Source organism: Paenibacillus sp. JT31N17 (genome assembly GCF_056269255.1).
Map to the genome: position 1 here is coordinate 1 of NZ_JBWDNP010000012.1, position 230,686 is coordinate 230,686.

General features: G+C 49.7%; 182 protein-coding genes, 2 pseudogenes and 1 other annotated feature (1 of these 185 cut by a window edge). Of the genes and pseudogenes, 46 read left to right on the top strand and 138 right to left on the bottom strand.

The window, feature by feature from the left end; translation table 11 throughout:
- Positions 1 to 1,040 precede the first annotated feature (1,040 nt).
- The 4 genes from AC0YOB_RS27705 to AC0YOB_RS27720 form a co-directional block, all read right to left on the bottom strand.
- A complete protein-coding gene (locus AC0YOB_RS27705) occupies positions 1,041 to 1,589 on the bottom strand; it encodes a HupE/UreJ family protein (protein WP_475795528.1) in 549 nt (182 codons plus the stop codon).
- 109 nt (positions 1,590 to 1,698) lie between these two features.
- Positions 1,699 to 2,979 (bottom strand): tetratricopeptide repeat protein, encoded by a 1,281-nt coding sequence (locus AC0YOB_RS27710; RefSeq protein WP_475795529.1) that lies wholly within the window; start codon positions 2,977 to 2,979, stop codon positions 1,699 to 1,701.
- 23 nt (positions 2,980 to 3,002) lie between these two features.
- Positions 3,003 to 4,160: a HupE/UreJ family protein gene (locus AC0YOB_RS27715; RefSeq protein WP_475795530.1), complete on the bottom strand. Its 1,158-nt coding sequence runs from the start codon at positions 4,158 to 4,160 to the stop codon at positions 3,003 to 3,005.
- A gap of 292 nt (positions 4,161 to 4,452) precedes the next feature.
- A complete protein-coding gene (locus AC0YOB_RS27720) occupies positions 4,453 to 7,782 on the bottom strand; it encodes an S-layer homology domain-containing protein (RefSeq protein ID WP_475795531.1) in 3,330 nt (1,109 codons plus the stop codon).
- A 391-nt stretch (positions 7,783 to 8,173) separates the two neighbouring features.
- On the opposite strand from AC0YOB_RS27720, the gene AC0YOB_RS27725 reads away from it, so the two are divergent.
- From AC0YOB_RS27725 to AC0YOB_RS27740, 4 genes are all read left to right on the top strand, one after another.
- The gene (locus tag AC0YOB_RS27725) at positions 8,174 to 8,737 is read left to right on the top strand and encodes a hypothetical protein (RefSeq protein ID WP_475795532.1); all 564 of its coding nucleotides are present in this window, start codon (positions 8,174 to 8,176) and stop codon (positions 8,735 to 8,737) included.
- A 35-nt stretch (positions 8,738 to 8,772) separates the two neighbouring features.
- Positions 8,773 to 9,165 (top strand): hypothetical protein, encoded by a 393-nt coding sequence (locus AC0YOB_RS27730; protein WP_475790688.1) that lies wholly within the window; start codon positions 8,773 to 8,775, stop codon positions 9,163 to 9,165.
- 2 nt (positions 9,166 to 9,167) lie between these two features.
- Positions 9,168 to 10,568, top strand: coding sequence for a hypothetical protein (locus AC0YOB_RS27735; protein WP_475795533.1), 1,401 nt, complete (start codon positions 9,168 to 9,170; stop codon positions 10,566 to 10,568).
- A gap of 74 nt (positions 10,569 to 10,642) precedes the next feature.
- Positions 10,643 to 10,966, top strand: a complete 324-nt coding sequence (locus tag AC0YOB_RS27740; RefSeq protein WP_475795534.1) for a hypothetical protein — start codon at positions 10,643 to 10,645, stop codon at positions 10,964 to 10,966.
- A gap of 259 nt (positions 10,967 to 11,225) precedes the next feature.
- Here AC0YOB_RS27740 and AC0YOB_RS27745 read toward each other — a convergent pair whose 3' ends face one another.
- The 5 genes from AC0YOB_RS27745 to AC0YOB_RS27765 all read right to left on the bottom strand — a co-directional run bounded on the left by AC0YOB_RS27745 (position 11,226) and on the right by AC0YOB_RS27765 (position 15,282).
- Positions 11,226 to 11,459 (bottom strand): phosphotransferase family protein, encoded by a 234-nt coding sequence (locus AC0YOB_RS27745; RefSeq protein ID WP_475795535.1) that lies wholly within the window; start codon positions 11,457 to 11,459, stop codon positions 11,226 to 11,228.
- A 552-nt stretch (positions 11,460 to 12,011) separates the two neighbouring features.
- Positions 12,012 to 12,680 (bottom strand): PspA/IM30 family protein, encoded by a 669-nt coding sequence (locus AC0YOB_RS27750; protein WP_475795536.1) that lies wholly within the window; start codon positions 12,678 to 12,680, stop codon positions 12,012 to 12,014.
- 1 nt (position 12,681) lies between these two features.
- The gene (locus tag AC0YOB_RS27755) at positions 12,682 to 13,164 is read right to left on the bottom strand and encodes a hypothetical protein (protein ID WP_475795537.1); all 483 of its coding nucleotides are present in this window, start codon (positions 13,162 to 13,164) and stop codon (positions 12,682 to 12,684) included.
- Between the two features lie 143 nt (positions 13,165 to 13,307).
- Positions 13,308 to 14,618, bottom strand: a complete 1,311-nt coding sequence (locus AC0YOB_RS27760; protein WP_475795538.1) for a sensor histidine kinase — start codon at positions 14,616 to 14,618, stop codon at positions 13,308 to 13,310.
- Positions 14,602 to 15,282 (bottom strand): response regulator transcription factor, encoded by a 681-nt coding sequence (locus AC0YOB_RS27765; protein ID WP_475795539.1) that lies wholly within the window; start codon positions 15,280 to 15,282, stop codon positions 14,602 to 14,604. The genes AC0YOB_RS27760 and AC0YOB_RS27765 overlap by 17 nt, the downstream gene beginning before the upstream one ends.
- Positions 15,283 to 15,865: 583 nt before the next feature.
- Between AC0YOB_RS27765 and AC0YOB_RS27770 the strand changes: the two genes are divergently transcribed.
- The 3 genes and pseudogenes from AC0YOB_RS27770 (at position 15,866) to AC0YOB_RS27780 (ending at position 20,442) form a co-directional block, all read left to right on the top strand.
- Positions 15,866 to 16,054, top strand: a complete 189-nt coding sequence (locus AC0YOB_RS27770; RefSeq protein WP_475795540.1) for a hypothetical protein — start codon at positions 15,866 to 15,868, stop codon at positions 16,052 to 16,054.
- A pseudogene (locus tag AC0YOB_RS27775) lies at positions 16,018 to 16,463 on the top strand (IS110 family transposase); the annotation flags it as partial. The gene AC0YOB_RS27770 and the pseudogene AC0YOB_RS27775, both read left to right, overlap by 37 nt.
- 469 nt (positions 16,464 to 16,932) lie before the next feature.
- Positions 16,933 to 20,442: a glycoside hydrolase family protein gene (locus AC0YOB_RS27780; RefSeq protein ID WP_475795541.1), complete on the top strand. Its 3,510-nt coding sequence runs from the start codon at positions 16,933 to 16,935 to the stop codon at positions 20,440 to 20,442.
- A gap of 482 nt (positions 20,443 to 20,924) precedes the next feature.
- Here the strand turns inward: AC0YOB_RS27780 and AC0YOB_RS27785 are convergent, their stop codons facing one another.
- Complete coding sequence (locus AC0YOB_RS27785) at positions 20,925 to 21,227, bottom strand: hypothetical protein (protein WP_475795542.1); 303 nt, start codon at positions 21,225 to 21,227, stop codon at positions 20,925 to 20,927.
- A gap of 40 nt (positions 21,228 to 21,267) precedes the next feature.
- Positions 21,268 to 22,377 carry a ketopantoate reductase family protein gene (locus AC0YOB_RS27790; protein WP_475795543.1) on the bottom strand — a complete coding sequence of 370 codons (1,110 nt, stop codon included), beginning with the start codon at positions 22,375 to 22,377 and terminating at the stop codon, positions 21,268 to 21,270.
- Positions 22,378 to 22,441: 64 nt separating this feature from the next.
- On the opposite strand from AC0YOB_RS27790, the gene AC0YOB_RS27795 reads away from it, so the two are divergent.
- The 4 genes from AC0YOB_RS27795 (at position 22,442) to AC0YOB_RS27810 (ending at position 24,340) form a co-directional block, all read left to right on the top strand.
- On the top strand, positions 22,442 to 22,648 hold the full coding sequence (locus AC0YOB_RS27795) for a helix-turn-helix transcriptional regulator (protein ID WP_187102023.1): 207 nt from the start codon (positions 22,442 to 22,444) through the stop codon (positions 22,646 to 22,648).
- A complete protein-coding gene (locus AC0YOB_RS27800; protein WP_475795544.1) occupies positions 22,645 to 23,076 on the top strand; it encodes a hypothetical protein in 432 nt (143 codons plus the stop codon). The genes AC0YOB_RS27795 and AC0YOB_RS27800 overlap by 4 nt, the downstream gene beginning before the upstream one ends.
- 65 nt (positions 23,077 to 23,141) lie before the next feature.
- Positions 23,142 to 23,330: a hypothetical protein gene (locus AC0YOB_RS27805; RefSeq protein ID WP_475795545.1), complete on the top strand. Its 189-nt coding sequence runs from the start codon at positions 23,142 to 23,144 to the stop codon at positions 23,328 to 23,330.
- Positions 23,331 to 23,923: 593 nt separating this feature from the next.
- Positions 23,924 to 24,340, top strand: a complete 417-nt coding sequence (locus AC0YOB_RS27810; protein ID WP_475795546.1) for a VOC family protein — start codon at positions 23,924 to 23,926, stop codon at positions 24,338 to 24,340.
- Between the two features lie 79 nt (positions 24,341 to 24,419).
- Here the strand turns inward: AC0YOB_RS27810 and AC0YOB_RS27815 are convergent, their stop codons facing one another.
- Positions 24,420 to 24,845, bottom strand: coding sequence for an SRPBCC family protein (locus AC0YOB_RS27815; protein WP_475795547.1), 426 nt, complete (start codon positions 24,843 to 24,845; stop codon positions 24,420 to 24,422).
- Positions 24,846 to 24,921: 76 nt separating this feature from the next.
- A complete protein-coding gene (locus tag AC0YOB_RS27820; protein ID WP_475795548.1) occupies positions 24,922 to 25,878 on the bottom strand; it encodes a sigma-70 family RNA polymerase sigma factor in 957 nt (318 codons plus the stop codon).
- A gap of 1,032 nt (positions 25,879 to 26,910) precedes the next feature.
- Here AC0YOB_RS27820 and AC0YOB_RS27825 point away from each other — a divergent pair.
- Positions 26,911 to 27,993 carry a lactonase family protein gene (locus tag AC0YOB_RS27825; protein WP_475795549.1) on the top strand — a complete coding sequence of 361 codons (1,083 nt, stop codon included), beginning with the start codon at positions 26,911 to 26,913 and terminating at the stop codon, positions 27,991 to 27,993.
- Between the two features lie 387 nt (positions 27,994 to 28,380).
- Here AC0YOB_RS27825 and AC0YOB_RS27830 read toward each other — a convergent pair whose 3' ends face one another.
- Positions 28,381 to 28,809 carry a recombinase family protein gene (locus AC0YOB_RS27830; RefSeq protein ID WP_475795550.1) on the bottom strand — a complete coding sequence of 143 codons (429 nt, stop codon included), beginning with the start codon at positions 28,807 to 28,809 and terminating at the stop codon, positions 28,381 to 28,383.
- A gap of 560 nt (positions 28,810 to 29,369) precedes the next feature.
- On the bottom strand, positions 29,370 to 30,296 hold the full coding sequence (locus AC0YOB_RS27835; RefSeq protein WP_475795551.1) for an acetamidase/formamidase family protein: 927 nt from the start codon (positions 30,294 to 30,296) through the stop codon (positions 29,370 to 29,372).
- A 412-nt stretch (positions 30,297 to 30,708) separates the two neighbouring features.
- Between AC0YOB_RS27835 and AC0YOB_RS27840 the strand changes: the two genes are divergently transcribed.
- Entirely contained in the window at positions 30,709 to 32,007 is a 1,299-nt protein-coding gene (locus AC0YOB_RS27840) for a right-handed parallel beta-helix repeat-containing protein (protein WP_475795552.1), read from the top strand.
- A 93-nt stretch (positions 32,008 to 32,100) separates the two neighbouring features.
- Complete coding sequence (locus AC0YOB_RS27845; protein WP_210044200.1) at positions 32,101 to 32,247, top strand: paeninodin family lasso peptide; 147 nt, start codon at positions 32,101 to 32,103, stop codon at positions 32,245 to 32,247.
- Positions 32,248 to 32,588: 341 nt separating this feature from the next.
- On the opposite strand, the gene AC0YOB_RS27850 is transcribed toward AC0YOB_RS27845, so the two are convergent.
- The 3 genes from AC0YOB_RS27850 to AC0YOB_RS27860 form a co-directional block, all read right to left on the bottom strand.
- Positions 32,589 to 33,611: a hypothetical protein gene (locus AC0YOB_RS27850; protein ID WP_475795553.1), complete on the bottom strand. Its 1,023-nt coding sequence runs from the start codon at positions 33,609 to 33,611 to the stop codon at positions 32,589 to 32,591.
- A complete protein-coding gene (locus AC0YOB_RS27855; protein WP_475795554.1) occupies positions 33,598 to 33,951 on the bottom strand; it encodes a PadR family transcriptional regulator in 354 nt (117 codons plus the stop codon). Before AC0YOB_RS27855 ends, AC0YOB_RS27850 begins: the two co-directional genes overlap by 14 nt.
- Before the next feature lie 141 nt (positions 33,952 to 34,092).
- A complete protein-coding gene (locus AC0YOB_RS27860; RefSeq protein WP_475795555.1) occupies positions 34,093 to 34,227 on the bottom strand; it encodes a hypothetical protein in 135 nt (44 codons plus the stop codon).
- Between the two features lie 434 nt (positions 34,228 to 34,661).
- Between AC0YOB_RS27860 and AC0YOB_RS27865 the strand changes: the two genes are divergently transcribed.
- On the top strand, positions 34,662 to 37,127 hold the full coding sequence (locus AC0YOB_RS27865; protein ID WP_475795556.1) for an amidase: 2,466 nt from the start codon (positions 34,662 to 34,664) through the stop codon (positions 37,125 to 37,127).
- Between the two features lie 263 nt (positions 37,128 to 37,390).
- Here the strand turns inward: AC0YOB_RS27865 and AC0YOB_RS27870 are convergent, their stop codons facing one another.
- The 34 genes from AC0YOB_RS27870 to AC0YOB_RS28035 all read right to left on the bottom strand — a co-directional run bounded on the left by AC0YOB_RS27870 (position 37,391) and on the right by AC0YOB_RS28035 (position 83,777).
- Positions 37,391 to 38,299 (bottom strand): carbohydrate ABC transporter permease, encoded by a 909-nt coding sequence (locus AC0YOB_RS27870; protein ID WP_379113415.1) that lies wholly within the window; start codon positions 38,297 to 38,299, stop codon positions 37,391 to 37,393.
- Between the two features lie 22 nt (positions 38,300 to 38,321).
- On the bottom strand, positions 38,322 to 39,191 hold the full coding sequence (locus tag AC0YOB_RS27875) for a carbohydrate ABC transporter permease (RefSeq protein WP_475795557.1): 870 nt from the start codon (positions 39,189 to 39,191) through the stop codon (positions 38,322 to 38,324).
- A gap of 2 nt (positions 39,192 to 39,193) precedes the next feature.
- Positions 39,194 to 41,434 carry a DUF5696 domain-containing protein gene (locus AC0YOB_RS27880; RefSeq protein WP_475795558.1) on the bottom strand — a complete coding sequence of 747 codons (2,241 nt, stop codon included), beginning with the start codon at positions 41,432 to 41,434 and terminating at the stop codon, positions 39,194 to 39,196.
- Positions 41,435 to 41,443: 9 nt separating this feature from the next.
- Positions 41,444 to 42,091: a Yip1 family protein gene (locus AC0YOB_RS27885; RefSeq protein WP_475795559.1), complete on the bottom strand. Its 648-nt coding sequence runs from the start codon at positions 42,089 to 42,091 to the stop codon at positions 41,444 to 41,446.
- A complete protein-coding gene (locus AC0YOB_RS27890) occupies positions 42,088 to 43,509 on the bottom strand; it encodes an SMP-30/gluconolactonase/LRE family protein (RefSeq protein ID WP_475795560.1) in 1,422 nt (473 codons plus the stop codon). Before AC0YOB_RS27890 ends, AC0YOB_RS27885 begins: the two co-directional genes overlap by 4 nt.
- A gap of 13 nt (positions 43,510 to 43,522) precedes the next feature.
- Complete coding sequence (locus AC0YOB_RS27895) at positions 43,523 to 44,380, bottom strand: carbohydrate ABC transporter permease (RefSeq protein ID WP_475795698.1); 858 nt, start codon at positions 44,378 to 44,380, stop codon at positions 43,523 to 43,525.
- 19 nt (positions 44,381 to 44,399) lie between these two features.
- Positions 44,400 to 45,350 (bottom strand): carbohydrate ABC transporter permease, encoded by a 951-nt coding sequence (locus AC0YOB_RS27900; protein ID WP_475795561.1) that lies wholly within the window; start codon positions 45,348 to 45,350, stop codon positions 44,400 to 44,402.
- Positions 45,351 to 45,371: 21 nt separating this feature from the next.
- Positions 45,372 to 48,338, bottom strand: coding sequence for an extracellular solute-binding protein (locus AC0YOB_RS27905; protein WP_475795562.1), 2,967 nt, complete (start codon positions 48,336 to 48,338; stop codon positions 45,372 to 45,374).
- A 115-nt stretch (positions 48,339 to 48,453) separates the two neighbouring features.
- Complete coding sequence (locus AC0YOB_RS27910; RefSeq protein ID WP_475795563.1) at positions 48,454 to 49,875, bottom strand: ABC transporter substrate-binding protein; 1,422 nt, start codon at positions 49,873 to 49,875, stop codon at positions 48,454 to 48,456.
- Between the two features lie 96 nt (positions 49,876 to 49,971).
- Complete coding sequence (locus AC0YOB_RS27915; RefSeq protein WP_475795564.1) at positions 49,972 to 51,390, bottom strand: ABC transporter substrate-binding protein; 1,419 nt, start codon at positions 51,388 to 51,390, stop codon at positions 49,972 to 49,974.
- 70 nt (positions 51,391 to 51,460) lie between these two features.
- Positions 51,461 to 53,266, bottom strand: coding sequence for a cache domain-containing sensor histidine kinase (locus AC0YOB_RS27920; protein ID WP_475795565.1), 1,806 nt, complete (start codon positions 53,264 to 53,266; stop codon positions 51,461 to 51,463).
- A 19-nt stretch (positions 53,267 to 53,285) separates the two neighbouring features.
- Complete coding sequence (locus AC0YOB_RS27925; protein WP_475795566.1) at positions 53,286 to 55,013, bottom strand: response regulator transcription factor; 1,728 nt, start codon at positions 55,011 to 55,013, stop codon at positions 53,286 to 53,288.
- Positions 55,014 to 55,561: 548 nt separating this feature from the next.
- A complete protein-coding gene (locus tag AC0YOB_RS27930) occupies positions 55,562 to 56,353 on the bottom strand; it encodes a sugar phosphate isomerase/epimerase family protein (protein WP_475795567.1) in 792 nt (263 codons plus the stop codon).
- A 48-nt stretch (positions 56,354 to 56,401) separates the two neighbouring features.
- Positions 56,402 to 57,487, bottom strand: a complete 1,086-nt coding sequence (locus AC0YOB_RS27935) for a Gfo/Idh/MocA family protein (RefSeq protein WP_475795568.1) — start codon at positions 57,485 to 57,487, stop codon at positions 56,402 to 56,404.
- A gap of 8 nt (positions 57,488 to 57,495) precedes the next feature.
- Positions 57,496 to 58,329, bottom strand: a complete 834-nt coding sequence (locus tag AC0YOB_RS27940; RefSeq protein WP_210044150.1) for a phytanoyl-CoA dioxygenase family protein — start codon at positions 58,327 to 58,329, stop codon at positions 57,496 to 57,498.
- A gap of 33 nt (positions 58,330 to 58,362) precedes the next feature.
- Positions 58,363 to 59,184: a phytanoyl-CoA dioxygenase family protein gene (locus AC0YOB_RS27945; RefSeq protein WP_475795569.1), complete on the bottom strand. Its 822-nt coding sequence runs from the start codon at positions 59,182 to 59,184 to the stop codon at positions 58,363 to 58,365.
- A 20-nt stretch (positions 59,185 to 59,204) separates the two neighbouring features.
- Entirely contained in the window at positions 59,205 to 60,092 is an 888-nt protein-coding gene (locus AC0YOB_RS27950) for a carbohydrate ABC transporter permease (protein ID WP_210044148.1), read from the bottom strand.
- Between the two features lie 21 nt (positions 60,093 to 60,113).
- Positions 60,114 to 61,004, bottom strand: coding sequence for an ABC transporter permease (locus tag AC0YOB_RS27955; protein ID WP_210044147.1), 891 nt, complete (start codon positions 61,002 to 61,004; stop codon positions 60,114 to 60,116).
- A gap of 84 nt (positions 61,005 to 61,088) precedes the next feature.
- Entirely contained in the window at positions 61,089 to 62,711 is a 1,623-nt protein-coding gene (locus AC0YOB_RS27960; protein ID WP_475795570.1) for an extracellular solute-binding protein, read from the bottom strand.
- 150 nt (positions 62,712 to 62,861) lie between these two features.
- Positions 62,862 to 64,295: a response regulator transcription factor gene (locus AC0YOB_RS27965; protein ID WP_475795571.1), complete on the bottom strand. Its 1,434-nt coding sequence runs from the start codon at positions 64,293 to 64,295 to the stop codon at positions 62,862 to 62,864.
- A gap of 1 nt (position 64,296) precedes the next feature.
- On the bottom strand, positions 64,297 to 66,024 hold the full coding sequence (locus AC0YOB_RS27970; RefSeq protein WP_475795572.1) for a sensor histidine kinase: 1,728 nt from the start codon (positions 66,022 to 66,024) through the stop codon (positions 64,297 to 64,299).
- Positions 66,025 to 66,600: 576 nt separating this feature from the next.
- Entirely contained in the window at positions 66,601 to 67,716 is a 1,116-nt protein-coding gene (locus AC0YOB_RS27975; protein ID WP_475795573.1) for a glycosyltransferase WbsX family protein, read from the bottom strand.
- Between the two features lie 52 nt (positions 67,717 to 67,768).
- Positions 67,769 to 68,659 carry a carbohydrate ABC transporter permease gene (locus tag AC0YOB_RS27980; protein WP_475795574.1) on the bottom strand — a complete coding sequence of 297 codons (891 nt, stop codon included), beginning with the start codon at positions 68,657 to 68,659 and terminating at the stop codon, positions 67,769 to 67,771.
- 16 nt (positions 68,660 to 68,675) lie between these two features.
- A complete protein-coding gene (locus AC0YOB_RS27985) occupies positions 68,676 to 69,626 on the bottom strand; it encodes an ABC transporter permease (RefSeq protein WP_475795575.1) in 951 nt (316 codons plus the stop codon).
- A gap of 72 nt (positions 69,627 to 69,698) precedes the next feature.
- The gene (locus AC0YOB_RS27990; protein ID WP_475795576.1) at positions 69,699 to 71,423 is read right to left on the bottom strand and encodes an extracellular solute-binding protein; all 1,725 of its coding nucleotides are present in this window, start codon (positions 71,421 to 71,423) and stop codon (positions 69,699 to 69,701) included.
- 104 nt (positions 71,424 to 71,527) lie between these two features.
- Positions 71,528 to 72,826 carry a response regulator transcription factor gene (locus AC0YOB_RS27995; RefSeq protein WP_475795577.1) on the bottom strand — a complete coding sequence of 433 codons (1,299 nt, stop codon included), beginning with the start codon at positions 72,824 to 72,826 and terminating at the stop codon, positions 71,528 to 71,530.
- 18 nt (positions 72,827 to 72,844) lie between these two features.
- Positions 72,845 to 74,566 carry a sensor histidine kinase gene (locus AC0YOB_RS28000; RefSeq protein ID WP_475795578.1) on the bottom strand — a complete coding sequence of 574 codons (1,722 nt, stop codon included), beginning with the start codon at positions 74,564 to 74,566 and terminating at the stop codon, positions 72,845 to 72,847.
- 419 nt (positions 74,567 to 74,985) lie between these two features.
- Entirely contained in the window at positions 74,986 to 76,137 is a 1,152-nt protein-coding gene (locus AC0YOB_RS28005) for a serine hydrolase domain-containing protein (RefSeq protein ID WP_475795579.1), read from the bottom strand.
- Between the two features lie 499 nt (positions 76,138 to 76,636).
- Positions 76,637 to 79,054 carry an RNA polymerase recycling motor HelD gene (gene helD, locus AC0YOB_RS28010; protein ID WP_475795580.1) on the bottom strand — a complete coding sequence of 806 codons (2,418 nt, stop codon included), beginning with the start codon at positions 79,052 to 79,054 and terminating at the stop codon, positions 76,637 to 76,639.
- A gap of 511 nt (positions 79,055 to 79,565) precedes the next feature.
- On the bottom strand, positions 79,566 to 79,760 hold the full coding sequence (locus AC0YOB_RS28015) for a hypothetical protein (protein ID WP_475795581.1): 195 nt from the start codon (positions 79,758 to 79,760) through the stop codon (positions 79,566 to 79,568).
- Positions 79,761 to 79,858: 98 nt separating this feature from the next.
- Positions 79,859 to 80,746, bottom strand: a complete 888-nt coding sequence (locus tag AC0YOB_RS28020; RefSeq protein ID WP_475795582.1) for an alpha/beta hydrolase — start codon at positions 80,744 to 80,746, stop codon at positions 79,859 to 79,861.
- Positions 80,747 to 80,757: 11 nt separating this feature from the next.
- Positions 80,758 to 81,390 carry a bifunctional 4-hydroxy-2-oxoglutarate aldolase/2-dehydro-3-deoxy-phosphogluconate aldolase gene (locus tag AC0YOB_RS28025; protein WP_475795583.1) on the bottom strand — a complete coding sequence of 211 codons (633 nt, stop codon included), beginning with the start codon at positions 81,388 to 81,390 and terminating at the stop codon, positions 80,758 to 80,760.
- Positions 81,391 to 81,462: 72 nt separating this feature from the next.
- Positions 81,463 to 82,920: an A/G-specific adenine glycosylase gene (gene mutY / locus AC0YOB_RS28030; protein WP_475795584.1), complete on the bottom strand. Its 1,458-nt coding sequence runs from the start codon at positions 82,918 to 82,920 to the stop codon at positions 81,463 to 81,465.
- A gap of 2 nt (positions 82,921 to 82,922) precedes the next feature.
- Positions 82,923 to 83,777, bottom strand: a complete 855-nt coding sequence (locus AC0YOB_RS28035; protein WP_210044125.1) for a helix-turn-helix domain-containing protein — start codon at positions 83,775 to 83,777, stop codon at positions 82,923 to 82,925.
- A 230-nt stretch (positions 83,778 to 84,007) separates the two neighbouring features.
- Between AC0YOB_RS28035 and AC0YOB_RS28040 the strand changes: the two genes are divergently transcribed.
- Positions 84,008 to 84,355 carry a c-type cytochrome gene (locus tag AC0YOB_RS28040; RefSeq protein WP_475795585.1) on the top strand — a complete coding sequence of 116 codons (348 nt, stop codon included), beginning with the start codon at positions 84,008 to 84,010 and terminating at the stop codon, positions 84,353 to 84,355.
- Between the two features lie 322 nt (positions 84,356 to 84,677).
- Here AC0YOB_RS28040 and AC0YOB_RS28045 read toward each other — a convergent pair whose 3' ends face one another.
- From AC0YOB_RS28045 to AC0YOB_RS28080, 8 genes are all read right to left on the bottom strand, one after another.
- Positions 84,678 to 85,325: a nitroreductase family protein gene (locus AC0YOB_RS28045; RefSeq protein ID WP_475795586.1), complete on the bottom strand. Its 648-nt coding sequence runs from the start codon at positions 85,323 to 85,325 to the stop codon at positions 84,678 to 84,680.
- A gap of 378 nt (positions 85,326 to 85,703) precedes the next feature.
- Positions 85,704 to 86,864: an MFS transporter gene (locus AC0YOB_RS28050; RefSeq protein WP_475795587.1), complete on the bottom strand. Its 1,161-nt coding sequence runs from the start codon at positions 86,862 to 86,864 to the stop codon at positions 85,704 to 85,706.
- Between the two features lie 379 nt (positions 86,865 to 87,243).
- Entirely contained in the window at positions 87,244 to 87,639 is a 396-nt protein-coding gene (gene acpS, locus AC0YOB_RS28055; protein ID WP_475795588.1) for a holo-ACP synthase, read from the bottom strand.
- 123 nt (positions 87,640 to 87,762) lie between these two features.
- Positions 87,763 to 88,572, bottom strand: coding sequence for an ammonia-dependent NAD(+) synthetase (gene nadE / locus AC0YOB_RS28060; RefSeq protein WP_475795589.1), 810 nt, complete (start codon positions 88,570 to 88,572; stop codon positions 87,763 to 87,765).
- A gap of 11 nt (positions 88,573 to 88,583) precedes the next feature.
- The gene (locus AC0YOB_RS28065; RefSeq protein WP_210044119.1) at positions 88,584 to 89,018 is read right to left on the bottom strand and encodes a BrxA/BrxB family bacilliredoxin; all 435 of its coding nucleotides are present in this window, start codon (positions 89,016 to 89,018) and stop codon (positions 88,584 to 88,586) included.
- Between the two features lie 124 nt (positions 89,019 to 89,142).
- On the bottom strand, positions 89,143 to 89,301 hold the full coding sequence (locus AC0YOB_RS28070; RefSeq protein WP_475795590.1) for a hypothetical protein: 159 nt from the start codon (positions 89,299 to 89,301) through the stop codon (positions 89,143 to 89,145).
- Between the two features lie 46 nt (positions 89,302 to 89,347).
- On the bottom strand, positions 89,348 to 90,013 hold the full coding sequence (locus AC0YOB_RS28075) for a hypothetical protein (RefSeq protein WP_475795591.1): 666 nt from the start codon (positions 90,011 to 90,013) through the stop codon (positions 89,348 to 89,350).
- A gap of 1 nt (position 90,014) precedes the next feature.
- The gene (locus AC0YOB_RS28080; protein ID WP_475795592.1) at positions 90,015 to 91,706 is read right to left on the bottom strand and encodes an ATP-binding protein; all 1,692 of its coding nucleotides are present in this window, start codon (positions 91,704 to 91,706) and stop codon (positions 90,015 to 90,017) included.
- Between the two features lie 265 nt (positions 91,707 to 91,971).
- Between AC0YOB_RS28080 and AC0YOB_RS28085 the strand changes: the two genes are divergently transcribed.
- Entirely contained in the window at positions 91,972 to 93,234 is a 1,263-nt protein-coding gene (locus AC0YOB_RS28085; protein ID WP_475795593.1) for a BaiN/RdsA family NAD(P)/FAD-dependent oxidoreductase, read from the top strand.
- Between the two features lie 119 nt (positions 93,235 to 93,353).
- Here the strand turns inward: AC0YOB_RS28085 and AC0YOB_RS28090 are convergent, their stop codons facing one another.
- The 3 genes from AC0YOB_RS28090 to AC0YOB_RS28100 all read right to left on the bottom strand — a co-directional run bounded on the left by AC0YOB_RS28090 (position 93,354) and on the right by AC0YOB_RS28100 (position 96,018).
- Positions 93,354 to 93,749 (bottom strand): hypothetical protein, encoded by a 396-nt coding sequence (locus AC0YOB_RS28090; RefSeq protein WP_475795594.1) that lies wholly within the window; start codon positions 93,747 to 93,749, stop codon positions 93,354 to 93,356.
- A gap of 114 nt (positions 93,750 to 93,863) precedes the next feature.
- A complete protein-coding gene (locus AC0YOB_RS28095) occupies positions 93,864 to 95,159 on the bottom strand; it encodes an ABC transporter permease (protein ID WP_475795595.1) in 1,296 nt (431 codons plus the stop codon).
- A gap of 157 nt (positions 95,160 to 95,316) precedes the next feature.
- Positions 95,317 to 96,018, bottom strand: coding sequence for an ABC transporter ATP-binding protein (locus tag AC0YOB_RS28100; protein WP_210044112.1), 702 nt, complete (start codon positions 96,016 to 96,018; stop codon positions 95,317 to 95,319).
- A gap of 191 nt (positions 96,019 to 96,209) precedes the next feature.
- Here AC0YOB_RS28100 and AC0YOB_RS28105 point away from each other — a divergent pair, with 191 nt between their 5' ends.
- Entirely contained in the window at positions 96,210 to 96,515 is a 306-nt protein-coding gene (locus tag AC0YOB_RS28105; RefSeq protein ID WP_475795596.1) for a hypothetical protein, read from the top strand.
- Between the two features lie 129 nt (positions 96,516 to 96,644).
- Here the strand turns inward: AC0YOB_RS28105 and xylB are convergent, their stop codons facing one another.
- Both xylB and xylA read right to left on the bottom strand, forming a co-directional pair.
- Entirely contained in the window at positions 96,645 to 98,141 is a 1,497-nt protein-coding gene (xylB, locus tag AC0YOB_RS28110; protein WP_210044110.1) for a xylulokinase, read from the bottom strand.
- Positions 98,142 to 98,191: 50 nt separating this feature from the next.
- Positions 98,192 to 99,505, bottom strand: coding sequence for a xylose isomerase (gene xylA, locus AC0YOB_RS28115; protein ID WP_475795597.1), 1,314 nt, complete (start codon positions 99,503 to 99,505; stop codon positions 98,192 to 98,194).
- Positions 99,506 to 99,776: 271 nt separating this feature from the next.
- Here xylA and AC0YOB_RS28120 point away from each other — a divergent pair, with 271 nt between their 5' ends.
- Positions 99,777 to 100,937 carry an ROK family protein gene (locus AC0YOB_RS28120; RefSeq protein ID WP_475795598.1) on the top strand — a complete coding sequence of 387 codons (1,161 nt, stop codon included), beginning with the start codon at positions 99,777 to 99,779 and terminating at the stop codon, positions 100,935 to 100,937.
- Between the two features lie 71 nt (positions 100,938 to 101,008).
- Here AC0YOB_RS28120 and AC0YOB_RS28125 read toward each other — a convergent pair whose 3' ends face one another.
- Complete coding sequence (locus AC0YOB_RS28125) at positions 101,009 to 103,141, bottom strand: serine hydrolase (protein ID WP_475795599.1); 2,133 nt, start codon at positions 103,139 to 103,141, stop codon at positions 101,009 to 101,011.
- Between the two features lie 691 nt (positions 103,142 to 103,832).
- Here AC0YOB_RS28125 and AC0YOB_RS28130 point away from each other — a divergent pair.
- Positions 103,833 to 104,171, top strand: a complete 339-nt coding sequence (locus AC0YOB_RS28130) for an ArsR/SmtB family transcription factor (protein ID WP_475795600.1) — start codon at positions 103,833 to 103,835, stop codon at positions 104,169 to 104,171.
- A 2-nt stretch (positions 104,172 to 104,173) separates the two neighbouring features.
- A complete protein-coding gene (locus AC0YOB_RS28135; RefSeq protein ID WP_475795601.1) occupies positions 104,174 to 104,617 on the top strand; it encodes an SRPBCC family protein in 444 nt (147 codons plus the stop codon).
- A 536-nt stretch (positions 104,618 to 105,153) separates the two neighbouring features.
- On the opposite strand, the gene AC0YOB_RS28140 is transcribed toward AC0YOB_RS28135, so the two are convergent.
- From AC0YOB_RS28140 to AC0YOB_RS28225, 18 genes are all read right to left on the bottom strand, one after another.
- Positions 105,154 to 107,193: a glucuronyl esterase domain-containing protein gene (locus AC0YOB_RS28140; protein WP_475795602.1), complete on the bottom strand. Its 2,040-nt coding sequence runs from the start codon at positions 107,191 to 107,193 to the stop codon at positions 105,154 to 105,156.
- Positions 107,194 to 107,220: 27 nt separating this feature from the next.
- The gene (locus AC0YOB_RS28145; protein ID WP_475795603.1) at positions 107,221 to 108,366 is read right to left on the bottom strand and encodes a cohesin domain-containing protein; all 1,146 of its coding nucleotides are present in this window, start codon (positions 108,364 to 108,366) and stop codon (positions 107,221 to 107,223) included.
- A gap of 378 nt (positions 108,367 to 108,744) precedes the next feature.
- Positions 108,745 to 109,530: an AraC family transcriptional regulator gene (locus AC0YOB_RS28150; RefSeq protein ID WP_475795604.1), complete on the bottom strand. Its 786-nt coding sequence runs from the start codon at positions 109,528 to 109,530 to the stop codon at positions 108,745 to 108,747.
- Positions 109,520 to 111,772 carry a helix-turn-helix domain-containing protein gene (locus AC0YOB_RS28155; protein WP_475795605.1) on the bottom strand — a complete coding sequence of 751 codons (2,253 nt, stop codon included), beginning with the start codon at positions 111,770 to 111,772 and terminating at the stop codon, positions 109,520 to 109,522. Before AC0YOB_RS28155 ends, AC0YOB_RS28150 begins: the two co-directional genes overlap by 11 nt.
- 138 nt (positions 111,773 to 111,910) lie before the next feature.
- Positions 111,911 to 113,551 (bottom strand): extracellular solute-binding protein, encoded by a 1,641-nt coding sequence (locus AC0YOB_RS28160; protein ID WP_475795606.1) that lies wholly within the window; start codon positions 113,549 to 113,551, stop codon positions 111,911 to 111,913.
- A 168-nt stretch (positions 113,552 to 113,719) separates the two neighbouring features.
- On the bottom strand, positions 113,720 to 114,643 hold the full coding sequence (locus AC0YOB_RS28165; RefSeq protein WP_475795607.1) for a dockerin type I domain-containing protein: 924 nt from the start codon (positions 114,641 to 114,643) through the stop codon (positions 113,720 to 113,722).
- Positions 114,644 to 114,685: 42 nt separating this feature from the next.
- Complete coding sequence (locus AC0YOB_RS28170; RefSeq protein WP_475795608.1) at positions 114,686 to 115,720, bottom strand: S-layer homology domain-containing protein; 1,035 nt, start codon at positions 115,718 to 115,720, stop codon at positions 114,686 to 114,688.
- Between the two features lie 85 nt (positions 115,721 to 115,805).
- A complete protein-coding gene (locus AC0YOB_RS28175) occupies positions 115,806 to 119,090 on the bottom strand; it encodes a carbohydrate-binding protein (RefSeq protein ID WP_475795609.1) in 3,285 nt (1,094 codons plus the stop codon).
- A gap of 24 nt (positions 119,091 to 119,114) precedes the next feature.
- Entirely contained in the window at positions 119,115 to 120,704 is a 1,590-nt protein-coding gene (locus AC0YOB_RS28180; RefSeq protein WP_475795610.1) for an extracellular solute-binding protein, read from the bottom strand.
- Positions 120,705 to 120,755: 51 nt separating this feature from the next.
- Positions 120,756 to 121,613: a carbohydrate ABC transporter permease gene (locus AC0YOB_RS28185; protein WP_210044093.1), complete on the bottom strand. Its 858-nt coding sequence runs from the start codon at positions 121,611 to 121,613 to the stop codon at positions 120,756 to 120,758.
- A 16-nt stretch (positions 121,614 to 121,629) separates the two neighbouring features.
- On the bottom strand, positions 121,630 to 122,523 hold the full coding sequence (locus AC0YOB_RS28190; RefSeq protein WP_379113409.1) for an ABC transporter permease: 894 nt from the start codon (positions 122,521 to 122,523) through the stop codon (positions 121,630 to 121,632).
- 385 nt (positions 122,524 to 122,908) lie between these two features.
- On the bottom strand, positions 122,909 to 123,400 hold the full coding sequence (locus tag AC0YOB_RS28195; protein ID WP_475795611.1) for an imm11 family protein: 492 nt from the start codon (positions 123,398 to 123,400) through the stop codon (positions 122,909 to 122,911).
- 323 nt (positions 123,401 to 123,723) lie between these two features.
- Entirely contained in the window at positions 123,724 to 127,005 is a 3,282-nt protein-coding gene (locus tag AC0YOB_RS28200; protein WP_475795612.1) for an endo-1,4-beta-xylanase, read from the bottom strand.
- 727 nt (positions 127,006 to 127,732) lie between these two features.
- Positions 127,733 to 129,112, bottom strand: coding sequence for an MGH1-like glycoside hydrolase domain-containing protein (locus AC0YOB_RS28205; RefSeq protein WP_475795613.1), 1,380 nt, complete (start codon positions 129,110 to 129,112; stop codon positions 127,733 to 127,735).
- Between the two features lie 24 nt (positions 129,113 to 129,136).
- The gene (locus tag AC0YOB_RS28210) at positions 129,137 to 129,988 is read right to left on the bottom strand and encodes a carbohydrate ABC transporter permease (RefSeq protein ID WP_475795614.1); all 852 of its coding nucleotides are present in this window, start codon (positions 129,986 to 129,988) and stop codon (positions 129,137 to 129,139) included.
- Complete coding sequence (locus AC0YOB_RS28215; protein WP_475795615.1) at positions 129,966 to 131,024, bottom strand: carbohydrate ABC transporter permease; 1,059 nt, start codon at positions 131,022 to 131,024, stop codon at positions 129,966 to 129,968. The genes AC0YOB_RS28210 and AC0YOB_RS28215 overlap by 23 nt, the downstream gene beginning before the upstream one ends.
- Before the next feature lie 12 nt (positions 131,025 to 131,036).
- Positions 131,037 to 132,326 carry an ABC transporter substrate-binding protein gene (locus AC0YOB_RS28220; RefSeq protein WP_475795616.1) on the bottom strand — a complete coding sequence of 430 codons (1,290 nt, stop codon included), beginning with the start codon at positions 132,324 to 132,326 and terminating at the stop codon, positions 131,037 to 131,039.
- A gap of 72 nt (positions 132,327 to 132,398) precedes the next feature.
- A complete protein-coding gene (locus AC0YOB_RS28225; RefSeq protein ID WP_475795617.1) occupies positions 132,399 to 133,454 on the bottom strand; it encodes a LacI family DNA-binding transcriptional regulator in 1,056 nt (351 codons plus the stop codon).
- Positions 133,455 to 133,772: 318 nt separating this feature from the next.
- Here AC0YOB_RS28225 and AC0YOB_RS28230 point away from each other — a divergent pair, with 318 nt between their 5' ends.
- Positions 133,773 to 135,584 (top strand): glycoside hydrolase family 36 protein, encoded by a 1,812-nt coding sequence (locus AC0YOB_RS28230; protein WP_475795618.1) that lies wholly within the window; start codon positions 133,773 to 133,775, stop codon positions 135,582 to 135,584.
- Between the two features lie 549 nt (positions 135,585 to 136,133).
- Positions 136,134 to 136,322, top strand: coding sequence for a hypothetical protein (locus AC0YOB_RS28235; protein ID WP_475795619.1), 189 nt, complete (start codon positions 136,134 to 136,136; stop codon positions 136,320 to 136,322).
- On the opposite strand, the gene AC0YOB_RS28240 is transcribed toward AC0YOB_RS28235, so the two are convergent.
- The 8 genes from AC0YOB_RS28240 to AC0YOB_RS28275 all read right to left on the bottom strand — a co-directional run bounded on the left by AC0YOB_RS28240 (position 136,319) and on the right by AC0YOB_RS28275 (position 144,371).
- The gene (locus AC0YOB_RS28240) at positions 136,319 to 138,415 is read right to left on the bottom strand and encodes an alpha-glucuronidase family glycosyl hydrolase (RefSeq protein ID WP_475795620.1); all 2,097 of its coding nucleotides are present in this window, start codon (positions 138,413 to 138,415) and stop codon (positions 136,319 to 136,321) included. The genes AC0YOB_RS28235 and AC0YOB_RS28240 overlap by 4 nt on opposite strands.
- Before the next feature lie 5 nt (positions 138,416 to 138,420).
- Positions 138,421 to 139,107, bottom strand: a complete 687-nt coding sequence (locus tag AC0YOB_RS28245; protein ID WP_475795621.1) for a GntR family transcriptional regulator — start codon at positions 139,105 to 139,107, stop codon at positions 138,421 to 138,423.
- Between the two features lie 148 nt (positions 139,108 to 139,255).
- Positions 139,256 to 140,359, bottom strand: coding sequence for a Gfo/Idh/MocA family protein (locus tag AC0YOB_RS28250; RefSeq protein ID WP_475795622.1), 1,104 nt, complete (start codon positions 140,357 to 140,359; stop codon positions 139,256 to 139,258).
- The gene (locus AC0YOB_RS28255) at positions 140,346 to 140,507 is read right to left on the bottom strand and encodes a hypothetical protein (protein ID WP_475795623.1); all 162 of its coding nucleotides are present in this window, start codon (positions 140,505 to 140,507) and stop codon (positions 140,346 to 140,348) included. Before AC0YOB_RS28255 ends, AC0YOB_RS28250 begins: the two co-directional genes overlap by 14 nt.
- 27 nt (positions 140,508 to 140,534) lie before the next feature.
- A complete protein-coding gene (locus AC0YOB_RS28260) occupies positions 140,535 to 141,698 on the bottom strand; it encodes a Gfo/Idh/MocA family protein (protein WP_475795624.1) in 1,164 nt (387 codons plus the stop codon).
- Between the two features lie 349 nt (positions 141,699 to 142,047).
- Entirely contained in the window at positions 142,048 to 143,529 is a 1,482-nt protein-coding gene (locus AC0YOB_RS28265; RefSeq protein WP_475795625.1) for a stalk domain-containing protein, read from the bottom strand.
- A gap of 160 nt (positions 143,530 to 143,689) precedes the next feature.
- Positions 143,690 to 143,869 carry a hypothetical protein gene (locus AC0YOB_RS28270; RefSeq protein ID WP_475795626.1) on the bottom strand — a complete coding sequence of 60 codons (180 nt, stop codon included), beginning with the start codon at positions 143,867 to 143,869 and terminating at the stop codon, positions 143,690 to 143,692.
- Positions 143,870 to 143,876: 7 nt separating this feature from the next.
- Positions 143,877 to 144,371 carry a DinB family protein gene (locus tag AC0YOB_RS28275; RefSeq protein ID WP_475795627.1) on the bottom strand — a complete coding sequence of 165 codons (495 nt, stop codon included), beginning with the start codon at positions 144,369 to 144,371 and terminating at the stop codon, positions 143,877 to 143,879.
- Positions 144,372 to 144,713: 342 nt separating this feature from the next.
- On the opposite strand from AC0YOB_RS28275, the gene AC0YOB_RS28280 reads away from it, so the two are divergent.
- Entirely contained in the window at positions 144,714 to 146,423 is a 1,710-nt protein-coding gene (locus AC0YOB_RS28280) for a M20/M25/M40 family metallo-hydrolase (protein ID WP_475795628.1), read from the top strand.
- A gap of 135 nt (positions 146,424 to 146,558) precedes the next feature.
- On the opposite strand, the gene asd is transcribed toward AC0YOB_RS28280, so the two are convergent.
- Both asd and AC0YOB_RS28290 read right to left on the bottom strand, forming a co-directional pair.
- A complete protein-coding gene (gene asd, locus AC0YOB_RS28285; protein WP_475795629.1) occupies positions 146,559 to 147,632 on the bottom strand; it encodes an aspartate-semialdehyde dehydrogenase in 1,074 nt (357 codons plus the stop codon).
- 87 nt (positions 147,633 to 147,719) lie between these two features.
- Positions 147,720 to 147,980 (bottom strand) — a binding site (T-box leader).
- A 69-nt stretch (positions 147,981 to 148,049) separates the two neighbouring features.
- Positions 148,050 to 148,496: a GNAT family N-acetyltransferase gene (locus AC0YOB_RS28290; protein ID WP_475795630.1), complete on the bottom strand. Its 447-nt coding sequence runs from the start codon at positions 148,494 to 148,496 to the stop codon at positions 148,050 to 148,052.
- Positions 148,497 to 148,701: 205 nt separating this feature from the next.
- Between AC0YOB_RS28290 and AC0YOB_RS28295 the strand changes: the two genes are divergently transcribed.
- Positions 148,702 to 149,112, top strand: coding sequence for a hypothetical protein (locus AC0YOB_RS28295; RefSeq protein WP_475795631.1), 411 nt, complete (start codon positions 148,702 to 148,704; stop codon positions 149,110 to 149,112).
- Positions 149,113 to 149,143: 31 nt separating this feature from the next.
- Here AC0YOB_RS28295 and AC0YOB_RS28300 read toward each other — a convergent pair whose 3' ends face one another.
- The gene (locus AC0YOB_RS28300) at positions 149,144 to 150,715 is read right to left on the bottom strand and encodes an ABC-F family ATP-binding cassette domain-containing protein (protein WP_475795632.1); all 1,572 of its coding nucleotides are present in this window, start codon (positions 150,713 to 150,715) and stop codon (positions 149,144 to 149,146) included.
- A gap of 163 nt (positions 150,716 to 150,878) precedes the next feature.
- Between AC0YOB_RS28300 and AC0YOB_RS28305 the strand changes: the two genes are divergently transcribed.
- From AC0YOB_RS28305 to AC0YOB_RS28335, 7 genes are all read left to right on the top strand, one after another.
- Complete coding sequence (locus AC0YOB_RS28305; protein ID WP_210044076.1) at positions 150,879 to 151,079, top strand: hypothetical protein; 201 nt, start codon at positions 150,879 to 150,881, stop codon at positions 151,077 to 151,079.
- 8 nt (positions 151,080 to 151,087) lie between these two features.
- The gene (locus AC0YOB_RS28310) at positions 151,088 to 151,771 is read left to right on the top strand and encodes a response regulator transcription factor (RefSeq protein ID WP_475789268.1); all 684 of its coding nucleotides are present in this window, start codon (positions 151,088 to 151,090) and stop codon (positions 151,769 to 151,771) included.
- Positions 151,768 to 152,850: a HAMP domain-containing sensor histidine kinase gene (locus AC0YOB_RS28315; RefSeq protein WP_475795633.1), complete on the top strand. Its 1,083-nt coding sequence runs from the start codon at positions 151,768 to 151,770 to the stop codon at positions 152,848 to 152,850. The genes AC0YOB_RS28310 and AC0YOB_RS28315 overlap by 4 nt, the downstream gene beginning before the upstream one ends.
- Positions 152,825 to 153,037: a sensor histidine kinase gene (locus tag AC0YOB_RS28320; RefSeq protein WP_475795634.1), complete on the top strand. Its 213-nt coding sequence runs from the start codon at positions 152,825 to 152,827 to the stop codon at positions 153,035 to 153,037. Before AC0YOB_RS28315 ends, AC0YOB_RS28320 begins: the two co-directional genes overlap by 26 nt.
- Positions 153,038 to 153,166: 129 nt before the next feature.
- The gene (locus tag AC0YOB_RS28325) at positions 153,167 to 153,928 is read left to right on the top strand and encodes an ABC transporter ATP-binding protein (RefSeq protein ID WP_475795635.1); all 762 of its coding nucleotides are present in this window, start codon (positions 153,167 to 153,169) and stop codon (positions 153,926 to 153,928) included.
- Positions 153,929 to 153,930: 2 nt separating this feature from the next.
- Positions 153,931 to 156,273, top strand: coding sequence for an ABC transporter permease (locus AC0YOB_RS28330; protein ID WP_475795636.1), 2,343 nt, complete (start codon positions 153,931 to 153,933; stop codon positions 156,271 to 156,273).
- 86 nt (positions 156,274 to 156,359) lie between these two features.
- Positions 156,360 to 157,145: a CPBP family intramembrane glutamic endopeptidase gene (locus AC0YOB_RS28335; protein WP_475795637.1), complete on the top strand. Its 786-nt coding sequence runs from the start codon at positions 156,360 to 156,362 to the stop codon at positions 157,143 to 157,145.
- Positions 157,146 to 157,215: 70 nt separating this feature from the next.
- Here the strand turns inward: AC0YOB_RS28335 and AC0YOB_RS28340 are convergent, their stop codons facing one another.
- Positions 157,216 to 157,986: an SDR family oxidoreductase gene (locus AC0YOB_RS28340; protein WP_475795638.1), complete on the bottom strand. Its 771-nt coding sequence runs from the start codon at positions 157,984 to 157,986 to the stop codon at positions 157,216 to 157,218.
- 344 nt (positions 157,987 to 158,330) lie between these two features.
- On the opposite strand from AC0YOB_RS28340, the gene AC0YOB_RS28345 reads away from it, so the two are divergent.
- Positions 158,331 to 160,037 (top strand): carboxypeptidase-like regulatory domain-containing protein, encoded by a 1,707-nt coding sequence (locus tag AC0YOB_RS28345; RefSeq protein WP_475795639.1) that lies wholly within the window; start codon positions 158,331 to 158,333, stop codon positions 160,035 to 160,037.
- A gap of 21 nt (positions 160,038 to 160,058) precedes the next feature.
- Entirely contained in the window at positions 160,059 to 160,202 is a 144-nt protein-coding gene (locus tag AC0YOB_RS28350; protein ID WP_475795640.1) for a hypothetical protein, read from the top strand.
- A 236-nt stretch (positions 160,203 to 160,438) separates the two neighbouring features.
- Here AC0YOB_RS28350 and AC0YOB_RS28355 read toward each other — a convergent pair whose 3' ends face one another.
- The gene (locus AC0YOB_RS28355) at positions 160,439 to 161,293 is read right to left on the bottom strand and encodes an AraC family transcriptional regulator (protein WP_475795641.1); all 855 of its coding nucleotides are present in this window, start codon (positions 161,291 to 161,293) and stop codon (positions 160,439 to 160,441) included.
- 101 nt (positions 161,294 to 161,394) lie between these two features.
- On the opposite strand from AC0YOB_RS28355, the gene AC0YOB_RS28360 reads away from it, so the two are divergent.
- Positions 161,395 to 162,528 (top strand): aldo/keto reductase, encoded by a 1,134-nt coding sequence (locus AC0YOB_RS28360; RefSeq protein WP_475795642.1) that lies wholly within the window; start codon positions 161,395 to 161,397, stop codon positions 162,526 to 162,528.
- A 211-nt stretch (positions 162,529 to 162,739) separates the two neighbouring features.
- Here AC0YOB_RS28360 and AC0YOB_RS28365 read toward each other — a convergent pair whose 3' ends face one another.
- The 3 genes from AC0YOB_RS28365 to AC0YOB_RS28375 all read right to left on the bottom strand — a co-directional run bounded on the left by AC0YOB_RS28365 (position 162,740) and on the right by AC0YOB_RS28375 (position 164,131).
- On the bottom strand, positions 162,740 to 163,318 hold the full coding sequence (locus AC0YOB_RS28365; RefSeq protein ID WP_475795643.1) for a TMEM175 family protein: 579 nt from the start codon (positions 163,316 to 163,318) through the stop codon (positions 162,740 to 162,742).
- A complete protein-coding gene (locus tag AC0YOB_RS28370; protein WP_475795644.1) occupies positions 163,315 to 163,617 on the bottom strand; it encodes an antibiotic biosynthesis monooxygenase family protein in 303 nt (100 codons plus the stop codon). Before AC0YOB_RS28370 ends, AC0YOB_RS28365 begins: the two co-directional genes overlap by 4 nt.
- 163 nt (positions 163,618 to 163,780) lie before the next feature.
- Complete coding sequence (locus tag AC0YOB_RS28375; RefSeq protein ID WP_210044068.1) at positions 163,781 to 164,131, bottom strand: winged helix-turn-helix transcriptional regulator; 351 nt, start codon at positions 164,129 to 164,131, stop codon at positions 163,781 to 163,783.
- Positions 164,132 to 164,386: 255 nt separating this feature from the next.
- Between AC0YOB_RS28375 and AC0YOB_RS28380 the strand changes: the two genes are divergently transcribed.
- Complete coding sequence (locus AC0YOB_RS28380; RefSeq protein ID WP_475795645.1) at positions 164,387 to 165,253, top strand: MBL fold metallo-hydrolase; 867 nt, start codon at positions 164,387 to 164,389, stop codon at positions 165,251 to 165,253.
- A gap of 78 nt (positions 165,254 to 165,331) precedes the next feature.
- Here AC0YOB_RS28380 and AC0YOB_RS28385 read toward each other — a convergent pair whose 3' ends face one another.
- Positions 165,332 to 165,619, bottom strand: coding sequence for a hypothetical protein (locus AC0YOB_RS28385; RefSeq protein ID WP_475795646.1), 288 nt, complete (start codon positions 165,617 to 165,619; stop codon positions 165,332 to 165,334).
- Positions 165,616 to 166,158, bottom strand: coding sequence for a GNAT family N-acetyltransferase (locus AC0YOB_RS28390; RefSeq protein WP_475795647.1), 543 nt, complete (start codon positions 166,156 to 166,158; stop codon positions 165,616 to 165,618). The genes AC0YOB_RS28385 and AC0YOB_RS28390 overlap by 4 nt, the downstream gene beginning before the upstream one ends.
- A 207-nt stretch (positions 166,159 to 166,365) precedes the next feature.
- Between AC0YOB_RS28390 and AC0YOB_RS28395 the strand changes: the two genes are divergently transcribed.
- Positions 166,366 to 167,637: a nickel pincer cofactor-dependent isomerase, group 22 gene (locus AC0YOB_RS28395; RefSeq protein WP_475795648.1), complete on the top strand. Its 1,272-nt coding sequence runs from the start codon at positions 166,366 to 166,368 to the stop codon at positions 167,635 to 167,637.
- 129 nt (positions 167,638 to 167,766) lie between these two features.
- Here AC0YOB_RS28395 and AC0YOB_RS28400 read toward each other — a convergent pair whose 3' ends face one another.
- From AC0YOB_RS28400 to AC0YOB_RS28410, 3 genes are all read right to left on the bottom strand, one after another.
- Positions 167,767 to 170,271 carry a right-handed parallel beta-helix repeat-containing protein gene (locus AC0YOB_RS28400; protein ID WP_475795649.1) on the bottom strand — a complete coding sequence of 835 codons (2,505 nt, stop codon included), beginning with the start codon at positions 170,269 to 170,271 and terminating at the stop codon, positions 167,767 to 167,769.
- 264 nt (positions 170,272 to 170,535) lie between these two features.
- Positions 170,536 to 170,898, bottom strand: coding sequence for a DoxX family protein (locus tag AC0YOB_RS28405; protein ID WP_475795650.1), 363 nt, complete (start codon positions 170,896 to 170,898; stop codon positions 170,536 to 170,538).
- Between the two features lie 85 nt (positions 170,899 to 170,983).
- Entirely contained in the window at positions 170,984 to 172,795 is a 1,812-nt protein-coding gene (locus AC0YOB_RS28410; RefSeq protein WP_475795651.1) for an ABC transporter substrate-binding protein, read from the bottom strand.
- Positions 172,796 to 172,899: 104 nt separating this feature from the next.
- Here AC0YOB_RS28410 and AC0YOB_RS28415 point away from each other — a divergent pair, with 104 nt between their 5' ends.
- Positions 172,900 to 173,058, top strand: coding sequence for a hypothetical protein (locus AC0YOB_RS28415; protein ID WP_475795652.1), 159 nt, complete (start codon positions 172,900 to 172,902; stop codon positions 173,056 to 173,058).
- Positions 173,059 to 173,079: 21 nt separating this feature from the next.
- Here AC0YOB_RS28415 and AC0YOB_RS28420 read toward each other — a convergent pair whose 3' ends face one another.
- Positions 173,080 to 174,705 (bottom strand): right-handed parallel beta-helix repeat-containing protein, encoded by a 1,626-nt coding sequence (locus tag AC0YOB_RS28420; protein ID WP_475795653.1) that lies wholly within the window; start codon positions 174,703 to 174,705, stop codon positions 173,080 to 173,082.
- A gap of 250 nt (positions 174,706 to 174,955) precedes the next feature.
- On the opposite strand from AC0YOB_RS28420, the gene AC0YOB_RS28425 reads away from it, so the two are divergent.
- A complete protein-coding gene (locus tag AC0YOB_RS28425) occupies positions 174,956 to 176,140 on the top strand; it encodes a glycosyltransferase family 4 protein (RefSeq protein WP_475795654.1) in 1,185 nt (394 codons plus the stop codon).
- 61 nt (positions 176,141 to 176,201) lie between these two features.
- Positions 176,202 to 177,170, top strand: coding sequence for a metal-dependent hydrolase (locus AC0YOB_RS28430; protein WP_475795655.1), 969 nt, complete (start codon positions 176,202 to 176,204; stop codon positions 177,168 to 177,170).
- A gap of 224 nt (positions 177,171 to 177,394) precedes the next feature.
- Here AC0YOB_RS28430 and AC0YOB_RS28435 read toward each other — a convergent pair.
- Positions 177,395 to 177,679 (bottom strand): annotated as a pseudogene (locus AC0YOB_RS28435) (class I SAM-dependent methyltransferase); the annotation flags it as partial.
- A gap of 270 nt (positions 177,680 to 177,949) precedes the next feature.
- Here AC0YOB_RS28435 and AC0YOB_RS28440 point away from each other — a divergent pair.
- Positions 177,950 to 179,086: a peptidoglycan-binding domain-containing protein gene (locus AC0YOB_RS28440; RefSeq protein WP_475795656.1), complete on the top strand. Its 1,137-nt coding sequence runs from the start codon at positions 177,950 to 177,952 to the stop codon at positions 179,084 to 179,086.
- 164 nt (positions 179,087 to 179,250) lie between these two features.
- Here AC0YOB_RS28440 and AC0YOB_RS28445 read toward each other — a convergent pair whose 3' ends face one another.
- The 21 genes from AC0YOB_RS28445 to AC0YOB_RS28545 form a co-directional block, all read right to left on the bottom strand.
- On the bottom strand, positions 179,251 to 180,129 hold the full coding sequence (locus AC0YOB_RS28445) for a carbohydrate ABC transporter permease (protein ID WP_210046515.1): 879 nt from the start codon (positions 180,127 to 180,129) through the stop codon (positions 179,251 to 179,253).
- A 13-nt stretch (positions 180,130 to 180,142) separates the two neighbouring features.
- Positions 180,143 to 181,087 carry an ABC transporter permease gene (locus tag AC0YOB_RS28450; RefSeq protein ID WP_475795657.1) on the bottom strand — a complete coding sequence of 315 codons (945 nt, stop codon included), beginning with the start codon at positions 181,085 to 181,087 and terminating at the stop codon, positions 180,143 to 180,145.
- The gene (locus tag AC0YOB_RS28455; protein ID WP_475795658.1) at positions 181,087 to 182,184 is read right to left on the bottom strand and encodes a mandelate racemase/muconate lactonizing enzyme family protein; all 1,098 of its coding nucleotides are present in this window, start codon (positions 182,182 to 182,184) and stop codon (positions 181,087 to 181,089) included. The genes AC0YOB_RS28450 and AC0YOB_RS28455 overlap by 1 nt, the downstream gene beginning before the upstream one ends.
- Before the next feature lie 88 nt (positions 182,185 to 182,272).
- The gene (locus tag AC0YOB_RS28460; protein WP_475795659.1) at positions 182,273 to 184,591 is read right to left on the bottom strand and encodes a helix-turn-helix domain-containing protein; all 2,319 of its coding nucleotides are present in this window, start codon (positions 184,589 to 184,591) and stop codon (positions 182,273 to 182,275) included.
- Positions 184,592 to 184,675: 84 nt separating this feature from the next.
- Positions 184,676 to 186,211 (bottom strand): extracellular solute-binding protein, encoded by a 1,536-nt coding sequence (locus AC0YOB_RS28465; RefSeq protein ID WP_475795660.1) that lies wholly within the window; start codon positions 186,209 to 186,211, stop codon positions 184,676 to 184,678.
- 273 nt (positions 186,212 to 186,484) lie between these two features.
- Positions 186,485 to 186,907, bottom strand: coding sequence for a VOC family protein (locus AC0YOB_RS28470; protein WP_475795699.1), 423 nt, complete (start codon positions 186,905 to 186,907; stop codon positions 186,485 to 186,487).
- A gap of 139 nt (positions 186,908 to 187,046) precedes the next feature.
- Positions 187,047 to 188,747 carry a CehA/McbA family metallohydrolase gene (locus AC0YOB_RS28475; RefSeq protein WP_475795661.1) on the bottom strand — a complete coding sequence of 567 codons (1,701 nt, stop codon included), beginning with the start codon at positions 188,745 to 188,747 and terminating at the stop codon, positions 187,047 to 187,049.
- 148 nt (positions 188,748 to 188,895) lie between these two features.
- Entirely contained in the window at positions 188,896 to 189,552 is a 657-nt protein-coding gene (locus tag AC0YOB_RS28480) for a histidine phosphatase family protein (protein ID WP_475795662.1), read from the bottom strand.
- Between the two features lie 85 nt (positions 189,553 to 189,637).
- Complete coding sequence (locus AC0YOB_RS28485) at positions 189,638 to 191,371, bottom strand: type 2 periplasmic-binding domain-containing protein (protein WP_475795663.1); 1,734 nt, start codon at positions 191,369 to 191,371, stop codon at positions 189,638 to 189,640.
- A 99-nt stretch (positions 191,372 to 191,470) separates the two neighbouring features.
- Complete coding sequence (locus tag AC0YOB_RS28490; protein WP_475795664.1) at positions 191,471 to 192,364, bottom strand: carbohydrate ABC transporter permease; 894 nt, start codon at positions 192,362 to 192,364, stop codon at positions 191,471 to 191,473.
- 74 nt (positions 192,365 to 192,438) lie between these two features.
- Positions 192,439 to 193,359: an ABC transporter permease gene (locus AC0YOB_RS28495; RefSeq protein ID WP_475795665.1), complete on the bottom strand. Its 921-nt coding sequence runs from the start codon at positions 193,357 to 193,359 to the stop codon at positions 192,439 to 192,441.
- 196 nt (positions 193,360 to 193,555) lie between these two features.
- Positions 193,556 to 195,283, bottom strand: coding sequence for a cache domain-containing sensor histidine kinase (locus tag AC0YOB_RS28500; protein ID WP_475795666.1), 1,728 nt, complete (start codon positions 195,281 to 195,283; stop codon positions 193,556 to 193,558).
- Between the two features lie 37 nt (positions 195,284 to 195,320).
- Positions 195,321 to 196,949 carry a response regulator gene (locus AC0YOB_RS28505; protein WP_475795667.1) on the bottom strand — a complete coding sequence of 543 codons (1,629 nt, stop codon included), beginning with the start codon at positions 196,947 to 196,949 and terminating at the stop codon, positions 195,321 to 195,323.
- Positions 196,950 to 197,358: 409 nt separating this feature from the next.
- On the bottom strand, positions 197,359 to 198,120 hold the full coding sequence (locus tag AC0YOB_RS28510; RefSeq protein ID WP_475795668.1) for an AAA family ATPase: 762 nt from the start codon (positions 198,118 to 198,120) through the stop codon (positions 197,359 to 197,361).
- Between the two features lie 3 nt (positions 198,121 to 198,123).
- Positions 198,124 to 198,525, bottom strand: coding sequence for a MerR family transcriptional regulator (locus AC0YOB_RS28515; RefSeq protein WP_475795700.1), 402 nt, complete (start codon positions 198,523 to 198,525; stop codon positions 198,124 to 198,126).
- Positions 198,526 to 198,885: 360 nt separating this feature from the next.
- A complete protein-coding gene (locus tag AC0YOB_RS28520; RefSeq protein ID WP_475795669.1) occupies positions 198,886 to 199,371 on the bottom strand; it encodes an anthrone oxygenase family protein in 486 nt (161 codons plus the stop codon).
- 4 nt (positions 199,372 to 199,375) lie between these two features.
- A complete protein-coding gene (locus AC0YOB_RS28525) occupies positions 199,376 to 200,242 on the bottom strand; it encodes an NmrA family NAD(P)-binding protein (protein ID WP_475795670.1) in 867 nt (288 codons plus the stop codon).
- A gap of 146 nt (positions 200,243 to 200,388) precedes the next feature.
- On the bottom strand, positions 200,389 to 200,817 hold the full coding sequence (locus AC0YOB_RS28530; RefSeq protein WP_475795671.1) for a MarR family winged helix-turn-helix transcriptional regulator: 429 nt from the start codon (positions 200,815 to 200,817) through the stop codon (positions 200,389 to 200,391).
- A gap of 114 nt (positions 200,818 to 200,931) precedes the next feature.
- A complete protein-coding gene (locus AC0YOB_RS28535) occupies positions 200,932 to 201,543 on the bottom strand; it encodes a histidine phosphatase family protein (RefSeq protein WP_475795672.1) in 612 nt (203 codons plus the stop codon).
- Between the two features lie 38 nt (positions 201,544 to 201,581).
- On the bottom strand, positions 201,582 to 201,935 hold the full coding sequence (locus AC0YOB_RS28540) for a hypothetical protein (RefSeq protein WP_475795673.1): 354 nt from the start codon (positions 201,933 to 201,935) through the stop codon (positions 201,582 to 201,584).
- Between the two features lie 16 nt (positions 201,936 to 201,951).
- Positions 201,952 to 202,827, bottom strand: coding sequence for a LysR family transcriptional regulator (locus AC0YOB_RS28545; protein ID WP_475795674.1), 876 nt, complete (start codon positions 202,825 to 202,827; stop codon positions 201,952 to 201,954).
- A 202-nt stretch (positions 202,828 to 203,029) separates the two neighbouring features.
- Here AC0YOB_RS28545 and AC0YOB_RS28550 point away from each other — a divergent pair, with 202 nt between their 5' ends.
- The gene (locus AC0YOB_RS28550; RefSeq protein WP_475795675.1) at positions 203,030 to 203,941 is read left to right on the top strand and encodes an NADP-dependent oxidoreductase; all 912 of its coding nucleotides are present in this window, start codon (positions 203,030 to 203,032) and stop codon (positions 203,939 to 203,941) included.
- A 118-nt stretch (positions 203,942 to 204,059) separates the two neighbouring features.
- Here the strand turns inward: AC0YOB_RS28550 and AC0YOB_RS28555 are convergent, their stop codons facing one another.
- The 7 genes from AC0YOB_RS28555 to AC0YOB_RS28585 all read right to left on the bottom strand — a co-directional run bounded on the left by AC0YOB_RS28555 (position 204,060) and on the right by AC0YOB_RS28585 (position 214,826).
- On the bottom strand, positions 204,060 to 205,328 hold the full coding sequence (locus tag AC0YOB_RS28555; RefSeq protein ID WP_475795676.1) for an alkaline phosphatase: 1,269 nt from the start codon (positions 205,326 to 205,328) through the stop codon (positions 204,060 to 204,062).
- A gap of 367 nt (positions 205,329 to 205,695) precedes the next feature.
- Positions 205,696 to 206,766 carry a CHAP domain-containing protein gene (locus AC0YOB_RS28560; RefSeq protein WP_475795701.1) on the bottom strand — a complete coding sequence of 357 codons (1,071 nt, stop codon included), beginning with the start codon at positions 206,764 to 206,766 and terminating at the stop codon, positions 205,696 to 205,698.
- 306 nt (positions 206,767 to 207,072) lie between these two features.
- Positions 207,073 to 208,188 carry a type I phosphomannose isomerase catalytic subunit gene (locus tag AC0YOB_RS28565; RefSeq protein ID WP_475795677.1) on the bottom strand — a complete coding sequence of 372 codons (1,116 nt, stop codon included), beginning with the start codon at positions 208,186 to 208,188 and terminating at the stop codon, positions 207,073 to 207,075.
- Positions 208,189 to 208,213: 25 nt separating this feature from the next.
- Positions 208,214 to 211,357: an alpha-mannosidase gene (locus tag AC0YOB_RS28570; protein ID WP_475795678.1), complete on the bottom strand. Its 3,144-nt coding sequence runs from the start codon at positions 211,355 to 211,357 to the stop codon at positions 208,214 to 208,216.
- A 46-nt stretch (positions 211,358 to 211,403) separates the two neighbouring features.
- Positions 211,404 to 212,246, bottom strand: a complete 843-nt coding sequence (locus AC0YOB_RS28575) for a carbohydrate ABC transporter permease (protein ID WP_475795679.1) — start codon at positions 212,244 to 212,246, stop codon at positions 211,404 to 211,406.
- Entirely contained in the window at positions 212,243 to 213,232 is a 990-nt protein-coding gene (locus tag AC0YOB_RS28580; protein WP_475795680.1) for a carbohydrate ABC transporter permease, read from the bottom strand. Before AC0YOB_RS28580 ends, AC0YOB_RS28575 begins: the two co-directional genes overlap by 4 nt.
- Before the next feature lie 91 nt (positions 213,233 to 213,323).
- Positions 213,324 to 214,826 (bottom strand): ABC transporter substrate-binding protein, encoded by a 1,503-nt coding sequence (locus AC0YOB_RS28585; RefSeq protein ID WP_475795681.1) that lies wholly within the window; start codon positions 214,824 to 214,826, stop codon positions 213,324 to 213,326.
- A 196-nt stretch (positions 214,827 to 215,022) separates the two neighbouring features.
- Between AC0YOB_RS28585 and AC0YOB_RS28590 the strand changes: the two genes are divergently transcribed.
- A complete protein-coding gene (locus AC0YOB_RS28590; RefSeq protein ID WP_475795682.1) occupies positions 215,023 to 216,786 on the top strand; it encodes a cache domain-containing sensor histidine kinase in 1,764 nt (587 codons plus the stop codon).
- Positions 216,783 to 218,438, top strand: coding sequence for a response regulator transcription factor (locus tag AC0YOB_RS28595; RefSeq protein ID WP_475795683.1), 1,656 nt, complete (start codon positions 216,783 to 216,785; stop codon positions 218,436 to 218,438). Before AC0YOB_RS28590 ends, AC0YOB_RS28595 begins: the two co-directional genes overlap by 4 nt.
- Before the next feature lie 97 nt (positions 218,439 to 218,535).
- On the opposite strand, the gene AC0YOB_RS28600 is transcribed toward AC0YOB_RS28595, so the two are convergent.
- The 3 genes from AC0YOB_RS28600 to AC0YOB_RS28610 form a co-directional block, all read right to left on the bottom strand.
- Positions 218,536 to 218,871, bottom strand: a complete 336-nt coding sequence (locus tag AC0YOB_RS28600; protein WP_475795684.1) for a helix-turn-helix transcriptional regulator — start codon at positions 218,869 to 218,871, stop codon at positions 218,536 to 218,538.
- A gap of 90 nt (positions 218,872 to 218,961) precedes the next feature.
- A complete protein-coding gene (locus tag AC0YOB_RS28605; protein ID WP_475795685.1) occupies positions 218,962 to 225,501 on the bottom strand; it encodes a chitobiase/beta-hexosaminidase C-terminal domain-containing protein in 6,540 nt (2,179 codons plus the stop codon).
- Positions 225,502 to 225,856: 355 nt separating this feature from the next.
- A complete protein-coding gene (locus tag AC0YOB_RS28610; RefSeq protein ID WP_475795686.1) occupies positions 225,857 to 227,665 on the bottom strand; it encodes a hypothetical protein in 1,809 nt (602 codons plus the stop codon).
- Positions 227,666 to 227,961: 296 nt separating this feature from the next.
- Here AC0YOB_RS28610 and AC0YOB_RS28615 point away from each other — a divergent pair, with 296 nt between their 5' ends.
- Both AC0YOB_RS28615 and AC0YOB_RS28620 read left to right on the top strand, forming a co-directional pair.
- The gene (locus AC0YOB_RS28615) at positions 227,962 to 229,818 is read left to right on the top strand and encodes a discoidin domain-containing protein (protein ID WP_475795687.1); all 1,857 of its coding nucleotides are present in this window, start codon (positions 227,962 to 227,964) and stop codon (positions 229,816 to 229,818) included.
- Positions 229,819 to 230,326: 508 nt separating this feature from the next.
- On the top strand, positions 230,327 to 230,686 hold the 5' portion of the coding sequence (locus AC0YOB_RS28620) for a VOC family protein (RefSeq protein WP_475795688.1). Its footprint extends 81 nt past the window's final position; only the first 360 of its 441 coding nucleotides appear in the window; the start codon lies at positions 230,327 to 230,329; the stop codon falls past the right edge of the window.

Consider the following 230,686-nt stretch of genomic DNA (forward strand, 5'->3'; position numbering starts at 1 on the left):
CAGGATCGAACTGATCCCACCTTGCCATTTCGGCAAATTTTCGATGTAGGCTGTAACTTCCTGATTCACTCTGTTTTCCCTCCTGTTTGGATAGTGCATTGCTTATGTATGGAATATACCATTTCAGGAATATTCCTGTCAAGGAATATTATAACTTTTCCTTTATTAAGGAAATCCAACCTGAACTTGAGTATTTGATGTGGTTTCTTCTGTCTTTAGCCTTTTCACTGATTTCCTTTCCATCAAAGTGGATATGCCACATGTTATACCAAACGGATTCTTCAGAATCTTATTGCCAAAAAGCCTGGGAGAAGAGAGGAAAAAGGGTGACAATCAAGTCTGAGGTGAGACGCTCTAAAACACTCTTTGTAATACTCGCTCAACCATTGTAAATGGCAGCCTTTCGTTCAACTGCGTTCCCAGAAGCGCGCATCATCTAACCGGTTAAAGTCCGGTCACGGGAGAGGCCAAGCCTCCGTGTAGCTTGGATACCTGCGTATGGCGAAATCTTTACGTAGAGGTGTATCGACAAAAGTACTGGTCGGAGACGCTAATCTCCCAATTAAAATAACGCGCTCGCATCCGATAAATGTGCCAGTTCATTCTCTAATACTTTCGCGATACATTCCGCATCCCAGGTATCGGAATGTATCAACGGTGACTAGCACTTGAACCGGAGATACGATGATCCGGTTAAGGTCGATAGCATCGGATTTCGTCTGAAAAACGTGGCCTCGGCCAGACCATGACCCCTGCAGCAAGGCAGAACGAAGGGTAAAAATAAGACTGCTTGATGAGTAACCAAAAGGGCAATGCAAAGTGGTACAAGACCACATGCATTGCCCTTTTGGTTACAGCTCCTCCCCGTTATGAGATCCCCACTATTTAGGAAAAGCAAGGTATCCCAAGGAGGTATTTACATAGGAAGAAGAACCTCTTGACGTTCGCCTGGCTTGGTTTTTCAAAGCAGGATTTTTCACCTGCTAAGCTTTACATCCTAAGCTTTGTCGCGCCGGAAGTTCAGTTATTAAATTAAACTATTAAAAGAATATTCTTTCGGTTAACCACAAACCACCTAATACAAAAGCTATTGTGGAACATATATTGACTACTCTCACAGAGTATTTCCATTTCTGAATAAAGAAGAGAAGAGGTAACAATATTGCAAGAATCCCAAGCTGAGCAACTTCTATACCTAAATTGAAACTAAATATATTAAAAGCTAAGTTAATTTTTGGCAAATTCATACCTTTTAATAAGTCGGCAAACCCCATTCCGTGAATCAAACCAAATACAAATGTAATCATCCAGCGCTTCTTTACTTCTTTTTTGAAAATATTTTCAATAGCAACATAGCAAATGCTAAGGGCAATTGCTGGTTCGACGATACTAGATGGTACGTCAATAATGTTGAGAACAGTTAATGATAAAGTTAAGCAGTGAGCTATGGTAAATGCAGTAATAACCGCTGCATATTGTTTAATCGTTTGCCTTGCAATTATCAGAGAAAATAAAAACAATAAGTGGTCATAACCTGTTAAAATATGTTCCATTCCTAGTCTGAAAAACGAGATGAATGCAGAAATCATCGTGTGAATCCTCCCAAATATTTCGTATCTGTGGCTCTATATCACGGGACAGTTGGACGACCAAATGAATATTTATAATAATGTTCCATTCCGTTCAAGACAGCTATAATCATACATCAGCCGTCTGCTCCTTTTTTGAAAAAATAAAACCATAAATGACATTTATCAAAAAGGCTGCAGCGACGGAACTCCAAATTAATATCATGAATAAGGAATCCATGGGATCTATATCAGCCTCTATTACAGTGTTCATTATTATCTTTCTCCCACTGTAAAAAGTCATATAATAAGCCATGAAAGAAGCGGAACCCATATGCAAACAACTCATCAAAATATAAACCAATCTGCCTGTTTTCAATGAAAGCGGGGCAAGTAGCCTTATTATCATAAACGAGAGGATGGATAAGCCCAACAGGCCAAAGAAAAACCGCAGGTCGACTTCCGGCTCTTCAATTATGTTTAGGATCAAGACAGGACCTAGTGAAATTAGGGCAAGAAGTAATAAAGGCGTGGCAAGTCGCCCGACATACTTTTGTAAATTGAAATGCCGCGAGAATTTTATGGGGATTAACAATATTACCACCGATATAAAATATAAAAGACAAAACATGAATCCATACAACATGTTCCTGTGGTTTATAATATTGCTTTTTTTTACTGCTGAATTAAAGCTTTCTCCCGGATTTCCCAGCGCTATTGACTGGTCCAGGGCCCGGATAGCCTTGCCCAAATGATGTTGCTTAACGAGAATGTCGGAATACAACTGCAGAGCCAGGGCTTTGTCTGTACTTGACATGCTGGCCTTGCTGTTTATGTATTTTTCCACATGCCCCCTCGCCTTTTGATATTCGTTTGTTTCAAAATATTTATTGGCCAAATAGATATGCATTTCTGGCGCAATTAATTCGTTCTCATTCTTTGAAAGAATGGTTTCTACTTCATCCAGGCTTTCTTTAAGGGGAACATTGCCTTCTTCTAACTGGATTTTTCTAAAACTTTGCAATGCTTGCCATTCAGAACGTCGTTCATCTAGATAAGCGACCCTGTCCCGGAAGGCACTCGCAAATTTCCCCTCAGGGAATTGGTCAAGATACTTTTTATAAAAGAACAACGCTTTTTCAAAATTAAAAAGGTAATCTTCATAGAAATGGGTCAATTGCCTGTAGACCGTTTCATTATTCAGATCCGAATTCTTTGCCAGAAGTTCTTCCAAAACTAAAGCCGCCTGCTCATAATTTTTGTCGGCAAAGAATTGGTTCGCTTTCATGTTGTATTCCTGTTCAAGGTCTGCAGAACTGCCTTGAGCCATGCTGGTGACAGAACTCGTAACGAAGACAATAAAAGCAATCATGATGGAAACAAAAAAATAGGGTGATTTATTTTTCTTCATGTATTTCTCTCTTCCTGTTTTTCTTAGAACGGTACCAGGTGTAAGTTGAACACCCGATCGACGAACCAGATGAAACCAGCAATAAAAATGGCTACAGATACTACAGCAGTTACTCTTCTCATAGGGAGTTTTTTCCTTATCAGATACAGAAGGGGCAACATAATTAAAAAGATAATCAGCAGCCCCATTTCCACGCCGACATTAAACGAGACCACCGAGTGAACAAGATCCGATTTACCTGCTTTGAACTCCTGAAGATCGCTGGCAAAGCCGAATCCATGAGCCAATCCGAATATAAATGTGAGCAGCCATCGGTAGTTGACCTGTTTTGCCAACAGGTTTTCCAGCGCGATATAACAGATGGAGAAAGCGATCACGCTTTCGACATACCTGGAGTTCAGAGTGACAACCTGCATCGCCGCCAGCAGCAAAGTGATGCTGTACGATACAGTAAAGGAAGCGAAAATCTTCAAGGCTTCCCTGGTGGATAAACCGATCACAATTAATGCAACCAAGAATGCTATATGCTCATATCCGGCATATCCGGTTAGGATATGTTTAATTCCAAGTAAAAAGAAAGTAGATATTTCCGACAATAAAGCTGCGGTTTTATCAGAGAATTTCCATACGGTATTGTGGAAGTCGAATGTATACTGCAAATCTGGTTGGGTATAATTAAAGACCTCCTGCACCGAATCATCATCGGCATCGGTAAAATAGATATAGCCAAGATTCACATGCTGATTGTTAGTCTCTTCAAATAAAAGACGGTAATCAATCTTCACCTTGTTTTCTTGCCAGTTTAAGCTCATACCACTCATCCTAAGCCATATTTTCCAAAAGGTTCCTTCTCTCTCTATTTTCTCTACCTTTATCGGGTAAGAGCGGTCATTGACGGAAACTGACAACTTTTCGTTGATGTAAGGTTGAATGATAGCGGTTGCCATTTCATAGAGCTGTTCATCAGTGAGATTGTCAAGGTCATATCCAAGTCCCTGAATCCCTCTTATTTGCTGAAATAAGGCAGGGTCAAGCTCAATCGTGGACAGAATGCGATCCTTGCCAATGGCCCATTTCGATCCTCCCAGATACATGTCATGAGCGAAGACGTGGGTACCTCCAAAAAATATTAAAACGATCAGGATCAAAGAAGCTAGTTTTCTAAGCCATTGCAAAGGCATGACGATGCCCTCGTTTCTTCTTTAAATTATGGAGCGGCCGCGGGGAACACCCTGCGGCCGCCTGTTTTACCCTGTTTTGAACAAATGCATCCCAGCGTAGTCTGATCTGTTATTTACATGATGCCACCGATCAGACGCTCCTCGGCATCATCAGTACTGATACCGGTTGTCTCTCTTGAGTCCACTATTTTAATGCTATAAGCAGATAAAACTGTATTAATTTTGGCCGAAAGTAATTCACCTAATATGCCAAGAGTAATTGGACCCCGCGCTTTATGCGAAATGCGTTGGCTTAGAGGCTGCCGTTCTTCTGCAGCATCAGGTAGAGATGGTAAATCATTTGCGCGGTTTCCGCCCTTGTCGCCTGACCCTTCGGGTTCAGCGTCGAATCGCTCCCTTGAACAATGCCCGCTTTCACCATTTCAGCCGTGGACTCGATCGCGTAAGGCGCGATCGACACCTTGTCCTTGAAGCCATTCAAATCCGCCGGCGCACCGCTCAGGTCCAGCTTACCGGTTACGTCCATCGCCCGGCTTATGAGCACCATCATGTCCTGACGCGAAATGAAATCGCGCGGATTGAACTTGTTGTCGCCCGTACCGTTCGCGATGCCGAGCGCTTTGACGATGCCAAGCGCTTTATAATAGTAGTCGTTCGTGCTCACGTCGTTGAAGTTGGACGTGACGTCCGCCTTCAGGTCCAGCATGCGGACGAGCATTTCCATAAAGTCAGCTCGCGTGATCCGCTTGCCCGGCTCGAAGGTCGTGGCCGATGTGCCGTTGATGATGCCCTTGTCGGCCAGCACCGCGACCGCGTCCTTCGCCCAATCGTAATGCGAGTCAACGTCCTTGAACGGGTTAGCCGGAATTACCGGTGAGCCGCCGTTACCTGGATTCGTCGGATTCGTCGGCGTCTCGCCGCCGTTACCTGGGTTCGTCGGTGTCTCGCCGCCGTTACCTGGATTTGTCGGCGTCTCGCCGCCGTTACCTGGATTCGTCGGCGTCTCGCTGCCGTTACCTGGATTCGTCGGCGTCTCGCTGCCGTTACCCGGATTCGTCGGCGTCTCGCTGCCGTTACCCGGATTCGTCGGCGTCTCGCTGCCGTTATCTGGATTCGTCGGCGTCTCGCCGCCGTTACCCGGATTCGTCGGCGTCTCGCCGCCGTTACCCGGATTCGTCGGCGTCTCGCCGCCGTTACCCGGATTCGTCGGCGTCTCGCCGCCGTTACCCGGATCCGTCGGAACTGATTCCGAATTTGCGTAGATGACATGGAGTTGTGGAATTTGGTCTGCATTGTCGCCTGCGCCTTCAAAGGACTCGGCAGTTCTAGTACCTTGACCTGTTAGAATGAAGCCCAATGTATTCCCTTCATTCCATCCATCCTTATTTACGATTTCCTGAACCAAGGATGCAACGTTAGGCGTTTGCTGGGCTGGACCGGCTTCATGTTCTACTGTCCACGCTGGCGCATCCTTCCAGTTTACAAAATCATTCGTCTTAATACGTGATGAAACATTAGGCGGATTTTGCAGTTCTGAGTTTGGAACGTCCTCCGCATAAATATTCACGTCAAACGGATCAACGTTCTTATCGGGCTCGTCAACGGAAAACTGAATATATGCGTCGAGAATCTTAGCCCCTTGAGGAATAGCCAGATCTGCAAATCTGATTAAGATCTGTTGGTTGGATTCTTCCGTTACAATTTCCAGGTCGGAACTCTCCAAATCCAACGATCCATCTGCACGTTCTTCCGTATCGTCGTATTGGCCTTTGATTGGCGCTACGAGCACATGGGAATCTTCTTCCGATAAAGGGCCAACAATGATGGATACCTTATTACTATCGACTGTTATTCCTTGGGCGGTAACTGCTGCCTGAATGGTTACGGCCGTAGTGCGAAGCGGCGTATTTTTCACAGTTACAATGCCGTCATCAGAAATGGACAAGATATCACCCAGGCTTGGCTTGTATGTGACGGTAGCCGAAGAAAGATCCATGTCCGCTCCCAAATTGTCTTTCGCCGATAAGCTTAGCTTAGCCGTAGCGTCGCCGGACAACGAAACGCGATCCGATGTTAATGTTGCTTCTGCCAGCCCATCCGGATTTTGGATATTTATTGTCACTTTATTACTGGTAACCAACTTGCTACCGTCATAGATCTCAGCCCAAACCTGAGCAGATTCATTAAATACAGGTTTGTTCTTCAGTGACACTGTTCCGTCCGCCGCAATGGAAAGTTTGTCTGGCTTATCCGTGTAATATTTTACTATGGCACCAGCAAGATCCACATTGGCATTATGGCTGTCAACAGCCGACAGACTGAGCTTAATTTTGCTTTCAGGAGAAGCCGTTTGCAAAGTATCTTTGTCTGCAGTCATGGTCAACTTGGAAATATCCAGTTGAATCTGAGTGTTGTTAACCGTTATGGTCTCAATTACCGTACCGTCTATCCGACGGGAGGTAACGTTCATTTTATCCCCTTCAATATCGAACTCGGTTAAGAAGTACGACTTATCCGCGGTTACGATGTTCGGCCAGGTAGGGTCCACATCATACGACGGAGCGCCACCACCGCCGGAGGTGAGGTACTCGATCCCGTCCACTTCCGCACGGGCATAGTTATGGTTGTGTCCGTTAAGATACAACGGTACCCCAAACTGCTTCAGGAGAGGATGGATGTAATTCTGGACATCGGTATTGTTCTCATGAGTACCGGCACCCCATGCCGGCTGATGGCCCATCACAATCTTCCACGGCTTGGTAGAGGAAGCAAGGTCGTTGACCAGCCAGTTGTATTGAGCCGAGCCGGGTTTAAAGTCGGCATACTCGTCCACTACTGAGACGTGGACCGGACCGTAATCGAAGGACCAGTAAAAGTCAGCCACGTACGGATAGGGATAGTATTTTTCGAAGACCGAGCCTACTCCTTCATGGTTGCCTCTTGCTCCCATCATAGGAACCTCGGTCTGGAGAGTGTGCAGGTCCGGGTAGGTGGACCCGGGAACAAAGTATTGAGCGGTCCAGTTGCTCTCGGAATCGCTTGAAGCAATATCCCCGCTGTTCAGGAGAAGCGTCTGGTAGGCTGGGTCAGCGGCATAAGCCTGACGTGCCAGGGCAGCTACCTGATCCTGATAAGCTGGTTGGGTACGGCTGTCGCCGTAGGAGAGGAACTTCACGGATGTCGCATTATCCGCAGGCGCGGTGATGAAAGAACCTGCCTGACCGTCCACCTCATAGTAGTACTTAGTTCCCGGCTTCAGCCCGGTGATGGTGAACTTGTGCTGGTGGTCGGAACCGTACGTTCCGACGGTCTCTTGCCCCATCGAATTATACGTTGCGGAGGTGACGGTCTCTTGCCCCACCGAATTATACGTTTCGGAGGTGACAGTCTCTTGCCCCATCGAAAAAGAGGGGTCGGTACCCCATTTGATAACATTCGATTGCTCATCGCTCGTCTGCCAAAGGACACTCATTGAGGTGTTGGAGCCTTCATACAGTAGGTACGGCCCTTTAATGATGTTGCTTTCAGCCGACACGTTGAAAATACCAATGGTGAAAAGAATTGTACACACACCAAGAACCAATGTTAAACCTTTCCACTTCGCTTTTAACTTAGCCTTCATCTTTTTCTCCCCTTCTCATTCATTGAGTCTGAATTACGGGAAACCGCACCACGCTGTCTCTTTCATTTAAAGCCGATAAAGCCGAAACGAAAAAGTCTTTTTTTCCCCCTTTCACCGCCCCGGCAAACCACTACCATCTCGACTGATCTGCTATGTACAACGAAATAGTATGCGGTTTAACAGGTATTCCCGGAACCAAACTACCAAAACAAATTATACTGAATAAATCTCTAAAAAAATTTTAAGATATTATTAAGGTCGTTAATTTATACACAATTTCTTAATCTCGCCCTAACATTCTTATAACAATTCTTCTCTATAGTTTATCGTTATGATGTCATATCAATCGAACAAAATTAAGTAGATCCCGAAAGAAAGAGATGGACAGCCAATGAAATCATTGTTCACTGCAAGAGATTTTGCGATTACGCAAGCGAGTGTAGCCGCTCTCCTTTTTTTATCAATCCCTTTGTTCAATGTCATTGGATTCAGCAACCATAAGCTGACGGCCGTCCTGCACGGTTTGGGCGCGACCATAACCGTCATCATGAGCTGCCAAACGATTCATCTGACCTATCCCATGCTGCGAGGCAAGAAAGGGGCCGCGGCCACCCTGGAATGGGTGCTCTGGCTCACAAATTTTATGGTTCTGCTTACGATCGTGTTTGGCAACTGGCTCTACATCGCTTACCGGGGGCCGGACGGTCCCCAGCAGTGGCTGATGTACCATAGCCCCGAGGTGCATTTGGTTGTGATGGAATATAAAGAATTCGTTTCACTGTACCCGCTCCCTCTGGGAATTGCGGCGGCCGTTTTATTGCGCCGGTTTCGCCATGCTCTCGTACCGGGCTCGGTAGCTGGCGGGATCATCGCTTTATTGATCACGCTATTCTGGATCTGCTTGCTGATCGGATTTGTGTGCGGAATTGGCCTGACGAAACTGAGAATGGTGTGATTTTCAACATGGTTGATATGGGGGAGAAAAAAGTCGTGAAAGAAGTCAAGCAACGAAAAACAGGTGAAATCGCTGCCGTTCTGCTTTCGGTATGGCTCGGTATCGCAGCGACAACGGTCAGTCACTTGTGGAGCTATTACGATCCGATTAGAGCTAATCAGATTTTACTGAAGTTGGGCTCCTGGATCCCCCATTGGTGGGGCATCGGTCCCTATACCGGCAAAGAAACGGCAGGACTGCTCGTCTGGTTGGCCACATGGACTATACTACACTGGACCATCGGACGGAAAGAGGTCAATCTGAAACCGTGGACGATCGGATTTGCCGTTGCCTTTATTGCCAATCTGATCATCCTCTGGCCGACAGTTTACCACACCATCCTGTGGTGGCCGAACCTTCCGAACACTTTACCGGGAGGAGAGGGTTAATCATGTCGTCGATCCTATACAAATATAAACTTTCTTTGTTGCTGCTTGTGTTCTTTGGTTTTCTGTTTTGTTCCTTCTATTGGACAAAGGTGCCAATGGAAGGATTCAAGTCATCCGCCCAGTCGTCCATGTCGTTTCGATTCGGTTATTTCAGTGAGCAGGAAGGGGAAATCGGGGAGTGGATCAAGCAATTCCGGGACATATCGTATTTTGCCGCGTCCCATCAGTTGCTGCAGAGCCAACCGAAAGCGCAAACGTTTCAGCTTTATCCCATATATGACGGTTCTACGACGGAACAGCTTTTCAATGAGGCTTATCCTCATTTGCCTGCCGGGACCCTTCAAGGTTTCGGGAAATCTGTCTATGAGGTCAGTCAGGGAAACGCCAGATTATTCTTTCTCAACTCCGATCGGTTATCCGATGAGGGAGACGGCCAGTTGGAATGGCTCCGAAAGACGGTTGACACAAATAAGCAAACGTTCGCCTTTGCCTGGCTGAGCAAAGATCCGAAGCTTCCCGAGGCGTGGAACGCGTTCAGAGACGCGGGAATCAGCGCGGTGTTCATCCGCGATTCCGTCTACGTCCTTGATTTAGCCGTTACACAAAAGCCTTCCGATTATCTGCCCGCTGAATATGAGGGCTGGGGAGTATGGGATTTGTCCAGGCTGAAGGAAACGCCTTTCATTACGGTAATGGAAGCGAATGATAACATGTTGTCCATTAAGGCCGAGAATAAACAGGGACAAGTGCTGGATCAACTGGAACAGGATGCGGAAAATCTGGCTATGTTGAAAGGAAAGCAGGAAATTCCGCTCGTGGGCATTCAATCCTTATGGAGCTACCATCCAGGCGGCGAGGATATCAAATTCGCCCTGCCACCGGAAGGGGTGGATTTGGTGGGTGAGGGTCCGATCATTGAAACCTACCATACGGAAATCGTTCCACTGCCTGCTTACGATTGGCGCAGTCCGGAATACGACGATTCCGACTGGAGGAACGGCAGGGCTCCTTTGGGAAATACGAATAACAAGGAGCGGCAGGCTTATGTGCAAACAAACCTGGAGGCCGTGAAGTCCCCGACTTATTATTTTCGCAAGACGTTTGAATTGGACAGCGATCCGAGGGAGTTGTCCGACTTATTTTTGAATATCGCCTATGAGGATGGTTACGCCGTTTATCTGAACGGCCAGGAAGTATCGCGGGACGCAATTCTAACCGGGATCTTAACCGACTCCTCGCTCGCGTTTCCGAATGAATTTACCTTCTATCGAAGAATTGATCTAAGCACCCATTTGGACAAGCTTGTGAAGGGGACCAATGTTATTGCCGTTGAAGTACACCGGAGCCACCCCTCCTCGCCTAATCTGTTCTTTGACCTTGCCTTGTCTGTTGAATCAAATTGAAAGGAACGAGGATGATGCGGACAAATCTGATGAATTGCATAAGAAAACGAACGAGGAGAAACATTTCATCATGCTTGCTAATCGTTTTTCTTGCTTTTTTAATGACGGGATGTGTCCCCGCTCCAAAAAGCTCGATTCCGATTGCCGACTTTTCCGTTACGAATGGGCATCTGATTGTCCAAAACGAAACCGGGTTTGTATGGTTCGATGCGAAAATCACTATTGACGACAAGTACACCTATGAAGCACATGTGGTGCCTGGCGGCAAATCCAGCATGCCGTTAGCCGATTTCGTTGACGATCAAGGCCAGGGTTATAAGCCCGGACGGTTGAGCATCCGCAATATGACGATCGACATAACCGACACGTTGGGCGGTAAAAGGCACTTTCGTTGGTAAATCACGTCACGCCTTACCAAAAGAAAAACCGTCACATGGTATTATCCCCTTCAAGTAGACGCTCAAAAAAACCTTCATGTTATCATGGAGGTTCGAGTGGAACTTGGAGGGGATATTTTCATGGCTAGGATAAACTTTCAGACGTATACAGAAGAATTAAAATTGAAGGCGGTTGCCTCAATAACACATGCGCCGAATCCTTCTTTTCGCATCTCAAGACAGAGAAGCCATCCCGACGAATACAATAATTTCACGAAGCCTAAGAAAGAGCGACATCTGATCCTTCCAGCCGTCGGGAGCCGTCGGCACTCCTCTGTATAGCCACGTTCAATATGCTCAATGAAAAATCGAAGTCAAAGAGTATGATTTCACCTGATTCATCGACCATAAAATTGCCTACATTAATATCCCCGTGAATCAAACCAAAATTAACTTTAGTAACAGGTAGACTAGCCAAACGCTCTTTAGCGTGTCTGAAGGAATATATTTGCATCCTTCGCGAGTATAGGAATAGATAAAATTTTGAAATTCTCCAATGAAGGACAACTTCTCTTGGCTCAAACCGAAACGCGCGGCACCTTCTGTGGCGTATTCGTCCAGGAACAGTAGTTTAATTTGTGGATCCATAAGTTCTCCTTGGTTGAGCCGTGATTGAACAAATTCAGTTCTTGAAAGAGCTTTTCCCTGATTCCTGTCTGTTACCCCTCTTCTTTGTTTTTCATGATTTCGTTCCTAATAGAAGAATTGTCACACACACCTATTCCCTTATAATTCCACACTGTAACTGAGATATCCTTCCAGTTAAAGTAGTAAAGGGCTGCCACGCGGCAGCCCTTTAGCATTGTGCTATCGTAACAGTTAGCTTAATACGATTTGTGCCTTTTCCCAATCTTCTAGTATTGCCCAGGTTATATCCGGTTTTTTCCCAATTAATTCCATATGGTTCTTTTTCTACCCAAAACAATTTTCCTTCATCACTTTCTATAACTTACAATAAGTACTTGAGATCCAATTCTGAAAAGCCGTCTGCGCTCGTTTCACGCTATTATTCTGCTGCTGGCTGCTGCTTTAATTCTGCCAGTGACGCTTCGATCTCCGCCGTTAGCGTCGGATCGAGATACTGCGGCGCGGACCGTTTAGCCGGCGCGTTGAAAAGATTCATTGCCTCCAGCTCCGCCTCGATCATCAGCACACTCTCCTCTGCGCGGGTGAAACCTCTGACAATGCCGTCCGTCTGAAACGATACAACGCTCTGGTTCAGCTCCTTCAGGGAGCTTGCCACATTAACCCGGGATTCGAGCAGCAGCCGGCGGTGATTGTACTCCTCCGATTGCACCTGCAGCTGGGCGATGCGCTCCTCAAGCACCTTCGTTTGTTCTTGGATCGTTGCGAACTGCTCGCGGTAGACTGCCAGCTTCTTCTCCTGCAGCAGCTTCTCCTGCAGCGCCAGCTTTGCTATCTTATCCTCGCCCTGGGCCACCGCAAGCCTCGCTTGGCGGTCCCGCTTCTCAACTGCCGTCTCGGCATTCGCGATCAGCGCCGCTTGCCGCTTCTCAATAAACAGCTGGTGCGCCAGCACCCGCTGCCCTTTTTCCAGCTCAATACTAAATTCCCGCATATATTGATTCACCATATTGAGCGGCTTCTCGCACTTATCTATCAGCCCGTTCGTTTCGGCTAGAAACACAGCTTTGACACGTTTGAAGATACTCATCTTACTTCGACTCCTTCGTTTGATTTTGCTGAATTTCCCATTGGTCTAGGAAGTCCGATGCCGTCGGAATGCTTGCAAGCACATTCGCCCCATCCGCGACTCTCGACCGTTTGCCTCGCTTGTTCATCCATAACAATAAAAGTCCGGCGATTAGAATCGTTCCTCCCACCGCTACGCCAGGACCAACACCATGCTCATGACCCCGCTCGATGTGTATGCCGCCCTCTCTAAGCACCGGCGCTTGTGGCGGTACTGGAACAGTTGCATCTTCACCGCGTGGCGCCGGCACAGCCGCGTCCTCGCCGCCTCTTATCTCAACCTTCATGTCGCCTGCAGGTCTGCCATGAAACTCCTGACTAACCCTCACAACTTTCGTTACATCACGCCCGTGCTCACCAGCCACCAAACCTAAGCCGGCTCCGACAGCTACGATGATGACGGATACTAGCAGCGCTTTTTTCACCCAAGGTCTAATGCGTTTCACGCTTTCATCATCCTTTCATAACAGTGTTCTTGTCTCTACAGTACCAACTATATTGAGCAATGGTAAAAGTACGGTAAATGGCAAAGAAATTCCCTTCCTCTTCATCTTCCCAAAGAGAAAGGGCCGCTCGCCTTCTTCGTGTGCTATACGGGAAACTCTACCGAAAATGTACTTCCTTTCCCAGGTGTACTTTCGAGAACAACCGAGCCCCGATGGGCGATAACGATCTGCTTCGCAATCGCGAGTCCAAGCCCCGCGCTGCCTTCTTCACGAGAGCGATGCTTCTCGACCCGGTAAAACCGGTCGAAGATGCGCACCTGATCCGCTTCGGCAATGCCTATGCCGCTGTCCCGGACAATGATTCGCCACTGCTTCGGGTTAGGGTCAAGACCAACGTCGATCTTGCCTTCCTCGGGCGTGTATTTGATCGCATTATCCAGCAGGATATAGACCAGCTGCTTCAGCCGTTCCGGATCGCCCTTCACGGTCAGCGTATCCGGCAGCATCGTCCGCAGCGTGATCGCCTTCTTCTGAGCAACACCTTCGAAGGCAAACACCCACTGGCGGAGCTTCGGCACAATGTCGAAAGCGCCCATCTCGAACTCGACTGAGCCTGCATCGGACCGGGCAAGCATCAGCAAATGCTGCACCATGCGGCTCATCCGGCCAATCTCTTCCTTCATATCCGAAACGACTTCCTTCGAATACGGCGTAATGGTATCCCCGTTCTCCAGCTCAATCACATCGAGGGACGTGTTCAAAATGCTGAGCGGCGTCCTCAGCTCATGAGAAGCATCCGCCAGAAATTGCTGCTGCTGCCTGAAAGTTCGCTGAATCGGAATCATCGCTTTTTTGGACATCGAGGAGCTGAGCTTGACGGCTGCAATAATGAAAATAATAAGAATAACGATGAACACGATGAGCAGATTGCGGAGTATATCCCAGTAAAAGGTGACATCCTTCGCTGCATAGATCGTAGCCGGCCCATTCGTCGTCATAATCGGATGCGCGCCTACGAAGAGCAGCCGGTCATCCGTCCTGATCATAAGATCCCTATAGCGTTGAAGCTTTTCGGGGTGCCAGCGCAAACGGAACGTATCCCGGTCTGGCTGCCACTTTTCAATCTCCGCCATATTGCGGTCGCTAAGCTGCGGGATTGCATTGCTCTGAGCAAGCACTTGACCGTGATTATCCAGCACATAGAAGAAGTACAAATCATCGCTGCGGCTGTTCTCCAAATCCGGAACGACAACACGGCCGTCCTCGGTCGCATACATGGTCAAGCGGAGCGAATTGCTCTGCTCCCGGTACGCCATGAAGATGAAGAAGAGCGATACGATAATCGAGAATAACGCCAGAAACAGAATGATGAGCCACGTGTAGGTAACCGTGAGCTTCCTCTGTGTGTATTGGAATAAGTCGCGCTTCTTCCCTTTTTTAAGCGTCCATTTCAAACCGGTAGCCTACCCCCCTAATGCTGTGAATGACCGATTCCACCCCGGAATCGTCCAGCTTGTCCCGGAGCATCTTCACGGTAACATCGACATTTTTGTAGGAGACATCACTGCCGAGCCCCCAGATGCGATTGAGAATCGCCTCTCTCGTTAGCACATTGCCGGTGTTCTGCAGGAAGAAATCGAGCAACTGATACTCCCTCGGGCTAAGCTGAATCTCCGCGCCGTCTCGCGATAGCTGGTGTGAGGTGCGATTGAGCGTGAAATGCCCGAACATCACAATATCCGACTGCCTTGGGGCAAAATTCCGCCGTGCCAGCACACGAAGACGAGCGAGCAGCTCATCCATCTCGAAAGGCTTCGTCAGATAGTCGTCGGCTCCTGCATCGAGGCCGAAGATTTTATCCTGCAGCGAATCCTTAGCCGTCAAGAGGACGATGGCTTGTCCATAATTGTCGCCCCGCAGCCGCTTACAGACGTCGACCCCGTCCATGAGCGGCATCATCCAGTCCAGGATGAGCACATCATAAGCCGATCCACGGGCATAATCGAGCGCATCCTCGCCGTTCTCCACCCAATCGACGTGATAGCCGCCCTTCTTCTCCAGCATGTATTTGACAAGCTTGCCGAGTTTCTTATCATCTTCCGCCAGCAAAATATTCACGTTTACGCTCACCGCCGCTACATTCGAAATAATAGTTTAATATACCAAACAAACGGTAAAAGTACGGTAAAAAATAACCCCATCCGCTAGATTGGCGAATAGGGGGTCGTTAACGGGTAACTCAAGATTCCAAGACCGCTTGCTTCGCGCGGCGGCGGTTCGTGGACAGAGCAGCTTGCAGCAAAATCAAAACGACGAAAAGCGTCATACAGCCTGCGGAGTAACGGTACATGACCGCATAATTCGACGCGGCAGAAATCGCGCCGAGAAGGATAGCGCCGGTCGCGACGCCCTTTAATGTCTAAATCTAATATTTGTCATTAGACAGTGAAATACTCTTTTGTTTAAGACATTCTCATCATAGTTTTACATCTGATAAATGACAAGAACATTATCCGATTCCCCATTACTTTTAAAAATCATCTAGGCTTGCACTCAGATGACCCAGGTCATCTGCTTGCTGTTTGAAGGCAGTCGGGTCACCGTTCACATATTTGCCGTTTATCCTTTCTTAAGGACGTAGGTAGATCTCGAAGAGATATTGAATCCCCTCCTACAGTACATTCGATGTCTTGCCTTCAAATTGATGGTTAAAGTGGATAACGGCGTCAGAAGCAATTCCACGGACGACGGCAAGACCTGGAGCACCACTGCTCCCGACGGCGTAACGGTCACCGACCAAGACGGCAAACTCACCATCTCGAATGGTACTCCGCCTAAGGATGGAGAAGGACAACGGGCCATTATCATAGTCCCGTTGTACAGTTTCTAGAGAATATCAGTATCTATTTATCATTATCAACCCGCTCATTTCACATCATGCGAAAAAGACCCATTTACACAAGGTGAAAACGGATGCTTCTGACGCGTACCAGCTGGGGGAATTATTCTACAAAGAAGAGTTGGAGCCTTACAAAAAACGTGGTCAGTATCTGATGAATCTGTGCTACCTGACATGGCAACATGAGTCACTGACGGAAATGGTTGTCCAGGTAAAGCTGCAATTTCAAGCGGTGCTGGATCAGGTCTTTCCGGAGTATCATGGCGTGTTTGGTGACCTTTATTCTAAGGTGTCGCTTCGTTTCCTGGCCCAATATCCAACGTCTCAATCTGTGCTGGTCCGAGAAGACCGTTACGCGATCATACAACGCCTTGTCGGACATGTCGGCTCGAACCGGTGGTAACGTGCACAGAAACTAATGGCTGCAGCAGAGCGAAACCCCTTGATGATCTGACGAGAGAGTTACGTATAGGCATTTCACAGTATGTGGATTTTATAATACAGACCGCCCTCATTAATCACTGGACAATGTAAATCCTGATGATATTTACTCTCAACATGTATCAGCAGAAGCATTGTAATCGGATGACCGAATCACCTACTTCAAACAAAGGAGGACATAACTTAATTTATTGAAATTCGTATCTTGACAATGGGAGCATTACAAATTACCTTAAATTAAAATTTTGAATATTATCAAAAATACAGTTCCATTAGTCTATAGCATTGTAAATTCTGAAAAAATAAACTAGGCGTTTGTGCTCAATTATTGATGAAAAGGGAAAATTTACTTTTTATTTACTTCCTGTTATCATTCATCAAACAAAACTGAACTATTCTATAAAAATGAAAATTAGGAGGTTAAAAGAATGAAAAATCAAGGTAAACGGCTTGTATCCACTATTATTGCTCTAATAATGTTGTTTAGTTTGACTTGCAGTGCATGGGCAGAGTCTAATAGTTTAACTTTAGGGAAGTCTAAGAGAATAACTCCTTTGGGATTTTCGTCTAACGTAAGAGTGTCAGACACATTTTCGTTTAAGACATCTTCAGCAAAAGATAAATTAAATATTACAAGCGGTAGTGTTCCAGATTATATTTCTATAAATGATGGAACTAAAAATATAAATTTGTCTAATGCTAAAATCAGTATACTAAAAGGCACAGATGGAACAGCATATTCTATAACTAATTTACCTGCAGTTGATAAGGCTAAATCGTACACGTTGAAAATTAGTAAGTCTAAAAGTTCTTTAGATAAAATTGCATTTAAACCAGCAAATTCTTCTAACACGGATCTTAAAGTGCTACATAACGCCATTCACATATCAAGCATCGACAACGCTAATAGCTCTATTTATATGATACCTCAGTACAATGTTGAACAATTGCTTGCTGAAATTGACTCAACAGACAATTCTATTCAAAATTATTCTGTTACAGATAGTTCGGGATCAGAAAAAAGGTTATCTGATGAAATAGTTAATAATGATATATTAACTGTTGTTGCTGAAGATGGAACGTCCAAAAAGTTTATAACACATATATCAACTTTAAAAGCAAACTTGCAACAATATACAGTAGATCAAACTCAAGATATAATATTAGAATATTCTATTAATAGAACCACGCCTGAAAGAAAATATTTATACGGAACGTTAACATTTAATTTGCCAGATGGAATAAAAGCTTCATCTACAGATACTTTCGATTTAATTGGTCGTGGTTACGTACAATTAAATGATGCTGCTATAGCTTCTGCAAAAGACTATAACCATTCAGGAAGAAACTGGGTTAGAGATATAGATTCTAATGAAGATATACGAACAAAAGTGGAAATAACTAATGGTGGAAAAACTGTCTCTATAAAGAATACAGATTTTAGCGCTTACAATGGTGTTGATGTTGTTCTTGTTTTGAAAAACAAAAAAATACCAAGGCAAGGCGGAGCTTTCAGTGCAACTTTTAGTGGCAAGGCTTATTCAGGAACACCTCGCGAAGTGGATTATACTGAAACAGGAACTACAAACTTCAATGTAACTTCTAACGTAACAAATTTAGTTAGAAAAGCTGATGATGTTTCATATAACACACCAACAACTGTTGTTCTAGAAGCGGATTCAATTAATAAAAAAGCTAGTGTTTATGCAAGCTTAGACAAAGGATTAACTTGGGTTAATACAGGAGCAGTTTTAAATTCACAACAAGCAATACTTACTAACCTTTTACCAGATACAAACTATTACTTTAAACTTGTAACATCAGATGGAAGTTCAAACATGGTAAGCTATTATTCAGGTATATATGACGTTACGAATTTTGGAGCTGTTGCTGACGCAACAGTAACAGATAGCGCTGGTGACATTATTAGATATACCGGAACAGATAATTCTGCTGCTATAAATGCAGCAATTGTTGCAGCAAGCAAAAATGGCGGCGGAACGGTTTACTTCAAAGGAAACTCAAATTTTGCCTCTAATAGCATACATTTAAGAAGCAACGTATATTTATATTTTGACAAAAACTCTCAACTTATAGCTTTAGACAATATCGACTCAAGAGAAGATAGTTTAAATTATCCTTTCGCATTGGGGCAAGATGATGGTCATAGCTATTGGGAAGACGCTCTTATGTGGGGCGTTCGTGTAGAAAATATAAAGATTCTTGGAAATTCAGCTAAATTTTATGGAAATATGAATTTATATACTGGCTATAGTAGTCCTTATGTTCCTGGTGAAGGAACTAAAACTATTTCGTTAAAATTATCTAAAGATATAGTTATTGGAGGAACAGATGAGGATAACGTTTTAACCTTTGAACAAGGTGGCTGGTTCTCTATCAACTCAACTGGCTGTGATAACATTAGAGTTCAAAATATGTTATTGCCTAACTCTACTTCTGGTCGTCAAAGAGATACATTCAACTTTATGCAAAATAACGACGCATCTGCCTATAACGTTACAACTTTGAAGTCTAGTAATGACGTAGCAAAATTAGGAAGCGATTTTTCTTTAGGATTTGTTAGACACGTTTCTAATATAAATATTGAAAAAATTGTTGCTGGTGACATAGCCGGCGGAAATGTATTCCAATTAGGCTCAGAAACAGTTGGGGATATTGAAAATATAACAGCAAAAAATTTATCTCTTACAACAAATGCTAACAAAACTGGCGTTGCCATATGGGTTAACGACGGTTCAAACATAAGTAACGTAATCTTTTCAGATTTAAATTTAGAAAACACATCTGGTGGAATTGCTTTTGGCGTGTCTCCGCGTTTTGAAGGCGCTGGGTTTGACGAAGATGGAAGTCTTCAAACATCAAGACTACCTCTTGGAATAAGAAGACCTGGTTCTATTTCAAATGTAACGGTTGATGGGGCTGTTTTATCAAAGAATGCTGGAGGAGATGGAGCGTTCCCAATTGTTATTCAAGGATACAAACGATTTCCAAGCACTGGATCTGCAGGCCAAGTTGACGTTGGTTCAGTTGGAACTATTGTAGATGGAGAAACTTATCCAGTCAGCAATATAACATTTAAAAACCTTGATCTTACTGCTTCCTTTAACCCTGCCAAAACTGCTTCTATGCCAGTTTTATCAAACACTACAAAAGTTATAGCTGAAGCTAAAAATGGAGGTAACTATAGAACATCATCATATGCAAATGCTAGTTTGTTCCCTGCATATGGTATTCTTATGAAATATGTAAATAATGTAACGATTCAAGACAGTTCAATAAAATATGAAGACGCATTAAGAAATGATAGATTTGCTATTGTTATTGATAATGGAACTGACGTTAATTTAAGCAACCTAGATATTTTACAAGGCGGGTTAATTGGCAGTGCTATACAAGTTAGAGGTATCTCAAGTTATAATTTTAGCAACATAGGTGTTAAAACTTTCAATAAAAATTATAAAACACAAACTGCAACTGTGTATCCTAACGCAAATGGCAATTCCAATTTTGATAGTTCCGTAGAGGCAAATTTATCACAGTCATATGTTTTCCCAAGCATTGTCTCTGACACAGCTGTAGATATTGCATATACAAGCACACATATTAACTCTGTTTCAGGCAGTGCAATTGACATTAAAGTTGGAACTACAGTTGGAGATGTTTTAGGCGAGTTAATATCCCTAAATGGTGTTCAAACTATTTCAGTTATAGATGGTAGTGGAAATGCTGTTGCTTCAACTGTAGTTATTACAACAGATAATAGTCTTAAAGTTACTTCAGCTGATGGAACAAAAACTACGTCATTACCATTTACTATCGATGGTGCCGTACGGGCAAATTTATTACAATCATATGATTTACCTATGATTACCTCTGGCACAGATGTAGATCGTGGTTCACTACCTGATGCAGCATAAGCGCAATGGACATCTCTGATGATTCAGCGCAAGCGGAGGACATGGAATTAACAGAAAAGTGGTGGTGCAAGTATAACACCTTGCACCACCACTTTATCCTAGAAATCCTGTCTTTATGAACACATTGGTCATGAATGTCAACGCAAACCCCATGAACGATATATAGGTATTTATGATATTCATTGTCCGATGGCTTTGTTGAAACCATTACAAATAATAATATAAGAAATACCAAAATAACGTTTCTTTTCTTCTTTATAAGAAATCCCCCCTCTAATGTCTAATATAACACTCTCCAAGATTAAACTACTTTTTGCGTTATCCTACCCATTAACTTAACAAAGAAAGGGAGCAGCTGCCGCAGCAAACTGCCCCTTGTTCGTTCAGCTATCGTACCGTTAGCTGAATAGGCCGCCGATCTCGCCGTCGAAACCCAACTTCAGGCGACCAAACCTGTTGACGGTGTTTTTTCATCTCTTATTTTAGCTTAAAATTGATTGACGATTATTCTGTTTGGTTTCCGTATGGCTAGATACATAAATATGAACCTGCCCCGTTCCCTCCCCCACGTTTGAAGAATCAGCTTCTTCTCCGATTTCCGCAATTTCACCTTTTGCAATTCGTAAAAGCCTTTGTTCCGCCTCAGTAATAGGTTTACCCTCCAACCGTTCACGCAGCAACCTATTTTCTTTTCTAAGCTCTACAAGCTCCTGGTGTTGTTTCAAATGAAGCTGCTTAAGATTCTCGACCTCTTCCCATGCCCTTGATAACTCCTCGTCTGCCATAAATACCCTCCTACTTCAATCGACTCCTTCACAAATTGACCTATTCTGTATATATGGCCGATTTGATATCATTTTTACTTAAAAATTTCATTAAATCATTACTCAGCTGCACAATCTCATTGTTAGCATTATTCGCATAATCCGGCAACATCATATCTCTAACCATTTTAGTTCGTAGCCATGTCATAAAGAAAAGATCCAAAAATAAGTTTGGAAATTTAAGCACCATTTTAAGCATTGGTGGATCAATTGAAACGCCAGCTTTTTGTATTGCCCTTAGATACGCTTTTAAAGTGGCTGTTATTTTGCGTGCCGTCTTTCTGGTTCTGGCTGTTTTATTGTCAATTATCTTATTCTCAGAATGCAAAACGCTCAACATGGCAATGTCTGATACGGAATGTGTGATTAGATACGCTTGCATATCCTTTTTAATAACGTAGGGAAGCTTTGCTGTTTTAAATAATTTTGCGAGGCTTTCTATGCGTTCTGTCACTACACCATTAATTTCTCCAAATGCAGTTGCCACTATAATCTTCGGTAGAAATCGAGCATGCAATACTCCATCTTTAATCTGTCCGCCGAAGCCGGGAAAAGCTGGTAAAAGTCTATCCCCTACGATATCCAGCCACGAAGAAAATCCAATTGAATTACTAGTCATCGTAACTATATTTTTGCTTTGATTATCTTTTAGCGCTAACAACGCTGATTCGGACCGATCATAACGAACGGTAACGAAAATAAAATCGTATACATCGTTATTTTCGAGCGTATCAATGACATTCACTTGTATCGATCTAACTGTACCTTTTTCTTTATATTGCAGGCCATTTTCTCTTAATGATTTAAATCTATTAGAATGTGCAAACAGGCTAACGTCAAACCCTGCTTCAATAAGCTTAATTGCGTACATGCTCCCGATAACACCTGCACCAAAGCGCGCATAAGCTTGTTTACACAATATACTCCATAAATACTGACCTAACCTACTCTTAAGGGTCCGCATTCTGTAAATACAGTCTGCAAGTTTTTCTTCAGAGAAATCGCCTCTATTTGTGATACGGTTCACCGCGCTGTCTGTAACGGCAAGTTTTGGGGCCATCCTTTGTGGGATGGCCTGTTTTATTGCCAAAATGGAAAGCAAACTTGACATTGATTGGGTAACACGATATGCTTTCTTTGTGGAAAGCTAGCTTTCCATGAGGAGGGTGAACGCATTGAACAACCGTTTAGAAGAAATCCGCAAGCAACGCGGAATTAAGCAAGAAGAATTAGCAATGGCTCTTGAAGTGTCACGGCAAACAATCGGTTCGCTTGAAAACGGACGTTATAACCCATCGATCCTTTTAGCGTTCAAGATTGCTCGTTTTTTCGGTATGACTATCGAAGAAATCTTTATTTATGAGGAGGATGAGAATGTATGAACCAGACGATTTTGTCTTATTTGATTACCGTTGTAGGCGTATCCTTACTAGCAGTCGGTGTGTACTTCATCAAAACAATTGAAGATCCGCAAGGTCTGCTGCGAGCGTTGCCTTATATCTGCGTTGGACTTGGCTCTGGTATGTTCGGCCTCGGTATGGGAGAAATAATGTTGCGCTACGCGATGAAGCATAGTCCCGCCGCAGCAAAGCTGCTAGAGATCGAGAAGAAAGATGAGCGTAATCTGGCAATCACTAATCGGGCAAAAGCGAAAGCATATGACATGATGATTTTTGTGCTTGGAGCCTTAATTACAGCAATTGCCTTGATGGCTATAGATTTAACAGTGGTATTGCTATTGGTTTTTGCCTACCTGTTTATTCTTGGATACGGCGTTTATTACCGATTGAAGTACTTTAAAGAGATGTAATAAAATCGCTGTTTATTGAAAATCGCATTCGACACATATTCATCATGAAGAAAGGAATGAAGACAATGACGAAATTATCTTATAGTGGTTTAAAATACGGAGAAAATAATGTGGAAGTAAAATTATTGGTGGATATACAAAATGATTGGATTGAGATAACACATACCGATGAAGTGTCTCAAGTAATGAATAAATCAACAGGTGAATATATCGTAGTACATCGAAATACTTTGAAATTCGATGTTGTTTCATAATAAGAGACATTGAACTGGGATCTACGGGACGCTGCCAGATTGGCACTTCCGATACTCTTTCCCGGCCTTGGAGAGCCGCCTCCGGTTCACCATAACCTCTTCTTTCCGCGGGGTGTGTCGGGAATATTCAAAAAACAAATTACATGCACCATTCCAGCGATATTCCAAACCCTACACATATTTATAAAAATCCATGCCCCTTAAGGAATTCCGGAAAAAACTTGCCGTTATTTATGGTATGGTTCACCGAGATTGATCTTAAAATGCGTTCTGCCTTTGATGTCCATAGCCTCGATACCTTCCTCAGTCGTCAACGGCTTGGAATTCGCTTCGCCTTAATGGCGACGGTTTCGAACTTTTTCTTTCGTACTTCGGTTTTATCATTAATTTCCATACCGTTCCCTCATTCCGTCACTCGATACCCACCCTTTAATTGTCATATATTCAGACGAATTCCTTTATCAATACCAAGTTATTTTCCAAAATTTACGCTTCCGAATCCATGAGACCGATGAATTCCCGGATCGGCTGTCGTCTATATAAACGAAGGCATAAATGAACACAAACTAATTTGACGAAGAGGTGTTTTGAAAATGGCATTAACGTCCGCATTCACGAGCTTCAACCTGCCTGTAAAAAACGTAGAACAATCGAAAGCGTTCTTCACCGGACTCGGATTCGAGCTCAACCCGCAATTCCCCGAGAACGAGAATTCGGTAGCCATCATGATCGGCGACAACCTGCAGGTCATGCTGATCAATCAAGCATTCTTTAATACGCTCACGGAGAAGGAATCCGTCGATACGAGCAAGTATGCGCAGATGACGATCGCATTGGCCTTCGAGAGCCGGGAAAAGGTCGATGAAATTGTGAATACCGCGGTCTCCTTGGGCGGGAAATTGCACGCTGAACCTGAATATCATGGGTCCATGTATCATTGGGGCTTCGTGGACTTGGACGGCCATCTGTGGGCCATTAACTACATGAACATGGATGCGGCACAAGGTTAAGGCTAACGGAGAGCACGCTCGTACTAGGGTTCAAAAAGAAAGACGCCGGGCATCTTCCCCGGCGTCTTCTTCGCGATGATTAGTTTTGTTCGGTATAGGCTTTGAAATTGTCCATGATCGCTTGCCAGCCTGCTTGCTGGAATTCGACGGGATTGGAGCTTTCCGCGTCGAACGTTTCAATGACCTTCGTCTCATTCCCTTGATCGACGAAAGCAATATCCACTCTTCTTCCGTCTTCCATGGTGTAGCCGATCGCCTCATGCCGATTCACGACATCGTAGACGCCGCCAAAATCAAAGCCCATGCTGCCATCCTTCGCTTCCAACCGTGTCAGAAACTTGCCGCCGACCCGCAGATCGTTTTCGGCTCTTGGCGCATGCCAGTCCTCGGACGCTTGATTCCACTTCGTGATGTGATCCGGCTCGGTCCAATAGCGCCATACCTTCTCGACAGGGGCTTGAATGACGGCTTGCACGGTTACTTTCGTCGGTTGACTCGTTTCCATTTTAAATAGACACCTCTCTCATGATATTCGTCGTTTGGTTATTCTCAATAATATAGACGTAAGCCAATGACGAAATTCATTGGTCAATCCGCTCAGGCAGCCCAAATCGCGAAAATAATGGCGTATGAATGAAGTTTTGAACGTGCAGGATTTGATTTTCTTTGGTTTCGATGACGTGGATGCCCCAGGGTACCAGGCCAGAGCCCTCTTTGCCCGGCATATACTGGGCCAACGCCGGATAACCGCCATTCACCGTAATGGGCACAAATCGCGAACCTTCGCAATGCCAGCGAGTAAGCGAATAGAAGGCGGACAAATCTTCCTTGCCGCGGATCCACATCTCGAAGGGCGGCATCGACATGCAGCCTTCCTCGTGGAACAACGCGACGAGCGCAGCAATATCGAATTGCTCGAAGGCCTCCACATACCGGGACAGCAGCTGCTGCTCCGGTTGAACGTCCATGCTGCTGAGCTCATCCGAGCGAAGCTGCGCCCGGTCCATCGTCTCTCGGGCTCTTTGCAAGGCGCTGTTCACCGCTGCCGGCGACATCCCCAACGTTTCCGCGATCTGCTTGGAGGACCATTCAAATACATCCTTCAAAATGAGTACCGCGCGCTGCCGCGGAGGTAAGGTCTGCAGGAGAGCGATGAAGCACAGTTGAAGGGTATCTCTGCGGACGAGCCGATCCTCCGGATTGCCCCCAAAGTCGGGAGACGGCCAGATCCAGGCAGAGTCCGGCAGCGTGTCGCGCGGCTCGACGATGGCGACGGCCGGATCGAACAGGTCAACGGGAAGCGCGCGGCGTTTGAATTGTCTCAGCTTGTCCAAGCACAGGTTGGAGGCAATCCGATAGACCCAAGTTTTGAACGAGGAATCCTGTCTGAACGTGCTCCAGCTCTGCCAGACCCGAATACTCGTCTCCTGAACGGCATCATCCGCATCGTCCATGGAGCCTAGCATTCGGTAACAGAACGAGGTTAAGCCCGGCTTCAAGCTTGCAAATAATGGTTCGTCAAATGCGGTCTCGTTCATCGCGGCCTCCCTTAACGATCTCCCCGAAGGGCGGTACCTTCATTATATGCAATGAAGCGGACAGCCTCAATAGAATAAATAGGCAGGATTATGGGTTCATTTATCATGGGCCTTCGAGGACTTGGACGGCCATATGTGGGCGATCAACTTCATGAACAATACTGCGTCGGAAGGCCAGGGATAACGAAGAGCATCATATGCCCCAATTATTTCAAGGGTTACTGCATTTTCTTCTATGAAGGTTCTTTGTTTCGACAAAATGGTCTATTTTTCCTCCTATAAGGTTCTTAAATAAAAATAAAACTTGCCTGGTCATGGCAAGTTTGGTTTGAATATTGGGGTAAGGGTGCAGTGCCATCTATAATAGAAGTCCAGGTATATTAATTAGCCGGCTCCATGCCTATGACGGCGGCTTCCCTAGAGGTCACTGCACAAATTATAGTTCAACATCTATCCTATGATTTCCTGCACTGCATACATAGGAAATTGAACCAGTTTTCCGCAAACTTTATTCAGAAGTCCTTTGAGGCTACACGTTGTAGACAGGGGTAAAACTGGTTCATTTATATTAAACCATAAACAATTAGAAAATTAAATTTCCATTATTCAATCTAAGCTCCTACGATAGTAGCATGTAGTTTTTAGTTTGAGCTATGAAGCACTAAGAAGACTTTATTTGCTGAGTCCAGCACTTTATTTTTCAGTCTAGAACTTTATTTTCTCCTTACAGCAATAGCTGAAATTGCCCACCCATAGCGGGGATTTCGCAATCCCCACCAGTGTCCCGTCATATTGACCTTATTCTTAGGATGAAACACAAAAAACATCGCCTTTCTCCTCCAAGGCGATGTTTTTTATTCTTACGTAATATATGCTTTTTATTGTAATCACTTGGTCTGTGTCTTATCTGTTAGAGCTTGGTTTTAGGTCTCAAAGATAAATCCGAAGAATAATATAAAACATATCATTCTTGAACCAATTTATTATAACTTGACCTGATAATTTGGTCATATGCAGGAGGAGAACACTAAAATGCCGAGTATGGTATACATGATGACCAATACAAACGAAATGAATCAGGTCGTGGCATTTTACAGGAACATGAATGGATTGCTCACCTTTGCGACTTCCTATCCGACCTATGGAAAAGGTACGGGGACAAAGGAAGTCTCAACCGCAACGCCGAACGATGGAATCGATCCTCTTCATTCTGAAGGCTCTTTAACTTTGTCCCGTGATGGTCGTTTCCTTTTTGCGGTTAATGCAGGTAGTCATAGTATCAGCAGCTTTATGATAACTAAAAATGGGCATCTTATCTTCTCGGACATAAAACCGTCAGGAGGTGTCCAACCCAATAGTATCGGTGTTTTCGGAAACCTTCTCTATGTCTCCAATGTAGGAGATGCCGCCAATCATTTTGCGTCGAATATTTCTGGTTTTTACGTAGATGATAACGGGCGTCTTATTCCTATCCCAGGATCTATTCGCTCTCTAAGCACCATTAATGCTCAACCCGCGCAAGTCCTGTTCACTCCTGACGGAAGCAAAATAGTAATACCTGAACTTACCACAAACCGTCTCAGCGTCTTTAACGTTAATCAAAATGGCACTGTAACAGGACCAATGATTAATGAATCCAATGGTAACATGCCGTTTGGCTCTTATTTCCTTTCCTCCGGGCTGCTTTTAGTTACGGAAGTAGGTTCTAATGCGCTTTCTTCCTATTCCTTAAGCGACAACGGCATACTTCAAGTAATAAGTGGCTCTGTACCAACGGGACAAAAGGCCACTTGTTGGGTGACTGCATCGAAAAATGAACGTTTTGCATATGCGACCAACACCTTAAACGGTACAATAACCATCTTTCTAATTAGCAGCAGCGGTGCCTTAACGGTAGCCGGGCATGTTACCAGTACGCCGGCGGGAATACCAACCGGTTTTCCTATGAATATTGAAGTCAGTCAAGATGGACGATATCTCTATACGCTTAACGGAAATCAGGGTACAGTATCGGTATTTCAAATCAATGACGAGGGAAGTCGTTTAGTTAGATTACAGGTTGCTGCGTCGAGTTATGTCTCCTATTTTGGATCGCAAGGTTTGGCGGTACTTTGATCTATATGCCGTAATCTAATCTGTTAGCCTCCTCGTTGTTCGTAAAACCGAGATTTTGCGAAGAAGCAAAAAAGGAGCTGCCGCGGCAGCTCCTTCGTCAAATGTTTTTATTATGCTATCGTCCTCCAATAGTCACCCCTGCCCCTCTCGGGGCACCACAAAATAATGAAAATTTTGGTGCGGCGTTTTATACTATGTTTACGGCTGGTGAGGAAGGTCGTTACGCTATGGTGTCACGAACCCATCCGTTAGTCTGACTACGACAATCACGGTGCACCACGGTATGTCGCTCCTTTTTGGAAGCACGCGGGGTAAAAGGAGTTGCTGCGCGGCAAGCTCCTCACTAACATGCACGATAACTTAAAAGGAGATATGTACCCATCGACATTATAGTTGTGATGATTCATATTCCTTCACACGCCGGTAAAATGTCCGATGTTTCATATCTAAGGTCCTCATAGCGAAACAGCCGTTATCCCCCCGCCCTTCCACTCCTTTTATACCTGAATAAAGTTGGAATCGATCTCCTGCCTGGGCTTGATTATCCAAGCAGATAATATCTGCACTCATTTCCCGTGTAATGTACTTCCATTCGGCTATAATCCCGTCATAATCACGGCCCAGCCGGTCGAATGCGTCGATATAAATTAAGTCGCCTTCTCGAATCATCAATCGCATGGCCTGATAACGCGGCCGATTAAAATCTTTGCCACTTAATTTGTCTACAAATACGTAACGCTCGTCAATCCCAAGTTCCCGGAATTTAAACGGCTGCCGCATATAGCGGTCAAAATTGGTAGGGGTCATCTGACTCATCTGTTCCCAGCATAATATAAAGCTGCAGGATGTTCAGTCCTAATGTCCGCCATAACTTACCTAAGATGACGGTTCAACATGAATCGTCTTTTTTATTTTCATCCTGTAGCATAAATATAAAAGAAGAGCTCTTGCGAGCTCTTCCTGACGGAGGCACACCTATTACACTTCATGCTTTTGGTTAGAAACTTCGGTACGCCGTTTTTATCCGGCGCATGTGTGTTGCAGACGATGTCTTTGGCACATTTCATCATTTGGTTTAAAGGGGAAAAGGTATTGAATTGCAAAAGAAAAAACCACCTAGTATAAGGCGGTTTGAACTATTGTTAATTATTCATTTCTTACCGATCACGAGCTTTCCCCCATAGAGAAAACAGCCAACGCTCAGAATTATAGGTTGACTGCCAACGTACTGATTAACAAACCCCGAATCCGAAGACGGAACGATAATAAGCAAGGAGCCGATTGTTTGAAGGATGAGATCATTTCGCATACCACCGCGGGACAACATTTATGTATGCATGGGTCATCAGTACAGCCGCAATAAATATCACTGCGGGTTAATTTGCTCTCTTTGAAGGAAGCCAACGTTTTTTCATTTTGCATACCATCGTATAGGCAGGATTAAAAACATTGCCTACCTCGTATTCCACGCACTGACCCATTAATTGACTTGCTTCCTGTACGCTTAAGCCATAGCCGTTCTCATCGGTCAGCCAGCGGAGCATCTCCGTCGATGCATGCTGAAGGGCCTGTTCAAGAGGTCTGGCGTTTCCTACCGTAAAAATCGAATCCTCCGACTCTCCGCGCGGCCAGCCGATCGTTTGCCCTTTGAGCACTGAAAGCGAGAATGTCGTATCCATTGAAATTTCGAGCCCTGTGCCCACGATTTCGCCGTCTCCTTGCACGGCATGGCCATCCCCGAGATGAAAGAGCGCACCTTGGACGAATACAGGCAAGTAGATGGTCTCGCAAGCTCCAAAGCCTCTGTAGTCCATATTGCCGCCGTATTGACCGGAGGTTGCGGTACCGATAGCCTGGCCCAACGCCGGAGCGACGCCGAAGCAGCCGAAAAAGGGAGCAAGCGGAAGCTGCAAGCCGGCGATCATGTCGGATTCGAGCTCCGGCTGAGCCGTCCGGCTCTCGGTATTGATCTTCCATCTCTTTGTTTCCGCTTTAGGAAGGTTCGGAACATAGGACGGATCGACGACATTGGGAGCAAGAACATCCATCGACCATGCCCACTCGCGGTTCGGCACAATCGATTCGAAGCGGACGACAAGCGTGTCCCCGGACTCCGCGCCTTTCACATAAAACGGTCCGGTCATCGGGTTACCCGCCATCGCAGCCGAGTTTCCGTACCGATCCCATCCCCTGGCGTCCACCGTCGAGGTCGTTATCCGGTCGCCGTCGTTGATGGTCAGTACCGGCTCATGCGAGCCGATCGTATTCCAATACCTGCTTGGCGCCAACTCATGTACAGCCATTCAATCACCTCAGTTTCAAATTGTTTTTGATCCTTTAAGTATACTCCCATTAAGAGTAAATTCCACTTCATTGAGAATGAAAAAATTTTTAAAATATAAGAAAGTACAGATTTATACTTTGCTTATATTCGGAGGGGAGGAAAACGACTTCGACGCCTCTTTTTCATCGAATCAGCTTGCATTACTAGCAGTTCTGTCCTGCAGGTTGAGGTTTTTATTTGATGTTTGAAAAACTTGAACATGCACCGAGACCTGCTTTATTATTGTTTTCTTAAAAAAAACTCATTTGATAGAAGTGATATCTCAAATTCATTATATGCTACAATTGGTATCATCAATTCCATGTAAAGATACATAATGTATCTGTATTAAACTGTTGTCTTTTCATGAGATCATTCAGAACGTTTATGCAATGGACAAGACATCTAAACATTGGAGGTATTCAAATTTGATCAGAAATCGCTTCGCAACCCGTGTACATCCGCTCTTTTTGTTTCCTATGGCAGTCTCAGACAAACTTCCGTCTTCCAACTTACCGGATAGACAGCTGACAGTAACAATAAGCAAAAGAAATAGATTTTATCTTTATGTACTTGCGGTCCTTTGTCTGCCACTTGCTTTTTCCTTGACCGGCCTTAACCAAACGTTCCCTCCATTCGATGTTAATAATCCCATCTATTCTCCCAACAATAAGCTCGCGGCAGCCGCTGCTCCAGCCATCAGGGATGATACCCCGGCTATTCAAAAAATGATCGATGAAGCGCCAAGCGGAGGCAAAATCGTCATCCCCCCGGGAGTTTATAATATTAATAAAAATCCGGAGCATATTGTTTATACTGATTACGGGAAAAGCTATTCCGCTTTAAAGATCACTAAGCCTATTACCATTGTTATGGACAACGTCACATTTAAAACCTCAACGGCATATGAATACGGGGTTTTCTGGATCTATAATACATCGAACGTGCATCTGAAAGGTGGAAGCTTAATAGGTAACGCAATGCCAACGGATGGTCATTACATGTCCAGAGTTGCCGTCCTCGTCCAGAAAAGCAAAGATTGTTTGATTGAGGATATGGCGATGATGAATTTCTCACAAGGCGTTAATTTATACAAATCGGATAAGTGCATTGTCAGGCACGTCGTTACAGAAGGCAACAGCGGTTCCGGTATTATCAGTATGCAATCCCAGAACTCTATCATCGATTCCAATACCATCCGAAATTCCGGCGACGGACATCTTTCACTGTACGGTGGAGGAGAATACAATACGGTTTCCAATAACACGGTTTCCGAGAATCGCATAAACAAAAGCGATCAGCAGGGGATTTCGGTGGAAGCGGAAAAAAACAGCTCGATAATAGGCAACACGGTGACAGGCTTCTACTATGGCATCGATATTAAAAATGGTTCCAGCTATTGCAATATCACACAGAACACGGCCACAAACAACAGATATAACATCGCTCTGCGGACGGGTGATCCCAACAGCAAGCTAATGACGAGCCACGGTATTATTATTTTCAAGAACAACGCGATGAATCCCCGTAAAGGAGAACCGAACGCCGGAATATACGTTTCCTATGCGGGAGGCGGACATATTATACAAGGAAATACAACCAACGAAGGTAAGCTTATTTATGGCAGTACAGTCGTAGAAGAAGATATGAAAAATATATTTGTTAATTTTACAGCCAATATCCTGAAATAAGAAGGACCGGCCGTGCCCCTTTGGCGGCGTTGTACTGCCACTGCTGAGTACAATGAAAGACTGTAAGAAATCACTTTGAAGGGAGGTGATAACATGGAACAACAAGTGAAGAATGTCTGGGAACAGCCAACCCTGGAAACGCTGCAAGTGAGCAGAACGCTGGAGGGGAAAGGCATGAAGTACATTGACGCTGTTTCTCCGAGCGACCTTGATATTACCGATACGCCTCCGGTCTCGTAATGTGTACTTAACCTGAAGCAAGTCCAAGTCCCCTATACATTTTTGTATTGGGGCATTTTTTTGATGACTATTCAATGGCGTTATTTACGGTGAAGGTTTGGGTAGATTCGCGCATTTAAGGATCAGGATTGTGATCGTTAAGTGGTCATAACTCAAAACCGAAAAAGGAGCTGCCGCGCGGCAAGCTCCTCACTAACGTATGCTGGCTTAATGTTTACGGCTGCCCGATCTAAGCCTATTGAATCTAAGTAGCTGCATAACCTGACCGGCACTTCGTGGTGCTGGTAGCATTCCTCTCCAACAGCCGGGAGGAAGCCAGCCCGATCAAGCATCGATACACATTAAGAGATCTGTTTGATCCGGAATGCTTTAACAGCCATGAAGATAACGTGTACGGCAATAACTAATCCTATCAGATAGATTAAACCTTCATTGATACGATCCCAAATCTCACTCACTCTTTCAAATCCCTCGCTATGGACCGGCGTTATACCGGATTGCGCGAGTTGCTGCATAAAATCGGAATTCCATATCGCCATATCCGAGAACATGAACAGCGCGAGGACGAAATAGAGAATATTGAGCAAGATTTCAAAGCCGACTAGCCTTACTGTCCACTTCCTTGAAATCATCATCAAAATATCTTTCAGGATGCTTAAGGCCAGCAGGACCCATATCATCGGCAGGAACCCGCGAAACACTTCTTCATCGAAGAATGACACAACCGTCGAATAACCGCCGTCCTCAAACCTCCATACACCAAAAAGGTCGATTGAGAAGGTAAACAGCACGAAGAATAAAACGGTAATGATTATGCTTGCTATTGGTTCGGCACGCTTAATTCGAATCCGACGATCTGGCAGGGCTGGTAATTCAGACAGTTTCCAGTCATGGGCGCCCTTTATTCCCAGCTTCCTTTTCTTCGCATTTACAACCTCTATTATGACAAACATGATCGTCACCCAGGCGAAGCCTTGAACGCAACCCACAATAAGGAAGGAAACCAGATTGCTCACCAAATGGTCAAGGACTTGCGATGGATTCATGAACGTTTCAATCGTGAACACGACTGCCATTGCAACTGCAATCGAGACAATTACCATCTTGAGAACGGACAGATAGGTCGAAAAGATTTCCGGACTAATCAGATATCTCTTATCTCCCCTGTACCTTTCAGATAACTCACTCGGATTCCCGAGTTCAAGAAGCACCTCTTCCACATCCGTTCTGGTCGCTTCTCTGCCTTGGACGCGCTCTTCAAGCATATCCTCGATTAAACCCTGCAGCTCTTTTTCTATATCCGTCCTCTGTTTCTCAGGCAGCTTTTGCGTCACCGCAAAAATGTATCTATTAATTAACTCCATCCCCATCGTCTCCTCCGATTAAATTTTCAAGGCTCATGTTCATGCTCCTCCATTCTAGACAAAGCTGCAGGTAAACTTCCTTCCCCATAGAACTGAGCAAATAGTACTTCCGAGGGCGAGTTTCATTGGTGTCCCATTTGCTTTCAAGCAATTGCTGCTTCTCCAATCTACGCAAGAGCGGGTACAAGGTGCTTGGATCGATGTTAATGCCCTTCTCCTCTAGAATGGAAACCAGGGAATAACCATATTGCGGTTCGGATAATTGACTGAGCACGCCGATTATGATCGTTCCACGCCGCAACTCCTGTGTTAATCCGCTGATCGTTTCATTGATATCCATTTAATTCATCAACTCCTGATTTCATAATACTGTATATCACACACTAATGTAAATAGTCCAATAACATTTATTTTAAAATATTTGCTTTTAAGCCATCTGCTGAATACCTATACAGGCCTTCCTGCTCTCAATGCCCTGTCTTCAGAGTTCGACTTTAAACGAGGCTAACGTCTCGTTGCCCGCTGGCGGCAGATTGGCCGCAGCTTGTGCAATCGCTCCGGTTACGATCATCCCGCTGACGATTGTCAAGCAGATACATAATTGAGTAAAGAACATTTTGCTCCTCGGCAATGGCAGTTTGACCCGCGTGTCATTAAGTCATGTAATATGACACAATAATAATTATTTTATAAAAACATTTATGTTTTCTTGAGTTTTAAGGAGTGCAAATATTCAACAACCCCATATCCATATAAATCTCTGATAACACCAAAATTTATGAATTATATGTAAACAAGAGAGAAATAGATTAATAGGCAGATAAACATAAATTTAAGCGCTTTCATCAACCGAGCTCCTGATTGACTACAATTTTCCAATTGCATAGGATACAAGTGTTAGATTAACTTCCACATGAAGTCATGTGGGTCACTTGCTGTAGAGCTTTTATAGTAAACTATGTACCTATTAAAAGGGAGGTTTGTGAGATTTTGACCAACAACTTAAAGAAAATGAGGATTGCAGCACTTTCACCCAGACGAGGTTCTCAAATGAACCTGGTCACGTCGCATGATTCGTCGGGATCCTCGAGCAGACGAAAAAAGAACTTATCTATACTCCTTGCTGGCATGATCGCATTTGGATCTTTGAGTGTCGGGTTATCCCCTAACTCCGTATCCGCAGTTTCAAGCATACCTGCTGACAGTGGTATCACTTGGCAGATCCATGACGCTGCTCCGCCGGGACTTGATACCGGCAGCATCCGGACAGCGAGCGAATCTTCGCTTCAGGGGTTTGGCAATATTTTTGTCCGCGTGTCAACAAAGCCTGAACCACGTTTGAACGGTCAAATGATTCGCGGTTTTGGACTTAAGTTCGACGGAGTTGACACTTTTGCAACCACGCAGGCCGTTGATCTTGGAGGCGTACATATCACCCGCGAAATTAAGGTTGATAGTGACGGCAGCTGGACGAGGTTCTTTGACACCTTCACGAATACCACCGAAGAACCTGTTACGGTTGACGTTTCGTTTGGAGGGGATCTCGGTTACGGTTCAGGCAAGGCTCAAAGTATAATACAAGCTACTTCGAGCGGCGATAAAACGATCACTCCGGAAGATTCGTGGACGCTGGCGGCGACTCCCAACCAGGAGCAGCGTCCGGTCGGAGTGGTGCTGGGAACACCTGATCCATACCCGGGCGCGCTGACAAAAATGGGCAACCAGGAACGGAACCCGTTTGAAGCGCCTCTGGCTGCCACCGGCAATGAAGCAAATTTCTATGGATACGTAAACAGCTTAACCGTCAAACCGGAAGAAACAAAGTCATTGGCCCACTTTGTATTCCTGGGCGCGACCGGTTCATCTGCAGTGAGCGCCGCTGCTAAAGAACTTAAGGAACTTGCAGTGGATCCGGAATTTTCTGATCTGTCCTCACCGGAAGTCTGCTCGTTAGTGAACTGGGATGTATCCAATCTGCCATGGTTTGACGCCAGTGTTTGTCCTGATGTCACCCGGCTCGATATACCAGCATCTCCCGAGGCAGCTGAGCCGTATACAACATCCAAATACGACATTGTAAACAAGTCTATTGGAGAGATGCAAAAAGACATGGAGGCTGGTATTACCACTTCGGAAGAAATCACCCGCGCCTACCTCGACCGGATTGCTGCGTACGACGGCGGACAGTTTGGATTTAATGCATTCCTGTACGTCGCAACCGATGCAATCGATCAGGCAAAAGCCGCTGATCAGGCTCGTAAGAACGGGGAAACCGGTGAACTTCTCGGTATTCCAATTGCGATTAAAGATCTGTACGATACCAAAGATATGCCAACTACTGGCGGGACTCTCGCACTTGAAGGCTGGCAGCCAGATACGGATGCCTACCAGGTAGAGAAGCTGCGTGAGAGTGGCGCCGTACTGATTGGGAAGACCAACATGTCCGAGTTCGCCAATTCAGGCAGCTACAGCGAAAGCGGCTGGAAACAGGTCTGGAACGCTCTCTATCCGTCGAAAACATCGTTCGGATCAAGCGGCGGCTCCGCTGTAGCAGTGGCTGCGAGCATGGCAGCCGGTGCACTGGGCAGCCAGACAGGCGTCTCATTATATGCTCCCAGCACAGGTGCCAGCCTGGCAACGTTCAGAGGCACCGACGGTATGGCAAGCACCCGCGGGGTCATGCCGCTTACTTGGGGGCAGGACTACGGGGGTCCTATCGCCAGGACTGTCACGGATCTGGCATATTTGCTTAACGCGACAACAGGAACAGACCCTCTTGATGTGTTGACTAAGAACGCTGATACGTTCAAGCCGGATAACTGGACAGATTACCTTGACGCCAATGCGCTTAATGGCAAGAAAATCGGTTATATTCCTGCCTCCTTCGTCTCCAGCTACGCAGACGATGGAACAGGAGACGCGTTAATGGACAAATTTGCTGAGATCGAGGCTGCAGGCGGCACGATGGTCGAAATGACGCCGCCGCCAAGCGGAGGAAGCAGCCCCGAGGGCAGCCGAAGCGAAGAAGGCTGGGCACGTTATATCGGTCTGCATGAAGACTTCCCATTCGCTGACGGAGACCAGCTGCTGGCATCTCCTCTCGTCCTGCCGTACAATCAACGGGAGCTTCGTGACACCGCCAGAATGACTCCGGCCCAGGTCGACTCCTATCTGACCTATCGTGCGGTTTATAAACAAATCATTGCGAACTGGATGGATGATTTTAATGTTGATGCCGTACTATATCCCGGATTTATCAGCGACATGTACAACAATGGCAGCGCCGATTCCCAGCTGTCTTCCGACCGGGGCACTGGCGTTCTGACTTCGAACGTCGGTCTGCCGACTGTGATCGTCCCAGTGGGCACAAATCCGCACGGGTATTCGATCTCCATGCAGCTTGTGGGACGTGCGTGGAATGATGGAAAGATCCTTGGAATGGGCTACGCCCTCGAGCAAAAATTCCACGGGCGGCAGCTTTCGGCCTTCGTACCGCCGCTTACGTACAAGCCTTAGCACAGATGTAAGCCGGATAATTCAGGGACTGACAGTTGATTGCAGCCTGCACGCGTTTACCTGCTGACGTTTTCGCTGTCCGGACAAAAAAGAGAGATCAGCCCGTTTTTTCTGGCTGATCTCTTTTTAATTCATTGGGTTGGTAAAAGACAACAGGAGTCGGACCTAACTGCCCGCAGACCCATGATCCCTGCGCTAAATATAATAGTTTGTGCCAGTCTGGATCTTTCCCATAAAAAGACAAGGTAAGACCACACGCAACCCTACTCCACTAATCCGGAACGTTCCACGCCTTGAATGAAATACCGCTGTAGAAAGAGATAGACAAGCAGCATCGGAACCAGGGCAAAGAACGTAGCGGCCATAACGACCGGCAGACTGAATACTTCAAAGCTGCTGCCCGTTAGCGTATCCAGTGACTGGTAGAGCCGCGGCAGCATCATCGGCAAAGTGAACTTTTCCTCGGATGTAAGAAAGATAGAAGGCTCGAAGAAGTCATTCCAATGCCAGACTAGGGAAAGCAGCGTTGTTACGACAATTGCGGGAGGAGTAAGTGGCATGATGATTTTCCAGTACACTTTAAAGCTCCCGCAGCCATCCACCCTGGCGGCATCCTCCAGCTCCCAGGGAAGCCCTCGAAACAACTGACGAAAGATAAAAATGAACAAGGCGCCTCTAAGCCCGTTTGCGAAAAATGCCGGTACGACGAGAGGCAGCATGCTGTCCAGCCATCCCATAGTTTTGTATTGGATAAATAAAGGCACAATGATCGTTTGCGGCGGAATGATCATCGTAAACATACACAAAACAAACAGTGCTTCGCGCCCGGGAAACTTGATTCTGGCAAATCCATAGGCAACAAAGGAACATGACAATACTTGCCCAACCACGCTTAAGACAGAGATAAGGGCGGAATTGTTAAAGTGAGGCCAATATTCAAGACCAGCCATTCCATAATAGAAATTTTCCCAAGCCAGACTTGTAGGAATCCATTTGATCGTAAAATCCATGAGATCGGCCGGCTGCTTGAGCGACGTTGTAATCATATAAATGAAAGGATATAGGAATACAAAGGCCAAGTCGATCAGAATCACATAGACGAAAATACGATATATCAACGCAATCCAGCGGCTTTTGCTGCCTATTCGGCTTAATAGACTATTATTCCTCATCACGCAGCGGTCACCTCCTCATTTATTTTTCTCCTGTGTAAATGACAAAGCGTTTGGTCGACACGAATACAATAATGAGCAGCAGAAATATAAACAAGAAGTAAATCCAGCCCATTCCCGAAGCGTAGCCCATCTCGATCTTGGTAAATGCCGTATCTTTAATGTAAACCATCATCCGGTTGTTAATGTCGGTGAAAGAGTCAACACAGGTGAATACCAGATTCAGTAGAATAATTGGCGTAACGAGCGGAAGGGTTATCTTCCAGAACATCTCCCACTCTGTGGCTCCATCGCATCTTGCGGATTCATACAGGGATAAGGAAATGCCCTGTAATCCGGCAAGGAAGAGCAGGATTTGCACACCCGTTTTCCAAAATATCACAGTTAACCGGCTCAACATATCAAAGACGATTTGGGAGAATGTCGGACCCATATAAAGAAACACTTCATCAGGCACGCCGATTCCGTTCACCAGTGTATCTTTTCCAACCCCCGCGTACAGCAGCTGCTGCATGGCCAGCCCCGAACCAATAAGTACGGGAAGAAAGAATGCGGCACGAAAAAATGCCCTTCCCCTGATGTTATGATTGAGCAGAATGGCGATAAATAAAGAAAACACTAAAATGAGCGGTGTGTTGATAACGGCATCTTGAATGACGGAGATAAATAAAGGAATGAATTCGGTATCGAGTACGAAGGCTTTGTTGAAATTTCTCCAGCCGACAGATTCAAGCTGGAAATTGCCAACGCCTACGACTTCATGAAAGCTAAGCCAAAGGGAGTAAGCGAGCGGATAAAACATAAACAAGACGAAGCCTATGGCCCATGGGGCAATATACACGTAGCCTGCGAGCATTTTTTTTCTTTCCAAGCCGATTCTTCGCTCTTTCACGCTTATCCCCCCTTGGGCACGACGATATAGTTTTTATCCGGAATACGAAGGCCATCAATTTCAACTTCCCGCGGTAAATAATTGACAATGACACGAGTGCCATCTCCATAAACGACTTCATAAACATCCTTTTGCAGTTTTCGATGCACCTGGATCGATTGAGACCATATTGGCTGCAGTTTCTCATTCATCTCTTTATACTGTTGGACCGATTGATCTACCCAGTTGTTGTACGAGGAACTGAATAAATCGCTATAGTAGGTGTCTTTTAGCTCTTCCGAAAAATTCTTCGTCAATTGATAGTAAGGCATATAACCATATTCTACCATTTTAAGGAACTGCAGTTGGGGATCGTAAAACAAATTTTGCGGATATCCCGAGTAGGGAATGAGTCCGTGTACGACCATTTGGTAGAATGGAATGGTTTCATCGGTGAAGAAAAAACCGCTGTCCTCCGTTGGAATATCGAATAAGCGGGACGCTTTCAGAATGCTGTACCCATTCCCGCCTACAGCAGCGGCACCACCAAATTGCTTGCTCGACTTTTCCATCATCTCCATCCATTGCATGGCCGTTCCTTCTCGTGTCAGCGGGTAATCCTTGTTATAGTCGTAGTAGTCCTGATAACCGATGCCATCAAAGTTAATGCCGGTAATCCCCAGTTTACTTAGCGGATCAAGCACATCTCCTTGAAACTTCAAATTTTGCTTACCCGCATTCAGATTAAACATTTCACTGTAGCGATCCGTCACGGCAAAATGGTTGGCTCCGACAACGACGTCGCTGCGTGTCGAGAATCCTCCGCTTCCCTTCCAGGCGTCGACGTAATTATCCTGAAGAAATAACTGGAATTTGTTATTTTTAGTATAATCGCTCAATTTATTCAAGCCGCTCAAACCGCCCAATTGACCGGAGGGAACGCTTCCAGAAGGATATTCCAGATAACCTTTTCTCGTCCATCCAAGTAAATTTGCGGAAATGGATTCCACACCCCGTTTCTTCAAGTCTTCCATCATTTCCTGCGCCTGCGGGAATGTAGTAGAAGCAATGAAATCATCGAACAGGATCTGGTGCTTCTTGATCCCCATCAGCAAATCAAGACCATACGGAATAGGATCCTCCTTCCTGATTTTTGAAGTCAGCCCTTGTTCGTTGACCAGGTATTCCCGGTATGCCGAAGCCATGTGACTGTAGTCGGCTTCCTCCCCGCTGAAGAAAACATAGCGGATCGTATGATCTTCCCGTATCAAGTTTTTCTCCGGTTTCTTGGTCAAATTCCCGTCCTTCTTGACAGCTTCATATTCCCGTCTATAGACGAGCTCGGAGGAAACCCGGTTTAAATTAATCAAATAGCCGCTTGGCGAGTAGAGAATATTCGCGTCATAAGCGCCATCCGTAATCATCCCAAGGAATGCGTTATTACCGACCTTCAGACCGAATATGGGAAGCAGCGCATTCTGCTGCCTTTGATAATTGTTAAACGATATGGTATCCGGACCGTAGACACTCGCCCGATAAGGATTCAAATAGTTGGGATGATTGGTTTTAAACGTAGACAGCGCACCGGGACCGTCAGGATAAATGGAATACCCTTCCTTATGATCCGATGCCGCTCCGAAAAAAGGAAGCGGCGCAATCGCCATGACCCAATTATCGCTGGATTCCTTGATAGACTTTCCCGGTACCGTGACCTCAAGCGAGTTCCCCTTCAATTGAAAGCTCATATCAAAACTGATTTGCAATCTGGGCAAATCGTAGTGTACGGATATCCCGTTTTCCAGAGAAACGGCCTTCATCTTCGGCTGCTCCATGACCGAGTTTGTTTCCTGGGTCTCCAGGGCAGGCAAGCTTGGATCCGTGAACGTCAGATGAAAGGCCGACTGACTGCTCGCCGTCCACAGCTCATTCCCATCTGTCTCCACGTCCTCGAGCGGTACTGCAGATTCCCACTTATATCCGTTCTTCTTATCCTTCACCACAATGGCGGAATCAGAGGAGCGGAACATTAACTCAAGGCGGTCCGTCTCCCCCACCTTCTCAAATTCGCTTTGTTCATCCGCCGGCTGAGCATCCGAGGCAGATGGTTCCACAGAAGCCTCGACGACCCCGTTTTTCGGTTTTATTTCCTGATGTGCCCGGTCAATGGCTCTTTGCAGAGAGGGTAAGGCCAAGAGCACGAGCGCTGCAAAGATCAGGATGACCGCGACATTGTATATCCACTTTTTGGATTTTCCCGTAATCATGGTACCCCCTTAATTATCCAGCAAGTATCGAATTTCTACGGCAATTTCGTTGATAAATTGGATGACATGGTTCGTAAGGGCAAAGACGAGGCCAATCGTCCCCCAGAAGGTAAGGAAAGCAAAAATGGATAACAGGACGACGCCAATCGACTTCTTAAAGGAATAATCATTAAGCACCTTGAGCTGTATGAAGATGAGCAAGGCTACCCAAAGCCAGATCAAGAGACTGATACTGTTATAGAGTCCAATCTCGCCTTTCGATATGACGATGGAGAGCGCTGCCAAGGGAATCGCAAACACGATATACGGAATCAGCGCATAGGACATGGCCGTGAGGATTTGGCTGAAATAAGCTTCACCGTCCATAATTGCGGTAATCAAATAACAAGCGATGACCCCTGATAATAACGGCAGTACGAATCGGACTAATTCCAAATTCAAATCGGCGTCCCTGGGCTGAAGAGAAGTGATATGAAAGCTCGTCATATATATCGTCACGATTCTGACGCACAAGGTTAGAAGGATCAGCACAAAGGCTGAGATCAGGTGCTTGTTCTTCTGCAGCTCTTCAAATCCGTCTACAGGATGAAACAGTATCGCGATCCCGAGCCGAAAGGACCGCATGGAGGACTGTTTCATTGATACTGCTCTGTTCAATAGCCATACCTCCTTATGACGGAATTCGTTACGCGAATCATGACCTTCACAATAAGGTACACCACATAAATGATGAGAACTGCCACCAGCAGGATCCAGCCGAGGTATTGACGCATGAAGTCATGCCGGTACTCGGCAAAAGCAAGCGAATAACCATCCTGATCTTCACCCAGCTTGAATTCCTTCATAGCCTCTTTCCATTTCTCTTCCTTCATCAGAGCCTTGGCTACGCCCCGGTGGGCTAACGGATAATTTTCATCGATGTTCAGTACTTCCTTCCACGGCTGCAGGGCTTCCTGGTAACGCCCGTTAAAATGTAATTGACTCGCTTGATGAATCAATTCCGCAAACCGCGTCGGCTTGAAGATTTGAATATTATTCCGATCACGGTCAAGGACGTAGATCGTACCGCTTTTATCGATTACGATGCTGGTTGGATATTCGAATCGGCTCTTTACATCCCCTTGACCGCCGAATACAGCAAGCAAATTCCCTTCCTGATCGTATTGATAAATCTTACGCGACATGGCATCCAAGGCATTAATAATCCCGTATTGATCTACAGCCAAATCGACGAAATACGGAACCTCCAACGTACCGCTATCTATCGAGGACTCTCCGAAGAAAGCTTTTTTATAGATGTTCTCACCCATCGCATTAAACTTTTTAATCTGATCGGTATCGATCAGAACAGTAGGCGTATAGATAAATCCTTTACTGTCCATCGTCAAATTAGCGTTCTGTTGAGGCACGGCGTTGTTTAACTGCTCCCTCTGCTCAGGCGTTGCCAATAACCGGATGAGGAGATTCTTCCAATCAAATGGAACACGGTTTGCTCCAATATAACCGCGAAACCGATTCATGGCATCGATCATCATAAACCCGCTGTAATCCGTCTTATTCAGCACGTACAAGTAGCCGCGACGGTCTATAATGACTTTATCGGGAGCGAATTCCATTTCCGGACTAATCAACGTGGATTCCGGCTTTACGAATTCCTCCACCAGCTTGCCATCAGGAGCCAGATGGATCACCTTGCCGCTCCCCGTATCCGCGACGAACATATCGCCCAGCCCATCTACGAAGATGCCGCTTGGTTGATCGAGCACAACTCCCTGTTCCTTGCCGTAGATGCCAAGCACCTTCCCATCGGTGTTCATTTTCACAATCCGGTTATTATCTGTGTCGGCTATATACAAAAGACCCTTCTCATCGATAAACAGGTCTCTGGGCTTATTTAATCCCGGACTGCCCACATCCAGGATGACCTTATCGACGGTATACGTGAGCGGGATCGGAATCTTATAGCCATGCATCGGGTCAAGTGTGTAGGACATTTGCGGGAGAGCATAGGCTGGCAAACTGCAAATAAGAAACAGCAGACAGCCGAGCAGGACCGCTGATATTCGTTTGACCATTGTGTCCGCCCCCCTAGGATTTGATGCCGGAATGAACCATCGTATTCATAACCATTTTCTGAAACAAAAGAAAGATTAATATGGGGGGCAGCGTAATCAGGAAGGTACCGGCAGCAAGTGCACCCGATCGCGCTACCACACCCGGACCCCCGGCAAGCGTCTGAATCGCAAGCGGCAGAGTCTTCATGGTTTCACTTGTAGTGAAAACAAGGGTAGAGAAATAATCATTCCAGTTCCCGATGAAAGAGAAAATGATCAGTGTCGACCAAGCGGGCTTGCTTACCGCCATGATGACCCTCCAGAAAATGGTCCACTCCGAAGCACCGTCAATATGTGCCGCCTCAATTAGCGCGTCCGGAATTTGATCAAAGAACTGCTTCATTAAGAAAATATTAAAGGCCACCGCGATTTTCGGCAGAATTAATGCCCAATATGTGTTGACCAAACCCAGACTGGAAACAATCATATAGGTCGGAATTTGCGTGACTTGCGGCGAGAACATCAGAGCCGATAGAATCACCGCAAAGATAAACCCGGCGCCAGGCGGCCTGAATTTGGATAGCACATAAGCACCCAAGCTGCACACAATCAAGCTGGCAACAACGATCGAGCCTGAAACGAACACACTGTTGAAGATGTATCGCGAGAAAGGAACGATAGAGCTGTCCGTAGCGGTAAGCAAGTCATAAAAGCTGCGCAGCGTCGGCTTTTGCACAAAGAATCTCGGCGGGTAAAGGAACAGCTCATCGAGTGGCTTGAATGCCGTCGAAACCATATAAATGATCGGCATTGCCGTGAACCCGACCAAAACAATCATAAAGACATACAATAGTCCCCTGTTGAAGCGGGTAACAAATTTCGCATAGTTCATCGACACGTCCTTTGCCCCCTTATTGTTCTTTGGACGATAATAATTTCATGACTATCCGTCCCAAACCAAGCGTAACAAAAAACAGGAATACGGCGATGGCAGAAGCGTACCCAAGCTCAAACCGAATAAACGCATAATCGAAGAGATGGGAAATAATCGTATGCCCTGCATAGTTGGGGCTTGGCATGCCGGCCATGGCAACGGCAATATCGAACACACCGAAGGCAGCCACGATGGAGTTCACTGCCCCAAACAACAGCTGCGGCTTCATAAGCGGCAGCGTAATAAACCAAAGTTCCTGGAAACGGCTTGATACGCCATCGATTGCCCCCGCTTCATACAACTCAGGCGAAACATTCTGAAGCCCGGCTAGAAAGACCAGGAACCCCGTCCCCATGCTCATCCATAAGGAAACAATAATGATGACGGGCATGATCGTATCCGGGTCGGTCGTCCATAGAATAGGTTCGCTGATCATTCCCCAGTTCAACATCCAATTGTTTAACAGACCGTAACGGTCGCCAGAGAAAATGTAGAGCCAGACGATGGATAATGCGATACCGCTTGTAATGGAAGGCACATAAAAGGCCAATGAAAATAACATTTTGGCCCGAAGCGTATCAATGACCCAGGCAAGCAGAAACGATAAACAATAGCTGAGCGGTCCAGCGATAACAGCAAAGATGAAGGTGTTTTTGAGCGATTTGATGAAAATATCATCTTCAAGAAATAAGACGCTATAATTCGATAGGCCAACCCATTTGGCAGGCTGAAGCATGTTGTAGTAGGTAAAGCTGAGGTAGACGGATTGAACGACAGGGATAACGGTAAACACGATGAAGAGGATCAGAAACGGGCTGAGAAATAAGTAACCAAGCGCAACTCTCTTCCCTGCATGGGATAATTTGAATCGGCTTACCTTCTGTGATGCCAGCTGAAACGGGCTTTTGACTTCGACACTGCTTTGCATCTCGCTCCTCCTTCCGCCGCTCTAATCCGGAGTAAATCCGAACTCTTTTTGTTTGGCTTCAAGCTCTTTATTAATATCCTTGATTCCCTGTTCCAGCGACTCTCTGATGTTCATTCCCCCGAGAACAACGCGGTTCCACGCATTGTCAATGTTCCGCGCAGTGAAGTATCCGCCAAGCACATACGGCTGTTCTTTGTAATACTTCCACTGATCGGTTAAAGCCTTCAAATCATCCTCTGGCCAAGGCAGCTGAGAGAAGGCTTCCATATTTGCTGTATTCCAGCGCGCTTCTACGCCGAGCAGAGCCTCGAGTTCCTGACCGAATTGAACCTGGCTCTCCGTACTGGTCCACCATTTGAGAAATTCCCACGCTTCCTTTTGATGCTTCGATTGTTTGAAGATCGCAACAGATTGAACGGCACCGCCGCTCGTTCGGTCAATCGTACCGTCGGCTTTCTTATGGCCAGGCGATGGTGCAACGCCCCATCGTCCGATTAGTTCCGGTGCTGCAGTGGAGAGTAGAACGTATGTCAGATAGTCGGCAACGCCGATCGGCATTTCCCCCGTCCGGAAACGGTTGAAGAAATTGGCTGTAACCGGAAATTTGTAATTGGTGTATAGTTCCGTCCACTCCGTAAAGGCTTGAAAGGCTTCAGGAGTATCAAGTCCGGATTTCATCCCATTCGCATGATAGAATTCGCCGCCATTCTGGTAAAGGAACGGCATGAATCCAAGTGACGAGATCGGGTAGAACATCTGCATCCCATTTTGCTGCAGGATAGGTAGCATGGCGTACGTGTCTTCCCATGTTTGCGGAATGCTGACACCGAGCTCCTTCAATATATCCTTACGATAAACAAGTACGTTGAAATCCTGTGTCTCCGGGAGTGCGTAGTTGCCCCCGTTGTATTGAAACGGAATTAGCGATCCTGATAAGAATCGTTTACTGACCTCCGCATAATCCGGGAATTGTGATAAATCGACCGAGGCATCCCGAATTGCAAATTCGACAGGTAAATGTGCATCGACACCAGTCGCAACATCAGGCGCTTTGCCTGAACTCGCCGCAAGCAGCAGCGTATTGACCGAGCCTGCGTTTAATTGTCCCGCTGGAAGCGTATTGACATTAATCCGGATACCGGTTTTCGGAGTAAAATCTTCTTCCGCCATATCCTTCATGATTTCCGCCCATTCTTTGCCTCGCGATACCCAGACCTCAATGACCGGACCGGTTTCTTTAGCAGGCTCGCCTGCAGCGTAGACACTGCCAACGCCCGTATAATCCTTCGTGAAAGAGGCTATGAAGTTTTGGAACGTACTGATGGACTTCTGCAGGAAGCTGGACTTCACTTTGGGATATTCGGTATCCGGTGAACTGATTGCAAGGTAGTCGAGTATAAGCGGTACATTCTGCAAACCCATCAGCAGCGTGCTCAAGCTCGTTTGGCTATTGCTTAGCTCCGACAACTGCCTTGGAATCGAATCCGGATTCTTGATCATTTTTTCGAATGTATGATTCATCATACGAAGACTGTTCACCGTGCTTGGCTCTTCCTCCGATAAAGCCTTCAATGCATTCATTTGAACGATCAGGTCGTCCGCGATTACCTTTAAATCCTCAATGAGCTTTGGCACTTTCTTGCCCAGTTCATATTCGAAGTTTGGATCCGGAGTAGGTCCCGTTACCATAATGATGCGCCTATACAGGTCGGACAGCTTCTGCGTATCCGCCGTTAAGTCCTCGATAATCGGCTGGTAAGGCCCGACCTCGGCAACCATGGTGAGCGTATGCTCCCCCTTCGATAAATACATAAGCATAGGATCAGATTTGCTGCCTTGTTTATGCAGTGTTTCGATTCGCCAGCTTCGCGAATAGGTGAACGGGTATAATTCCAATTCTTTGAAAGGTACCTTCCCATCTATGAGAATTTGACGATAGGACGGAAGCCCATCGCCCCACCATTGTCCAAATTTCAGGCCAATCTTATATAATCCGTCCTTTGGGACTGTGAATGCCCATGTGGCTTTCTGACCACCTTTTCTCCAGCGCCAGTCGCCGAATGCATTCAGCCGTATATTTCCGTCCCCTGCCGGCTCCATTAGCGGATCGCCATTGGATTCTCTACGAATGGTCGGATCGGATTTTGCAGGATTGCTTTCCGCTTGTACCTTCACGTTTATATTCGAAACGGATTCATATCCTTCCGCCCCATAGGATTGTTTCATAGCGTCATAGCTTGGCAATTGTTCCGGTGCTGTTATCCGAATTTGATCCAATGCCATGGGTTCTACTAAATAATTCATCCGTATGGCATGTTTGCCTGTACTGAAGTAAAATTGAAAGGGTCCCGGATATAACCCGTTACCGTCCATAACCGGCAAACTCATCCATTCCGGCTCCTCCACTTGCTTGGGGCGAACATCATCTCCCTGATTGTTCTGAACGGGATCGCCTCGATCTATCCAGTTGCGATAGAAATAGATCCGCTGTGCTTCACGAAATGGACTCTGTCCGTCTATTAGCAGCTCACGTTGTATAGGCAGCCGTTTCCCCTGCATTGGATAATAATTTGTCGTTATGTTGTAAAGTCCACTCGAGGGTATATCTACCGTCCACTCCAGCCATGTCGTACCTTTATCCCATACCAGAGCGGTTGAATGACCTTCGACAGCTTCCGAAGCAGGCCTAGAACCGCCGAATGCCGAAAATTCAGTTGCCGGGATGACTATTTCCGCTCCCGCTGCAGGTACATAGCCTTCTTTGTTATAAGCAGCCAATGTCTTCCCGTAGGTCGGCTGTAAAATATCGTCTATTGACAAATGATCTTTATCCGATTGCGGAATGCCTTGATTTTGATTCCGATCCCTTAAACGCTCGCTGGCATAAGATTGAAAATTTCCACCAAAGGTTACAGAACAAACAAGAAAGGCAAGCGATAACAGCATGAATTTCTTCCAGTTCAATGCTTTGTTCCAACTTCGTTTCAAGAACCGTCACCTCATTGTCGTTCAATTCATCCAGGCAGTTGTCTTATTTGTCCTTGCCGGTAAATCGGTAAAGGAAAGAGGCAGCTTCGTATCTCCCCTTTACCGGTCTGATCATTTATTTGGCAGCTTCTAGTTTTTTCAATTCGTTATCCACGTTCTTTTTTGCTTCATCCAGCAGTTTCTTGGGCTCGCCTTTCCCGTTCAGTGCTAAATCCGTCACACGGAATGTTTCATCCCACATTTTTTGACCTGCCGGGGTAACAGGGCGAGTATGCGCGGTTGGCATCAAATCTAGGAATACTTTCAATTTTGGATTATCCGCTATTTTCAACTCCTCATTCACCTTCGGCATCGCTGTAATATCATTTCCGGCATCCGCACGTTTTCCCCAGAGCAGCGTGCCTTCATAACCGCCGATATATTTGAGCAGCTCCCATGCTTCTTTAGGATGCTTGGCTCCTTTTGGCATAACCCAAGACCAGCCTCCTGCCCAGGTGGATTGAGCTTGTCCATCCTCTGCAGGCATCGGAGCGACGCCCCATTCAAATTTCGGTTTCACCTTTGCGTTATTGATCAAATCGTTCAATATCCAGTTTCCGTCAAACACAAATCCGACTTTCCCCGTCCAGAATGGATTGATTCCGGTTTTCCCCATTACGTCGTTGAAATTGTTAATTTTGGCCATGTCATACTTCTTCGCATAACCAGTCATCCATTCAAGCGCTTTCACGATTTGAGGGTCGTTCGGCGTTAGTTCCTCGTCTTTTGCCCATTCCCCGCCAAAGTTCCATCCCTGGGTATATAAGAAGCCCTGATTCATCCATGGAATTAACCCGACCTGTTCATACCCGCTGCTTGTTTTCTTGAATATCTTCTCAGCCGCCGCGTCAAGCTCGCTAATAGTAGTCGGTGGCTTCTCCGGATCAAGACCGGCTTCTTTCATTAATGTTTTGTTGAAATACATCGCCCGGTTATCCGTACCAAACGGCATAGCATATAATTCATTCTTGTAATTCCCTTCTTCCCAAACGCTGGGGTAGAAATCATCAGCGGTAACCGTGCCGTCTGCGAGATAAGGAGTTAAGCTCTCGAGAGAGCCCTTGGCTGCCCACGCTCCCGCCATAAAGCGATCGAGTAAGGCCACATCCGGAGGCGTACCTCCGGCAATGAGAGTCGTCAATTTCTCGGTCCCTTGTTCGGTAATGTATTTTACTTTGATGTTAGGATGCGTTTTCTCGAATTCACTAATGACAATCTTCGTATAATCCTGCTGAAACTTGCCGCCCCATGACCAAAAATCGAGCGTTACTTGCTTGCTGCTGTCTTTGCTATTCCCGTTAGCGGCCCCGCTGTTTGCATCATCTCCATTTGCTGTACGGTCTCCGGTTTTTTTATTGTTTCCATTTGATGTATTCGTTCCGCTTGCTTCATTCGTACCCCCGCAGCCTGTTAATGCAATGGAAACTAATAGTGCGGCCACAACAAACATAATCATTTTGCTTTTAAAATGTAGAGTTTCAACACTCTTTTTCCTCACTTTCCAGCCTCCTCTTTAATCATCTCAATAGATATCTTTGACACCACCTTAGTGTAAACGCTTTAATTCAATTCGGTAACGTGCCTATGTTTGTATTTAGTGTAGTATTTTTGTTTTATGGGTACGCTCAATCTTCGACCCTTCCAATGCCTTCACTTTTGCAAGCTCAGTATCGAGATTCTTCTTCATTTCGCCCAGGAGGGCTTTTGGTTCACCCTGCAGATTGACTGCCAGCTTTTGTACGCGATACATCTCATCCCACATGAATCCGCCCACAGGCGTTACCGGACGAATATATGCATGCTCCAGCAGCTTGATGAATACGTTCATTTTTTCCTTCTTATCCAATCCAAGCTGTGCGTTCACTTCCGGAATACAGGTCAGATCATAATTGTTAGCCGGTCGGCCTGACCAAAGAAGAGCCCCCTCTTTACCAGCAATGAATTTAATAAACCTCCACGCCTGATCTTGGTTCCTGGCTCCTTTGGGCATAACGAAAGACCAGCCTCCCGCCCAAGTAACCGATTTGTTACCCTCTTCTGAAGGCATCGGCGCTACACCCCACTCAAAATTCGCCTTATCGATATCGTTAAGCAGCCAGTTGCCTTCAAAAATAAAACCTACTTTGCCGGACATGAACGGATTTTGTCCGCTTTGCCTCAAACTATTCGAGAAATTCGTCATTTTCTTGTTGTCATATTTCCTGGCATAGCTTTGGATCCACTCCAGCGCCTTGACAATTTGCGGATCGTTTGGCATAAGTTCTCCGTTCTTCTCCCATTGGCCGCCAAAGTTCCAACCATGTGTATATAAGAACCCCTGGCCCATCCAAGGTATAATACCAACCTGATCGTAACTTCCATTGCTGTTTTTTTTGAACATTTTTTCAGCCATTGCATCCAGCTCTGCTATCGTTGTCGGCGGTTTGTCCGGGTCAAAGCCCGCTTCCTGCATCATGGATTTGTTGTAAAACATAGCACGGCTGTCCATATTCCATGGGAGCGCGTACGTTCTGCCCTTATATTGAGTTTCCGACCATACATTAGGGTAATAGAGGCTTCCCATATCATCCTGGACGGCATACCGGGTTAAATCCTCCAAAGAATCCATTTCAGCCCATTGTCCGACCATAAACCGGTCAAACATTGCTACATCCGGTGCCTGGCCTCCTGCAATCGCGGTCTGCAATTTATCCGAAGCCTGGGTATTATCAGAGTTTTCAACAAAAGTCATTTGGACTTTGATATCCGGATTAACCACTTCAAACGGTTTCACGACTGTATCGTAAAATTCTTTCTGAAATCCTCCTCCCCATGGAAACCAGAAGCTTATCGTTACAGGTTCGCTGCTCTTCTTTACATTACTCGAATCACCATTGTCATTGGCCGTCCCCGTATCCGCTTCCGAATATGAAAATTCTTTGCTGCTGCATGCGGCCAATAACATGATTACGGCTATCATGAGGATAAGAATGGAAGATACACGGCTTTTCTCACCAAGTAAGAGCTCTCTCATCTTTACATAAATCCCCCTTACAATTAATGGAATCCGTTGCATGTTGCGGCATCTTCTGCATGGAACGAGTTCAGCTGGCATGCTTAACCTGATCCCTCTTCGTGAGCGGTATCGTCATCGTAACCGTAGTACCTTCCCCGTATCGGCTGTGGATCTCTATCCCGTACTGAGGCCCGTATGCGATTTTAATCTGTGAATTAATGTTTCGCAGCGCAAAATTCCGATTATCCTGCGGTTCCCCGCCTTTCAATATAAGCTGCAGCTCGGACAACTTATCGTCCGATATCCCGGCCCCATCGTCAGCTACAATGAACTTCAAGCAATTGCATTCCCGAATAAATGCTACATCAAGCCTGCCTTTGCCAGTCTTTTTCTCCAGCCCATGATAAATCGCGTTCTCTACGATAGGTTGAAATATAAATTTAAGCGCCTTATAATCCGCAAGCGATGTGTCTGCTTTCAAGAGAAGAGTGAACTTATCCTGATAGCGAACCTTCTGAATCATGATATAACTATCGATCAACTGTACGACCTCACTGACGTACACCTCATCCCTGCCTTCGCTGAGACTCAACCGCAAATACCTGGATAACCCAAAGACCATAGTGCTGATATCGTCCACCTTGTTAATCCGTGCAATCCAGTGTACCGAATCCAGCGTATTGTATAGAAAATGAGCGTTAATCTGAGAGCCGAGCATCTTGAGCTGAAGATCCTGCTCCAACAACTTCTGCACATATAGTTCATTGATTAATTCCTTGATATGAGCGACCATCTCGTTGAAATGAATAAACAAGTAACCGAATTCATCTTCCCGCTTGTCCTCGAGACGTACATCGAAATCGCCGTTTTTCGCTTTATGCATAGCCCGAATCATCTTCTGCAGCGGCCGGTGAACCGTCGAAGCAATAATTAAGGCCAACAGGATACCGATTGCGGAAAACAGGACTCCGAGCGATAACATGTAAAAGCGGATATCGTTCGCTTCCTTCATCAACTCCGAGCCGCGGAGCATACCGACTAGAGTCCAGGGGGCTGTTTCCAACTTGTTGTAAACAACGAGCACCTTTTCTCCATCGATTCGTTTGCTGAATATACCCTGATGCTTTTGTTCCAATTGAACGCCAAGCATACTGGATAAGCGTATGCCGTCCTTGTCGCCGACAATCTGCCCGGTTCCGTCGATAATGACATTCATGCCCGATCCGTCGTAGTCGATCTCCGATAGAATATCCATAATCTCTTTGGGATCTATCTCATATAACGTAACACCGATAATTTCTCCGCGGCTATTAAAGTCCTTCTCCGCCCGCCCGAAGCAGAACACAGGCCCGGATTCCGCCTTCCATGGCGTAATAAACGACTTACCCATACCGAAGTAAACCGCTTGTCCGTCTGCTTCGCGAATTTGTTTGTACCAGAGCTCGAGGGAATGATCGTAAATATAGGGATTATAGGCAGGGGTTGAATCTCTAGGCGAGTAATGATAGGAGAAGCCTTTCTCGCCAAACAAGTAAACGCTATCCACATCGTTTCTTGAATTGACCAGATTAGATAGAAAGGCTGTATTGCTATTGTTGTTCTCGATTCGTTCCATTTCGTCAGACAGCTCTCCATCCAGCTGTTTCTGAATTTCCTTGTTGCCTACGACCAGCAGCGAGCGATCCTCGTACCCTTCGATGATTTTCTCAATCCGTTTACTCATTTGCTGAACATTCTGAAGAGCCATTCCGCCAATCTTGTTCTCCATCATCTCGGTGGATTTGACATAAGAGAGATACCCCATCACCGTAATAATGATAAGCATACTGGCGACATACAACCCAAAGACCCTCATGCCTACATTGGTAAGCTTTATTCTCCTAATAAATGCCACAGTCCTGATTCCTCCTCTTCTACATACCGTGGTTGCGGAACTGAGCTGGTGTCATCCCTTCATATTCTTTGAATATTTTGACAAAATGCCGAAAGTCCTTATAACCTACGCGATCTGCTATCTCATAAATCTTAAGCAGCGTCTGCTCGAGCAGCTCCTTCGCCTTTGCTATCCGAATCCGAATGAGATAACGGCTAAGCGTTTCCCCTACCTCTGCGTGAAACAGCCTGCTGAAATAAGAGGGGTTCAAATATATATGTTCCGCCACACTATTGAGGCTAATGCCAAGGTGATAATTGTCATGAATGTAACGTAATGCTGTTTCAATGATGCGTTTCTGTCCAGACACAGACACAGTGGTATTCTTTGTTAAAAAGACACTCATGATCGTGGATTTCCATTCATGAAGGGGACACCGATAAAGCTGAAGCTTCTGTTGATGAGTAACGCTGAAGGGTTCTGAGGTATACTTAGCGGCGCATAGTTCTCGCCATTTGGAAAGAAGAATACCGATATACAAGTTCATCTCGCATCGAACCGCAATGGCGGAAGTTTGTTTGATCAGCTCTCTTAGATGCTCAGTCTGATCGTCAAGCAGCTCGGAACATTTATGTTCATCCATCAGCTTCAGGGCGTGCAGCAGTCGATTAGAGCGTGCAGCATCCAGCGCTTCCGGTTTAATCGTTGCGACGGGTATGCTCCCTGCAAAAGAAACTGACTGTCGCGCCTCCGGCATTTGGAATGCAGCATACGCTGCCGGCAATGGATATTGTGGAGGCGCATTGACATCCATATAACTGCTTTCCATGATTGCCGGGCCGTAGACATGACCGGATTCTTCAAATAAGTAACCCGCACTGTTTGTAAGCGCTTCCCTAAATGCGGAATAAAGATTCTTTCTATCCGAAATATCGCTGATCCCAATGGTAATTCGGATGCCCAGAAATTTTTGTGCTCCTTCGATGACTCGATAAGCACATCTGAATAATTGCTCATACATTGCCGGCCTGTCATGTTCTTGTGGAGAAACAATCAGCGCCAAATCAAGAAACTCGTTCTCATGTAAAGGACATGCGATGCATCGCATGCCATCGCCTGAAATCATCTCCTCCATCAGATTGCCAAGAGCGTATCGAATAAGCGAGCATTCCTTCTCATTCATGTCTCGTTCACCCCATTCGTGCACTACGGCAGCCAAAATAACGAGGCGATTCGGATCCAGTTCAATCTGGAACGTTTTCCATTTGATCTGTAATTCGTTGTCCGGCATAGGTTGGGTTAGACACATTTCCAAATGCTTCTGTTTTGCGAGTGGTAAACTCTCTCTAATCCGGCTTGACAATTCTTCCAAGCGGAAAGAATCCTCCTTCTTTTTCATGATTTCGCAGACACACCGTTCAATGATCTCAAGCATCACCTTCTCCTCAATCGGCTTGAGAATGTAATCGAACGCACCGAGTTTGACAGCTTTTTGGGCATATGCGAAGTCGCTGAATCCGCTAATAAAAATCACCTTAATATCTGTGCCGCGTAATTTTAGCTCTTCAATTAATTCCAACCCATTCATGGAGGGCATTTTAATATCGGAAATAACGATATCCGGGATATTGTCATCGATCAGCTTGAGTGCCTTCCGTCCATCTTCGGCTTCTCCAATAAGTTGGATACCGTATGCCCCCCAGTCTATGGTTTGTTTCAAACCTTCCCGGATCCAAAGCTCATCATCCACAATTATGAGTTTAAACATTCAAGTGTCCTCCTTAATCTATCGATATCTTTGGTATGTCGCTTCCGTTTACGTCATATCCCCCCTTCCCCCATCCCTCTGTCCGTTGTGACCCATTTTACAGAAGAGAAAGGATTTATATAATGTGCATATTTTTGGATTTGGTGTACTATTTTTACTTCACGGTTTTGGTTGCATGGGCAGTCATCTCCAATCTTCCTATACATTTTTTAAGGAGGCCTATAGTATGTCTACTTTATTCTCATACAACTAATATAGCTTGGCAAGTATTCCCAGTCCCATTGTAGCGGTAGGTTTATGGGCACACATATGGACGCCCTACATCTTCCGCATACACAAAGGGACTGATTCCGGACCGGGCACGGCTCCAGTTCAGCAAAAAGAGCCGGCTGCAACAGCCGGCTCTTGGTCAAATATTTATAAATGCTTTTAACTTGTGCGAAAAGATTTCACTGTGTGGTTATTCCCGCTTCCGGTCCCCTTCCGATATTGATTATAAAAGGGGACATTTGCCGTTTAAGCAAATGCCCCTCTCGCTTGTCTGTCTCCTAGTGGATGAACGGCTTCAAAAATTCAACCGATCTTCTGACATCTTCGGCCATTGTCCGCACAGGCCGGTTCTCTTCGTTATGCAGCAGCTCAAAGGCCAGCCAGCCGTTATATCCGATATCCGACAGTGCCTGAAGCAGCTTCTCCATATCGATGTCCCCTTCAAGGAGATCTTCCGTTGGCGTCCGCCCCCGTTGATTTCTTAAATGGAAGGCATCGATTCTTTCCGGGTAGGTCCGAATCCATTCAATCGGGTCGTATCCCGCAGCATGCGCCCATCCCGTGTCCACGCATAGTCCCACATCTGTACTGGCGTACTCAATAACGCTGCGCAGGTCGCCTTCCGCATTATGCTTCTCATCCGCATGATTATGCAGGCTGACCTTCAGCCCCCATTCTTCTGCGGCAGCGGATATACGCGACAGATGCTCACCTTGCCGTTTAAATTCGTCCTCTGTTTTGGGGAGCGCAGCGCCCCACCCGCCTTTGGGATCCGCATTTACAATCAGATCCGTCCCTCCGGCCACCGCCAGCCTGCGGGCCAAGGGCATGACGCTCTCCTCGAAAGGAATCGCCGGTTCATGAAGATTAAGCCCGATATAGGCACCCGAGACGGATAAACCGTACATCAGGGCCAGACTTACCAGCTCCGGCTCCGGATCGATTTCAACGGCGTTCATCCCGGCTGCCGCACACTCCCGGAATATTTCATCCCAGGAGGCCTCTCTTCGGTCGAACCGGAATCGTTCATGCCAACCGTACATTGCGGTCGAAAATCCTTTTATGATCATCCCTCAATTCTCCTTTTACCTTTCGATGACAGGCGCACTGATAACCTCCTATAACACGGAGTGGGGCACCGTCTGCGGCGTTCCCGATTCTGCGCAATCATAGATGGCCTGCAGGCATTGAAAATTGAAAACCGCTTGCTCATTAATGGTTGCTTGCGAGTCCAGTCCTTTGACTTTCAGATAAAAGTAATAGATCGGATGGTCCATAACGGTAAAGGGGCCGTTATGGGCCAACTGGTTCTCCGTCGTTTCCACTTGTCCTTCTTTATCCCGTTTGTAATCAATCTGATCAGTTTCAAAATACGGCGACCACTTCACCGCACCCAGTGTGCCTTCCAGCTCAACATGATGATACGGTTCGCCGTGCGTGCAGGATGCCCGCTCATATTGAACCCATACGGATTTGCCGCCGGCAAGACAATACTTCAGCATCGCGCCGACATGACCCTCGACATCGTATTTCGTATCCGCCGGATCGGCTTGCGTTACAGGCTTGCTTGTCCAGGCTGCAGCAACTTCAATCGACTCAGGCTGCAGCAGATCATTGAGCACTGTGAAATCATAAGGTCCCCAGTCCATCAGAATCCCGCCCGCGCTCTTGGCGCGATCCAGAAACCATTTGCTCTCCTTCTGGTATTCCACGCCAGCCCGGGCGCGCTGGTTCCGGTATACGAAGGTCACCTTATAAACCTCGCCCAATGTTTGCGAGTGGAGCATCGATTTGATTTCTTCGGTCTTGGAAAGACCCAGGAAGCGGTCGCTGCAGCATCCCAGCATGCGGTTATGCCGTTTTGCGGTATCAAGCAGCACCTTGGCTTCCTGGCCGTTCATCACCAGCGGTTTCTCGCATAATACATGACGGCCGGATTCCAGCGCCATCCGCGATAATTCAAAGTGCGTGAACGGAGGCGTGCCGACTATGACGATATCGTCCTCTCTCGCCGGCTCAGCAAGCATCGTACGCGCATCAGAATAGCTTTTCGCCTCGGGAAACGTTTCTGTGAAGGCGGCAAGCGCCTGCGCGTTCGGATCTGCAGCCTTCAGCTCCACAGGCTCGCCGGCGGGAAGCTTGCGTATGGCCTCCGCGTGATACCGGCCGATTACACCTGCGCCAATTAGATAAATTCTCATCATATCCTCCATTACTCCCAGGGCATCTTGGCCGGGAAACCGATTTTCTCCATGCGGAACGCTTCCTTGGCTTTTTGCGGCAGCTGATCATATGTTTCTTGCGGGATCGGAATATAGGAGCCTCCACCATACCAGCTCTTGTTAAAAATCATGGCCAGATTCGTACGGCGGTCGTTGGAGATGTTCGGGGTTCCGCGATGCCACATCCGGATATCGCGAATCACAATCGAACCGGCGGACATGAGCACCTTCTCGGAAAGCATATGTTCAGCCGCACGCACAATATGCAGATGCGGATTCACGCTTCCGTCCAGCGTGTCGTGGTTTGCCCGGTCCGGATTCAGATGTGTACCGCCAGGCCAAACCTCAAGAGGCCCGTTCTCTTCCGTAACATCGACCAGCGGAATATTTACAACCAGGCTGAAGGTCGGCAGCGGAATCGACAAATCCGGGAAGAGAGGCATGATGTCGCAATGTACATTCTGGTAATCGGAGCCTGGCATCGGCGTGTCCGAAGCCAAATACGTACAGCGGTTGTCAGCGCCGAGAATGCTGTCGAGCACGGCTGTGGCAATCGGATTGCAAATAATCTCCTCGTCGATGTAGGGCTGCATGAAAGGGAGAAACATTTGCGCGCGATTCGTCCCCGTATTGAAGCCTTTGCGTTCAATAAATTCATCGAAAAGCGGATCGAACGATTTGCGGATATGGGCGATTTTCTCATCGCTCAGCACTTTATCGAACAGAATATACCCATTGGTTTTTACCTGCTCAACCGCAATTTCCAATGTCTCCGGATTTAATTGTCTGGTCGAACGTTCTTGTTCCGTCAGTTGAATTTTCATTTGAATTCCTCCATTTATTCGATTTAATATCATTCACAATTTCGGGAAATAGGCATTATCGAATGGCTGCCCTTCTTTGGGCCGCGGTCCAAGCAGGCGGATGTTATCGACATTCTGCCCTTTGTTCCGGTAAACCGTATTCCCCGGCATCAGATGCGCAACGACTGACAGGCGCGGCTGATCGGACAGATTAGGGCCCGAAGCGTGCAGTGTATACGCATGATGAAAGCTTACTTCTCCCGCCTTCAGGATCATCGGCACCTCGCTCCACACCCTCCCCTCCTTGGCGAACCGCTCCTTCAAGGAATCCAGATCCTGATCGAAGAACGAATCGCTGGCCGGGATAAGTCCCCACTTGTGCGAACCCGGAACGACAAGCATGCAGCCGTTCTGTACCTCCGTATCCTGCAGCGCCACCCAAGCCGTCACCAGATTAACGGTATCCGTGCATTGCCAATAGGCATAATCCTGATGCCAGCCCACATTCCCGGATTTCTCCGCGGCCTGCTGCCCGGTTCCCGGTTTATAAATGACCTGGTCGTACCACAGCCTCGCTTCGCCAGTGACCATTAACTGCGCCGCGATCTGCCCAAGCAGCGGACTGGTAACCGCTTCTCTCACTTCATCGTTAATCCACCAGGCATTGTCCATCTTCCGAAGCTGAAGCGGATTGCCGTTCGAATGCCAGTCTGACAGCGGAAAGCCGTCCCCGTCATAATCACCGTCCCAAATACGCTCATGGGCTCTCTGCAATCGTTCCAGCTGTTCGTCATTGAAGATCCGGCCGCTTATCCAATATCCGTTCTCCCGATAGAACGCGAGTTCTTCCCCTGTCAGTTGAATTTGTCCGTTCATACCTGTCCTCCCTGGGCGTTCTATTCCTTGACTGAGCCGAGCATGATGCCGTGAATAAAATATCTTTGCAGGAATGGATAAATAAGAAGAATCGGAAGCATGCCGATCACGATTTTCGCCGCATTCAACGTTTGATTGGACAGCCTTTTGAACATTTCAATCTTTTCTGCCGAGGATACATTTTGCAGATTCGTTTGAACGACAAACTGTTGAATATACGTTTGAAGCGGATATTTATCCATACTCCGCATAAATACGAGACCGTCAAAAAAGGAATTCCAATGGCTGACAATGCTGAACAATGTGACTGTGGCCAACGCCGGCGTGGACAGCGGAATGAATACCTTCATCAGCATGTACCATGGGCCTGCTCCGTCGATATGGCCCGCTTCCGATAATTCCTTGGGAATGCTCCGGAAGAAATTCATCAGCAGAATAACGTTGAATACCGGTACTGCAGTCGGGAGCACCAAAGCCCAAATGGTGTCGAACATTCCCAAGTATTTCATCAAAATATAGAGAGGAATGATCCCCCCGCTGAACAGCATTGTCACAATGATGAACCACATGTACAGATCACGGGAACGAAATTCCGCGACCTGACGGGATAGCGGGTATGCCATTGATACCGTTATCACAAAATTGATGATGCCGCCTACCAGCACCCGCTTCACGGATATGAAAAAAGAGCCGAGAAAATTTTTGTCGTTCAATATCGTGTCATACGCAAAGGTGTTGAAACCGACGGGCCACAAGGTTACTTTACCCGCCGCCGCTGCCGCTTTATCACTAAAGGATACTGCGACCGTATACAAAATCGGAGCCAATGAGAGAACAGCTATAACGGTCATAAGGAGGTATAAAGTGCCTCGTGACAGACGCGCCGTCCCTGTTTTGTTCCGAACCATGAGCTTGCCACCCCTTTCTGGTTAAAAGATGCGATAATTGGCAAATCTGCTGGCCAACCGGTACGAGATGAAAATCAAGATCAATGCGATTACCGATTTCATTAATCCAACCGCAGTCGCCAAACCAAATTGGGCTTGTACAATACCAACGCGATACACGTACGTATCGATAATATCGCCAGAGTCATACACGAGCGGATTGTACAAATTGAAGATCTGATCGAATCCGGCATTCAAGATGTTTCCGATGCTCAACGTTCCGAGAAGCACGATGGTCGGTGCAATGCCCGGCAGCGTAACATGTCTTAATTTTTGCAGCCATGACGCGCCATCGATTTCAGCCGCTTCGTATAAGGTCAGGCTGATTCCGGTCAGAGCCGCCAGGTAGATAATCGCATTAAAACCGAATTCCTTCCAAACATCGCTTGATATGATAATCCACGGAAACAGGGTATTGCTTCCAAGGAACATAATAGGCTCCATGCCAAAAGCTTGCAGCGCATTATTAACCACCCCGTCGAGCGAGAGAAGATCGATTATAATGCCGGATAAAATAACCCAGGACAAGAAGTGCGGCAAATAAACGATCGTCTGCACCCAGCGTTTGAAGGCTACTTTCCTTACTTCGTTCAATAGAATGGCGAAAATCAACGGCAGGACGCTATTGGCGACAATCTTCCAAAAAGCGATATTAATGGTGTTGAAAAAAATCGTTTTGCTGTCGCGCATATCAAATAAATAGTTAAAGTTTTCCAATCCGACCCAGGGCGATTTCGTAAAGCCCAGCCCCATTTTGAAATCCTTAAAGGCGAGCACAATGCCGACCATCGGAATGACACTAAAAATAATAAGCAGAATCATTCCCGGCAATAACATCATGTGGTAGTGCTTCTGAAAAGTATTATGCTTCATTCTAATAACGCCTCATTTCCTGAAGAAACAGCAGAGGGACATAAAGCGCCGGTCCATCCTTGGCGCTTTATGCAATCCATTGGATTATTTCTGTATTTCTTCCTCAATCTCTTTAATAATCGTATCGCCGCCTTCGGCTTTCCAGTCCTCCACGAACTTATCGAACGCATCCAAATCCAGGCTTCCCAGCACGATTTTATAGAACGTTTCGTTTTCCAGCTTCTGCAGGTTGGCCCACCGCCGCTCCATCGTTTTGGTTGAAGCGCTGAATACGGGATCGATCGCATTCATTTCCAGCTCCAGCACGCCCGCTCCTACCAAATAAGCCTGAGGCGCTGCCCAATCGTCGGCATTCGCTTTGGGATTTGCCTTATCCTTGAGCGCCTGCTCGTATACCAATTGCATCTCCCCGTCCAATTCTTCCGGCTTCACCTTGCCTGCCAATGCATCGAGGAGCAGCTCGTGTTTCTTCGTTGCGGCATCAGGGTAATCCGTAATCATCGTAAGCGGCCACAGGGAATGGCCGACGATCAGATTCTTGGCCTTCTCATCCGGCGTATGCGACACCTGGTCATACATGTTGGCATAGACGACAGCCGCTTCCGGATGCTTGAAGCCTTTCTTGACGACGAGGTAAGACTGGGCTGCAGGCAGGGACGAGATATTGTACTTGCCGTCCTTATCCCCAATCATATAAGCCCGCCAATCCGCTTTCGGGTCATTCTTTACTGAAGCGGTCAGCGCCCAGGGCGTCCACCAGGGACCGAAGAACGCGCCTCCTTTGCCGCTGGCTACAAGCTCATCCGGACTTTTCCTCAGCGCAAATTCCTTATCGATAAGACCTTCCTTGTACATATCGCGGATAACGCTCAGCGCTTCCTTGACTCCAGGCATCGTCGAGCCGTATACGATATTGCCTGCTTCATCCTTGACCCAGGTCAAGGGATACGAATTGAATGCATTGAAAATCCCTTTGAAATCATGCAAACCGCCGCCCTGGGCGGAGAGCGTTACGTTGTTGCCGGTTAAGCCGATCGTGTCGGCGGTGCCATTTCCGTCAGGATCCTTCTCCACGAACGCTTTGAGCACGGCCCTCAATTCCTCAATGTTCTTGGGCGGCTGAAGGCCCAGCTTGTCCAGCCAATCCTGACGGACCCAGAGCATGGAAGGGGCATCGGCTTGAATGCCCACGCTCGGCAGCGCTAGCAATTTCCCGCCGTAGGTCGCGGCATCGATTACCTTGTTGTCGGTAGCCTGGTAAAACTTCCGGATTTCCGGCGTCACGTATTTCTCGTACACATCCGTCAAATCTTCAAGCTGATCCGATGCCGCCATGGCGCGGAATGTCTTCTCATCCACCACCATCATGTCGGGCATGTCGTTGCTTGCGACGGCAAGCTGCATTTTTTGATCATAATCGGTCGAAGAAGCGTACCACATGACCTTGGTTTTAATGTTCGTTTTGTCGAACACATATCGGGTATACTCGTTGTCCTCGATCGTCTCGCCTTCCTTCATGGTCAGGTCCGGAAGGACGGACTTGATGATCTGAATCTCTACCGGCTCAGGCAAACGAAACGGATCCACAGGCGTATTGTCGGATGCTTGCTGCCCTCCCGTGTTTGTATCTGAGGCGTTATTGCTGCTGCATCCCGCAAATACAAGAGAGGCGGCCAACACAAGGCCTAGCATTTTCACAACTTTCATATTCTCCCACCCTTTTTTGGATTGAATGTTTTGCTAGCGTTTTCATTATAAAAGAAAAAAACTCCCGTCGGGAGCTCAAGCGTCCATAATCTCGTATACGATCGTACTTACATATACGTCCTCTATCCTTATCTAAAAGATGATTTATGGCTATTTTTTGGATGATAGTGCACCCCGCTGCTTCTGGCGGTATTCGCTTGGCGTCAGACCCGTCTGCTCGCGGAATAACCGGCTGAAATATTTTTCATTCGGGTAACCGGTTCTCTCCGCGATCATCACGATCGGGATTCCCGTCTGTGCGAGCAGCTCCTCCGCTTTGGCAATCCGCCGGTCGCGGACATATTCATTGAAGGGCTTCCCGATAATATCCTTGAAGCATTGGCTGAAATAGCTGCGGCTCATATGAACCGTGCTGGCCATTTCGACAAGACCGGTTTGCAGCGTAATATCCTGTGCAATCAAGTCGGCCGCCTTGAGAATGCTGTCCACGATCGACCCGGAGTACATCGACTTATTCGTTAAGGCGATCATGCTCCGCCGCGTCTCGCGGAGCCATTCCTCCCACTCGTACCAATACAATAAGCTGCCGATCCGGTAGCTTCCGGATATCGTATCGGCGGAGAGCGTCCGTTCCCATTCCCGGACAGCGGAGTAGAAGATACTCTCCAGCCTCTCCTTCGGCAGCCGCATCAGCTTCAGATCAGTCAACCACTCGTTGAATACCAGATCATTGTTTACCCAGCTGAGCGATGACCACCGTTTATGCATTTCACGCACATCGTCTTCGAACACGATCGGCCAGTTCTCCTGCTCCGATACAATAGAGATATCGTACAGCCGCTTACCCGCTTCCAATTCGTACAGCAATCCCCGGCTGCGGAATTCCCTCAGCCATTTGACGGCCTCTCCTCTGTCGAAGCCCTTAATATCGGGCAGTCGCATCAGGACAATATCAGGCTCGACCTGCAGCCGTTCCGGCAAATCCTCACCCTGCAGCGACAAGGCATCGCTATCGCCTTGGACCCACAGCCATAAATCCTGTTCCACTTCCGTCATAAAGTCTCCCGGCCTAACCGGAAGCCGTTTAGTCCATTCGCTGTCCTGCCGGGGAGTCAGGGATAATAAAACAAGACCGTTCCCGCTCTGAAATTGAAGCTTCTCGTTCTCCTCCGGCAGGAACCGGCTCGCTGGCGGACGTTTCCCGGTTTCTTCGGCAATCCTCCCCATAATGCGCGCAAGCACGTCCTCCATTTTCTCTTTTTCCAGCTGCGTCTTCACGATATAGTCGATTGCGCCGAGCCGGAGCGATTCTTGAATATATTCGAAATCCTGATGGAACGTCAGGACGATCAACCAAATATCCGGGAAGCGGATGCGGACGGTGCGCATTAATTCGATGCCCGACATGACCGGCATGGCCAAGTCTGTAACGAGCATATGGACATCATTATTCTGCAGAAATTGAAGGGCTGCCTCGCCATTAGCCGCTTCCCCGACAACCTGCAGCCCGAATTGCCCCCAGGGCATCAGAACCATCAGCCCTTTGCGGACCAATTTATCATCATCCACGATTAATACGTTCATCTCAAACACCAGCCTTTTGTAAAGGAATACGAAGCAGAACGGTGGTACCTCCGCTCTCGTTGCTTTTCATTTGTATTACGGCTTCCGATCCATATCGCGATGAAAGCACACGCTTGACGTAATTGATACCGATGCCAAACCCCATCTTCTTGTTCTCGCCGCGCTCATTATGAAGCAGCTTATGAATGGTCTCCCCGGATAATCCGATTCCGTTATCGGTTACCGAGAGGACGACATGGGACGATCCTTCCAGGCTGACCCGCACCTGTATCACCCCATCGTCTCCCAATCCGTGATATAAGGCGTTCTCCACAAGGGGCTGCAGAATAAACTTGGGAATGTCCAGATTTTCGATGGATGCGTCAGCATCAATTTCCACGCCAAAGCGAAAATCATAGCGTATCTGCTGCAAATTCAAATATTCCTTCAGAGCGCCGATCTCCTGCCGGATCGTCGTTTCTTGTCCCTGCTTGTCCAGATTGTAATGGAGCAGCTTGTTCAGTGACGTAACAAGACCGTCGATCTCGTCCTGGCCGTTCAGGCGCGCAAGCCAGCAAACCGTATCGAGCGTGTTATAGAGAAAATGCGGATTGATCTGGTACATCAGCTTTTCGACCTCAAGGTCTGCTTTTCGTTTCTCCTTTTGCTCCACTTCGGCAAGCAGCTCCCAGATCCGTCTGCGCATGTTCCAAAATTGATGCAGCAGATGATCGAACTCGGGAATTTGCGAAGTCTTGATCTCAGAATGAAAGTTTTTGTTTGTCAGCTGCATGATCTCTTTATTGAATTTCGTAAGAGGCACGTACACCATCCGCCAGAGCAGCCAGCCAAGCAGCAGACTGACGGCAATCGACAAAATGGAGAAGCCGGCAAACTGCTTGATCCATTCCGATATTTCCTTGCTGTACTCCGACTGCGGGATGACGGAAACAACGCTCCAGCCCTGATTGCTGACATTCCGGAATAAATAATATCCCTTATGCTTCAAGGATTTGCCCGGTACATTCTCGTCCGGATACATCGTGCCGACAGGAAAATCAGCCGGATTCTCGCTGTAGCTGACCAAACCCTGATCATTGACGATCAGATGGTCGACCTGCATGCCGTCCTGGCTGCTCTCCAATATTTTCTCGGCAAATTTGAATCCGGTTTCAATATAAACGTACACATCGTCCCGATCCGGGATATTGGCCTGCCGGAAGACGGAGATGACGTTATTGTCGTCAAACCGGTTGCTGGCTTTGTGCGGACCATAATAAGTAATGCTGTCATACTGCTGCAGAATGGGCAAGCTGTCCAAATCAAAATCTTTTTTGATCGGGAAGTTCTCAAATAAAAAGCGATGGTCGTTCTTAAAATAATAGAAGGTCAGCCCGATCGACGGATTGGCAAAGTTGATAATATTGAGCTCGTTGACGAGCTCCTTCTCTAATCGCGATTTTTCATATACATCCGCTGTATCCAGATAGTTTTGTAAATCTTGTCCAATACTTCCGTTAAATGCTAGCTGCTGTGTAACATGATTCAGGTTGGACAACGTATTCTCCAGCGAAAGTTCAACCTGCTGCAAGTTATTTTGCACGCCTGACTCGATTTTGTTGTCCAGCATGGAATACATTTTATAGTACGAAAGAGTTCCAATTAAGGCCAACGGGATAAGCGAGCTGGTCAGAATAATGATGAGAAGCCGCTTCTTCAGGGATAGCCTGGTCAATAAGCTGCGGTTCAATGAATGCGCCTCCAAAACTCTATAAATTGACGATACTAGCTTGAAATAAGAAGAAATGACTCATTCTTGCCTGGGCTTGAACAATTAAATAGATTCCTATAAGGTGGAAAAAGACGTCTCTTCTTAACCGCGAGGCTGATTGTGCAGCCCCGCGAGAGACGTCCTTCAACAAAGTCATGGTCAGTATATCAAAACATCAGCACATTCGACAATCATTTCCCGGTGCCCGGAGGGAGCTCTATGCAGCCCCGGCCCTTGCCGGTCGTAACTTCGTTGCCGTAAAAACTTGCCTGCATGCCATCGTAAGTCCAAGGCCTATCCCATCTCGATAACCAAAACCATTCCCCAGGAATGCTGCCCGTTCGCCGCGCGCCGAAGAGGCAGCCGGTTGATCCCGGCTGCCTCTGTCACGTGATAATAAAAATCTGGATCAGCTGCTTTGTTGAATTAGTCGAGTTCGACGCGTCGCTTGAAAAACATGAAAAGATCAGGTGTGAAACCCCCACAAATTACCATATAAAGAAAGTGGGACACTCTCTCTGCCGCATCACTTCTATCTAATAGAAGTTGGCCCTGTTACTTCTGGAAGGTTTGCTTCACTGCCTCAAGATAACCGTACCCATATAGGTCATCCGGTTGAAGATAACTGGTTTCCGTCCATTCGTTCCAGCTGTTAATGGTGATCAGCGGAGGCTGCCTTGGATGACTGTCGGCATATTGCTTGCCCAGCTGAAGCGCCTTTTGCACATTGTCCGGCGTGTTCTGCTTCACAATGCCGGGACGGAATTCCTGAAATCGCGGATTGTTGTCCCATCCGATTGAAATATGCGGGAAATAAGGAATGTCATAGGTTTGGTCAATCCGCTGCCATTCCTGAACGACATCCTTCATAATGTCATCATAGTCTCTGTCAATATTTGCAAAATGAACAAACTGATAGTGGGACAAGCTGTCAAATCCCAGCAGAGTGACAACCTCGCTTGTCGTTGCCTCTTTGCCGCCATCGACGCCGCTAAGATTAAAACTCATCTCGCTCCATAGGGTCAATTGAAGATGTAGTCCCGGAAGCCCTTCCTCTACCGCCCGGTTTCGGAACCATTCGAACGCGTCTTTGGTTGCGCTTGCTCCTCCCAAGCCCTTCATTAAATTTGCCAGATCGTAAATCATAAATACAGGCTTGCCGTCGATGGTGTAGTAGGACGGGTGTTTGAAGTAGTCGGCGATCAACCTGCTGGCAATTCGTTCGAACTCGGGCCGGTCCACCGACGCCTCCCAAATGACCGTATCCTGCATATGGGAAAGCCGGATATCCCATGTATGGTTGACGTCGTGATTCGCCCACATCAAGTAAAATTTAACCCTGTCATTGTTTCGCGCTTTCAAGTAGCCGTTATTTAAACACTGCTCCAGGAAAGGCCGCTTGTCATACCAATACCAGTCATAGATAAACACATTGACTCCGTGGTCTGCCGCAGCATTAATTTGCATTTCCATCACATAAGGATCGGCTTCATTGACATATCCCCATAACGGTTTCCTCGGCCAATTGTGTTCCGGAAATTTTCTCGCGGCATTTTTGACGGACTGCCACTCCCCGTTTCCTTCCGGCCAGAACATCCTGGTTCTCGGTTCGTCCCCCGTATAAGCCGGCCAGACATAAGCGGCTACATCATAGTTATTCATATTATTCATGCGAAGCCCTCCTGATATTAACGTATAAAAAGCAATAGTTGCCAAACTGGCGTCAGCCCTTCACGCTGCCAAGTACAATACCTTTCATGAAATACTTCTGAAGAAACGGATACACGGCCAGAATCGGGGCTGCCGCGATAAAAATCTGCGCCGATTTCAATGTGCGGTCGGACACCTGGGACAACGTCTTGAGTTCCTCCTGCGAGGCGGTCGTAAACAGGGACATATCGCGGTTGACGATGATCGTCTGCAGATAGGATTGCAGCGGATAATGCTCCGGCGAGCTCATCAGTATCAGCCCGTCGAACCAGGAGTTCCAGTGCCCTACACAGGTAAAGAGCACTAATGTCGCGAGAGCCGGCTTCGAAAGCGGCAAATAAATTCGACTTAGAATGGTCCAGTGACCCGCGCCGTCGATGAAGGCCGATTCCCCGATCTCCTTCGGGAGCTGGCGGAAAAAGTTAAGCAAAATGATGACGTTGAATACAGGGACCGCACCCGGCAGAATCAGCGCCCACACCGAGTCCAGCAGGCCAAGCTGCTTAACTGTCATATACCAGGGAATGAGTCCGCCGCTGAAAATGATCGTGATAAACAGGTACCACGAATAAACATTCCGCCCATACAGATCACCGCGTTCCTTTGACAAAGGATAGGCCGCGAAAATAGTTAACAGCATATTGACAGAAACGCCGAGTGCCACACGCTCCAGCGTCACAAGGAAGGAGGTGAGAAACTGCGGATTATTAAGCGCATATTTATAAGAGCTTAGGTTAATGTCGACAGGCCATAGCGTCACCTCCCCGGCAGCAGCTGCGGTACTGCTGCTGAAGGACACGGCCAACACGTGGATAATCGGAAAAATACATAGCAGCGCACTGGCAGCAAGGAATAGATAATTTACGCCTTCGAATACTTTGCCGCCCAACGTTTGGTGATGCATGCTGCACGCTCCTTTGTCAGAAAATGCGATAGCCTGCGAATTTGGAGGCAAGCTTGTAGCCTGCGACGATGAAAACAAACGAAACGACTGATTTGAACAGCCCGACCGCGGTAGCAACGCCATATTGGCTGTTCAGCAATCCGATCCGGTAAACGAATGTATCCAGGATGTCGCCGGTCTTGTATACGACGGGGCTGTACAGGTTGAATACTTGCTCGAAGCCTGCGTTCAGCACATTGCCGAGACTGAGCGTCGCCATCAGCACAACGATGGGCATGATACCCGGAATGGTGACATGCAGCACTTGGCGAAAACGGCTGGCGCCGTCCATCACGGCAGCCTCGTAGAGCGAGGTGTTAATGGAAGTGATCGCCGCCAGATAAATAATCGTCCCGTAGCCGAACTCCTTCCAAACATCGGTAACGACCAGGATATAAGGGAATATTCGCTCGTTTGCCAGAAAAAAAACAGGTTCGATTCCCATTCCTTTCAGCATGAAGCTGATGATGCCGTCAGTCGGGGACAAAATATCAACCAGGATGCCCGACAGAATGACCCAGGACAAAAAGTGCGGAATATAAATCAGCGTCTGAATGGATCGCTTCACGAAGCTGCGGCGGACCATATCAAGCAGTATCGCAAATATGACAGGCACCAGCAGCCCGAAAATGATCTTAAGCAGAGCAATAAAGATCGTATTCCAGAGCACCTGCATCGTCTCCGGCATTGCATAAACATAGTCAAAGTTCTCGAGGCCGACGAACTCCGAGTTAAAGAACCCTTTCGTCGGATTGTAGTTCTGAAATGCGATCAGTATGCCAACCATCGGATAGTAGCTGAAGACCACGACCAGCAGAATACATGGGAGCAGCATGAGATGCATTGGAATCTGCTGCCTGAATTTCGCTGCGGCACGCGCACGTTTGGTATAACTGCCGGTATGAGACGCGGTTTGTCTAATCGCCATCCCTTTACACTCCCTGTTCTATTTATAGCCGGTTGAAGGAGCGATTTCATCCACCCAACCGGCTTCGATACCTTACTTGGCTGCGTTGACTTCTTTGGTAATGTCGTACCCGCCGAGCTTCTTCCATTTCATCACGTAAGCGTCGAACTCATCGACGGGCGCCGTTCCCATAATGATTTTCGTGAACGTCTCGTCGCGCATCTGCTTAAGCGTCGCTCCCTTTTGAGTAGTCGAGTCCGTATCGGTTTTGATATAGCCGTTTTGCAAAAAAAGATTATTCTTGTCGTAGTAGTCGATCACGTTGAATGCGCTGTTGTCGGGACCCGCCCAAGCGTAGGCGCTCCAGAGCTTATTATCGCCAGCCTTGTACTTCTCGATCTGTTCCACGTTATCCTTGACCCAGTAATTCTCCAAGACCGATTGATCCTTTTCCTTGAAATACTTGTTCACGCTCTGATGGATGAACAGATTCTGCTGCGGGTAGAACGTCGACATAGTAGCCAATTGAAAGCTTTGATCCGGCGCTTTTTCGAGCTCGCCGTTCTTGCCGTGATAAGCGGGATCGAATTCCGGGCTGATCGCCGGGTCTTTGGCATAGAAATAATTGTAAAGCTTGATCGCTGCTTCCGGATTATTCATATTCTTATTGACGACGTAGAACGTGCCTGCAGAGCCGTTAATCATCGGCTTGGCGGGCTCACTGTCTGCAGAGACAACCGGGAACGCCTGCCAATCCGCTTTCGGGTCCTTGTTCTTCGCATCCTGCAGCGGGTAGAACGGGTTGAAATGCTGGCCGAATTGCATTCCGACTTTGCCAGCTGTTACCGACTCGGCGACCTTTGCGGTGTCTTTAACGGAAAACTCCTTGTCGATATATCCGTTCTTGTACAGTTCCGCCACCTTGGCGAGTGCGCTCTTGATTTGCGGCTGTATCCCCCCAAAGACAAGATTGCCCGATCCGTCATCTATCCACCCGTTAATGTAACCGTGATAGCCCTCGAAGAAACCGTCAAGCCCGGCAAAACCGCCCATCAAGTCCTTCACGAGCCCAAGTCCGTAGGTATCATTGACTCCGTTCTGGTCCGGATCGTTTTTAGTGAAAGCCTCCGCGATTTTCATTACATCGTCCATTGTCTTGGGAGGCTCCAGACCGAGATTTTTCAGCCAATCCGCCCGGATCCAAATCATCGATGCTGCATCAATGGCCCCATTCAGCTGCGGGAGACCCATCAGTTTGCCTTCCACAGTTGCCTGATTCAAACCGATTCGCTTGTCGGCTTCCATCATTTTCTGTGTGAAATCGGAGGCGTACTGATCAAACAGTTTCGTGATATCCATGGCCACACCCGTATCAACCAGCATCTTGAATTGTCGTGAGTTGGCAGGGATGATGTCCGGCAAATCATTTGCAGAAATCGCCACGTTCATTTTTTGTTCCATCTGTGCCCCGGGTACCGTCCAGAGGTAGTTAACCTTGATTCCCAATTCCTTCTCATAGCCCCGGGTCCATATGTTGTCGCTTGCAACATCCGGTTTGATGGCGACGGCTTTCTGGACCTGATCGCTTAAGCCCATAACCGATGTAACGGTAATCGGAGGGCTGTATATTCCCTTCGCGTCTTCCGCATTAGAGACGGCCGCTTCCCCCGTGTTGTCGTTCGATGTATTGCTTGCTTGCGGTGAATCATCGCTTTCTTTGTTCGTTGTCGCGTTATCTCCGCAGGCCGTAAGAACCAGAATTGCAGCCGTAAGGACAGCAATAAGGAAAATTTTAGTGTATGAAGATTTCTTTTCCATACTCGTTCCCCTTTTATCATTATTTACAGTGGCCACCGTGTTTTCATTATAGAAAAGATTAAAGCGTTTTCATATCATCATTTCTTTACGCCCTATTCATTTGTTTACCTGCAAAATGCATCTCTGTAATCCTGTGGGGCGAGACCCGTCAGCTTCTTGAAGGAACGTGCAAAGTTCGAAGCGGAACCATACCCGAGCGATGCTGCTATGTCGTGGATGCGGTTCTCGGAATCGGCCAGCAGCTGCTTGGCCCGGTCTAGCCGGACAGTCTGGATGAATTCGGAAAGGTTTAGACCGGTTTGTTGTTTAAAGAAGCGGGATAGATAGGTCGGATTGAAATGAACCAGATCCGCAAGCCTCACAAGAGAAATATCCTCGTGAAGATGCGCGTCAATATAGACTTTGACCTTGGTAACGATATCCTGGGACCGGGTCTCCTGCTTATCGGTACGAAGCATCTCCGTACCTGCACCCAACCGGTAATCAAGAAGGAGCGCGAGCGATTGATACGCTTCCGCAATCCGCTCCCATTCAATAGTCTCCGTGCAAACCGCAAAGGAAACCGTCCGCTCCGTCGTTTCCTTTGCTGCCCTCTGGATGGTTTCGAGCGTTTCGCGGATGAACAGTCCGATTTGCTCATCCCGATGGCTGGAGAATTCAGAACCGTTATTTTTATTTTTCGCCTGCAGGAGCCATGCCATCAGATTCGAACCGGAAGCGGTCATGACGCTCTCCACAAGTGGCGAAAAATACCGCTCGGCAATCAGACGGATCGTTTCGACCGCTGCCTTTCTGGCCATATATCCTGACGGAACCGGCGGGAATGGCGTGTCGAATCGGCAGACGGCCATCCAGACCGGCTTGAAGGGATTGAGAGGCAAGCCAATCCGCATCAGCTCTTCGGCAATGTCTGGACCGGCCTCCATCTCTTTGCACAGCGCGGCTGCCAGCATGTCCTGCAGCAGCATCTCGTTCAATACCTGAAGCCTTTCTTCCGCCTCGGCAATCAGCGCTTCGGCACGAAGCGACCGCTCAATCTCCGCTATGGTCTGCCGGGCGGCCTCTCTTACCTTGCCATACCCTTCCGTTTTCAGAATATATCGGACTGCACCGTTCTCCATGGCGCGATGCGCGTAGTCAAACTCCTTATAACCGGTTAAAAAGATCACACGGCAGGATGGCCAATTGCTTCTAACATGATGAAGCAATCCGATTCCATCCAGGCCAGGCATACGAATATCCGAAATGACAATATCGACTTTCATCCGGCCCAATAGCTCGAGCGCTCCCTTCCCGGAATAGACGCGATGCACATCCATTTCCCATTCACCGCAATCTTTGAAATCTTCATACAAGCCGTCGGCGATAATCGGTTCATCATCGACTATCAAAAGCGTATACATCGGAATCCCCCTTCACTTTCAGATTGTTGCCAGCCGGATCGTTACCACGACACCGAACTTGCCGCTTGCAATGCTGAGACCGCACCTGTTCCCGAGAAGCAGCCTGATCCGCCGGTGTATATTGCTCAAGCCTGTGACTTCCGCGTGTTCATTCGATTCTATATCGGACTCGAATTTGCGCAGCTGTTCGTCTGTCATCGGCGCTCCGTTGTTCGCTGCTTCAATGAGCAATCCGTCTTTCTCCGGAAGGAACCGGACTCTCAGCAGACCGTTCTCTTCCAGATTCTCCAGACCATGCTCGAAAGCGTTCTCAATAATGGGCTGCAGAATTAACCGCGGCACAACTACGTTTGCATAGGCCGGCGGCAGCTCGCCGAACTCCACCCGAATTCTGTTGGAGAATCGCATCGACTGTATATCGCAATAGGTTCGCGCGTGGTTGACTTCCTGCTCGAGAGTTACCTCATCCGAAGCATTTCGGGTTACAAATTGGAAATACTCCCCCAGCTGAAGCTGAAATTTCATTAATTGCTCATATTCTCCCCGCCTGGTCATCGTGTAAAGGATAAAAAAACTGTTATAGAGAAAATGCGGGTTTATCTGGGCTTGCAGCTGCTTCAGCTCCGCCCGCTGCACCATGATGGTCTGCTTATAGTTCTGGTCGATCAGCGATCGCAACCGTCCGAGCATAGAATTGAATCTGTCATAGAGAAAACCAAACTCATCTTCATAACGATGACCGATCGAGAAATCCATATCTCCGTTTTCAAGCCGTTTAAACCCTCTGATCAGTGTATGCAGCGGCATCCTGATAAAGCGGAGAATCGTCAGCGAAAAAAGAATGATGATCAATAGTACCGCAGCAGAAAGCAGCCAGAACGAGAATTCGTATTTTCCCAGCCCGGCAAACAGAGAGCTTTCCGGAATATAGCTGACCAGTGTAAGACCCATATAGGATGAAGTGCGGTAAATATAAAGGTAACGCTCTCCTTTAATCGTAATTGAACCGCTGCCGCTATCGGAAATGCCTACCAGCAAGCGGATACGTTCCTGGGTTGGCGCTGCCCTGTTGTCTGAAATCAGCAAATGCTTGCGGGCATCCACAAGGAATGAACCGCTATTCTCGTTCAGGTTGAATTGCTGCAGAGACTCCTTGAGCCGAGGGAGGGATAGCTTGATCTGCACAGCATATAAAGGCTGAGGGATTTTCTTGATGTAGTTGGGCGGAAAAAAAGCGTTAAGAAGCAGCTGCTCATCGCTATAAATCAACTGCGAAGGAGTCGAGTTGTCGAAGAACGTCATCCATTTCAAATCCGTTTCCTGCAAATCTTCTATACTGCCTTCTGCAGGAATTGTCCGCCCTATGGATGGAATGTAGGCGATTACATTTTCAATGTAATTACTGCCGTTTTTAATCGCACTCAGCCTCTGCTGCAGCTTGTTCAAATAATAACCGCGTTCGTAGTTGTCCATGAACGGAACACTATTGGCCAGCCGGTTAATATCGTCATTGTAAAGCGTATCAGACTGTACCAGCTTGAGTCCCTGAATCTCCTTTTCGAGTTTATCCAGATAGTAGGACATCTGGGCTGCCTTTGTATTGAGTATTTCCCTTTTGATCGCGGTAACGCCCCATTTGTACATACTGATGCCGATTCCGTACAGCGGTACCATAACGATCAGAAAGGTAAGAACAAGCCGTATAAATATCGATCTTCGCCAAAAACCGACTATCTTCAAAGGCCATCTCCTTCCTTATACTTTAATTATTCCCTCCCTTATTAAGCCATAAGTTACCGAAAAACACAGCCCCCTGTTAGAGCTCCTCTGCCTGGAAAGATAGAAATGCATATGTAAAAACATTGGTGCAAACTCCAAAACTATATAAAATGGAAGTAAACGAGAGGTTGTCCTGGATGTAAATAAATTCCATATTAGCTATTATACTGCGCTAAAAAAGAGCGTATATCCGGATACGCCCTCTTTTAGTTTTTTTCCTGTTTGTTAGATTCCTTGATAGATTTGCCTAATGGCTTCAACAGGCAGCTTAGACTCCCGGTCAATGGTACCAACCTGTTTGATTTAATATTGTAATTGACGGGATCCTTTGCTCATCCTGCTGCACTGCTTAACCGCCTTCATAACCAATATTATATTGGTTAATCTCCCCAGACGCTGGCATAGGCGTAATTTCGTATCGTCCCGTGCCAGCGGTACCATGGCGAGCCTCCCTCTTGCTGTGCATAGAACAGTGCCACTTCTGCCTCCGGATCAATGACAACATAGCACCCTCGGGCGCCATCCCAGCCGAATTCGCCATTTTGGCTCAAAGAGTTGTTTTCCTCCCTATCCACCAGCGTCCGTACGCCAAGGCCATAACTGTAGCCGTTCTTGCTCACTCCGCCGAATTTGGCGAAATCCTGCTGCGCGTCTTGGCACAAGCGCTTTTTCCTCATCTCATTGACTGTCTCTTTTTTTAGGATGCGCTCGCCGTTTGACGCCAAGCCATGGTTGCACAACGCCTCGGCAAACAAGATGTAATCGGCTACGGTAGAATAGAGTCCGCCGCCGCCGCTCTCATAAGCCCTGCCAGGTTGGAGGACAAATGTCTCCCCTATGCTCTCGGCAGTATGCGTCTTTCCATTGAAATTATTGTAAAGCTTACAGAAGCGCTTCTCGTCCTTCAGAGCAAAAGAAGTCTCACTCATACCGATCCTGTCAAAAATATTCTCCTTGAGATAGGCCCCGAAGGTCTTGCCCGACAGCACCTCGATAAGCGCACCCAATACATCATGGCAGGCACCGTATTTGAAATGTGTGCCCGGCTCGAAGATCAGCGGTTCTTTGGCAAGCGCCTTGATAACATCCAGCGTTTTGCCTTCGCCTTTTGATTCCTCGATAACTTTTCGGGTCTCCCCGGTATCCCGTTGGTCAAGCCCTGCCGTCATGCTAAACAGATGCTCAATAGTGATGTTGTTCTGCGCGGGACGCACTTCCTCCGACCCATCCTTCAGAATATGCCGGACGGTCATGTTCCTGTACTCGGGAATATACGCATCTAGCGGATCGCTGAGCTTAAACCTTCCAGCCTCGAACAATTGCAGGAGCGCCGTACAGGTTATGACCTTGGTCGCTGAATAGAGCCTGAAAATCGTATCGGGTCCAAATTTGATTTGATTCTCTACATCGGAAAATCCTGCATAGTGCTCAAAGACAGGCTTGTGCTTGTAGTACATTGCAAAACCCACGCCGGGAATGTTTTTCTCGATGTAAAACCGATTCAGATAATCCTCCAGTTTCGAAAAGTTCATTTTTACTCCTCCTTCCACCAACTCCAAATGTTATTTGCCGCTTGCTCCCGGATTTAAGTCTATTAATCCGCTTCTCAATAAATATACCACTAATTAGAAGTGATAAAGAACCTCCAGAACCCAAAACGGCTTGCGGGAACAGCGGAATGCAGGTGATTGCGCCGAACATGCCCATCCCTATCAAGAAGCCCGATCCCCTGGATGGCGCGTAAAGACGATAAGCTGTGTCATGTCCAGCGGCAAGCCTCACAGCGCCGAGCCGGCGGGGAACAGTCCCATGCCCTTGTAAAGATTTACTGTATAGACTCACATAATCAGCAAAAAACAGCCTTGGCCGGCTAACGGCCAAGGCTGTTTGCATACGAGCGAATCGGAGCCGATTTATCGGTCATCCGGCCTGCAAGCGGGATAACGGCGGATAAGGACAGCGTACAGCCGGTGACAGTCTATGGATCGTCTTCATATCGGTGTCGAAGTAGTCTGCGTCGCCACCGATCCGTCAATATGGCGCTAAATCGTACAAATTCGCAGGCAATGCCTGCACGAACGGCGACCAGTCGCCCGTCGTGTAAAGATGAAGCCGGTGCATGGCCCGCGTACACGCCGTATAAAGAAGCTTGCGTTCGTTGTCCCTGCCATAAGCTTCAGGAGAAGCATCATAGACCAAGACTGCATCGAACTCGACACCCTTGGCGAGATATACGGGAATGACCATCACTCCTTTTTCAAAGACCAGCGTCTCCTTCGTAATGAGCTGCAGAGCTTCGCCTCCTTGAATCCGTAACGATTCATGGACATCCCGGCTTTCGGCGGCTGTCTTCGTAATGACCGCGATGGAATCAAAGCCCTCGGCCCTGAGCGCCGCGATGTCTGCCAGAATTTGCGCATCACGCTTCTCACCGCCGTCCAGTTTCGTCAAGAGGGGTTTTTGGCCTCCTCTTTCAAACGGTGTAATTTCTTCCCCGTCCGGAAGCATCGATTTCGTAAATTCAACAATCTCCCTGGTTGAACGATAACTGCGTACAAGACAGACAAGGCTTGTTTCGGCTTCGCCGAAGAGGCGGACAAGCGGCGAGTCGGATGCGGCCAAACTTGTGGCCTGCATGAAGATCGCTTGCCCGAAATCGCCGAGCACCGTCATTCGGGCACGGGGAAACAGCTTTTTTAGATATTCATATTGAAACGCCGAATAATCCTGTCCCTCATCGACGAAGACATACCGGATTTCCGTGTTCGTCCGGACGCCTTCAATCAGTTCTTTTACATACAAATACGGAGTCGCATCCTCGTGTAACAACTCGCTGCGGAGCAGCATTTCCTTGGTTTGCCTGCATATTTCAGGCCACAGCGGGGGGATGGCGGCCCCATTCGTTTTCTCCCGATAAGCGGCTCCGCCCTCAAACAATTGGCCATATATGCCTTTGACATCTACAAACGAAAATTTCTTCACACTTTTCCTTAGCGGTTTAAAGATTTCTTTCACGATCCTTCGGCGGAGCAGATCTTCCTCCTTCCGGGCGAAATCAAAGTCGCCTTCATCTTCCCGGCGCTTGTTGTTCATTTTCTCGCGAACTGTGGCGTAATTTTCCGCAAGGTCGAATAATTCCTTCTCTTTATGCAGCGTTCCGAAGACTTCCATGTACTGCTCGGTGTCGAGATAATTCAACTCTTCCTGTACCCAAGGCGCTTCCCGTTCCATGCGTTCCAGCGAAGCCAGTTCATTCAGCAGCCATTCCTGCAAGAGAACGACACGATTGGTCAACGGCAGGGAACGGTCATAACCGTAAAATTTCGCTCTCATTCGCTCCGCGGTAATCAAATCGCGGTCCCGAATCCGGATACCGTTGAACCGCATGCCTTCCCGTCCCAACCACATTCCATAGTTCTGCAGGGCCTGCAGGAAAGTCTCGGAAGCTTTATACTCGATCCCCTGAAGACGAGCCTCATACCCCGGCGCTCCTTGTGCGGTCAGTACATATTCGATCTGGTCAAAGGCATCCTCCGGCCGTAACGAGGAACCCAGCCAATAGTCGAGATATTCTTGAAAAGTCGTCTGCTGCATATTCTCCTCACCGAGCTCCGGCAGGACGGTGGAGATATAACTGGTAAACATCGGATTCGGTGAGAAAAGAACGATCTGATCGGCCCTGATCGTCTGGCGGTGTTTGTACAGCAGGTATGCCACCCGCTGCAGTGCCGCAGAAGTCTTACCGCTGCCGGCCGCCCCTTGTACGATAAGCATCCGGCTTTTGTCATTGCGGATGATGGCGTTTTGTTCCTTCTGGATGGTTGCCACGATACTCTTCATTTTCGAGTCCGCATCTTTGCCGAGCACTTGCTGCAGCAACTCGTCTCCGATCGTTTCGCTTGCGTCAAACATGTTGCGGATTTGTCCGTTTTGAATCTGAAACTGCCGTTTGAGCTCCATCGTCCCTTCGATTCGTCCGGCCGGCGTGACATAAGAAGCCTGGCCGGGGGAGTAGTCGTAGTACAGGCTCGCGATTGGCGTTCGCCAGTCATAGATCAAAAAGCTCAACCCCTCTTCGTCGACAAAGGAAGATACGCCGATATAGATCTGCTCGCTGAGGTTCAGGCCATCCTCCTGAAAGTCGATGCGTCCAAAATAAGGAGACGGGAGCAGACGATTCATGCTTTTCCATTGCTGCGTCAACAGCTTGTGGCCGCGCTCCCGTTCGGCCAATACTGCGGACTGCTGGGTAATCGTGTAGAAGGTCTCTTCGAAATCTTCGTGCGTGCTTGTGTTGATCGTAACTTCTTCCCAAAACCGCTTGCGGATGTCCGTTGCCTGATCGCGCAGTCCGGCAACCTCCGGTTCCAGTTCGGCGATTCTCGCCTGCAGCTTGTTCCTGACCCATTCCAGTCGCTCCTGTTCCTGCCGCCAGTCATTCGCTTCCATTTCTCCTTGAACACACTCCTTTTTCCGTTTTTTTTGGGATAAAAAAGAGCATTGACAAATCAAAGTTCCAGATGTACAATTAAAGTAGGAATAAAATTGGATACATCACGTATTTTAATTTGTCAATAACGCTATAGATTATATCATAGCGTTATTTGTTGTTCAATTTATTTTTTCACCCTCCAGCAGAGCTAAACGTTGAACCGGATTGTGGACAGTTAAAACAAACCACCGCGGAGTTAAGCTTTCAGGAGATGGCCCTTGAATTCTTCAGGGGTCTTCTTTTTTTATGTCCACTGGCTCTGAATCTAATAGTTTATGTTGTAAGCGGTGACGCGTGCCCGAACTTCTTCAGGGGTACCCTTGGGTTAAAAGAATGAAATCACTTGAACCCGTTGAAACACAGGAGAATCGCTCAGGGGATAGAGGCAAGTCTTACTCGAATTGTCTGTATACTGCCTCTCATTATCTCTACTAAAGAACTTTATTTTCTCTCATCATCGCTTTCTATCTACTCCAGAACCCGGATGTTTTTAATCCGGAACCTGTCGCTTTCTATCTGCTCCAGAACCCGGATGTTTCTAATCCGGAACCTGTCGCTTTCTATCTGCTCCAGAACCCGGATGTTTCTAATCCGGAACCTGTCGCTTTCTATCTGCTCCAGAACCCGGATGTATTTGTAATATAATTGTAATGTTTCCTTCATGTTCTTTTCATCTTATTTGCCTATAATAGAGACATGACCCCCCTTTATTATATATTCTCTCTTGCGCCTGCGGATATTGCCGCAGGCCTCTTTTTTTGTCATAAGAGATTCTCCTTAAGAAATGGAATCACTTTGCTCCAAAACCGAGGGTCCTGCTCGGACTGGCTGTGCCCGCTTCCCTCCACATAAAAGGCATCAACCGGCCACTGCTCCGCAAGTATCCGCAGATCATCCGCCGGGATGAAGCTGTCTCCCTTCGCATGAATCATCAACACCGGCACCCCGGCACCAGCTTCGTTCGCCGCCAGCGCATAAGGAATTTGTGCCGCCCTGTATTCGGCACGAGAGATCCCGGCACGCAGCAGCCAAATCGCCGGAATGAAGTAACCAAGCGGGAAGAACGGCAGCTTCTTCCGCTTCAAATCAGCCTTCAGCATGGTCTCGAAGCGGGTAGGCATCGAATCGGTAACAACCGCCCTTACAGGAAGTCCCGCACCCAGCGCGAGCAGCGTGCCGAAGCCGCCGAGCGAATGGCCCAGAACGGCTATCCGCTGCGGATCAATATCCGGCAGCTTGCGGGCAGCCAATACCGCGGCTTGAATATCGTCCCGAAACATCAGCGCCGAAGGGGCTTTGATGGCTCCGCTGTCCCCATGGCTTCGCGCATCATACAGCAGAACGGCGAGCCCCTCATCGAGCAGCGGCTGCGTATATCTCAACACACGCGAACGATTAGAGCCCCAGCCATGCGCCACGATAACCAGCGGCAGCAGGCCGGAATCCCGAAACTGCATCTCATCGTCCGGAAACAAGAGCCATGCCTGAAGCGCAATTCCTCCGCTGTTGAATGCAAATGACCGGTAGTTACCGACCGGAACAGAAGGATTGGCCATTCTCCTCGGCTGCTGGGCTCTGGCTGCGATAATCCAGATCAACCACAAAAGAAGCGCGACAAGCGCCGCGCTTATAATCAAAGCTATCCTCATAATTACACCGCCTACAGCGATTTGACCGCATCCGCGAATTTACGGGCCCGCTCGGTCAGCAAATCAAAACGTCCTTCTCGCACCCATTCCATATTTACCAGCTTGCTGCCCATTCCCACGGAACACGCGCCTGCTTTGAAGTAGTCCTGAATATTGTCCAGATCGACGCCGCCGGTGGCCATCATCGGTATTTTATCCAGAGGCGCTTTGATTTCCGCCAAATACTTCCAGCCAAGCGTTCCCATCGGGAAGATCTTCACCGCTTCCGCTCCCGCTTTCCATGCCCTTACAATCTCAGTTGGCGTCATAACGCCTGGCCATACGGAAATGCCGTTCTTCGTTCCGTAATCGACAACCACTTCATCCAGATTGGGAGAAATCAGAAACTGGGCGCCTGCGGCGACGGCTTCCTTCGCCATCGGCAGATCAAGCACCGTTCCTGCGCCGATCCCCGCTCTGTTCCCGTATTTATCGCGCCAGCGGCTGATCATTCCCGCAGCGCCCTGCGTATTCATCGTTATTTCCATCAGGGTAATCCCGCCGTCCAGCAGCGCCTCGGCTGCCTGGTCGGCATACTTGTCCTCAATGTTGCGGAAGATCGCCACAATTTTCTCCCGGAACAGCACATCCAACATTTGGCTCATTCAAAATTCCCCATTTCCATTAATAGCTGTTTTGCCGCCTAATTCTATTGTAAAAGATATCCTGTTCAAGATTCAATCGGTGGTTTCCCAATAATCCCGAAGCAGGCGCAGAAAAACATTGGGAAAAGCCAGCTCGCGCATATCTTCCGGCCCGATCCAGCGGTAGTGTGGAGGCAATCCGCCGTTTGGTTCCTTCCGCGGCTTCCCCTTTGTCGTGTAAGATGCGCCCGACTCAGCCGCGAGGAAATTCTGAGCGCCTCCGCTCCCGAATAACGTTCCTCCGGAATGATCCGGTTTTTCAAGCGCCGCTTCATTGGCAAGCCAATACCCGAATTCCGCGCGGTACACCTGCACATCCCAAACGATATGGCTGAATACATGCTCCGCCTCGCCCCACCAGCCGGCCGGTCGGACAAGCAGCCCATCCTGGGCGAACAGCTCACGGCACAGCATATCCGCGTGAATGGCGTGGGTATTGGCCCTGCCTGCTAGGCCGCTGCTGGCAGCGCTGCCGCGAGGTCCGACCCCGGAATCCGGAATAAGCTCCGGCTCCGCAGCGCTCTTCAGGGAAAGCAGGCCGCCATCTGTTCCGGCTGCGGCTGCGCTCTGCATCAGCAGCGCTTCACCGCTGCCGATATCTGCAGTGCCTCCAGCCGCGGCGGCTTTCCGCCCGCGGCCTCTGGGCCTCGCTTCGCCGCCTGGCGGCTGCTGGGGCCCCAATACATGCGGCAGCTCCCACATCCGGGCCAGCAGGCCGCTGCCCTGTCGCTGACGCACCAGTATCTTGCCGGCATGCTCGCCGCTGCCAACAACAAGTGCGGCAAGCCGCATTTCCGGCCGCGGCGGCTTGGCCTTTGTCTTGATCGGCAGCGTATGCTCCTTCCCTGCCATCCTTCCCTCGCAGTGCGCCATCACTGGGCAGGTCAGACAGCCCGGTGACTTGGGAGTACAGACAAGCGCTCCGAGCTCCATGAGCGCCTGATTGAAATCGCCGGCCGCTCCCTCAGGAATGAGCGACTTAGCAAGCTTCTCGATTTTGATCCTCGTCGAAGGCTTGGCAATATCGTCCTCCAGGCAGAAATACCGCGACAGCACACGCATGACGTTGCCGTCCACAGCCGGCTCCGGCCGGTTGAAGGCAATGCTCATAATGGCGCCAGCCGTGTAAGGACCTACTCCGCGCAGTGACGAAACGGCATCCTTGTTATCCGGAACTATGCCTCCGTGCCGGGTGAGCACCTCGCTTGCTCCGGCCTGCAGGTTGCGGGCACGCGAATAATAGCCAAGCCCTTCCCAGCACTTCAGCACTTCCTCCTCGGGGGCCTGCGCAAGAGCAGCCGCCGTAGGGAATTTCTCCATGAAACGTTCATAATAAGGAATGACCGTATCCACCCGGGTCTGCTGCAGCATCACTTCGGATACCCAGATCCTGTAGGGATCACGATTGATCCTCCATGGCAGGACACGTTTATTCTCACGGTACCAGCCGAGCAGCTCGCGGCTGAAATAATCTGCTGCTTCCCTATCCATACTTAGTGGTCACCTTCCTCGAGCAAGAGATGCGATTCACGGTGAACGCGCCTGTACTGCGTCGGAGACAATCCGATATGCTGCTTGAACAGCCGGGACAAATAATGATTTTGCAGCCCCACCTGCCCGGCAACCTCATTCACAGCGCGGTCCGTTTGTTCCAGCAGCCGTCTGGCTTCCTCCAGGCGTCTTCTGTTGACATACTGAATGGGCGAAAAACCGACTGCACTTTTGAAAAAACTGATAAAGTAGTTCGGGTGCAGAAAAGCCAGCTTCGCCAGCTCGTCCACACCAATATTGCCATCCAGGTGCTCATCAATATATTCTAACACACGATCGATCACTTCGAGCGAATCGATTCGCTGCATAATCTCCTCCTGCTGTCCGCAATAATCGAGATAATAAGCAATAACCTCAAGCATGCCCGCCTTCACCCTCAAATCACTGGACAATGATGTTGAGTGAAAAGCATGGATGAGGCTTTCGAAGCAATCGATGATATGATCTCCATGTACGGGTTTAACGCAAAATGGGAGCTGGAGCAGCTCAAACAGCTGCATATCTCCCATTGATGCGCGAAAGTGGCACCAGTAGATGCCGATCGCAGGCAAAGTCTCGCTGCCAAAAACGATCTGGGATCCCGGCGGCAGCAGATACAGCTGCCCTGTTTGTACTTCATAGCGGTGCCCGTTCATATAAAGGACCCCTTGTCCTTCTTTTATGTACCATAAGCGATAAAACTCGGGAAGGCTCTGCACCCTCAAGCCCGGTCTCGTATATGAAAATGATGCCATTGCCACATCAGCATGGAAATGGTGAAAATAGTTTCGGATGATCGTCATGTAGGTAGGCTTCATTTTCTGCTCCAATCATCATAATAATGAAAACTTTCATTCACTCCAACTAACATTATACGTACAAAAAGGTTAAAAGGATACGACCGGGCATGTCAGGTTTGCAAAGGTTTGCCCAAACGTCCTATACTGGAGAAAATACCCTGAAAGATTAGTTCTAAAGTCAGGACACACGGCTGCACCGTCCTTTGGCGGCATAGTACGATTCTATAAGGTGAACAATGGAGGACTTTGTGATCATACCATCCTATCTGCAAGCATCTTTGCGCCCGCTGCTATCCCTGCTTCTGTCCATTCTGGCTATCTTGCTGCTAAGCGCCTGCGGAAGTCCGTCAAACGCGCTGGAAGGTCCGGCCGAGGTTGTGCAAATCGCCCGCTCCGCCTGCATATCCTGTCATGGCTCGGAGCTCCAGGGTAAAATGGGCCCTGAAACAAATCTTCAGCATGTAGGCAAGCGGTTATCCAAGGAACAAATCGCCCGGCAAATTAAAAAAGGCGGCGACAGCATGCCTGCATTCGAGTCGCGGCTGACGGCCGAAGAGATCGAAGGGCTGGCAAGCTGGCTCAGCGGCAAGAAATGACAATTTATCCTCCAATATAAAAAGAACCTCGCTCAACTGGCGCAGGCTCTTCATACTGACCTATCCGAATGGATCAACAGCAGCCCTATCCGCTTTCAACCGGATGATAGGGTTCTTTTTTTGTATTTTGGCGTGAATTATAAACATACGCTTCAGACTTCAGGAAGTCAAGCTGAGGCAGGCGTTTTGGGAAAATGCGGAAGAGCGCCCGAAACAAAAGAAAAACAGGCAGCGCGCGATAACGCCGGTGCCTGTTTTCGGATTTTTATAATTTCAAACATGTCCTTCAATCGACGTAGAGTTTCAAGCTGGTGATGAGATATTATTTGCTGATTCCATTCCAGAACGTCACGTCCTCGACAGGCAGGCGGACAGTCGGGTGAGCGGGCTCAAGCGCTTTGCCGACCGCAATCAGCATAACGTCGGCATAGCGGTCCGGTATATCGAATAATTCTTTGAGCTGCTGGGCGTTATAACCGCCCATTGGTGAGGTATCGTAGCCATGCGCTTTTGCCACAAGCATAATCTGCATAGAGACAAGGCCCGAATCAATGAGAAAAGCGTTTTTAGTCTTGTCGGGGCTGGATTTCGTGTAATGGTTTGTCAGGTTTGTGACGAGCTGGTTTTTCGTCTCGTTCGTCATGTATCCGGCCTCGACCGCTTGCGAATAAATTTTATCCGCTTCTTTATAGGCCTCAAGGTCCGCCAATACGACAATCACCGCGGAAGAGGTCAACGTCTGCTCCTGATTGAACGCAACCGGCAGCAGCTTCTCTTTCAGAGCCGGATCGTCAATGACCAGAAATCTCCATGGCTGCACATTGGCTCCGGAAGGGGCGAGAGTAGCCTGCGACAGCATCTCTTTCAGCTCCTGTACGGGAATCTTCACGTTGGGATCGTATTTGCGCACCGCGTGCCGATCGCGAATAACGGTAAAAAAATCAGTATCTTTGAATATGCTTGTTTCCATTTTTGAACTCCTCCTAAGATGAAACTAATAAATTCGTCAAGCCCTTAACAGACCTTACTTTCCCAATAGAGCCACTGGTATATTTCCTGCAAAAATTGTTGAACATTGTTTTGTACCTATAGGTATATTAATATCTGCGCTCTACAATGTCAACCGTTGAATTACAGAGAGACAGTAAATTGCATTTCGGAAACGTCCGACAGCAAGCGGAGCCATCTGACCGATGTGCCGGTCAATCTGGCCTCCTGGCCGGATCATTATAAATCATCTGCCCTTAATTTCTGTTATTATCGCCTATTCATACATCTTCAATGCGGTACAGCTGCCATCCCTATCCTTCTTATGACACTTCGCCGTTTCTCAACGACTGGAAAGCAGTCACACGCCGCGGCGGGCGATAAGGCCAAAGAGCGACGAAGCGATGGCAATGATTCCGCTGACGATGAACACGGCAGCCAGCCCGGCCGAGTCAACAAGCAGGCCCCCCAGTGCGGAGCCGACCGCAATGGCCAGCTGCATCACGGTGATCAGCATGGCGGACGATGCTTCCGGGGCATCCGGAGTTGCTGTCAGCATCAGGGTCTGAAGCGCCAGAGGCACAAGTCCCCATATGATGCCCCTTGCGACAAAAAGAATGCTGACGATGATCGGAGCATCGCTCAGTGCGGGCAGGACGGCCAGGATGATCCCGAACGCGGCGGCGGCACCCACGAAGGTCCAAATGCGGCTGCGTGCCACAAGTGCGCTGCCGAGCAGCGTGCCGACGATGCCGGCGAGCCCGTAACCAAGGAACAGCACAGTAGCCAGCTCAGATTCCATTTGAGCATTCTGCAGGAGAAACGGCGTCACAAACGTGGATGCGGCGAACTGCCCCACAGTGACCATTCCTCCCACGATAAGCACGGTCCGGCCGATCGGAACGCGGAACACCTTTATGAGGTGAGTGAACCGCATCCTGCCGATCGCCGGAATCTTCGGCAGAACCGCAAGCTGAATGACGACGATCAGGACCGCCAGAGCCGCCGCTCCGGCAAAAGTCAACCGCCATCCAATGAGGTTCCCGAAGAACTGTCCTGCGGGGAGTCCGATTACAGTGCCCGCCGATAAGCCTGCCAAGATAACCGACGTCGCGCGCGTGCCCGCCTCCGGGCCTGCCAGGCGAAAGCCCAGCGAAGGGACCACGGCCCAAAAACCGCCAATCGCGACCCCCAGGAATACTCTCGCCAGAAGCAGGATGCCGAAATTAGGCGCCACGAACGCAATCGCATTCGACAGCACGACGAGAATGCCCAGTACAACAATCAGAAGGCGGCGGTCGAGACGGCCGGCTCCAACGATAACCAGCGGCGCCGCGACAGCCGCGCTCAGGCCGGGGACGAGCACCATCAATCCCGCAGCTCCAAGCGTCACATTCAGATCGCCGGCAACGTTCGGCAGGAAGCCGACAGGGATGAATTCGGTCGTCACGATAACGGCTGCCCCCAGCGCGAGAGAAATCACTCCCAGCCAAGTTCGAAGTGACGGCAAAGACTTGCTCATTTTGTACTCCTCCTGAATTTCTGAGATGGGGATATCTAAGCTTTTACAGTTTTATTTTTTGTCTCTTTAAGCTGTAATAGCAGTTATTCCGAACTCATATTTTTATGGCACAACATATATGTACCGTTAGGTAAATTTAAGGCAATCAACCTTTATTGTCAATAAGAAAATTCAAGAAAAACTCTTCAATACTGCCTATTTAGCAATATATTTTTACCTAACAGTACGAATGAATGGAAGGTAATTTCAAAAATTCGAACGGCAAAAAGGCAGCCCCGGACCGTTTCAGACCAGGACTGCCTTCCTATTATTGCAAAATTATGCTGACCCGCGGACTGTGAATCGGGTCTCCCTTTGACCAGAAATCCGACTTCTTCTCCTATGCCATTCGCTCAACGATCACAAAAGCCGAAGCCAGCGAGTGATCATGCGTTATCGTGACATGGATGGCCGTTGATGCCGGAGACATCCTGAGCCTCTCCCAAGCCTTGTCAGCCAGTCTGCAGAGCGGCTTGCCGCAATCATCGCGGCCAATCTCGATATCGTGAAAGGACAGCGTACGGCCGATTCCGCAGCCGAAGGCTTTGGATACCGCTTCTTTGGCGGCGAAGCGACCTGCTGTGAACTCGATAAGCCGCAGGCCGCTCATCTCAACCGCCCTCTTCAGCTCAAGAGGCGTTAATACCCTTTCCTGGAAACGGGCTCCTGCAGTTCCTTCCAGCAGCCTCTTCATTCGTTCCAGCGATGTCAAATCATGCCCGATCCCGACAATCATTCAGATTTCTCTCCCTTGCTTGCTGTGTAATTCGGAATGCCGAATTGTCCACCGAAGCGTATTGACTGCAAACGTTAATAAGCTCCCCACCTGATAGGGTGAAGAGCTTATCGGACATACCGCTTATATGCCGGGAATCGGCTCGCGTTTATGTGCAGTCTTGATGTACTGGCGTTCCAGTTTCTCGCAGGCTGAATCACTTACCGTTTTGCCTTCGAGATAAGCGCTGTTCTCATCATAGGTGATACCCAGCTCTTCCTCGTCCGTCTGACCTTCCCAAAGTCCCGCGGTAGGAGCTTTGCCCTGTACGCTTGCGGGAACGCCGAGAACGGCTGCCAGCTGGCGGACCTGGCGTTTGTTCAGTGTGGAGAGCGGGGTAATATCAACTGCCCCGTCTCCCCACTTGGTGTAGAAGCCGGTAATGGCTTCCGAGGCATGATCCGTGCCGACGACCAGCAGATTAAGCTCAAAGGCCAATGCGTACTGTGTAACCATCCGGGTACGCGCCTTCACATTGCCTTTGCCGCCGCGGCTGATATGCCGGGACATGCCGATCGACTTCAAGCCATGCTCCACCTCAAGGGCGATCTCATCGACCGCTTCCTCAATGTTGGTTTCTATGCGGTGCTTCAGGTTAAAAGCCTCCGCCACCTCGTAGCTATGGGCAATATCGCTTTGCTCCCCGTAGGGCTGGAAGACTCCAAGCGTCATATAATCCTTGCCTGTTTCCGCAGACAGCTCATCAGTCGCTTGCTTGCACAGGCCGGCGGCAACGGCGCTGTCGATCCCGCCGCTTATTGCGATGAGCAGCCCGGTCGTCCCTGACTTCACAACGTATTCCTTCAGAAAGTCAACCCGCTTGCGTATTTCATCCTTCGGATCGATTTCCGGTTTTACGCCAAGCTTCGCAATAATTTCCTGCTGTAAGCTCATTCCATCACCTCTTAGCTGCAAAAACGTTCGAAAGCGGAAGTCAGATCTGCCGCGATGTCGGCTGCCGAACGGTTCTCGATTTGATGACGTTCGATAAAATAAACCAGTTCGCCGTCTTTCATTATGGCGATTGACGGAGATGAAGGAGGGTATGGAGCAAAATATTCACGCGCTTTGGCTGTCGCTTCTTTATCCTGTCCGGCAAACACGGTGTACAGGTGATCGGGCTTCAATTCGTTCTGGAGCGCCTCGGCTACCCCTGGACGGCATTGACCCGCTGCGCAGCCGCAAACGGAGTTGACGACAACAAGCGCGGTTCCTTTGGCATCCGGAAGCTTGGCTTCCACTTCTTCGGGCGTGCGAAGCTCCTCGATTCCAAGGCGTGTAAGATCATCGCGCATCGGCTGCACCATATCGAGCATATATCGTTCAAAAGACATTGACATGTGTAATCACTCCTAATATGAGATCATTTTCTACTATTATAACGCCGACGGAATTTGAAAGCAAAAGAAAAAGCAACCGGCACTGACCGATTGCTGAACATATTGCCGGCTCCCGCCGCAGACGCTATATCGAAGGCCGGTTCGGGCCGTCCAATTTCTTATCAAAACCTGCCGATTCCGGTGCCTTGCCGCCCGGTTGCTGTCTGCGCTGCTGCTTCTGCTCAGCGCTATCCTGCGCCTCTGCAGGAACCTGCTTCGTTTGTCCGTCTTGACTGTTGTTCACTGCCAGCACCTCCTTCCGGTGCTAGTATGTGCGCAATTCTGCCGGGTTATCCCTTTTTTACCTGCAGCAGCGCTCCTCCAGCCGCGAGCAGGATGAAGCACCACTGGAGAGCGCTCAGGCCCGCTGTCAAATCCGGAAAATCGCCTGGCGGGTACGGAGCGAACAGGCTGACCACCAGCCCTCCTATCCCCGCACCCAGCAGGCCCGCTCTCCCGTATTCTCCGCTTACAGGCTCACTCGCCTGGACCGGCCGCAGAAGATATATGTATACAATAAGAAATAACAGTGAATAGATAATCCGATAGGGAAAATCCGTCAGCCCGTTCCAAATTACACTGCCCGGAAGCACAGCCATAGCCGCGGTATCCAGCAGACGCAGCCAGGAAAGCTTGCGGACGCGGACCGCAATCAGCAGATACACCAGGGCCAGGAACAGGCCGATCAAGGCATCTGTATCGCTTCCTCGTACAAGCAGCAGCGATTGCGGCGAATTCCAGACTGACTCGGGGTCTCTTATGATAAAAGCCAGCTTCCATCCCAGCAATGCAATTACAACCGCGTTGAACAACAGATCCTGAAGGACCCTGTCCGGGCTATCCGGACTTCTTCTCTGCCACAGCCATAATGCGCCAAGCCCGGCTGCGGCCGATAAAATAAAAGTCAGCAGCAAGCCATCCAGGCGGGCTGATCCAATTGAAACCAGTTCCGGCATCCTATTCTCCATATTCCGCCGCTGCTGCGGCCTCATGTATTCGCTGCTGCATGCTGAAGGCTACAATAAACAGCGTACCTTCACCTTCTGTCGATTCAACCTTGATCTGACCCCCGTGACGTTCTACGATACTAAGGCAAAGCGGAAGGCCAAGGCCTGTGCCGCGTAATTTTGTTGTATAAAAGGGTTCGAACAGCCTCTCCTGCTGCTCCGCGGAAATCCCGCAGCCGTTGTCGCCAACCCGAAGCTCCACCTGCTGGGCATGAACGACCGTCCCAAGAGTAAGCACACCCTTTTGATCCATGGCCTCCATCCCGTTGCGGGCCAGATTCAATATAAGCTGTTTCATTTCTTTTACATTGAGCAGAAGACGCGGCATTTGATCAGCCAGCTCCAGTTCAATGGATTGCCCCCGCATATTGGCGTCAGCCCAGAGCAGCGGCAGCATTTCATTGATCAGATCATGCAGCGAACAGCTTTCCTTCTCAATCATCTGGTTCTGGGCAAGAGAAAGAAAGTCGTTGATAATGCTGTTGGCCCGATCAAGCTCGTCCATGACGATACGAAAATATTCCTGTTGATGATCGGGACTGCGCTCCCGCATCAGTTGTACGAAGCCGCGAATTACGGCCATTGGGTTGCGGATTTCATGCGTGATGCTGGCAGCCATCTGCCCGACGAGGCTAAGCCGTTCCATCCGCCCGACTTCATCGCGCAGACGGCTTACCTCCGTCTTGTCGTAAAGCATAAGAGCCGCACCGATAACGGTGTTGTTTTGCTGGTCACGGACGCTGAATCCCTGCTTCAAATAAATCTTGCCCTGCTCCTGCACGCTGTCGCTGGACATATTATTGCCGCTTAACGCCTCTGCAATCAACTGGCCCAATTCGTCCTGCTCCACATTCTCGTAAAGGCTGGAATAGGACTTGCCGAGCAAATCCTCCGGGTCCCCCGATGAGAGTTTATGGCTCAGAATACACATGGCCCGCTTGTTAATGTGGGAGACAATACCGCTCCTGTCCACGAAAATGACGCCAACTTGGCTTTCTTCAAGCATTTGGTGGAGCGTGTGAGCCTCACTTCGCAGCTCGTTTGATACATTTTGAAACTCATCGATATTTTTTTGGCTTTTTATTGTTTTTTCCATCAGGCTGATGCAAAAAACCACTGCAATAATGCTGATCAGTCCATACAATAAATAATACCGGACAACGGCTGGATCATAGAAATGCCTGGAAGATACAAGATGACTGAATAAGGAATCTCCCATAACCAAAGCCATAATGGTGATCATAAAAAAGGCGATAAACTGTTTTTCTTTGAGCGAAGATTGTTGAAATCGTTTTATGGATACAAACAGCATTGGGATAAGAACAATAACAAGTCCGACCAGATCGATTCCGATCCCCCATCCGTTCCTCAGAAACTGTGAGAGCGCAAACATGAATGCCAATGCGACTGCTGTAAAGCTTCCCCCATATAGAGAACCGATCAGTAACGGAATGGCCCGAAAATCAAGATCGAACCCATGGAAGCTTATCGTGGTGACGGATCCAAACAAGATGGATACGCTGCAGGTCAAGGCAATACAAATGGAAAATCCCTTGTTTTGTTTGAGATGCTCAGTCCACGTCTGAAAGACAAACACGGGTATCAAAGCGACAATGAGTTGCAATAGCGTTTGCTTCCACAAATATCCGATCTCCCCCCAATCCATCCCTTATTTTACCAGCTGTTTATTCCCATTCACTCCGATTAAAACATAGGTCTATCAAATTTACAATCATCGATCCATTGACTCACTCAGGAAAAATGCCATAAAATCTGATGTTGTCGAATAGACGCTACGCAGTGGAGCAAATATGGACGCAAAAAGAACAAAGGTAGTATGATAGTGGGGACGAATCTGGCTGCGCAGCAGCATTGTCCAAATAACTGTTTATGAGCGAGGAGAATATATGAATTACGATGTCGTCATTGTTGGAGGAGGGCCTTCCGGACTAATGGCTTCCATTGCTTCAGCAGAAAGAGGAGCCCGGACCCTGCTTATTGATAAAGGCAATAAACTGGGAAGAAAGCTTGGCATTTCCGGAGGCGGCCGGTGCAACGTGACCAATGCCAAGGAGCTCGAGGAGCTGATCCGTCATATCCCCGGCAATGGGCGGTTTCTCTACAGCGCTCTTGCCCAGTTCAGCAACCGCGACATTATGGTTTTCTTCGAGCAGCTTGGCATTCCTTTGAAGGAAGAAGATCGCGGACGAATGTTTCCTGTATCGGATAAAGCCAAGTCGGTCGTGGAAACTCTTATCCGCAAAGCAAGCTCGGAAGGTGTCGAGATGCGGGTCAACGAGCCGGTGGCCGGTCTTCTGATTAAGGACGGAGAGCTGCTTGGCGTGAAACTGCGCTCAGGAGAAGAGATCAGAAGCGCAGCCGTTATCATTGCGACCGGAGGAAAATCCGTGCCGCATACCGGCTCGACCGGAGATGGCTATCCCTGGGCGGAGCAGGCCGGTCATACGATTACGGAGCTGTACCCCACGGAGGTGCCGCTTACCTCGGCCGAGCCCTGGATCCAGAACCGCGAGCTTCAGGGCATATCCCTGCAGAGCATCACGCTCACGGTATGGAATGCGAAGGGAAAGAAGCTTGTTGAGCATGAAGGGGATATGATTTTCACCCATTTCGGCCTGTCGGGTCCTGCCGCACTCCGCTGCAGCCAGTTTGTCGTAAAGGCGCTCAGGAAGGATCCCAAGGGTGATGTAGTGGTCAGTATTGATTTGTTCCCGGAGCAATCGGCCGACGAATTATATACGGCCACGATGTCGCTCATCAAGGCGGAGCCCAAGAAGGCAATCAAAAACGTTCTTCGCACGGTCGTGCAGGAGCGGCTGCTGGAATGGCTGCTGCGCCGCAGCGGAATTTCGGGGGATTTGACCTTTGACAATGTGGCGAAGGGACCGTGGATGGAGCTTGTGCGGCTGATGAAGCGGATTCCGGTCAACGTAAACGGAACCTTGTCAATCGAAGAGGCTTTCGTTACCGGGGGCGGTGTAAACCTGAAGGAAGTCGATCCCGGCACGATGCAATCCAGGCTGACGCCGGGACTGTTCTTCTGCGGCGAAATATTGGATATCCATGGGTACACCGGAGGTTATAACATCACGGCCGCTTTCACAACCGGCTATACGGCAGGAATGAGCGCCGCTGCGCTGCGGCAATAAGTTCCTCCGGCATGAACAAAGCTGACAGCCATTGTGGCGCTGTCAGCTTTGCAGGAAGGAACGACGGACGCTGCATGCCTGCAAAGCCGTCTATTCCAGGTTTTGAGTTGTCGCATTATTCAATTATGCACATCGCCGGAAAAATGATCGTAAGTGCCGCTGTCGCAGCCAGTAAGATTTTCCTGCCGGGCATCCCCGTCGCGGTTATGCAGGGAATCCTCAGCATCGGGCACATTTAGTCCCGTTTGCCCCGGCTCGCTTTGCTCCTCTTTGGCGATCCAGTCCTCATTGACCATATGCGCCGGAATGGGAATTTCCTGCACAGCCAGCTTGCCGCCATGCGCCTGCGCGATCTCGATTGCGGAGGTCAGATCTCCCCCGTCCAGTTGAATATGAACATTAGGTTTTCCATCCAAAAGCACTGGAGCATAACCAAGCTCATCCAGCGTATTGGATGCCAGCGCCGCGTCGTTCTCATCAGCAAATTCAAACAGCAGGTCCATATAATTTCGCATCGTGCACACTTTCCCTTCCTACTTGGAATGTCGACCCTATTGTCAACAGTGTGCCCTTTTTAATGCTGCGCCATGCAGACCGGCCGTTCACCGCCGCCTGAAACCATCAGAAATTCAGCCCTTCTCCTGCTTGAATCTGAGCATCATGAAGGTGGACAGGAATTTATTGATGACCATCCATACGAATACAGCCGGTACGATAAGCAGAAGCCCCCCAAGCCCGTACATTTGCAATCCTCCCACCAGGCCCATAAACCCAACGGCAGGCACCACGATCCAGAAGCGGATACGTTCCCCGGACTGCATGAGAACGTCGTCCGGCCATTGGAATTGAGCAATAAAAGCCTCAGCAATCACATTCCGCCAATGGGACTGGACCCATAGTGACAACAGAATAGGGAAAACGGCGATTATGAGCAGCTTCAATCCCCCTGGCGACAAGCTGACGGCAAGCACCGAAAGCGCGGCAAAGCTCAGCCAGATCCGCAGCAGCGAGAAGCGCCTCAGGAAAGATTTCAGGACGGCCTCCGCCAAGATGGCCTCCGCATCAAATGACTTGAAAATCCGGTTCGACTGGCGGAAAATCAACGGCCGGTTCAACTGGATACGCGGCTTGCGGGTAATGACGCCCCGCAGAAGCAGCCCTGTGACGGCCAGACGGGCCTTATGCTCCTGCTGGACGTCCGAGTCGAATGTATCGCGCGCCCGCAGCTTCAGGCGCATCAGAGCCAGGAGAACGACGGCTCCGAGCGCAATCGGCAGCAGCAGCTGAAGCCAATCCGCTCCGAATATGATAACCGGTATAATATAGGTGGCGCCCAATATAATGGTGGACAATAGCTTCCACAGCCATTTGCGCCAGCCGCGGTAGCGCCCTTCGATCAGGTTGCGCCAGATTGCTCCGATCATTGACCACACAAGGGTAAAAACAGCCAATGACACGACCGAGCTCATCGTGAGGCCATGCAAGGTAATGAGAAAAGGAAGCAGGAACGCATAGATCAGAACAGTCAGAATGGACAGTATGACAGCCGTGTAACCCATGCCGCGCAACGTCAGGCTGCGGCCCCATTCTTTTCTCTGCAGGAGAAAGAGCACATCGGCGTCTTCCGCGAACGTCCGCAAACGTCCAACCAATACGGCAATCAAAGCAACCCGCTCACCAACCCACAAGGGCATGTCGGCAAGCCAGACCGGAGGGTCGCGCCACAGCTCCACATAAAGCCCGCCCCCGATCCAGAGTCCGGGGATCACGATATAAAGCCACACCGACCAATCCAGAGCCGTACGCCAAACGCCCCACTGCTCCCGGATATAACGGACCGCCCTGCGGCGGAACAGCTTTCTTGCCGTCCAGCTCCCGGGCTTGTCCTCTTTCACATCAAGCGGTGCTGCTGGTATTGACTCCACCTTAGAACCTCCCAAGAAGCAACGGCTGCCCGTCTTCCTTTAACGGCACAGCAGGCTTCTTCATCTCAGAAATATATGTTGCCGTTAGACCGGATTTCAGACTTACTTCTAATTAAAAAACATGATGGCAGCGTTCTGCGCCAGCTGTTTTCCCGGATCAGGTAAGCGCATAGAAACAATCCGTAAGCGGCGCATCCGCAGCGCAGCCTGCCTGCTCCCTGACGGCGTCCAGCGTCCCCTGGGCGACAACGGAGCCGCCATTAATAAGCAGGATCCGGTTGCAGATTCTCTCGGCCGTATCCAGCACATGCGTGCACATCAGGACTCCGGCCCCGCGGCGTCGTTCCGCCTCCAGCAGCTCCAGGAAATCGCGGGTCGCGCGAGGGTCCAGGCCTACGAAAGGCTCATCCACCACATATACATCAGGCTGCAGCATAAAGCCGATAATAAGCATCATCTTCTGCTGCATCCCTTTGGAGAAGCCAGTAGGCAGACGGTGACGATCATCGGTCATGCGAAACCTGTCCAGCATCAATCCGGCTCTTTTCATAAAAGTCGTCTCATCCAGTCCATAGGCTGCCGCCGCCAGCTGCAGATGCTCCCAGAGCGTCATATATTCATACAGCACCGGCTGCTCCGGCACATAGGCGTAGCGTTTGCTCTCGCCTGAGAAGACGATCGTCCCGTCCACATGGCGGAGAAGTCCCAGCAGCGACTTGATCGTGGTGCTTTTGCCCGCACCGTTGGGACCAATCAATCCAACCAGCTCGCCTGCCTCTACGGAAAATGAAACGTCGCGGATAATCGGCTTGCTCTCTTCATAGCCGGCATTACGGATGTCTACCGTTAATACGTTCATCGTTTACGTGCTCACTCCTTTATCTTCAAAACCGTTCACCGCGTGGCAAGCCTATTTCACTTCATTATAGTATATCGTACTCCGTCAATCACGTATAACCATCTTTAGGATGAGGAGGCATTCATGCATACAACAGCGGTCCCGGCCGTGATATACTCTTTACTACCACTCAAAGCAAAGGATGAGGAGCATTGGCCTTCGGCATAACGAGAGCAGAACTGAACCTTTGGAAGAAAACCGTCTTAAGCGGAGAAACCGCCTATTTGACCCACTACTGGTACGATCCGCGTTTTCCCGATATCACCTCCGTCACCAAAGTCGGCAATGCCAATCTGAAGCAGCTCCGGATATGGTGTGTGAAGCACGGATTGAATCCCAAATATATTCATGACCGTCCCCCTTTTCCCCATTTCGATCTCATGGGGGAGAAGCAGCAGGAAATATTGATGAAAGAAAATCTCCAGGACCATTTGACCCGGTTCAAGCTGGGCGAATAGTTCCGTATCTCATCCGCTGTCTTGTAATAAAAAGGCACGAATATAAAGGCACGAAAAATAGCCGCTCCCTTCGGGCACCCCGAAGAAAGCGGCTCAATAAGCCAGTGCGCTAAACGGTAATACGGTTAACTAGTTCCGGAAAGACTTCAACGCCTCGTTCAAACCCCGTGTCTGGCCATATACCTCCTGATAAATACGGAACAGGCCCGCGTAAGCGTCTACCGCCGCCTGCTGCGGCTTATAGACAGATGCCCGCTTAACGAAACGTTCCGCGCATGCATCCAGACTTTCGAACCAGCCGCAGCCATAGGCGGCAAGCATAGCTGCCCCAAGGCCCGGTCCCTGCTCATTCTCAAGCGCAACGACGTCGGCATTGAAAATATCGGCCTGCATCTGCAGCCAGACCGGATTCTGCGCGCCCCCGCCGATGGATACGATGGTATCGACCGTCTTGCCGGCCTGACGGAACAGGTCGACGGACTCGTTGAGCGAGAAGGTAATGCCCTCCATAACCGCCCTGGCAAAGTGCTTCCGTTCATGCGAGCCGTCTATGCCGATGAAGCTTCCGCGGATGACCGAATCAGCATGTGGCGTACGTTCTCCTACCAGATAAGGTGTAAACAATAGGCCGTTCGCACCCGGAGCAATCCCGTCAATGCCGAAGAGCAGCTCATCGAAGGACTCGCCCTTGGCGAATGTATTCTTGAACCAGCTCAAGGAGTATCCGGCCGCAAGCGTCACGCCCATGGCATAGAAGGCATCCTCCTTGCCGTGGTTGAAGAAATGCACCTTGCCGGCATAATCATTGCCGCTGCCGCCCTCGTAGGAGAGAATAACCCCGGAGGTCCCGATGCTGCACATCGTAAGTCCCTCCTGCAGGATGCCTGCTCCAATCGCGCCGCATGCATTGTCCGCACCGCCAGCGAATACTTGAGTCGCAGCTGGCAGACCTGAGCGCTCAGCCGCCTCAGGCAGCAGCGTTCCAACCCGTGCATGCGATTCAACCAGAGGCGGACAGAAGGATTCGCCAAGACCGAAGGATGCCAGCACATCGCGGCTCCATTTTTTGCCCGCAACGTCCAGCAGCAGCGTTCCCGCCGCATCGGAGTAATCCATATTCAGCGTCCCTGTCAGCCGGTAACGGACGTAGTCCTTCGGCAGCAGGAACAGCTCCGCCTGCGCGAACAGCTCCGGCTCATGCTTGCGCACCCACAAAATCTTCGGCAGCGTAAAGCCTTCCAGCGCAGGGTTGCGCGTAATGTTGAGCAGACCTGCTCCCAGCGTCTGTTCAATTTCGCGGCACTCTGCCGTTGTGCGCGTATCATTCCACAGAATGGCGTTGCGCACAGGATTGCCTTCCCCATCCAGCAGCACAAGTCCATGCATTTGACCGGAGAAGCTGATGCCTTCAACCGCTTCCGGCGCAACTGCCGACGAGCGGAGCAGCTCGGCTATTGCGCCGAGCGTTCCTTCCACCCAATCATCCGGACGCTGCTCGCTCCAGCCGGAATGCTCATGGAACAACGGATATTCCCGGGTAGCTTCGCCGGCGACCGCACCGCTGTTGTCAAGCAGCAGCGCCTTCACCGCGCTTGTGCCAAGATCGATCCCGATAACATAAGGCATATAAGCTCAGAGCCTCCCTCTTAAATAGATGTTAAAATTTATACTCGAACTTATACGTTGAAAATAGCTTCATTCAGCAGCAGTTTAATCCGCTCCTGGCGGCCCGAGATGTTGACGATCGGGTTGTTCTGCAGGGCATACTGCTCCAGCGTGTGCAGCGTGGCTTTGCCGGCAACGATGTCTGCGCCGATGCCTTCGCGGAAGCTGCTGTAGCGGTTGTCGAGCACATTGTCGAGCACCTTGTTCTCAATCAGCTTGGCGGCCGCTTTCAGTCCCCATGCATAGCTGTCCATACCGGCGATGTGAGCCAGGAACAGATCCTCGTCCTCGAATGATCCGCGGCGCACTTTGGCGTCGAAGTTGATTCCTCCGTCGCCAAGTCCCCCGGCTTTGAGCACTTCGTACAAAGTCAGCGTTGTCGCATACAGATCTGTCGGGAACTCGTCGGTATCCCAGCCGATCAACAAATCGCCCTGGTTGGCGTCAAGCGATCCCAGCATGCCGTTAATGGCGGCTACGCGGATTTCGTGCTCGAACGTATGGCCGGCAAGCGTCGCGTGATTCGCTTCAAGGTTCAGCTTGAATTTATTTTTCAAATCATATTTTTGCAGGAAGGCAATCGTCGTTGCAGCGTCAAAATCATACTGATGCTTTGTCGGCTCTTTCGGCTTCGGCTCGATCAGGAATTGGGCATCAAATCCGATTTCATTCGCATAGGCGATTGCCATATGGAACAGACGCGCCAAATTGTCGAGCTCCAGCGCCATATCCGTGTTAAGCAGCGTGTCGTAGCCTTCGCGGCCGCCCCAGAATACATAGTTGGAAGCGCCCAGACGCTTGCCCACTTCAAGGCTTTTCTTCAGCTGCGCTCCGGCATAGGCATAAACGTCCGCATTGGAGGTTGTGCCTGCGCCATGAACGAAACGCGGATGCGTGAACATGTTAGCTGTATTCCACAGCAGCTTTGTTCCGGTCGACTTCATGTTCGACTCCAGCAGATCTACAATGGTATCGAGGTTTTTGTTGGTTTCCTGCAGCGTTTCGCCTTCAGGCGCGATATCGCGGTCATGGAAGCAGTAATAAGGAATGCCGATTTTCTCCAGGAATTCGAAATTGGCGTCTACGCGGGCTTTCGCCTGATCCATGGCGTTGGCGGAATCCCAGCCGCGAACTGCCGTGCCTACACCAAACGGATCTGCTCCGGATGCGGTAAATGTATGCCAGTACGCTACAGCAAAACGAAGATGCTCTTCCATCGGTTTGCCAAGTACGATTTCATGAGGGTTGTAATGCTTGAATGCAAGGGGATTGTCCGAACCTTTACCTTCAAACGCAATCTTGCCGACTGATTTAAAATAACTCATAAATTTGGGCCTCCTAAAATGGTTTATGACGAGCTGTTTGATTCTTGAAAACGTTCTTATTGTTATATTAGCATTCCCGAACTTGGTTTGTCCATTAAACTAAGTCAAATTTTCAAAAAATAAATTTGTCCTTCTGCTTCTGGCTGCTTCCTCCCGCTCTTATTATCCTGAGCAAACAAACAAAAGATGCAACCTTCGTCCTGATCGTGGTAAAATCGTTCCCATATCCATGATAGTGGACCAGGAAGCTGGAAGAAAGGAAACCTGAGCGATGAAAACGACCGGAGATTTGGCCCTTGTCAAAAAGATCAATACAGCGATTGTGCTGGATGCCGTTTTGAAGAACGCTCCTCTATCCAGGGCCCAAATATCCGAGCAAACCGGACTTAATAAAGCAACCGTATCCAGTCTGGTTCAGGATCTGATTGATGCTCATCTGGTTATTGAGACCGGTCCGGGCGAGTCAAGCGGTGGACGCAAGCCGGTTATGCTGGTATTCAGGGGCAGCGCAGGTTACGCCATTGGCATCGATCTGGGGGTAAATTACATCCGCGGTGTTCTAACGGATCTGGAGGGAGCGGTCATATCCGGGCGCGAGCTGACGCTCAAGGCCCATGAGATTGAAGATGTGCTGCCGAAGCTGAATGACTGCATCGAATCCTTGATCGCAGCCATGCCCGAGAGTCCATACGGTCTTGTGGGTATCGGCATTGGCGTCCCGGGAATCGTCAATGATCAGGGCGACATTCTGTTTGCGCCGAATCTGGCCTGGTCGCATGTGCCGATGGAAGCCATCATGAGAGAGCGCTTCGGCGTGCCGGTTACCATCGATAATGAAGCGAATGCCGGGGCCCAGGGCGAGCAGAAGTACGGTGCCGGGCGCGGAATTGCCGATCAAATCTATGTCAGTGTGGGAATCGGGATCGGAACCGGGATTATTCTCGGGAAAGAATTATACAAGGGCGCTTCGGGCTTCTCCGGCGAGCTCGGACATTTGTCGATCGAGATGAATGGCAAGCCCTGCCGCTGCGGCAATAAAGGCTGCTGGGAGCTGTACGCTTCCGAGAATGCGCTGCTTGAGCAGGCCGAGCCCTTGGGCTATGGCGATCTGGAGGCTCTTTTGGCAGCTGCCGTCAGAGGGGATGAAAAGGTAATCGAGCTTCTGCGGAGGATCGGCGAATGCCTAGGGATTGGCATCGCCAATATTGTCAACGTGTTTAATCCCGAGGTCGTCATTATCGGCAACCGGATGAGCCGGGCCCGCGAGTGGATCGGCGATGCTGTGCGCGATGCCGTAAGCAGACGTACTCTCTCTTATCACCGGGAAAAGCTGCAGATCCTGTTTGCGGAGCTGAGTGAACAGTCTGCGGTAAGAGGAGCCGCGTATTATGCAATCAGCCGGTTTTTCGTGAAAATAAAAGACGGAGGGTAAGCCCGTTTCATTCCTGAAATGGGCTTGCCCTCCTCTGAAATAGCGGGAGTATCAGTGAAACGCGCTGAATCTTATGATGCTTTTGCAGCCGTTTCTGCATCGGGCTTGGCCTGCTGCTCCGCAGCCGCCTTCTTCGCGGCTACGATTTGATCAGTTGGCTGGGTAAGGATGGCGAACAAGACCGCCGCTTCCTCTTGACGTGTCACCGGCTTCATCGAATGGAAGTCGGCAGCGCCTCCGGGCCCAATCTGAACCTCCGGGCCATGCAGGCCCAGTGCAACCATCATTTGCACGGCTTGAACCGCCCATTCCTTCGTTTTCCCCGACAGCTTCACATCTTCAAAAATCTCCGGCGGGTACTGGGCTTTGAGGAGCCTCCACAGCGTGACTGCATACTCCTCGCGAGTAATAGCCCGATCCGGCTCGAACTGGCCGGCACTGTTTCCCGTGACCATACCAATTTCATAGGCCATCTGAATGAAAGGCGCAGCCGGATGACCTTCAATATCCTTGAAGGCAAGCTCGGTTGTTTTACTGCCCTTGATAAGGCTTGCTTCCAATATTCTCTGTACAAACTCCGCTCTTGTTACGTTTTGCTCCGGATGGAATGCTTCTCCGGCATCATTAGGATAATAGCCCAGGGACTGCAGCGCGAATATATATTTGGCATATGGGTGGCTATCCTTCACATCGCTGAACCCGACTGCCTCCTCGCCCTTGCCGCTGTACCCCAGCGGATTAATATAGGGCTCCTTCATATAAGCGACTTGTCCGCTTTCGTCCAGCTTGAACGCTGTAAACTGATTAGTAATATTATCAACAAACAAATTATCGTCTACTTGCCGCAGGCTGCGCGGACCGAGAAACGTATCGGAAATCGACAGCGCCCCCTGCTCATCCACACCAAGCGATGACACAAAAACATTCAGCCGGAGATCGGCATAAAGCCCTTTGAACTTATCCAGCTCTTGCGGGGACTGCGGTGTATATTCGTCCAGCTCAGCCGGCTTGGCATACTGCGGGAAGAACGTTGATATGAACTGGGGATAGAACAGATTCCGCAGCGCTCCCGCTTTGTTGTAAGTAAGAAAAACACCGGTATTCTGTTCGGGAATCAGGAATAGATAAGAGCTGAAGCCGTTTAAATCACCGGCTTTGGTAAAGATTTGCGGGCTGCTGCCGGCTCCGGGAAGCTGGAAGGGCGCCTCAAAACCATAAGTGGTATCGGGCAGCAGAGGATGAATAAAGGAACGGTATTGTTCCATCGACGCTACGGATTCCTCCGACAAAATACGGCCTGAGCCGCTTGTTCCCCCATTCAGGAATGCCGTCATAAATTTGCCGACATCCTCAGCGGTCGACAGCATCCCCCCATGCGGCATAACGGTTGGTGTAACCGTATACAGCTCAAGCGGTTTATCGGCTGCATCATAACCAATCGCCAGATTCTCTTTCAGCTTTCCTTCAAGCAGAAAACCGCTGTTCTCCATACCGAGCGGACCGAATATATGATCGTCCATATAAGTCTGGTAGGGCTCTCCACTGACCTCCTGAACAATAAGACCCAGCAGCAGGTAGGCGAAATTATCATACATGTATGAAGTCCCGGGTTCGCGGACTACCGGCGGCATATGCCCGCGGACATAGTCTTCGATCTCCACGAACCTGTCGAAGTCCTGATGGATATCCTCTGCCTGCGGATCGCGGATTTCAAATCCGGTTGTGTGCGTAAGCAGCTGCTCCACAGTGACAGGCGTATCAAACGGATTGTCGAAATCAAGACCGCTGACATAGCTGCGGAAATCTTCTTTCAAATCGATTTTCCCCTGCTCCACAAGCTGCATAATGGCCGCAGCGGTAAAGGTTTTGGATACGGAAGCGATGCGGAACACGGTCTGGGCCGGGTCTACCGCTTTCTGCTTCGATGCGTCTGCATAGCCATAGCCTTTTTCGGCGATGATCTGGCCGTCTTTGACGATGACGACGGAAGCTCCGACATAATTGGGTTTCGCAGCATCCGACGAAAAGAAATCATCCAGAAATACTTCTGCGCTGCTTGCGGTCAGATCCTTCGGCTGCTGTAAATCGCTGCTGCCAACCTCTGCAGCAAGCGCTGTTGGTGTTATGAGAGATATGGACAAGGCCGCAATAACTAACGATTTAACTCCTGCATAGGACATCGACTTCCAAAATAACCGTTTCAATTATCCGCTCACTCCTCTTAACTGTTTATTTTTTCAATGGATTGTTGTTTCATATAGATGACTGTTTCCGCATTCCCCAATTCTCTCGCTATGGCAAGAAATCACCCCCATCAGGTCATTGGATCATCCAAGCGTGACAACCTTATCGATCGAATATCACTTATCGATACATCCATTATGGATATATCTATTAAGGATATAGTAATCAAAGGAGTAATATTTGTCAATGGGAGATTTAAGCGGGACAATTGTCTGTTTAAGGGTAATAATATTACGGCAACCGAGGCATATTCGTTCCATAAGATTCCATATTTGATAGACTGGAACCTGTCACATCTCCTTTGAATTATCGAGTACTAGATTTAAGAACTAGATTTAGATGTCTAATGACACAAACATATTCTTATAAGCTTCGTACGATTCAAATTCAATTCCGTTGATGAAGCATGTTGTGACACAGACATACCAACAAACAAACGGAAGTCGGCAGCGAACAATCACCATCGGCTCTGGGCGCAGCAGCTGCTTGCAACTCGCTCCGACGTCTGTCACCCGCATCGAGACCATCACACTGCCGGGGTGCGCGCCAGCGATCCTTTGGCCTGTGCGTCACTACCATTTCCAGGCAGCTTGACATGATTACACATTGTGGCCTATATTTAATAATATACTTAATTAAGGAGGTTATTAATTGGCTGCGAAGGACTCACTCAGCCTCATCTTCGCTGCGCTTGCCGATCCGACACGCCGAAACATCCTGACCAGGCTGTCACAGAGGCCCGCAACAGTCGGGGCGATCGCCGAGCCCTTCGAGATTAGCGCACCCGCGATCTCCCAGCACCTCAATGTGCTGGAGCGAGCAGGGCTGATCGAACGCACAGCGAATGCACAGTGGCGGACCCTGTCGATGCGCACCGAACCACTCGATGAGGCATCGGCCTGGGTCGAGAAACACCGCCGTGAATGGAACCAGCGCATCGACGCACTGGAGGAACACCTCAAGACCATGATCAAAAAGGAGGAACAATGAACATGTCTACATCCGCACCGGAGTTCACTATCACCCGTACCCTGAATGTCAGCCGCGAGCTCGTGTGGCGCGCCTGGACCGAGAAGAAGGAACTCGCCGCCTGGTTGCCTTCGACACCTCTGGAGTCCATCTCCTTCGACGTCCGCGAAGGCGGACGCTACCGCTACACAATGGTCAACGCCGAGACCGGCGAGGAGTATCACACCGGAGGTGTGTTCCTCGATGTCGTACCTTTCGAACGGCTCGTCTTCACCTGGGGTTCCCCCGATGATCCCATCGAGAATTCCCCTGTCGTGACCCTAACCCTCACCGCACAGGGCGACCGCACCGAGATGATCTTCCACCTGCGCGGATTGGCCGGTCAGCCCGGCGATAAGTACTTTTACGACGGCTGGTCCAATGCGCTGGAAGATCTGACAACGCACCTGCGCGACCTGAAGCAGTAGACGGCGAGCAAGAACAGAGAAGGAGCCTTCATGGGTCCTCCCATCGTCGAACAGATCCTCTCCGCGAGACGGCTGCCCGCAAGATGCGCCTACGGCGGCATGGGCCAAGTCCCGCCGGCGCCCGCGACGAGGATGCATCGTCCTCCCACACGGCCCCCGGCGGCTTCGGCATCAGGGTCGCCACCCCTGCTGTGCAGCAGGCCGCGACATCCGGCGTGTCCGATCTGGACGCCGGACGTCGCGGAAACGGTCGTTGCCTGCTACCCCCGGCCTATTGTCAAGTCCGCACCGCTAGCCATATTCAAGGAGAAGCCGATGGTTTAGGAAGCTCGATTACCCGTTCGTCCTCCTCTCCTTGATTCACGGTCAAAATAAACGAATTCCCCAATGAAGCCATCCCCCTTAATATAGCCAGAGCTTCCCGTGGGTCATGGTTTGGGCTGCCGACGTACAGCATGCGGCGCATGAAGAAACCCAAAAGCTGCGGATCATTATTGTCCGCAGCTTTTGGGTTTGATTTTAGACAGGCTCGTTCATCAATTATTCAAATCGTCTGGAATATCCATGGTCAACGAGAAGGTATAGCCAGGAAGCACATCCGGGAATTCAATGCCATCAATGTGAATAACTTTGACAGGATCGAATTTGGCTGTGACCATTTTGCCCTGCGCCTCGTCGAAGTAGCGGGCTTGACCGGCTTTGTAATCCCTGCCAAACCGGCGTATCATGACGCCATAGTTTTGGATTTCAAGAGAATATTCCGTGCTTGGTGCGTTTATATTTGCGGAAGCGTTATGAATATCCTTTTTTAATTCCTCATAGCTGCGGCTGTCGAAGGAAACGCGGATGGTGTCTGGGTTGATTTTTTCGGGAAAAGCCCAATGCCATGTATTCTCTTCGGATTCAAGCAGAATTTCCGGACGGAACATGTATTCCAATGTCATACATTCAATCTTGATGTCGCGGCTGCGCTTCTCTGCGCCGGAAGCGGTAATGGTATAATATCCGGCCTTGGTTTGATTGGACGCAAGCTCAAATGATGCTTTTCCGTTTACAACATTCTGAGTGCTTAGTACTTTTCCGTCAGGGTCCTTGATCGTAACCGCAGAAGCATCGGACACAACCGGTATCGTTACAGGAAGCCCCTCTACAAAATCTCGTTTATTAACGGTAGCAACGCCATACTGCCCCGGTACCGACCATGGTATTGCCGTCGGGTCGATTTCAAACGGGTGGAACGTGAAGTCTCTTGGGACAACGGATTGGGTTGCAATGTCATTCCCGCGGTAATCCGTGAATGTTGGTGCAATCCCCCGGAAGTTCATGTCCGCCATGGCAAAAGCCGAGGCTGTTTCAAGATTGGTTTGCGCGTGTCTTGTCTTGGGGGAGATGACAAGCCCAAGGTTCTGGGACGCACCCAGCAATTCAAATACGGGTTTTGCGCCGGCTGTGGAGATAGCCACACTTTCAGGACCGTTCCAGAAATCGTCCATACCTTCTGTTATCATCACAGGGCGCGGCGCCATCAGCGCAATCAAAGCATGGTGATCCAGCGGATAATCATACTTGTTGGCGTTGGTGAACTGCTGCACACGAGACGAAAACCATGCAACATAGCTGCCCTGATTCTGACTCATCTGTTCTTTGCGCAGGCCTGTGCGGGCGCTGTACAAGCTGCTCGGATCCATTTCGTCTGCTGTATAGTTCGTATAGGTGTTGTTGTTGCCTGCGGGATATTTTTTGGAGTCATGGGTAAAACGCAGACTGGACGCGCCCCACTGGCCGGAATGCTGCACATACGCCATACCCATGCGCTCATCAAAGGCGCCCGCCAACAGCGCTCTCTTGCCATTTTGCGAAAATCCGGCAGAAATCATTTGGGTTTCGTCAATTTCAGGGAAAAGACCCTTGCCGGTAACCGGATCACGCCATTCCAGAGCATCTATAACCCGTGATGCGGCCCATGCGCTGGCAATCAGCTTGCCCGTGTTGAACTCGACACTGTCAGGGTCGTAAGGGAACAAGTCGTAATACGTCCCGGTGTAATTGGCGTTATTGCCAACATTGGTGTTGCCTGGCCATGGGATAGAGGCATATCCCTTGGCCTGATAGCCTGTCGGACCGCCGCCGATAAACGCCGGAACCGGGAAGCTTTGGCCAATGGCATCAAGATTCTCCTTGGTTGGAAGCGTGAAAGCAACACTAAAGGTCGTTGTTTTAACAATCGGTGCTGCCTGGTCGTCAGGATTTGGATATTCTTTGGTCATGGTCACATTCAGCGTATTGCCGGTACGTGTTGCCACTAGCGTATCCGGCCTTTGGGTGTAGCCGTATTCATAGTATTGAAGCATATTGGCAATTTCCGCACGGCGCGACGTCCAATCCGCAGCGGTTTCAACCATAGATCCGTCATTAAACTTAAACAGATTAGGCAATTCATAAATAGGCTGAAGGCTTCCGACATTCGGGAAGGTCGGGAAGGCCGTTGGCGTTGTGGCGGCGTTTGCCGTAGAAACCGTCTCTGAAATCATTAATAGACAAAGCAGCAGGAATAATAATTTCTTCGCTCTGGACATTGTGCATCCTCCTTGTTATCTATTGGTCTACCATTCAATGATCATTCGGGCTACCAGCACCAGATCCTCGATATCGATCTTGTTGTCACCGTTCATGTCGCCGCTCTTCACCAGATCCCAGTCCGGATCAGCTGATGTTTTGCCGTACGATTTTGCCATAACTGCCAAATCGCCCACACTCAATTGATCATCGTCGTTGTAATCTCCAGGAATGTATACAATGACTGAATCGCTGAATACTTTTACCGCTTGCCTCAATTGAGTTGCAGCCTGTTCGATATCCGTCAATGTGGAGGACGGATTGTTCAGCACCTGCTGTGCCGCCACGATCGCCGCATTCAGCACCGCTTTCGAGCCTGCCGGATATTGACCGACCTGTTTTCCTTCGACTGCGTTGTCATGCAAGGTCCCCGCTTGTTCAATCAACTCGGCCAATGTCAGCTTCTCGACGCCGATAATCTCGATTGAATGCGAAGCTCCTAGGACTTCATGTTCTGCTCCTGCACCGTCAGCGACCACCGCATTCGTGATTCTGACATCCGCTTGCCCGCTTGCAGCGTCCGCTTTCGCCTTGAAGCTCAGCTTCATCAGGCTGCCGTCCGGACCGGTCTGTAAATCGCCGAGGAAAATGCTAAGGAAGCGGATAACCCCCGGTGCCGATTCTTTATGATCAACGATGATAAAGTCCTCGTCCAGCGATGACGAACCGACAAACTCCAGCTTGCCGGCATCGAAGGAAACGGTGATATCCTGCGCAAGCCCCTCGCCGCTGTAATCCTTCAAACTGTAAGTAATGTCAAATGCTTCTCCGGCTGAAACACTTCCGGGTCCGGTCAGAATGCTCCCGCCGCTGCTGCCCGATTTTATCCATTTTGCAAATAGAAACAGATTAGTTCCGGTAACTGGCGTTTTCAAATCCCATTTGTTAACGAAGGTCTCATTATCCAGGTACCACCCGTCAAACGTATAGCCTTCGCGTATCAAGTCTGCCGGGGCTATATCTTCCACTGTGTCGCCTTCGTGCTTTGTTTCAAACATGCTTACGGTTTTGGCATCGTCATTATTCCAGAACATGACGAAGACGCTGGCTCTGTCTGCGGCCATGGCGTGCGTATTAGCCATTATGAAAACCATAGCAATCGCCAGCATGCAGGATAAAAGTCTTTTCCCCATAATCCTAATCTCTCCTTTGAATTAAGCTGCCTGGACGCTAAGGCACCTTTTTTCGATTATTTTATCCCCGAAGAAGATTGCCCAGATAAGAAGAAACGGCATCGCCGTCCTTTGGTGGCGCAGCAAGTTTCTTCCCTCAGACCTTATAGAAATGGATAAATGTGAAAGTGAAACTTATACATTCTATAAGGTTGAAAATAACGGCTTCATTATGTTCTACCTTTCCTCCCTTCACTGCAGCCTCCTCTTACGTTGTATTATATGAATTCAATAATCTGTAATCCATGGATAAACCAAATATAATTGGTAATTATCAAATATTTATAATAATATATCCCATATAAAAATCGTAAATTTTTTTTGAAATGCTCAAACTAACTATAGTTTTGCAGCCATAGAAGGAGAATAACCTTTGCTCGCTTTGAATACTTTGCTAAAATACGAAATATCGTTAAACCCGCACCGGTCCGCTACCTCGCTCACGGTAAATCCCCCTGTATGCAGCATCATCTCTGCATGATTGACGCGTATTTTGTTGATATATTCCTTGACCGAATAATTCGTATTTTTCTTGAAAAGCTTGCCTAAATAAAAAGGATGCAGTTGAAGCATGGCTGCGATCTCCGAAATATCCACCTCTTCCGCGAAGTGCTCCATAATATACGCCTTGACTTTGTTCACTCTGGGATCATAGGGAGTGTCGAGGGATTGATCGTAATAAATCGACAGCAGACGATGAAGAATCAATTGGAATAACCCCCGTGCCCGCATCACATATCCCGGCTGCTTGTTCATCCAGACATCGTTGAACTCTCTAATATGAATGAATATCTCATTGGTATTGAAATTCTTGTTCACCCTCTCAAACGGCAGAGGATTGTTGTGATAGGCGTCCATCCATACAAAATTGAAAGCGAACGAGTGCATCGGGGATTCCTTGACCGTCTTGGCCTCCCGGACGCAGCCCGCCGGAATATAGATGACGTCACCGGCTTCTACCGCATACTGCCGGCCGTCCACCTTATAAACCGCCTGGCCTTCGACGATGAAAGTAAGATCATGAAAGTGGATCGTTTGCTTCTCTATTTCCCACTCGGGGAAGCAGCGCCGATCCACAAAATAAACGACTCTGGGAATATGGTTTTGAAATCGTTTAATGCCCATATGAACGCTCCCCCGTATTGAGCTCTTTCTTCTTCCTGTAAATCCCAGGCGTCACACCAACGATTTTCTTGAAGGCTCTGTGGAAGGAAACGGCATGAATATAACCGACCTGGACGGCAATGTCGGGAATCGAATGATCAGTGGACAATAGAATCTGCTTGGCATTCTCCATTCTGACGACAGACAGATAATCGATGAAATTGATGCCTAATTGTTCCTTGAACAGGTAGCTTATATATTTCGGATTGATTTTGAATACATCGGCAAGATGAATCAGAGAGAGATCGGGATTTGTATAATGCTCATCAATATAGCGTCGTACCTCCTCAACTGTGGAGGCATGCTGCTTGCTGTCCCGCAAATGCTTCATCTGTGCTTCGAAGGTCAGCAAGGGACCAAGAAACGATTGCTGCACCTCCTCCAGGCTTTCAAACGTGGAGAAGGTCTCGCTGAGCATCGGCAGCGCCAGGCTTTCCCACACTTTCTGATAATCCACCGGAAGCTCTTTGATCTCTCTGTGGAATGTATTGAGAAGCACGTTGATCAGCGCAACGGCGTCATCCCGGTTCATGCTACCGGAGCGGAACGAATCGAACAGCTCATTGAACGCTTCCTGCCAATTGGGCTCTCCCATCCGGTACATGACCGGTATTCGGCGGATTTCCGGCAAAAATTCATGAATCGACAGGTAGTACGTATCCTCAATGGTATTTTCCGTAAAAATGACCTTGTTCGTTCCCGAAAAAATCTTTTGCTTCAACGTATCCGACGCCTGCTCGAACGAAAGCGAAATATTGTCCGGCGAATCAACGATACTGCCTACTCCAATTGTTACCGTATACTTCAAATGCTCCTGGACCCATCTGCGGAAGGGTTCGAGCAGATCCGTGACGCCCGGCTTTTTTTGCGCTTCATTATAAGGATCGCCCAGAAGCAGCATAACCAGTTTGTTGCTCTCCAGCCACTCCAGCCAAATGGTGCATTTCACGGACAGGGCTACTTCCTTCGCAACGTTGACCATCGCGAATTTGATCAGATTCTGATCCCGCTGGTTGTATTCCGCGCAAAATTGCGGATACTTGTCGATCTCGGCCACAATAACGCGGAACTGCTGCGAATCGTAAGGAAGCTGCAAGCCGGCCATCTCGCGCCGCCATTCCTCCGCCCCGACGACACGGTTGCCCATAAGCACATCATGATAGAATACCTTTTTCTTATAGACCAGATCCTCCTCATGCGTTTTCTCGTAATCGATGGATTGGCGGATCAGACGGTCGATGGCGGAATCGATAATGATCAATTCATGATTGCCTTCAAAATCGATGATGTTGTCCTTCCGCTGTGTAAATGACTGCAGCCGGTCCATAATCGTACCGATCGGCTTGTAGTTGATTCTGGCGATAAATATAAACCATAAAATGCCGATAATCGTGAAAAATAATGCCGCAGCGGCAGGAATGATAATGGAGGCTTCGGGAAACTGCTTCACGGCAAAACGGCTGAGACCGCTGCGGAGCGTCCATCCTGTATATTCGGAGCGCAGCTCCGCCAGAATTTTCCCGTCCTCCTCCGTGCCGGAGCCGCTGAAGGAATGGCCGGAGCGGTTAAACAGCTCAATATAGCCGTCGTTTATTTGCGAATCCGGATTCAGCAGTGCCTTAATGGAGGAGGTTTTGACATTAACCACCAGTGCTCCGAGCTCTCCGTTCGCGAACGGAATATCCTTCACAAGGGAGACGACCTGTTCCGTCCTGCCTTGAAATATCGGCTCCTGATAGCTTCTTGGATCGCTCCACGGCTTGGAGGGCAGCTCCTTCAGCTGCGGAATTAGAAAGGCGGCATCCGGGAATGCGGACAATGAAATCCGCATCAGATTAGTCAGAACCGTATTGTCGCTTCTCCGGTACAGATAGACCGAGTCGATCAGCGGATTAATGACCTTCCAGCCTCTGATCGTCTCCGAGGCTGCGCCTTCCTCCAGGACGAGGTCCTTGCTGTCGTAGAAGAAGCGAATCAGCCTGGAGTTATCGGACAATTCCTTTATTACCAGCTTATCAATCTCCTGCAGCGAGTAATCGACCAGTCTCAGCAGGCGTTCGGTCGCTAAAGCATTGACCTGCTGCGAGGCTTTCTTGGACATGTCGTTCAGGGAGATGAAGGTAATGCAGGCCAAAGTGATAAGCACCATCACGAAAAAGGAGACATAGGGAATGAGCTGTCGATATAACCATTTCCGGTTCACGGGGGCGCCTCAATTCTTAAATGAGCATTGTATTCACCAAATGATACAATTTGTATCCCAACTGACACAACAACAAGCGTTTGCAGCAGCGCAGCAAGCTTGACTTAAGACCGCTATTTTGCAAGGTTAACCGGCACCCTACCGGATAGAATAATAGTCTTTGGTGAACAGCACTCTATCCTTTTTCTCCGTGAACCATTTTCCGTAATATTCATCCACCGCAAGCCCTCCGGACTGCTCCCAGGCATTCCGTGCGTCCGCAACGGCCTGCTCAACCGAATACGACGGGTTCACAATCGCTTTATTATAAATGTCGGTAAGCGCCCTGGTGCCGTCATTGATGGATAATTGCAGAGTCTGGGGCAGGGTCGGCCAATTCCCGATGGGATAAGCGAATTGCAGGGCGGGATTCAGAGAGAATTTCTCCCCCTGCTTCTCAATCATGATGTAATCCTTGTCGATCGGATCCTTCGGATTAAGCGAGGCCGCCAGCGAGTTGCATTTGCCCAATATAATGCGTGAAGCCGGCATGTACAGATCCAGGGTCCAGGCCATCTCGCGATTATACTTCTCCCGGCTGGTATATTGATAACAGCCTTCCTTATTGATGAAATAATGCTCACCTTCTATCCCGAACCGGAGCGTCGTCAAGGCTTCCTCCGACACGATAAAATCGATGAATTTCATTACATCCCTGGGGCTTTCCGCCTGCTTGTTGATCGCTCCGACGAGCTGAACCGGGGCTTTGGCGAACGGATTGAATTGACCGAATGGCCCCTCCGGGAGCGGCATTGCTTTCACTTTGGCGGACGGGACTTTATCAATGAGCGATTGGATAATGGGATAGGCATCCTCAATGCCGCTGCTTACCCAGAATATGCCGAGCTTGCCGTTCACAAAATCGAGCTTGGCCTTCTCCCCGCTGCTGTCCGCCAGGAAATTATGGTCGATAAGTCCGTCCTCGAATAATAGTTTCTCATAGTCCAGGGCAGCCTTCACGCGGTCCCAGGCCCGGATAACTTTCCCGTCTTCAAGGATATAACCGACGTTCTGGAACATCATATCGATAGGCCGTATGCCGCCTGCCGTTTGACCGTTCAGCAGCGAGCCCAATCCCGCAAAGTTAATTCCCAGCGTATCCTTGATGCCGTTTCCGTCAGGATCCTGATATGTAAACGCTTTCGATACTTCATATAACTCTTCTGCCGTACGCGGCTGCTCCAGATGGAGCGCATCGAGCCAATCGCTGCGGATGAGCAGGGAATGATTGGTCTTGATCCCTGTTATCTGGGCGATCAGATACATATTGCCGTCCTCTTCCGTGGCCAGCTTGCGCACCGAAGGATACGCATCCAGCAGCTGCTTGTAATCCTTGCTGTAGCGGTCAACCAGATCATCGATTGGAAGCACCTGCTGATTGGCAATCAACTCATTAAGAAAGGACCATTCGTAGTCCAGGATCAAATCCGGCGCTTTTCCCGATGCCAGCAGCATCTTGTACTTCTGCACGGAATCGCCGCGCGAGATCGGAACAAATTTGACATTCACAGGACTATGCTCGTTAATCCACCGGGTCCAGCGGTTATTGTCTACCGTGCCTTCCGCGGTGGGAACGCTTCCACGATCATAAATGCCGACGGTAATTTGAGGCTTTTCTGCTGCAAGAGGCGGGGCGGAAGATTCTGCTGCCGGGTTGCAGGAAGTCAACGTCAGCAGCATGGAGAAAATCATTAAGGAACTAGCGGCAGTAAGTACCCGGAATCGCTTCCATATAACCATGGATCTGTCAGCCTCGCCTTCTCTTATTTCACCAGCTTTTGGAAGTGATATCATTGTAGCAGGCGTGGGCTGGAAACGTCCATATACTTGTTTCCGAGCCTTAACATTATTCCAAAAAGAATCTTCCTTCCACCATATCATGCATGCTTTATGGCAGTTTTTTATTCCTTATCCTGCAAAAATCGCTGCTGCTATTTCCGCCAAGTCTTGTATATTGACTATGCCATCTCCGTTCAGGTCATAATTCTTGGCTTCCATCCAATCCGGCTGCTCCGAAGTCCGGCCATAGAATCTTGCGGTAACCGCCAGATCGCCTACGCCCATTTTCCCGTCGTGGTTGTAATCGCCCGGCAGCGAGGTGCTTATCGTCACATGATGGGCTGCGCTGCCCACTGAAGTTTCTATGCCTTGATCGTCACTGACAATCAACCTGGTAACGGTAATCGCCGATGCTCCCGATGCCGCTTCCGGCTTCACTTTAAACTGCAATTTGACGAAGTCGCCGCTTGGACTGGACTGCAGCTCTCCGAATCGGACCGCTATGAACCGAATTCCGCCCGGTGACTGGACATGATCCAGGATCGCGTAGCGTTCCGCATCCAAAGCCTCTGTGCCGATCAGTTCCAGTTGATCCGGATTATACGTCAAGGTCAGATCCTCAGCGGTTATGGCGCTCTTCCGCCCGCTTAATCCGTATATCAAGTCAAAGCTATCACCCGCTCTTGCGGTAACCGGTCCGGTTAATACAATGGCTGCTGTCTCCTCCGCCACACCCGACAGTATCCAGCGGGCAATCTCGGACACGTCGGCTATATCCACCTGCCCGTCCCCGCTCACATCCGCATCGGCATAGCTGCCCCAGTCGGGATCGGCGGATGTTCTGCCGATAGACGAAGCTGCAATAGCCAAGTCCCCGACCGATCGGTTGCCGTCCTGGTTCAAATCCCCCTCGACGGCAGGAAGCAGCTGGATGCTCCCGAAAGAAGGACTCTCCGCATTATCAGCCTGCGCAGCCGGCAATCCTCCGAGGCCTGCTGTCATACCCAGCAGTAGTGCCGCCAGCAATCTTCTCACGCCCGCTCCCAATCTCATAGGCTTTTCCATTCTCCTTTCCTGCAGGTGCAGCTTCACGCCTTAATCCGCCCGGTAGTCCAGCAAAGCCATAATCAAGGACACGGCTTCCGCACGGGTTGCCGTACCAGCAGGATCAAAACGGTTGTTTCCCTTCCCGTTTACAAGTCCGGCTTCCGCCGCTGCCGCGATGGCAGGATGTGCCCAGGATGGAATGGTGCCGGCATCGGCAAATTTGGATTTCCCCTCCGCTTCCTTATTCAGCCCTGCAGCCCGGGCGATCATGACCGCCATTTCAGCACGGGTAATGGAATTGGCGGAACGGAAGGTGTGGTCCGCATACCCGACGATGATGCCCGACCCTGCCGCCTCCGACACAAACGGCCTCGCCCACTCGGGAATCCGGTCCAGATCGGAGAAGTTCAGCGTCACGCCATCTCCCGACGCGGGCAGCTGAACCGCGCGCACCAGCATCGCGGCGAATTCGGCGCGGGTAACCTTGCCATTCGGGCGGAAGGTGCCGTCCTCATAGCCCTTCACAATACCGAGTGCTGCCGCCCGCTCGACCGCCGCCTTCGCCCAGTGGCCGTCCAGATCGCTGTACGTGACGGCATTCTCCGCCGAAGCGATATCAAGCTTCAGCTCAACATCCGGCGTCAGCGTCACCGCCTCAACCTGGCTGTCGACGAGCTTGACCCTCGTCAGCACAACAGCCGTCTCACCTGCGGCAATGCTCTCAAAGGACAAGGTCGCAATCGCAGCCTTGCCATTCTCCCCCGCAGTCTTGCCAAGCTTCGTATGCGCAAAGACGATCTCCCCGTCCTTGTCCATCGCGGGTACGGTAAGTCCAGTCCAGTGTGATGAAGCGCTCTTGAAGCGCAGATGCTCCGCATCATAGCTCATACGCAATTCATAGCCATATAAATCAGTCAGCTGTTCCCCTTGGACCGTCACGCGGATGTCCTGACCTACAGCGGGAGCCTCATTGTTTGCCGATAATGAAAAATGCGGCGTGTCCGCTCCCATTGCAGCATAAGGGAATAATGAAAGGCCAAGCAGCAAGCATAAGCCCAGTGCGATAAATTTGCGTCTCAACATGCATATCCATCCCTTCCCATCAATGGGGGGGAGGAAGACGTGAATCCCATGTCTTCCTCCCAAAGCAATCGGTTCATTCCAGTATCTATTGCCAGTTGATAATAAGTCTTGCAACGGTTACAAGATCCTGAATATCGATAACATTGTCGTTGTTCAGGTCGAACTGCTTCAGATCATTCCAATCCGGATCGGTAGAGACTGATCCGTACGCTTTGACCATAAGCGCCAGGTCGCCGACGCTTACTTTGTTGTCATGGTTGTAATCGCCGCCCACCGACACGATTACAGAGGCAAGGAAGGTCTGCAGCGCCGTATGAAGCTCCGCTGCAGCTTGCTCGATTTGCGCCTGCGTGGAGGACTGGCTGTCGTGTACGGCCTGTGCGCTGTTGATCGCAGCAAGCAGTACTGCTCTGGATCCGGCCGGATATTGTCCGACTTGGCTGCCTTCCACTGCCGCATCGTACGCTTCCTGCGCCGCCGCGATCTGCACGGTCAGAGCCTGCTTGTCGATAACATTGATCTGCACGCTGTGCGACGTGCCTTCAAGCTGCTTCTCGACACCCCCGCTGCTCGCAACGACCAGGTTGGAAATGGTGACATCGGTGGTTCCCGCCTGCGCGTCCGGCCGTGATTTGAAGTGGAGCTTCAGGAGATCGCCCTCAGGATTGGCCTGCAGCCCGCCCAGATGGATGGCGAGGATGCGGATTTGGCCCGGAATCTGCTTGTAATCCGCCACAATAAATTCATCATCGGCAGGCGTTAAGGGATTATCAGCAAGCTCCAGCTTCTGCGGATCGTAGGACACGGTAATATCCTGAGCTGCTATTTCCCCCTGGGAACCATCCAGAGCAAAGGTCAAATCGAAGGATTCGCCAGCCGAAACCGCATCGGCACCATTGAGCGTAACCGCGTTCGCCTGACTTGCAAGCTCCTTCAGCCCGGTATCGTCCAGGTAGAAATTAGTTGTGGAGTTCGTTGTCGTATACACCAACTGAAGCGCGCTCACATCACCCGGATCCTCGAAGGTGAACTGTCCCTTGACTGCCGTCCAGGCTGATGCTGTCAATTCCTGCTGTGCGACTGGAACGGTATAGATTCCTTTGCTAGCGCTGGTCACACGCAGATAGATGCTCGCCGTATCATACTCGAAGCCGCTGTTGTACGGATAGAAATATCCCGTAACCTCATATTTCGATTGATCATATAGCTTGTTCAGAATTGACTGTCCGATGCCCACTGTCGGGTCTGCGGACTGCCGGTTCAGCAGACGGCCTGCGCGCGAGCCGCTGTAAACGGAAGTCGTTACCGTATTGACTGTCCCATCGCTGCCGCCGCCATGGCTTCTGATCCAGGGAGAGGCTGAGGAACCGCTTTCGAACCCCGGATTGGCCAGCAGATTGTCCCCGATCGCCGGTGCCAGATTGCCGTCGTTGAAGGCAAAGGAATCGACGTTGAACATCTTGCCGTCCCGCCCGCCGGTGAACACCACATACATATCGTGGAAGCCGTAGGCGCCATCGGCCGAATTGGTATCGATCATCGTAGAGACCGTCAGCCATCGGCCGGGATCGTTCAGCGGAGGAACATTCATGGTACCGACTACCTTGCCGGAAGCCGGATCATCGAGCCTGATCTCAATTTTGCCCCCGCCCTGGGCGGCTACACGGGCATTCATGCTCAGCACATACCGCTTGTTCGCTTCGCCATTTGCGGAGCCGTCCGCAAAATTGACATTCGCGTATTTGATGTAATCGCCATTGCTAAGACCGGTCACTGCCTGACCGCCGCCGCTGCCGACTGTCGCCTTCACGTCCGGAGACTGGCCGTCATTTTCCTCTGCCTCATAAGTCGAGAAGACATCCTTCTGTTCGGGAAGCGCAGGAAGCTCGTATTTCTTTGGTATAAAGGTCGTCACACTGGAGCCCTTGAGCTCCATCGTGAACGATTGGCCGGAAACCGCGATATCGCCCAGCTTCTTCAAATTCTCATTGGGAGAGGTGCGGTACGGAACGACTGCGTCCACTCCCCCCGGGAAGTCCTGAAGATCAAAGGTAATGGTTTGCGGCATGGAATCGTTATTGACCGCAACGATAGAGAAATTCCCCGTCTGCGGATCCTTATAGGCCGTAACCATAACCTCGTCCACAGGATTCTTGTCGGCGCCAATCATTACATAGCCCGGACGGATGAACCGGCTGTAGTTGCCGAAAGAATAGTATCGCTTGAACACCCGGTACTGGCCGTTCTCCGTCGGCGCGAGCGCTTGATTGCTGCCGTCATTGCTCAGACGGATCAGGTCGGAGCCGTCGGCGCCGTTGTTGGCGGCCGGCCACCACCAGAAGTAAGCGCTGATGCCGGTGTTGTCGAACATATTGCCGATCAGGTTTGCGTAACGCAGCGCATCGGTAATGGTGTTGTTCTCGAAGGTTTGCAGTCCCGTTCCCTGATTCATATACTCGGTCTGCCAAATCGGCTTGCCTTTCTCCCTGGAAACCGGAAATTCGGGAACATTCGTGCCGATTCCGTAAGCATGTGTAGCTACGACATCCACATAATTGACTGTCACGGGATCGTTAAGCGCAGGAAGCGCATAGGCTTCGGTGAAGTTCACATGCTCAGGCATAACGATCTTGGCCGGCACCTTTCTTGCAGTGAAGGTCGGTCCCAGATAATCGCGGATAAAGACATTCATCTCATCGGCCGTCCATACCGTGCCGGAATAGGCTGGGCCTATATTCGGCTCGTTGGCCAGCGATATATAAGAGATATCCAGATCGAAATGCTTCTTGTAACCCAGAACATATTCGGCCAAATAATCGGCATAGTCCTGATAATTCTCTTTCTTCAATTTGCCATTGCCCGTACCCAGGACGCTGTTGTTCGTTTTCATCCAGGCCGGCGGGCTCCAGGAAGAGGTCATAAACGTCGTGACGCCACGCTCCTTGGCTTCATTCATGAACCAGATTTGATATTTGTCGAAGTCAGCCTTTTTCGTTGCCCATTGGGGATCATCCCAGACAAATACGCCCTTCTCCGGTTCGATCGTTTCTGTCGGCCCATCGTACTCTTTGCTGCCCCATGTGCCGCCGTCCCCCATCATATTGCGGACGATGCTGATGCCGATGCCGCTTTCGCGGGAAAATATCATATCCAGTATTTGCGTCCGCAGAGGCTCCTGAAGCCGCATGATCGAGCCGGCCTTGTGGAAGGCCCCGGAGCCGCCAAAGCCGTCAACCTTTTGCAGCTCCGTGTTCCAAGTTACCTTGCTGACAGGGGCCGCCGCTTTTGCTTCCGGCAGCACCCATCCGCTGACGATCAAAGAAAGACAAAGGCATAAACTTAAGAATTTGACCGCATTCCTCTTTATCATGAAGAACGTCACTCCCTCTGGCTTCTATTGGGCAGCAGCCCACTGCTCTTCATATTCCTTCGCTATTTGATCCCCACCGCTTGAACGCCAGCGGTCCATCTCGCTTTTCCATTTCGCTTCGTCCATCACGCCCATGATGAATTTGGTATTTGCATCCGTGATGATCAGCTCAAGCTCGGCTCCGCGCTCCACCTGCGTTTGGGAAATGAACGGATTAGCCGGATTGTTCACCAGATGATTCTGGTTCTCCGTTGTAACCTGAAGCTCCTTGGTAACCAGCGGATTCACATTGCCCTGCATTTTGATCGCGTCCAGCGAGACGGCGCGAAGCGGCCATTTGTAAGGGAAGCCGACTTCGTTGTCAAACTTCTCCTGGTCGATGATTTCCGGTTTGCCGTCCTTCATGGTATAATGCGTTCCTTCAATTCCCCATTCCAGCAGATCCGCCATTTCCTGATCGGCCAACTGGTCGAAGAATTTCAGAATTTTTTTCAGATCATCTTCCGTCTTCACGCTAGATTTCGGGAACATCAGAATGCCGTTCGAGCCAAGAGCCGCCGCAATCCGTTTGCCTTTGTCCGTGCTCAGAATGCTGAAGAAGTCGACTGTCGCATCGGGAATGTGCTGTTGAATACGGGCTTCATAAGACAGCGCCACATTAGTGGAATTGGCGATGGCGCCGGCCTTGCTGTTCTCGAATTCGCCTTCCACTTTGGGACGGTCCATGATGGCGAAATCGGGATGGATCAGACCTTCATCGAATAACTGCTTCTGGAATTTCAGACCTTCCAAATATTCCGGTGTAAATACATCACGGGTAAATTTGCCTTCCTGAACATCCCATACGTTCGGCGCTCCGAAGAATACCCCGAATGTGGATGGAGCAGGTCCCGAGCCGCCCAATGCGCCCATCGTCATGCCGTAAGTGTCGTTTTTCCCGTTTTTGTCCGGGTCCTGATCCTTGAACGCCTTCAGCATCTGATGAAACTCTTCAACAGTTTGCGGCTCCTGCAGGCCGACATTCTTCAACCAATCCACCCTGTAGATGAAAGCGTCGCGGGCCAGCGGACGTTCCCTCGGAAGCCCGAATACTTTTCCCTGGAATGCGACATTATCGTAGATGGCCTTATTCAGACTGGATAGATTAGGAAAATCCTTGATGAAGGGAGAAATATCCCAAAACACATCATTTTGAAACGCGGAGAGCAGGTACGATTGCTTCGGCGCACCGTAGCTTGCAATGACCTGGGGCAGGTCGCCTGATGCGATCATGACAGAGAGCTTATCCTGGTAGGAATTCCCGGGGAAATGATCGATCTCCAATTTGGTATGAGTATAGCTTTCGATGGCCTGCTGCACGGGATTTCCGGCCTGCGGAACGTCTTTTCCATCGAAATTCACCGCCATCTTGATTGCAAAAGGCTCGGTATCAGCGGGCTCCGGCTCTGCCGCCGCCGGTTCATTGTTTGCCGTTTCATTGTTCGCCGTGTCTGCCGGCTGCTGCGGTGCGGGATTATTGCTGCCCCCTGAATTCGAACTGCATCCGGTCACGACAAGCATGACTGCGAGCAGTACGGATAACGCCCCCGCTGCCCATCTTCTTCTGTTAACCATCTTTACGACCTCCTGTTAATGCTGATTTTTTTATGGAGAATTCAAGGCCGGTCAGCCTTTCACCGAGCCCAGAAGAACGCCTTTGGCAAAATGCTTTTGCAAAAACGGATACACAAGCAGGATCGGAATCGTGGACACGATAACAACCGCCATCCGGACCGATTGTCCATAGAAGGTCATGTTCTCCCCCATTTGGGAGGAATCGCCGATGCTTCCCGATGCCTGCACGACAATCTGCTGGAGCAGCACCTGCACCGGCCATTTCTCATTGTCGTTGATATAAAGAATGGCGCTGAAGTATTGATTCCATAGTCCGACTGCGTAGAACATCCCGAACGCCGCCATAGCAGGCAGGGACAACGGCAGGATGATCCGGAAGAACACGGACAGCTCGTGACAGCCGTCAATTTGCGCCGCTTCCTTCATCTCCTCAGGAACATTCTGGAAAAACTCCTTCATCACGAGCAGATAAAATCCGCTCATCAGTCCCGGAATCATAAGCGCCCAATACGTGTCGATCATCCCGAGATTGCGGACGACGAAATAGGTCGGGATCATGCCGCCGCTGAACAGAATCGTGAACAGCACCATCATGAGCACCGCTTTTTTACCCGGTATGTTCTTGCCCGAAAGGCCGTAAGCCATCAGGGATGTGAACAGCAGGCTAAGCAGGGAGCCGAGCGCCGTAATGTAGACGCTGACCCCGAGGCTGCGCACGAATTTGTCCGTTGAGAATATGTACCGGTACGCATCCAGCGTCCATTCCCGCGGAAAAATATCCTCCGTTGTAGAGAAAGAGTTGCTCAGTACATACAAGAACGGGAGGACGGTCAGCACTGATACGGCGCCAAGGAAAACGTAGATCAGAATATCACCCAGGCGATTCGCAAGCGTCCTGTCGTAAACCATGCCCGCACCTCCTTTTTTAATAGATTCCTTCTTCGCCGAATTTCTTGGCCAAGCGATTCGCGAGCCAGACCAGCACCAGGCCGATCACCGATTTGAACAATCCGACGGCCGCGCTGTAGCTGAACTGTCCCTGCTGAATACCGACGCGGTAGACATACGTATCGAATACCTCGCCCACTCCCCGGTTGATGGCATTCAACATCAGGTAGATCTGCTCGAACCCGAGGTCGAGAAAATGGCCCAGCCGCAGTATCAATAGAATAACGATTACGCTTCGGATCGACGGCAGCGTAATATGCCAGATCATCCGCAGCCTGGAAGCTCCGTCGATCCGTGCCGCTTCATACAGCTGCACATTGACCCCCGCCAGTGCGGCAAGAAAAATAATCGTGCCCCATCCGGCGTCTTTCCATATAATTTGAAGCATAATGAGCGGACGGAACCAATCCGGACTGTATAAGAAATCGACGCGCCCTGAGCCGATGGCCTCATTCCATTTGTTGATCAAGCCCTCGGAGCCGAGCAGCAGGAAGGTAATCCCCGCGACGACCACCCAGGACAGGAAGTGGGGAACATAGACCAGCGTCTGCACATAACGCTTGAACATTTCATGGCGCACCTCATTCAAGAGAACCGCCAGCACAATCGTGATCGGAAAGTAGATCACCAGACTGTAGAAGGCGAGCATGAAGGTATTTCTGAACAGCGTCCAGAATTCCGGTGTATGAAACAGCCGGTCAAAATGCTTGAATCCCACCCAATCGCTGCTGAACATTCCCAGGGACGGCTGATAGTTCTGAAAGGCCATCAAGACGCCCCACATCGGCCAAATCTTAAAGATGAGAAAATAAATAATTCCCGGCAGCATAAACAGATAAAACCATCTGGCCTTCCACATTCTGATGGACATGGAAGACCGGCTGCCAATTGGCGTCCCGCCCTTTCTAATTGCAAGTCCCTTCTCCAAACGATCACCTCTTGTCGACTGTCATTTTCACCTCGTCATTGTATCGGCTTTGGCCCGCTTGCATCTACAGACATGATTCCGATCAGATACACATTTCATAAAAGGAGGATAATCGGGCAAACATACAAATTTCCGGCAGGATACTGTTTTCGTAAAGGATGAGCTTGCGGAACAACACAAGCTCGTTTCCCAAATTTTCATGCTTATTCTCTCCCTTATCCTTATTTGTTCAGACCAAGTATTTTTGATACGATACACGACAGGCGGCCCCATTCTAGGATCCGCCTGTCCCTTCCATCTCAACTGCTAATTTAAATATCCGATTTCTTTACTTCATGCCATTTAAGTTCAAACAGGATTGGTGCAAGGTATATCGGATCCAGCCAATGGTACTTCCCATCCCCTGCCAATTGCCCGGTAAGCAAAGGCCATCCGCCTCCGCTTGAAGCTGCCACTTGCCGCTAGCCATTGCCTTTCCGGCCTTGACCATTTGGACGTCTTGTTCCCAATTAAACTCTGGTCCTTTATTTCGTTCAATTTCGGTCAGCATATTCTCATAATTTCTCTTTAAGATTTCTTCTCTATCTTCCGGTTCCTCAGGGTCCCAGATGAGTTCGAAGACAAATCCCTTTAAATTTGCATCCATTACGGTATCGCGAAACATGTTGGATACGTAGACGCTGACACGTTTGTTTTCTGTTAGCTTAAAAATGTTGCATTCCTCTATAACTTCTTTCTTAAATACGATTTTGTTAAATCCTCTAAAGGTGCCATCTGAATCAATTCCAATATCAGACTTTTCATAATTAACAGCATACATCTATGACATTCAAAACATTTACCAGATATAATTTCTCTTCATACTCGACAGGGAAATACTCCACATGATTTTGTAGAATTGAACTTAGAACTTGAAATGTTTTTTTGTAAAAACAGGTATTGAATTTTTAACCCAAATCTTCATTTTGATTGCCCCAATATCAGGCCTGTTGATTAGTGAAATCGAGCCGTAATTGAATGTAATCAGACGATGTATGTGAATCGTCCATTAGTCGATTGCGCTGCCAAGCGCACAAAGGAGAGAGGCAGCTATCTGCCCCTCTCCTTTTTCGTAAAGCTGTTCACAGGTAACTCGTTAGGACATTACCAATCAAAGATCATGCGGGCCAGCATAGCCAGATCGAGAATATCGATTTGGTTGTCGCCGTTCAAGTCGAAGTCTTTCACTTGATCCCATCCTGCATCTGTTGAAGTGGTGCCATATGCCTTAGCCACAATCGCCAAGTCGCCGATGCTGACCTGGCCGTCGCCGTTGTGATCGTTCGGAATCTTCACGTTCATGGAAGACTGGAAGGCCAGTAAAGCGGCGTTCAACTGCGTGGCAGCCGCATCGATCTGAGCCTGGGTGGCTTCCGAGTTATTCGCTACGACCGCAGCCTCGATGGCAGTCTGCAGCGTTGCTTTGGAGCCTGCTGGATATTGTCCGAGCAGTTTGCCTTCCACTGCTTGATCATGCGCGCTTTGCGCCTCGGCAATCAGCGCGTTCAACGCCGCCTTGTCGATGACGTCGATTTGAACGGTGTGTACCGTGCCGGCTTGGACCGTTTCCGTGCCTGAGCTATCTGCCGTCACCAGTCGGGTGACCTCAACGTTGGTCAGGCCGGCTGGTGCATTTTCTTTAGCCCGGAACGACAATTTGATCAGATCCGCATTCGGATTGGTTTGTCCGGCGCCAAGATGAACGCCCAGAATACGGAGTGTTCCGGCAGGTTCTGTCTTGTAATCGACGACGACGAATTTCTCTCCATCTGTCGAGACTGGCGGTGCGGCCAGTTCCAGCTTATCGGCATCGTACGTGATCGTCACATCTTGAGCCAGCACGTCGCCCTGCACATGGTTCAAACCGTAGACAAGGTCGAAGGAACTGCCGGCCGGTACATGATCTGCGCCGGTTAACGTTACAGGTGCTGTAGAGTCACCGATAGAATAGATTCCAAGATCGCCAAGGTCAATTTCATAGCCGTCCTGGAGTTTCTCGTATTCGCCTTCAAAGAAATCATCTAGGTATGAATGTCCAAGAACGAATCTGTTCGGATTCATGGCGCCATAGTAGCCGGCATTGGCATTGTTCTGACTGTCAAACAGCACATAGCTTCCCTGCCATCCTGAACCGGATACGCCCCAACTAATGATGTGATCTATGTACGGGGCGAACTTGGTGAACAGTTTGTACATCAGCGCGTACTCATAACCAAGGGCGTCAGACTGTCTGACATTGAGCACTGCGGGAGCGATCGCGCCGCCGCCGGGGGCGCTGGTCGGCATCTTAAGGTCAAATTCCGAGTAGGAAATACCGGAAAGAAGGCCTCGGTCAACGAGAGAGGCATAGAGGGCCATGGCATATTGGTTATCGCTTGCAAGGGTCTTTTTTACCGAATCGTGTCCCTGGATACCGATGTCTTCGATAAGGGGTCTTCCGTCATACAGCGGATCGGAGAGCCATGCGGTGTTCAGTTCGAGAACCATGTTGTATACAGTCCTCGCTTTGGTGCGGACAGAAAGGTCGTAATCGTTGTAGGTCAGTTTCGGAGGATTGTCAACGATATAGGAGTCAATGCTGCCGTCGGCGTCGTGTCCGTCGAGCTTCATGTACTCGGGAAAGTCAGCGTAGTTGGCTTTGTAAGCCGCCGCCATCTTGGCGTTGGGGGCCGCGATGTGCGCGTATTTGAAGAGCAGGTAAATGTAATGCTCTCTGATGTCGCCGTCAATTTGATCATCCGACATGGCAACAAGCCAGTTGGTGTGTTTGAGGCTCGTTCTCCAGCTGTTCGCATTCGTGGGGATGATTTCGCTGTGGCGGCTTTCGTGGACCTCTTCGTTGAGTACGTCCCATGAATTGAAGGGGATTACTCCGCGGGATACGCTTGAGCCATACTTCGTATCTGTGGTCAGGAAGTGCCGCATCACATACATTGTGTGGTTAAACTGCACTCTTCTGGCCATTTCTTTGTCTACCGGAACCGTGGTTGTAACGCCGTTGCCCAATCCGTAGAAATTGGCTGTGCCGTTATATCCGGAGGTAAGGTTCGCGGGAATAATCTGTCTCATCCATGCAGGGGCCTGGTTGTACCATGCCAAAACATGGCCGTGAGACTTGTACTGTCCGGGAGTTCCGGAATCCCTGATCGCTTGATAAGAGCTGGTCGGGAAATTGTATTCAGCTGCGCCAGGGGTGGTGGTTGCGCCGCTCAAGGGCGCGCCAGCAACGCTTTTCAGCCAGTTCGGGCCGCGGGGATGCGTTGCATCGGCCTTGAGGTTGTTGCCGTCGACAAAGATTTCATAGTGCCGGGCTCTGGTTCCGGTTACTGATCCGGTTCCGATCGCGCCGACCATGAACAGGTCATTTTCCTTGCTGTAAACACTCTTTAGAGGCGCTACGGCACTCTGGTTCTCCTTGTTGACTACGTTGGGAAGCGCAATGCCGTTGGGATCGGGTGCGGTTATTTTGATGTTGGCGACAAGAAGCATGCCGGTTTCTGCGGGACGGCCGGTCTCGCCATGGAGCTCAAGAATGAAGTTCGAGGAATTGCCTGTTGAGGCGTTAATGCTGTGGTGAACCATCAACCAGGATTCACCGTTGTAGCTGCCAACCCAGTCGGGGTTAAGGTTGTTGTACTCGTAATCCCTGAGGTAGCTATCGAGGTCAGAGTTGGTATTTCTGATTCTCCACCTCATGAATTTGCCCTGCGCGCTCTTGGGATAGTACACATCAAACTCAATAGTTGCGCCTGCGGAGACATTTACAGCCGGGGACAACGGAGATACAATGCTTATTCCGCCGAACGTGCTTTCTCCGTTATGGACGTAATTGATCTGGAGCACATCAGCTTTGGCTTCGGAATCTGCAAAAGGATACGGAATCATTTTGTATGTGCCACCAGCAAAGTCGGCGGGGACACGATTGTCAAGCGGGGTTCTTGAGGTCCAGACATTGGTGGGCTCGGTAATTTCTACAGGTATTTTACCAGGACCCGGATCAAGACGGAAATAGGGATCTGAACCGTCCGCTTTGATCTTTCCAATGAAATTCACTAATGCGTCTTCAAGGCTGGCTATGGCTTCGCCGGCGGGAGTGAGCGCATTTCGCGCGAACTCAAGCGCGTTATCAAGATCTTCGAGTTCGTCGGCGTACACCCAGGAAAAAGCTTTGTTCACATCGGATCCGTCGTCAGTGTGGCTAATCTGGAGCGGGAATTCCTCGTTGCCGGCTTTTAAAGCTTCGGCTTCTGCAATAAGGTCGTTCAGTTCAAGTGTCAGTTCGCCTTCGGCCGCAGCGGCCGGGACGGGGACAAACGCGAATAAGGAGAGCAGCATGATGACTACGAGGATGCGGGAGACGTTGATTAAGAGTTTTTCACCTTTCATCTTAGTTTTGCTCCTTTTCTTAAGGCAACCTCTAAAATCTCGTTTTAGAGTCGCCCAATTTTTAAATTTCGGAATTTTTTACAACTTTACCGATAAAAATGTTGTTTTGGTTGAAGATTTTGCGGTTTTTTGATGTTTTAACCATCAAATACAAGAAGAGCCACGATCGATCGAAATTACAGCCGCGTCAGCGCTTACAAAATTCCCCCTAAAAATCTACCGAATAGGTTCACCTCCTAATCTCAAAACATAGCTGCCTTATTTCCAAGACGTAACGCCATCATTGTAGCGAAAACTTTGAAAAAGAGTCTATAAACATATTTCCTTACAGACACAATATTCGCATAAGCAACTATTAATTGAAGAAAAATAGGCTCAACCTCAAAATCAGTGCTTGACGTAGTAAACCAAGGTTGAAAATGGAAAAACATCTGCTAAACCTGTATTGTTGTAAGTCCAACCAAACAACAAAATAGAGGGATAGACAGATGCAAATTCAGTATATCAATGAAATGCTCCAGATATCAGAGGTTCAAATCAACCAAATTCAATTTATGAACGACAATGAAATGCATGTTGAAGTCGTACCTGTAGCCCAAAAGCAGTGTTGCCCGATTTGTCAGTCGCTTGCAGAAATCCAGGTTTCTGCTTCCTAATTAGTTCACTCAGTGAATAAAAAAATAACCTGTGCTAGGCAATTATTGCCTGCGCAGGTTATAGGTTTGTTTTAGCCCAACGAGACCCGGTGAGTCTCGCCTTCTGCCACCTGAATCATAAGATAGCGGTACTCGTCTCCGCCGTCAGACCGTTCTGTTGCTGCTTGTACCGGGCTGCCGTTATGCAGGATGGTCCCGGAATTTGTATGGAAAACTGCCTTCCAGAGGAAAGGCTCCCCTTCCTGCAGGGTGACAGTGGTTTCTTCGATGCCGTTATGCCGGACCGTAAGGGTGCGGTTCAGAATAGGAATGCTCCCCAGCTCCGCCCATTCAAGCCCGCTGCTCAGCCTGGACATTGTGGTAATGGCCGACTGGCCGTCTGCCGAGATTCCCATGAGTCCGTTTGCCATGGAACCGACCACGCAGTAGGATACTTCAGGATAATCCCTGCGCTCCAACGACGGATCAACCAGCTCCTTCAATTCTTGCAAGGCCTCCTCGTTAAGGCCATACCGGTAAAAAACGTCAGGGAGATACGTCTTTCCTTCTACATTCGCCACACGGTTTCTTTTCAAATCCTCAAGCGCTTTATGAAGTTTGGTCTTATCCCTTATCACTCCAAAATATAACGGCAGAAAATTGCCTTCGGCATTGTACGCTTCAAGGAAAGTCCGATTCTGCAGCATGGCGCCGAAGAAACGTCCCTTGTCTGCATTCCACCATTCCTGGTCATAGCGCTGCTCCAGCTCTTGCGTTTTTCGAGCATAAGCTGCGGATTCCTCAAGCTGGCCTTCAAGTTCGAGCAGACGGGCATAAGCGCGGTACCCGGCAGCCTGCAAGGCGATCATGTCGCCGCCGGCCAAAGGCTGCAATCCAGCCTCATTGTAGGTAGCCAGGCCTCTGCGTCCGTAATCGGGATAGTACTCCAATATCCCGTCTCCGTCCTTGTCCCATGTCTGAACAAAGTTCTCTACCGTTAAGCGATAAAAATCAAGCATGATGGCATCATTCCGGTAATCCTGATCGCCTGTCCACAAATACTGACGGTAGCTTGCCTCGATAATGTCGAAATTGGCAGGAAGATTATACCAGAAGTCCTGGTCATTCTCGTAATCTACTTCAGCGGGCAGATTATCCTTGGTTATCTCCCAATAAGTGCACCAGTCCCGGGATTCCGCTATATTCTCGGCAAAACGCATAAACATGTTTTTCGTATGCAGATTTAAGCCAAGTACAGCGGCTCCAATGCTGTGATGCGCCACATCGCGCATGCAAAATGCCTGCCTGTCCGGCAGAGCCGCCTCATACCACAAACCTACCGGATCTCCGCCGGAATGGGCGTATGCCATGGCTTGCTGCCTGGCCCATTTAAATCCGTCATTCAGATGCGAATCGGATGACAAGAAGGTAACGGCACCTGCTTTGGATTGAATTTGATTCCAGTTTGTCAATTTCACCACTCCAATACGTTCTCTTTAGCTCTCTTTTGATCCTGAAAATGTGAGTCCTTCCATAAACGCCTTCTGGGCGGCAAAGAACAAAATAATGCACGGCAGCGTAATGACGATAGCCGCAGCCATCAGTAAATTCGTATCGGTGGCATAGGTTCCCTGGAATCCTGCCAGACCGAGGGTAAGCGTCTTCCATTTGTCGCTGTTGATATAGATAAGCGGCCCCATAAAGTTGTTCCAGGACCCCATGAATACCATAACGGCTACGCCGATAAGCGCCGGTTTGGACAGGGGCAGGAAGATCGTCCGCCAAATTTTGAAATAGCCGCACCCGTCAATGATGGCCGCTTCCTCCAGGCCGACAGGCAGCCGGGAATAAAACTGGCGGAACAGGAAGATGAAGAAGGCTGAGCCAAAAAATGATGGGACGATTAACGGATACAGCGTATCCAGCATGCCAAGCTGTTTGAATAAAATAAACTGCGGAATCATGGTTACTTCGCCCGGCAGCAGCATGGTGGACAGGACCAGAATGAACAGGATCCCGCTTCCTCTCACCTTCAGACGTGCGAAGGCATAGCCGACAATGGAACAGGAAAGCACGGTTCCGATAATAGGGAAGACCGTCGTAAGCAGCGTATTGAACAAGTAACGGCCGAACGGAAAAGCCGTCAGCGCCTTCGCATAATTATCCCAGCGCCAGCTTTCGGGCCATACATTCATGCCGGAGGAAGCGATCTCTTCCAGACTCCGCAAGGATGCGCCAATCATCCAGATGAAGGGATACAGGAAGGCAACACTGCCAATGATGAGAACCAGATACGCTAACCATTTGATTGGCTTCCCGGTTGATTTATGACGTTTTTCTGCGGACACGACGCTTCCTCCCTCCGTTTTGCTCCGTCTCGTAATAGACCCAAATCGCGCTGCTCCGGAAAACAAGTGCGGTAAACAGCAGAATAATGACAAAAAGCACCCAGGCGAGCGCAGAGCCATAACCCATTTTGAACCACATGAAGGCATTCTGATAGAGGTAATAGGCATAGAACAATAAGGAATTATCCGGTCCCCCGCTGATCATGAAGCCCTGCGTAAAGGTCTGGAAAGCCCCGATCATGCTGGTTACCGTGTTGAAGAACAGAATCGGGGAAATTTGCGGCAGCGTCACATGCCATACCTTACGCATGGTCGTGGCGCCGTCGATCTCCGCCTGCTCGTACAGGGATTTGGGGATATCCGATAATCCGGCCAAATAGATGATCATGTTGCCGCCGACCGTCCACAGGCTCATGATGATGACCGCAGGCATCGACCAATTCGGACTGGAGAACCAGCCTGGGCCCGTAATGCCGAATAAACCAAGTATGGAGTTCATCAAGCCGACGTTCGGATTGAATATCCAGATAAACAGCACCATCTGCGCGACACCCTGAATCAAGGTAGGCAGATAATAGATGGTGCGGAAAAGATAAATGCCGCGCAGCTTCAAATTCATCAGCATGGCAATGGCAAAGGATAACGCTACCTGAAGCGGTACGCTCACCAGCGTGTAGTAAAACGTAACGCTCAGCGCCTTGTAGAACATCGTGTCTTTAAACAGCATCCGGTAGTTGTCAAAGCCGGTCCACTGGGGCGAACTGACGACTTCCCATTTGGTGAAGCTGATATAGAACGAGAATATCATGGGGCCCAATGTAAACAGCAAAAATCCGATAATCCAAATCGAAACAAACAAATAAAAGCTCGCTGTTTTAATATGGATGACTTTTTTCCTGACTAATATTCTGGCGATAATAATGATCACGGCGTACAAAACCGCAATAATCGTAAGAAAAGGGAGAAGCGGCAGCAAAGCTGCCGGCAACCCCAACGTTTCATAGAAGCTGTAAATCTGTTCGATTATTCCATTCATGGCCTGCTCCCGCTAGTTTTGTTGTAAAATTTTGTTTATATTCTCAGCCAGTTTAGGGAATACTTCCTTCACATCCTGCTTGCCGATTCCGATAGGCGTCAAGTCGTCGATCATTTTCATTTCATTATTGATTTCGCTTGTACGTTTCTGTGCTTCCTGATTGTGCTGCTTCTCTGACGCCTGAACGAAGGCATTCAAATTCTTCTCCGGGTAGATTGATTCGAAGGAATCCTTTGCGCTTGCAATGACCGGAATCCCGTATGCGTCCTTGTTGCCCCCGATAATCTTCTGCGCTGCCTCGTTCTGCGTCAAATAGTTGACGAAGATCTGGGCCGCTTCCGTGTTTTTGCTGGTCTTGCCAATAGCCAGTCCGTTAACTTCTTTGGCGCCTCCACCACCAGGAATTGGGAATATATCCCAATTAAATCCTTCAACTCCGGCCATCTGGGGCAAGAACCAAGGGCCAAAATCGGTATACATACCGATTCTTCCCCCCAGGAACCAGTTCATCATGTCTTGTCCCTGTTTCTCCGTGTTACTGGGCACAGTACCGGATTGTTTCGTATGAACGATGTATTCCGCCGCCGCAATCGATTCCGGCGAATCAATCGTCGATTTGGTATTATCCTCATTGTAATAGCTGCCGCCGAACGAATAGATCCAGTTTCCCAGTCCTAACGGTTCGGAACCGAATATCTTGGCTTTTCCATTGCCGGATGTTAATTTCTGGGAAATATCTTCGAACTGCTCCGTCGTCATGGGCTCTGTCTTGCTTGGCAGCGGAATGTTGTTCTTCTCAAAAAGATCCACATTAACCGCCATTACTTTGGGCTTGATAATGAACGGAGCTGCATAGACCTTGCCTTCGTAAGTCATGGACTCCACGAGGGAAGGAGAACTGAATACGGAAGTATCCACCTGCATTTCCTGGAAAGCGTTTGCGAATCCCGGCAGGTCGCCGCCGGAGATCAGAATGACGTCAGGCGCCGTTCCTCCGGCAATCATCGTTTGCAGCTTGGTCAGATAATCCCGCTGAATCCACTGCTTCTCGACTTTAATGTCAGGGTTTTTCTCTTCGAAATTGCTAACGACATTATTGATGGCATCGGCTTCGGACTGCGCCCCCCAGAAAGCGAAGGTGATACTGCCCTTGGCGCCTCCCGCATTGGCGTCCGATGGGGTATTGCCCGTATTTTCTCCTGTCGGAGCATTGCCTGCGGTGTTGTTTCCGTTACCGCTTCCACAAGCGGATAAGCTGATTACGATACAAAGTGCCAAAACGATGGCGAACCCTTTTTTCATCTGTATTTCCCCCTAGTAATGATAATATCTCCGGTTGCTTGCATGAATCATTCGGCGCCCTTTGCCATTGCCTTAACCGACCGTTTCTGAAAATTGGCTTCTGTTTGCCCCGCAGCTGCTTCTGACGATCAGTCTTGCCGGCAGCACGACCTTAAGCGGCACTTCTCTTCCTCCTATACGCTCCAACAGCATTCTGACAGCCGTCTGTCCCATTTGTTCGGTGTAGATTTTGACCGTGGTAAGAGGCGGATTCGAGTAAGAGGCCATTTCAATATCGTCAATGCCGACAATGGCAATATCCTGAGGCACCCTCAGTCCCGCTTCCTTAAGCGCCCTGCTGGCCGCTATCGCCATAGGATCCGATCCCATCAGAAAAGCCTGCGGCAAATTCTTCTTCTCTATCGCCTGCTTCATCAACTGGTAGCCGGTGGACATCGAGAAGTTATGTCCGATATGGACATGCTCGGGCATGTATAATTTCTTTTGCTTCATATAGCTTTCGAAACCGCTCTGCCGTTGATCAACCGATTCGAAGCCCGTGTTCGAGCCAAAACGGTTAATGAAATCCCTGGAGCTGATCAAGCCGATTTTGGTGTACCCAAGTCCGATCAAATGATCCAGCGCCGTCGTCGTCACTTTCTCAAAATCAACGATGACAGAATCAAAGCGGTTCTCATCCGGAGAATAGTCGACGAAAACAACGTTTTGAATCCGGCTGAAGAACAGGTTGTAAGGATCAAACTCGAATTTCCCGATCACGATAAGGCCGTCCAGTCCCGACAGGCTCTCGTAGGATTCATGGTTGACCCAGCGGATGGTTCTAGTGATATGAAGTCCCTGCTGATTGAATTCCTTCTCGATATGAAGCCGGATGGACAAATAATACGGATCCTCCGATTCAAGCTGCTCCGAACAGAATGTAACCAATCCGATTTTGTAATCCTTCAGCTGTGCCGCTTTTGTCGTTTGACGGCGTTGAACACTTTTATATTGTAATTGTTCTGCGGTTGAAATAATTTTTCTCCGGGTCTCTTCCTGGACAGATAATGACGAATCTCCGCTGAGTACGCGCGAAACTGTAGATGGAGAGACGCCTGCCACACGGGCAATATCACGAATAGTTGCCAAACCAGATCACCTTTTCAATAAAGTATTTGGGAAACATCCCCCCATGCTTATTGTAATGTTCTTGCAGACAGCTGCCAATGATTAATTATTTGTTTACTAAACATTAGCGAACTATCGAATGAATTCACTATAACAAACAGATGTTTATTTGGCAATACCACCATGTCGACGCTTTCATTTTAATTTTTGACAGATATATATGAAACAACTTTCTGGTTCATGCATCAAAAAAAATATTGTTTACTATATGTTTCGTAAACATTATAATCATAATGCACCATCGCACAGGAATGATTTTACCCACAAGTAGGAGGAATTATGAAATCTTTAATCAACAAGCATGATCCTGTCGTAACCGTCAGCAGCGAAATCAGCTCGTTCAAAAGCTTTGTAGAGGTTAAAACCATAGAAGAAGATGTGTTTGAGATTCATATCCGGCTGACTTCCGGCCGGAAGCAGGTTCCCCCCATCCATCATATCCGCTGGTCCCATCCAGCCATCGATATTCACTCGTTGTGGCATCCGGGCACCGATCGCAATAAAGCATTCCAGGTGGACTGGGGTGAGGGATTTCAGTCCAAAAACACTTCGCTTGCGCCGGCTGCCTGTCTGTACAACCTGGAAGGGAGGAGCAGGCTGACCTTTGCTTTCTCTGATGCGCTCAACCATCTGGCCATCAAAGCGGGCATTCATGAAGAAGATGCCACTTTCCTATGTTCGATTACATTGTTTGAAGAACCTATGCCGGAAATCGACCATTATGAAGCTGTGCTTCGGATAGACCGGAGAGATCTGCCTTACTATGTAACGCTGCGCGATGTATCGAAATGGTGGGAGACTTTCCCTGAATTCCGGCCCGCGGATGTGCCCGAGACCGCTCTGCAGCCCATGTACTCCACCTGGTATTCCTTTCATCAGGAGCTGAGCGCTTCCGAATTGGAGCGTCAATCCGAGCTTGCCCGATCGATTGGCTGTGAGAGTATTATCGTGGATGATGGCTGGCAAACGGACGATAATAACCGCGGCTACGCCTATACCGGCGATTGGGAGGTTTGTACGGAGAAAATTCCGGACATGAGGAAGCATGTCGATGCCGTTCACGGACAAGGTATGAACTATATGCTGTGGTATTCGGTGCCGTTCGTTGGGATAAACAGCAGGACGTGGAGCCGTTTTGAGGGAAAATATCTGGGGATTAATGAAAAGCTGAATGCCAGCGTGCTGGATCCGCGTTTTCCCGAGGTCCGGGAATATTTGATCAATATCTATGAACAGGCTGTGAAGGAATGGAATATCGACGGCTTGAAGCTCGATTTTGTCGACAGCTTTCAATTAAGTCCTGATATGAAGGAGGAGCTTGGGAACGGCCGCGACTATCATTCGGTTCCGGAAGCGGTGGACAGGCTGCTCACGGATGTCATGGCCAGGCTGAGAGAGATCAAGCCCGACATTCTGATCGAATTCCGGCAGACCTACATTGGCCCGCTGATGCGAAAATACGGCAACATGCTCCGGGCCAACGACTGCCCGAATGATTCGATCCAGAACCGTATCCGCACAATGGATATCCGCTTGTTGGCGGGAAATACGGCCGTTCATTCCGATATGATTATGTTCCATGCCAATGAACCCGTCGAAAGCGCGGCCATGCAGCTGATTAACGTGCTGTTCTCGGTTCCGCAAATATCCGTCCGTCTGGATGAAATCGGACCCGACCATCTGGATATGCTCCGGTTCTGGCTGGCATTCTGCAAGGAGCACCGCGATCTGCTGTTGAAGGGCGAGCTGCTGCCCCAAGGGCCCGAGCTCATGTATCCGCTTATCAGCGCGCGGGATCGCAGCCGTCAGATCACTGCCGTTTACGCCGACATGGTGATCGAGGTCAATGACGAATGGGATCGGCTGATTATTGTGAACGGAACCTATCATGACCGGCTTGCGGTCAGAAGCGGTCTTGACCATGCGCTTTACCATGCGGTGACCAGAGATTGCCGCGGCCAGATCGTCCAATCGTATGAGCTTGATCTGCATAAGGGGCTGCATGAGGTGAGCGTTCCGAGGGCGGGTGTTGTCAGCTTCCAAAGGGTGCTTACATTTCCCCCTAAACTACTTCCCCCTAAATCCCCCTGAGGGGGACCCCAGAGAGCGCCGGCCCTCTGGACTCCCGGGTGAATAACGTTGGCGAGGCAGAGGATCGGGGTTTTGTGGCTTTTGATGTAGGAGCATTTACGTCCCTTGCGGGACACACTTCCTTGCGCCGCCCGCGTGTACTCCCCCCTAAATCCCCCTGAGGGGGACCCCAGATGGCGCCGGCCCTCTGGACTCCCGGATGAATAACGTTGGCGAGGCAGAGGAACGGGGTTTTGTGGCTTTTGGTGTTTGGATCGTTTTCGTCCCTTCCGGGACACACTTTCTTACGCCGCCCGCGTGTACTTCCCCCTAAATCCCCCTGAGGGGGACCCCAGAGAGCGCCGGCCCTCTGGACTCCCGGGTGAATAACGTTGGCGAGGCAGAGGAACGGGGTTTTGTGGCTTTTGGTGTTTGGATCGTTTACGTCCCTTGCGGGACACACTTTCTTACGCCGCCCGCGTGTTGCCTGCTGGACTTCGTCCCATACTAACGTTGGCGGGGCAGTGATGCGCTTATTGCTGATTCCAGCGTAATGTTGGCGGGGCAGAGATGCGTTTATTGCTGATTCCCAGCTATGTTGGCGGGGCAGTGATGCGTTTATTGCAGATTCTAGCAGAGATGCGATTTTGGCGCTTCCAGCTTAAATCTTTTTCGTTCTTGAGAGCTATAGTTAATCGCTCAAAAAGAAAGACTTATGGCAAAAAGCCGGGCATCTGGATGCCCGGCCTTTTTGTTTAATAGATTTTGCGGTTCTTTGAGTCTGGAATTCCTGACTTGCGGAGGAAGTACGTATTGATAATATCTCGCCACTCCTTGGCATGCTCGGCTTGGTCGGTCAACCGTGCCAGCACCTGCGTGTATCGGCCGCTGTCCACTTTGTTTTCGAGCGTTGACCACGCATTCACGAGCCCCTCAGCCTGCTCTACACCCTCGAAATGTGTGTCGTAAATATGCTGTATCACGGTTTTACCGGATTTGAGCTTGTGCGTGTACGGAACGTGATGGAAGAACAGCAGCAGCTCATCGGGACAATTCTCAAGAGATTCGTATTGTTCCGCATGTGGAGGGTGGTACTGGGCGGTATAACCCGTGCCCGTACTTAAGGTCCGGTCCACTCCGATTCCCAAGTTATCGGCAAAATGGTACGTCCCCCACTTGGAATATTCATAACCATCCACATCAGGACCGTAGTGATGTCCCGTATTCACCATCCAGCCTACGCCTAGCGGCGCTGTATAATTCTCATAAATGCCCCATGAGTCAAGCAGCATGCGGGATATGGTATCCAGGGCGGAAGGATCGCTGCCGAAGGTCTGGATGATCCATTCCCGTGTAATCTGATCGGACGATAACGCCGGGTTCCAGGCAAGCCGGCCGAAGCCGTACAGATTGGCCTGCGCCAAAGTATGTCCGGTCCAGTTGGCGTCGTCGCCAATATTGGATACGGCTGCCATCCCGCCGAGCGGTCTGTCGAACAAACTGCCGCTTGCAAGCTCCGCAATCGTTGAGCCTTCGCCTTTGGCATAAGTGTCAAAGTCGAGAACTTCCTTCCACTGGGGAACCAGGTAGCACAGATGCTTTTGCTGCCCCGTATATTCCTGCGTGATTTGCAGCTCCAGCACCTGGTTGGTATGCGGCAGGGCGCCGAAGAGCGGCGACACCGGCTCGCGGACCTGAAAATCCATCGGGCCGTTCTTGATTTGCAAAATTACATTATCCAGGAACTTGCCGTCCAGCGGTTTGAAATGGTCGTAAGCCGCTTTGGCTCTGTCGGTGCTGCGGTCTCGCCAATCCTGAAGGCAGTTGTACACGAAGCAGCGCCAGATGACAAGACCTCCATGCGGCTCCAGCGCTTCCGCCAGCACATTCGCTCCGTCCACATGATCGCGCCCGTAGGTGAACGGACCAGGACGGAATTCGGAATCGGCTTTGACCAGAAATCCACCGAAATCCGGAATATACCGGTAAATCTCCGCCGCCTTCTCCGCCCACCAGCGCTTCACATCCGGATCGACCGGGTCTGCCGTCGCGAGGCCGCCGATCTGGATCGGACTAGCGTAGTTGATGCTGAGAAACAGCTTGATGCCATAGGTGCGGAATACTCCGGCGATCTGCGCCACTTTCGGCAGAAACACTTCCGTTATAAGCATGGTCTCGACGCGGTGAACATTGACATTGTTGATCGAAATCGCATTGAGGCCGACCGAGGCAAGCAGCCGGGCATAATCGCGGATACGGGCCATATCCACTGCGATATCGCTATCCCGGTAAAAGATTGATTTTCCCGCATAGCCCCGTTCGATGCTGCCATCCATATTATCCCAATGATCGATCATCCGAAGCCCGTTTTTCGGGTTTTCCGCAATGGACAACCCCTCCAGACTCGCCCCGTCCTGCATCAGACGAAGCAGATGAAAGACGGCATAGAGCACGCCTTTATCCGTTTTCCCTGCCAGTATGATATATTGGCTGCCGGCATCCTCTTCCGTGCGAATCACATACCCTTCATCCGACAAGCCGGCTGCATGAGCCGGGTCGATAACGCTGCCGGCATCCCCTGGACGGCCGAACGTTTCCAGCCGGATATACCGCTTCCGCTGCGCCGATTCTGCCTGGACAGGCTTCACTCCGAGCAAGGAAGCAATGCCCTCGGACAGCTCCCCTGCTGCAGTCTGCAGAATGTCCGTCCTTGCCGCGGCTGCCACAATTTCAGAGCACCAGGATTCATATTGGCTCCTAAGCGCTTCATCGGCAATTCCCGCATACCCGAGCCAACACGCATAACCGTTTTCAGCTGTTTCCTGCGTCAAAACCTCATCTCTCCCTTGCATATCTATTATTTGAAGTAGGACGGATATTTTTCCTTCAATTCCTCTTTTTCAAAATTAACCTGGCTTAAATGCAGCAGCATCGTTTGCTCCGCCAGATCCGGATTATTGCCGCGTATGGCTTCTATGATCTCCTCATGCTGCACGATGATATTAGCCCAGTCATAATTGACCGCTAACCGAAGCAGCCTGATCCGGTTGTAATGCGTATTGAGCTGCTGAAGCAGCGTCCATGTGCGCGTTTTCCCGCAGCCGATTATGATCAGCTTATGAAATTCTTCATCAAGCTCAAACAGCCGCTCATAGTTATTCTCGCTGGCGCAAAGCTTCTGCAGGCCGACTAGATTTTGCAGGCTCAGAAGCTGCTCGGCATTCAGCATTTCACACGCCTGGCGGACGATCGCCATCTCCAGCTTCTCCCGGATGAAACGGGATTCTTCGACCTGCTTCATATCTATCAGGGAGATGAACGACCCTTTCTGGGGAATGGTCTCGATTAATTCCTCCTGGGACAGCTTGACGAAAGCTTCGCGAACCGGGGTACGGCTGACCTGAAGGGCCTCAACGACTTCCTTCTCCGAGATAAAACGCCCCGGCTCCAGCTTAAGCTCCATGATGTTTTTTTTCAGCGTATCGTGCACATAGTCCCGCATTGATCCCTTTTCATAACGCGAAGCTTCCATACTTACTTTCATCCCATCTACTCCTCCGGAAAATCTGCTAATGCACCTATCCTATACGAAAACGGCGGCTCCGCCCTTGTCCCATGCCGGATTTCTGCCAACGGGCCGTGATCCCTCTTATGTTCGCCACCCGCCGTTTTCGTCCCTGCTAATGCCTTCTTCAGACTCCTTCGGCCCAGGGCTGTCTGGTTGACGTTACCGTTTCGCCTGTCAGTACCGCCTGCTCCAGCAGCATTCCGAGATAATGATCCTGCGACGCTTCGGGAAGCCCGTAGAATTCTGCACCGCCTGCGGCATAATCGGACATCTGCGCCAGACAGGCTGCGATCCCGATCTCGTCGTCATATAGTCTTGCAGGCGCGAAAGGATTCACGTACGCCCACTGTTCTCCCGCCATAATTCCCTGCAGGAAATACCCCTCCTGATTTTCAACCTCGCCCTTGTTGATGCGTTTGAAATCCAGATGGAGCGGCGTAGAGAAGTCGGCCAGCGCCGTCAGGCGGCTGTCGAAGATCTCACCGCGCTCGCCTCTTACGGACAGGTGGTTGGAACGGGTCCACGAGCGATGCTGGTCCTTTGTAAAATCATAGATGCCCAGCTTCTCGCCGAAATTCAGCCACGCCAAATCCCGCTGCATGGGGATCCGCCGTTCTTCCGCAGGAGGACCGCTGCGGGTCGGTCCCGCAAGCCAGCTGGACTCGAACCTCATTCCCTTGATCGTCGCGTCTTCGAAGCGGATGCCCAGCATTTTGCGGATCAGGCTGACGGCATGATACAGATGAGAGACCGATACCGTGGTTTCCGTCACTCTCCCCAGACGCCCCGCTTCGATAACGGCCAAACGCGCCATCTGCAGCGGATGATATTGATACTGCTCGGCCACCTGAATCCGTGCGCCCTGGCGGGTAAGCCTGTCGTGCAGCATGATCAGGCCGTCCAGGTCAGGCGCCGGAGGCGTTTCCGCGAGCGCAGGAACTCCCCGCTCCGCCAGCTGAAACAAATAATCGAAGCAGGCCGCCCAGCCCACAGATACAACGACAAAATCAAGCCGCTGCGCCTGCAGCATCTCCTCCAGCGTACGATACGAAGGAATATTCCACTGCTTCTCCATCGCCTTGCCCTTGTCCGCATCCCGCACCACCAGGCCGCCAACGCGGAACCGGTCGGGAAGCGCCTGCGCGATCCTCAGGTAATACTGCGCCCGGAAGCCGGCTCCCCCGATAATGCCGAAGGTGGCGGCTCCGGATTGCTTATACATAGCCATTGGCAAGCCATCCCCCTTTCGCTTTCAAAACAATTCCCGAGACATAATCCGGCTCCGGGGATCCCGGAAACACAGCGATGGCCGCCCCGGTGCCCCTGCCGCTGCCTGCTATTACTGCTGCTTCGTCCACCAATAACATAGCCGCCAACCTTTCTCATTCCCAGAATGATAAGTCCTATTTGACCTGATAATTGCCGCCAAGCGTAATCTCGTTATTCGCGAATTCCGCTACTGAATTTGTCTTTTCATAGAAATGAGGCGCGTTCGCCAGAATGCCTGCCCGGGTATAAAACAAGCTGTCCGGCTGCAGCGGCAGCTGGATCTGCCGCCCGGTCAGGGCTGCCTCGTAAATTGCGGTAATCAGCTCCAGCGTTTTGCGCCCTTCATGCCCGTCGGCAAGAACGGTTAACGACTGATTCTCGATAGCCTTCAGCACATCGTCGATTTGGCCTGTATGGCCCGTATAGGGGATTTCGGGATATTCACGATAAATCTCCTCAATCCGCTGCTCCATCCCGGGGTCCCTTTCGGGGAAACCATTGCTTCGGGATACCGAAGCATATACGTCCCAGGGAGCGGATACCTTGGCCTTCTCCGTCTGAAACACCAGCTGCTGCTCTTCGCCGTGATGAACGACCGAGCTTGTAATCTGGGCGAGCGCCCCGTTTCCGTAGGACAAGACGGCAATCGACAAGTCCTCCACTTCCGCATTATCGTGCGATGTATTGCTCGTAACGGCCTGGAGCCGGTCCGGCATGCCCATCAGCCACTGCAGCATATCGATATGATGCACGGCATGATTCAGCGTACAGCCGCCGCCTTCCTTCTCCCATGTCCCTCTCCACCATAAATCATAATAAACGTGACCGCGCCACCAGAACGAATCCGCCTGTGCATGGACGACCTTGCCCAGGAGTCCGGAATCCAGCACATGCTTCAATTTCATGATGGGATTATAGAAACGGTTCTGGCTGACAACGGAAAGAATCCGCTTAGAGCGCTCAGCCGCCTCCAGCATCCGGTCGCATTCCTCAAGCGAGGAGGCCATCGGCTTTTCCACCAATACATGCTTGCCTCCATTCAAGCAGGCAATCGTAAGCTCGGCATGCATGTAGGGAGGCGTGCAGACCGATACCAAGTCCACCTCATTGTGGGACGCAATTTCTTCCGTATCGGTAAAAATCTCGCAATCCAGATTGTATTTTTGCTTCAGCGCTTCAGCCTTTTCCGGAGAAATATCGCATAAAGCCACCACTTTGCAGCGGTCCCCAAGAGAGGTATACGCTTTCAAATGCGCTTCCGAAATACCTCCCGTACCGATAACAGCCACTCGAATCATAGCCTGCACCTCCAATTAGATAAAAAAATGAATAAGAGTATCAACTGATCGTACTAGTATACAAGGTGTATTGTAGCGAATATGGCAATAAATATCAATGATAGTTTGTGAAGGTTCTTGTCCGTATTCCGGCAAACGCGCTTTATCTGCCTGTAAAACGGAATCAAGGGCTGTCACAGGGACAGCCCTTCCGTCTATAAAACTATCAATCTAACCATTCCATTGTCTTTTCAAGCGCAGCGTCTGTTGATCCTGCCCGTGTAGTATTCTCCTTCATCTGCGGGTTGCATTCAATCTGGCTACCCTCGGCATAACGGTAATCGTCTGCAAATTCCCCTTGTTCGGGATACTATTTCATCGTGATGGTAATCTTGTCCTCTGCTTGCACCCATTCGACTTTTGCCCCCAGCGATTCGCTGATAAAACGCAGCGGCAGGTACGAGGCGCCGCTTAGTATAAACGGATCGTTCTCAAGCTTTACCGCTACATTGTTCAATTTCGTATCGCCATTAAAATCAACGGAAATTTGAACGGCCGCGCGGCTGACAGTGGCAATTTTCTTATATACGTCCCATGTTACTTTAGCGCCTAGTTTCTCGAACAGGGAACGGAGCGGAATGAATGCTTGCCCATTCCGGATAATGACGCCGCTCGTCATTGTCACAGATTCCCCATTGAGTTGAATGGAAACCGGCTTTTGCATTTGAACGGGGGTTGTATGCATGAACTCGTAATCCCCGCTTCCCAGCTCGCCATTCTTGTTTACGCCCCATCCCCAAAGTCCGCCATTGGATTTTTGCAGGATCACATGACGATCTCCGGCCTTGACTTGACTCACATCAGACGCCAATAATGTAAAATCGGGGTTAGCAGGCATGGCTTCACGATGGACCGAGGTCTCATATATGCTTCCATCACCTGTAAGCACAATTAAGGACAGTTCAACGAAAAAGACGGACCGGGCATCCTTGATGCTGGTCAGCTGCAGCGGTACAGGCGATTGATGGGAGGTCGTTCCATCTGACATGCCAGTGGTGGTCGCTCCCCAAAACCATACGCTGCCCTTATCGTCAATTACGGCAAAAGCGGCATAAGAATCAGTGGAGCCATTGGTTACGATCTGTTTGATATGCGTCAGTGCAGTCATTTGGACTGCAGACAAGGGGCCTGCCGACAATTGATCTTCTGAGAACTTCGATGGCCAGGACCACACTGTTCCGTCTTTTTTGACGGCTATGTTCTGTGCGATTTGCACAATATCCGAAAGCGATTGGATGGCTTCAAACGACTTGAGCGAATCAGAGCTTCTCCATACCGTGCCGTCATGCTTCAGGAATACCCATGTCGGAATCCAGCGTTGATCCTGAATTTCATAGTAAAAGTTAACGTCCGCTACATCTTCAATATCCGGCAGCGCTGCGATCTCCTCCAGTTGGAGCTTGCCTTGGACTTTGGGAATTAAATAGGTCTTGCCGTCTGTATCAATAGCCAGGGATTCAGTTCCATTGGAATATACATGAGTGAGATTTTGTAGTGCCTCAACAGGGGATACTTGTATCCCGGAAGTTGAAAAATTCCGCTCCCAATGCCAGATTGAACCGTCTTTCTTCATAATAAGCTGGTCGGAAAATACCCTTTGAACATCCGCGATCCCTGGAATCTGGGCAGGAACGGATAGCTGGTTGCCCCAAACCCATAACGTCCCGTCGGATTTGATAAGCGATGAAGCATCGAAATCCTCGACATTTGATGATGCTGCGCCAGCCACGGCGTTGAAGGGCGAGAGAACCAGACACAGAATCATACTAAATCGAATCAGCCATTTTTTCATTTAACGGTTTCTCCTCTCGAGTGTGAGCTAAGCAAGTCATGGGAATATAATTCCTTATGATTAGACGCTGCCGAATGAAATTAGTTACAGATAAGGCGATTATAGTCACAAAAAAAAGAGGAGCCGCCATAGCAGGCTCCTCCTCAATGATCTTCTTCACCTAAACCAGCTTCAGCGTTTTGTCGACGACGGCGGAGTGAATACCTACCGTGGTTTCCCTCATGTACTCCCCGCGCATCTTGTGCGCTTTCTTGTAGCTGTCGGCCTGCAGCGCCTTCCTCATCTCTTCCTCTGAATCGAAGCTGATCTGGACAATCGCGTCGATAGAAGGCTTGTCCAAGTATAGGTTATATGATTGCCCAGCCTTGTTGTTTGCGCATTAATACGATCTGACCAATATGATACGCATTATGGGTACAAAGATTGGAGATGGCCGCCCACCAGGGGCATTCATCCGGATAATTGGGGATGTGGGTATCGAGCTTCGACTCAGGCGAGTCCGCGATCACTTTACGAAATTCCAAGAATGCCGCATCCAGTTTATCTACCGCGGATTTCCAGTTTTCTTCATTCATTTCTTCCTTTATTTCGAAGGTGCTATCGTTATTATTGCCAATTGTTATGAAGGTTTCCTTACCGGTAAAGTAGCTCAGCCATTTTTCATTCCAATAGGTCAGATGGCTGGTAAGCTGCCAAATGGAATGACTGGAACGATCACTGCACCATCCTGCCTGCTCCGCTGTCAGCCCCTGTACGGAATCAAGAAACGCAGGAAACCAGCTCAGGTCATTATGACATGCGGCAAGCTGATCCAGCAAAACATCTTTTTTGGAATAATTCATGTAATCCCTCCTCCAGCCTTCATTTCCTTCTCCACAAGTATAAAGCCTTTGCAACCTATTTTACCACAGCCTTCAAAGTCTCCTGCCCGTTCGTTCAATTATTAAAGCCGCCTCTACCCGGCAAATGCTGCTTCCGCTGGTCTGCCCTCGACCAAAGTACGGGAGCGAACTCATTCTCAGGGTCATTCCTGTCCCCTCCCCCGCCCCGTATAATTCAGCTCAGGAGGTCGAATCCATGGAAGAAGCCTGCTGCAGCTTCGGAACGCCGCAAATCATAGGCAGCGCATCTGCTAATGAAATCGTTTGCAAATTTTCTAAAATTTATAAATCAGGAGTGATCTTGTGTCCCCCCATCATCCCATATCGACCACTACAAAACCAGCAGCCGGATCGGGTGCAGCCAGGTGGCTGAAGCGAATTTGTATCCTGGCTCTACTGTTCGGTGCAATGCTCATTGGACTGCTGCAAATTCGGGCCCCGCAGCCCGCCGGGCCCGATGCTCCTGAAGACACATTCTCTGCATCCCGCGCGATAGAGAAGCTAAACGTCATTGCGAAGGAACCGCATCCAGTGGGCTCTCCTGCGCATGATCAGGTCCGGAATTATTTGTTGGGGGAGCTCGAAGGGTTGGGCTTGAAGCCGGAGGTGCAGCGAGTGGAGGTCACACCGGGTTTGGAGTCCGGGCTGACAAGCGGGCCGGATCGGCCCAATCTCCAGACAGACGTGCAGACCATAACCATCGAGAACATTATGGCTCGTGTTCCAGGTACGGACAACAGCAAGGCTGTTATGCTCGCGGCGCATTATGATTCTGTTCCGGAAGGTCCGGGAGCTGCCGATGACGGCTCGGCAATTGCGGCAATGCTGGAGACGGTACGAGCGCTTCAAGCATCGGGGCCGCTTAAGAATGATCTTCTGCTGCTTTTGACAGACGGCGAAGAGCTCGGCATGCTTGGAGCAAAAGCGTTCATGAAAGAGCATCCCTCAGCCAAGGATGTTGGAATGGTGCTCAATTTTGAAGCGCGGGGGAATAAAGGGCCTTCCTTCATGTTCGAGACGAGCGAGCAGAACGGATGGATGATCCAGGAATTTATGAAGGCGGCTCCTCAGCCGGTAGCTTACTCCCTGATCTATAACGTCTATAAATTAATGCCCAACGATACCGATCTGACGGAATTCCGCGAAGGCGGGCTGCCCGGTCTGAATTTCGCCTTCGGCATGGGCTTGAATGCGTACCATGAGGAGATTGATACGCCGGGGAACCTCGATCGTTCCAGCCTCCAGCATCAAGGAAACTACATGCTTAGCCTGACAAAGCATTTTGGCCAGTTGGATCTGAACGACGTGAGGCAGGAAAACCGGGTTTATTTTAATGTCCTCGGCTGGAGCATGGTCAGCTATCCGGAATCTTGGGCGTTCGGTTTCATGCTGATCGGCGTTCTGTTATTCGCCCTTACCGTATGGCACGGCTTGTATCGGCGCCGCTTGAAACTGAAGGGACTTACAGGCGGCTTCCTCGTGTCCCTGCTTAGTTTGGCGGTGGTATTCGGGGCAGTCAGCTTGGTATGGAATATTCTCCGAGCAAACGTGCCGCATCCGTATTATGTATCAATCGTGAAAGACCCCGGTGTCAGTACGTACTATTTCATCGGCCTGCTGCTGTTCATGCTGCTGATAACGGTTCTGCTAATCCGCTGGTGCTCGCGCTATGTGAAGGCTGAGAACCTGTGGGTCGGCACGCTGCTGCTGTGGGTACTCCTCTGCGCAGCGACGACCCTGTATCTGCCGGGCGGGAGCTACCTGTTCACATGGCCGCTTCTGTTCAGCCTGATCGGGCTGAATGCATCTTACCTGGTGGGCGAAGGGGCCAGGAGCTGGGTATCCACGCTGTTCGCGTTGCCGGGCATCCTGCTGTTCACACCGATATTGTATCTCGTATTCGTCTTGATGACGCTGGATCTGGCAGGCGCGCTGATCACGTTCGCAGCGCTGTCATCCACGTTGATTTATCCTCTATTTTGCCGTATGCCCAGGGATCATGGTCACAGGTAAAAGCTTCTGTTCCAAATAACCGGAACAGGCATTTCCATTAAAGAAGCAGCGGCAGACTAAAGACTCGTAAAATAAAGTCCAAGGTCTGCCGCTGCTATATATGCGCTGCCGTATCGGTTCGTGGATATGCAGGCACTACACGTTCAGCAAACCCCTCGCCAGCATCGATTCAGCGAGAAGAACGGCGCCTTTTCCCGCACCCATCTTCGTATTGTGGGAGACCAGGACATATTTCACGCCACCCAGCACCGGCTCCTCTTCCAGTCTCCCCATACTTGTTGTCATCCCGCCTCCCAGCTCGCGATCCAAGCGGGGTTGAGGGCGAAAAGGGTCATCAAATAGATGAATCATCCGCTCGGGAGCCGAATGCAATTTGCAGCTGTCGAAGGGATTATATCGATTGATGGCTTCTCTAATTTCAGTTAAATTCGCCTGTTTCTTCAGACCGACAAACACGGATTCCGTGTGCCCATCGAGCACGTTCGCTCTCGTACATATACAATTGATGTTAATCTCCGCCGGAGCAATGCCCTCACTGGAATATCCGCCGAGTATTTTCAAAAGCTCTTTCCTGACCTTTCCCTCTTCGTTCGGAATGTACGGGATGATATTATCGAGAATATCCAGGGTTCGAACTCCGGGACTTCTTCCGGCGCCGCTTACGGATTGCATGGAGACCATTAGAACATTTTGAATTCCAAAATGCTCGTGCAGCGGTTTTAAAGTCACCGCAAGTCCAGTCACCGTACAGTTGGGAACAGGCAGAACGAAGCCCTTCCAGCTGCGTTCCTGCTGCTGTTTGCGGATTAACTCCGCATGATCATCATTGACTCCGGTAATGAGAAGGGGAGTATCATCGAAGTAACGAAATGCGGATGCCGTCGAGAAGGTCGGGGTCGTTTGGGCAAACCAGGGCTCCAGCTCTTTGGCAAGATCGGATTCAATTGCCGTGAAAATAACATCGACAGCGTCTGGACGGAATTCCCTGGAAGAGACTACCGGAACTCCCGACATATCTCCGGGAACCGGCGTATTCTGTGTCCATCTCGATGATCCGTCTGTTTCCAGCAATGCCTCGTCGTACGATTTCAACGTTCTGGATGTAACCATAGTAACCACTTCAAAATTCGGATGGTTGGACAATGCCTGCACGAACTGCTGTCCGGCCATTCCCGTTGCTCCAACGATTGCCGCTTTTAATCTGGACATTTGACTCACTCCTTGTTTAGTATGGATAAACTTTCTTCATGCCGATTATGAAAACAAAAAAATCTCACCCCCAAGACTGTAATAAGTCTCAGGGACGAGATTAGTATGCTCGTGGTACCACCCGGATTCGCAAATATGTCGCCATATCCGCCTCTTCGAGTACGGCATCTCTATACGAGGATGCTTATACTCTAGCTCTATAACAGGAGCTCCTGTTACACCATCCCCTCACAGGTTCCGATGTACGGCTCAGAGGCTTTCTTCAATAAAGGATTCCTCGCTCCTTTTCAGCTGCCGGAGCTCTCTGTGGAAGAACGCTTCATTTACTTTTCTCATCATCGCATTTATAAGTATTGGAAAAAGAATAACAATTAATCGAAGTAGAGTAAAGATATTTTTGTATCGGGTGTCCTGCCTTTAGGGAATTTGAAGCAAACGTATGATTTCACCGTCTATTACTTCTTCACTGACCTTATTAAACCCCAAGGATTCATACAGGCTCCCGGCAATTCCGTTATCGGGTCTATGTCCAATCATTAATTTTTTACATTTCATCTGGCTCATGAGTTCGATAAGTTTTTCCATTGCCGCTTTCCCGTAGCCTTTGCCTTGATGCTCTTCATCGATCATGAAGGCAGGTATCCAGTAGTTTCCGTCGTTATCCGGCTTATTGCAGAATACAATAAACCCGGTTAATTCTTCATCCCGATATACGGCTTGCAGCTCATATTCATCTATATATTTGGATTCGGCAATCCAGTAAACAACAGGTGCCGGAAAAACACCGAGCTGCTCTGCCTTGACTTTAAGCTTCGTACAATCATACCAGTTCCCGGCAGACACCGGCTTTAGAATAATTCCCATGGACATTTCCTCCCGAGGTTGACTTCACAGAGGAATCAGACAGGCTCCTCTGTCTCTAAAACAATACTCCTCTTGTAACTCCCGCCACAGATTGGATATTGCTCATACCACATCACTCCTCTCAAAATGAAAAATAATTCGTTAAAATAGGGATAACCCCTGACAGCATACTAATAAACTAACCTACGAATAAAAGGAGGGGCGCATGAATTTTTTATTAAAACCTCTGATCCTTCTTTTTACTTGCCTTTTTATTTATCCTGCCATTATTTTCTCTGTCCTTGTCCTGGGGTTAACATCATCATGGAAATCAGGAATAGTAATGCTAAGCCTGGCTCTGCTGCTGCTAATTATCGTGAAATTTTGTTCAAGCAATCTGCCTATTCGCAGAGCAAGCAACCGGGAGCTGAGGATTCCCCACGATCCTCCTATCCATGAAACTCATCCACCGCCGCTCAGGGATATATACCATGAGATCATCTCCCGGCACCACGAACAGGAGCTGTTTGGGAAAAGGATAGAACAACAAACCGATTCTGCGCTGGACCCTAATCTCCCCGACAGATGTCCCTGCTGCCTTGACCATGAATGCCGCCGGCTGGCCGTGAAGCACTAAAGCCACTGTACCCCGCTCATTCGCATACCATCTATACATTCTGCTCGCTTATTCCGGATTCAGGATCAAACGCGAGCATTTTTGTCGCTATTTTATCGATGAAAAACCGGTCATGGCTAACCGTAACTACAGCTCCGGGAAAATGAATCAAGGCCTGCTCCATGACCTGTATGCTGGTCAGATCAAGATGGTTGGTTGGCTCATCCAATATGATGACCGCTGCTCCCGAGAGAAGGCATTTCGCCAGAGCCACCCGGGCCATCTGGCCACCGGAAAGAGTGCCAATGACTTTGCCCAGATCCAGCTCCGAGAACTGCAGCATGGATAGAAACTTGTTCACTTTTTTCCGGGGAGCATCCAGTCCAAGGCCGTAAATATTCACCGCATGACTGACGGTATCCTTAAGATCAAGCTCATCCCACATCCGGTTGAAATAAGCGTAGCTGACGCCTTTCTCCCAGATCACTTCGCCGGAGTCGGGCTGCTCCTGTCCCGTAAGCACCTTGATCAGTGTGGACTTCCCGCTTCCATTGGGGCCCACGATAACCAGGCGGTCCTCCTTCTGGATATCGAAGCTTATGTTCTGGAATATCCGCCGGTCTCCATATGTCTGCCCTACCTGCTTCAGCTCGCACAGCTTGTCTGGAAACCGCAATTTCTCATAAATGTCGGTAATGAGCACGTTAACCGGATGAGGCTCAATCCGCTTCTTCCGATCAGCCAACTGACGCGACAGCCGGTCTTTTGAAGATTTTTTGTTCGCGCGGCTGTCGATCGCCTCAGACTCCATAATGAGCAGCTCTTCCTCCCACTCGAACTGGCGGATCAATTCTTTTTTGCGCAGCTTCTTTTTTCGGATGAAATCGGTATAATTCCCTTCGTATTCCTGAAAATGATAGTTCTCAATCTCAATCGTACGCGTAACCACTCTGTCGATGAACTGCCGGTCATGCGACACCAGAATCATCGCGCCATTGTAGCGGTGGAGCCACTGCTCCAGCCACACCAGGCCATCCAGGTCCAGGAAGTTCGTCGGCTCGTCGAGCAGTACGACATCGGGAAGCTCAATCAGGATTTTGGCGAGCGCGGCGCGGTTCCTCCATCCGCCTGACAGCTCATTGACGGGCTGATTACGGGACCTGTCATCGAATCCCAGCTTTGTTAGAACCGTATTGATTTCCACGGACACATTCCAACCGTCCAGATGCTCCATCTGTTCAAAAAGCTTCGCCTGCCGCTCCAGCAGCCCTTCCATCTCGCCATCATCCGTAACATGGCCCAGCTTCTCTCCTACTTCCTGCAGCTCCCGTTCGATCAGCGCAACCTGCTCGAAGCACATTTCCAGCTCCTGCTGCACAGACAAGCTTCCCTGCATTTCCGAGAATTGAGAGAAATAGCCGATCCTGACCTGAGGATCTATTTCCACTTTTCCGGACGTAGGCTCCTCTTTGCCCAGGATCAGCTTGAACACAGTAGATTTACCGGCGCCGTTGCGTCCAATAAGACCGATGCGCTCTCCTTTGCCCACACGAAAATAGATATCGCGAAAAATCAATGTATCTTCATATTTTTTGGTTACATTCTCCATACGAATTACGCTCATCGCCATCACCCTTCCAAATCCCGCTAAGTCTAACGTGATTATAACCCAGATCCCCCCTAATGTTTCATATCCTTGATCCCCGCTTCGTTTTTTCTGCGGACAACCGCCATTTGGGCTATACTGGAATGGATAAATATAAACTCACAGACGAGGTGCTTGTCCCATGAAATCCAAACCAGCCAATCCGCTCCTCATTGCAGTGTTCGGCGTGATGCTCGTCATCTTCGGCATTGTCGACATGATCTACGTCAATAAGCCTATGGGCATTATCCTGCTCGCCATCGGCTTAGTCCTGGTGGGAGTCGGAGTGAACAAATACAAAGCCCTGAAGCTCCAGCTTCAGCAGCAGCGGAAAAAAGGCTGATTCCCGCTATGAAATATGATTGTTTAATTGTAGATGACGAGACGGTACTCGCAGAGGCAACCTGCGAGTACTTTGATATGTTCGATGTCCGATCCGCTTATGTGACAAGCGCGGGGGCTTGCCTGGATTTTTTGCAGGAAAATGAAACCTCGCTCATCCTTCTGGATATTAATCTCGGGGACTCCTCCGGCTTTGAGTTATGCAAAAGGCTGAGGCAAACGACACAGATTCCCATTCTGTTTATCAGCGCCCGCACCAGCGATGACGATATCCTGATCGGGCTCAATATCGGCGGCGACGATTACATCCCCAAGCCCTACACACTCAGCATACTGCTTGCCAAAGTTAAAGCTGTGCTTAAAAGATACGGCAATGCCAGCCCCATTGAAATGCTGGAATTTGGCCAGGTCAAGATCGACTGCTTGCTGCACCGTGTCCATGTAAAGGGTGTGGAGATCAGGCTTAAGACGCTGGAATATAAGCTGATCTGCTACCTGGCGGGAAATAAAAACAGGGTAATAACCAAAGAGGAGCTGTTCCAAAAGGTGTGGGGCGATTCGTTCGCAGGTGATGGAACGCTTAATGTTCATATCCGGCATCTGCGCGAGAAAATAGAAGACAACCCGAATGAACCGCAATATATTAAAACCGTATGGGGAACCGGATATGTACTGGAGGATCGCGGGCAATGAAAGCCAAAGGGCTGATCGCGACGATTTTTGTTGTTTTTGCCGCTGGCTTGGCTCTATCTTTTCAAATGATCAATACGAACCTGAATACGGATGTGGACGTTGTGGCCGTGAATGAGGCGGTAAAAACGGTTGAACGCTATTGGGGACATCTCGGGCAGGGAAACTACAATGCCGTGCAGGAGCAATTCGTCGTTATTGACAACGACGGCAGCATCCTTTATCAGACAGCCAGCGGTCTTTCCCTGACCCTGAATGAAGCGCTCAAAAACAGGGATACGATCGTAGATGTGAAGGTGAATGGCGACCTTGCCGGGAAGCTGATGATTCACAATGATTATGAAGCGAAGGTACAGCATGACAAGAAGAAACTTATATTTGTCATTATATCAACATTCTCGATGATCATCCTGCTGTGCATATTATATCTGATCTACATGAGTCAAACGGTGTTTAAACCCTTCAAAAGGCTGAAGAGCTTCGCCCTCAATGTGGCGCGGGGCAACTTGGACATCCCTTTGAAAATGGACAAACATAATCGGTTCGGCGCGTTTACGGAAAGCTTTGATCTGATGCGCGAGGAATTGGCGGCAGCCCGGCAGAGCGAATACGAGGCCAACCGCAGCAAGAAGGAGCTTGTAGCCAGCTTAAGCCATGACATCATAACGCCGGTGGCATCCATTAAGGCGGTAAGCGAATTGATGCTGATGCGCGCTGCCGACGAGAAAACAATCAGGCAGTTAAACACGATCTATTCCAAGGCTGAGCAGATTAATCTGCTGGTGAACGACATGTTCCACGCGACGTTAGAAGAACTGCAGGAATTAAAGGTGTCCGTCACTGAGGAGCTTAGCGAGGTCCTTGACGCTATTATAGCCAATGTAAATTTTGACGATCAAATCCAATACGGCCCGATTCCCGACTGTATTCTCTTAATGGACGCTGCCCGCCTGCAGCAAGTATTCGACAATATTTTAAGCAATGCCTATAAAGTATGCCGGCTCCTCTGTCAAGATTGCCTCCGTTCTCAGCCATACCCATTTGGAGCTTCATATCATGGATTACGGAAACGGCATTCATGAAGACGAGCTGCCTCTATTGTTCAACAAATTCTTCCGGGGAAGCAACGTAGGAGGGCAAAACGGATCAGGGCTTGGACTATTCATTTCCAAATATCTGATGCAAAGCATGCAGGGCGATATTGCCTGCCGTAACCGGGATGACGGCTTTACGGTTACACTTAGAATTAAACTGGCGGGGACGAATTAAGAAACGGTTAAGGATTCGGCAAAGCTTGACTAAGAATTGCTTTTGTATAATGAGACTGTAAGCTACTTTACAGTCTTATTTGTATGGAATCGGATGAAACTTCAAGCGTCGATAAAGGAGAGCTGCCCCGTGCAAAGCACAATATTGAGAACCGAGAAATTATGTAAAACCTTTTCCAGCGGCGGCATACAGCAGCATGTACTGAAAAATCTTGATATCAGTCTGATGGAAGGTGACTTTACTGTCATTATGGGCAGCTCGGGCTCGGGAAAATCGACCCTGCTCTATGCGCTTTCCGGTATGGATAAACCTACTTTGGGCACCATCCATTTTGGAGATCGGGATATTTCCAGGCTTAATCATGATCAGCTCGCGGTATTTAGACGAAATCATTGCGGGTTTGTGTTCCAGCAGGTCCATCTGCTGGACAACATGAGCGTATTGGATAACGCGCTTGCGAGCGGCCTGCTGGTCAATAAGAACAAGCGCGACGTCGTATCCAGAGCCAAGCAGCTGCTGACCCAGGTGGGGCTCGACCAGGCATCGTGGGGGAAATTTCCCTCTCAGCTCTCCGGCGGCGAGGCGCAGCGGGCAGGGATCGTCCGCGCGCTCATCAACAGCCCGAGAATCGTGTTTGCAGACGAGCCGACGGGCGCGCTCAATTCTGCCGCAAGCGACAGTGTACTTGATGTGTTGACCGGGGTCAACCTCAATGGACAGAGCATTGTGATGGTCACCCATGACCTCAAAACAGCATTGCGGGGGAACAGAGTGCTCTACCTGCGTGACGGTGTCATCTGCGGAGACCTGAGCCTGGGCGCTTTTCTCGCGGAGCATAATCAGACGAGGCATGAGAAGCTAAATGCTTTCCTTGCCGGCATGGGGTGGTAAAGATGAACATCGTAAATCTAGCCCTGGCCAATATCAGAAGAGGCAAAGGTGCGGCAATCTCTCTGTTCATTTTGATTTTTATTGCCGGGCTGCTTCTGAACATAGGACTGACGGTTATTATCAAAATCAATACCTTTTATGAGGATAAGGTGGAGGAGCTGCACGATGCGCACTTGAGCATCGTCAGAGAACGCGCGGACTATACAGAAGACCAGGGAAGTTTTCTCCACGCTTATCCGGGCGTGAAGGAAGCTGAAACAGAAAACTTCCTGCTGATGAGCACGGCCAAGTTCCGTTACGGCGACAGCGACTTGAGCATTGGTACGGCCCTGCTCAATGCGGATGCCAACCGGACGATTGCGCCTATGAAGCTGATTGAGAAGCTGGAGCCTGCCAAGGGCGACGATATTTATATCTCGTACAGCTTCAAGTCGAGCGGCGGCTACAAGCTGGGCGATTCCTTTACCATTACGTTTCTGGATAAAGAATATCGTTACCGGGTCGCGGGATTTTTTGAGGCAACGATGATGGGAACAAACAACATGAGCATGATGAAATTCTTTTTGCCGGAATCCGCTTATCTCCAATTGTCCGGCGAACTGGGAGAGAAGGCCGGCGGCACCTTGATATCCGCGATCTTTGCTGACAGTACGATATCGTCCCGGCTGCTGGATGACTACAACAAGCAGTTTCCTCATCCGGCCGTGGGGACATCCGTTCCCTTCTTTTGGGCGGCTGATCTGGAAATGATGCAAAGCGCGATGATGACGATCAATATTATCGCCATGATTTTGGTTGCCTTTGCGGCTGTCATCGTGCTCGTCTCGCTAATTGTAATCAAATTCCGCGTAACGAACAGCATCAATGACGGTATCGTGAATATCGGCGTCCTTCAGGCGACAGGGTATACAAACGGACAGATTCTCGCCTCCATCACATTGCAATTCATGCTGATCGCCCTTGCGGCCGGCATTGCCGGTGCCGCGGGCTCTTATGCCATAATGCCCGTATTCGGCGGTATTGTCTCTTCTTTAACGGGACTGCTGTGGTCTTACAGTTTTGCCGCTTCCCTTAATCTGGCCAGCGTGCTGATCCTTGCCCTGTCGGTGCTCGCGGTGACGCTGCTCTCCACCCTGCGTATCAGAAGGCTTCACCCTGTCGCGGCGCTGCGGGGCGGCATTATGACGCACAGCTTTAAGAAGAACTTTTTTCCGCTTGAGAAAACCGGAGGCGGCCTTCACTTCATGCTTGCCTGCAAAACCATGATGGCCAGTCGCAGGCAGAATCTGATGATTGCCGCGATTTTTGCCGCCGTCACCTTTGCTTCTGTCTTCTCCGTCGTACTGTATTACAACATTGCGGCAGACAAGACGGCTTTCCTCCATCTTGTCGGGGCGGAGACGTCCAATGTCATGGTTATGGCCAAATCCGGCACGGACAGCAAAATGCTGACTGCGAATATCGATCAAATGGACGGTGTTTCGAAGACTTCTCTGCTGGACATGATCACCGTGAGAATTGACGATCAACCTTTTTATACGAATATTTCGGATGATTACAGCAAGCTGAATAACAACAACGTTTATGAAGGGCGGTATCCGCAGTTCGATAACGAAATCGCCTTATCCTGGATGGTGGCCAAGCGGCTTCACAAAAATATCGGCGATACCGTCAACGTGGAAGCGGACGGCAAATCGTATTCATTTCTGGTTACCGGATTAAGCCAATCCATCAACAATTTAGGACAAATCGCCTCTTTAACCTTGAATGGCATACAGCATTTAATCCCTGACTATGCCATTACAACGATCAATGTCTATTTGAAGGGTATAGATAACGGGAGTTTTATGCAAAGCCTCAAAGCCCGGTATGGCAATCAGACAGAGGATATTACCGATGTCGATGAAATGCTCGGCAGCCAGAGCGGCATTTATATATCCGCCGTATTTGCCATCATGATTATGATACTTGTCATAACGGTACTGGTCGTAACTCTGATTCTCTATCTCGTAATCAAGGCCATGATTTGCAAACAAAAAAGGGAATTCGGCATTATGAAGGCGACAGGGTATACGGCGTTCCAGTTGATGACGCAGATTGCACTGGGTTACGTTCCGGTTGTGATAGCCGGCGTCATTACCGGAGGCGTGCTGGGAGGGCTGTACACCAATACGGTCCTGTCGCTGCTGCTGAGCGGCGCCGGTATTCATAACGTTCAATTCGTAGTCAACATTCCCCTTACAGTCGCGCTTTGCGTTGGACTTGCCGTTCTGGCCTACCTCGTCTCGATGCTGGTATCGTTCAGAATCAGGCGGATTACAGCTTATAGTTTATTTACGGAGTAGATTAAGCAGATCCTGCTACTTGCGACAAGTGCGCTATCACGACGCATGATGAATTATTGAAGATAAGCACTTGGAGGAATCAACCCATGGAAAATAAACACATGTCCGGATCTAAATTGGCTCTAATGGTCTTCATCTACTATGCAATCACTTCAATTGCCTCACTGGTTCTGGGGATCATACAGCCTGGCACGGGCATCCCTGAGGCCGTCATTGAGTTGACCCAGTTTGGACCGGCACTTGGCGTCCTGGCTGCCCTGCTGTTATTTTCCGGCGGACAACGCCCTTCTTTCTCCACCGGACTTAGCCTGCACCCCATCGTCCTGCGCCGTTTAATGGCTGTGGTTATAATAGTCGTCTTTATATTCGCAGCAGCGATTATCTGGTATAAGCTATCCGGTCATCCGCTTGACTACATCTCCCCATCCGCATTGCCGCAGCCGTTCTGGCTGATCGTCATTGCCCAATTTATTGGCGCTGCCGGTGAAGAGTTTGGTTGGCGCTGTTTCATGCAGCCCATGCTGCAGACCAGATTCAGTGTACTCCTCTCATCCATCATGGTCGGACTGTTCTGGGGGATATGGCATATTGGCGTCTTCTCAGAGGGATGGTTGTATGCCTTCCTGTTCATCATAAGCACGGTCTCCATTTCAGTTATCCTGGGAGAGCTGCTGTGTGACGCGGGAGGGAACAATCTTCTGATCGCGACAACGTTTCATGCACTTATTAATCTGGGGCTGCTCTTGTTCTTCAATGAAGAAAGCGGCGGACTGCAGGCTATGGCGGTATTTTCCATTTCCTGTCTGGCAGCAGCAATAGCCCTCCTGTTCATTCAGGCAGGGCTGGCCAAATCATTCTCTCTAGAAAAATAAAGAACAGCAGGGGATCCGATGAGCGAGTGTTGAACGACAGATCCCCCATGCTTCAATATAAAATAAATCTCTACCAGGCGACAGGCTTGCGCTCGCGAAAAAATCCGCCGCTTGGACCTTCTTCATCCAGAGTTGCCAGCCAGACGGCCGTATCTGCTCCTTCTGCAACCGTCAAGGGAGCAGGCAGGCCTTCCGCGGCTGCCTGGGAAGCAGCCTCTCTTCCCATATCCGTCTGTACCCTCCCAGGACAAACGGCGTTGACTTTAATACCCGTTCCGGCCACATCCTGTGCGGCTAAACATGTCAAGGCATTGACCATGGTTTTGGAGATGCGGTAGGCTGACGAAGATCCCTTAAGACCCAACAATCCCTCCAGAATCTCAAAAGCTCCCAGGCCAGATGACAGATTGACGATGCGTCCATACTGATGTTCTTTCATTAATGGGACAACGGCTTGAATCATTCGCAATACGCCAAAATAATTTGTCTCGAATGTCTCCTTTATTACAGACTCCTCCACATCCAACACGGAAACGCCGTAATCCCGTATAATTCCGGCATTATTTACCAATACATCCAGACGTCCATATTGTTGCTTTACTCTCTCTGTCATCCTGCTGACGCTTTCCGGATCATTCACATCAACAACCTGCAGTTCAACTGCCAGCCCTTCCTGACGCATATCTTCAACCGTATGCAGTCCCTTGTCTTCATCCCGGCAGCCGATCAATACTTGCAGCCCCTTCAAAGCCAGCTGCCTGGCGATTTCCCTTCCTATACCGCGGTTGCCACCTGTAACCAGGGCAATTCGGGGGATTTCCTGATTCATCTTACTGATCATTTGTCCGTCTCCTTCACGTAAAATCTTTCTTCGATGGATCATATTCCGTATCTGATATTCTAATCCATCACATCATGTGAAGGTCAAGCGTGACCGGACTCGAAGTGGAGGATCTCAACGGGGTACGGCCGCGATGTTCGAACGGATGCTGCAACAGACATTCTAATCATCCATTACAGAATATTGAAAAGTGCTGGATAAGCTGCCATTTATCATTTTTCAGCAACTTTTTCATGGAATTGTACAGCTCACTAAATTGTTAATAGCTCCCACTTTTCAACACCAATTTGTGGTATTCTTTATAAAGAATGAAACTTACCTTTATAACGAAAAGGAGGATTGAGATGAAAACAGTTTTACCCAGAGTGTATATTGTGAAGTTGGTCGTTTTAGTAGTGTTCGCCATTCAACTGCTCAATTTCAATGCCGGCTTTGCTGCTGCGGATCCCGTAACCTATGCCCCCTTGCAGGGAACCATTACCGATGAGAATGGTCTGCCCATTCAAGGGGCCAGTCTAAAGGTCTTTGCCGCCTATGCCTATAGTCATTTTCCTGGACCGGAGATCGCCAGTGCGACTACCGATCAAAACGGACATTATGAAATTCCGGAATTTCACCGGAGTGACTTCACGAATCTTGTTGTGCTTACCGTTAAAGGCCACCCGTTAATGAAAGACATCGGAATTGGAGCAACCACTTTCGACTTCCAGTATGACCCGGCCATGATCGAAAACATCGAGGGCACGATTACCATAAATAGTTTTGGTATCGGCGTTCCCGATCACAGAGTAAGTGTGGGATTTCGGGTTCGTTCAGGTTGGTGGATTGAATTGGGTTCGGACATGACCGACTCCAACGGTCACTATGATATTGAATATAACGCAACACCACATGCAGCTTTAGATATAGCAGTCAATGCAGATCCGGACCTTAGCCCATTTTCCGATGTAAGAATCGGCAATCATGCGTCTATTGAAATTCCAGTCCCTCCTCATACCATCTATGGCAGCGTAACCGGTCTTATAGGATCCGGATATTACGGACTATACAACGCAAAGGTTGAATTGAACGATGGTTCTGTGGCTTACACGAACAATGTAGGTGAATACGCCTTTTTCAATAAACACGACAGCTATTATTCGATTACAGTATCAGCCGATGGGTACCAAAGCTCGTCAATCCAATCTGCTGTTTCTTCAGCGCCGCTTGACATTGCACTGAATCTTGTTGATATGCCTCCTTCAGTGACGGCTGTGGCCAGCCGGCCGCCTGATGTCGATGGGGGGCATCTCGGCGCGTGGTATACGGACGATGTAACGGTTTCCTTTATAGCAGAAGATAATGATGAGACGCCGGTTGCTACGATTTCTCCGCCTCAGATTGTATCTGCTGAAGGCGGCCATTACATCCATGGGTCTGCCACAGACACCGCCGGCAATACGGGGGAAGCTGATATTTTCATCTCGATCGACAAGAGCCCGCCTGTTACAACTGTAACTGAGATTACCTACGAGCCCTATCAACCTTACGCTTACGTTCATTTTGCAGCAAGTGATACGGTTTCGGGTGTGGAGGAGTGGACGTATTATACCGTTGATGGCGGTCCTGTCAAAACGACGTATCGGGGAGATGTCCACTACGCCGTCATTGACGGTGGTCCCGGAGCCCATACTCTTGAGTTCTGGAGTATTGACCGTGCGGGGCATATTGAGGCCAGGAATCAAATGACTGTAAACATTGAAAATAAAACAGCCCCCATCACCAAATATCACCTTGATCCGATTTTTGCAGTAAATAGTGCCGGAAACCAGTATATCAGCGGGTTCACTCTTACTCTCAAACCCTTTGGTGACCCCAGCGGATCAGGAGTGAAGGACACCTTCTATTGGATTAATGACGGGCCCTCCGTAAAATATACGGGTCCGGTTACGATAATGGCCGGCCAGGTACATTATGTACATTATTACAGCACAAGTCTCTCTGATATACCAGGCCAACAGAACTCAATGAATTTTGTGACTGGTCAATTTTCGGGTTCCGGAAGTTTTTAAATCAAAGGAGATGAGACAAAAGTGAATGATGCAGACGATGCCGCAGTCAAGAAAAAAGCGTGGAAGCCGCCTACCCTGGAGTCGCTGGAAATTAAGGACACTGCCTACTGGGAATATCAATGGGATATTGAGACCGGCTGGTGGAAAGAGGTTTGGATAAGTTAATCCGGCATTACAAAACCAGAACGCGGGAAGCAGGTCCCGCGTTCTTTTCATTTTACGATGGTAAATTATCCACACTTACAGCAATTGGTGTGCTTTAAGAATTCTTTTTGCATTACTTTGAACCATCGGGCAAAAAAACCAATACATCATTATCGTAAGGCTGGAGTTCGCCTAGTGCTCTTGTCGACCATTTTCCGATGATCATTGTAACACTCCTGCTCCAATCCTGCATTAGCCTAACGAAAATTAAGGACAAACTCACGGGGAGTGACCCCGAGGATGCGTTTGAAATGGCGGTGAAAATGGCTCTGATCGCTGAACCCCAGCGATGCGGCAACCTCATGGATGGGACGCCCGCCGAGCAGCAGACGCTGGGCTTTGCGGATTCGCTCTTGAATGACATACCGGTGAGGCGGCAGACCTGTGGCTTCTTTGAACAGCCTCATAAAATGGGATGGGCTTACATGCGCCGCTGCTGCAATATCATCCAGGGAAATATCCTGTTCCAAATAATCATGAATATACTGCAGGGCTCCGTCCAATTGCTTTCGGGCCAGCTGACTGGGCGAAGCCGCCTGACGTGCGGAAGCCGTACCAAACCGATGCAGCAAGTGCATGGACAAGAGCCGAATAAGGGAATCGGTATACAGCTTGCCTCCCGGCCCGCCACTCTTCATATCTTCGTACAGCCACTGGGCTACCTGCACAATCCGATCGTCCTGCAGCCGGATTTGTCTTCCAAAATCAATGGCGGTGCCGCCTCCAAGAGGAAGCTCCAGCTCGGCGGCGATTTTCGCGGTTAATACCGGCGACAAGTCCAGCCTCAGAAAGGAAAGTTCTTCATCCCACCTGCAGTACGACATATCGCCTGCCGAGAACAAATTAATGTGGCCAGGCATTGCAATGCCTTCTCCATGATATCCGTCCGCCCGTTCAAACACTCGTACCGGCTGCGGCGTTTTATGGATAACAATCAGATGGCTGTCCAGAGCCGGCTCGAACGCTTCCTGCGGGGAGACGCCCTCCCAGGCCGAAATTTTTAATTCGGACCACCCCGAAGCATCATTCGTAACAACAGGTGAATCTGGCAAGGAACCATCCCCTTTTCATAGTACTGCCCTCGAAAACATATCTGGTCCTCTATCATTTTACCGTATCCTTCCCGTGATAACCAACGGGTTACAGGCTTGGCATGAGAATTTTGTACAATAATGCGGTTGTTTTGTTCAAGATGAACCTGCGTTCCGCCAGGTATAATTTGATTCAAGAGATGTTCAAGCCATACAAAACGGGAGACTGGGAAAATATGAAATACGTACAATTGGGCAATTCCGGATTAATCGTATCCAGGCTGGCATTCGGGGCAATGACTTTTGGCACGGGAAATATTCCAAGCGTGTACAAGGTAGGCCAAGATCATGCGCAGGGGTTAATAGATCAGGCACTCGCCGCCGGCATCAATTTCTTCGATACGGCGGACGGTTATGCGGACGGGCAAAGCGAGGAAATGCTGGGAAGGCTGCTGGGAGCACGCCGCAAGGAGACGGTCATCGCCACGAAAGCCGGTTTTCGATCAGGCCCGGGCCTTGTTCAGGCAGGTCTGTCCCGCAAGCATTTGTTCGCTGCGTGCGAGGCGAGCCTAGCCCGTTTAAACACTGATTATATCGATCTGTATATCGTTCATAAGACAGACCCATTCACTCCCTTGGAAGAAACATTGGAGGCGCTTAACGATCTTGTCCGGCAGGGCAAGATCCGGTACATCGGCTATTCCAACTGGCCGGCCTGGCTGGCTGCACAGGCGGTTCAGATGCAGCGCGAACGCAGATGGGCCACCTTTATTAACGGGCAAATGTACTATTCCTTAGTCGGCAGAGATATCGAGCACGATACGGTTCCTTTCATGAAGAGCGCCGGAGTCGGATTAACGGTGTGGAGTCCTCTGGCCAGCGGTTTCCTAAGCGGCAAATATACCCGCGACAATCTGCAGGATCCGAATAACAGACTGGGCGGCTTTGATTTTATCCCGCTTGACAAAGAATGGGGGTTCAGCATTCTTGATACGATCGGCGGCATCGCTCGTGCTCATGGCGCAACACCGGCACAAGTGTCGCTCGCTTGGCTGCTGGCACAATCTCATGTGAGCAGCGTGCTGATAGGCTCAAGCAAGGCCGCGCAGCTGGAGGAAAATTTGAATGCGGCCGATCTGAATTTGACATCAGAAGAAATCTCGCGGCTGGAGCAATTGACCCGCCCTGCACCGCTCTACCCGAATTGGTATACAACCATGACCCTCGATTCCCCCGTTGCGGAGGCATTGAAATAATAGCCAGCAGAGAGCGATGGCCCTCAGGCGTTCAGCTTTATATTAGTCAACCCGAAGGGCTGCCACGCGGCAGCCCTTCGGGTTGAGTTTTCGTATTCCTTTAATAAAACGAACAGAGTCCCATATATTTTTCGATCTGCAATAGCTCGATAATCGCCTGTCACCGCTAATGGTGTACTCCCGTTCAAATAGTAATGGGCAGGGGTTTGTTTTATCCATTTTTCTTAACAATAAAATAGATCGGGACCGCCGCATATACGGCAATCGAAATATACGGAGAGATGAAAGCGATACCTATAGCGGCAATGTAAACAATCAAATGCAGCCAGGTATTCTTGAAAGAGAGCGCATTCCCGCTAGCGTTGAACGGATGACCGGCATTCTTGTTCAGTATATGGTGAAACAGGCCATAATAACTCCCTCCGCAGAGCAGGCCGATTATCCCATACAAAATAGAAGGAAAACGAAGGCCCGGGTATTCACCCATGAGCGCTGTCGGGTATGGGATGAAAGCGATAAACATCAGAAAAATGCCGTTCAGAATAATCGTCTTGCGATCCATGTATTCGGCTCCATGAAACAACTGATGATGAGACATCCACCAAACAATGAGAACCAGAAAACTGATTATATAGCTGAGAACAACGGGCAGATCATGGATAAAATCCTTGGCGAGCACCCAATCCCCTTCGGATGATTCGAGCATGGGAACTTTAAATTCAAGGATTAGAATGGTCATTACGATGGCTATGACGCCGTCGCTCAGAGCCTCAAGCCGGGTCTTGGTCATCGGTCGCTTGCTGCGATAACGCTATAATGCTTCATCTCCAGGATCGCGTTGAAGAAGGGTTTAACTAATGCAAAAAAATGCTGAAATTCCGGACTCCTGCGAAATCCTTGCATATGCCCCTCCAGCGATTCCCATTCAATTCGGATAATGAAATGATTAGGTTCTTCAACGCCGTTTATTATTTCATAGGACAAACAATGCGGAGAGCGGTTTAAATACGTCCCGGCCTCTGTATAAGCTGTTATGAAATGCCGAGCGGATTCGGGCGCTATGTCATACCGGATGATTTCCACTACCATGGGTATCCCACCTTCATATTATTTGTTCTGGCCGCGTTTAATGATCTGTATTGCCTGTCGCAGATCAGAAAAGTGCATATCCACATCCAGAATTATAAAAGAGCAGGTCCCAAACATACAATACGGCACATTTTTGTTCGTTGAATGCTGCCTGGGCTGCGGACTATCCGCCGGACGTCCCCATTGTCCTCACTTGCAGGTTGAATTCACGCATACGCTGTTTGCCCCATTCGCACATAAGCTCAAGAATCGGCTCAACACTTTTGCCGTACTCGGTGAGAGAATACTCGACCCTTTTAATCCGCTCCTCAAATACGACCCTCTGAATCAAGCCGTCCTCCTCCAGCTCCTTCAATTGAAGGGTCAGCATCCGCTGTGTAATATTCGGCATCCGCTGTTGGAGCTGACTGTAGCGTAAAGCCCGGTTGGAAAGATACCGCAGGATGACTGTCTTCCATTTGCCACCCAATACATCTAATGTCACTTCTACCGGACAACCATATACTTTGGTCATGGCAATACCACTCCTCTTCAATGCCTGGTCAGATAAGGGAGAGAACAAGCTTTTTTATGGCCCGCAGTTCATCCTCTATATTAGCTTAGAATGAGGTCACATGGATTTCAACATTTTCCGCTATGTAATTGCCGTCCCCGGATTCGTATGGGAATATAAGGAGAGCGGCGAATCCTGTCTGCTTGCCAAGTTAACCATCCATCCGGTCCAGGTTAAGTCGATCCCCTATTCGAATTTTATAAGGAGATGATTCTCATGTCCCAGGAAATGCCGCAGGAACCGTCCGCCTCCCAAGTCATTGCACCCTATACCAGAATGATCACGGCTGAGGACTTTACCGCATCCAACCGCACCTCGATTTGGTGGCTGTCCGGAGCCGGATTCCTGATCAACGCCCGCGGAACGCTGATTATGATTGACCCCGTCATTACGATGAAGGACGGCTCCCCTAACGTGAATGAGCTAGGCTACCGGATGCTGGTGCCTCTGCCGATTGTGGCGGCGGATGTTCCGCATCTGGATGCTGTGCTCTATTCGCATATGGATAATGATCACCTGGCGCCGGATACAGCCGCGGCTCTGATTCGAACAGGCGGCATGTACGGTGGCCCCGCCATCGTTGTGCGGGAGCTTGCGCGGCTCGGAGTGCCGGCCGATCAATCCCGGGCTTTCCGTATCGGCGAGACCTTCCGGGTCGGAAATGTTGAAATCGCCCTCACGCGGGCCGACCATGCCTGGCAAATTTCCGATCCGGCAAAGTTCGGTCCTCCGTACGGGCCGGAGGACTGCTGCGGCTTCTTGATCAGCAGTCCGGACGGGGTTATCTGGTACACGGGAGATAGCCGTCTACTCCCCGAGCATCTGGAGACGAGCGGAGTCGACCTCCTGCTGCTGGATGTATCGAATGATCCGTATCACTTCGGAATTGACAATGCCGTTAAATTGGCCAACCATCTTGGCGACGCCGATCTTATCGCGCATCACTACGGTACATATGACGCGCCTGAGGCGCTGCCGTTCAACGGCGATCCGGCCAGGCTGTCTTGCGGCATTACCCGTTCGGAGAGCAGATTCCACATACTCGCGCCCGGAGAACGGTATGATCTGAATACGACGAAGTAAGCTGCCAGAGCCGCGACTCTACTGCGAGGCGTGGCTCTTATCAGGGATTTTGGCAAGCGAGCACCCTACAAGGCAATCCTACGGACCGAAGAATAACATGCCAAAAAACATCATTAAAAAGAAGCTCAAGAAAGCAAAAATATTAAGGCCTATCAAAGTCATATCCAGGGCAGAGTCTGTTTTTTTATAAGCAATCCCCGCACAAACAATCCCGATTAACGGGAATATGAACGTTGAGAATATTCCCAAACCGTCATAGCACTGATGATAATCTATAAACAATCCATCCACTAGAAACAGGATAATTGCGGCAAGAAAAGTCCCCATTGCCATCGAACGGAAAATTCTCTGCTTCAAAATGTTCAACAATCCCCTCCACCAACATATTCATTTTCTAAAATAGAATATTGATGGGAGTCATGCCATTTCCCTTTATGCCGCATATGCTCCCTGATATGCCCTTCGTATGTCATCCCTATTTTTTGCATCACTTTGGCGGACCCAATGTTATCCGGACGGCAAGTCGCGAATATCCGATGGAGACCAAGCTCGCGAAAACCAAATCCAAGCAGAGCGTCAGCAGCTTCTGTTGCGAAGCCGTTTCCCCAGAAGAGCGGATTAAAACAATATCCTATCTCCCCTTGTGATGGACTGGACAGGTGGATGCCGCAGCCGCCGATCAGCTGCCTTGTTTCTTTCAAGACTGCCGCTGCTTCAAAGTCAAGGCGGGGCATTTGCTCTTGCATTTCCATTACCGTATTCAGATAGCTTTGTGTATCGTCTTTTGAGTTGGGTCCCCATATCATATGCTTGACTACTAACGGGTTCGATGCATAGGCATGTATATCTTCCAAATCCTCGGGCTTAAATTCTCTTATAATCAATCTCCTGGTTTCGAGAATCATTGTAACCCTCCTTCAATTGATCAAAAAAATTTGTGCATACTTATGTATATATTCTTGCAAATAACTTGATTTCCTGTTTTTTTCCAATAAACGATCACATGATGCCGGGTGCAGCAGCCACTCTAAATTTGTTTATTCCGATTGCCCCGGAATGACAAAGCGGATAAACTGGAGTATAGACGCAATAAAAGAAAAGGAGACTTCAAAATGAATATACTCAGTCAACTGCTTGAGCCGATCCCGATTCCAAAGATGGTTCGAATACGGCAAAGATTTGACGGAACGAAGCTCGATGATCCTGCCGGGGAACTGCTCCGAAAGCTTGATGCCTGTCCTGCAATGAACCAAATTCAGCCCGGACAAAGAGTAGCCGTCGCTGTAGGAAGCCGAGGGGTTGCAAATATCGCCGCGTTCACCAAAACAATGATAGAAGCGATAAAAGCACGGCATGCGCATCCTTTTATCGTACCTTGCATGGGCAGTCATGGCGGAGCCACAGCTGAAGGGCAGAAGGACGTTTTAAAATACCTCGGCATCACAGAATTGTCCGTCGGAGCGCCGATCCTTTCTTCGATGGAGGTCGTTCAGCTGGATGAGCTGGAGAATGGATTGCCTGTTTATGTAGATAAAATCGCGTCCGAAGCGGATGCCATCGTGGTGATGAACAGAGTGAAACCGCATACCGCTTTTCGCGGACCGTTTGAAAGCGGAATCATGAAGATGATCTCCATCGGTTTAGGGAAGCAGAAGGGGGCGGAAGCCTGCCACCAGTTGGGCTTTGCGTATATGGCGGAGAATGTTCCGAAAATGGCGAAGCTTATGATGGACAAATTGCCGATTTTGTTCGGAGTGGCCCTGATCGAGAATGCCTACGATGAAACATGCCGGATCGAGGTGCTTGCGGCGGATCAGATTGAAGCGTTGGAGCCGGCTCTCCTCGTTGAGGCGAAGCAAAGGCTTCCAAAGATCCTGTTTTCGCAGCTGGATGTGCTCGTCATCGATTATATCGGCAAAAATATAAGCGGTGACGGCATGGATCCTAATATTACAGGCAGATACCCTACGCCCTATGCGCATGGCGGGCCTGAGGTAAGCAAGATGGTCGTCCTTGATTTGACGCCCGAAACGAAAGGGAACGCCAACGGTGTCGGGACAGCGGACTTTACAACTTCGCGCCTGGTCGAGCAAGCCGACTGGCCAGTCACCTATGCGAATGGCCTGACTTCAACCGTTTGCGCCCCAACTAAGATAGCAACCACCCTGCCTAATGACAGGGACGCTATCAAAGCGGCTGTCAAGACATGCAATATTTTGGATTATACCGCCTGCAGAATGGTGCGCATTCAAGATACGCTGCATCTGGGGGAGATCGAGATATCCGAAACGCTGCTGGAAGAAGCGCGGAACCATCCGGATATTGAGATTTTAACGGAGGGCTATGAACTGGCGTTTGACGAAAGCGGGCATTTGAGGAAATAAGTCCGGCATGCAGCCCCTGATTCTCCAGGCCTTGCATGAATCTGCAGCTTCTTTAAATAAGCGCAATGAGACGACTGATTCTGTCGCTCGTTGCGTTTTTTTTCATTGATGCATCCGTCAAATATTATTTTAAATTTTACCCACAGCAGCAAAAGCGGCAAGGTAGCCGCTGTCAGTCCAAACCACAGTGCCATCTGCAACTGTGTTTCCTTCAACTGTTGGCCAGGCTGGAGCCGCAGCGCCGGTCGTACCTGGAGTCGTAACGGTATAAACGCGGCCTCCTGCATTTACTTGATCGCCAAGCGCTTTGACTGTGGCAGCAGTCCATAGAATATTATTAGCGGTCCTTGGCAAATCATCAGGCGTACCCGCTCTGGATAAGCACAGCCAATATTCAGGTTCACCGGCAGCCGGATACGCATTTCGGATGACTTGGCCCGTAAAGAAAATGCCATACGTCGGTACGGTATCTCTTTCCTTATCCGGATCGTATCCAACATACACATTCTCTCTTGCAGGCAAAGTGATGTTGCTGAATATATTTCGTGCAGAGATGAAGGATTTAATTATGCCCTTGCTGTTGTAGAAACCAAGCGTCAATTTCGAAGGACCGGTATAGATGATGCGGCTTCTTTTCAAAGCAAAGGTGAAGAGCGGCGGCAGCCCGGCGGTCAAATCGTTCTTGATCAAATACATGAAGCCGGCATTATTGATCGCAAGTTGGCTGTCTTCAATTTGTACGGTGCCTTTCGATGTATTGAAACTGGTTTGCACAAGCCAGGTCAGCGTATTTAGAATGACCATACAGTCCTTCAGGCCGGTGTATGGGTACTGACCATTTGTATTGGTATTTCCGATAAACACAATCGTATCGGTAAGTTTGCTTTTGTAAATATTTACTTTCCGTTCTTTCATTGCGTACAGAAGATTGTCAATCTGGCAGGATTCAAACGTACTGTTATAGAAATTCACATTTTCATTGACAGTCAGCTGGTTACGGGTATTTACCCGAATCGTTGTATTTTTGGCGTCCAGACGATTTATTTCATAGGCCTTGAGCGTAATCAGTTTTCTGGCGCCTTTTACTTCCATCGTGCAATCTTCAATATGGTTAATTGTGATCATGGGTGCGCCGGAGAAAGTATCGCTCCACCTGAAGTGGTTGCCCCTGAATACGCATCTGTCATCGTCAGGGTAAGCGAGGTTGATTACGTCCTCGAATGTATTGCCCTCGGCTGTGATATGGTAACCAACGCCATTGTTTAGCAGCAGATTGCCGCCGACGATTGTATTGTCTCTGTAGGTTACATGCGCATTTTGGAAAACCGCAGTCATAAGCCCAAGGGAAGTGCCGCATTTGTAAATGAAGTTGCCGGTTACGACTGCTTTTTTCAGGATGTACAGATTGATAGCTGTACCCAGGCAGTTATAGAACCGGTTGTTTTCTATCGTTGGAAAGTAGGCGCCGCACAAGATGCCATGAAAGCAGTTATACATAATGTTGTTGCGGATGAGCGTATTGTCGCCAAACGAATCCTCCTGATTGATGCAGTATCTGGTTGGATCGTTAAATATAGGCTTGCCGTCCAGATACTCGACGCCGATATCGTGAAGGATGTTGTTTTGAATAATCAGATCGTTGCCGCCCGGCGTAATGCCTCCTCTATGGCAGCCAAAGATTTCATTGTCCTCAACCGTACAATGATGCGGCGTCAAACCGAATTTCAGATGGATCTGCATATCCTTGGTTATATTCGTTTCGTTGTAGAATACGAAACGAAACATCGCAGCGCCAGGTACGATTGTGATCGGTTTGTATATCTTTTGGTTGCTGAAACCGCGGATGAAGGCACCAGCAGCATTGTAGTAATAGACACCAACCTCTTTTGCATTGATCGCAGTTGCACGGGTATATCCAAACCCTGCAATAAGAAATGCCTGATGTGGCGGTTTATGTGCAGGTATAGTCAGAAGCTTGCTGACCATGTTTGTAGTTGAAGCCATAAGCGCGCCGGTATTGGGGTTGATATCGCTTACAGACAAGCCTAGTGCAAATTCTACCATCTCTGCTACGCCGGAATTAATGAACGATATCCCGTCGGCCATAAAGTAGCTGATCGTATTTTTACCTACGCTGATATAGCTGGCCCCTTTGCCGATCTGTATGCCGTTTGTCCATTCATTTTTCCGTTCTTCATTAGGAACGGCAAATGACCGGTCGGCTTTATCTCCAATAATAATCCCTTTAATGAGACTCGTATGTGTGCACTCTTCGATTTTAAAAGCAACGCCAGGTACTTGATTGCTTGGGAAGGCATAGTAATCACGCAGCACACTTCGATCTGCAGTGTCGTAGGGAGACTGCGCCTCGGAATCGTATATTTCCTTGAAGGTAGAACCGTTGAGATCGACAGTAATATAGCTGTCGGTGATCTTGATTGAATTAGGGTAACATAAAGCATACTCGCCCTTAGGAACGATAATGTAGCTATATCCCTGATCCGCTGCCCATGCGATAGCGTTTGTGAATCCATTCACATTGTCATTCGCTCTGTTGTAGTCGGCCGTCACGTAAGGCTTAGATGGTAGTCCAGTAGTGATGTTCCAGAGAGCCAGATCAATAGTATACATCATACTAAAACCTCCTATTGTATTTGAGAGCTTTGTCGTTTTAGCATATTCCGCATCGATAAGAATAGTCTGTGCATGTGAGCAATTTAGATGAATGTCCGCGCCGCGATTCCTCCGGTCTTTCATCCGATTATGAATCCGCGCTGAAAAGACCGTCCGGCTGCCCGGACGGTCCTTGCGTGCATCGGCTATCATGTTATCAATTACGATGAGACTACCTATCTATCCAGCCCTCTGTCCGTAAACGGCATGAGCTGACGCACTTTATCATTGCTCAACCAAACTCCTCCCCAGGTCAATACAGCGAGGTAGACCGGAAAGAAAGAGAATCGTACTGAAAAGCGGGGCGTCCATCCGAATTTGCGTAGCAAGCACTCCGCCATAGTATCCGGTCAGCAGCAGTGCGCCCAGGAATGACGTGCGTGGAACGGCATACAAAATAGTAGAAAGCAGCCCGAGTATTCCAATAACCATAATATGATGCTCGGCATATCCCAGCGTGACTGTGCCTTCCACAACCTGGGCGGGCTTGAACAATTTAAGGATACTGTCGAACAGCATAAATATTATCGTTACCCCGCTCATGATTCGCGCCGTCCAAAGCCGTCCTTTTGAAATGCTGGTAGTCATGATTTATCCCACCTTCTCAAATTTTGGATAAACCCATAGTAGCATAAAGGGGTAGGCAGGATTTCTTCTGAATTGCTATTTTCACTTATTTGTCCTTCGTCTCAAACCACACTCTTCTGAAGTCCACCCAGCCTATCGAGTTGAGATGAACCCCTTTCAGGGATGGATGTACCTGTGTTTTGAGCGGACGATGATACAAATAGAGTACGGCATCATCCAGCTTGAGCATCTGCTCCAGCTCTTTGGAGATCTCGTAACGTTTGGCAGGCGAAGATTCCTCGTACACTCGTTGGACAATACCCTCGATCTGCTGCAAGTTCCCCGGACGCAGGTTTTTATGGAAGCAGCTGTTCCCGGACAGAAATAACTCAATCATCGAAAATGCCGATTCATCCTCCGTTACGATCGAACCGATGGTCAAATCCTCCTGCTTGATTCCAGCATCCTTCACCATGCTATTCTTGGGCGGTTCAATAACATCCAACTCAACACCCAGAATCCCGCATTCCTCTATAAACCATTGTGTGCTTTCATTGGATAATGCTGCATATACCGTTACCTTTTCTTCCTTGTAGCCGCTATCCGCCAACAGCTTTCGGGCTAACTCAGGGTCATAAGCAGCTTCATAACCGGTAATCTCAGGATCTGGAAAGAAGCTTTCCACGGCTTTGGCATCTGTTGAAACCATAATTTCCAGCAGCCTCCTGCGATTCAATCCATGAAACAAAGCCCTGCGGAATAACGGATTCTGCTGCGGACCCTCCTTGGATAAATTAAAGGAAATATAATGGCAGGAGACCGCGCTGGTCTCAACCTCCAGCCATGCGGACGGGGTCTGCATCCCCAGCTCGCCGCAAAGATAATTGCGCATCTGATAGGAATCCGTATCGCGCTTCCCGCTGCTCATATTCCGCTCCGGCGTCCGCCATATCTCTACCCGGTCCAGATGGGCGCGCTTGTCAAAATATTGCTGGTAGGCCTCAAGCACAATCATATTATCGTCATTTTTCACCAGCTTGAAAGGTCCCGTGCCTACCGGCAATCTCGTGAATTGTCTGCCCAGGTCCTGAACGGCATCCCGCGGAACAATGGAGGTGGGGTCAAAGCTTAAATTCCGCAGGAACAAGTGATTGGTTCTGGTCAGAAAGATCCGCAGGACATAGTTATTGACCACTTCAACCCGGGAAATATCGGAGACCAGCCAGCGGAAGGGGGCCTTGATCTCATCGTCATTCAACCGTTCCAGCGTAAACTTCACGTCATGGGCAGTAAGCTCCCGGCCATGATGAAAATAAATCCCTTTACGGATATAAAATATCCATTCCGTACCTTGTTCATTCTTCCTCCAATAATGCGCGATATGAGGCTCAATGCGTTCCTGAAGCGAATCGTACCGGACCAGGCAATCAAAGACATGCTTGACCAAATGCGACTCCACCGCATAGAGCATAAAAATCGGGTCGATATACTGAATCGTTCTATCGTATGGAATCCGCAGCGTTTCCATAACATCCATATTCTTTGTTTCCGTCCGGTAGCCAAAATGGGTATCGAGCCAGTACATGAACTGCTCTTTAACAAAGGGCAAGTGAGCGTATTCATCAAGAAAAGCAAACGCTTGTTTAAGATCCCCTTTTTCCACATACTGCTGCGCGATTTGCAGAACGATCGACTCCTGGGAGACGAGGAAGGTCATTTGCGAGCGATTGCCGCGCCCCCTCCCCGCAACCCACTCAATCCACTGCTGCTCTTCCATTTTACGCAGAATCAAATTCACGTTGCGCCCGGAGCATTCCAATACATCTGTCAGCTCCTGCAGGGTGATTTCGAAGCTCGTTCCCCGCATTTCGTTCAGATGCAATTGTCTTATTTTCAAATACTGCTGCTGCAGAATCATGCCCTGTCACCTGCCCTGAATAAAAGATGAAATATATAATTAATACTTTACAATTTTTATTCATCTTTATCCAGCTATAATAAAAATCAAAGGGGATGAAGCAAATGAACAACCTGTATGAATATGAAACGAGAATGAATCAAATCAGAGACGATGTGGAAAAAGCAGCGCGGGAGGCATGGAAAACAACTCCTCAAGCGCCGCCCGGGCGGTTCGTTCTTCAGCTGCTCAGGAGCCTGACTCTATGGCTGCAAAAGCTGTGAGCAGCATCGTACATCTGTCGTCTAGCCGTCAAATTCTACCTTTCCCGTAACTCCCGGTTGGGTCACCAGCGGCCTCTCCACACCCTCGAAGAGGTTGCGGCTCACCGAAACTTCATCCGCATCGACCGCGTGAATGCCAATCGCCGAATTTCGGAATACATTGCCGCTAATCGCAATATGCCGGTTATACGGTCCATCGAAGCCGGAGGATTTGATGCCGATGCACCCTTCTGCGCCATAACGCGGATAGAAGCCGCAGTGGTCGAATACGCAGTCCTCTATACGGATATGCGTCGCATGGCCTCCCTCGGCATGGGTTGGAAGCTCCGCCCCCAGAAGAATACCCGGATTCATTGTATTGCGGTATGTACAGCGCTGGATCGTAACATGGTCGTTCCTCACCAGATGGCCTGCTCCGGCGATATTGACAAATTCCGAGTCGGTGCATGTGTAGCTGTCAGCCTCCCAGCAGTCTGCCGCGCACAGCATGCCTTCGAGCGCGAATGCGGGAATCTCCATCTGCAATCGTATACGATAGATATGGCCTCCTTCGGTCTTCTCCTCCAGCGACCATTCCTCAATCAACCCTCGTTCCATATGCGCGCCATCATAAAATTCAATATGACTGCCAATCTGCAGCGGCGCATACGTGTACTTGCAGAAGAAAACAGCTTCCAGCGGAGACAGCTTGCGCTCCAGAAACAGCCAATTGCTCTGAATATTCTGCCCGTCCATTCTGACGCCTTCCACATACATCCGGTTAATCTCGATATGGCCGCTGCACTTGAACAGCTTCCAGGCATCGCGCGGTGCTGTGAACAAGCGGTTCCCGTCAGGCTTGAAGACGACACCGTCGGCGCGTATATGCCGGCAGCTTTCCGTCAACATGGCGAAGCCGTTCGCATTCTTAATGCGAAGCCGGCTGAGCTCCAGACTGTCGCATCGGGCGAAGTAAATCTGGAAATCCGTCCGGGCGCCTTGATGCCATGACAAATGCTCGCCAAGCTGCACTTTGGAGGCAACCGATTGGCTGTTCAAGACAAAACTCCGCTTGCCGACCTGCTCCCAATCCGCGTCGGCCCCGCCGCCATAGGTGACGCTCTCTCCGGTCAACGCGCCGGTCAAAGGATCCAGGCGGTTCATGCAGTAGGTGCCCATCCCCTCATGGCAGGGATTCCCGGCGAACACCTCAACCGTAATGGAGGATTCCGAACGGCTTGTGACGATTCCCGCAGAAGCAAATTCAGGCTCCCGCGTAAAGGCCAAATGACGCAGGCTGAGGGCTTCATTGTCCTCGCACCACAGGATCGACGGCAGATAACCGTTGACACTCCCGTCATTGTAACCCGCCAGCACGGTAGCCGGCTCGCCGTTATCGCCTATCGCTCCCTGCAGCGTCAAGCCTTTCGCGCCGCTTATCGAAATATGGGTATCCTTCCACAACTGATGGCCGCTCCCCGCATCATGCACCATCCCTTCGGTCTGGACAACCTCAACCGAGGTGAGCCTGTATGTCCCCGCCTCAAATACGATTAATCCTGCTTCAGCCTCCAGTGCTGCCCGAATCGCCTCCCGAATTCCATCCGCGCTGTCCTGACCGGATGGCGAGGTATAATCCTTCACATAGATGATTTTATCCGAACTCATATGTTCTCCTTCTTTCTCCCATTAGTCTTGGAGCAGCCTCACCCTGCCGTCACTTCCACTATAAAGAAAAGCTGCCCTGTGCAGCATCAAGGATCTGGCGATTTATTTCATAATATGACGGATTTGAAAAGCTACGGCCGCGCCGGCTGATTCCTTCTTCATAACTTCATGATTTCTTTACCCAACCATGCATCAGCGCTAATAATCATGAACTACTGTGAAGATATCATCCGTAAGGAGGAGTGGGCCCATGCGAATTGCCGTGTTTTCAGACACTTTTATTCCGCAGATCAATGGCGTTGCTCTTACTTTGAAACGCTGGACAGATTATCTATCCGACCGGGGAGTCGAGTGCAAGCTGTTTGTACCGACCGAACCGGATCCCTCTTATGAAGATCAGGTATGCAGGCTCGCCAGCCTCCCTCTCCTGCTCTATCCCGAATACCGGTTCGCCATTCCCAATTTGCTGCGCATCCGGCAGCAGCTTTCCCGCTTCAAGCCTGATCTTGTCCATATCGCTACCCCGTTCAATGTCGGACTCGCCGGTCTTTCCGCCGCCCAAAAGCTGCACATCCCTGTCGTAGCCTCTTACCATACCCATTTCGACCGCTACCTCGAATCCTACCGCTTTCCTTTTGCCCGGTCATGCTATTGGCCGTATATCAAATGGTTCCACCGTTCCTGCCGCGCCATCTTCGCGCCTTCGCTGGAGACGATAAGCCTGCTGGAAGCCAAAGGGCTGAGCAATCTCGCCTTGTGGACTCGGGGAGTCGACTGCAAATTGTTTACACCCGCGAAGCGTTCGCAGCGTATCCGGGAAATTTACGGGATCAAGGAGCGGTATCTGCTGCTGTTCGTCGGCCGTCTGGCGCCGGAGAAGGATATGGATATCCTCTTCCAGCTGATGCACCGGCTGCCGGATGCGATCCGCAACCAAGTCCATCTGCTGATTGTCGGCGACGGCCCGATGATGGAGCAGGCCCGGCAGGAAGTGCCGCAGAATGTAACGTTCGCCGGCTATCAGAGCGGAGAGGCCCTGGCGGAACTATACGCATCCTCGGATTTGTTCGTGTTCCCGTCCTCGACCGAAACATTCGGCAACGTCGTGCTGGAGGCTTCGGCGTCGGGGCTTCCCGCTATTGTCGCCAATAGCGGAGGTGTGACCGAGATTGTACAGCACGGGAAGACCGGAATGCATGCACAAGCCAGAAATGCGGAGAGCTTCCTCGCGGCCTTGACCGACTGGTTCGAGCATCCGGTCAAATGGCGGGAGTTCGGCGTAAGAGCCAGGGCCTACGCGCTGACGCGCACCTGGGACCAGGCGATGGAGGCCATCTATACGCGCTGCCTGCAGATCGCCGAAACGGAGAATAATCAATTGGCCGCCGCAAGTCAAATCCTGACGTCTGTCACGGAAGAAGACGAAATTGCCTGAAGCTGACACACATCGGCACGACGCTTGTTCACATCCAAGATTCAGTAGGAGGTTATGGGATATGGATACCGGAACTCATCTTCTGATTGGCGCCACGTTGGGAGGACTTGCAATCTCTCTTGCCGATCCCGCTCTCATCAGTCATTCGACCGCCGTCTACGGGTTATTCGCGGCAACAATCATCGGCTCGAACGCTCCGGATTTCGATACGGTCATCCGTATTCGCGGGTACAAATCATACCTGCAGCATCATCGGGGCTTCAGCCATTCGCTTCCCATGCTTGCGGGGTGGCCGCTTGTCCTCGCCCCACTGATCGCCCTCGCTTTCCACGCCTGGGCCTATCTGCTCCCGATATTTCTATGGACGATGGCCGGAGTAATGTTTCATGTCTTCCTCGATTTATTTAATGCCTACGGCGTGCAGTGCTTCAGACCGGTTTCGCGGAGGTGGTTCCATGCGGATATCATCCCGATCTTTGATCCGATTCTGTTCTCTCTTCACGCAGCGGGGCTGCTCCTGTGGGTGTTCGACGTCTTCGGGGCAGCGGCTGTCTTTCCGCTTGTCTATGCTTTAACCTTTCTCTTCATCGGCTGCCGCCTCCTGATTGGCCGCTTCATGCTGCAGCTTGTCCGCCGGCGTTACGGAACTGCCGGCTATTCCTTCCTGATTCCGCGGGGGCTTCCCCACGAGTGGAAGTATGTTCATGAAACCGGGCAGGCCTATATCACGGGCTCGATCCGCGGATTGACTTTGAAGGAAGAAGCGATCTTCGAAAAAGGGGAGCAAAACGATATCATTCAAGCGGTCATGGGCAGCGACGGGGTCCGAACATTTCTCCGGTTCACGCATCGCGTTCATATCTCCTGTCAGAAGCTTCAGGACGGATACAAGGTTGAGCTGCGCGATGTCCGTTTCCGGCACGGGCATGATCTTCCTTTCGGTATGGATGTCATGCTGGATGAACGGCTGCAGGTGATCGGGGACACGATCGGGTGGAGGAAGAAGATGTGGGAGCCCCCATATGCATGATATTCGGCGGGGGCAGTTGAGTATGTAAGGGTGGTTGAGTACTGGAATCTTTGAATGAAGAGGGCATCTGGCAGCAGGTGCTCTCTTCTTTTTGTCTTGCAGCACATAAATGCCGCCCATCTATCAATCAAACGGCAGCACGAACGATGAAGTGATCCACCGTTGTTGGCAGCTTTGGGGAAAAGCCGCGGCAATTCTGGAGACATGCGATCCCCGGGATGCAGACCAAGGATATGCCCGCCTTTTTTTAAGATTCTTTTTAAGTCTGCATAGGCGGAGGTCGGACCTTTGCGATTGTAAGTACAATCAAAGGCTTCCGTTTCAAACGGAAGCCTTTGCTTCGTATTGGCCGTAACAAAAGATACGTTAGCCAGATTGCGGCTTCTGCCCGCTTCAATAAAGTCGCGTGTGATATCCAAACCTACAATTTGCTTCACAACCGGGCCCAATTGGATGGTGAAGTCGCCGTGACCGCAGCCGATATCCAGCACCTTCTTATTCTGAACCATCAGCGTTTTCAATATATGTAATTTTCTGGGTATATTCAATGCTTTCCTGGATTCGAATGATTCGTAAAATTAATTCCAAGCTTGACTTAATTTGGAATCATTGTAATTTCAACAGATTATTTGTTTCACCGGCAGGGTTGGGAAAGGATTGTTTTTGAGTATAAACCGGGAATCTGACCAGCCCAGATAAAGCATAATGTGGATGAAATAATGGGATAGTAAGGGCGTGGTAAAAATAAACTTATATTCAAAGGACGGTGTCTCATTAAAATGGTGGACAATCAATATCCTCGCTTAAGAGGAAAGCTCCTCAAATCGGCAGCAAAGCTTCTCGGATCCGCCCTGTTAGTAATAGCGCTGATGACTGGCTTTCCGGATGTCAGCTCGGCGATCGGTAAAGGGGCGAAGGGTCCGGATGTATACGTCATTCAGGGGATGCTGAAATCACTTGGCAGTTACGCTGGCCCAATCGATGGGAATTACAATGCTCTGACTGTCATCGGCGTCAAATATTATCAGAAGAAACATGGACTTCCGGCGACTGGCTCAGTGGACAAAAGGACGCTCAAGTCGTTGATCTATGTGTACGCAAGCAAGAAGACCGGAACCCAAATGCATACGCAAAGTAAAGGTAATGGAAAAATACGCGAGCAAGGTATTCGCGGCGGCAAAAATGGCGTCATCGGCGGTGGTCAAGACCACGGCGGCGGCATCGGTGGTGGTCAAGGCCACGGCGGCGGCATTGGCGGTGGTCAAGACCACGGCGGCGGTATTGGCGGTGGTCAAGGCCAAGGCGGTGGCATCGGCGGTGGTCAAGGTCAAGGCGGCGGTATTGGCGGTGGTCAAGGCCAAGGCGGTGGCATCGGCGGTGGTCAAGGTCAAGGCGGCGGCATCGGCGGTGGTCAAGGTCAAGGCGGCGGTATTGGCGGTGGTCAAGACCACGGCGGCGGTATTGGCGGTGGTCAAGGTCAAGGCGGCGGCATCGGCGGTGGTCAAGGCCAAGGCGGCGGCATCGGCGGTGGTCAAGGCCAAGGCGGCGGCATCGGCGGTGGTCAAGGCCAAGGCGATGGTATTGGCGGTGGCCAAGGTCAAAACTCCGGCCAGGGACAAGATCGGGGCCAAGGAAAATTAGAAATAAAACAAGAAGATCAAGGGCAAAAAATTCAAGAGAAAACCAAGGAAAAAGACAACAAAATTCAAGATGACAATATTCAAGAAGACAATATTCAAGAAGACAAGGGCCAAGTAGAAGAAAAAACCAAAGAAGATACCAAAAGCAAGGATTATGGCCAAGGCGGAGAAGGCAGCCATGGGCATGGTGACAAGCAAAGTCAGGATCAAAATGAAGGAAACAGCCAAGGCGATAATAAAGGCAGCGGATATGGTCAATCAAAAGACACGCAATAAAATCTCCGGCAGCCTTCAAGGCTGATCAGAAACAAATATAAGCCGGGAAGCTCCCAATGGAGGGTCCCGGCTTATTAGTTAATTGCACTTATACCTATTTAAATTCATGATTTTTTCGTCGCATAACATCCAACTACCTTCTCTATTCGGGTTAATCAATTATTCTAGCCCTTCACGGACCCCAGCATAACGCCTTTGGCAAAATGCTTCTGCAGAAACGGATAGACCAGCAGAATAGGCACCATGGCCAGCACAATGGACGCCATACGGATCGTTTCCTGCGGAATAACCCGGTCGTCGGACCCGCCGGACCCGCCTACGCCGTTGGAATCCGAATCGATAACAAGCGATTTGATCAGCACCTGCAGCGTCCATTTCTTGGCATCGGTCAAATAGATCAGCGCATTGAAGTACGTATTCCAGTAAGCGACTGCGAAGAATAAGGTGAAAGCGGCGACAGCCGGCATGGACAGCGGGACAATAATCCGCCAGAAGACGCCGATATCGGAGCAGCCGTCGATGCGGGCGGCATCCTCAAGTTCCGAGGGGAGCGTATCCAGAAAGCTTTTAATCACGATCAGGCTCCAGGCGTTGGTCAGGCCGGACAATATCAGGGACCAGTGCGAATTGAGCAGTCCAAGATCCTTGATCAGCAAATAGTTGGGCAAAATCCCGGCATTGAATACCAGCGTAAAAATAACGCCTCCGAGCATCACATTCCGGCCGGGCACGGCTTTCTTGGTGAGGACATAGGCAAATGTGAACGACACGATAACGCTCAGCACGGTTCCGATACCCGTCACGAACACGGTGCTTTTCAAAGCGTTCATAAAGCTGTTGGTCGACAGAATGTACCGGTACGCCGACAAAGACCATTTTTCCGGGAACAAGTAAAATTGCAGCGGCACATAGACCTTCGGATCGGTGAAGGAAACGCTGAACACATAAATAAACGGAAAGACGCAAATAATCGACATGATCGCGAGCAGCGAGTAATTCACATAATCGAATAGAGTCAATCTTTTGGAAGCTACGAAACTCAAAGTTGGTCCCCCCTTAATAAATGCCCTCTTGGCCCAGCTTCTTCACCGTATAATTCGACAGCAGGACAAGGATCAAGCCTACAACGCCTTTAAACATCCCTACAGTTACGCCTACGCTGATCTTCCCTCCGAGAATCCCGATCGTATACGCATAGGTGTCGAATACCTGGGAAACGGAGGTGACGAGCGGGTTGTTCATGAGCAGCACCTGCTCGAATCCGACATCCGCCATATGGCCGAGCCGTAATATAAGCAAAATGATAATCGTCGGACGAATCGCCGGGATCGTAATATGCCAGATTTGCTTCATGCGCGAGGCGCCGTCCATAACGGCTGCCTCGTACTGCCCGGGATCCACGCCGGCAATGGCGGCCAGGAAGATAATGGTGCCCCATCCTACTTCCTTCCACATGCTCTGAAGCGTGATCAGCCCCCAGAAATAGTTTGAATTGGACAGGAACGATACCGTTTCGAAGCCCATACCGGAGATGATCTTGTTCACGATCCCCACATCCGTCGAGAGCATGAAGAAGGTCATGCTGGCCACTACGACCCAGGACAGAAAATGAGGCAAGTAAACGATCGATTGATTGATCCTTTTGAACACCTCATGCCTGACCTCATTCAGCATGATAGCCAGTATGATAGGAACAGGGAACATAAAGATGATTCCGAAAATATTAATCGCAAATGTGTTCCGCAGCATATCGTAGAAAATCTGGCTTGCGAACAGCTCGGTAAAATTCGTGAAGCCGATCCACGGACTTCCCCACAATCCCTTATAAGGGTTGTACTCCTTGAACGCGATCAGCAGTCCCCAGAAAGGAACGAATTTGAACAGAATAAAATACAGGATGCCCGGCAGCGCCAGCACATACATCCATTTGTGCTGCAGCAGGCTGGCCCATAGTCTGGACAGAAGCGGCTGACGAGGCTGACTCTTGACGGCAGTTTGCATCAAAGCACCCCGCTTGAACTGATCCGGTATTCCGCCTTCTCCATCCACTGCGGATTAACGGTTATCCCCCAGCCCGGTCCCTCTGGAACCTGCACCCTGCCGTCCGACACGGCCAGCGGCTCCGTAAACAGGCCCTTCGTCCAGGCATCCTGCTCGATCGTGTATTCCATATAATCTCCGGCATTGGGGATGGCTGCCACCATATGAAGCGTGAACACGGCAAGCATGGATAAATTAGCCGCATGCGGCATGCAGATCATGCCCGCGGACTCCGCCATCCGGGCCACTTCCAGCGCGCGGCTGAGGCCGCCGACATAACAGATGTCCGGCTGGACGACGTCCACCGCCCGCATGGCGATCATCCGCCGGAACTGCGCCAGATCGGTATCCTGTTCGCCGCCGGTAACCGGTATATCAAGAGCGTCCGCCACCTGCTTCGTCCACTCCAGCTCCGTATAGGGACAGGGCTCCTCGAAGTGACACACCCCATACTGCGCCAGCATATCCCCTGCCTCGATGGCCTTGCCCGGCGTAAACCCGCTGTTCGCATCAACAAACAGCGGGGTGTCGTCACCGACTGCCGCCCGCGCCGCGCGAACGGCCTGCTCCGAGCGGCCCGGATATACATCCTTGTCGTGACCGAAATTGCTTGCGATGCGGATTTTGAAGGCGCGGAAGCCCTCCGTTTCCTGAAGCCGCCTCAGCCGTTCCGCCTCCTCCCCAGGAGAGATGTCCCGCCTCATGCTCGAACCGTATACCTCCACCTTGCGGGGTCTGCCGCCCAGCAGCTCGCATACGCTTTTCCCCTCCCGCTTGCCCTTCAGATCCCATAATGCCGTATCCAAACCGCCTACTGCCCGGCATAAGTGAGAGCCGGGAAATTTATGCTCCTCGCGGATGATGGCCGCGGACAAAGCTTCTATCTCGCTGCAATCCGCTCCGAGTGCGTGAGGCGCAACCTGCTGGTGCAGCACAAGGGCCGATATATTGGCATGATAAGGGGCAATCTGCCCGTATCCCTGAAGGCCATCCTGGGAAGTAACCCGGACGACAGAAAGCTGTCTTGTCGTAAAGGTCTCGATACTTTTGATCTTCATTGCTGTTCCTCCACTCCGTCTTCTAATAATTTGGCAGCCGCGTTCGCGTCCACCCATGTCCCGCCCATATCCGCACTTCCTCCGCAAGCTACCGGTGCTGCGCTCTGAAATTGCCGGGTGTCAGCTGGACATAACGCTGAAAAATGCGGATAAAATTCCGTTCGGAATATCCGACTGCCAACGCGACCTCGCTGATGCTCCGGTCCGTATCCTTTAACAGCCGCTTGGCTTCGTTGATCTTGTTCTCCGCGACATATTCCAGGAAGTTTTTGCCCATTTTCTTCTTGAACAGCCGGCTTAAATAGGACGGGCTGACGCCTACGATTTCGGCGCAATGCACCAGGGACAGGTCTCTTCCGCAATTTTCCCTGATATAGCTGCAAACTGTCTGAATGGCCGTTTCTCCCGCTGTTTCCCTGTCGTTGCGGGTTAACCATATATAAAGGGGAAAGAGCGTCTCTTCGAACCAGTCGCAAATTTCCTGGGAGGTTGCCTTGCTTCTGAGCTGTCCGAACAAATTATGCTCCATCATGTCGACCGCGTTCGCCCCCTGATTCTCCAGGGCCACAATCAATGACGAAAGCAGGACATGATAGCTCTGATACGTATACACGTATGACTGGGAATTCTGCATAATTTCCGTGAATGCCCGAAAATGCCGGATCGAAGCCGGGATATCCTCCTGGTCCAGCGATTCCACAATGGACGCTTCCAGCTCTCTGGGATAACTGAGATGAGTCTGTTTCTTGACATGTTCCACATCTTCGATGAACAGAATGGATTCCGAATCCTGAAAAATCCGGTAATTAAGCGCATTTTCCGCTTCCTTGCACGAAACCGGAACATCCGCCACATGCGCATAGAACCGCCCGATCCCGACGGTGACCTCAAAGGACAGAAAATTCGTAAACGCCTCCGTTATAGCGGCGGCATACTCCTTGGTCCTCTCCAGCATCGTATCCTGCGGCATATCCGGCTTGAATTGAAGAAGCGCCGCCCCTCTTCCCTGATAAGGAACCGCGTAGCCTTGATGGCCCAGATCGCGGAGAACCTCCTGCATCACATTGGCCAGGGAGAAGGCGATAATTCCCCGGTCCTCCGGCAGAAACCGTTTTTCCTTGTATATATTTTCAGCCTCGACAATGAGGACGACATTCGTGAATTCAACCTCAATGCCATAAATACCGCAATCCTGTATAAGCGTCTCATTTCTCGTATAATCACCGCCCAGCAGCTGATAGAGAAACTTCTCCCGCAAGGACGGCTCAATCGTTTCCATATACGATTCCAGCTTTCCTGTTTCTTTGCTCAAATAATCCAGCGACTCCCGGATGATATCCAGCTCGTTCTCCTTATGCTTCATACCGCCTGCGCTGAGAGAGCGGCTGTGATTGATCAGCTGTTCGATCGGCGTGTAGGCTCTCCTGGAGGTGATATAGGTCAACAGGATTCCCATCCCTACGAATACGACAAGAATAAGCACCGTCATTTTGCGGATCCAGTTCAATTGATCGGTAATGATTTGTTCCGGGATGACCGATACATAAGTTCGGCCGAACACATTTTTCACATACCGGTACTGCGCGGATTTGCCGTCAATGCCCTCCGCTGTAAAAAAACCGTCGTTTTTATCCGATGCCTTGATGATGTCAATGCCTTTTAAACCGGCCGTCTCGCGAAGCCTGCTGGCATCCGGCTGGCCATCGATGGCAAACGGATCGTGCAGCTTCACGACGATCAGCTCCTGGCCGTCTGTAAGAATAGCCGTATCCGCTTCCAGAAACTTGCTGAGAACAGAGGTCTCGATCTCGAAGCCCAGAACCCCCGCAGGTCCTCCGTTTCCAATGAGCGGGAGCATTCTGGCAAACGTAATATAGCCCTGTCTGCTGCTGAACTGCGACCACTGGGCAGGATGCCTGCTTTCCAGCAGCCGGTCTATATTATCTTTATATTTGTATTCCGACTTGGCGATGGGACCATATTCATTGGAAAGAATCCGTTCTCCCGCACTGTCGTACAGGAAGATTTCATTAATGAAGCTGTTGGAATTTTTGGCCAAAGCGATTTTCTTCAAAATTTCGATATTCAGCAGTCCATTCTCATCGGACGGGCCTGCAAAGGCGGTCTGAATGACGGGATCCTTGGCTAACTGGAGCGACTCCTGTTCGATTTCCTGCAGGACTCTCTCGGCGCGGTCCTTCAGGATCGTCAGGGACGAACCGCTTTCGGTCTGGATATAGCTGTTCATCCGGTTCATCGAGAACTGATAGTAGGCGATGCTGATCAAGATAACGGGAATGCATACGGAAACGCAGCCCAGCCAGATCAGCTTGTATAAATACTTTCGCGGATTCGCCAGACGGCCGATACCTGAATAGTTCAATAGAGATTTGCTCCAGTTAGCCATAAATCCTCCCATTTTCCCAATCCATTTCTATTTTCATTATCATAGGGAGCAGAGCGTGAAATTACAAGCTTTACGTTTGCGCTTTTACTTGCCGAACTTCTCTTTGTACTCCGCCGCGAATTCCTGGTATGACTTCTTGAAGTCGGGACTGCCGTTCAGCTTGTCCACGTAAGCCTTGTATTCATCCATGGACACTTGTCCGACGATGGCTTTAATAACCATCGACTGCCATTCGGACTCATACTTCGTCCAGACGGATGTCCATGTATCGGAATTGATGATCGAGAACGGATCGATTTTGCCGACATTGGCGTACTCCTCGACAGATTTCATCTTTGCGTCGTTATACGCTTTGGGGGCCGCCGGGTTCACAACCTTCATCTTGTTGTTGTACGCAAGCGGGAAGATGGCGCCTGTGCCGTTCGCCGTTACCTGCCTGGTCCCAAGCTCGGTAAGCTGCTGCTGGCCGTCTACCATTGTGTAATCCACGCCCTCGATGCCGTAGTAATTGTAATCGGTTTGTTCCATCGTGGTCGTCTTCTCGAAAAAGTCCAGTATCTGCTTCACTTTCTCTTCAGGCACTTTCTTGGAAATATAGAAGGCTCCGGAGAATGGCGTGGACAGCTGCACGCTTGTACCTCCCGGTCCTTTCATCGGTGGCAGAGAGATGATTTCAGCCTGCGGCTGAACCTTCTTGACCTCCTGCTCGAAGGTATAATCCCGCCAAATATTCCGGGCATAGGATGCGGCGCGGCCGGTGGTGTACATTTCTTCCGCCTGCGTCTGCTTGATGGCCGAGAAATCCTTGGCCAGAATGCCGTCCGCATACAGTTGGCGGAAATAGCCCACCATGTCCGTGTAATTGGGCGTCAGCAGTTTATTGATCAGCCCGCCTTCCTGGTCATATACGGGGTCCAGTCCTCCGAAGGCGGACAGGAAGCTCCCGTCGCCATCAGCCAGCAGGAAGCCCTGCCCGATGAGTCCGACCGTATCCTTCTTCCCGTTGCCGTCGGGATCGCCGTTTACGATCGTTTTCAAAGCGGTCTCGTATTCTTCCAGAGTGGTCGGAACCGGCAAATTAAACTTGTCCAGCCAGTCCTTCCGCATTTTGATGCTGATGTCGATTTGCGGTCGGTTTCGCGGTATCCCGAAAATGCCGCTGCCTGTCTTCATATAATTCCATATTTCCTCATAGCTGTTGTTTTTCAAATTCGGATACTTGCTGAAATCGCCCAGGAATGGCGTCAAATCCCAGAACGCTCCCTGACTGATGGCATTCTGCAGCGTCGGGCGGGTCGTGCTGGTGGCTACGATCACCTCCGGAATATTGCCGGAAGCCAGCACCAGATCAAATTTGGTGTTGTAGTCGCCGGAGGGAACCCATTCCACATCCAGTTCGGTTTGGCTGCTCTTCTGAAATTCCGTCCAGTATTCATCATTCATATCCGGAACATCGGCGTATGACGGAACCATAAATTGAACGCTCAGTTTTTTCGCAGCCTCATCCGTTTGCGCCGCCTTGTTCCCATTCTGACCGGTGCCGCCGCATCCTGCGACAACGCCCAGGGAAAGTGCCAGCAGCATGGTCAAGCCTAGAGCCTTGCCAGAGAAAATGTTCATATAGACCTCCCAAATTATTTTTAACCCGCTGCCGGATTATTGGACGAATCCGCATCGTTTGGCAACGTTTTCAACATTTATCTTAACGGCATCCCGGACTGCATGTAAGTGACAGATCTTGAACTGCCTGTGAAAATCGGGGTAAAAACAAGGATTGGCAGTCCTTTGTCATGGTTTGCGGCAGCTTGAAGGCCGGCGAACAACAAAACAGCCGCCATCGGTAACAACCGGTTGGCGGCCTGCTTGATGGAGCATGTAGACGATAAATTCCCGCTATCCCGTGAACTCCCACTGCGGATTCCAGACGACTTCCCACAAATGGCCGTCGGGGTCCTGGAAGTGTCCGGAGTATCCGCCCCAGAAAGCATCATGCGCCGGGTCCGTAATAACGGCACCAGCGTTCCGGGCCTGCTCCATGACCTGATCCACTTCTTCTTTGCTGCCTACATTGTGGCCAATCGTAAACTCGGTAGAACTTGATGCGGTCTGATGAACCTTCGCCTCATGGGCGAGATCCTTACGATTCCAGATGGCAAGCTTCAAGCCTGCCTGCAGATCAAAAAAAGCAACGGCGCCATGCTCGAACTCTTTGCCAATGATGCCTTGCGTCGGCAGTCCCAGTCCCTCGCGGTAGAATGCCAGCGATCTTTCCAAATCATCCACGCCCAATGTGATTACCGTAATCCGTGGTTTCATCATTTGCCTCCCTGCACGATTTGCTGTTTTGAATCTATTATATCCTAGTTAGAAAAAAACCGCCCAGCCTCCCGCTCGTTAGCGGCCGACTGGGCGGTGATTCATCTTGAACCTCTTATACGCTTCTCTCATCTTCAACCTAGAACTCCACATTCAGCTCGACATGGTCGAGTATTTCCTTCACGCGCGCGATCTTGAACGCGTCAGCAGGCACTTCGCCCGACTGATAACGCTTGTCCCGGTTAAAATCGCCCAGATAAAGATGTTTAAATATTCCTTGCAGCTCATCCAGTTCGAACAATTTGACCGTCCGGACTTCTCCGTCTACGGAGATATGCAGGCTGGATGCCGGATTCATCTGCATCTGCACCTTGCCCTCGAAAGCGTTTCTTGCCGGCTCATCATCCAACCAGTACATACCGCCTGCGGGTTTCCCCGCTTTGCGCACATGGACATTGACGTCCGACAGATAGCCTTTGTTCACAAACGGTTGATTCCGAATGTAAACCGGGCTGGTAATCGCAACATTTCCTGCAAAATCATAGCATTTGGCAATGACAAAGCTGTCTTCTTTCACTTCTATCCGGTGCGTGCAATCATACTGCATGTCGCTCACGGCATACTCGGCTGCAATATCGCCGTTGACGATCAGCTGTACGGTCGAAAGCGATGCCTCAAAACAGCTGAAAGCTTCTATAACAATTTCGAACGCCTCCCCGCTTTCATAGGAGAACACGGCGCCCGGCAGCTGCCCGTTTACCCTCATAACCAGAATGGGACCGGAGCTGACGATATTCCTGCCGTTCTTCATAGCAGCACCCAATGCCTGCATGCTGAACTCTTCCAGAAAAGCATACGTCTTGTATTGAAGAAACCGCTGCTTCGGAACTGCGTCGAAGGAAACGTCCGTTTCCGCCACTCCGGGAAGAAAACAGCCATTCCGCAAAGCCTCGAACCACAAGTCCTGATACGCTTTCTTGTCGCTGCCATAGCCCATAATGACCATCCCGTCAACGGCACCCGCCAACAGATCAAACGCCAGCGTAGATGCGATATTCGTAATGAATACATCATGCATTCCCCACCACCAGCTCGTCGGATGAGCGGAGAACGCGAAGGAATGCTCCTGCTTTTCCGCAAGAACGGCTTCATACGGATAGGAGATTTCATAGCGGGGCTCGTCTCCCTGCCGGTTGCTGTCATTCCAGGGATCCCACGCCTCGTCGTAATATTTGCTGAAGGGGGGCTTCTGCACAAAATTGAACAGGCATATATGTCCATACCTGCATTTGACAAACTCGTTCCCGATATCGATGATGAAGCCTTCCTGATTGATCTGATTGATCTGTCTGATATCGGAAGCGAACTGCTCGCGATAAGGAGCTTCGCTCCTATACTCTTTGTTTAAATACTCCATATGCGTTTCGTGATCATAAGGCGAGCCGGCATAGAAGAAATTGAAATCCTCCGCCATCATAACCGTAGATGCCCATCCGAGGTTTCCGGTCACCAGGTTCTCGTTCCTGGAAACATGGGAATGCGCATCGAATGAATAGAGGCCAAGCTTCCTTGTATCCACCAGAGGCTTGAGCTGCACACGGATGTCGACATTCCCGGTATGCACAGCCGCAGTCTGGCGGACTGGAGCATGCAGCTTGCCTTTGAACACCTCGATCATGTATTCGCCGTTGACCGCTTCAAAGTCATGCTCCCCGCTGCAATATATAATTTCGCCAGCATTCCCGTTATCCTCAACCGGCCCGTTACCGGATTTCCGGATCACAATTCTGCAGGGCGTTAATTGTTCATTGGCATCATATACCTTGATCCTGATTCCCATGCTGTCCCTCCAAAACGATTGGATTTGCTGTCATGACCGGCATCGAGCTTATTGAATGGCATGAAGCAAGGTGAAACGGCTGCCGCCGTCCTTCAGTGGTGGGGCGCGTTTCATTCCGGTGAAATATAAGCAAAGTATGGGTCAACTTTTATACTTTCTGATATTTGGACGGAATACACAGCTGGGGATAATAAATCCCTTTTCGTTCCTTGAAATCAATCGTCGCCACACCCGTTAGCTCGAAGCGGAAGCCGCTTATCGGAAATGCCCTGACCCCGAGCAGAAAATTCAGCAGCGTCCCCAAAGAACCTCCATGGGCGAATACCGCTATGGACAGATTCCGGGCGTGCTCTTCAGGCACAAACCCGCCCATGCGGCTGTGAATGCCCAACCGGTCCAACTCCTTCAGAAAAGGCGGGATGATCCTGGCGCTCATTTCAAAATGTCCTTCGCCCATGTCCGTCTTCCAGCTTTCTTCGGCATACACATCTTCAGCCTGCTGCTGGATTTGTTCATATACCGTGCTTGGAAGGCTCGCAAGCTCTGGGCTTGGCATCCATTCATGCAGAAAATGCAGCACTTCAATGTCTGTCTCTCTTCCAGCCATAATAATTTCAGCCGTCTGCAGAGCCCTGCCGTACGGAGAGGAGAAAGCATGATCGAAATGCACATCCTTCAACGCCTGCGCCGCCGCCTCCGCTTGCGGAATGCCTGACTCTTCGGTAAGGCAGCCCTGTACCGGTCTTTCCGGGCAAATGAACGGATCCCCGCACATTTCTCCATGTCTGATTAAGGTCAATTTCATAATCGGCATCACCTTCAGTCCTGTGAATTTTCCCAATAAAGTGGATAAGGCCATCCGGCCTTATCCACCTGCAGCTTTATTACGATTATTTCAATCCCAGCTTCACAAGATTCTTCTGATAATTCTCGGTAACCGCCGCCTCGACCTTGGCCGCTCCCGCATCATCCATTGCCTTGATGAACTTAAGCCATTCCTCGTGCGAGGCTTCTGCGGAATTGGCCAGAACAGGCTTATAGACGGCATCGCCGAGCTTGCTGTCGATCGTGCTGTACATCATCGTGATATCCTGCGGCAGTCCTGTCTCAATACCTACGAAAGGCGCGCTGTCGAAGTAATACTTGCCAAGCGCCTCATCCCGCTGTGCAAAGTCGACCCGGCCTGTCACTTTAGGGTCATCCTTCAGCACCATATAGGTGCCTGCAGGGGATTTGGGGACGTCCGTACCCACGAAGTGCCTGTAGAGGCCAATCCCCGTTTCTTTGGCAAAGCTGTCATCGCCTTCCCCGTTTTTCCATCTCTCCAGATATTCGGGCTTCAGCGTAGGAACGCCGTCCTTCATTTCCCACTGCGTGCCTTCCGGCCCGTTATGCGCCATGAAATTGCCTTCCGGCGATGCCAGGAAATCCAGCAGCTTGATCGCCGCTTCCTTATCCTCCGTCTTGTCGGTTATGACCGTATAGCCATTGCCTACACTGCTTATGTTTACGAGCTGCGGCGTTTCGCCGCCGGGTATGCTGACGGCAAAATTCAGGAAGTACATATTTTCCGCATTCGGCACATTCGCCGCTTTGAATTCGCCCCAGGCATCGGCGACCATATTCCAGGCTCCGATCGTAGTTGCGATTCTTCCCGTATTGACCTTTTCTTTCTGCCAGGCATCCGGCTCCACGACGAATGAATCGGGATCAAGCAGCCCTTCCCTGTAAAGCTTATTGTAAAATTGCATGGCCGTTTCCGCCCAAGGCTCTCTGAACCAATATTGGACTTTCCCGTCTTTGACGGTCCACTTGGCCGTTCCGGAGCCTCCCATAGCCTCAAGGCCCTGCAGGAAGTTGTTCCAGGAACGTTTGAACGTTCCGATCGGCCAGACGCTTTCGCCGCTGCCGGTTTTATTCACCTTCGGATCGTCCTTGATTTTTTTCAAGACCGCATAGATGTCGTCGGTTGTCTCGATCTTGGGTGAGCCGATGGCTTCATAGATATCCTTTCTGATCTGAAAGCCGAAGCCATAGCCCGCCGGTGTAGAGCCATCCGGGATATTGCCGTATTGCTGAGTCAGGCTATACAAATGATTGTCGTCCGTTTTAAGGAAATTAAGCGTTTTTTCTCCATAAGCCTTCTGGATATTGGGTCCATTGGCTTCAATAAGGGGAGCCATGTCAACCAGCCGGTTGTCATCCAGCATCTTCTGATACGTCTCCGGCTGCAAATTCGTGATGATATCCGGATAATCGCCCGACGCAAGCTTGAGTCCCATGGCCTGGGCGCCGTCGCCGGAGATGACCTCCCATTTCAGCTTGATATTCAGATTGTCGAGCAGGTACTTGGCGATCGGATTGTCATCGTACACAGGATCGCCTGTGCCAAAGGTCGGGGAACCGCCAGCCGCATTCAGCACGGTCAATTCCACCGGAGGCTCTTTCGCATCCGGTGCCGCAGCGTCCGTTTCGGAACCAGCATCCGCTGTCCCCGTATTTGCGGCCGCATCAGCTGCCGGTGCGTTATTGTTAGCCGGTTCCGGCTGGCTGCAGCCCGCAAACACGGCGGCAAGCAGAAATACGACTAGTCCTACACTTGCCATTCTGGTCCAACGTCTCATTTCTCCCATTTCCCTTCGTTATATAGTTTATCTATCTGAAAGTTTCAGCAACGGCCCTGAGATCAAATCGTCATCTGACCCCGGCAATCATTGAAATCCTCATTCCTTGACCGCTCCCATGGTCATCCCGCTTACAAAATATTTTTGCAGAAAAGGATAGACGCACAGAACCGGAACGGTTGTTACTACGATGGTAGCCATCTTGATCACCTCGGACGTCGGCTTGTTCTCGCCTCTCATGGAATCCATCAGCGCGCTGTAGTTGGAGCTCATGCTCTGGGCTTGCGACTCCATCAGGATTTTGACCAGGATGCCCTGCAGCGTTGCCAGTTTTCCATCGTTCTTGGTGTAGAAATACGTATCATTCCACGAGGTCCAATGCCCGACTGCATACATCAGGGCAACCGTCGCCATAACCGGCGCAGCCATCGGGATTACGATCCGCATCAAGATCCGTATCTCGGAGGCTCCGTCAATCCTTGCCGATTCGAGCAGCGCCTGCGGCAGGTCCTCGAAGAACTGGCGCATGATCATAATCGGCATTGCAGCCACAAGGCCGGGGAGAATATACACAGCGAAATTATCATAGAGACCGAGACTCCGGATGAGCAGAAATTCGGGTATGATGCCGCCGTTAAAATACATCGTGAACACATACAGAAAGATGAACGTTCTTCTGAATAACAGCTGTCTGTTAGACAATACATAGGCAATGACCGCCGTGCTTGCGAGATTGACGATCGTCCCGAGAACCGTCCTCAGTACGCTGACATAAGCGCTGTGCGCCAATAAAGGCTCCTTGAAGATGAGCTCGTAGGCCTCAACCGAGAATTTCCTCGGCCACAGGTATATGCCTTTTATCATGGCGTCCTGCCCGTCGTTAAACGAGATCGCGAAGATATTGATAAAGGGGTATATGACCGTGAACGACAAAAGCAGCAGAATAATGGCATTAAGTACATGGAACGTCTTCTCGCCTCTTGAAATCAGCACAAATCCACCTCATCGAAAAATCATCTTAAAGTATGGTGCAAAAATGGCCTTCGGTTCGTACGGGCACCTTTTCACTAAAACACGCCCATCTTAAACAGCCTTCTCGAAATCATATTGGCGATGATGACCAGCACCAGGCTGATGACACTCCTGAACAAGCCTACCGCCGTACCGTATGAATATTCGAGCTGCTGCAGCCCATATCGGACGATATACGTATCAAGCACCTGCGAATGCTCCATATTCAAGGGATTGCCCATGAAGAACTGCTGATCGAGCCCCGCGTTCAGCACGTAACCCAAGCTTAGTACCAGCAGAATGACAATGGTCGGTTTTATGCAAGGGAGCGTAATATAGATAATTTGCTTCCACTTATTGGCCCCGTCGATAATTGCCGATTCGTACATCTGCCTGTCTATCGCTGTAATGGCGGCTATATAGAGAATGGAGTTGTATCCGGCACTTTTCCATACGTTCAAAAAGGTGATGACAGGCCAGTACAATTGCTCGTCGCCCAGGAAGTTTACAGGCTTACCGATAATATGAATATCGACCAGGAACTTGTTAATGGAGCCGCCGTCAATAGAAAAGAGTGTGAAAGCCATGCCCGCAACGACAACCCACGATATAAAATGAGGCAGATACGAAACCGTCTGTACGAACTTCTTCATGTACAGGTTCCGGAGCTCGCATACCAATATCGCAAACACGATGGAAGCCGCCGTTGTAAAAATCAACGAAAGCACGCTGATGACAACCGTATTTCTCATAACGATCCAGAAATCCGACGAATTGAAGAAATACTCGAACCACTTGAAGCCCGCCCAGGGACTTCCGATAATTCCTTTGGAGAAGGAATAATCCTTGAAGGCAATCAGATTGCCGTACATCGGATAATATTTGAATAAAAGCAGATGGGCCAGGAAAGGGATCAGCATGAGCATCAACACTTTCTGCTTCTTCAGTTTCGAAAGAAGATTCTGAATCCCGGTCAAATGGATAACTTCCTTTCACCTGATGTTTTGGTTTCTCTCTCTACTTAAATTTTAGTTCCGGCAGGCCGTGCCTTCAATTCAAATATCCATCGAATGCTTATAGTAAATATGGCAGTTGGCTCGGGCAAATTGTGATGGATATATGCATTTTTGATACATTCTGCATAAAATGAAAACGCCGTTGAACCGACATGGCTCAGCTGGCGTTTTTAATGGTGATTTCTATTAATGTGCCAGGGGTTCTCCGTGCTGCGCGAATCCTTATCTGGTCCCCGTACAAATATTTCAACCGCACAATCGTATTGGTAATCCCGTAGCTTGCGCTGCTTGTCATCGTATTCAATCCGTTCATATCCTCAATCAACCGGACAAAGTCTTCCTCAATCCCGGACCCATCGTCCATGATGCGGATCCGCACTCCCGTTCCTTCGAAACGGATGATTTCGATCGATAGATTCAAGGGCTGCTCACGCACGATTCCATGCACAATACTGTTCTCGACAAAGGGCTGCAGAGTCATTTTGCATACCTGCAAGTCGTTCAGGCTCTCGTCCATCCGTATCGATAAGCGAATGAGGCCGCTGTAGCTCAAATTCTGCAGCTCGACATAGCTTCTGACCAGTTTGATTTCATCCTGGATGCCGATGATCTCGTTTCCTTTGCTCAGGGCAATTTTATAAAAATCGCTTAAATGATCGATGATGTGCATAATCTGCTGCTGCTTCTCTCTAAACGCTATCCAGCGGATGGCAGAGAGCAGATTGTACAGAAAATGCGGGTTCATCTGCATCTGCAAATATTTAATCTCGCTTTCTTCCTTCTGCTTCTGGACGTTTAATATATCGCTGTTCAGGCTGTTAATATTCCGGGCCATCGTATAAAGCGCCTGATCCAGCAAATAAAACTCATTCACCTGGCTGATCGTCGGCTGGATATTCAGATTGCCTCTATCGATTTCCTTGATCTTGGCGACCAGCTTGTCTACCTGCCCGGCAAACCTTTTCGAGAAAAGGAAGGCCAGAAGCATCGATACAAGGATCAGAATGGCTGTATAGAAAATAATATAGTAGGTTATGTTTCTCTTTTCCTTCTCGATCTCGTTGGAATCATACAGTACGGCAAGCGACCAGCTGTCGTTCACCAGCTCGCTGAACAGATAATAGCGGGTATTGTCATAAACCAGCTTGCCTGTCGCCTCACCTTCGCTGACAAAGCGCTTGACGGGCGCATTGATTTCCTTCCCGATCGATCCTCTGCTGTTGGAGCTGATCACCTGATTCTGGTTATCCATGAGGAACAGATAATTGCTCGCCATTCCGGATTTGTAAAGATCATAGAAGCTCTCTTCGTTCAATTCGATGACCAGCACGCCTCCGGGCGCATAGACATTCAAATACTTCATCAGGACGATTTTATACGCGCCGCTTGCTTCATCCCGGTAACTGGCCCATACATCCTTGCCCCCTGCATCCAGTGCCTTCTGGAGCAGGTCGACTCGGCCGAATTGACCCCAGATCCTGATTTCCTTTCCGTTGCTGACCAGCCCGGCATCCCTTTTGTAAATGCTGATGCTGCTGATCTCCGTATTGTTGCTCAGAATGCTCTGGAGATTGTCCGTAATCGAATTGAACTTCTCAAACATATCGTAATCGATTTTTTGATTATGGTAGCCTTCCAGAAAAGTCTGCAGAGCCGTATCGGCATAGATATTGCCTGCAATGGTTTCACAATTATTGACCAATGTCAGCACATTGCTTTTCAGCTGCGCACTCGTATTTTGAATAAAATCGTCGTTCTGCTTCGCGATGGCTGAATTGAATCTGTAATAAATAATCAAGCTGATGGTGACAGAGCTGACCAGCACGATTGCAATCGTAAAGGCGAATACAACATAGAAGAATTTCACTTTATATGCGGTATTCATAAGTCCTGCTCCTTTTGCTGCCGGCATCGTTCACGGGTCAGGCCCCGCTTACCTGGGTCATATACTTGTTCCGGTACTCTTTGGGCGTCATGTGGACACTGTTTTTAAACACAAGATTAAAATACGTGCTGTTCTCATACCCCACCATTTCACCGATTTCATGCACCTTGTAGCGGTTTTGCCTCAGCAGCTCCTTGGCCTTGTTGATCCTCAGCTGGGTCAAATAGTCCTGTATGCTGATGTTCATTTTATCCTTGAACAGGACCCTCAAATAATTGGGACTCAAAAACACCCGGTCGGAAATATAAGAGAGCGTGATCGATTTACAAAAGTCCTTATTCAGGATGTTCAAGATTTCCTGGATCATATAATCTTCTTTATTCAGGTTTTTGCGGCCCATATACGAGGAAACCTCATTCATAACCTGACGGACGTAATGCACAATATCCGGAAGCGTCTTGGCCGTGACTACACCGTGAAAAAGCTCCGATTCGTCTTTTGCGACCATGTCGATCTTTTCCCCAATATTCGCCATGCTCTTGGAAAGGCTGCTGAATAAGCTGATCATTATACTCTGAATGCGCTCCAGCTTCATATCATACTCCGTTGTCATGAGATGCATCAGCTTCTGGATGCTCTCTTCGCAGTCCTTGCCCCCGCATGCCCCTGACACAATCTCGTCGATAATCCGTTTCATAAGGCCGGTGTCCGGGTCGGACAGCACAGATGTACGGGCATGCACCTGTTCGAACGTGATTACGCTGCCATACCCGAATCCGACTTTTCCATTAATTGTGGAGCAGCACTGTCTATACAGCATTCCAAGGTCGGTCAAATTAGGAGCGCCGGTGCTTACGCCGATTACATACCTGAAGGGCTGCACCTCCATGAGAGCGGCAATTTTGTTTCCGACCGTCTGAAGAAGCTGCTTTTCTTTGTCGGAATCTTCCTTCAGGGAATGGAGAACCGCAATGATTCTGCTGTCCCCATCCTTGATGAATAATACGTCTTTGGAATCGCACGCAGCTTGCAGCTCAGTGAGAATGCTGCCCAGATACCCGGATTTTTGGAAAATATCGGTGCTGGCGGCATAATCGAATTCAATCAGGGCCAGCTTGTATGAACCCGTCATTTGCAGCTTCAAATCATTAGCCCGGGTGTAGATCAGGTTCGCTTCATCCGGACTGTGCAGGCCGTTCATCAGCTCCTCCAGAAATTTGGTCTGAAGATGGGGCAGATTATGATGGAATTGCTCCATGATTTTCCTGCTTGCCCGATGCGACAGCTTCTCGTCCATGGAAACCGATGCAATCCTTCTCAGAACCGCAATCAATTCTTCTTGTCTTACAGGCTTGATCAGATAACTGTATGCCCTGACCTCAAGCGCTTCCTTCAATGTCTCCGCGTCATCATGTCCGCTTGAAAAAATAAACTTTATGTTCGGGTTGAAATGAGCAATGGCTTTGGCCATCTCAATTCCATCCATAACGGCCATTTTGACATCGCTGATAATAATATCAGGCTGATGCAGCCTGGCTTTCTCCAGCCCATCCTTGCCATTATGAGCGGTATCCACGACACGGACTCCCAATAAGTCCCAATCGATATAATGCTGCAGCGCATTTCTTTCAAAATCGTTGTCCTCTACAATGAGAAGCGTGTTCATCTCCATTACACCTCGCAAACAGGTTTATACCGCGTATTTGCTCGAGAGCATGTTCATCATTGAACGACAGGGTCTATCTTCGTTAGTTCTACACGGAAAGTCCAATACCCTCCTGAATAATTCCGCTTGCTCCTGGTTTAACAATTACTTATCAAATGCCAACCATTTATTGCCATAACCAAACAGACCCAGCACCGGACGGTGCTGGTTCTCTCTCTATCGTTCCGATATTCAAACGCTTGAAACCAGGCCTTCATTTAAAGAATAGATACATGGTTGCTTCCAGTCAATCATTTTATTTGTAAAAGTGATCCATATTAATCATAACTCTATCATTTGATTGGATTTGATTGATTTTCACGGTTCGGTTCCAAAGAACGGAGGATGTGAAGCGGGTGCAATAGTCTCCTTACAAATTGTCAAAAAGCTCATGAAGCATTTTTTCTTTGTTATTGAGGAACTGCTTCATGATTATATAATGATCGGTTGCTTCCAATGTTGTGGTTTCAATCCCGTCAGGAGTCAGATTATAAATGATCGAATCCGGATATGCCATAAGAATGGGGGAATGGGTGGAGATAATGAACTGGGAGTTTTTTTGGACCAGCTCATGAATGCGCGAAAGCATGGCCATCTGCCGGAGGGGAGACAAGGCAGCCTCAGGCTCATCCAGGATGTATAAGCCCTGCCCTCCGAACCGGTGAAGGAAAGCGGCAAAAAACGACTCGCCGTGGGATTGCTCATGCAGCGACTTGCCCCCGTAAGAATCTATAATGCGTGGGCCGGCAGAGCCTTCCCTATCCAGCTCCTCGATATTCGTCGCCAGGTTATAATAACTCTCCGCCCGGAAAAAGAATCCATCCCGCGGCTTATGCGCTCCGCGCACCAAACGTATATATTTATGCAAATCGGAATGGGTGGATTGCGTGGAGAATGAGAAGTTCCGGGTGCCGCCTTCCGGATTAAATCCCCAGGCTACGGCAATCGATTCCATTAGCGTCGATTTCCCCATCCCGTTCTCACCCACGATGTAGCTCACTTTGGGATGAAAGTCCAGCTTGCCGAGACTCCGGATTACGCCGAGATGAAATGGATAATGATCAAAGGAAGGGATCACTTCCCTCTCAAGCTCAATGCCTCGCAAAAAACGATCTGGAGATTGCCTGCCCATCTGTCACATGACCTCCCTGTCGCCATTCTCATTTAATTCCACTGTTTGATTGATCGCATTTCTCCACTCGTACAAATGCTCTTCCAGCTGGGACTCGGCTTTACGAAGAATCCCGATTTGTTTTTTGATGTCGCCCAGCTTTCTTTCAGCCACTTCTATGGCATTCGGCAGGCATTCCAGTCTTGTACCGTTTTGAAATAAACAGTCAAAGAAATCCGTTATTTCCTTGGCTGTGAGCCCAAGACTAAAATAAAGCTGGATCAATGCAATCCTTTCAACATCCGATTCCGCATAATCCCGATATCCGTTCTCCAGTCGAACGGGGTGCAGTAACTTCTTTTCTTCATAGTACCTCAGAGAACGCAGACTCACTCCTGTCCTCCCCGACAGCTCACTGATATGAATAACGAGCCCTCCCCGCTTAGATTGATATAAGTCATACTAAACCATCACATGACGTGAAGGTCAAGAGGGTTGAGCGGCTTTATAGCTGCCCAGCAGGCTGGCAGCGACATTTCCAAACATCCTTATCTCGCTTAAATAATCAAACCCAACCGGATTGTTTAATTGCTGCTTTGAAGCCACCAAACAAATCCATTACGGGTGACGACTCTTTTCAAATTAAAGTCTCCATCCTCCGGTTATTTAAGCTCTTTCCGCTTTACCAACACAGCATAATAACCTAATCCTACCATGGGATTAGATATGAACAAAAGGCCAACCGCTATACCGGTTGACCCATTCCATACTTATAGAAGATTCCTCTCATTCCCCCATGCGGAATGCGGCGATTAACGACGCCAGCGCAGCAAGGCTCGCGACGGTTCGTACCGTATTCCACGCCGTCCAATCGGCGATGTAACGTGTCCATAGTTCCGCGCCTTCGGTGCTTGCGGGATCCGCAGCGGCAAGCGTGTCGTTCAACGGCACGTTGAACACGGCTGTCACCAGGAAGGAGCCTACGAGATAGAGCAGGCTGCCGGCGAGCAGATAGATCACGCCAGCATCCCCCCATCTGAAGAATGAAACGATGATCAGGACAACAGATGTCAAGGCCGATCCGAAAAACACAGTATTGAACCATGGATTGAGGACGGTTACGTTAATTGACTGCATAGCGGCAATGCCCTGCTCCGCCGGGAGACGGGAGAGAGCTGTCATCACGAATGCCGAGAAGGCAAAGAACAGTCCGGCAACCAATCCGGTTCCAAGTGCCGAGACGAAGGTTAATGTGCCAAGCAAGCGCTCCATAATACTAAACCCTCCAGACGCCGGCTGCGGCAGTGTTTCGTGCATATTCAGCAAAATCCCGGGGCTCTCTGCCCAGAGCACGCTTAACGCCATCCGTCAGATGGGAGTTGCGGCCGTCCAATACTTTGGTGAACAGATCGGTCAGCAGCAGCACGATTTCGTCAGGCACATGCTCCTCCGCCAGCATCGACTTGAACTGTTCCCCGGAGACCTGCACATAGCGGACCTCCCGTCCGCTGGCCTGGGCGATTTCCCTGGTCGCTTCAGCAAAGGTGAGCGCGCGCGGGCCGGTCAATTCGTAGAGCTGGCCCACATGGCCGTTCCCGGTCAGAGCGGCGACTGCGACGTCCGCGATGTCCTCGGCATCAATGAACGGCTCTGCCACATCCGCTGCCGGGAGAGCTACCGTACCGCTCATGACCGGCCCGATCAGGAAGCTTTCGCTGAAATTTTGGCAGAACCAGCTCGCCCGCAGAATCGTCCAATCTGCGCCTGAATTCCGCAGCGCCTGCTCGCTGAGCTGAGCCTCTTCCTCGCCTCTGCCGGACAGCAGCACCAGCCGCCTGACTCCCCTGCTCACCGCAAGCTCGGCGAATGCTCCGATGGCTGCTGCTGCCCCCGGCAGTGCAAGGTCGGGATAATAAGTGATATACACCGCTGACACGCCCTGCAGGGCTGCTGCCCAGGTTGCTTGATCCTCCCAATCAAAAGGCAGCTCACCGGAGCGGGAGCCAATCCGTATCGGCACTCCGAGCTGCGTAAGCCGCATCGCCACACGGCTGCCTGTCTTGCCTGTTCCGCCAAGAATCAGGATCGGCTTCCTTTCTTGAGCGATTACCTGGTTGACGTTTTTTTGCGCATTTTCGTTCATAATGAATCCTCCTTGTAAATGAATAGTGTTTATAGGCAAGGCGTTATGCCTCTGTCCACCTGGGGAAACAACGATCATCATCAGCGTCAATTAGCATCATAAATTGTTTGTACAAGCAAGTTTTATTCAAAAAAAATGGAGCTGAATCATTCGATATTTTCTAATTGATCGCTCACTTTATATAAACGAAGGGTTAGTTCATCGCCTTCTTGTTCCCCCAAAATGGCGGAATAGCGGGCCCGAAGATTGTTCCAGCATTGATTGATCACATCTTCCAATGCCTTGCCTTTATCCGTTGCATAAATGAGCGACAATCGCCCTTCCACACGGTTGTAGATCAATCCTTTACTGACAAGCTTCTCGACAAGGCGGGTCACCGTTGAAGGCTGAAGATGGAGAATTCCGCCTAACTCCTTCTGTGAAATCCCTTCTTTCTCGTACACGGCCATCAGCAAAAAACCATATGTCGGCGATAATCCGCTTACGGCAAACTCATCCTCAGCCATTTTGGTAATAACCCTGCCGAGCCGGTTCGCAGTGAAATACAGGCATTCCTTCAAATAGTTTTCCAGCATGGATGGTACCTCATTTCTTGAATGGACATTGTCACAAAATAATATTGTTTGCACATACAAATATAATGCATTCCCGAAAAAATGTAAAGCCTGAATTTTCCCTTTACGCATTTTCTATTCTTTCATGTGAGATACATCTGCATGGAGCTCTATTGTCGGATTGTTTTGAATAACAACCTTACTGAGACTTGTAGGATGCAGATATGGCGGCTCCCACAGCTTTTCCAAGGGCCTGCCTTCAAAATAACCCAAAATCAGTTTCAATGTGACGGAATGCGTTACGACCAGAATCTCTTCTCCCTTGTGGGCAGCAATCATCTCTTCAATCACTGGAATGACCCGATCCGAAACGTCTTGAAAAGACTCTCCCCCGTTCTGGGGGCTGTAGAGATGCGGAGTATTCCAAAAAGCATAATAAGCTTCCGGCTGAGATTGTTGAATATTGTTCTGACCCTCCCAGCTTCCCAGAAAAATTTCTCTTAAGGAATCGTGGTGCTCGATTCCCAGATTTCTCGAATAGGCTATAAGCTCAGCCGTTCTAACGGCTCTCACGCTGGAGCTTGAATAGACAGCCGCAAAATCGACAGCTCTCAAAGACTCGCCCAAGGCTTGCGCTTGATAAAGCCCTCTGCTGGTGAGCGGCGAATCCTGATGCCCTTGCATTCTTTTTTCAACATTCCATTGCGTTTCTCCATGCCTCGTTAAATATAAAGTCGTCTTCTCCATTTGTAACGCTCCCTTTTTTAGAAAACCTGGCGGATTCGTTATTTTCCATACTTGCCGTTATCCTTGAGCTTGAAATATTTGCCGTCTGATTCCGCTGCTATGTATTGTTCCGTGTCTATTCCCTGAATTTGATAAAGCTTTGTACCCTTTTTAAACAGATTGGAGTAACCATTGCCATATGTTCCTTCGTGATCGGAATACTTTTTGACTTCCCCGATACTTTGTTCAATTGCATCCTTTGCGACCTCTTCTTTGATGTCTTCATAAATATCACCGTTCCAGACCACGAAGCCATATGCCCAATCTGCACTCGAAGATGGCGATACTGCGCTGCAGGAGCTCAATACAATAGCAGACAATATAACAAGAGCGGCCCATGCCAGTCTATTCATAAGATTCAAGCCCCCCTTACTGTTCGGCAAAATATTGGACAAAAAAATCCCTGAACCTGCGGGCTGCCAAAGAGAGATAGCGTTTCTCATGCCATATGATTTGAAAATTGCGCTGACACACAGGATATTCAATACGCAGCAGATGAAGCGGGACACCCGGACTTCTTCCGCACCCGCCGATAAGAGCAATTCCCAATCCGGCACGGACAAGATTTGAAATGCTGGCAGGTTCGTCTACCTGGCAGACGTATTTTGGCGATATCCCCGCTTTGCGGAAGAAGCCGTCATTCATCGGCTGGAAAAGAATGCCCTCTTTGTAGCCGATAAACGGCTCATCCGCGACCTCTTCCAAGCGAATACTGTCACGGTCCGCTAACCGGTGCCCGGGAGGAACGGCCAAGAAAACATCTTCGCTGAACACAGTCGTTGCACTGAATTCCGGGTGTTCGACGGGCAGAGCCGTAAAACAAATATCGGCTTCGCCTGCTCCAAGCAGAAGAGCTACTTCTTCTTCTTTTGAAACCTGAGTGAGCCGGATATTGACTCCTGGGTAGAGGGAGAGGAACTCCCCCAGCGGCTCTGTTAAACGGTCCAGGGCGGATGTCGCCAAATGAATGACTCCATGCTCCAATCCCGCAAGCTCGGTAATTTCCTTCTGCCCCTCTTCCAGCGCGCTAAGGGCCATTTCGACCTTTTTCAAAAAGATTTGTCCAAATGTATTAAGCCGGATTTGTCTTCCATAACGGTCAAACAAAGGCACGCCTACGCTCTCCTCCAACCGGGAAATCGTCTTGCTGAGAGCGGGCTGCGCAATACGCAGCTCCTCGGCAGCCTTCGTCATATGCTCCAGTTTGGCTACCTTGCGAAAGTACTGCAGCTGCAGCAATTCCATCCTTTCCCCTCCTTCTTATACACTTTAGTATATGTATTATATGTGCTTAGATATATTTTTGTTTATTTACATTTTATTATAAAATAATTGATGCCGGCAAACAATTGAAATGCTGAAAGGATACATCTTATACGTTCAAATATTTTAAGAAAGGGTGAGCTTGGATGGACAATCGTTATCCCAGACAGGGAGGGGAAGCAGCATGAGAGCGGCGGGAATTCTCTCCTTTGGCCCTCCGGAGGTTTTGCAGCTAATCGAGGCTGAGGATCCTCAAGCAGGCGCTGGCGAAGTGCGGGTCCGCGTCAAGGCTGCCGGAGTCCAGCCCGCCGATTTGGCCGTACGCAGCGGTTGGACTCCACCCGGTGCAGCAGTGCATTTCCCTCAGATTCTTGGCAACGAGTTCGCGGGGATTATTGATCAGGTCGGGGAAGGCGTCACCGGCTTCACTGCCGGCAATGAGGTTCTTGGCTTTCGGGTGCTGGGATGCTATGCCGATTATGTAGTGGTGAGCAGCAGTCAGATCGTGACCAAGCCCCGGACTATGGCATGGGAGGTCGCAGGGGCACTGTCCGCCTCCGGGCAGACTGCCCATACTGCGCTGAAGGAATTGGGCGTCGGCAAAGGCGACACCGTATTAATTCATGCCGCCGCTGGCGGGGTCGGTACGATCGCGGTCCAGTTAGCCTTGGCCTGGGGGGCTACCGTCATTGGCACAGCCAGCGAGCAAAATCACGATTATCTTCGATCGCTCGGAGCGATTCCGGTCAGCTATGGAGACGGTCTGGTCGAAAGAGTTCAGGGCCTCGCACCGGATGGCGTGGACGCGGCGCTGGATGCGGCGGGAGGCGATGCTCTGCGCGCTTCGGTACAGCTCGTTGCGAACAAGGCTCGCATCGGCACAATCGCCGCCTTTGACATTGTGCAGGAGCTTGGAGTTCGTCCGATCCGCAGCCAGCGGTCCGCAGCCCGGCTTGCCGAACTCGTCGACCTTCATACCCAGGGAAAGCTGCAGATTCATATACGGAAAACGTTTACGCTGTCCGACGCAGCCGATGCCCATCGGGAAGTAGAAACCGGACATGGCCGCGGGAAGGTTGTTCTTACAATCGATTGAGTCCTTATCGGGAATAACAAACGTGTCGGACACTCAACTGCGAGAAGATATATGCCTCCGGAAACACAAACAAGGCTAGCCAGAATTACTGGCTAGCCTTTGCTTCGTCTTTAATGCATTATTTTTTCACTTTAAGTCCCAGGGACTGCATGAGCTTGGTAAATACTTCGGTATTTTCATAAATACCAGAGAACATTTCGGCGTTTTTGCCAATTGCCGTTAAAGGGATATCGACCGCCGTATGACCTGAGGTTGTCCAGTCAACAACAAAGTTATGTTTGGAGTTCACAATGGCGAAAGGACCGTCTTCTTTGGAAATAGCGTCGCCTGACTCGTCTCCGGCGTCAACTTCTTCAATCGAGAACCCGCCTGTTTCATGATCGGCAAGTACGAGAACAAGCGTATCCGGGTTTTTCTTGGCAAAATCTTTGGCAACTTGAACCGCTTTGTCCAGCTGTTGACCTGCTTTAATGGTCATTTTGGCATTGTTTTGGTGAGCGAATTCATCTGTACCTTCTTCTTCAACCATCAGGAAGAAGCCTTTTTTGTTTGACGCAAGCGTGTCAATGGCTTTTTTGGTCATGTCCGGAAGAGAGACAATCGGGTTGTAAATATCCCCTTCGCCTTCCGGTTTTTGCTGGAACATCTCCTCATTGGCAAACAGTCCAAGCAGCTTGCCGCCTTTTGCTTTTTGCATATCGGTTTTGTTCGCAACATAGCTGTATCCCAATGCCTTAGCCTTGTTGATCAGATTTCCTTGAGTTCCCTTGCTTTTTTCTGCTGGATCTTCAGCCGGCTCGTCTTTGAATTTGCCAGCATCGCCCGCAGGGTACCAGAAATCCTCGCCGCCGCCGAGAAGCACGTCAATTTTGCTTTTGGTCAGGTACTGCAGGGCGATGTCGCTTTGCTTGGAACGGTCTTCAACATGCGCGCCGAATGCGGCGCCGGTAGCATCCGTAACTTGGCTGGTTGTAACTACGCCAGTGGCTTTTCCGGCATCTTTCGCGTATTCCATGATTGTTTTTACCGGTTTTTTGTTGGCATCCACGCCGATTGCGCCATTATACGTTTTTACGCCGCTGGCATAAGCCGTAGCTGAAGCAGCCGAATCCGTTACGGGGATGGTGGATCTTGTATGAATTAAACCAACGTATGGCATAGCATCCATAGCCAGTTTACCGTTTTCACCTACAGTTGCAAGCCGGATCGCGTCACGCTGGGCTGTTCCCATTCCGTCGCCGACGAACAAAATTACATTTTTCGTTTGCGAAGAAGCAGCCTCTGCACGATTAGGCGCTTGTGCGCTGACTACGCTCGTTACGAGAAGGGCGGTTGCCGCAGTTGCTACCATCGCTGCCTTGAATCCATTCTTTTTCTGTGATCTCATATATTCCCTCCTAAGGTATGTTTACTCCCTCATATTAAAGCACTTACATTAAGAGAATGTTTTCGAAATATGTATATAATGTTAATGAAAAAATGATAGATTCGGCTTAAGCCTGCATGTGTGACATTCAGATTTCCCTTGTATTTACTGGCTTTGACTGTGTAAATAAGGGCTATTAACAACGCGGGTCCAGCCACCGCGCATTATACGGATTCAATCCGGTGCATGACAATAAAAGCTCTTGAAGGCTCCATTTTTGCCTTCGATCACTGGGTTGTTTTCCAAAAATAAACAATTTCTATAGAAAAAATAAATAAAGCGAAACGCTGTCCAAAATACTATGAGTCCAATCATAGATCTGTTGTCCCTAAAGAATCGGACTATACGTGCCGTCAAAATGATACCGGTAGCTCTCATCAATTCGGATATAGCCCCGTATGCAATGCCTTCGGTTCCTATAGAAGACGCAGGAGAAATTCTGATTATCTCTATTGCCCTCCGCGACTACTATTTTCTCCTCCTCACAAGCCAGTAGAATTCCAATATGATCATGCGGGTCGTCAGACAGCAGCTTCTCATAGATCACGATATCACCTCGCTGCGGTGTGAACCCATTCTGATCGTCTTCATGAAAAAATCCGGTTTCCGGCAGCCCAGCCCACTCTAGCCAAGCGCCTACGCCTGCAAACCGGCAGATCGAGTTCGGGTACCGAATCGGCAGCAGAAATCCGGCTTGCCGGCAGCAATGATAGACGAATGCGGCACACCAGCTGTTTTGCAATTCTTTATAGACGTTTCTATCCGGCCAATACTGGCAGATTTCCCGATATCGTTCATCTCCCGGAACGCCAATTATGTCTTCTCCCGCAAGTGCTTCCGCTATGTCGGCCAGCTTACCCCGTTTGCCGGCAGGGAAGAAGCTGCTGGATACCCTACCCTCACTGTGCATATTTTCCGGCATTTCATGAGGAATCCCCAGTTCACAAAGCACTTTTTGAAGCCTTGGGGTATCCTGCTGCGATACGCTTCGGCCCCTATTCTGAAAGTACGACTGCATCGCATAAGCATCCTTGATCATTTCATCATAGGGACCATGGGTTCCGGTTCTATCTCCCTGATAGAAAATCGCCTGTTGGATGATGAGCTGCTCCTCTTTCGTAAAAATGTTCATATCTCTTATAATAGGTCTTACCGCCTCGGCGCTGTTCGGACCGGGAAAGTCATGGATTCCGGTTTTATAAAAATAATAACCATGAAGCAATCCTGCGATCTCCGCCAGTTCCTGATTAAGCCCTCTTTTCAATGCGAGCATCGAAGCAAAAGCGGACACTCCGTACAGATGGACACACGCTTCCTGCTGCCGGGCTCTACTAACGATAGACAAGATCATTTCTTGAACGGCCACGCGGACGCTGTCCAGCCGCTTATTCGTTTTCACAATTTTCAAATTTTCTCCCTCATTTCGTTCGGATATAAATAGGTACAAATTGAAAAGAGGAGCTGCGAGGTAGCAAGCTCCTTCATTATTCTATTCCATTGGCCCCGAAATAAAGACTTTATTGCTTATCGCTATTCTTCTCAATCTACTACAATCTATCAATGATACCATAATTTTCTGAATAGTTGCCAGCTTGGAGCAGAATGTCGTTCCTTATATCATGTTTCTGACGGGCAGGTCTTGATCCAATTTTTAGAGAGGACTTTTAACGCTCAAGCCGAACTGATCGTCAAGAGTAGCCTCAGATTACACGCGCGGCGGCAAACATCTTAACAGATGCAGCGGCTCTTCGGCGCTATTGCTTATGCAGTCCAGGCTCTTCAGTCCAGCCGGCAAAAAAATTTGCTCCCCTTGTTCGACGGAGACGTTCCCCGTCTCCCAAGTCAAAGTTCCCGCTCCGGAAACAACGACAAGGATCGAGAACTCCCCTTGCTGCTTGAGCCGATACGAATCTCGGATCCGCACGGATAACAAGCCAAAATACGGCGTGTCTTCGTAGGAGAGGAATGATTCCTCTATAACCCCTTCCGTTTCGCTTAGCAGCTTCGGTTGAAACGAATAACGAGACGTAATTTCCTCCAAACTGTAATTCTCGTAATGGAAGCAGTCGAACATCTGCTCGAAACCCGCGCCTTGGTGGCACATAAAGTCGGGAATATCCCGTCCCGAAGGCGTCCTTCGTTCGATCCTGATCGTATAATCCGTTGGTTCCTGAATTTCGATCAGGAAGCAGCCGGAACCGATCGCATGCGGCATACCGCCTTCGACGAGAAAAACTTGCCCGGGCTGCACCTCGATACGATGCAAGGCTTGAATCATGCCGTTAATATCCTGCTTGCGAAACAGTTCTTCCCATATCTCCCTGGTCATGCCCGGTTTAAAACCGAACAAGATATACGGGGGCTCGCCATTTATCTCTCTTCCGCCAAGCATGTACCATGCCTCCGTCTTGCCGAAAGGTGACTGGAAGATCGATTGCGCTGTTTCGCGGTCGGGATGCACTTGGATGGCCAAACGTTCGGCCGCGTCCAACGCTTTGACCAGCACCCCGGTCTCGCTGCCATAAACGTCATGATGCCGCTCACCCAGAAAACCGGCCGGGTCCGCATGAATGAGCGACTGCAGCGTTGCGTCCCCGGCGCCTTCCGTGCTTACGCGGCTAAGCCCTTCGACCAAATGCTTACGGCCCGCATTGCGAGCCCGGACCACGGAGGCAATCCAATCCTCGGGAAAAGAGCCGTCTTCCGGACGCTCTCCTCCCTGCCACTGCTCCAGCTTCTTACCTCCAACATAGGTTCTCCATACTCGGTTGGACTTCAGCTTATGCGGCCTGCCGCTTACTATCTCTCTTTCATCCGGCATTCAACCTCACTCTTTTCCCTATCAATTAGAAAAACACGATAAACGTCTTAATCTCATACGGCTTGATGGAGCAGACAATAGCGTTGCTCTCTTGCATGACCGATTCGATTTTTTCCATCAGATTGCACTCCGCCCATCGGCGTATCGGCAACCCGCTTGTGATCTCCAATGGTCCACGCGCCCCTTCAAACTCATGAACGCGCAAAATAACGGCGTTTTCGTCTTCCGCTTTTTTCACGACATCCACGATCACGTTTGTCGAAGAAAGGGTAAAGAGCGATAGTCCCGCATGCGCGGTCCCCCGGGCAGCTACAGTCAGAGGACTGTTAAGCGCCCATGCCTCGCGTACAGTCCCGCCTTGTCTCCAATCTCCAGCATGCGGCAGCAGCGCGTACGTGAATCGATGATCGCCGCGGTCCGCCTCAGGATCCGGGAATACTGGCGTATTGATGAGCGATAAGCGCAGCACATGATCTTTGACGTCGTAACCGTATTTGCAATCATTGAGCAAGCTGATGCCATAGCCGTGTTCGGACAAGTCCGCCCACTGTTGGCCAACCGTCTCAAATCGCGCATAATCCCAGCTCGTATTCCAGTGCGTCGGACGTTTCACGTTCCCAAACTGAATATCGTACGTCGCTTCCGTCGAACGGATGTCCACGGGGAAAGCGACCTTTAACATTTGCTCGCGCTCATGCCAATCCGCAGCCGTCTTGAAATCGATCCGGCGGCTGTCCGCATAAACGGCCATCTCTTGTACGATGCGCGATTGTCCGAACGACCACTCGAAACGAACGACCGCTCTCGCAGTTCCCGCTTCCGTTAAAGCGACGGAAAGCAGATCCGTCACCTCGCGTTTTTTCTCGCCGTAATAAATGTCGATCCCCCAGGCGTCGTCGCGCAGCGGCTTATTCTCGAACACCTGGAGCATATTGCCGTATTCGCCTGCTTTGAGCACTTCCCGGTCATGCTCGCGATCATAGATCCGCGTCAGTTGGCCGTGCTCATTCCACGTTAAACAATAGAACGGCGTTGTCAACCCGTCTGCCTGGAACTCGAACCCGTTCGGCTGAACCGCCGCGCCGTCGCCGGGATGAAAACGCAGCTCGGTCATTCCCGCCGCAGGCACACCGTTCGTTCGGACGATCCAGCCCTCTTCGCTCCTCTGAGCGGAAAGCTCGGTACCGTCAGCCGCCAGCCACGTTCCTTGAAGTTCCGGCTCCGGAACGTAAACCGCTTCGCCGCGCGCCCATGAAGCCGAATTGTATACGGTGTAGGTGTTCTCTCCGGCAGGCGCGGAGTCCGTCTTCTCACTGCGAGCGAGCCCCGCCAAAGCTCTTTTCCATAGTCCCGCAAGCGACCGGTCCGCTTCTTCGTATTCCTGCCAGCTGTCCGTGTACACTTCGCGTATGGAAGTGCCCGGAAGAATATCGTGGAATTGATTGCGCAGTACCGTTTTCCAAATCGTTAACAGCTCTTCGGCAGGATACAGCGACCAGTTGTCCTTCAGCAGCCCTTCGAGCACGAACGTGAATTCACTCTCACGGAGCATCAGCTCGGCCTTCCGGTTCAGCAGCTTGCTGCGCGCTTGACTCGTATAGGTGCCGCGGTGGAACTCCAGATACAGCTCGCCGTCCCATGTATGGACATATTCGTCACTGTCCGCAACGCGCTCCTGCAGCTTCGCGAAGTATTCGTTGGCGCGAGTGGTCTTCACATTCGGCAAACCGGGCATGTCGTCCAATCGTCTGCGCATTTCCAGCATTTCTCGGGTTACGCCGCCGCCGCCGTCCCCATAGCCGTAACATAGCAGCAAATCCTGATTGAGCGCCTTATCGTTGTAGTTGTCCCAGATGCCTTGCACCGTATAAGGCGTCATCATGCCGTTATAAGTATAGATGTGGTTGTTCAGCTCAGGCGTCGTAATAAAATGCGTCAAAATTTCCGTGCCGTCGATGCCGCGCCACAGAAAGGTGTCATGCGGCATCCGGTTGTACTGGTTCCAGCTGATCTTCGTCGTCATGAACGTGCGGATGCCCGACTTTTGCAAAATTTGCGGCAGTGCCCAGCTGTAGCCGAATACGTCCGGCAGCCATAAGTAGGAGCATTCCACGCCGAATTCTTCGCGCAGGAAACGTGTGCCGTACAAAATTTGCCGGACCAACGATTCGCCCGAAGTCAGATTGCAGTCCGGCTCCAGCCACATCGCGCCGTCCGCTTCCCAGCGTCCTTCTTGCACGCGCTGACGAATTTGCTCGTAAATTTCCGGATAATCCGTTTTAATATATTCATAGAGCTGCGGCTGCGGCTGCAGGAACAAATATTCCGGATATTGCTCCATTAAACGAAGCACGGTCGAAAACGATCTCGCGCTTTTCTCGCGCGTATGCTTAAGCTGCCATAACCAGGCTACATCGATATGGGTATGCCCCACGCAATGCACCGTAACGGCCGAATGTTTGGATAACGATTCAAGCTCTTCCTTCAGCGTGTTCCTTGCCGCCGCGATCGATTCATAAAACGCGTCCGTCCCCGGTTCCGACCATTGGATAAGCAAGAATGCTTTATTAGCCGCTGCAAGCAGGATCTGTTTGTCGGCGCTGTTCTCGGGCAACCCTTGCGTCGTCTCGAGCACCGCTTTAGCCGTAAAATACAAATCGTCGGCGTTTTCATCCAGCCAAGTCAATTCCGCTTTTAAAATTTTATGCTCCGCTTTATTGCGCGGCCCCCAGCTTCCATACCCCTTCAAGCCGGACCATAAACGAAATGTGAGCTTATACGTCTCCGTCGCGCACTCCTGCGGCAGCAGAACCTCCTGATGGTTGGTGTCCACGCCTTGATACGGCGCCCCGTTCACGTAAAGCAGCGATTCGAAGCCGGAAATATGATTCGGGCCGGAGGTGCCAAAGTCGAAGCGGCCGATAATTTTTTGGCCCAGCCATGACGCCGGCGCCTTCACCTCGGTGTGCAGCCAAAGATACGTATCGTTGCCTTCCCACGCATCGCCGATTTGCAGCGCCGTTTGTTCAAAAGCAGCCGGAGGATGTGCTCCGACTTTCCCCTCTTCGTCCTGGGCGCATTGCAGCTCGCGGATAACGATTGCATCCCGGTACCGGTACTCCGACAGCTCGGCGATCCGTTTCCCCAGCTTTTGCGTTGTAAACAACATGTATGTCATCTCCCAATTCACGATTGCGATACGCTTGTTTGCCCGGTTAACCTTTGATGGCTCCCGCCACTCCCTCGATAAAATACCGCTGCAAATACAAGAACACGATAATGATCGGAATGAGCGACATGCATGCCCCCGCCGCAATGCCCGTCCAATCTACGGTGTTCGTGCCGAAGAAATTATACATGCCGACGCCGAGCATCCGCAGCTCCGGCTTGCCGAGCGTGAAGATGAGCGGCACCAGGAACGCGTTCCAAGCGGCAATAAACGTGAAGATGCTGACTGTCGCAGTGATCGGCTTCGTTAACGGCAACATGATGTTGAAGAAAATGCGCGGCTGACTTGCGCCGTCCACGATGGCGGATTCTTCAACCTCCTTTGGAATGGAAGCGAAATAACCCATAAACAACAGAATCGACACGACCTTGGACGGCCCTGCTTCGGCCAGCGCAACCCCCAGCAGATTATTGTTCAGCCCAAGCCCGACAATCAGCTCGAACAACGGAATAATCGTAAATCCTTTAGGCAGGAACATCGCCACGACAAGCAGGCTCAGAATGATTTTTTTGCCCGGCATGTTCCCGCGGCCAAGCGCATAACCCGCCAACGACGAGATGATCAGCACAAGAACGATGACCAATGCCGTAACGAATACGGTATTAAAGAAGTACAGATAAAACTTGGCGCTCTCCCAGGCCCGCACGAAGTTGTCCATCGTCGGCTCCTTGGGAATAAGGCGCAATCCGCCCAGGAACATCTCGCCTTGCGACTTGAACGCGGAGGAGACCATCCAAAGAAAAGGATAACACCACAAAAACGTAAATCCGATCAAAGCGAGCTGCAGGACAGTCTGGCCGGCGGTTTTGCGTGCGCTAACCTGTCTCATGCCGTTTTTCCCCCTTTACCAGGCTTTAATCGTTTCCCGATTACAGCCTGGATGATGACAATTACAAATACGGCCAAGCTGAAGACGATACCGGCTGCGGATGCAAAACCGTAACGCGAGTTGGATTCCTCGGTCGTTTCGAACGCATAACGGTAAATATAAGTGTCAATGACGTCGGTGGATTTGACGGGTCCGCCTTCCGTCATCGTTTTGACTAAGTCGAAAGGGTGCAGATTGCCGATGAAAGTGAGCAAGACGATGATAATGCCGATCGGCACGAGCAGCGGGATCGTAATTCTCGCAAAACGCTGCACGGCTCCGGCTCCGTCGATTTTGGCCGCCTCATACAATTCCGCAGGAATGGTCTGCAAACCCGCCAGCCAATAAATCAGCGGCGTGCCAAAGGATTTCCATAACGAAATAACGAGCAGCGTAGGCAATGCTAGCTTCTGGGAGCCAAGGAAGTTGATCGGACTTTCGATAAGCCCCGTCTTCAACAACAATTCATTGATCGGTCCACCCAGAGGATTGAGCAAAATGACGAATACGATGCCGACGACCGCGGTCGTCGAGATGACTGGCAGGAAGATGAGCAAACGGTAAAAGTTTCTTCCTTTCACTGCCGGGTGATTAAGGATAATAGCCACGATAAGCGCTAACGGCAGCTGAATCAGCACGTTGCTCATCGCGAACGCGAATGTGATTTTGAATGCGTTCCAAAAGCCGGGATCCGTGTACACTTCGATAAAGTTGGCGAAACCGACATAGTCCGTCGGTCTGCCCGTTCCGTCCCAGTCAAAAAAAGCGTAATACCAGCTGCCGACCATCGGCCATATCGAAAATAGGACAAACGTGATCAGCATGGGAAAAACAAACAGGTAATGCCAACGATGCAGCTTCATCCGACTCCACAATCCGGATTTTGGTATCCCACCCGCAAGCGCAGCGGCTTGGGACGGTGTTGTTCTCTCTTGTTGTGCGTTCATTCCTTCCACTCCTTGTCCAAACCATTCTTTATGAAAAGAGATTCCCTCGGGCATCTTGCAGCACCCTTCGGGAACCTCCCCACGTCATCGCTTATTTTCTAAAATAATCCTGCATTGGATCCCAATCCGGGAACTTGATGTCGTCGATCACAATCGTGCTGCCGCCTTCGCGCGCTTTTTTCAATTCCGCTTCAATTAATTGATTCACTTGCTTGTCGTATTCGGCGAATACCGCCTGGACGTCTTCATTGTTAATGATCACTTTTACGCCAAGCTCTTTGATTCTTGGTTTCGGCAATCCTTCGACGATCGGCTTGGACAATTGGTCCATGGCGGCGTTTTTCAAGCTCATGTGCGGAGCCAGGCGCAACGTTTCGTTCATGACATCCAGCAATTGCTGCGAAATGTTATCCATTTCAATACCGTCATACGCGTTTTTTACGACAACCATTTCTTTTGTTGCTTGGAAATATGCTTTTTGGAATTCCACAGAGCCGAAGAAATCAAGCACTTTCCATGCCGCATCTTTCACCTTGGATTGGGAACCGATCACAAACTTCGGTTCAGCCGGAGTTGGCAAATCGCGGTAGCCTTTGCGGCCGCCGTCAATAACCGGAGCAGCAGCGATGCCCAGCTTCACATCAGGGTTCAGCTTCAGGATTTCAGCCGCTTGCCAAGCCGCTCCGACGAACATCGCCACTCTGCCTGCCGCAAATTGTTGATGCATTTGCGCCGGATCCCAGTTTTCCCAGCCAGGAGCCAATACTTTTTGCGCGTTTAAGTCTCTGAACATCTCGACAGCGGGAGCCATCGACACTGCCGCCGCCTGTCCGGTCAGCAAGCTGATCGGCCATTCGCTTTCCTGTCCAATGACGCCGCCTTCTGCCGATACGGCAAACCCTGCGATCGACGCGGAGAACGCGCCCATATCTTTACCCATGATGGAAGTGCCGTACACTTGGCCTTTTCCTTCTTTTGTAATTTTCGTAACGGCATCTTTAAACTCCGTATACGTTTGCGGCGGAGCGGTGATACCATATTGCGCTAACACGTCCATATTGTAGAACAACGGTCTTACTTTGCTGAAACGAGGATCCTGCAGCGGAACGCCGATCAGCTTGTCTTTGTAACGAAGCCAGCTGTCCTTCTCGAATGAACCTTCCGGGAAACGGGCTTCGAATTCCGGCGTTACATATTCGTCGATCGGCTGCACCCAGCCGTTGTCGAATGCAAGCTGCCATTGCGCCTTGCCGCCGACGATGAAGAAAATGTCCGGTCCTTCATTCGATGCAAACATCAGCTGTACCGCGTTGTTATACTGTGCCGATGGATTCATCTGCAAATCGATTTTGATGTCCGGATTTTTATCCATGAACACTTTGACTTGCTCTTTGTAGAACGCTTCATCTTCGGCGCGCGCCGAAGGCAATACGATCTTGACCGTTTCGGGTTCTTTAGGCGGCTCTGGTTTATCCGTTGCCGTCCCGGCGCTCTGCGCAGGTTCCCCGGCGTTATTCGTATTGGCACAGCCGGCGGACACGATCGTGCACAGGGCAAGCATAGTCAGTGCCAACGTCTTAAATTTGTTTTTCACGGTGTTCGACTCCCTTTTCTGTTTGAGTAGTTTTGATCTTATTGTAGCAACGACCTGTGCCGCGCCATATCCCATGTTTCTATGATCGAGGTGGATTAATCTATCAAGATGGGCAAACGTATTGACATGCGTACGCCGCTTGCTTAACAATGAATTGAACATTCGACTACTATAAATCCACTGGACAGGTGAAGAGATGGGAAATCTGCTCCATTATTTGCGGTTTACCAGACGCATCCGATTCAAAATCTTTTTTTTGAATTCAACGGTCGTAATCGCCGCAGTGCTGCTCCTCGGCTGGTTCGCCTACCGCTATACGCTCCAGATCGTCACGGATACGCAATTGGAGCGCATGGAATTGCTCGCCAACCGCACGGAAGAGCAGTTGGAACAAACAACCGGCGATTTGCAGAAGACGCTTTCCTTAATTTCAAGTCAAATCGCGCAAACATCGCTTGCCGACAAAGAAATTATTTCCAAGCTTAATCTGTATACCTATTCTATGTATCCTCTTACGCAAAGCCTGTATTTTATCAAACCTGCGGGGCATGTCATTCAAGCAGAAGGCAATTCTGCCGTGCCGCCGGAGATTGCCGAGTATATCGTCAAACAAACCGGTGATAAAGCTATCGCTTATATAGGACCGTATTACTCGCCTGCAAAGGGACTTATCAGCACGGTTACGGCGAACGTGAGGCAGGGCACCGAAATAAAAGGAATTTTGGCAATTGATATTAATTTCGAGAAAATCAGCACGATCTTCATGGACAGCAATATCGATAATGAAATTTCCGCCCTGCTGCTGGGCAGCCAGCTGCAGCCCATACTTAGCGACGTGAAGCTGCGCGGCGCCTTCCAGCAGCAGGATTACACGGAGCTGCTTCCGCTTATGCAGGAGCTTGTCAAAACAACAAACGCCAAAACGAAAATGGTCACATTCCAAAACGATGAATATATTGTCCGCATCAGCACGCCGGACATATTCGATTGGAAGCTGCTGCACTTCGTCAATAAAGACCGTTTTCTTGAAAAGGTCGAACGGTTTAAAAATTATACATTCTGGTTTGCCGTCGTTTTTACGATGATCGTCTTTATTTTATCACTCTACTTGGCTAGATCGATCAATCAACCGATTCAGAAACTTATCATCCAGATGAACCGGATCAAAAACGGCAACTTGAAAATCCGTATCGGCCTGAACCGGCAAGACGAATTTTTGTCCTTGGCGGATTCCTTTAACGAGATGCTCGATCAGATCGAAACGCTTGTCGAGGAAAAGGTGCTGATCGAAAAAGCGAAAAAAACATTCGAGTTACGAGCGTTGCGATCGCAAATCAATCCTCATTTCTTATATAACACGTTAAACTCGATCAACGCGCTCGTGGATTTGAACAGAACTGACGAAATTCCTAAAGTGCTGAATGCGCTCGTGCGTCTGTTTCAGTACACAATGGATCACGGTCTTGAATTCACCGACGTCCGCACGGAGCTGGACGGACTGGAACAGTATGTGTATCTCCAGCAAATCCGCTATCAGCATAAGTTTGAGGTTTGCTACTCGGTCGACGAAGAGCTGATGTCATACAAAATGTTAAAGCTTTCCCTCCAGCCTATCGTTGAAAACGCGATTTTCCATGGCATTAAAGGGAAGAAAAAAGGCGAAGGGCTTATTCAGATCGGCGGCGGCTTCGCCAACGGCAAATCTTCTATTGTTTTGTTCGTTGAGGACAACGGGACCGGGATACGGCCGGAGCGGCTCGCTCAGCTGCTCCTTGAGAGCGCCCAGCCTTCTGCGCCGCAGCAGTTGAAAGGGTTTAACTCCATCGGGCTGCGCAACGTTCATGAGCGCTACCAGCTTCATTATGGCAAAGAATACGGATTATCGATAACCAGTCAAGAAGGAAAAGGCACTAGAGTCGAACTTAAACTACCCACCTTGAAAGGAAATGACGCTGTATGAAGTCGGATTTGATTATTAGCGAAAGTATTCGCTGCGTGATCGTCGATGACGAAGCGTTAGTACGGGAGCGGTTTCGCGTCGGTTTCCCTTTACAGGAGCATGGGTTCGAAATCGTCGGAGATGCCGAGGATGGCGAAGAAGCACTCGAACTGTGCAAGAGGTTGAATCCGGACATTGTCATTACGGATATCGTGATGCCGCGGATGGACGGGCTGCAGTTGACAGAACAATTAAAAACATTGATGCCGCGCGTCAAAGTCATTATTTTGTCGAACTATCAGGAATTCGATTTTGCGCGCAAAGCCGTGCAGCTAGGGGCGATCGGCTATTTGCTGAAAGTCGTATCCGGTCATCGCGAACTGCTGGATCTGCTCGAGCAAGCCCGCAAGGAGATCGAAGCGGATCGCGAGCAGCTCATCACCAAAATTCAGGAGCGGCACCGCTTCCAGCAAAGCAAGCCGCTTTTGCGCAAACAATTTATGCTGAATGTCATGGACCGCATGTTCTCCTCGCCTGCAGCGATTCGCAAGGAATGCGCGCAGCTTGAGCTGCACCCTCCTTCCTACGGTTTTACGATCGCTTATTTGGAAATCGATAAATTGTCCGAGCTGAAACGAACGTATCACACCCGGGACATTTCCTTATTTAAATACGTGCTGATGCAAATGATTGAAGAAGTTAGCAATTCCCACTGCAAGGGCAATCTGTTCCCATGGATGGAGGAGCATACGTTTTGCCTATGGCTTCATTGGGATTCGCCGAATCAGCTTGAGCAAGCGGAGACACAAGTCATCACGTTGTTTCAGAAAATGAATGCGTTTATTAAGCTTTATTTGCCCTTCACCGTTACCTGCTGCATCAGTCGGGCCAAGAAGCTGACCGAGGACCCGGTTTCGCTTCCTTCCCAGCTTAAGGAAGCTGTCAACGAAGCGGCTACATCGGCTCAGCAGCGCTTCTACCATTCACGCGCAAGAGCCTACACATATAGTCGGACAACCGCATATAAGCCTTTCTCCGAAACACAAAAACAAGCGCTGTATAATGCACTGCAAAGCATGAATCCGTTTCTGGACGAGACCGAATTGCGAAATGCCATGCATGAAGAGATCATTGTAAAAATTCATGAACAACTGGTGCAGCCTGCACATGTCATGGATTGGTTGGAAGAGCTTACGGAAGAGTGGACCGCGAACGAACCTTTGGGAGCGACCGCATTGGTCGATTGGTTAGGCTCAATTGAAGTGCTGCAGGATGTTGAGGATTATTTGGTTGTATTGGTTCAGTGGAAAAAGACGTTCCAAGTGTTATCCAGCAAAGACATTCATTATCGAACCGAAATCCAGGGTGCCCTTGACTATATTCACGCTCATTTTCATAAGCCGATCAGCGTGACAGATGTTTGCCGGCATCACAATATTAGCCCGAATTATTTCAGCCATCTATTCAAAGCCCAAACGGGAAGCAATTTCTCGGATTATGTGACCCACTATCGCATGCAAGCGGCCAAAAAACTGCTGATGGAAACAACGCTGCAGGTGCAGGAAATATCCGAACGGGTCGGCATCCCCGATTACAAGTATTTCACAAGGCTGTTCCGAAGATCGACCGGTCAGACGCCTAGCGGCTTTCGCGAACAGTCGAAACAACGTTGAATGGCTAACGCGGCGGCCTACCCTATCGGCTAAACAGAGGGTGTCGATGAATGGCGGGCAACAGCGTACCGATCCGTTGTTCGCGCCAGCGGTTTTTTTATGATTCGACCTCCAGCCTGTGCGCCTTGCGGTATTGCTCCGGCGTCATCCCCAACCGGCTCTTAAAAACCCGGCAAAAATAAGCGGCGCTGCCATAGCCGATCTGCCTGCCGACGTCCTGGATCGGCTTCGATGTCGTGCAGAGCAGGATGCAGCCTTGTTTCATCCTTCTCGCCGTAATATGTTCCGATAACGTGCTGCCCGTCTCTTGATGAAACAAATGGGAAAGATACGACGGCGATAAATACAGCTCGGCCGCAAGCCGTTCCAGTGCGCGGCTGCGCGTATAATTGACCTCCACCCAATCCAGAAGCTTATCCGAATATTTCATCATTTCCTTCCGCCCCCTCTTGCTCCACCTCCATGATGGACACAAATGATGGTAGAAAAGACAGGTCTGATGGCAGACCTGTCTTCCCTCATGTCAGTTCGCTAAAGCCAGTATGTTGCCGATCAATACGGCGGCTTGCGCTCTCGTAAGCACATCCTGCGGATGAATCGCGCCGTCGTAACCGCTGACTATTCCTGACCCGATCAAAGCGGATATGCTGTCAAGCGCATAGCCGGACACTTCGGTATCATCGCGGAACGCCTTCAAGGAGGTGGCTGTGTCATCAAGCTTGATTCCTTTGACTGCAAGCGCCCGATAAATGATCACCATTGCATCTTCGCGCGTTATGGCGGCATCCGGCTGGAACCGGTTCATCGCGTCGCCTTTTGCGATTCCCAGCGCCCTAGCCGACTCGGCCGCACTTGCATAATAAGCGTCTTTGCCGACGTCCTCGAACGTTTCCGCTTTATCTGGGGCTGTCAGGTTGTTTTGCTCCAACGCCCGCATCAGCATTAATAGAAAGTCCGCTCGTTTAATCGTACGCTGTGGACTAAATTGATTGTTCCCTGTCCCGAGAATGACATCACGGGCCGCTAAAAACTCAACCGCCTCTCTTGCCCAGGCTACTCCCGTGAGGTCGGCGAACGTTGTGTGCCGAAAAACGACAGCATACAGGCTAAAGTGAGTCGTTTGGAAGGTTACCGTTCCCGTAATCGGATCAAACTTCCCGTTCGGAACGGACTGCGCTTTCCCTGCGCCATCCACATACCAAACGACGATTCCATCCGGGTTGCGGAGCTCTTCGGCCGTAGGCGTATAACTGATCGTGACCTTTGCAGGCATATCCGGATTGTTCCAGTCTACGACTTGATCCCCTACGACTACGTGCAATGTAAGAGCAGGGCGATCTCCGATTTGATCTTTTACGTCCTTTGCCAGCTTGGAGATATCAGCTCTTCCTATGGCAATCCCTACTTGTTCGTCATGAATGGTTGTACCGGCCAACATTCCGCCTGGAATGAGTACTTTGCCCAAGCTCGTCCCGATTTCATAAGAAATGTCGGACTGCGCATCCTGCAGCGCCGCGGTTGGCAGCTGCAGCACATAACCATTCGCGCCCGAAATTCCAGGAATGTGAAGAGGCACGATTTTAGCCCCATTAACCGTTATAGCTAGTTTTAGAGCTTGCTTCAGCATATTGCGATCCAAGCCGGTAACCGCCAGCTTCGTTTGTTCATTCAGCTCAGGTGCAGGCACCTGGAATGGATCCGTTTCCGGAGTCGGCGGATTCGTTGGCGTTGGCGTTGGCGTTGGTGTTGGTGTCGGCGTCGGCGTCGGCGTCGGCGTCGGCGTCGGTGTTGGCGTTGATGTTGGCGTTACCGTCACCGTTACATTGCTTGTTGCCGAATAACTACCTTCTTCTGTTGTAGCTGTGATAGCGGCCGTGCCTTTGGCATGTGCGGTCACCGTTCCATCGCCATCCACAGTCGCAACCGCCGTGTTGTCGGAGGTCCATATGACGTTTTGGTTGGTTGCGTTCGCAGGAAGCACGGATGCCGTCAGTTTTCTCGAGTGTATCGGATCTGCCATATCGATTTGCAGATTTGCTTGATCCAGCTCGATGCCTGTCACGCTAACGTGTAACGGTGCCGATTCAAGCAGCAGATCGCCATATAAACTTGGATTTTTGCCGGATCCTACACCGCTCATATATTCGATCCATCCACGTCTTCCCGAGCCGTCATCGTCGTTGACAAGGAATGAGAATCCGATGCGCGCGGGCACTTCCGTTACGCCGTCCGGTAATATTTCATCCCAAGGAAGCGCGATTTCATACGTCGTCGTCTTATTCGCTTCATCCCGCTTGATATCTAACAAGCTGCTGAACTGATCGCCGGTCGATTTGCCGCTTGGAGCTGTCGATCTCCATTTTGCAGGCTGATTATCGGCCTGAAGCGCATAGGTAATTTCGCTATTGTAACCGGACTGCCCGATAGCATCGGCTCTTCCTGCGTCTATCGCCAACTGCAGGCTATCTCCGCGCCAAAGATCGGAACCCGTATTCGACTGAGCATGGACGTTGTCTATCACTTTTACCGAGAAGTAGAGGTTCTCCGCATCATGTTTCACGTATCCCGCCCCGCTCAGATCGTCAATGCCGGCCCAATCCGACTGATTGAACACAACCTGGCTCGACTGATTAAGGAGTGCTGCATCCGATCCGTCCCATTCGGTTGCTTCCCCGTCGATCTCCGGAGGTGTTAATGTCTCGCTCGAAGCAAAGAAGTTCACGCTTTTAGTCACATTCGTTCGAGTACCATTCTGATCGATCAGGAGCGAGAACGGTGTTGCTCCGGAATTGGCCGGAAGCGGCGCAGGAACGTGAACGGTTACTGTCGCCGATTGACCTGGCCCGATGTCATCGAAGGCGACTGGAGCCACAGCGGCCGCCCATTCTGCCGGACTTGTTACACTCACCGTGCCGCCAATGCTTGGCTGCAAGGTCATTAAATTCTGAATGGTAACGGCGATGCCCCAACCGGAGCCGCCAGCCACCCGAACCGGCTTGGTTTTGACCTCAATTTGATCTGTATTTGCCGTGTACTGCGGGATTGCGGCTAACTGGTCGCTGGCGATATCAATGATCGCACCGCCTTGGGTAGCGGTGTCGGTGAACGAATTCGCCGTCAATTTGAGCGACTTGAGCGTGCTGTCCTTCACCCAGATGCCCGAGTATGGCGTAGATTGAATTGTATTTTCGGTAATCGTGAAATTCCCGCCCTTGGACATCATCGAGCTGATCGCGCCGTAAGTCAGCGTATTGGACCCCGTATTCGTGTTGATCAGCGTGTTGCCCCTAACGGTAATCCGATCAGTAGGGTACACTTCGCTTGTGTAGTAGAACAAGACGCCCGCCATATGCGTGTTCTTGATCGTATTGCCGGTCGCCAGCACGTTGTCGCCGGATGCGAACGCGATGCCGCTTTGCTCCGATTTGTCCTCGCCGTCTATCACGTTGCCCGCAAGACGAACGTACTGCGATTGACGCGAGAGACTGCCTTGTTTGTTCAAGAAGATCGCATGGTCGCGGTTGCCCGTCAATGTGGAGTTTTCTACGTACACCTGTCTGGATGCCAGAATTTGAATACCGCTCATGTTGGAGTCGGATACCGTACTCGACTGAACGGATACGCCCGTTGACGCATCCACTTGAATACCCGCTCCGCCGGACTGGGTTACCGTAACATGCTCCGCTACGATCCCACGGCTGCCGGTAATATCAAGCAGGGAGCGATTATGACGCATAAATGGTTTGTCCGCCAGCTCCAGCTTCACGCTGCGAACCGAGGAATTCGTCATATTCATGAGACGGAGCCCGTAATGGTCCGCACTCGTGAATCGCAGCACCGAGCTGTCCCCGTCGCCGACGATATGCACATTATCGCGATCGGCGACAAGCAGATGATGATAGATTTTGCTGTAAGGCACCGATTCTTTGCCTGGATCAGGCGTCAGCGCATACGTGCCTGCCGGAATACGAAGCGTGCCGCCCGAAGCCGGGATTGCCTTCAAAGCCTCGTAGAACGCCAAAATATCATTTGTTGTTCCGTCGCCTTTTGCTCCATAATCCTTAACGTTGATTTCATTCTCCGCAGGTTCGGCGACTGGAGCGCCCGCCCACTCCGTCTGAGAAGCCTCCGCTGCGATGGAAGCGTATGGATTCGTATAAACAGGCTGATCCCCGACGATCGGGAAGCCGTCCTGATACTCCGGTCTGGACACGCCTTGAGAAACTTTGTTGTTCTCGAAGTTTACCGAACCGCCTAACGTAGCCGCGTTGAAATTCGCGCTTCCTCCGTTCCCGAACATATCGTTGTCCGTGACTTCGATATTGTTGACGGTAATGTTGGAGTTGAACACCAGGGCATGCCCGGCAACGGCGGCGATTTCGTTATTTTTAATCTTCACGTTGCTTACCGTGGACGCCGGTCCCCATGGATTGAAGAAAATTCCGTTCGATTGGCCGCCGTAAACGAGGTTATTTTCAATCGTCAGATCGTCTTTGTATTGGTTGAATGCGATGGCGCCTTTCTGGTTGTCATTCAGCCCCATCAATCCCGAACGGACAATGGTATTGTTTCGGATCACTACGTGTTCGGTATCGTGACCGTTGCCGGCGACGCTGCTCTGTCCGCCGTTGTTCGTGTACACGCCGGACGACTTGATATTTTCCAGCCAGTTGTTCTCGACAACATGATTGATGCCATTAACGGTAATGCCGCGTCCCCAATAGCTATTCAGGATCGTGTTATTCAAATAATGATGATTTTCGGTAATCGGATGTCCCTTATCGTCGATACTCGCGATGGAGTCGTCATTGGCTCCGTCAACGAAGTTGTACGCTGCCACGACATTCGCAACGTTGGCAAAGTGGATCGCGTCCGCCGCTGTGTTGCGCACTTGCGTGTCGACGACATAGACGTTTCTGGCGCCTTGCCAGAATACGGCTCCGATATTGCCTTGGTCGATCGTGACGCGGTTCATCTGAATGTTGTCGCCCGTCGTGGCAACGGTATAACCGCCTGCTCCGCCCCTTGAATCGTAGCGCGGGTACCAGGAGAACGCCAGATCCTTATACGAAATATCGTTGCCGTCGATTCTCCAGCCATACGAGAGACCCGGGAATACGCCGTTCCGGTTTGTCCACGTTCTTCCTTCGGGCAATGAAGGAATGCCCGGGAGTTTGAAGCGGATCACCGATTCGACGCCTTCGCCGATGAAATGAATGTTGTTGTAATTGCGTTTCCATGCCCAGCGATTAGCCGGGTCCGTCAAATCGGCAGGGAAGTAATAATAGCCCTTCGGTACAAAAACAACGCCGCCGCCAACCGCTGTCAATGCGGCGATCGCATCGTCGAAGGCTTCTGAGTCGCTGGTGTCGCCATCGCCAACCGCGCCGAAATCTTTGACGTTCGCCACGGGCATCGCGGTATAGTCCAGACGAGGCATGTTTTCCAGACCGGGTCTGTCATAGAAGCTGTCGGGCAAATTCTCTACAGTCGTTGTAGGGTTATAAACCGAATAGTTATATTGAACGATCGGGCTGTCCGAAACGCCGCCTTTGGAAGCGTAAGCTTTCAACATCATATCGTCGGAAAGCGCGACAGGCGACGTATATTGCACGCGTGTCGGCGAGCTCTTCGGATCGCTTCCGTCCACTGTGTAATAGATCGAAGCGCCGGGGGTCGGCGTCGACAACACAATCGGCGTGCCGTTAAAATATTTGCCTGATGTCGAGCTTGCCGTTACGGTCTCCGCAGGCAATACGGTATAGGAAAACCCGGATACAACGCTGTCTTCTATACCATCCTGCGTCGCATACACGCGAATCGTTACTGTCACGTCAATGGGGATTGGCGACGTATAGAGCTGCTTGCTCCCGGATGTGATGGGATCGGTACCGTCAACAGTATAATAGATGCTTGCGCCTGGATTGGACGTGAACGCAATCGTCGTTCCGGCCGCGACATTGCCAGAAGGAACCGACGCGTTCACGGGCTCGAACTTCGAAGCAAGCGTGTACGTAAACGTCGATACGGCGCTGTCCGTTAATCCTTCGATATGGGCCAACGCGTTTATGGTCGTGGAGCTCGTTATCGTAATCGGCGACGTATACAGGATGCGTGTTCCGGAGCTTGCCGGGTCGCTTCCGTCAAGCGTGTAGTAGATCGTTGCTCCTGCTGTCGGGCTGGACAGCGTTACGGTGCTGCCCGGCATGACCGATCCGCCGGAAGGAACGCTTGCCGTCACCGGAGATGCGGAATAATATTTTTGCTTTAAGTAGTTTTCTACAGCGATGCGGTCTTCGTCGGGAAGAACGCCTTTGTACACCAGCACCTCTGAAACGTCGGCTGCCATATGCAAATTGCTTGTGCTGTAGCTTTTTCCAAGAACATAACTTTTGAAGTTGCCGAAATTTTTGAAGCTTGCGTTGGTAACCTCAGGCGCTGCCTCGCCGTTTCGGTACGCCCTCATCACGCCGGCATCCGTATCCATCGAGACCGTAAGCGTAATGGGATCCAATGTCGACGCCGTTTCGATATTGCCTGAAGATGTCCCTTCTTCTCTCGGTCCGAGAATCATCAATCGTTGCGGGGCGTTCGAGCTGGTCACAATTGACCAAGCTCCGACATTGACGCCGTAATCGTTGGAGAAAATGCCTCTGGCGCCGGTTTGCGTCAGGTTGTTCACTTTCATCACCATTATGACCGTGCTGCTCCCGGTCCATGGCTCCTTCACCGTCGTGCTCAGAAAGGTCTTGGGATTGCCGGTAAACCGGATGGCCGGCTTCCCGTATACTGCATCGGTGACGAGCATCGGATAGGCCCCTGCCGTCCCTTGTATAACATCGTTGCCGCTGCCGGATTGATCCGCCCATAGACTGACTTGTCCGCCGGCATCCGCCGCTACCCCTTCATCCGCCTTCAACCAGAGATCAAGCCCCTCGGTTGGAATCATTTCATTCTCAAGAGCGGATACGACTTCTAGATTTGCAACCTGCGGCCACGGCAGCAGACTCAGGAGCATGGCCACAACCAAAAGAAGCGAACATTTTTGTTTGAACGCTTTCACTCTTCATACCTCCCCAATTTTTTGAATGCGCTTACTCGTGGAATATTGTACCAATGCTACTCTTCCCTTTATATCCGACGATGCTACGAACGATGTGCACATTTCTATGAATCTCCTATATTCGTAAAATAGGACTATTACGCCGTAGTAAATCATCATTTTTCGATACCCTTGCTGTGCCCGACGGCAGATTGAGTATGTCGACGACTCCGTTGCTCGGGAAACAGCGAATAGCCCCCACCTGTTCATGAAGTGGGGGCCATTCGCTGCTTTTACTCCCTCAAGGATACACGTTGTATTTCGCCTGGGAAGCTTGAATTCGACGTCTTCGCCGATTACAAATCTTCGCCGAAGATCAGGTCGTCGCCTTCAGCGCCGCCGTCTGCTTGCGGCTTTGCAGCTCCATATGCACCTTCAGATTTGGACCCGGGCTTACCGCTGTCGCAAGTGAATATAATCCATTTCGGTTGCCGATCACGCGTTCCCCTGGAAGCACTCCCGATTCTGAACATACACGGTACACATGTCTGCCCATCTGAACCTCTGCTGCTGAGGCAGAAATTAGCGGATTTCCGGCATGTATGCCGTTGTGAACCAGAAGCGGTAGCTGGCAGAACATCTTCGGCGAGTACGGTGAGAGCGCCTCAGACTTCACTACAACGCCATCCTTGTTTATGCTGTACGTTTCCGTGATCCCCTCGCAACCACGGAATGACGGGCCAGAGTATGTGAGGCGGAACGAGACTCGTTCCTTGCTTTCCTGCACCATATCCAGCTGGTTGCTCAAATCACGCAGCCCGCTCAAATATTGAATGTCTCCGTCTCCTGTAACCCATCCCGGGCTGATGGCAGCCATGCTCCTATCCACTGTTTCCGGCAGCGCGTAGCTCGCTTCCGAGGTGAATGGCATGGAAAGCGCCAGCTCGGTCGGAACCCCGGTCTTGTGGATACGGCCGAGGCCGCTTGCGTCGTATATGTGGTTTGCGTTCGTATCGATCTGCACCGAATAGCCGCCGCAATTAGCCACGATCATATGGAAATGCTCAGACGTCTGCAGGCAGTATCCTCCCGTCTCCGCAGGACAAGGCCATTCTTCGATCTCATCATCGGCGAACAAAAAAGCCAGATAGGCGTTCGTGCCCATCGTAGCCATATATTTGTCGTAGAACGCGTACGTCTCCGTGCCGTAAGTCGAATGTGTCGGATAAAAATTGCGGATATGGCGCGGAGGCTCCGCCTGCAGCCAGCGTTCCGCGCTGGCCGCCGTCAGCCTCGCAGCTCGCTTGAAGGCGCCAGCAGTCTTCAAATCCCCTTTGCGCTTGTAGCGCGTAGCCTCGTATTCGAACAGCGCCGCATATATCGCGTCGGCGAACAGAAATTGATTGCTTCGTCCGCCGTACGCCGTCTCGAAAGCAGCCGATTGCAGAAACAAGGACATAAGACCGGCCTTCTCCAGCTGTTCGTCTAATGCTGCGGCATACTTACCCGCATAGCCGAAGTGCAGCATGATCGCGATCTGTATGCGTGTTGCCCCGTCGTACAGCATCGGGCATCCCGGATCCTTATACATGCCGTTCTCGTCGAACAAGGACAGCTGGATCGGCCAATGCTCGTCGAAATAATCGCGGGTATCGGTCAGCCCCTCCGTCTCGCGCAGCCACTCCCCTGCCATGTTGTACACATTGATGTTATGAAGCTGGGTATGGCGGCTGACGGAACGCAGCGTGAATTCGTAATTGCTCCAGGGATCGACCAGAGCCAGATCCCGGAGCCACTGCTCGCGCCGCTCCGGTTCGGCCAGATGTCCGGCGGCCTTATAGGCCAGCATAAATTCCTTCACCGCAAAATCATTGCGGTGATTGCCCGTGATCCGCGAGTAGCTGCCGCTGCATGCATCCATCATCCGCAACCACAACCCAAGGCAATCCGGCACGCGCCCATCCGCAAGCAAAAATCCGATGAGCGCAGTCAGCCGCGAGAATGACTGAATGTCGGAGGGAAGCTCGCCCGGCTGCGGACATTTGCCCTCAATCTTTACTTTGGCATAACCTTGCAGCGCCAGATTCATTCCATCCGCATAGCTGCTGCGGGTTCTGCCTGTAGGCCTAAACGATTCCGGCTTCTCCAACCCTCGCAAATACATATGCATATCTTCGGCCCTCATTGTGAACGCTCCCTCCAACATAGATTCGGCTTGTAGATATAACTCCAAACTATGGGTACCTTCCTGTTCGCCAATATGTGTGATGACCGTATCGCCAATGGGGATCCAAACGAGTCGTTTCCTTCATTGTACCAATTCCGATCTCCCCATTATATCCGACGATGCTACGAACGACGTGCACGTTTCTATGAATCTCCAACTATCAAAAAATAGTGCGAATAAGACGTAAATAAGTGCAATCGCGCATTTGTATACTTGAATTGAAAGCGATTCCAAAATTGAAAGGGAGTATGATGATGAGCAAGCTTCAATTCAATCGCATGTGGAGGTCGGTGCTGGCGTTCACGTTGGCCGCTGCCTGGGGCCTGAATCTGATCGGCGCAAATCCTGCTAAGGTATGGGCGGCAGACCCGGTGTTGTCCCAGGTTAAGGAGGTAACGGTTAGTTCCGCTCAAGCCGGCAATGAAGGCGACAAAGCGAATGACGGCGACAGCAGCACCCGTTGGTCCGCGGCGAACGCCACCATGCCGCAATCGTGGGTCGTCGACCTCGGCGAAGTAAGGGCGTTGACCAAAGTAACCGGACAATGGTACTTCAGCTCCAGCCGATCATACAAGTACAAAATCGAAGTCAGCCGGGATAATGTGACCTATACGATGGTCGTCGATAAAACGAATAATACGGCGACCGGCGACACAATCGATACGTTTATGGACGTGGGCCGATATGTGCGAATAACGGTTACGGGCTGTTCGCTGGCCGGCGCGCACGCATCCGCATACGAATTTCAAGTGTATGGCAAACCGAATGTCAACATTACAAGCTTCGGCGCAGTCGCTGCGACCGACGTAGACAATACGACCGCCATTAACAATGCAATCAGCTCCGCCAAGTCATCGGGCTCTGCCGTTTACGTGCCAAGCGGAACCTTCGAGCATGCCGGTCTGATCCAACTGGACGGCGTCGTCATGTATGGTGTCGGCACGTCGTCGATCCTCGCCGCAACGAGTTATACGCATCAGTCCGTACGCATGACGAATTCGAATGCGGCGCTCAGCGATCTCAAATTGACGGCCGTCACTTCCGCTCGCTCATCGACCGACATCACCTCCGCCATCTTTGTGGAAGGCACGATAAGCGGAGGCACGAGCAGTATCGGCAATTTCCTGATCCAGCGGGTATCGGTTGATGGAGCCAACAGCGTAGGCATTATGATTAAAGGGGCAAGCAACGGCATCGTGCAGCTCAATACCGTTAAAAATACTTTAGCGGACGGCATCCATACGACGGCGGGCTCCTACAATATCCGCATCCGCAACAATGAAGTCAGTTCTACCGGCGACGACGGCATCGCGGTCGTCAGCTATCAATTAAAAGATCCTCAAGCCGTTCACGATGTATGGATTACGAACAATTCATTTGCCAACCAGCCTACGTCGGGACGCGGAATGACGGTTATCGGCGGCAACAATGTCACCATTCAAAACAATACGATCTTGAATACAAAAAATGCCGGTATTCTGGTCGCCTCCGAATCCGCTTATTCCACTTTCGGAGTAAACGACGTCCTTATAGACGGTAACACGGTGACAGAGAGCGGAAGCACGGCGAAAAGCCACGGGGCGTTAATGGTCGCCTCCAACTTTAACAACATTTCCAACGTCACGTTCTCGAATAACATGATCTACAACTCCCGCACGACAGGCATCAACATTACCGGCAACAGCGTGCAAAGCGTCACGTTCTCGAACAATACGATTACCAGCACATCGCCAAGCCTCTCCAGCACAATGAACGAAGGCGCGATCATCGATTCGGCCTTTCAGGGCACGGCTACATTCACGGGCAATACGTTCATTCGCACGGCGACATCCGGTCTGAGATGGAAAAACAGCATGACTGCAGGCACTCTGAACGTGACAGGGAACACTTTCCAAAATATCAACACATCGAACACGGCCTCCAACGATGTCATTAACCTGGGCACAGGCACAGTCACCAACGTCAAAATCCAGAACAACACGCACACGAACGAAGCCGGCCACACGGTCAACTACTTCCTGGAAGAGCAGGTGAACGGCACGCAAACCTACAGCGGCAACAGCAGTCCGCTGCAATCGTACATTAACGGCTCTGCCGTACCGACGCCGTAAACCTCAAACATCAAACAGGTCTATGCGCATGCGCATAGGCCTGTTATACATGACCAGGTCACAGAAGAATGAGGCTTCCCATGGTAGGGTGATATCAGTCGGTTCAGACTAAGGTTTACCCTGTCATCGGGCAAATGGATAAAGAAAGCTTTTCATCGGAAGGGGTCCAATGATATCCGGTTCGGTCATCCCATTGATTAATGGAACTCTCATGATAAATAGCCTCCTGTTTTATCTCAGCATCCAAACGTGCACGCTCTAAGCGGGTGTCTACGGCCTGCAGACAGCTTTAGAACCCCGAGCGGGATACGGTAAGCAACCTTTCTTTCATATATGCCACCACCGAAATCCCCTTCTCCAGCACTATATAAATAATTCAACCCTATGACAAAGTCCTTATAATTCATATGCCATATAAAAGGGATAAATGAAAGCAAACATTGGCATTTGCACGAATGTTGTACGATAAGGATGTACGTAAAATTCTTAATGAAAAGGTGGTTAAAAAATGGGTGTGCCAGCTGGGCAGCAGAATGTTGTTCCTTATATCATGGTTACTGACGGGCAGGTCTTGATCCAGTTTTTAGAGAGGACTTTTGGCGCTCAAGCCGGATTGATCGTCAAGAGTACGAACGGAAAAAAAATAACGCATGGTGAATTAAAAATCGGGGAAAGCCTGCTCTACTTCGCTGATGGTACGGAGGAAGCCGTCAATTGCGATGATGATTGCAGTGCGGGTGAACAGAAGTCCGATGCCGTACTTAAAGCGAAGGAACCATCGAATATTCACATGTATGTCTATGTTGATGACGCAGCAGAGGCCGTGCGGAGAGCGGAACTGGCAGGCGGCGCTTCTGTAATACCCGTT

What these genes read in the sequence shown, in the direction of transcription:
- AC0YOB_RS28345 (WP_475795639.1), top strand. Translation starts at nt 158,331, where the DNA reads ATGAAAACAGTTTTACCCAGAGTGTATATTGTGAAGTTGGTCGTTTTA.
- AC0YOB_RS27710 (WP_475795529.1), bottom strand. Translation starts at nt 2,979, where the DNA reads ATGAAGAAAAATAAATCACCCTATTTTTTTGTTTCCATCATGATTGCT.
- xylA (WP_475795597.1), bottom strand. Translation starts at nt 99,505, where the DNA reads ATGAGTTATTTTAAATCAGTCGGCAAGATTGCGTTTGAAGGTAAAGGT.
- AC0YOB_RS27915 (WP_475795564.1), bottom strand. Translation starts at nt 51,390, where the DNA reads ATGAGAGAGCTCTTACTTGGTGAGAAAAGCCGTGTATCTTCCATTCTT.
- AC0YOB_RS27815 (WP_475795547.1), bottom strand. Translation starts at nt 24,845, where the DNA reads ATGGAAACGAGTCAACCGACGAAAGTAACCGTGCAAGCCGTCATTCAA.
- xylB (WP_210044110.1), bottom strand. Translation starts at nt 98,141, where the DNA reads ATGCCTTATGTTATCGGGATCGATCTTGGCACAAGCGCGGTGAAGGCG.
- AC0YOB_RS28460 (WP_475795659.1), bottom strand. Translation starts at nt 184,591, where the DNA reads ATGGCTAACTGGAGCAAATCTCTATTGAACTATTCAGGTATCGGCCGT.
- AC0YOB_RS28420 (WP_475795653.1), bottom strand. Translation starts at nt 174,705, where the DNA reads ATGAGTTCGGATAAAATCATCTATGTGAAGGATTATACCTCGCCATCC.
- AC0YOB_RS28370 (WP_475795644.1), bottom strand. Translation starts at nt 163,617, where the DNA reads ATGGTAGTGGAAATCATCCGGTATGACATAGCGCCCGAATCCGCTCGG.
- AC0YOB_RS27950 (WP_210044148.1), bottom strand. Translation starts at nt 60,092, where the DNA reads ATGGTTCGGAACAAAACAGGGACGGCGCGTCTGTCACGAGGCACTTTA.
- AC0YOB_RS28380 (WP_475795645.1), top strand. Translation starts at nt 164,387, where the DNA reads ATGTCCCAGGAAATGCCGCAGGAACCGTCCGCCTCCCAAGTCATTGCA.
- AC0YOB_RS27840 (WP_475795552.1), top strand. Translation starts at nt 30,709, where the DNA reads ATGGACAAGACATCTAAACATTGGAGGTATTCAAATTTGATCAGAAAT.
- AC0YOB_RS28075 (WP_475795591.1), bottom strand. Translation starts at nt 90,013, where the DNA reads ATGCCGGAACTGGTTTCAATTGGATCAGCCCGCCTGGATGGCTTGCTG.
- AC0YOB_RS28375 (WP_210044068.1), bottom strand. Translation starts at nt 164,131, where the DNA reads ATGACCAAAGTATATGGTTGTCCGGTAGAAGTGACATTAGATGTATTG.
- AC0YOB_RS28045 (WP_475795586.1), bottom strand. Translation starts at nt 85,325, where the DNA reads ATGGAAACAAGCATATTCAAAGATACTGATTTTTTTACCGTTATTCGC.
- AC0YOB_RS27925 (WP_475795566.1), bottom strand. Translation starts at nt 55,013, where the DNA reads ATGTTTAAACTCATAATTGTGGATGATGAGCTTTGGATCCGGGAAGGT.
- AC0YOB_RS27975 (WP_475795573.1), bottom strand. Translation starts at nt 67,716, where the DNA reads ATGAATAATATGAATAACTATGATGTAGCCGCTTATGTCTGGCCGGCT.
- AC0YOB_RS27850 (WP_475795553.1), bottom strand. Translation starts at nt 33,611, where the DNA reads ATGGAGTTAATTAATAGATACATTTTTGCGGTGACGCAAAAGCTGCCT.
- AC0YOB_RS27895 (WP_475795698.1), bottom strand. Translation starts at nt 44,380, where the DNA reads ATGAACTATGCGAAATTTGTTACCCGCTTCAACAGGGGACTATTGTAT.
- AC0YOB_RS28195 (WP_475795611.1), bottom strand. Translation starts at nt 123,400, where the DNA reads ATGTATGCTGTTAATTATGAAAAGTCTGATATTGGAATTGATTCAGAT.
- AC0YOB_RS28240 (WP_475795620.1), bottom strand. Translation starts at nt 138,415, where the DNA reads ATGCAAGGGAGAGATGAGGTTTTGACGCAGGAAACAGCTGAAAACGGT.
- AC0YOB_RS28330 (WP_475795636.1), top strand. Translation starts at nt 153,931, where the DNA reads ATGAACATCGTAAATCTAGCCCTGGCCAATATCAGAAGAGGCAAAGGT.
- AC0YOB_RS27990 (WP_475795576.1), bottom strand. Translation starts at nt 71,423, where the DNA reads ATGGAAAAGAAATCTTCATACACTAAAATTTTCCTTATTGCTGTCCTT.
- AC0YOB_RS28455 (WP_475795658.1), bottom strand. Translation starts at nt 182,184, where the DNA reads ATGAAGATCAAAAGTATCGAGACCTTTACGACAAGACAGCTTTCTGTC.
- AC0YOB_RS28485 (WP_475795663.1), bottom strand. Translation starts at nt 191,371, where the DNA reads ATGAGACGTTGGACCAGAATGGCAAGTGTAGGACTAGTCGTATTTCTG.
- AC0YOB_RS28405 (WP_475795650.1), bottom strand. Translation starts at nt 170,898, where the DNA reads ATGACTACCAGCATTTCAAAAGGACGGCTTTGGACGGCGCGAATCATG.
- AC0YOB_RS27845 (WP_210044200.1), top strand. Translation starts at nt 32,101, where the DNA reads ATGGAACAACAAGTGAAGAATGTCTGGGAACAGCCAACCCTGGAAACG.
- AC0YOB_RS28015 (WP_475795581.1), bottom strand. Translation starts at nt 79,760, where the DNA reads ATGAAGGAAACATTACAATTATATTACAAATACATCCGGGTTCTGGAG.
- AC0YOB_RS27835 (WP_475795551.1), bottom strand. Translation starts at nt 30,296, where the DNA reads ATGGCTGTACATGAGTTGGCGCCAAGCAGGTATTGGAATACGATCGGC.
- AC0YOB_RS28475 (WP_475795661.1), bottom strand. Translation starts at nt 188,747, where the DNA reads ATGGGAATCAGGATCAAGGTATATGATGCCAATGAACAATTAACGCCC.
- AC0YOB_RS27890 (WP_475795560.1), bottom strand. Translation starts at nt 43,509, where the DNA reads ATGGTCAAACGAATATCAGCGGTCCTGCTCGGCTGTCTGCTGTTTCTT.
- AC0YOB_RS28535 (WP_475795672.1), bottom strand. Translation starts at nt 201,543, where the DNA reads ATGGAGAAGACGACTTTATATTTAACGAGGCATGGAGAAACGCAATGG.
- AC0YOB_RS27880 (WP_475795558.1), bottom strand. Translation starts at nt 41,434, where the DNA reads ATGATTACGGGAAAATCCAAAAAGTGGATATACAATGTCGCGGTCATC.
- AC0YOB_RS28390 (WP_475795647.1), bottom strand. Translation starts at nt 166,158, where the DNA reads ATGATTCTCGAAACCAGGAGATTGATTATAAGAGAATTTAAGCCCGAG.
- AC0YOB_RS27940 (WP_210044150.1), bottom strand. Translation starts at nt 58,329, where the DNA reads ATGAAAATTCAACTGACGGAACAAGAACGTTCGACCAGACAATTAAAT.
- AC0YOB_RS27945 (WP_475795569.1), bottom strand. Translation starts at nt 59,184, where the DNA reads ATGAACGGACAAATTCAACTGACAGGGGAAGAACTCGCGTTCTATCGG.
- AC0YOB_RS28410 (WP_475795651.1), bottom strand. Translation starts at nt 172,795, where the DNA reads ATGATTCTGCAGCAGCAGTATTTGAAAATAAGACAATTGCATCTGAAC.
- AC0YOB_RS28305 (WP_210044076.1), top strand. Translation starts at nt 150,879, where the DNA reads ATGAAATCCAAACCAGCCAATCCGCTCCTCATTGCAGTGTTCGGCGTG.
- AC0YOB_RS28440 (WP_475795656.1), top strand. Translation starts at nt 177,950, where the DNA reads ATGGTGGACAATCAATATCCTCGCTTAAGAGGAAAGCTCCTCAAATCG.
- AC0YOB_RS27930 (WP_475795567.1), bottom strand. Translation starts at nt 56,353, where the DNA reads ATGATCATAAAAGGATTTTCGACCGCAATGTACGGTTGGCATGAACGA.
- AC0YOB_RS28580 (WP_475795680.1), bottom strand. Translation starts at nt 213,232, where the DNA reads ATGAACGCACAACAAGAGAGAACAACACCGTCCCAAGCCGCTGCGCTT.
- helD (WP_475795580.1), bottom strand. Translation starts at nt 79,054, where the DNA reads ATGGAAGCGAATGACTGGCGGCAGGAACAGGAGCGACTGGAATGGGTC.
- AC0YOB_RS27785 (WP_475795542.1), bottom strand. Translation starts at nt 21,227, where the DNA reads ATGGCAGACGAGGAGTTATCAAGGGCATGGGAAGAGGTCGAGAATCTT.
- AC0YOB_RS27855 (WP_475795554.1), bottom strand. Translation starts at nt 33,951, where the DNA reads ATGGATATCAATGAAACGATCAGCGGATTAACACAGGAGTTGCGGCGT.
- AC0YOB_RS28590 (WP_475795682.1), top strand. Translation starts at nt 215,023, where the DNA reads ATGGGAAATCTGCTCCATTATTTGCGGTTTACCAGACGCATCCGATTC.
- AC0YOB_RS27720 (WP_475795531.1), bottom strand. Translation starts at nt 7,782, where the DNA reads ATGAAGGCTAAGTTAAAAGCGAAGTGGAAAGGTTTAACATTGGTTCTT.
- AC0YOB_RS28550 (WP_475795675.1), top strand. Translation starts at nt 203,030, where the DNA reads ATGAGAGCGGCGGGAATTCTCTCCTTTGGCCCTCCGGAGGTTTTGCAG.
- AC0YOB_RS28500 (WP_475795666.1), bottom strand. Translation starts at nt 195,283, where the DNA reads ATGAATACCGCATATAAAGTGAAATTCTTCTATGTTGTATTCGCCTTT.
- AC0YOB_RS27980 (WP_475795574.1), bottom strand. Translation starts at nt 68,659, where the DNA reads ATGCATCACCAAACGTTGGGCGGCAAAGTATTCGAAGGCGTAAATTAT.
- AC0YOB_RS28400 (WP_475795649.1), bottom strand. Translation starts at nt 170,271, where the DNA reads ATGATGTATACTATTGATCTGGCTCTCTGGAACATCACTACTGGACTA.
- AC0YOB_RS28470 (WP_475795699.1), bottom strand. Translation starts at nt 186,907, where the DNA reads ATGAAACCACGGATTACGGTAATCACATTGGGCGTGGATGATTTGGAA.
- AC0YOB_RS27995 (WP_475795577.1), bottom strand. Translation starts at nt 72,826, where the DNA reads ATGTATACGCTTTTGATAGTCGATGATGAACCGATTATCGCCGACGGC.
- AC0YOB_RS28295 (WP_475795631.1), top strand. Translation starts at nt 148,702, where the DNA reads ATGAATTTTTTATTAAAACCTCTGATCCTTCTTTTTACTTGCCTTTTT.
- asd (WP_475795629.1), bottom strand. Translation starts at nt 147,632, where the DNA reads ATGTCCAGATTAAAAGCGGCAATCGTTGGAGCAACGGGAATGGCCGGA.
- AC0YOB_RS28610 (WP_475795686.1), bottom strand. Translation starts at nt 227,665, where the DNA reads ATGAGGGCCGAAGATATGCATATGTATTTGCGAGGGTTGGAGAAGCCG.
- AC0YOB_RS28565 (WP_475795677.1), bottom strand. Translation starts at nt 208,188, where the DNA reads ATGCCGGATGAAAGAGAGATAGTAAGCGGCAGGCCGCATAAGCTGAAG.
- AC0YOB_RS28135 (WP_475795601.1), top strand. Translation starts at nt 104,174, where the DNA reads ATGTCTACATCCGCACCGGAGTTCACTATCACCCGTACCCTGAATGTC.
- AC0YOB_RS27800 (WP_475795544.1), top strand. Translation starts at nt 22,645, where the DNA reads ATGAACCAGACGATTTTGTCTTATTTGATTACCGTTGTAGGCGTATCC.
- AC0YOB_RS28275 (WP_475795627.1), bottom strand. Translation starts at nt 144,371, where the DNA reads ATGAATTATTCCAAAAAAGATGTTTTGCTGGATCAGCTTGCCGCATGT.
- AC0YOB_RS28005 (WP_475795579.1), bottom strand. Translation starts at nt 76,137, where the DNA reads ATGAACTTTTCGAAACTGGAGGATTATCTGAATCGGTTTTACATCGAG.
- AC0YOB_RS27810 (WP_475795546.1), top strand. Translation starts at nt 23,924, where the DNA reads ATGGCATTAACGTCCGCATTCACGAGCTTCAACCTGCCTGTAAAAAAC.
- AC0YOB_RS27900 (WP_475795561.1), bottom strand. Translation starts at nt 45,350, where the DNA reads ATGCAAAGCAGTGTCGAAGTCAAAAGCCCGTTTCAGCTGGCATCACAG.
- AC0YOB_RS27860 (WP_475795555.1), bottom strand. Translation starts at nt 34,227, where the DNA reads ATGTTCTTTACTCAATTATGTATCTGCTTGACAATCGTCAGCGGGATG.
- AC0YOB_RS28520 (WP_475795669.1), bottom strand. Translation starts at nt 199,371, where the DNA reads ATGGAGCGCTTGCTTGGCACATTAACCTTCGTCTCGGCACTTGGAACC.
- AC0YOB_RS28320 (WP_475795634.1), top strand. Translation starts at nt 152,825, where the DNA reads ATGGATTACGGAAACGGCATTCATGAAGACGAGCTGCCTCTATTGTTC.
- AC0YOB_RS27965 (WP_475795571.1), bottom strand. Translation starts at nt 64,295, where the DNA reads ATGAACGTATTAATCGTGGATGATGATAAATTGGTCCGCAAAGGGCTG.
- AC0YOB_RS27750 (WP_475795536.1), bottom strand. Translation starts at nt 12,680, where the DNA reads ATGAGTATCTTCAAACGTGTCAAAGCTGTGTTTCTAGCCGAAACGAAC.
- AC0YOB_RS28215 (WP_475795615.1), bottom strand. Translation starts at nt 131,024, where the DNA reads ATGAATGGAATAATCGAACAGATTTACAGCTTCTATGAAACGTTGGGG.
- AC0YOB_RS28140 (WP_475795602.1), bottom strand. Translation starts at nt 107,193, where the DNA reads ATGTCCAGAGCGAAGAAATTATTATTCCTGCTGCTTTGTCTATTAATG.
- AC0YOB_RS28065 (WP_210044119.1), bottom strand. Translation starts at nt 89,018, where the DNA reads ATGTCAATGTCTTTTGAACGATATATGCTCGATATGGTGCAGCCGATG.
- AC0YOB_RS27705 (WP_475795528.1), bottom strand. Translation starts at nt 1,589, where the DNA reads ATGATTTCTGCATTCATCTCGTTTTTCAGACTAGGAATGGAACATATT.
- AC0YOB_RS27935 (WP_475795568.1), bottom strand. Translation starts at nt 57,487, where the DNA reads ATGATGAGAATTTATCTAATTGGCGCAGGTGTAATCGGCCGGTATCAC.
- AC0YOB_RS27960 (WP_475795570.1), bottom strand. Translation starts at nt 62,711, where the DNA reads ATGAAAGTTGTGAAAATGCTAGGCCTTGTGTTGGCCGCCTCTCTTGTA.
- AC0YOB_RS27725 (WP_475795532.1), top strand. Translation starts at nt 8,174, where the DNA reads ATGAAATCATTGTTCACTGCAAGAGATTTTGCGATTACGCAAGCGAGT.
- AC0YOB_RS28185 (WP_210044093.1), bottom strand. Translation starts at nt 121,613, where the DNA reads ATGGTTTACGACAGGACGCTTGCGAATCGCCTGGGTGATATTCTGATC.
- AC0YOB_RS28220 (WP_475795616.1), bottom strand. Translation starts at nt 132,326, where the DNA reads ATGAAAAAAGGGTTCGCCATCGTTTTGGCACTTTGTATCGTAATCAGC.
- AC0YOB_RS28150 (WP_475795604.1), bottom strand. Translation starts at nt 109,530, where the DNA reads ATGGGCATTAAACGATTTCAAAACCATATTCCCAGAGTCGTTTATTTT.
- AC0YOB_RS28415 (WP_475795652.1), top strand. Translation starts at nt 172,900, where the DNA reads ATGAACAACCTGTATGAATATGAAACGAGAATGAATCAAATCAGAGAC.
- AC0YOB_RS28595 (WP_475795683.1), top strand. Translation starts at nt 216,783, where the DNA reads ATGAAGTCGGATTTGATTATTAGCGAAAGTATTCGCTGCGTGATCGTC.
- AC0YOB_RS28300 (WP_475795632.1), bottom strand. Translation starts at nt 150,715, where the DNA reads ATGAGCGTAATTCGTATGGAGAATGTAACCAAAAAATATGAAGATACA.
- AC0YOB_RS28230 (WP_475795618.1), top strand. Translation starts at nt 133,773, where the DNA reads ATGAAATCTTTAATCAACAAGCATGATCCTGTCGTAACCGTCAGCAGC.
- AC0YOB_RS28570 (WP_475795678.1), bottom strand. Translation starts at nt 211,357, where the DNA reads ATGTTGTTTACAACGCAAAAGCTGGGGAAACGGATCGCCGAGCTGTCG.
- AC0YOB_RS27985 (WP_475795575.1), bottom strand. Translation starts at nt 69,626, where the DNA reads ATGGCGATTAGACAAACCGCGTCTCATACCGGCAGTTATACCAAACGT.
- AC0YOB_RS27780 (WP_475795541.1), top strand. Translation starts at nt 16,933, where the DNA reads ATGAAAAATCAAGGTAAACGGCTTGTATCCACTATTATTGCTCTAATA.
- AC0YOB_RS27820 (WP_475795548.1), bottom strand. Translation starts at nt 25,878, where the DNA reads ATGAACGAGACCGCATTTGACGAACCATTATTTGCAAGCTTGAAGCCG.
- AC0YOB_RS27735 (WP_475795533.1), top strand. Translation starts at nt 9,168, where the DNA reads ATGTCGTCGATCCTATACAAATATAAACTTTCTTTGTTGCTGCTTGTG.
- acpS (WP_475795588.1), bottom strand. Translation starts at nt 87,639, where the DNA reads ATGATTGTCGGGATCGGGCATGATTTGACATCGCTGGAACGAATGAAG.
- AC0YOB_RS28145 (WP_475795603.1), bottom strand. Translation starts at nt 108,366, where the DNA reads ATGGGGAAAAGACTTTTATCCTGCATGCTGGCGATTGCTATGGTTTTC.
- AC0YOB_RS28360 (WP_475795642.1), top strand. Translation starts at nt 161,395, where the DNA reads ATGAGAATTTTGTACAATAATGCGGTTGTTTTGTTCAAGATGAACCTG.
- AC0YOB_RS28120 (WP_475795598.1), top strand. Translation starts at nt 99,777, where the DNA reads ATGAAAACGACCGGAGATTTGGCCCTTGTCAAAAAGATCAATACAGCG.
- AC0YOB_RS28545 (WP_475795674.1), bottom strand. Translation starts at nt 202,827, where the DNA reads ATGGAATTGCTGCAGCTGCAGTACTTTCGCAAGGTAGCCAAACTGGAG.
- AC0YOB_RS28050 (WP_475795587.1), bottom strand. Translation starts at nt 86,864, where the DNA reads ATGAGCAAGTCTTTGCCGTCACTTCGAACTTGGCTGGGAGTGATTTCT.
- AC0YOB_RS28085 (WP_475795593.1), top strand. Translation starts at nt 91,972, where the DNA reads ATGAATTACGATGTCGTCATTGTTGGAGGAGGGCCTTCCGGACTAATG.
- AC0YOB_RS28365 (WP_475795643.1), bottom strand. Translation starts at nt 163,318, where the DNA reads ATGACCAAGACCCGGCTTGAGGCTCTGAGCGACGGCGTCATAGCCATC.
- AC0YOB_RS28175 (WP_475795609.1), bottom strand. Translation starts at nt 119,090, where the DNA reads ATGATAAAGAGGAATGCGGTCAAATTCTTAAGTTTATGCCTTTGTCTT.
- AC0YOB_RS28310 (WP_475789268.1), top strand. Translation starts at nt 151,088, where the DNA reads ATGAAATATGATTGTTTAATTGTAGATGACGAGACGGTACTCGCAGAG.
- AC0YOB_RS28020 (WP_475795582.1), bottom strand. Translation starts at nt 80,746, where the DNA reads ATGAGGATAGCTTTGATTATAAGCGCGGCGCTTGTCGCGCTTCTTTTG.
- AC0YOB_RS28245 (WP_475795621.1), bottom strand. Translation starts at nt 139,107, where the DNA reads ATGAAAGTAAGTATGGAAGCTTCGCGTTATGAAAAGGGATCAATGCGG.
- AC0YOB_RS28165 (WP_475795607.1), bottom strand. Translation starts at nt 114,643, where the DNA reads ATGAGATTGGGAGCGGGCGTGAGAAGATTGCTGGCGGCACTACTGCTG.
- AC0YOB_RS28160 (WP_475795606.1), bottom strand. Translation starts at nt 113,551, where the DNA reads ATGGTTATATGGAAGCGATTCCGGGTACTTACTGCCGCTAGTTCCTTA.
- AC0YOB_RS27830 (WP_475795550.1), bottom strand. Translation starts at nt 28,809, where the DNA reads ATGAGTCAGATGACCCCTACCAATTTTGACCGCTATATGCGGCAGCCG.
- AC0YOB_RS28525 (WP_475795670.1), bottom strand. Translation starts at nt 200,242, where the DNA reads ATGAACGAAAATGCGCAAAAAAACGTCAACCAGGTAATCGCTCAAGAA.
- AC0YOB_RS27825 (WP_475795549.1), top strand. Translation starts at nt 26,911, where the DNA reads ATGCCGAGTATGGTATACATGATGACCAATACAAACGAAATGAATCAG.
- AC0YOB_RS28530 (WP_475795671.1), bottom strand. Translation starts at nt 200,817, where the DNA reads ATGCTGGAAAACTATTTGAAGGAATGCCTGTATTTCACTGCGAACCGG.
- AC0YOB_RS27805 (WP_475795545.1), top strand. Translation starts at nt 23,142, where the DNA reads ATGACGAAATTATCTTATAGTGGTTTAAAATACGGAGAAAATAATGTG.
- AC0YOB_RS27715 (WP_475795530.1), bottom strand. Translation starts at nt 4,160, where the DNA reads ATGCCTTTGCAATGGCTTAGAAAACTAGCTTCTTTGATCCTGATCGTT.
- mutY (WP_475795584.1), bottom strand. Translation starts at nt 82,920, where the DNA reads ATGGATAGGGAAGCAGCAGATTATTTCAGCCGCGAGCTGCTCGGCTGG.
- AC0YOB_RS27745 (WP_475795535.1), bottom strand. Translation starts at nt 11,459, where the DNA reads ATGCAAATATATTCCTTCAGACACGCTAAAGAGCGTTTGGCTAGTCTA.
- AC0YOB_RS28025 (WP_475795583.1), bottom strand. Translation starts at nt 81,390, where the DNA reads ATGAGCCAAATGTTGGATGTGCTGTTCCGGGAGAAAATTGTGGCGATC.
- AC0YOB_RS28290 (WP_475795630.1), bottom strand. Translation starts at nt 148,496, where the DNA reads ATGGGAATTATTCTAAAGCCGGTGTCTGCCGGGAACTGGTATGATTGT.
- AC0YOB_RS28450 (WP_475795657.1), bottom strand. Translation starts at nt 181,087, where the DNA reads ATGCAAACTGCCGTCAAGAGTCAGCCTCGTCAGCCGCTTCTGTCCAGA.
- AC0YOB_RS28555 (WP_475795676.1), bottom strand. Translation starts at nt 205,328, where the DNA reads ATGAGATCACAGAAAAAGAATGGATTCAAGGCAGCGATGGTAGCAACT.
- AC0YOB_RS28340 (WP_475795638.1), bottom strand. Translation starts at nt 157,986, where the DNA reads ATGATCAGTAAGATGAATCAGGAAATCCCCCGAATTGCCCTGGTTACA.
- AC0YOB_RS27955 (WP_210044147.1), bottom strand. Translation starts at nt 61,004, where the DNA reads ATGAAGCATAATACTTTTCAGAAGCACTACCACATGATGTTATTGCCG.
- nadE (WP_475795589.1), bottom strand. Translation starts at nt 88,572, where the DNA reads ATGAGCTTACAGCAGGAAATTATTGCGAAGCTTGGCGTAAAACCGGAA.
- AC0YOB_RS28170 (WP_475795608.1), bottom strand. Translation starts at nt 115,720, where the DNA reads ATGTTGAGACGCAAATTTATCGCACTGGGCTTATGCTTGCTGCTTGGC.
- AC0YOB_RS28180 (WP_475795610.1), bottom strand. Translation starts at nt 120,704, where the DNA reads ATGGTTAACAGAAGAAGATGGGCAGCGGGGGCGTTATCCGTACTGCTC.
- AC0YOB_RS28100 (WP_210044112.1), bottom strand. Translation starts at nt 96,018, where the DNA reads ATGAACGTATTAACGGTAGACATCCGTAATGCCGGCTATGAAGAGAGC.
- AC0YOB_RS27790 (WP_475795543.1), bottom strand. Translation starts at nt 22,377, where the DNA reads ATGTCAAGTTTGCTTTCCATTTTGGCAATAAAACAGGCCATCCCACAA.
- AC0YOB_RS28540 (WP_475795673.1), bottom strand. Translation starts at nt 201,935, where the DNA reads ATGAATAGACTGGCATGGGCCGCTCTTGTTATATTGTCTGCTATTGTA.
- AC0YOB_RS28505 (WP_475795667.1), bottom strand. Translation starts at nt 196,949, where the DNA reads ATGAACACGCTTCTCATTGTAGAGGACAACGATTTTGAAAGAAATGCG.
- AC0YOB_RS28265 (WP_475795625.1), bottom strand. Translation starts at nt 143,529, where the DNA reads ATGAAAAAATGGCTGATTCGATTTAGTATGATTCTGTGTCTGGTTCTC.
- AC0YOB_RS28510 (WP_475795668.1), bottom strand. Translation starts at nt 198,120, where the DNA reads ATGGGCAGGCAATCTCCAGATCGTTTTTTGCGAGGCATTGAGCTTGAG.
- AC0YOB_RS28260 (WP_475795624.1), bottom strand. Translation starts at nt 141,698, where the DNA reads ATGATTCGAGTGGCTGTTATCGGTACGGGAGGTATTTCGGAAGCGCAT.
- AC0YOB_RS28425 (WP_475795654.1), top strand. Translation starts at nt 174,956, where the DNA reads ATGCGAATTGCCGTGTTTTCAGACACTTTTATTCCGCAGATCAATGGC.
- AC0YOB_RS28615 (WP_475795687.1), top strand. Translation starts at nt 227,962, where the DNA reads ATGAGCAAGCTTCAATTCAATCGCATGTGGAGGTCGGTGCTGGCGTTC.
- AC0YOB_RS28430 (WP_475795655.1), top strand. Translation starts at nt 176,202, where the DNA reads ATGGATACCGGAACTCATCTTCTGATTGGCGCCACGTTGGGAGGACTT.
- AC0YOB_RS28335 (WP_475795637.1), top strand. Translation starts at nt 156,360, where the DNA reads ATGGAAAATAAACACATGTCCGGATCTAAATTGGCTCTAATGGTCTTC.
- AC0YOB_RS28315 (WP_475795633.1), top strand. Translation starts at nt 151,768, where the DNA reads ATGAAAGCCAAAGGGCTGATCGCGACGATTTTTGTTGTTTTTGCCGCT.
- AC0YOB_RS28235 (WP_475795619.1), top strand. Translation starts at nt 136,134, where the DNA reads ATGCGTTTATTGCTGATTCCCAGCTATGTTGGCGGGGCAGTGATGCGT.
- AC0YOB_RS28395 (WP_475795648.1), top strand. Translation starts at nt 166,366, where the DNA reads ATGAATATACTCAGTCAACTGCTTGAGCCGATCCCGATTCCAAAGATG.
- AC0YOB_RS28090 (WP_475795594.1), bottom strand. Translation starts at nt 93,749, where the DNA reads ATGCGAAATTATATGGACCTGCTGTTTGAATTTGCTGATGAGAACGAC.
- AC0YOB_RS28250 (WP_475795622.1), bottom strand. Translation starts at nt 140,359, where the DNA reads ATGGCTATGTATAAGCAATCCGGAGCCGCCACCTTCGGCATTATCGGG.
- AC0YOB_RS28190 (WP_379113409.1), bottom strand. Translation starts at nt 122,523, where the DNA reads ATGTCCATCAGAATGTGGAAGGCCAGATGGTTTTATCTGTTTATGCTG.
- AC0YOB_RS27865 (WP_475795556.1), top strand. Translation starts at nt 34,662, where the DNA reads ATGAACCTGGTCACGTCGCATGATTCGTCGGGATCCTCGAGCAGACGA.
- AC0YOB_RS28480 (WP_475795662.1), bottom strand. Translation starts at nt 189,552, where the DNA reads ATGAAATTGACCTTAATCAGACATGGAGAAATGTGCGGGGATCCGTTC.
- AC0YOB_RS28600 (WP_475795684.1), bottom strand. Translation starts at nt 218,871, where the DNA reads ATGATGAAATATTCGGATAAGCTTCTGGATTGGGTGGAGGTCAATTAT.
- AC0YOB_RS28575 (WP_475795679.1), bottom strand. Translation starts at nt 212,246, where the DNA reads ATGAGACAGGTTAGCGCACGCAAAACCGCCGGCCAGACTGTCCTGCAG.
- AC0YOB_RS28035 (WP_210044125.1), bottom strand. Translation starts at nt 83,777, where the DNA reads ATGAAGCCTACCTACATGACGATCATCCGAAACTATTTTCACCATTTC.
- AC0YOB_RS27870 (WP_379113415.1), bottom strand. Translation starts at nt 38,299, where the DNA reads ATGAGGAATAATAGTCTATTAAGCCGAATAGGCAGCAAAAGCCGCTGG.
- AC0YOB_RS28465 (WP_475795660.1), bottom strand. Translation starts at nt 186,211, where the DNA reads ATGAACATTTTCTCTGGCAAGGCTCTAGGCTTGACCATGCTGCTGGCA.
- AC0YOB_RS28200 (WP_475795612.1), bottom strand. Translation starts at nt 127,005, where the DNA reads ATGAAAGGTGAAAAACTCTTAATCAACGTCTCCCGCATCCTCGTAGTC.